The sequence below is a fragment of the Kordia sp. SMS9 genome (genome assembly GCF_003352465.1).
Taxonomy (GTDB): Bacteria; Bacteroidota; Bacteroidia; order Flavobacteriales; family Flavobacteriaceae; genus Kordia.
Genome location: NZ_CP031153.1, coordinates 3,735,344 through 3,966,029 on the forward strand (window position 1 = coordinate 3,735,344; position 230,686 = coordinate 3,966,029).

The following is a 230,686-nucleotide window of genomic DNA, read 5'->3' on the forward strand; positions in this document are numbered from 1 at the left end:
AAAAACGAGTTGGCGTACGTAATTTACACGTCTGGCTCTACAGGAAAACCCAAAGGTGTTGCGGTTGAACATGCTTCTGTTGTCGCTATGATTGATTGTGTACACGATATATTTGAAGCGGAACAATTTGACGGAATGCTCGCGGCAGCTTCTGTATGTTTTGATACTTCCGTATTTGAAATTTTTGGAACATTATGCTATGGCGGAAAAATTATCTTGGCTAAAAATGCCTTAGATCTACTGCAACTTCCCGCAGTGGACGAAGTGAAAACCTGTGTGATGGTACCATCTTCGGTACAAGCCTTGCTTTCTGTTTCCGATTTACCAAAAAGTATAGCGTGTCTTATTTTCGGAGGCGAAGCGTTGAAGCGTTCGTTGGTGAAACAAGCATTTGCACAAAAATCAGTGTCACGCGTATTCAACTTTTACGGACCTACGGAAGATACCGTATTTTCTACCACGACAGAACTTTTTGAAGACGAAGAAATTGTTACGATTGGAACCTCTGTGAAAAACTCAAGTTCCTATATTTTAGATGAAAATTTACAGTTGTTACCCATCGGAGAAGCTGGCGAATTGCATTTGGCAGGAAACAAATTGGCGCGTGGTTATTTGTATGATGAAGAAAAAACAAAAGAACGTTTTATTGAGATGGTTCCAACGGCTGCTATTCCTGCAAACCGATTGTATAAAACAGGCGATTTATGTTGCAGATTGCCCAATGGGAAGATTGAATTTCTTGGACGTGTCGATCAGCAAGTAAAAATAAGAGGTTTTCGAATTGAACTCGAAGAAATAGAAGCTACCTTAGAAGCTATGGAAGGCATTGAAGCCGCCGCTGTTTCCGTGATAGAAGGTGGCATTGGTCAAAAAATATTGACAGCTTTTGTCGTGATAGCAAAAGAAATGGCGATAAATGCAGATGATATAAAATCGTATGTTTCCAAACGGTTGCCAAAATATATGGTGCCACAAGTGATTCAATATCTCGAAAAACTGCCATTGTTACCGAATGACAAATTAGATCGCAAGAAACTTTCAAAACTACAGAAAACGAGCAATTCTCCATCGCATGCACAAGCATCTAATGGAACTGAGACGTTTCAAGAGCAACCTAAAGTTTCAAATAAAACGTCAAAAAATGGTGTTTTAGAAGTAGTTCAAAGTGAATTTGGTAAAATAGTGAACATAGCAGCTTCCGATCACATCAAATCAAATGAAGCTTTTGAGAGTTACGGATTGGACTCATTGTCTAGTTTGGAATTTAGCTGTAGACTTTCCAATGCATTGGATGTACAACTTCCCGCAAGTGCCATTCTTGAACATGCAACGCCTGAAAGATTAGTGAAATATATCAAAGAAATGACCAATGGTGCTGAGGGACAAACGGATCATAAACCCCCAAAAATATTGAGCGATACGCTGACAAAGTTTCAATTTGACATTCAGTCGAGTTTTCCAACGTTTCAAGCCGCAAATGCACCTTCGTGGAGCGCAGATGATAAAAGCAAATTGGTAACAGAAGTATTGCAAATGGTCAATGACAATCGAAGAAATCCGTATGGGAAAGTGTTGCAAACAGGAAGTGCCGCCACCGGAATTGTGGGCGATGTGTATAACGATGAAGTGCAGGAAGCAATTATTTGGTCCACCAATTTGTATTTCGGATTGAATCGTGATGCAAAAGTTATCAAAGAAGCTACCGCAGCTTTGGAGCAATTTGGCACGGGAATGGGCATTTCGGCTTCTGCATCAGGCATGACGAATCAGCATGTGTCTTTTGAAAAGGAATTTGCCGATTTGGTCGGAAAAGAAGATGCGTGTTTGTTTCCCACAGGATATACTGCCAATGTGGGCACTATTTCTGGGTTGTTAGGGAAAAATGATATCGTGGTGATTGATCAATTGTGTCATGCTTCTATTGTAGACGGCGCACGGTTGAGTGGCGCCACGATGCGAACCTTTAAACACAATGATGCTTCCGATTTGGAATCTGTGCTGCAATCGGTCGTTTCTCCATATCACACGGTATTGGTTGTGTTGGAAAGTGTGTATAGCATGGGCGAAGGTACAGCACCTGTGGCAGAAATTGTACGCATGGCAAAAAAATACAATGCTTTAACATTTGTGGATGAAGCACATTCTTTTGGTTTTTATGGAAAAAATGGCGCAGGAATTTGTGCCGAACAAAATGCTACTGAAAACGTAGATTTTTTAATGACAACACTGAGCAAAGCCTTGGGAAGTATTGGCGGAATTATTGCAGCTAGTAAGGAACATATAGGATTGTTGAAAGCATCCTCAAGAGCGTATATATTTCAGGCTTCTATAAGTCCCGCGGATATTGCGGCGGCGTTGACATCGTTGCGAATGCTTCGAGAAAATGAAGCGTTGCGAGCACAGTTGTGGGACAGAACACGCTACATGCGCAAACGTTTTGAAGATGCTGGCTACGATTTAGGCACAGGCGATGGCCCAATTATTACGCCGCATTTTGGAGATAAAGACCGATTGTACGCCATTGTACAAAGCTTGTACAAACGCGGTGTGCAAACTTTGGCTGTTACATATCCGATTGTAGAAATTGGACGTGGTCGTTTACGATTTATTTGTTCTGCGTCGCATACACGCGAAGATATTGACAAAACTTTGGCAGCATTGATCGCAGCAGAAAAAGAAGTAGACGCGGCACTTGAACGCATTGAAAATTCTCCTAAAAATACGAACATTTCACAAAGCGATTTGGAAGTTTGGTCGGTTACATTTGTGAAGTATTTGCAACAATTTCTAGCGAAAAATACGTTTACAACACCGAATCTTCAACTGGCATTCACGGTTTCGGAAGCTGTGACACCAATTGTAATTTTGATACAAGACGGAATGCTCACGCAAAACACACAGTTACTTCGTGATATCCCTTATTGTTTAGTTATTTGTAACGATCAAACGGCAGTTTCTAACTTGGAAAACTACGATGTGCAAGGATTGTTACACAATATTAGCAATGGAAGTTGTACACTGAAAGGGCAAGTAGAACCGTTTATTTGGTTTTTTAGCAGAATGGTTTCGTTTCAGAAAAATAGTCAAGAATTTTCTAATTTGAAATCTAAAGAATCAGAAGAGGCAATTGCTTAGAAAATTGTATCATCTGTATTAAATTGAGTGCATTTGAGAAATCTTGAGTGTGCTCTATTTGATATATATTGTCTAATGGTTTGTGTATGATGAGTTGCTAGTCCACTCTATAATGAGAATCAAAAGAAAGGCACTCTTAAAAGTGCTAAGAATGCCTTGTTTTTTTTGAAATTATAGGGTTGTGTAACGGTTACTGGTGTTGTAGTCAATTACTTCTTCGATTGTTTCTTCTTGTCGTTTTCTATTTTTTTCATAGGTGAATCTGACAAATAAGGAACTTTAGCTGACGGGACAAATTTACTTGTATTAACTAAATGAGTGTCTTGGTCATCAAAAAATATATGTGCTCCAAATGCTTTCAAAACTTTATCTTTTGAAAGTCCTCCTAAAAAATATACTTCATCTACATAAACTCCCCATTTACGAAGTGTTTTTATAACACGCATATGACTTGGTGCGTTTCGGGCAGTCACAATAGCAATTCTCAAAGGTGTCAGTTCAATTGTTGTTGGTAGGTGTTCTTGTATTTTAGATAGTTTGATTAATAATTTAGCAAATGGTCCTTCGTTCAATGGGTCTTCTTCGTGTTCAGATTCGTATTTATGAAATGCCTCTAATCCTTGCGTTTTATTACGTAATTCAGATTCATCACTAAATATTACAGCATCAGCGTCAAAAGCTATTTTAACTCGATTATCTTTTTCATCAAATGATTCTGGTGGGGCATAAAGAGTAGCTGCTGCACACGCTTTTGAATCAATTACTGTTTGTACGTCTTTGTCATCTTTTGAAAGGAATAAATCTACATCAAAAGCATCTATATAAGGCGCTAAGGGTTCTCCACCAGAAAGAGCTACTCTGGTTATTTTTAAATCGTGCTTTATCAATGAATTTAAAATTCGAAGACCCGTTTCAGGGCTATTTCGAGACATTACAATTACTTCTACAATTTCTTTGTCCGCTTGATTATTTAGTTCCAAAAGGCTTTTAACTAGATAAAAGGCAGAGCCAGGAAGTAGAGGTTCGTTTTCATTTTTTAATTGGTATTTACGATATCCTTCTATTCCTTCTTTTTCAAAGATTGCATTTTCCTCTTCTAAATTAAATAACGCTCTTGAAGAAACTCCAATCACTAATATATCTGAAAAATCTATTGGCATATGTTATTTTTTCGATTTACTCCCGAAAGCTAGAAGACATAGTGTAACTCCTATTCCAAGTATAATTCCAGTTTTAATCTGTTTACTTTCGGCTATTCCAGTTAATATTTCGTTCACAAAATGTTCGCAATTATAATCGAGTAATGAATATTTAGTGCCTATTTTTTTATTGATACGATTTATAATTTTCGCTTGGGATTGTTCATTATAATTATAATATTCAATTCTCTCAATCTGTCCTTCACTTAAAAATTGATTTAGAGTAATATATCTGACTCCAAAACCAAGTTGGTTTTCGGCTATGAGATGTTGATTATCCCAAAATCCAACGTACAAAACGTGATGTTTTGATAAAATCCCACCTTTAGTTCGCACAATTCGATCTCCAATTCTTAACCGTTGATAATCAATACTCATAACTTTACTCCGTTTTTAGTTAAATTTCCATTTTTATAGCCTTATCAATTCCACTTAAATTATTTTGCTATTTTTTCAATATCCGAGAACATTGCTTTGATTGGTGCATTTTCACATTCTGGATTATTCACATTATATATTGTTATTGAAGTTCCGTTTACACAATAAATTTTGTCATTTTCGTCAATCCAATAACACCAACTTCCGTCAACAATTACTCCAGTTCCATTTTCTATTTTTGCGATTTTAACCTCATTAAAAGGTAATTCACTTCCAATTTTAACTTTAAGTAATTCGGTTGCTTTTTCTTTTTCAGGATTACTTTCACAAGAAGTGATTAAAGTCAAAAAGCAAAGTGCGAGTAAAATTCTTTTCATTCTTCTTTTATTAAACACAAATTTATAAATTCAGTCAAAATTATCTTTACGGTTTTCCGCATTCAGATAATTTTAATGTTTGCAGGATGTTCGTCTTTAATGTGTGGCAACATACGTATAACAGGAATTCCTGTTATCATACTAAATACGGTAAATAACAGGAACTACTTTTATACAAACTTCCCATTATTCCCCATAAATGTAAAACAAAACTCACACATACGCAATGAGGTTTTCCGTAATACTTCGACTACGCTCAGTACAAGTACTTCGAATACGCTCAGCACAAGTACTTCGATTGCACTCAGCACAAGTGCTTCGATTGCACTCAGAACAAGTGCTTCGGGAAGCTCTGTACAAGCTTTGGGAATGCTAGTATTGATGATGAGTTTATACTTTACCAAGTTTATTAAGACCTAAAAAGAGTGATTTTGCGAATTCTGTAATAAAAACGTTGTTTTTTATGGTTTTATTGAGGAATTCGTAATAAAAACATCCCCGAAACGTTCTCGCAGCAATGCAGCAAGCTTTCGGGAAGTTACAGAAGCGTCTCGCAGCCCTGCAACAAGCTTTCGGGAAGTTACAGAAGCGTCTCGCAACCCTGCAACAAACTTTCGGGAAGTTACAGAAGTGTCTCGCAGCACTGCAACATCCTTTTGTTTCATTTCGGAAGCATCTTGCAGACATGCAACAAGCTTTCGGGAACATTGAAAACATTAAAAAATCATGTTGAAATGACATGATGTAGGGCGTAATGAGTGGAAATTTAACGGAAACTCTTCTTGATACGATCTAAGTTACGTTTGTTGTCGCGATCTTTGATGGTTTCCCGCTTGTCGTGGATTTTTTTACCTTTTGCCAATGCAATGGATAATTTGGCAAGTCCGCGATCGTTCAAGAATAAACGCAACGGAACAATGGTTAAGCCAGAGTTTTTGACTTGTTTGTGCAAACTGCGCAATTCTTTTTTATTCAACAACAACTTGCGCGTGCTTCGGGGTTTGTGGTTGTAATGCGTACCAAAAGCATATTCTTCAATATACATATTTACCACAAAGAGTTCGCCTTGCTCGTTGAATTCACAAAAACTTTCTGCAATAGAAGCTTTGCTCAACCGAATGGATTTGATTTCCGTTCCGGTGAGGACGATTCCCGCAGTGTACTTTTCTAGAATTTCGTACTGAAAACGCGCTTTTTTGTTTTGTATGTTGATGTTTTTTTGCATGAATTGCCAAAGTTACTAACATTTCTCGGAATGACAAGTATATGGGCGACTAAGCTTTGATAATTGCGAATACTATCTTTCAAAAAACTATGACTTTTGTCATTTTTCTTGGAAAAAGTCGCGCATACATTTGTACTATAATTATTAAATAATAGACTTATGAAAAAAGCAATATTTAGTGTTTTTTTATTGTTAGCAGTTTTTCAACTAACAGCACAAGAAGATATTCAATCACAAGATCAAGATACGTTTAAAAAGTGGCAAGTTCGTGCGCGTTTTATTTCCGTAATTCCAAGCGAAAGTGCTACCATTGAAGCCATTGGTGGTGATGTGTCCATTTCAACAGCATACGTGCCAGAATTAGACTTTACCTATTTCTTTACAGAAAATTGGGCAGCAGAGTTGATACTAGCAACCGCCAATCACGATGTAGAAGCTGTGAATACTGCGGCAGGAAATTTAGATTTAGGTGATGTTTGGTTATTGCCACCAACATTGACGTTTCAATATCATTTTCCAATGGGCGATTTTAAGCCATATTTGGGTGCAGGTATTAATTATACTATTTTTTACGGAGTTGATGAAGGCCCAATTGCCGATGATGTAGATTATGACAATAGTTTTGGGTTTGCATTTCAAGCAGGATTTGATTACGCTTTAAATGAAAAATGGTTTTTAAACGTAGATGTAAAAAAGATACTCATTCAAACAGATGCTACGGTGAATGCTACGAGTGCATTAGGTGCCACTGTTGGAGCAGATGTGGATATCAATCCGTTGGTTATTGGATTTGGTGTCGGGATGAAGTTTTAGAAGTTTTTAGATATATAAAAAATAAAAACGCCGTTAGGAATAGCGGCGTTTTTGTATGCTTTGAAAGGCTTAATTCCGTTTCAATTTCACAATCAGTCGTTTGTTTTTTACATTTTTGACTTGCTCGTTGAGTGTTTTTAATTCTTCTAGTTTTTCTTTTGGAATTAAATTCTTTAAGATTTTATAGTTCGACTGAAATTTAAGTTGATTGTTTTTACTTTGCGTGAGTTCGAAAGAATATTCAGAAAAATCATTTGTATAGTCTATTTTTCCATTTTCGAGTCCCAGTACTTGAATGTCGCACGGAAAATTGAGATAAAATAAAAAGCGATCTGAATAGTTGTAATCGAGATAATAATCTAAATCGGAGGTGCTTGTGTTATTTTCTAACTGATCGTGTTGAATTAATTTTTCAATAGATACACTAACAAGACTATCATTAATAAACGAAATGGCATTGTTTATGACTCCTTTTCCGCTCATGACAAATGAAAAAGGCTTGTTCCTTTTTTGTATGCGACTGGTTATTGTATCTATTTGTATGGTATTGTCGTCTCCTTCAAATTTTGACAATGCGTCATAATAATCGCTTGCTTCTTTGTCTTTATCGAGCATGCTGAAAAAACTACGCAATTCCGTAGAATATCCGCCAGATATTTGCAATCGGTACCGAAATGATGTTTTCTTTTCGTCAAGATCTACCGTACTAGAAATGGTTTGCTGAATGTAATTTCGGTTGTAATCAATACCAGGCATTTTTACAGTAGCGACCAAAACAGAATCTGCCATGGCAAGTTGAAAGTTTCGAGTAATGAATTTGTCTTTTTTCCGCTTTTTCTTTTTGAGAAAAGGTCGTGCCAATACCGCTTTGGTGTCGTACAGAGACGTTGGAATTTCATCCAATTGGTAGTTGTAAAACTCTTCGTTTGGATACAAAAATTTTAAGATTCCATTTTCATCTTTAAAGGCAAAAAATATATGCTCAAATTCACCTTTTCGGATGTAATCCATATCAATAGGTCCTGACTGTTTATTTTTCCCAAAGACTGCCCAATAGTCAATTTCTAAATCTTCCAGCAATTGCCTGTAAAACCTTCGAATACTGATCATATCAAATCGTTTTTTCTTTAGAAAATAACCGCTGGATTTTATGATTTCTTCAGGATTTGGAGGTTTCATGCTAAAGTTGTCCAAGATGTCAGTGTGCAACACCCTAAATTGGTAATATTTGGAACTATCTTTTGCTGTTCCAAGTGTATTTCGTTTCCACCTTTTGTAGTATGACGATTTTTCTCGGTCAATAGCCATTGGTTGTGTTAGGATATTAAATTCTTCATTATACACATTTTTCCAAGTACGAAATTCTTTGTCTCTATTCTCAATAGTATAGTAGAAATATGGTTTTTCGCAAAATAAACAACTGTGTTCATTGAGTTCTAATCCTTTTACTTTATCCGCTGAAAATTGTAAATAGATCAAGGAATCATTGGAAACCACTTCTGGTTCAGGGAAATCATTGTACGTTTTGTAACGTACAGAAAAACCTGTTCCTGTTTTTACCGTATATTGAGAATTTATACTTGGTATGGACGTATACAAGTTTACGTATGCTCTTAAATCAGACTTTTCTAAATTTTCATAATACACATATTTTGTTTCAATCGTATCACCAGGTTCTACCGCAGGAATTGGATGTTTAATTGCACCAAATGGTTTTCTTTTGGAAGTTCGCTTAAACACCAAACTAGAATCGAGTTCTACGATAGAACCATCAGATTTTAGTGTTCTGATTTGTATACTTTTAATGCGATTGCTTTGATACTCATCTAAATTTAAGAAAGCATATTCCTCGACGCCATTGGAATTGTTTACGACTAATTTATTGTCAATAGAAACATAACGTCTGTAACCTAACAAATATTTATCGTATGTAATATCTTGGTATGTGTGTTTGTAGTAGGCATCTGAGTTTTTACAAAGTGTTACAAAAGGATCATCGTTGGTGTCCTTTACAAAAGATGTAAAACTATAAAAAAGTACGCCGATACAAACAATGAACAGGCTAACTTTTCTGTTTTTTAAGAACAATAGGTTCATTAATTATTTTTTTGAATGATTTTAAAATTTCATTGGTGCTGTTGCTATTTTCTTTGTTAATGAATATGTGATCAAAAACAAAATCATAATTGCATTCAATTTCTAGGTTTGAAATTGCTTTGATTGTCATTTTTAGCGACATCCCTTCACCTTGATAGGTGTGTTCAATAGGTTCAAATGCTACAATAGGCGCGTCCATTTGTAGGGTAGCACGCATTTTTTTGTAGAACGGACTTCGTATATAGGTACCTTCTATCAGCGTTTCTCTACTTTCTATTTCAAAGAGTCTCGGTAAAAAATCTATAAATAAATAGGTGCTTGTGCCATCATTAAACGTTTTTCCATTAATTGAAATATCACCGTCTATATGTACTTTTTTGGTTTCATTGGTCACTTTTAGGTTAGAAATTGATTGATTCCCAAAAATTTCTTCATAGAGTGTTTTTCCAAAATTATCAAATTCTTTTTCGCCTTCAATCTTTAAAAACCCTTTTAGGAAATTGCTCGTGATGCCTTGATAATCAATTGAAAAATCGCCTGTAACCAACATGCTATTTGAATCTACTTTTAATTTTAATTGATAAAATATTTCATTTTGCTGCGGACTGAAAGGTGTAACTTTGTAAAAAGTTCCTCCTTTAGGGTTTACAATTAAAATGGTGCGATTTTGCAAGCTTTGCACGGGCGAACCTTCATAATGAATAGGATCGGTAGGATCTAATAAAATGGTTTTTCCATCTACATACGCAACGCCAATGACGTGATTTGCTGAACTTAATGTTGGAAAATCACAATCGCTAATATGATCAAACGTAGCTGCCAATGCAATATCACTTTCAATGCCTTTGTATTTTAAGGCTTCCGATAAAAAATTAGAAAGATCTTTACAATCACCATATTTGTTTTCAAATACTTCATCGGCGGCAGAAGGAATAAAAGCGCCCATGCCAACTTCGATCGCTACATATTTAAAATTGCTTCGTACGTAATTGTAAATGATATTGATAATCTTTAGTTGATCTGTCTCGCCAGCAGTTAACTCATCTATTTTTTCCATTACTGAAGCACTCAATCCTTTTCTAGAAGCTGCATTTTGGATGTACCAATCGTTCATATAATCTGTTGCTTCACCTTTATAAGAAATTGGCACGACAAGCGTTCGCATAAACGGAACTTTCATATTTTTATAAATACCAAAAAGCTGTAACGGATCCGCAGCTACTTTTTTGGGTGCCACTTTTATATTCCATTCAGAAGCGATGTCTGTTTTTGTAGAATCGATGGTGAAAAAAGAAAGGGAATCTCGATGAGCTGTATCGTGAACCAATTTGAATTCCTTGGGAACAACGACTTTGTAGAATAATGTATCAATTTCATTATACGAAAAGAAATGCAATCTGGTAAAATACATTAATTCCGTACAGGATATTTTGTATTTCAATTCTATATGCTCTCCTTCAGGAATTTGAATGATTTTAATTTTTTTACTCGTAATATAATCTAGCTCAACATCTTCATCATAGGTTCGTTGGAGCGGTAATTTTTTAAGGCGTTTTCTTTTTTTCTCAAAAAGTTGAATGTCAGATACACGTTCCAACTCCGTATCATAAAAAATAGGATAGAGACGCGGTTTTTCACTCGCTTCAAAGGCAATGGTGATTTCCTTTACGAAAGAAGAATCTTGCCGCACGACAATTTTTTCCTCTTTTGATCTTAAACGGAAATCTTGTGCAAATCCTATCGATTGAAAAACAATAAGAAAGAGTAAAATACAGTGAATACGTATACTTTTCATTTAAAATTATGAATACTTGGAGGAAGTTGATTTATTGCAGAACAATATAGTGCATTCCTTTGAAATTATTTCAATTTGAATGCAATAAAATTACAAATTCGTATTAAAAATAAGTTTTAAACCACATAGTATATACTATAAAAAACTTACTTTTTTGTTCTTTACGATGTGTATTTTAACATGGATTCGCATTAAAAAATCCTTACTACATTTCTGAAAGTAAGGATGTTTTCTATGAAAATTAGATGTGTTGTAGTGATTAATTCACCGTCAACAGTTGTACCGTTTTATGATCTCCCGAAAGGGTAACAATGTATAAATTTCCGTTATTGTCATCTTTGATAGATTCGTAGGTTTCTTTGCGAATTAAGCGATTCACAAAGGCTGGCGTTGTATTGCTATGTCCCACAATTAAGACGGTTTTTCCTGCGGTTTCTTTTAAAAACTTGTCTATTTTTATTTTAGACGGATGGTAGCTTTTTATTTCCAATTCTTTGGAATCTGCCGTTGGTTTTGCTGTTTGTTTCGTTCGGTTGTAATCGGTAGAATATATTGCGTCAAAAGGCACTTCTTTAAAAACATCGGCCCAATAAGTGGCTCTGTTATGTCCTTGTTTGGTCAACTCAGGGTCTTTATTGCTTTTGTCAGAACGATCTTTTTCCGCGTGACGAATTAAATAATAAACAGAAGTAGTCGTTTCTTTTGCTTCTTCTTTCGTGTCTTGTGCAAAACAATGAACGGCCAAGAATAAACTTAGCACTAATAAGATGTTTTTTTTCATTAGGTGTGTATTTTTATGAACTAATTGCGAGTGCAATATCAATCATTTCTCTGAAAGTTTGTGCACGCTCCTCAGAAGTTGTGGTTTCATGTGTAACCAAACTATCCGATATAGTGAGCAAAGATAGTGCTTTTACTTGAAAACGCGCTGCAATCGTATACAAAGCAGAAGTTTCCATTTCTACACACAACACACCGTATTTTGCCCATTTTTTATAATAATCAGCATCTTCTTGATAAAAAATGTCACTTGTTAATATGTTTCCAGCCTTGAAGGGAATGTTTTTTTCTTTGGCAGCCGTTATAGCAGCTAAAAATAATTCGGCATTGGCAGTAGGTGCAAAGTTTTCTCCCTGAAAAGGTAAATCATTTGTGTTGCTATTTGAAGAAGCTGACATGGCAATGATAATATCTCGAATTTTTACGTCTTTTTGGTACGAACCTGCACTTCCCACACGAATTAGTTTTTGCACACCGTACGAATTGATCAATTCGTGTGCATAGATAGAAATAGAAGGCGCGCCCATTCCTGTACCTTGCACCGAAACTGGTTTTCCTTTAAAAGTGCCGGTGTAGCCGAACATGCCGCGAACGTCGTTATATAATTTTGGGTTTTCAAAAAATGTTTCTGCAATCCATTTGGCACGCATCGGATCGCCAGGTAATAAAACCGTTGGTGCAATGTCTCCTTTTTTTGCGTTGATGTGTATACTCATAATTAGTAGGTGTTTAGTGATGAAGTTCCTGTAACAATGGCAATTCCGTTGGAGGTTCCAATGCGCGAAACGCCCGCGTCAATATATTTTTTGGCAGTTTTTAAATCGCGAATACCGCCAGAAGCTTTTAGTTTTGCTTTTCCGTCAACGGTTTTTTTCATAAGATTGATCGCTTCTAACGTAGCACCGCCTGTACCAAAACCTGTGGATGTTTTTACAAAATCCGCTTCAGCTTCTACTGCAAGTTTAGAAGCGTTTACAATTTCATACTCCGATAAATAACAAGTTTCAATGATAACTTTTAATATACTATTGCCAGCGGCTAGTTTTAGCTTTACAATTTCTTCTTTGACCAAATCGTATTTTCCAGATTTGAGCCAGCCTAAATTAATTACCATATCAAACTCATGTGCGCCGTCAATTTTGGCTTGCGTAAGTTCTGCTAATTTCGCTTCAGTACTCATCGCGCCAAGCGGAAAACCGATGACACTACATATTTTTACGTTATTCTTAGAAAACAAGAATTCCTTTGCCGATTTTACAAATGCACTGTTGACGCAGACGGAGAAAAAATTATAAGCAATCGCTTCTTGACAAAGTTTTTCAATGTCTGCAAGCGTTGCTGTAGGTTTTAGTAAGGTGTGATCTATATACTGGTTGATGTCCATGAAACTTCAGTTTTGCTGTAAATATACTTAAAAAGCAATTTGTCAACACTGATACTTATCATGAAACTATTGCCATGCGCAAACTTTTTACACGCATGTTAAAATCTAACTCATTTACAGGAAGTTGTACGTTTTCAAAAAGGGACATAAAATGCGCATTGTGTTCGTGTGCTTTGCCTGTTAGGACATTAAAATGCACAAACGAACTCCACATCACCGCTTTTAATTCGGTTTTTTCTTCATTGTACATGCGAATTTCTACGAGTAATTGTTTGTTGCCGTATTGAATTAATTGTGATTGAATCGTGACAGTTTCCATTACATTTGCAGGACGTACATAAGCGATTTGATGCGATCCAACAACCCACGTTGTGCCTGTCTTTTTAGCATTTTCAAAGATGTTTAAGTCGTAATGTGCTATTAATTGATCTTCACGTGCGTTGATGAGGTAATCTAAGTATTTACTGTTGTTGAGGTGATTTAAAGGATCACAATCTTGAAATCGGATTCTAGAGTTACTTTCTAAAATTTTTGGGAAGTCTTTCATAGTTGTTATTTTAAATATACCAATCGGTATATTTTTGATTAAAAAAATAGTTTTATGCTTTAAGTTCGTTTTGTATCATGGTATCAATTTGGTTCATGGTATCTTGAATGTAAAAATCGTCGTCCATCGTATATGCCATAAAAATCGCGCCTTGAATCATGGTGTCAATTCGTTTTGCGGCATACATTGCGTTGACTTCGGTGGAAATTTCTCCACATTCAATTCCATTTTCTATAATCGTTGCTAGTTGATCTTGAATGCGTTGAATGATCGTGCGGACTTTCTGTAAAAGCAGTGAATTTTGATGGTTCGCGTCTACGCCAACATTTAAAATAGGACAACCGCCCATTTTGTTTGTGTACAAGTAATAATTGCGGTAAAAATCTGTGATTAAAAATAGCTTTTCAATGGGAGAATCGCTTTTGTCCATGTGCTTCACCAACTCTTTCATTAACAGCTTTACCATGAACTTGAAAGCTGCAATTGCCAATTCTTCTTTGTTTTTAAAGTTGCCATAAATTGCACCTTTTGTCAAACCAGTTGCTTTGGTAAGATCAGAAATGCTTGTTGCCGCGTAGCCATTCTTATTAAAAATAGGCGCGACGGTTTCTACAATAAAAGTGGCAGTTTTTTCGGCTTTGGTGATCATTCTTCAAATATACATAAAATAATATACCGATCGGTATAAAATAAAATTTTATTGTATTAACGTAGTGGAAGTATAGTTTCCGTGTATTGATAAGTGTTTGATTGTTAGTAAATTTATGTGTATTCAACTTAAAACACCAATCATGAAAAAAAGAAACTTACACGTACGATTGAATTTGAAAAAGAAAAAAATTGCCGTTTTAGCTGCTAAAAATCTCACAGGAGGAACTGTTGCTCATGCAGACGATCCGTTAACACATAAGAGTTTGTGCCCAATCGAAACATGTTCGTGTACAGATCCTAAATTTGATAATTGCAAGCCAATTGAAGTTTGAAAGGTATTGTTTTATAGAGAACAAATTTAAAAATTTAACAAAACGACGATGAAAAAAAAGAATTTGAATAAAAAGTTGTTTTTACGAAAGCACAATATTGCAGCTTTTGATACCAAAACCGTAAAAGGAGGAATAGTCGCGTATAGTCCGCCTATCACCGTTGAGGAAGATGTGTGTCAACCTTCTGATATATGTTCGGATAAAGAAACCTGTCCATTTGTTTGTATCACCATGCGAGAAGATGCTTGCTATACAGATCCAATTATAAGTTGTACGCCACAGGGTTGTGGAAATTCGTTGGATACTTGTCAACTATAAAAACACCTAACTTGAAGAAAAAGAATTTACATCTAAAGTTGCGTTTGGGAAAGAGTAATATCGCTGCTTTTAATATGCGAACCGTAATAGGCGGAACTGGGAATCCTGGAGATCCACTACCAAACACAATTGGCCGCCCTTGTCCATTTACGGATACGTGTCCATATACGGAAACCTGTCCGTATCAAAATTGTCAAACCGTGAAGGTTGATGCTTGTTTCACAGATCCAGGCATTAGTTGTGCACCCGATACGTGTGCGGGTACAGTTGACAATAATTAGTATTTGAATTATATGATCCTACTATATAATTATACATTTTGAGTTAGTTAGTTAAGGGAGATAGAGGTATGTATGTGTCAGTATGTACTTCTATCTTTTTTTATAGTACGATTTGGGAGATTTGCACGAACTCGTATGAATTACTTTTTTTGAAGTGTATACAGTTCTTTAGCTTGAATTTTTCCGCGTAGTTTATTGTCTCCAAGCGATGTAACTTGAAATTTTGCTTCAAGTTGTAAAGTGCCTTTTAACTCTTTTGAGATGAGAATATCCACTTCTAAGGCATTGCAAAGCGATTGAATTCTTGCAGTTGCATTGAGAACGTCGCCTGTGAAGATGATTTCTTTTTTTACGTTTCCAATCTCACCTGTGGTTACGGTTCCTAAGTGCAAACCCGCTTTGAATTGTGGTTGAATGCCAAACTTTTTTTGAAATTTTGCGTGTTTTGCCTGTAGATCTTTTTTCATGGTAAAGAAACATTCAATACAGTTGTTATTGTGAATTCCATTTTTATAAGTCCATGAAACCACCATTTCATCACCAACATATTGATAAATTTCTCCCGAATGTGTAATCACGGCATCTGATAATGTGTAGTAATATTCTTTCAGTAATTTAAAATAGGTAACATGTCCGAGTTGTTCGGCAATTGCTGTGGAGGATTTCATGTCTAAAAACATAAAGATTCGGTTTTCTTCTTTTGGTGTATGATATTTTCCTCGGATAAAGTTTGCCAATACACCATATCCAATATTTTCGCTGAGCTCTGCATAAAATAGGGAAGCCGCTAACGAAATAAACATTTGAAAACCTGTACTTAAAAAACCAATACTTTGTAAATAATCGGAGAGTTTTTGCCAAACAACAGCATCTGTGATACTTGTATGTAACTCAATGCTTACCGCGATGGGAAACATGATGATGACAATAATGAATAGAAATACAGAGTATATGGCAAGTTTTCCTAGAATCTTTTTTAGGAAGGTACTTTTAGCAAAGATTCGTTTTAAAAAAACAACTTCAATTGTTCCAATGACAAAACCGACGAAAACTACTGCAATCATTGCAAAAATGAAAATTTGCAAATTGACTTCAATGACTCCTTTTGGTAAGTAATTATAATTTTTAGTGGCAGCAAACTCTACAATCAAAAAAATAAGTCCGAAGAGAAACCAAATGATTCCAAAAGGTAGAATTTGTGTCAGATATCTTTTCAGTCTTGGTGAAAGCATTTTTTTAGTTGCTGTTAGTGTAGCTAAAAGTACTTAAAAGATTTGAAATGCAGTACGAGTCGGAGACTTGCACTGACTCGTACAGACTTACATTATTAATAAACTTTAACTTTTCCCTACAAAATAAAGCCTTTCCTTCAGCGTTTATTGTATGAATCTTGTAGTTCAGGAGACATGAAAAATTTCCTGTCTTTGTTAGTAAACAATAAGAGCAGCTCATAAAAAAAGCTGCTCTTATTTATTTAATATTTGTCTGTACATTAATTTTCTATCAAATCTGTTTGATTTCTGAATACCAATTCCTCATTGAATTCATCTAACAAAATAATACTATCTGCTGTGACTTTTCCACTGAGTATTTCCTTGGAAAGTGCATTTAATACTTTACGCTGAATGACACGTTTTACAGGTCGCGCGCCAAATTGCGGATCAAATCCTTGTTGTGCTAAGTATGAAATTGCTTCCTCAGTCGCATCAAGTGTAATTTGTTGTTTTGCCAACATTTTGATCGTTTTCTTAATCTGCAAACGTACAATTTCCTTAATATCGTGTTGCGTCAATGGCGTAAACATCACAATGTCATCAATACGATTTAAAAACTCTGGTCGCACTGCTTTTTTCAACAAACCTAAGACTTCGACTTTGGCAGCTTCTGTAGCGCTGTACATGTCTTGCATCGCTTTGAATTTTTCTTCTATGATGTGACTTCCCATATTCGACGTCATGATGATGATGGAGTTTTTAAAATCGGCAACTCTTCCTTTATTATCTGTCAAACGTCCTTCGTCCAATACTTGTAATAAGATGTTGAACGTATCTGGATGTGCTTTTTCAATTTCGTCTAAAAGTACCACAGAATACGGTCTGCGGCGCACGGCTTCTGTCAATTGTCCGCCTTCGTCGTACCCAACATATCCTGGAGGCGCGCCTACCAATCTACTTACCGAATGCGATTCTTGGTATTCGCTCATGTCAATACGGGTCATGGCGTTTTCATCATCAAATAAATAGGAGGCAAGTGCTTTTGCCAATTCGGTTTTTCCGACACCTGTCATTCCTAAGAAAAGAAACGATCCAATTGGGCGATTGGCGTCTTGCAATCCGGCGCGACTTCTACGAACTGCGTCTGAAACTGCGGTAATCGCTTCTTCTTGTCCCACCACACGTTTGTGCAATTCTTGTTCTAGTTGTAATAATTTTTCGCGTTCGCTTTGCAGCATTTTTGTCACAGGAATTCCTGTCCATTTTGCCACTACTTCCGCAATATCTTCGTTAGTGACTTCTTCTTTGATCAATGCATGTTCTTCTTGCGCTTCTAAATCTTGCTGCAATTGATCTAACTTTGCTTGTGCTTCTTTAATTTTTCCATAACGCAATTCGGCTACTTTTCCGTAGTTTCCTTCACGTTCGGCTCTTTCCGCTTCCGCGCGATAGTTCTCAATAGCTTCTTTCGTTGCCTGCACTTGATCTACCACATCTTTTTCAGATTGCCATTTGGCAAAAATTTCATTGCGTTCGTCTTTGATGTTTGCCAATTCTAAATTTAACGCTTTGAGTTTGGCTTCATCATTTTCACGTTTTATGGCTTCAATCTCAATTTCCAATTGCATGATGCGTCTGTCGAGCACATCCAATTCTTCGGGTTTTGAGTTGATTTCCATGCGCAATTTGGAAGCCGCTTCATCAATTAAATCAATGGCTTTGTCGGGCAAGAAACGATTTGTAATGTATCGTTGTGATAATTCTACCGCAGCAATAATTGCTTCGTCTTTGATACGCACTTTGTGATGTGTTTCGTATTTTTCTTTGATTCCTCTTAAAATAGAAATCGCACTTTCCGTATCAGGTTCTGTTACGGTAATTTTCTGAAAACGACGTTCTAGCGCTTTGTCTTGCTCAAAATATTTTTGATATTCGTCCAAAGTAGTGGCACCGATTGCTCTCAGTTCTCCACGTGCCAGTGCAGGTTTTAAGATGTTTGCGGCGTCCATCGCGCCTTGTCCACCACCAGCACCCACAAGTGTGTGAATTTCATCAATGAAAAGGACAATATCGCCATCTGCCGAAGTCACTTCTTTGATGACGGCTTTTAAACGTTCTTCGAATTCACCTTTAAATTTAGCTCCAGCGATCAATGCGCCCATATCGAGCGAGTAGATTTGTTTGTCCTTTAAATTTTCAGGAACATCACCTTGAATGATTCGATGCGCTAATCCTTCTGCAATAGCGGTTTTACCCACACCAGGTTCACCTACCAAGATTGGATTGTTTTTGGTTCTACGGGAAAGAATTTGCAATACTCTACGGATTTCTTCATCACGACCAATGACTGGATCGAGTTTTCCATCGTTTGCCAATTGGTTCAAGTTGTTTGCGTATTTGTTGAGTGAATTATAGGTTTCTTCTGCAGTAGCCGAGGTTACACGTTCGCCTTTGCGCAGTTCTTGAATGGCGCTTTTTAAGCCTTTTTCCGTTACTCCTTGATCTTTTAAAATCTGTGCAATTTTACTATTCGATTTAAAAATAGCCAAGATTAAGTGTGAAGTCGAAACAAATTCGTCGTTCATTTCTTTGGCAACAATACTTGCATCCGTCAAGGTTTTTCCTGTATTGGGAGACAGCATGATGTTGGTGCCACTTACCTTTGGAAAACTGTTGAGCGTACTTTCTAAAATTTGTTCTAAAAGTGAAACATTTACGTTGAGTTTCTTCAGTAAAAAAGGCAGTACATTGTCGTCTACCTCCACAATGGCTTTGAACAAATGTTCGTTTTCAATTTGTTGATGTCCGTATGTTTGTGTCAATTGCTGTGCTTGTTGTACAGCTTCTTGTGATTTTATAGTATAATTGTTAAAATTCATAGCGTTCAGTTCTGTGTTTTTTGATATTTTTGCAATAGTTATTCCAATTGAGAATACAAGACAAAATGTCGTTTAATCCTAGTATTTGCAAGACATTTTGGCATTTTAGCAAGTTTTGTAAGAAGCTTACGACTGATATTTTAAATTTACGCATACTTATGGGAATATTCAATAAAATTTTTGGAAGTTCTGACGCTTCCGACACACCTGAACCTTCAAAAGTGACATGGATGCCGTTGACAGATCTATTACAATTAGATACCATTGTAGAAGAATCGAAAACGAAACCTGTTGCAATTTTTAAGCATAGCACACGATGCGGAATTAGCAGAATGGTGATCAATCAGTTTGAAAAAGCTTATGATTTGGAGGAACATCAGATGAACGTGTATTATTTAGATTTGTTGAATTACCGTCCAATCTCCCAAGAAATTGCTACGCGTTTTCAGGTATGGCACGAAAGTCCACAATTAATCGTTGTTAAAAATGGTATCACCGTAGCACACGCTTCACACAGTCAGATTAATGGAGTTGCTTTAGAACAGTTTGTGTAATATTTATAAATTTACTTCGCAGTACAAGAATTAAGAGTTTTTTAAGACGTATATAAAAGGTTATTTCGTACTTTCATCGTACATCATTCAATCAGTCAAAATTCGTTCTTAAAAATTACTGCTCATGAGTACTACCATTAATATATGGATAATGCTGTTTTTTGCATTTGCCATACAAGCCTTTATTCTTGGAATTTTATTCTTTTTAAAACCTAAAGGTGATCGTGTTGCCAATAGTATCTTTGGCGTTTTCTTATTGTTATTTTCTTACAATCAATTATTTAATTGCGCCTATTGGTCAGGATATGAAGGTTCGTACATAGAACACATGTCGTTTACCAATTTTATTCCTTGGGTTTCGTATGGCCCTTTGTTGTACATTTATATAAAACGCGTGTTAAAAAGTACTTTTACTTGGCGCGATTTGGGACATTTACTTCCATTAATTTGGGTGTTTTTTGTGTACGGACGTTTTTATTTTTTATCCTATGATATGAAATTGGAACTCGCTGCTACGAACGGTTATGCCGAATATGTAAACTGGTGGCCAATTCCGCGCTATAATATGGTTGATGTAGTTACCTTGCTCATGTTGTTGTATGCGGGAAAGATGTACTTTTTATATCGAAAAGAGAAACAGAAAGTAGATGAAAAACAACGTTTGTGGATTAAGTCGTTGTGGCTTTGTTTTACAGGATATGCGTTGGTTTTTTTAACATATTTTCTATTAATTTATTTTAGATTAATCACCATTTCGAACGATTACCTTATTGGGTATGCGATGGTGTTTTTTATAGGAATTGTGTCGTATTTTAGCTTTATGCAACCAAGTATATTTTCGGGCGAAACTAAAATTCCGTTTGTAAAATATCAGAATAACGGTTTATCGTCGTCAATTGCAGTGGAAATGAAAGATAAATTGATTTCATTAATGGAAGCTGATCAATTATTTTTAGATAGTTCGCTTACGCTAGATGTGTTATCGGAGCGTTTGAACCTGTCGCGACATCATACTTCGCAATTAATTAACGAGCATTTTCAGGTAAACTTCTTCGAATTTGTCAATAATTATCGGATACAGGAAGCTATCAAGCTGTTGCAAGACAAAAAAAGCAACTTAAACATCAATCAAATTATTTACGCTGCTGGATTTAACAATCGGACTTCTTTTTACAACGCATTCCGAAAAAAGACAGGCATTTCGCCTAAATCTTACAGAAATAAACACGTATAAATCACTTCTTTTTTTAAAATTGAATTTGTAAACCTTTATCGGTTTGGATGTTTTTACACATTTTTCTTACTTCCTTTAACAAAGAAATAAACGGCCATTTATTCTAAAAGGGGAAGCCGAAAAACTGTTAGAGTAGGCAATACTAAATTCAATTACATCATGAAAAAACACGAATTCAAATCAGGTTTATCACTCAAGAAGTCTGTGATTTCAAATCTTCATAGTTCGCAACTCAAAGGCGGAACTATTGGATTGGAATCGGTAGACAGATTGCATTGTGAGACAGAAGATTGCACACAAAACTGTTTTACCATTTTGTACACCAATTGTTATCAGTGTCCAAACACAACCTGTTAAACCGCAACTACATAGTGGAAGCCGAAAAACTGACGAGTAGGCAACATTTTAAATTTTTAAAAATCATTAAAACCGAAACATTATGAAAAAACAAATCAAAAGATCATCGTTACATATTAAAAAATCAACAATTGCGCATTTAGAGCAACGTCATCTTAAAGGTGGAGGAACGTATACATGTGATGGACATTCTTGTTGTCCTCCAACATTAGATGTAACGTGTGCTAATACGTGTGAAAATACCTGTGCCAATACTTGTGGATTTTTATGTGGTGAAGAAACTATAAACCCAAGAAGATGTTTGACTGAGACTATTATTACGTGTCCAGTATAGTATATCCCTCAACGTTTGTGATTATTGCTTATTTCATGTAATAATTTTAATTAATTTAACTACAGTTGAACAACTCCAGGCTTCGGTTTGGAGTTGTTTTTTTGTTTCTGCAAAATTATTGACAAACGCTTTACAAAGCCGTATCTTTACATAAAAAAATTATTTATGATTGTACCACTACTTCTGGCAACTGCTGTTGCTAAAAAACGCAAATCGTTACGTGTAAAGAAATTGATCAAGGCTAACATCATCGCAAAAAAAGCAATCTGCGTTCAAAAGAAAGTTGCTGTTTGTGTGATTGCCAAAAAAATGAAATCTTCAACAGCATCACCTATAGAAAAGTTTACGAAAGCTAGAAAAAAGGCGATGCAACTAAAAAAAGCATACAATACGCTAGAAAAAAGTGCCAAAACTTATAAAAAAGCAAAAGATGCTTGCAGCGATGCTAAAAAATTGAAGCAGAAACTTTCGAAATTAAAAAGGGTGAATTGTAACTAAAGAATTTGCTTTCAGTTGTGTAATTCTATATATTGTAAGAAATTATCACGTAGTATTATCAATGGATTTTTCTAACTTTTTTGATTTTTTTTACGGAATTCTTGCAGGAATTTTTTCAGCACTTTTTATCTCACGATTCATTGAACCGCTGTATGATTCTACAGTTGATGCACTCAATAGTAACAATAGTTTTATTGGAAAAGCGTACAAAAAATACATTTACTTTATTACAAAAATATTTTATTCCAATACGTTACATCCAGCATTACGGCATGAAAACGATGGATATGAATATAAATTATATGTTTCAGAAGGAGTTTTAAAAGCGTACGCTTCACGAATCGTCATCTTACGTCAAAATGTTTTTAAGCGAATTCAGGGCGAAATGGAGCGACTTCAATTTTCTGGCAATACCATTCAAACCTTTTTTAAGGCATATATCAAATCAAAAGATCAAAACTACTTGGTTTGGGAAGAACGATATCTCAGTAATAAAGGCGTTTTGCAAATCAATGCACAGTATAAATTATCTGATACGCACAACAAAGATATCATCGGAAAATCCATTGAGCAAGATGGCGGAAAAATTGTATCGTGTTTGAGTATCATATCGTTCAACACCGTTTACAATACCGTGACACGAATTTCAGAGGTAAATCCGGAAGTCATCAAGTATTTAAAAGCACACCATATTGATCTAGAAACTTTATCGGCTTCGTCGAGAAAATTTATATTTAAATCATGAAAAAAAATTACATTCTTATATTCGTTTTTTTATGCACTTTAGTTGGATTTGCTCAAGATAAAGAAGTCATTCGATTGGGTGTAAAAAAAGCAATTCCCGATGCAGAAACGGAGGATCTGATAGATAGTCGCGATTATAATTATGTAGATGCTTTTGAATATGAAGTCCTCAAATTGCTTAAAAATTATAGTGAAAAAAGTGAACAATATGTAATTGATTTTGTTCCAGTAGAGCAGAGTGCCAAGTCTAAGGAAATTAAAACAGGAATTCATATTGATGCCTTATTGTACACTTTTTCAATCACAGAAGATCGCAAAAAAGATACGATTCATTTTTCTAAACCTTATTTTTTTAACAAAGCTATTGGAGTAATTACTAATAATGAGGATATTGATATTAACAATATTGAAGATTCACAAATTCAAATAGGTGTTGTAGAAGGCACCATTCCACAAGATGAGCTTAACGTATTAAAAGGCAGAAATAATACCAACTTAGTGATTGTACCTTTTAAAAATCATGGAAAACTAATAGAAGCATTGCGATCAAAAAGAATACAAGCCGCCGCAGGAGATGTGAGCAGACTTATTTTTGATGTGAATGAAGGCGATTTTTATTTTGGCGGAAATTTGCCTACCAAACGAGCTAAAGTAAAAGATGGTTATGGAATTGGCATTACGCCGAAAAAACAGGAGTTGAAACGTTTTTTTGATGATTTTGTGACTGTCAACCAAACAGAAATTGAAGATATCGAAGAAAAATGGTTGTCTACGGCCATTGAAGACGCATACCAATCATACTACAATAAAGATAAAAGTAAATTGCAGACATTTATCTATTATTCTATAATTGGAGCTGTATTATTTTTACTAATTACGGGTTTGGTTTTTTATAAAGTCATCACCTCAAAAAACAAAAAAATAAACAAAATAAGTCAAGATCAGCATCATAAAAAACTCAATGAAGTTTTCTCCATATATGAAAAGAAAGGGCGTGCAAATGTCGATGCTGAAGGAATTGCAGAAATAGGAATTCACTTCTTTAAAAATGCTAAAAAAATAACCTATGTAGGTTCAGGAGGTTTTTTAGCAGATCCAGAATTGGGTCCAAAATGGTCAGAAGCATTATATGAATTTTTAGACAAAGAAGAAACCACACTTACGCGAGTTGTAGACTTCCCTGAAATGTGTGTAGATGAAGAAAATGAAATTTCTTTTGATCAAACAGATAATTTTTTTCCTCAAAAGTTGGAAGATCAATATATTTACAGATATTTAAAATGGGTGTGTATACAATATCATTGTTTACAACATTATGAAGATCTAAAAATTCATAATTCAAGAGGTGCAGCTTTGTGGGGTTATGGAATTGTAATTATGATAAAAGATGATAACGAAGTGTTATTCTTTACCACCAATAAAAACACAAAAATAGGTTCAAGTATTCAAGATAAAATCTTAGCTTCACAGATTTACAAAGTAATATCTGATATTGTGGAATTAGGAACTGCCGTCAATGAGGATAAATTCAAAAAAATGTTTTTTATGGAAGATCAACGATTAGTAATCTTAAAAAATAAAATAGACGCTTCAACTCAGCGGAAACTTGATCCTAAATTACTTAAAGAAATAGACAAAACTTGTAGAGATATTGCAGGACTTTAACTTACTTCTATGTGTGATCCACTTATTTACATACTTCTCGGCTTAGCAGTCGGTTATATTGGCGGTTTCGCGGGCATTGGCGGTGGACCGTTTTTAGTCTCATTTCTAGTCTTGTACTGCGGAATGTCACAATTGGCAGCACAAGGAAATGTCTTGACGATGATGTTAGGTCCCATGAGTTTACTCGGCGTCATGTCGCTCTACGGCTACGTAAAACAACAATGGCTCAATATTATAGTGGGCGTCATTGCGTATTGTATTTGCTCGTATTTCGGTGCCATATTTGCCTTTTATATTGGAGAAACGGACTTAAAATACTATTTCGCGGTGTTGTTGATTATCATTGCATTATTACAATTCAAATCTTTTATAAGGAAAAATACAAAAGTGGCCGATAAAGATCATATTTCAGTCTATTGGATTGCATTTTTAGCTGCGTGTACAGGAATTTTAGGTGGTTTGTTCGGTATTGGAGCGGGCGTATTAATGGTTCCGATTTTAATTGGAATCTTCAAACTTAAAAAAGAATATGCACGTGCGTTGAGTTTAGCAATCTTAATTCCACCTGTGAGTTATGGCGCTTTTGTAAAATATAACTTTGAAAATCCTGTCGATTGGCAATTGGTAGGAATTCTTTTTGGAACCTATTTTATCGCAAATTTCTTCGGAGCAAAAATGGGAAGCAAAGTTTCAGGACAAGCATTCACTTTCATTTATGGATTCATCTTACTTTCCATCGCAATTATTTATCTAGTATAAAACCTTCGTCAAAGTTTCAAACGTTGGCTGTTTATATTCAAAAAAATTCTATTCTTTTTTTATTGAAAGAAAAACCCTCTCATTTTTACGGTTTTACTGGAACTCAAGTATCTATAATTGTTGTATAATTGGTAAACCAAAGTGGTTAACCACTTTGGTTTACCAATAAAATAATTAACCATAAACCAAAATCATGAAGTATTTTTTAGTACAACAACATCAAAAATTAGTAAAAATTATCATGCTCATCGCTTTTATGCTGTGCTTTTCATGTCAAACAGACGAATTAGTACAAGTAGAAGAAGAAGCTACTATTGTTGATAACGGAAAAGTTCCACTAACGGCAAAAAACGGTGAAATTATCCCAATTAGCGTTTCTGCCAATGGCGATGACGGAAACGTTCCGCAGAATACACTAGATGGGAATTTAGGAACACGCTGGTCGTCCAACGGCTATAATGGAAAGTATATTACCTACGATTTAGGTTCGGTAAAATCGGTTTCGTCTGTAAAATTAGCTTTCTACAAAGGGAATCAGCGAAAAGCGTATTTTAAAATCAGAGTAGGAACCTCTATTTACAACTTGCAAACGGTTGTAGATAAAAAATCTTCGGGAAGTAGTGGAAACACAACGGGTTTAGAAACCTACACGTTTAATAGTGTAGATGTACGTTATGTACGAATTTCTTGTTTTGGAAATTCTTCAAGCTCTTGGAATAGTATTACAGAAACTGAAATTTATGGCGCTGGCGGAACAGATCCTGGAAACGGTGATTCTCCAGGAGATAATTTAGGATTAACTTCCAACAACTGGAAACTCAACGGATTTACAGGAAGTCCAGGTCCTAATGCAACGTATAGAGACAATGTATTGGCTTCCACAGGAGAAACTTTTGGCACGTATAACGATCCAAATTATTTCTACACTGATGGCGAATGGACGTTTTTTAAATGTTATAGAGGCTTAGGCGGTTCGGAAAATTCTGGAAACCCTAGAGTAGAACTCAGAGAGATGAGCAATGGAAACTTGGCAAGCTGGAATGGCGGTTCAGGAAATAACACCATGACATTTACCGTGAGAGTTGATCGATTGCCACAAGATGCAGACAATAATGGAGGCGTTTTATGTTTTGCGCAAATTCACGGACCTTCCAATACGGTGGATGATGTGATTAGAGTACAATTTATAGGAGATGAAAATCAAACTTCTGGAGGCGTACGAATGAAAATTAGTGGATACATCACAGAAGATGTTCAAGGAAGCAGTCTTATTATTGATAACGGATACCAACTTGATACAAGTTATACTTTTAAAATCTCTTACAACAACGGAGTCGTAAAAGTTTTTGATGGTTCTAATGAGATTTTCTCACAAGCAATTGGTACGAACACTTCTGGAAACTATTTTAAAGTAGGAAACTATCTGCAATCGGTTCAAGGAGCAAGTTATACAGGTTCTCATGGAGTTGTTCGAATTAAAAACTTGAGTATTACACATTAGTCAGCATTAGAAAATCTGACTAGCAAATTGGAAATTCGAGATCGTTATTCGGAGTTTCAAATTTATTTTGAGTTTCCAACTCAGACAGGTATCAAAAACAAAAAGCATCAACCATTACAGTTGATGTTTTTTTATATTTCTTTCAGTCCGAATTTGCAACTCAGACTGTTGTATCTTTTATTTTTTCTTAGGTTGAAACACAGGTAATAACTTTGAAGAAACTTCTCCAAAACCAATACGAACATGCTCGTTTTTACAATGTCCGCGCATGGTTACCGTGTCGCCATCATTGATAAACGTTCGTTCGGAACCATCCTTTAATTTTACAGGGTTTTTTCCTGCCCAAGACAATTCTAACATCGAACCATACGAATCAGGTGTTTTTCCAGAAAGCGTTCCACTTCCCATCATATCACCCGAATTTACGGGACAACCATTTACCGTGTGATGCGTTAATTGCTGAACCATATTCCAGTACATATACTTAAAATTGGAACGTGCAACAATGGTTTCTTCACCATTTTCAGGCGTAATTCCCACTTCCAATTTTACATCGTAACTTTTCTTTCCTGTATATTGTAAATAGTCCATTTGTGGTTTCAATGGCTTCGGCGTTTCCACTCTAAAAGGTTCTAACGCATCCATTGTAACAATCCAAGGAGAAATGGACGATGCAAAACTTTTCCCTAAAAATGGTCCTAAGGGCACATATTCCCACTTCTGAATGTCGCGCGCACTCCAATCATTAAATAAAACCACTCCAAAAATATAATCTTCTGCTTCATCAATCGGAATTGGTTCTCCCAAATTGTTAGCGTCTGTGGTAATGAATGCCATTTCCAACTCAAAATCAACACGTTTTGAAGGTCCAAATACAGGTGTGTCAGCACCAACAGGCAATGTTTGTCCTTGTGGACGGTGAATCGGAATTCCCGAAGGAATAATAGAAGAGCTTCTTCCGTGGTATCCCACAGGAATATGCAGCCAGTTTGGCATCAACGCATTTTCTTCGCCACGAAACATTGTTCCTATATTGGTAGCGTGTTCTATACTAGAGTAAAAATCGGTATAATCGCCAATTTGTACTGGCAATTGCATTTCTATCTCGTCTAAGGTAAAAATTATGGTATTTCTATGTTCGGCATGGTCGCGCAAAGCGGCATTATCAGCATCAAAAATATCGCCAATTCGATTACGCACCAAGCGCCATGTTTTCTTTCCATCTGAAATAAAATCATTCAAGCTATCTTGAAGAAAAATATCATCGGTCAACGGAATTCCGTCAAAATATCCAAGTTGGTGTAACGCACCTAAATCAATGGCAAAATCTCCAATTCGTGTTCCGATCGTAATTACGTCATCTCTCGTAAGAAAAACACCAAAAGGTATATTTTGAATAGGAAAGTCACTATTTGGAGCAACTTCTAGCCAAGTTTTGCGGTTGGGATTATTAGTTGTATCTGGCATAGTTGTGTGGAATATTTATATTTTAAATAATTTTGTTATTTCTATTCAAATATATGAGTTTTCTATATGAGTTATGGAATCTAAATCATATTTTTGGATTTTATTAACATAGAGTGAAAACAATGCAACGCGACGAACAAATTTTTGAATTAATTCAAGCAGAAAAAGAAAGACAAATTGAAGGATTAGAATTAATCGCTTCAGAGAATTTTACCAGTGAACAAGTCATGGAAGCTGTAGGTTCTGTACTCACCAATAAGTATGCAGAAGGCTATCCCGGGAAACGTTATTACGGTGGTTGTGAAGTTGTAGATGAGGTTGAAACCATTGCTATTGAACGCGCAAAAGCGTTGTTTGGTGCTGCATGGGCAAATGTACAGCCGCATAGTGGAAGTCAGGCAAATACGGCTGTTTTTGCAGCATGTTTGAAACCTGGCGATAAAATTTTAGGATTCGATTTGTCGCATGGAGGTCACTTAACACATGGTTCTCCTGTAAACTTTTCAGGAAAATTATACACGCCTTCATTTTACGGTGTAGAGAAGGAGACAGGCGTATTGAATTACGATAATATTCAAGAAATTGCGACGAAAGAACAGCCAAAAATGATCATTGCAGGCGCGTCAGCCTATTCAAGAGATATTGATTTTAAACGCTTTCGCGAGATTGCCGATAGTGTAGGAGCATTGTTATTGGCAGATATTTCACATCCGTCAGGATTAATTGCGAAAGGAATTTTAAACGATCCAATTCCGCATTGTCATATTGTAACGACCACCACACATAAAACCTTGCGTGGACCGCGTGGCGGATTGATTATGATGGGGAAAGATTTTCCAAATCCTTTCGGAATTACACTAAAGAACGGAAAATTACGTAAAATGTCTTCTTTATTAGATGGAGCCGTTTTCCCTGGAAACCAAGGTGGACCGTTAGAACATGTAATTGCAGGAAAAGCAATTGCTTTTGGTGAAGCTTTGACAGATGAGTTTATGCATTACATTCTGCAAGTACAGAAAAATGCACAAGCAATGGCAGCCGCATTTGTAGCAAAAGACTATCATATTATTTCTGGCGGAACGGACAATCACATGATGTTGATTGATCTTCGCAATAAGAATATTACAGGAAAGGAAGCTGAAAAAGCGTTAGGTTTGGCAGATATTACTGTGAACAAAAACATGGTGCCATTTGATGATAAAAGTCCGTTTGTAACGTCTGGAATTCGTGTGGGAACTGCCGCAATTACCACAAGAGGTTTAAAAGAAGATGATATGGAATTAATCGTGGAGTATATCGACGAAGCCATCACACATTTTGAAGATGAAAGACGTTTGGAAAATATTGCTTTTAAAGTAAATACCATGATGTCTGACAGACCTTTGTTTGTTTCGTAATTCGTAATAAAGAAAAAAATTTAGCATATAAAAAACCGTGTAGTTTCTTGAGAATTACACGGTTTTTGTTTTATATCACTGCTGTAGATTGTTTCAAAGAAAATTTAAAAATAACTACATACATTTCGTTCTTATCCTAGTGGGTGAATGCTTAAAAAGCGTAAGACTGTTAATACTAATAAAGCGACTCCTACAATCACTTTAAAAGGCATCAATGCTTTGGATATTTTCACTAGCGAATCTCCAATTTTTGGGACTTGACTTAATACATGTGTTAGTAATAAAATACCCGCAGCAATTGCTAAAAGGTTGAAAATAAAGTGGTCAAAATGTAGCAGGTAATAAATTCCCAATCCAATAATTCCACCACCAATAATCGTAGTGAAAGGCATTAGTTTTTTAGCAATGTCGTTAAAGAAATTGCTTTCTCCATCGAGTTTGTCAAGTGCGGTAATTCCGAGTAAAATTCCTGCGGCGAGGCAGCCAATTTTAAAAATAATTTCAATCATGTCGTTAATTTTAGTGTTTAATTAAATCCTTGTTAGTTAAATAAGACTCTCGAAGATACGCATAAAAAAAGAATCATAAAACAGGAAAGTGCTTTTATGATTCTTTTCGGTGTAGTGTTTGTTTTTTAGTTGAATGTATCAATCATCATCACTAAATGTTATGTTTTGATATGCACCAGCGTCTGAAGGAACAGTTCTCGTAACTCCTAAAGCATCTACAGGAACTTCTTGTGTTGTCGGAATATTTCCAATGCCAATAGCTCCAGAAGCATTGCCAATACGAAAATCTTCCAGTTCTGTATTTCTAAAATCAGCCTCTTGGTTAAAGACATTTTCAGCAAAAATAGAGGTGTCGTTGAAATTGTATAACGGATCGTTGGTGAATCGGTTTTGGAAATCATCAAACTTAATTAAACAGTTGTCAAATTTATAGTTTAATAATATGGAAGAATCATTTGGCACTTGATCAAATAGTAATTCAAGACTATTGCTTCCATCAATGATACAATTGGAAAAATCAGCTTGTATCAAATCGGCAGTAAAATTTGTTTCATTATCAACTTGCAAATAATTATCGAGTAATACCGTTGGAAACGTTCTAAAACTATTATTCCAATAATTGGCAAACGTACAATGCTTAAACGAGTATCTTCCGCCCAAATTACAGTATAAAGAAGATTGTCCAGCATTTCCAATAATGGTATTTTCAGCTTCTACAAATCCTGTTCTAGCCAACAAACCGACAGTTGCACTGTTGTATATTTTAGAGTTATTCAATCGCAACGTCGGATTTTCAGTTCCATCACTATTTTCTGTCAAGATTCCTACAGAAGCATTCTTAATTGTTGCAAAGTTGATACTATTATTGGTGCTTCCATTCGTCAACCAAATCGTTCCCCATTGTCCTGGAACATTGGCAAACGCAGGTTCCAAACGATCGCCTTCAAAGATGACTTCACCTTCGAGTTCTTCCGTGTTGCTCAGTGTTCCGTTGACTTGCAACGAGCCCATATTTCCAACAATTAAACCAGAATTCGCATGAAAATACACACGTGCGCCAGCATCAATATTCAATACTTGATTTTGTCCCACAGCGGCATATCCGTACACAACATACGGTTTTTCATTGGTCCAATTCAGTTCGGAATCTTCCAAGAAGAAGCCTTCTATGCGTGTTTCATTGCCTTCTTCATCTACGCCGAGTAATAAAGTTTCTATCGTTCCGTCATCAAATTGTTGTGGATAGAGAAAAACGGCATCTTGTACCAGCGTGACCAATTCTACTTTTTGTTGATTGCTTCCGTTGTCAAATTCGATCGCATCGGTATATAAAAATTGATTTCCGCCTGAAAAACTATTGATATCAATGGTGGTTTCCACAAAAACAAACATGCTATCATTCGCCAATAATTCTACATTTTCAAACACTTTTCCGGCAACGCCATCCACATTTAAGCGATATCTAGAGTTTTCGCCTTCGCCCAACTGAATTGTGGGAATGAAAATATCGTCGTCCGTTCGGTTGTATACTTTTAAATTGTATGTGCTAGAACCAATGTTGGTAAAAATGGTGTCTAAGTAGACTGTATCTTTTGAAAATTGCAATTGTCCTGAACTCGGAACGGTTACAAAATCTTTTCGGCAAGAACTCCAAAGAATGGCAATGGAAAGAATTAAAAACGTGTATAAAAATTTCTTCATCGGTGTATATTAATTGGTTGATGCCTTTTGCAGACATCGAAAGTTGTAAAAATATAACTTTTTGAAGTTCTTATTATTGTTTCCCAACGTTTATTTAATGCTTTTTCTTAATATTTTGTAGTTTTTGTTTCCATGTATTCTGCAACTTTTGAAAAAAACTTTTCTTTTGTTCTTCAATTGTAGTGATATCTTCTGGATCGACTTTTTCTGGTAGATGTGTCAAAGATTTTGGTTTTATGTAATATCCATAGCCTGTAATCGCTTCAAGTGCAGCTTTAGGTTTTAATATACTATTGTAGATTTCTTTCGAAGCTACTATTGTAATTTCTTGGTTTTCATAGCCGAAATAGGAAATTTGCAACACATCATTTGTTTTTGCTTTTAATGTAAAATTCCCATCAAAATCAGTTAATACTTCGGTTTTTGTTCCTTTAATTTTAATACTTACGCCTGGAAATGGCGTACCAACTTCGTCAATAACAACACCTTTTATCGGTATACTATCTTTTTGATGAATCACACTTTTATTTGGTTGCGAACCGATTTGAAGCGAAATAAAGTTGGAATTCGCAGTAGCTTGCGCTTTACCTGCTTTTTGAAAGCGAATAGGTTCCTGTTGCGAAAATACTGTCAATGGCAACAATAGTGTTGCTGCGTACGACAACCAATGATTGCGTTTTTTCCGATCAGCAATCAGTTTTCGATTCAATTGTGAAACATGAAAACGGCCACATAAATTCCCATGATCGGTAAAATGCTTGATGATTTCTGCGTCACTTTTAGACGTAAAATCAATTACTTCTTTTGTACACACATGGCAAAACTTTCCTTTATCGGTCGCAGACATTTGGTTCCAATCTTCATGACAGGGTTCAGGAATTTGTATGGTAATTTTAGAATGTTTCATAGTAGGTTTCTTAGTTGTTTGAAGCATTTCTCTTTGCTTTGCGTTCCGCTCTTTTTGCACGACGTTTTGCACGTTTTTCCAACCACTTTTTTCTTTGAATAGCAAAATAGTTTTTCGTACGTTTTTTTCGCGCTCTGTCTTCTTCGGTTTCGTAATAATTTGAAGCATACGAAGTACTGTCATTATGCCAATAGCCACCAACAACGACAACTTCTTCTAACGAATTGTTTGGAATCATCTGTATGTCGAATACAAATATATCTGCATTTACTTTAATTTCTTGCGAATCATACCCAATATAACTCACAATCAATACATCTCCAGGTTTTACTTGTATACTATAATTTCCATCAAAATCGGTGGCTTTTCCTCTGCTCGTTCCTTTAATAGCAATGCTTGCAGCAGGTAATGGTATTCCTGTATCGTCTGTGACGGTTCCAGAGATAGTTCTTTGTTTGTCTTGAACTTTTTGTTGAGTTTTTGCTTTTCGCTCTAAAGCACTATACATAGGTAATCGTTTATATGGAATCGTATTTACTTTTGTTGCTTTCACCGTTTTTTTCTCGGTTGAAGTTTTTTCTTGTGAAAATAATGTCATCGGTAATAGAAAGGAAGCTGCATACGACAACCAATGATGGCGTTTTTTTCGGTCAGCAATCAGTTTTCTATTCAATTGCGAAGCATAAAAGCGTCCGCAAGCATGTCCATGATTTGAAACATGTTTGATGATTTCTTCGTCACTTTTTGATGTGAAATCAATCACTTCTTTCGAACAACGGTTACAAAACTTGCCTTTTTCTGTCGCAGACATTTGGTTCCAATCTTCATGACACGGTTTGGTTATTGCTATTTGCATTGCTAAATGTTTTATGTGTTTACTTTTTCGATGCTTTTTCCGCTTTTCTCATCGTCCGTTTTGCACGTCGTTCTGCGCGCTTTTCCAACCATTTTTTTCTTTGGAAAGCGAAATAGTTTTGTGTACGTTGTTCACGTTCAGTGAGTTTTTCTTCTGTTTTACAAGTATACTCACTTTTATATCGCTCATTTGGAGTAGCTACCACAACTGCACCTAACATTTCCAACGCATCAACGACTTCTAACTGCACATGGATAGTAGAAACGGAAATTTTAACTTCTTTTGTTTCATATCCAATATAGGAAATGACCAAAGTAGCTCCTTTTTGCGCCGTTAGTTTGTAATGTCCGTCAAAATCTGTTGTTGTTCCTTTGTAGGTTCCTTTTTGATACACATTTGCGCCAGGAAGTGGCAAACCTGTATCGTCAGTAATGGTACCTTGTACCGTAATACTATCATTCTGTACAGTAACATTTTGAGTTACTTTTCTGTCAAGCGAACTGATGTTTAATGATTTGTAAGTAGGAGCTGCAACTTGTTCCGTTTTAGGATTTTTTTGTTCGGACGATTTTGTTTCTTGCGAAAATAAGGTCATTGGCAACAAAAGCGAAGCGGCGTACGACAACCAATGATGGCGCTTTTTTCGATCTGCAATAATTTTTCTGTTGAGTTGCGTTTCGTGAAAACGTCCGCAGATATTTCCGTTTTTAGAAAAGTATTTTAGAATGGTTTCGTCACTATCTGCGGAAAAATCGACAACTTCTTTAGTGCAAACATGGCAAAATTTTCCTTTATCGGTCGCAGACATTTTGTTCCAATCTTCATGACAGGGTTCAGGAATTTGTAGAATGAGTTCAGGATGTTTCATGATGGCTTGCGTTTAATTTCAATTCAAAAAAAGCATAAAAAACATCATAAAGAAACTAATAATGAGTAAACAGGTATTTTGAATGAGTTAACTTTCACATATATAAAAACTCCTTTACTTCATATAGAAATAAAGGAGTTAACTACTGTACTGTATTGATTAAACTTCTTTTACAATAAAGTTAAAACTACTGGCGACAGGTGTATAGACGCCATCAATGGGTTGAAACACTTGCATGGTAAATCCTCCAGTATACGAATATAACATGTATGATAAGCCTGGTACTTGTAATGTTGGTGATACAACAACTGCTGATTCTCCAGAAACTTTTCCATTGTAATCAATAGTATATTTCTGCTGATTTGAATCATAATTGCAAGTAAATTTACCATTATCTGCATCGAGCACTCCATTTGACGAAACGATTCCTCCGTAATTTGACATAATTTTATAATTTTAAATGATTAATATTTGGTAGGTTTTTTATATCAATTGCTCATTTGGCGCCTTGTAGAACTTTGATATGATTCAAAAGTAGTATCATAAAGAATTATATAAAAGATAGTTTTCACCTGAATTTTTGCACGTATTTAAAGCACGGAAACACGTAGAAATACGCGTGATTAATTATCTTATTTACAATACTTTAGATGTGTAACTTTAAAACAATTTATAATGGCTTTAGAATTAATTGACAATTTTGATCAAATACCATTGGCAGAAGCATCTGTGTTCACAGAAAACTGGCAAAAAGAAAATGTAATTAAAGCATTTTTGTTTCATAAAAATGATATCGAATGTTTGTCACAGCAGACAGATGTTGTAGGTGTCCGTTTTTATATTGGTATTGTTGCGAATGAAAACAGTACTGATGAACCAGATATGATTGTTGTGGGCGTAGATAGTAAAAATAGAGATATTATTTATCCTCCTGAAGAAGCATCTACCAAAACTAAAACCGAAGATGAAGTAAGTGGTGTGTATGATTTTGCATTGCCGTGTCCAAAACTTTGTGATCCAAAAAGTTGCTTATTTGATTCAATAAATTGCTTATCTGATTCAATAAGTACTATAGCTTCAAGTTTTACCACCGAAACCATGAGAACAGTGCAACATTCCACAGAAGATGAGTGTCTTATTGAGTTAGGCGCCATTACTGTAGAAGATGCTATTGAACGTGTAAGTATTTGGCAATGTGACATGAATAAAGAATTAGTGTCCGTATATTTCAATATTGAAGACTTAGATTCCATATTTGAATATTTTGAAAGTGCCAATGCGTTACGTGTGTATTTTGGTTTAGAAAATGGCGTTCATAGAGTGATTCTAATTGGAGCTTCAAATGCAGTAGAAGCGTATTATGAAGACGTTGAAACAGAATATGTATATGTAAATACAGTTGCACCATGTACAGGCAACGGGGAACTTTCATGTGCAGTAAATAGAACGTTATATAGATCCTGCAGTCAATCCTAATTTTTCATGCTCACACAAACTTTTTTAAGAACCATCAGTGAAATTGCACAGTTTTCTCTAGTAGTACCGTTACTAGCGATGCTATTCAGATTCAAGCGTTTTACAAAATTATTTTGGACGTTAGGCATACTACTCATTGTTGCAGCAATCATCTCTTATAGTTCGTATGTGTTATATAAAAATGGTGCTAATAATATGTATTTACTTCATATATATACTGTGTTAGAATACGCACTTTGGAGTCTATTTTATTATCAACTATTTGAAAGTGCGATGGCAAAAAAAATAAATATAGGTTTATTGGTGGTTTTTGTCACGTTTTCGATATTGAACTCCATATATTGGCAACCGTTGGAAATGTATAATTCATACAGCAGGTCAGTAGAAGGCACATTTTTATTATGTATGGCAATTGCTTGGTTTTATAAAGTTTTTGTGAATGGAAAAATTGTTCGCTTGGAAGCACATCCTATTTTTTGGATCAATGCAGGTGTTTTGGTGTATTTTTCAGGTTCGTTTTTATTATTTATTTCTAATAATTTTTTGATGGAATTGACAAGACAAGAGTTTTTTGAAGCTTGGGCATTGCATGGATTGTTTTTAATAATTCACTATCTTTTCATTTCAATAGGAATATGGCTGATCAAACACAAGAAGGAACTTCGTTAATATTATACATTGGCATGCTAGGAATGTTTTTCTTAGCATTAGCTATTGTAGGTTTTGTCATTATATACAAAAGACGCTTGCTCAAACAACAAGTAAAGCTTCAGGAACAAAAAATCATTCATCAACAACAACTTTTACAAAGTGCCGTAAAAATTCAAGATGACGAACGAAAACGCTTTGCAGCAGATTTGCATGATGAAATTGGCGGCGGAATTTCTACCATACTATTAAGTGTAGAACGCATCAAAAATGCACAAGTCGATCAGCCAGAAATGGTGTCAAAATCACAACACATTCGCGATCAATTGAACGATTTGCTACAAAAAGTTCGCGAAATCTCATACAACATCATGCCGCCAACCTTGGAAGATTTTGGGTTGCATGAAGCCATCAGCGATTTATGTTATTCCATTTCAGAATCAAGCGATAAAAAGGTTCATTACGAATGGAAAGGCGACGAAGAACGATTGGATTTCTCACAAGAACTTGCCTTTTATCGCATCATCAAAGAACTCTTGGTCAACGCCGTGAAGCACTCAGAAGCAAACACAATCAGTATTACCATTGAAAATTTAGCAGAAAGTTTTCAACTAATGTTACAAGACAATGGAAAAGGATTTGATGAAGAAAAGCAGCAAAAAGGCGCAGGATTGCGCAACATCAAAGATCGTGCGCTAATTTTAGGCGCTACATTACACATTTCATCAAAAATACAGCAAGGAACGACAGTTCACATACAATTAAACAAATAAAAAGCATGACAAACATTGCATTGGTAGACGATCATTTGCTCTTTCGAGAAGGAATAAAAGCCATCTTTCAAGACGAAAAAGAGATGAAAATTACACTTGAAGCTTCTGACGGGCAAGAATTCTTAGAAGTGTTGCGCAATGCTGTGGTAAAACCAGACGTGCTTTTGTTGGACATTCGCATGCCGAATTTAGACGGATACGAAACGGCAAAAATTGTCTTGGAAAAATATCCCGCAATGAAAATCATCATTCTGACTATGCATGAAGAAGAGCGACATATCATTCGGATGATAGAACTTGGCGTGAACGGATATTTGATGAAAAATGCGAGTCGCAACGAAGTCATCAACTGTATAGAAAGCGTGTTGGAATACGATTACTATTTCAACAATAAAATTACAAGCATCATGCGCAAAGTGATGATGTACAAAGGAAAACGAACCACTACGCACATCATTCACGATTTGACCGAACGTGAAATTGAAGTATTGACACTGATATGTAAAGAATTTACAGCCAAAGAAATAGGAGAGAAGCTTTTTATCAGTTTCAGAACTGTTGAAGGACACCGAAAAAAACTACTTTCCAAGCTCAATGTTCGCAATACTGCGGGTTTGGTCGTATTGGCACTAAAAAACGAAATTGTGAAGATATGATTGGTAATTAGTATTGAGATGTCAGTAGTGTGTATTGAGAAATTTCAAATGTCAATTTTAGTATATTGAAACAAATCGTTTCAAAAAGCAACTAAACAAATTGACGAATAACAAAAGTTAAATGCTACCTGTAGAATTTTAAATTGAAAATGGTATTTTTAGGATCCAAAAATTGAAATATTAGAAACGTCATGCTTCCTCGCAAGGACGTATCAACCAACCAATAACAAAAAAACACGTGTTTCAACTACAAAAACATACTCACATCATAAAAATTTTGAGCGAAAGCGGTAAAGCCTACGCAGCTATAAACTTAAACGAAGGCGGACGCTTGTTCGATTTGAAATTGGATGACAGACCTGTTATTCAAGAACATGAAGATTTTCCATATACCAATTCGTCAGCTTCCGCAATCATGTTTCCGTTTGTCAATAGAATTCAAGATGGAATGTACTCTTTTGAAGGTAAAACATATCAAATTACATGTAATGAACCCTCAAAAAACAATGCGATTCACGGATTGCTCTACACAAGAAAATTTGAAGTCTATAAAAAGCAAGTTTCTGTAAAAGCAGCAATACTCACCTTAAAATATGACTATGACGGAACAACACAAGGATTTCCTTTTCCGTTCGATTTCTTTGTTACGTATACGATTACAGAAAAAACAGCACTCGTAAAAATGAAAGTCATCAACACAGGCAAAAAAACCTTTCCATTTACCATTGGCTGGCATCCGTATTTTACTTCTGAAAATCTATACGAAAGCTATATTGACTTTGATTGTGATGAAGAATACACCACAACCGATGACAGAAGCATTACAAACGGCACAAAACCGCACGAACTCAACATGCCATTTCAATTGAAAAATCATCCTTTTGACACGGCATACACTCTCAAAAATATCAAAATTGGTTTTCATACACCAAGCTACAAACTCACAATAACAGGAAATGCGGCTCAAAATTTTGTACAATTCTTTACGCCAGCAACTAAAAATATCATTGCCATCGAACCCACAGTCGGATTGTCCAATAGTTTCAACAATCACATAGGATTGCAAACATTACTACCGAACAAAACGTATAAAATCGAATGGAATGTTGAGGTGGAAACGAAGAATTGAGATCTTTGTATTAAATAGTAAGAAGTTTCAAACTGTGACTGAGCGCAGTCGAAGTCAAAAAAGTGTATAACTTTCAAAAAGAACAGTTGTAATAGCGACGCGAGAATGTTATTTTTGGAGTTAATTATGGAGCAAGACATTCAACACTATATTGCGCAGCTAAATGACGCACAACGCGCACCAACCGTTCACAAAGATGGAGCATTGATGGTGATCGCAGGCGCAGGTTCTGGAAAAACACGAGTACTTACGTATCGCATTGCGTATTTAATGAGTCAAGGCGTAGATTCCTTTAATATTTTAGCATTGACATTTACCAACAAAGCCGCACGTGAAATGAAAGCACGTATTGCACGAATTGTGGGTGGAAGTGAAGCAAAAAACTTGTGGATGGGAACATTCCATTCAATCTTTGCAAAAATTTTACGCTTTGAAGCGGATAAATTAGGCTATCCTAGTAACTTTACGATCTACGATACACAGGATTCTGAACGTTTAATTCGCGCTATCATCAAGGAAATGCAGCTAGATAAAGATATCTACAAATACAAACAAATACGTTCGCGAATTTCCTCTTTTAAAAACAGTCTCATTACGGTGAGAGCGTATTTCAACGATCCCGATTTGGTAGAAGCAGATGCCATGGCAAAACGTCCGCGCATGGGCGAAATTTACAAAGAATATGTAGATCGCTGTTTTAAAGCTGGCGCGATGGATTTTGACGATTTATTATTAAGAACGAATGAATTATTGAATCGCTTTCCAGAAGTACTATTAAAATACCAAACGCGTTTCCGCTACATTTTGGTGGATGAGTACCAAGATACCAACCATTCTCAATATTTGATCGTAAAAGCCTTGGCAGATCGTTTTCAGAATATATGTGTCGTGGGCGATGATTCACAAAGTATCTATGCGTTTCGTGGTGCGAATATCAACAATATTTTAAACTTTCAGAAAGATTATGACAATGTTGAAATGTACCGTTTGGAGCAGAATTATCGTTCGACCAAAAACATTGTAGAAGCAGCAAATTCAGTCATAGAACACAACAAAACACGTTTGGATAAAGTGGTTTGGACCGCCAATGAATCTGGACCGAAAATAAAAGTCAATCGCAGTGTGACAGATGGAGAAGAAGGTCGTTTTGTAGCGAGTTCCATTTTTGAAACTAAGATGCGTGAGCAAGTGACCAATGGCGATTTTGCGATTTTATACCGTACCAATGCACAATCACGCGCCATGGAAGATGCGTTGCGAAAGCGTGACATTCCGTATCGTATCTACGGTGGTTTATCCTTCTATCAAAGAAAAGAAATCAAAGATGTATTGGCGTATTTGCGATTAATCGTGAATCCGAAAGATGAAGAAAGTTTAAAACGTGTCATCAATTATCCTGCACGTGGCATTGGGCAAACAACGATTGATAAATTAGTTGTTGCTGCCAAACATTACGGGCGTTCCATGTTTGAAGTGATGGAAAATATTTCCAAAATTGATCTAAAAATCAACAAAGGCACGAAAACTAAACTGGAAAACTTTGTGACGATGATCCGAAGTTTTCAAATCATGAATGAAGGCTCGAATGCGTTCGAATTGACATCGCACATTACCAAAAAAACGGGCTTAGTTCAAGAATTGAAAAAAGACGGAACGCCAGAAGGGATTGCGCGTATTGAAAATATAGAAGAATTGCTGAACGGAATTAAAGATTTTGTGGAAGGACAAGTGGAAGTGGCTGATGCTACAGGCGCGTTGGCAGAATTCTTGGAAGATGTGGCATTGGCTACCGATATGGACAACGACAAAGGTGATGACGATAGAGTAGCTTTGATGACGATCCACTTGGCAAAAGGACTGGAATTTCCGTATGTCTATATTGTGGGAATGGAAGAAGATTTGTTCCCATCAGGGATGAGTATGAACACGCGAAGCGAACTGGAAGAAGAACGCCGTTTGTTTTATGTAGCGTTGACCAGAGCCGAAAAACAAGCCTATTTAACCTATACATTAAGTCGTTACCGATGGGGAAAATTGGTCGATGCAGAACCAAGTCGCTTCATAGAAGAAATTGACGATCAATACTTGGATTACATCACGCCCGTAGACAATTATCGTTTCAAACCGTTGATTGACAATGATATTTTTGGCGAAGTGGATAAAAGCAAATTACGCTTGCAAAAACCAAAATCGGGACGTCCGCCAGTGGTGGGAAGTCCCACACCAGAACAAATACGCAAACTGCGAAAAATAAAGCCAGAAACCTCACAGAGCAGTCCGCCAAGCGGCAGTTTGTTAGATGAAAAACTTGTGCCAGGAACCTTAGTAGAACATACGCGTTTTGGTCGGGGAGAAATAATACGATTAGAAGGTGTTGGTGGCGATAAAAAAGCGGAAATCAAATTTCAAGTTGGAGGCATTAAGAAGTTGTTGTTGCGTTTTGCGAAATTGGAAATTGTGAAGTAGTTTTTTTAGTAGTGAGAGGTTAGTATTGAGTAGAGAGAAGTATTCAAGAATAATTTTTCAATAGAAAAGGTCTAAAATCTAAGCAAGTTCTAGAGATTCCTACTTACGCAGGAATGACAAAATATTCTAATGAAGTCTATAAATCTAAGTAAGTCTAAGAAGTTAAAAATTACCGAACCATACAAACTGAATTCACATGTCCTTTGTAATCATACTCTTTGATAGGATTGTTTGGATCTAGTATCCATTTACCATCTACGATAAATTTATATTGATGTTTTCCGGCAGAAAGCAACATGGAAAGTTCCCAGCCATCATCGGTTTGTGACATTTTAAATCCATCTTCCGACCAATCGTTAAACGAGCCAGAAAGCAATACGTTTTTAGCATCTTTAAAGCCGTGAAGTTTAAAGGTATAATACGCTTTCACATCAATGAGAGAGTTGTATTCGTCAAATTCATTCAGCTTCTTATTCGGGTTCGCTTCATCGGCAATCCAAATGTTATCTACAATAAATTTATACTCGTAGATGCCAGGTTTTAATTGCAACTTTACAGCCCAACCTTCGTCCGTTTTTTTCATCTCAAAAAGATGTTCATTCCACTTATTAAACGAACCTGCTAAAATCACTTTTTTAGCTTTTTGATAGCCTTTTAAGAAGAACGTTGTGTTTCCATCCTCAGAAATATGCGCCGTATACATTTTAAGATTGTACACATGCAAATCCATTCCGTATTTATTTTTTGCTTCCGTTACATTTTCAATTGCGCCTTCGGGTTCAGCCCAATACTGCTCATTAATCACAAACTTAAATTCCCATGAAAATTCATCGGTAAAATCGGCAATCTTTTTTCGAAATTCATAGCGATTCTCGTCTAGCTTCGTCATGATCCATGTATCTTCTGCCCAATTATTGAATTCGCCAGCAACCGCAACCTTTTCAATGTCAACATCTGTATCATGAATTGACTTCCGATGATGTAAAACTCCATGTGTCACTTCCTTATAATCGCGTTTATCAAACGTAAACACAACTTCGTCACCTTCCACACGATAGCCTTGCGTCTTTTTTTGCGCAAACATACTTGTGGAAATACACAAAGTTAGGAGTAAAATAATATGTTTCATCGGTTGTTTCACGGACTAAATATAGGAGATTTCATGAAATATAACTTTTCTTTTTTATAATTAATAATGGTTCGCTTGTATTTTAAAAACTCAAATCCCAAAACACCATCTACGGAAGTGCCATACGCTTCGTTCATTTTCCGAAGATTGGTCACAATGGTGTACATTGGTCCCACGCCAATACGATCATTCAGTCGGAAACCATACAATTTCCCTGCCAAAACGCGAATTTTTTTATTTCCAGCACCAATCATGGACAAACGTTTCATGGGACGAAATTTTTCAAGAATTTTTTGGTGACTATTTTTATTTAGTTGATTGAATTCTGCGCCAGTATCCAAGGCAAAACGTACTTTTTTGTCATTTACAAAGCCAGAAACGACAATCGTATGTCTTCTCAATTGAAAATCCAAACTGTCCATAATCGTTTCTGCATACACTTTCGTATCGAGTTTATCACCGTTTTTATCCACGCGTGACAGTGTAATTTGATTCAAATACAAATCAATGAATACTTCGTAATCTTTCAAAATATTATAGCCAATAATGCCGAGTAAGTGCATTTTTTTGCTTTTTTCAATGTGTGAAAGATCAATTACATCTGATTTTTTATTTTTAAGATTGAAGTTGTGTAGGATGAACTCACTCAGCTTTCGTTCGTACGGCTGATCTATGATCCGTGTAACGCCCGTGGTTTCTCCTTTCTTTCTTGTCAATCGTTGTCCTTTCGGGAAATGTACCTTGTTTAACACAAGTCGTTCAGAACCTGTATCAATAATAAAATTACCTTTCTGGTTGAGGAATTCGGCTTCTACAACGATCAATTGATCGACGACTTTAAACGGAATTCGCGCAGTGTACTCATTTAAAAAATCTGCTTTTGGAAACAGAATTTCAATAGGATTTTCTTCTTCATTTGCCCAACTAAAGCTGGTACTAAAAAAGAAAACCAATGTGATGAAGATTAGTTTTCGCATGGTGTTTTGATTGATGATGATACTATAAAGACGACCAAATTCGGTTTTTGTTGCATTTTAAGAAAGATTTGTGATTGTCTTAACTTCCACCAAACGTCTCTTCGAGTGATTTTTTGTCATTGCGCCTGTCTAAATGAAGAAAATTGTATCGAGAAGTGTTCTGAAATTCATAGCAGATCTCGATACAAAATTTTTGTAAAATTTAACTCGATCAGACGTTGAGAGTAATTTAAAATTCAACATTCAAAATTTTCAGCGCACACTGAGCGAAGTCGAAGCGAAGCTTTTCCGAAACCGCGTCGGAGTCAAACCCTTAATTTCCTTAAACTTCCGATTGAAATTTGAAACATTAAAAAATCCGCAAGCAAACGCAATATCCGCAATGGACAATTGTGTTTTATTGGTCAAAAACTTACAGGAATTCTCAATTCTGACTTCCGTCAAAAACCTAAAAAACGTTTTATTGGTGCGTTGTTTGAAATACTTGCAAAACGCATTTGGCGTCATATTGGCAATGGTAGCAACATCTTCCAACACAATCTTCTGATCAAAATGATTCATCACAAACTCAAAAACCGCACTCATGCGTTTTCCTTCGTCGTTGGTATAGTTTTTAGTGTTGATGAATGAAGAAACCGTTTCATAATCTGATGTCGTCAAAACTGAAAGCACCTCAAAAAAAGTAGCAAACTGTTGTATCGTAGTTTCGTGTAAAATTCGTTCAAACAAAGGTTGTATGAGACTTTGATTCTCTAAAAATTTCACACCAAAATTGGCATCATATAATAATTGCTGTACTTTTTGAAGCTTTGGCAATGCGAAAAAACATTCACCAAAACTGGTATGTGTAAAAAATAGCGAAATCATATAGGAATCTTCTTCAAGAGAAGCATCAGACTTTAATACATGCGGCACGTTGCTTCCAAATAACAAGACATCATTCGATTGAAAATCGCGAATCGTATCACCTACAATAAACGTTCCTTTTCCCGAAATAATACACGAAAGTTGAATTTCTTCATGCTGATGCAATTGCTCATAAAACGTACGTCCACGATCTTCTTGAACGATCAAAATATCGCTTTCGGCTTTCGGAATTTTAAACGGTAAAACTTTCATGAAAGTAAATTCATATGTGAAAAATTAATCTAAAATAATGTTTTAAAACAAAAATTAGGATAAAATAGTATCAAAATTGGATAATATCTACGATTTCTAAGAAATAGCACTTTTATACTTTTACACTTCGACAAGCTCAGTGTAAACAAATCGACAAAACAAATCGACAAAACAAATTGACAAAACAAATCGACAAAAACACAAATTGTCAAAACACAAATTGTCAAAACACAAATTGTCAAAACACAAATCAACAAACAACAAAACACAAAAAATATGACCATCAATTGGAAAGGTGTGATGCCAGCCGTCACGACAAAATTTACGACTAGCGACACGCTCGATTTAGAAATGTTTGCAGTCAACATAAAGGCACAGTTAGAAGCAGGAGTACATGGAATCATTCTCGGTGGAACGCTCGGAGAAGCAAGTACACTAACGAATGATGAGAGACGTATTTTGGTACGCGAAACCGTTAAAATTGTCAATGGAAAAGTGCCTGTAATCATCAACGTTGCAGAACAATCTACCGCTGTGGCAAAGGAAGTTGCGCAACATGCAAAAGAAGATGGCGCCAATGGTTTAATGATGTTGCCACCAATGCGCTACAAAGCTGACAGCAGAGAAACAGTGGCGTATTTCAGAGCAGTTGCCCAAAGTACCGATTTGCCAATAATGATCTACAACAATCCTGTCGATTACGGAATTGAAGTAACCTTAGACATGTTTGACGAATTACTCAAAGATTGCCCAAACATTCAAGCTGTCAAAGAATCTACACGCGATATTTCGAACATTACCCGAATCAAAAATCGTTTTGGAGATCGCTTGGCGATTTTATGTGGTGTAGATACGCTTGCGCTAGAAAGTATGCTCATGGGCGCAGAAGGCTGGGTTGCAGGTTTGGTCTGTGCGTTTCCCGCAGAAACTGTTGCGATTTACGCATTGGCAAAAGCTGGAAAAATTGACGAAGCCATTTCAATCTACCGATGGTTTTTACCAATATTGGAATTAGACATCAACACGAAATTAGTACAAAACATAAAACTAGCGGAAGTTGCCACAGGAATTGGAACAGAAAACGTTCGCGAACCACGATTGCCACTAATCGGAGCAGAACGCGAACACGTATTACAAATCATTAAAAATGGACTCGAAACACGTCCAACATTGCCAGATTATAAATTGTATCTTTAGCTTTGAGAATTGAGAATTTCGAAAATATAACTGACAACCGAAACATGATTACTGGAAAAAACTATATAGGAAACTCGCTTTCCGCGAAAGGAAATATTGCGTATACAACTTTCAACCCAAAAACAAATACGGCTAACGAAAACGTATATACCGAAGCAACTTCGGAAGAAATTCAAGAAGCCGTAAATTTGGCTTCAGAAGCTTTTAAGGAGTTTAGAACGATTTCTGGCGCAAAAAAAGCAGCATTTTTAAATGCAATCGCAGATGAAATTTTAGCTTTGGATGATGAATTAGTCCAAACTTACATGTCAGAAACAGGTTTACCAGAAGGAAGAGCCAAAGGCGAACGCGGCAGAACCATCGGACAATTACGAACTTTTGCCAAACTCATTGAAGAAGGTTCTTGGGTAGAAGCACGGATTGATCCTGCACAATCAGAAAGAACACCAAATCCGAGAGTCGATTTACGCAAAATGTTAGTTCCAATTGGACCGATTGTCGTTTTTGGCGCGAGTAACTTTCCGTTAGCCTATTCTACGGCTGGTGGCGATACCGCTTCCGCATTGGCTTCTGGTTGTCCTGTTATTGTAAAATCGCATCCAATGCACGCTGGAACAGGTGAATTGGTAGCTTCGGCAATCGCGAAAGCAGTACAAAAAACGGGCATGCCAAATGGCGTATTTTCAAATCTAAACAGTAGCGGAATTGAAGTCGGACAAGAATTAGTTTCACATCCAAAAGTAAAAGGCGTTGGATTTACAGGAAGTATTCGTGGCGGACGTGCTTTGTTCGATTTAGCTTCAAAACGAAAAGAACCCATTCCAGTATTTGCTGAAATGGGAAGTATAAATCCTGTGATTCTATTGCCAAAAGCATTGGAAAACAAAGGAGAATCTTGGGCAAAAACCTATGCAAAATCAATCACTTTAGGAACAGGTCAATTTTGCACAAATCCTGGATTAATTTTGGGAATACAAAGTGAAAGTTTGACTAATTTTATAAATGTTTTATCGGAAGAAATTGTACAAATACAACCGCAATGTATGTTGCATCCAAACATTCACGCGGCGTATACAAACAATAAATTACAAGCACAAGATCAACACAATGTGACTACGGTGGCTGCAATTACGGAAACGGTAACAGAAAACTATGCACAACAAGCAGTGGCAACAGTTGATGGAAAAGCATTCTTAGAAAATTCGACTTTACATGAAGAAGTTTTCGGTCCATTTTCACTAGTGGTACAATGTAAAAATGCAGCGGAATTGGAAGCCATTATTGCAAACTTAGAAGGACAATTGACAGGAACAGTGATTTCTGAAGAAAACGAAGTTTCTGACTATGATAACATTATAAAAGCACTATCTGACAGAGTTGGAAGAATCATTTTTAACGGCGTTCCCACTGGTGTGGAAGTTGTGCCTGCAATGTTGCATGGTGGACCATATCCAGCGTCTACTGACAGTCGTTTTACGGCGGTTGGTAGAGATGCAATTAAACGTTGGGTGCGACCGTTTAGCTATCAAGATTTTCCAAATGCACTCTTGCCAGATGCATTAAAGGACGAGAATCCATTAGGAATTCTTCGATTGGTAAATGATCAAGAAACAAAAGAAGCTTTGTAAAAAATATTTTTGCTAAATGCTAAATGCTAAATGCTAAATGCTAAATGCTAAATCATAATGAAAAAAACGTTTTTTTGTATTGATGCTCATACTTGCGGAAATCCTGTGCGCGTTGTTGCTGGTGGCGGACCCAATTTAAAAGGTTTGAACATGAGCGAAAAACGACAGCATTTCTTGCAAGAATACGATTGGATTCGGAAAGGACTGATGTTTGAACCGCGCGGACACGATATGATGAGTGGAAGCATTCTATTTCCACCGAGCAATCCTAAAAACGATTTCGGCATTCTATTTATAGAAACGTCGGGTTGTTTGCCCATGTGTGGACACGGAACTATTGGAACGATTACCATTGCCATAGAAGAAGGGTTGATCACGCCGAAAACAGCAGGGAAAGTGAAGATGGAAGCACCAGCAGGTTTGGTGGAAATTGAATATCAACAAACCAATAAAAAAGTAGATTGGGTTCGGTTGACAAATGTTAAAAGTTATTTAGCCGCAGAAAACTTAACGGTAGATTGTCCCGAATTGGGAGAACTTACGTTCGATGTCGCTTATGGCGGAAATTACTATGCGATTGTGGATCCGCAAGCAAATTTCAGCGGAATTCACGACTTTACAGCGAGCAAAATTATTCAGTATTCACAAGTAGTTCGTGAGCGAATTAATGCAACATATCCAAATGTATTTGTGCATCCAGAAAATGAAACCATTCGTGATGTTTCGCATGTATTGTGGACAGGAAATCCGTTAGATGAAACGTCTTCGGGAAGAAATGCCGTTTTTTATGGAGACAAAGCGATTGATAGAAGTCCTTGTGGTACAGGAACTTCCGCGCGAATGGCACAATTGCACGCCAAAGGAAAATTAAAAGTAGGCGAGGCGTTTGTGCATGAAAGTTATATTGGCTCAAAATTTATTGGAAAAATCGTTGAAGAAACGATGTTAGACGGAAAACCTGCCATTATTCCAAGCATACAAGGTTGGGCAAAAATTTACGGTTATAATACGATTATTATTGACGAAGAAGATGATCCGTATGCGCATGGGTTTCAGGTAATTTGATTTTGATAGTATTGAGGTGTTAGTATTGAGAATTGAGTATTGAGAGTTACTCTAATTGTCACTTCGAGTGATTTTCGATAGAAAATAGTATCGAGAAGTACTTTGATTTTCTAAACTGTTCTCGATACACCAAATCATAGATTTGGCACTCGTACTAACGTTTGGAGTTGGATACACGTCAAGCTGAACTAGATTCAGGATCTTATTGTTTGATTTTGATAGGATTGAGATGTTAGTATTGAGTATTGAAATATTTCAAACATCGTTATGTATAAGTAATAGATTCCTGCCTTCGCAGGAATGAAAAAAAGAATTATATAATTGAAAAAAGAAGTTGTAATTATTGGTGGCGGTATTATTGGACTGTGTTGCGCGTATTACTTACAGCAAGACGGACACCAAGTGACCATTGTGGATAAAAGTGATCTGACTAATGGTGCTTCTTTTGTGAATGCAGGATATATTACGCCAAGTCACATCATACCCTTAGCAGCGCCAGGCATGATTACCAAAGGTTTGAAGTGGATGCTCAACGCGTCCAGTCCTTTTTATGTAAAACCACGATTGGAAGCTGATTTTTTACGATGGTCTTGGTTATTTAAAAAATCTGCCACAGCGAAACACGTTGAAAGATCGATTCCTATTATTAAAGATATCAATTTGTTGAGTCGGGAATTGTATGCGGAGATGAAAAACTCAAACGATTTTGACTTTCATTTTGAACGAAAAGGCTTGTTGATGTGTTATCAAACGGAGAAAGAAGGCGAAGCAGAGTGGAAAATGGGACAGCGTGCAATTGCAGAAGGCTTGAACGTTCAAAATTTAACTAAAGAAGAAGTCAAAACCTTAGAACCAAACGTTGATTTTAACATCAAAGGCGCTGTCTATTTTGATTCGGATGCACATACAACGCCAACTGATTTTATGCCGCAACTAATCGCGCTGTTACAACAAAAAGGAGTTCAGTTTTATACGAATGATAGTATAACCGATCTACAGTTTTCGGACGGAAAAATTGTTTCTGTACAGACTCTGAAACGAAATTTAAAAGCAGACGAATTTATACTTTCGGCAGGTTCATGGAGTTCATTTTTAGTGAAAAAATTGCAGGTACGAATTCCGCTCCAAGCGGGAAAAGGCTACCGAATAGACGTTCATGAAGATACAGGAATTACCATGCCTGCGATTTTAGCCGAAGCCAAAGTTGCGGTGACACCAATGCAAGGTTTTACGCGATTTGCTGGCACGATGGAAATTGGCGGCATTAATCATACAATCAATCAAAAACGCGTCAAAGCGATTGCAAAAGCTGCTGAAACTTTTTACAACGGATTGAAAATTCCAGAAGAAGCTATAAAAAATGCTGATTGCGGATTGCGTCCGTGTTCGCCAGATGGTTTGCCGTATATTGGAAAGACTAAAAAATATAAGAATCTCACAGTTGCTACAGGTCATGCCATGATGGGTTGGAGTTTGGGACCAGCTACGGGAAAATTAGTCAGCGAATTGATAGGCGAGAAGCCAACTTCGATGAAATTGGATGGTTTTGAAGTGGAGCGGTTTTCTTAAATATTAGACTTCTATAGATTTTGATTCATCTTCGAATAGTTTCATTCTGTTTTTACATATAATTAATTAAATTTGTTTAACATTTATATTTAAATTATTTAGAGTCGCTAAAACATAGGGACTGTATTGCAACAACACTTATTTACTCTTAAATAGAGTGTTTACATTTAGTTTATGAATTACAAAACTTTTATAATAGTAAGCATTGCATGTTTGTGTGCTTTGTTTTCCTTTGCTCAAAATTATACTGTTTCCAATTTTCAGAAGATTAATGAATTAACAGGGAACTTCACGGGCAGTCTTGACGTGAATGATAATTTTGGTGTTTCGATAGCGCAAATAGGCGATTTAGATGGAAATGGAGTTACCGATTTTGCCGTTGGTGCTTTTAATGATGATGATGGAGGTACAAATTCAGGAGCGGTTTGGATTTTATTCATGGATGCTAACGACCAAGTAATTTCGCATACTAAAATAAGTAGTACAAGTGGAAATTTCACGGGAGATTTAGATCCTAATGACGGATTTGGAGTTTCGGTTGCTTACTTAGGAGATTTAAACAGTGATGGTCTTATAGAATTGGCTGTCGGTGCAACCTATGATGGCGACGGAGGATTTTGGCATGGAGCGGTTTGGATTTTAAGTTTAAATTCTGATGGAACCGTAAATTCGCACTCAAAAATAAGTGATACACAAGGTGGTTTTACGGGATTTATTAATGGAGATGCAGTTTTTGGTACCGATATAGAAAATATTGGGGATTTAAATGGAGATGGTATAGAAGATTTAGCAGTGGGTTCACGAAGAGATGCTGATGGAGGCTCGCGAAGAGGCGCAGTTTGGATTTTATTTATGAATGCTGATTTTACTGTAAATAGTTTTCAAAAAATAAGTGATACACAAGGGAACTTTACAGCCATATTGGAATTTGAAGATTATTTTGGTGGATCTATTGTGAATGTAGGTGATTTAGATCAAGATGGTGTTACTGATATTGTAGTAAGTGCATATCGAGATGATGATCAAATTATAAATTCGGGTAGCTTTTATGTATTGTTTTTAAATGCTGATGGCACGGTAAAAGGATATCAAAAGGTATCGAATTCTGAAGGTGGACTGAATGGAATTATTAGTAACGGAGCTCTTTTTGGACGAATGATTGACGGTGTTGTAGATATTGATAACGACGGCAAAGTTGAAATTTTAGTGGGTGCATTGGGACAATTAAACCCAACGCAAATGAATCAAACAGGAGCTATATATCTTATTGAATTAAATTCGGATGGAACCGTCTCTGAAGAATATATGTATACGTTTGGTGAAAATTGTTTTGGAGGCGTATTAGAGAATGGTGATTTTTTCGGTGGTTCTGTTGCTGTTTGGAACGATGCAGGAACTTACCATTTTGCGATAGGAGCTTATAAAGATAGCGATACTGGGACCGATAAAGGAGCCGTTTGGATACTAGAATTGGGAGCTCAGTTTTATAATGTTGTCGGCAGTCAAGATCCAACAGATTGTGCTACAGATAATGGAGAAATTACTATTGGGAATTTAGATCCTAATTCAACCTATAACATTACATACGAAATGGATGGAAATCCTATCATGACAACTATGACATCGGATCTAAATGGCATGTTTGTATTAGCTGGACTATCTGCTGGCAATTATACAAACATATCAGTGACAAACACTGCAACAAATTGCTTAGCAACTGTAAATGATGTAACGCTTAATGGAGTGAGTTTTGACGTCAATTTTACAACGCAAATTCCAAGTGCTTGCGGTGCTTCTGACGGAAGTATTTCTTTGAGTAATTTAGTCACAAGCAATACGTATCAAATTACGTATTCGCTCAACGGTAATTCTGTAAACTTAAATTTAAATGCCAACACTAGTGGCGAAATAGTATTGACTAATCTCTTAGGTGGAACATATACATCTTTTACGGTATTGGATACAAGTTCTAATTGTGAAGATGTACTTGGCGATATTTTTATAGCAGAACCAGTATTTCTACTGAATTTTACAGCGAGTATGACTTCTACTTGTGGTGCTTCTGATGGAACTATTCTGATTTCAAATTTGACACCAAATCAAGAGTATGTAGTTGATTATTTTTATGAATCAAATCAAGTTCAAAATATATACAATGCAAATGCTACAGGTGAAATAGTACTAACTGGATTAACTGCTGGATTGTACGAATTTATTATGGTAGTAGACACGCTGGCACCTTGTACGGACGGTATTGGGCAAATACTCATAGAAAACGCAGCATTTACAGTTACACCAAGTTCTACAAATCCAAGTAGTTGTAATGCTTCTGACGGATCTATAATTTTTGAAGATGCAACCGCCAACGAAGCGTACACAATTACATACATTTTAAATGGAACTACCATAACAGCAAATATAAATTCGGATGCTTCTGGGACTTTACTTTTAACTAATTTAGGAATTGGCTTGTATGAAGCAATTGTAGTGGAAGAAGTTGCTACCAATTGTGTTACTACAATTGCTGATATTCTATTGGAAAACACTAATTTTTCAGTTACACCAAGTTCCACAAATCCAAGTAGTTGTAATGTTTCTGACGGATCTATAATTTTTGAAGATGCAACCGCGAATGAAGCGTACACAATTACATACATTTTAAATGGAACTACCACAACAGCAAATATAAATTCGGATGCTTCTGGGACTTTACTTTTAACTAATTTAGGAATTGGCTTGTATGAAGCAATTGTAGTGGAAGAAGTTGCTACCAATTGTGTTACTACGATTGCTGATATTCTATTGGAAAACCCAAGTTTTTCGGTTACACCAAGTTCCACAAATCCAAGTAGTTGTAATGTTTCTGACGGATCTATAATTTTTGAAGGAGTAACAGCTAATGAAGTGTATACAGTTTCATATACTTTCAACACAGAAACAATTACAGCTACAATACTTTCTGATAATCAAGGAGTTATTACTGTAGGGAATTTAGCTTTTGGAATCTATGCAGATATTACATTAATAGAAGACAATTCTGGATGTATGGCAATATTTTCTTTTCTAGAACTTACCTGTGTACAGGAAATTGATGCTTGTTTCCAAGTGAGAAGATTTTTCACACCAAATGCTGATGGTTTCAATGATGTATGGCAATTAGAAAATGTCCAAAATTGTAATTATTTTGTTTATATCTATGATAGATATGGAAAAAACATCACCATTCTTACACCAAACTTCCCAACTTGGGATGGAACTTATAAAGGAAATAAATTACCATCTAGCGATTATTGGATTTCCATTAAATATGTACAGAATGGACAAGAATTAGAATATATAACGCATATTACACTCAAGCGCTAATTTTTTTAAGTTATAGCATGAGTTTTAAACATGAGCGCGAATTGAAAACTCAGGCTAACTTGTTGTTAGAATTTATACGTAATACTCGCTTTCATAAAAAACGGCACACCAGGCGTAAAATGAATTTCCTCCACCGATTGCGTTTCTCCTTGTAAACGGGATTCTGTGGCGAATTGAGTTTCGTTCCATTCGGTGTTCAAAAGGTTTTGTATTTGCAATCCGAAACTCATGTTTTTCCAGTCGTAACCAAGGTGGAAGTCTACTACCGAATAGCCTGCTGCAACAATAGAATTGTCTTCATTGGCTGGTCTGTCTTTGATGTGTCGTAGTTTGATGCCACCAAAGAAACCATTTTCTAATTGTACATTCAAGCCACTTGAAAGTGTAAAATCGGGTGCTAACGGAATGTAATCTTCTCCGTTTGGCGCTTCAGTAGATCGTGCGTGTGTGTAATTGGTGTCTACATTCCAAAATAACCATTTGAATGGCTGATAACGTGCACTGAAATCAATTCCTTGTCTGCGTGTTTTTCCACTGGGCTCCACAATTCCTGCATCGCCCACATAGACAAATTCTTGTGCTAAATATAGTTGCCAATACGCTGTATTTACAACTAATTCGGGAATTGGTTTCCATATAAAACCTACATCAAAACCATAGGCTGCAGGTAAAATTTCTCTTCCGTTTTGCGCTACCACCACACGTGTATCGTTGGAATGAAAGCCTTTTCCTGTTTTTAAATAGGCTTGAAAATTATCGGAATGATTGTATAGAAAGTTCAACTTCGGACTGAGAATGGCTTCATTTTCCGATTGTGTTTCGTAGTTTGTTTGTAGAAAATCGTTGTATTGAAAATCGAAATAATCAACACGTATAGCAGGATTGATCGTCCATTTTCCAAATTCGAAACTTGCATTTACAAAAGCACTCATATTTGTTTCATCAATATTCCCAAATTGAATTCTTTCAAGCGTTTCACGACGATTTAGGGTTCTAGAAAGTTCATTGTCATTGCTTTGATCTTTTCGTAAAGAGATTCCTGCATTCCATTCGCCTTCTAATGAATTTGTTGAAAATGTACGCGAATATTCACTTTTGAAACCGAATAAAGTTCTGTCTTCTTGTTGTTTGATTTGATCGCCATTGATTGGATCTTCCAGAAAAAAAGTAAAGTTTGAATAGAGTTTGAAATCGTATTTACTGTAAAAAATGCTGTTTTCAATAGACGCATTTGGCGAAAGCCTTTTGTCATAGTTGACTAAAAAATTAGTTCTGCTTGTGGTACCACCTTCTGTGTCATCAATCGCTCCAAAGCGACCAATGAATCCACTGTTTACAGCTCGTTGTGGAATTTGACCAGAAGCATCCCACGTACTTTCAAAGTGTGAAAGTGTGATGCCAATTCGATCATTTTCGGTGATGTTTCCTGTGTATTTTCCAAAAATATTAAAGCGATCAAAGTTTTGCGGACTCTCAAAAGGACCATCCGTTGCTAAATATTCACTCGCGATATATGCGGAATGCTTGCTTGTGTTTAGGATGTTGAACATTCCTAATATTCGGTACGTATCAAATTGTCCAGCTTCGAGCTTTATCATGCTTTCGTTCAGACGTTTTTTGGTTTTGAAATCTACATATCCAGCCGTGTTAAAGTTTCCTTGATTGGCGTAATACGGACCTTTTCCAAAATCGATTTTGTCTAATGTTTCAGGAATGAGAAAGTGCAAATCTGCATAGCCTTGTCCGTGTGCGTGCGATACCATATTTACTGGAATTCCGTCTGCCGTAATGCTGATATCCGTTCCGTGATCAATATCGAATCCGCGCAAAAATATCTGTTCTGCTTTTCCACCACCAGCGTGTTGTCCGATAAACAATCCTGGCACTTGTTGTAATACTTCTTGTGAAGAATTTACAGGATTGATTTGGATGTTAATGTCGCTCATTAAGTTGAGCGCATCCAATTCGGGTGTAATGATGATTTCGTTTAGTGAGATGGCTTTCTTTTCTAAGAATATATTCAATGTTTTGTTCACATTTTCGACCACGATATATTTTGTTTGATATCCAATATGCGAGATTCGTAACGAATCACCTTTAGTGACTTTTTCTAACAAAAACTTTCCGTATTCGTCACTGTGCGTGTGTTTTTTTGAGCTTTGATTATAAATTTGGGCTTCTGCAATAGGAATATTGTACGGATCAGTGAGTTTTCCCGAAAGGGTTTGGGCAAAAGTATTAAAACTGATAAAGAGGCAAAAAATGATTTTGTAAAGTTGATTGCTTGTCATTGTATTTGTAAAATTGATTGGTTTTCAATGTTACATACGTAAGAAAGCTTGTTGCAGTTTTTTAGTTAAAAATTATTTTTGATGAATGATGTTTAGAGTTTTTTTTAGAAGTAGTGAAGAATTTTGGGTGACTTCTGCTTGATTTACTATAAGTAATTTAGATGAGATGTTTTCCTGTGCAAAACTAACAATTGTATTGATAATAAAAGAAGTGATGATTGTTCGTTTCCTTCAATTAAAGATATTTTTTTGTATTAAAAGTATGCAAAAGCTGTGTTTTGTTATGTTTTAAAAAGGTATTCATTTTCTGTTACGCATGAACAAAAGCAAGTATTTCACTCAATAATTTTATATCGAACTCCTTAAAATAATAAATCAAAAAACTATATCATTTTAGCAATAAATATGACATTTCTCATGTATTGAAGCTACATTTTTGGTTACATTGTATGCATGAATACCATTGCAGAACGTATCTACGATTATTTAAAGGCATTTCCACCATTTAGTTTCTTGAATCGAGATCAACTCTTTACGATATCACAAGCGGTAGATGTAATTTATTTGGAAAAAGACAACTACCTTTTTGAAATAGGCACACTCGTAGAAAATCATTTTTATGTAGTGAGAGAAGGTGCTATTGGTTTGTTTAGAGCTACGAACCATTTGGCAGATCAATGCGATGAAGGTGATATTTTTGGCTTGCGAGCATTACTTCGCAAAGGTAATTACCAACTCAGTGCAAAAGCTATTGAAGAAAGCATTGTGTATAGTATTTCTTCGGAACTTTTAGAAACCTATATTACGTCGAACAAAGCGGCAAGCCAGTTTTTGATGACAAGTTTTGTTGCTAATAACAGCGTAAAAAAAATAGAAGATGACGAATTTATAGAAACACTGAATCGTGCTACAGAATATACTTATTTGCAAACAATCGATTATTCTAAAAACCCAGTAACCTGTACTCCAAATACAAGTGTTAGAGTAGCTGCAAAAATAATGACTGAAAAACGTGTAGGCTCCATTGTAATAATAGAAAATGAAAATCCTATTGGAATTATTACAGATAAAGATCTGAGAACCAAGATTGCTACTGGCGAACACAGTATTGATACTACGGTGTTTACAATCATGTCTTCGCCTGTGATTACGTATCCAGAAACGATTACGGTGGCAGAAGCACAAATTGCCATGTTAAAAAATAAAATTACACATTTGTGCATTACAAAAGATGGAACCAATACATCAAACCTTACGGGAATTTTGTCTGAACATGATATCATTGTACTCAGAGAAAACAACGCTTCTTCACTCGTTAAAGAAATAAAACGAAGTGATGCTGTAGAGCAACTCAAAGACATTAGAAAACGTACTGAAACGCTGTTAGCGAAATACTTAGCGCAGGACATTCCCATTGACTTTGTCTCCAAATTAGTTGCTGCGATTAATGATGCTATTACGCAACGGATTATTGAATTTGCGTTGGCAAAAATGGACACAAAACCACCTGTAAAATTTGCGTGGTTAGCAATAGGAAGTCAGGGAAGAGAAGAGCAATTGTTGATGACGGATCAAGATAATGCGTTGGTGTTTGAAGATGTTGCAACGGATCTTTATGAAGCTACGAAATCCTACTTTCTGAAACTTTCGGAGATGATCAATAAAAGTTTAGAAATGGTAGGTTTTGAATTGTGTCCTGCACAGATGATGAGTAATAATCCAAAATGGTGCAATTCGGTTTCGGAATGGTCACAGCAATTTAGCCGTTGGATTTCCATGCCCGATCAAGATAACTTAATGCTTTGTACAATATTTTTTGATTACGCTCAAGTGTACGGAGATGCAACATTGGTGCAGCAACTTTCTGAACATATTTTTAAAAGTATTGAAGCTTATGACATCTTTTTAACGTATTTGGGGAGAAATGCATTGCAAAATCCGCCGCCATTAAGTTTTTTTAGACAGTTTTTGGTAGAAGATGATGGCGCACATAAAGATGAGTTTGATATCAAAGCACGCGCCATGATGCCATTGGTAGATGCTGCACGACTGTTGATCTTATCTCACAATATCAAATCCATCAACAATACTTTAGAACGTTATGAAAAATTAGCGGAACTAGAACCTCAAAATAAAGACACCTATCTTTTTTGCATGGAAGCCTATAAAAATCTTTTACGTTTTAGAACGCACCACGGATTAGCAAATGGTAATTCTGGTCGCTTTATAGATTTAGCAGCACTTACCAAAAGGGAACGATTGCGATTGAAACGCAGTTTTAAAGCAATTAAAGAAATACAAGAGTTGATCAAAGTACGTTTCAAACTCTCTCAATTATTATAATATGAATTGGTTTAGACGCAAATCGTATCCTGAGTTTTGGAATACTTACAGTTCCTATTTTAAAACATCACAAGAACAACAACTTGAACACATTCGATTTGTGGTGTTTGATACCGAAACCACAGGTTTGGACACGAAAAAAGACAGAATACTTTCCATAGGTTGTATTGCTGTGGAAGGTTTAAAAATAAAAGTAGCGGATCAATTAGAAACCTATGTAATACAAGACATATTCAATAGTGAAACGGTAAAAATACACGGTTTACTCAAAGAAGGGAAGCTGACCAAAATTGACGAATTGGAAGCTGTACAACAGTTTCTAGCGTATGTCAAAGATGCAGTATTGGTAGCGCACCATGCGGCATTTGATGTTGCAATGATCAATAATGCGTTGCGAAGACTTGAATTGCCAAAACTGAAAAACAAAACGTTGGACACGGGACATTTATTTCAAAAAACGAAATTAGACACTAGCAAAGCACATTTCAGTCTCGACGAGCTTTCCAAACGTTTCAACATTCCCTTGCACGACAGACACACTGCTTCAGGTGATGCGTATATTACGGCATTGCTGTTTTTAAAAATCCTTTCAAAACTAACCGCGAGAGATCAATTAACATTGAAAGATCTATTAAGACCTGTGAGAGTTATATAAATTACTTCCCAATACAAAAATTCGCAAAAATATTCCCTAACAAATCGTCACTCGTAATTTCTCCGGTGATTTCTCCGAAATGATACAACGCTTGTCGAATATCAATCGCCATGAGATCGCTTGATAAGCCAGATTCCAATCCGTAATGGACTTTGTCAATTTCTTCCAAAGCTTTGAGCAAAGCATCGTAATGACGTGTATTGGTAATGATGGTTTCATTATTTCGCAACGCACCAGTATTGACAAATGAAACGAGTTTTTCTTTTAAAGAATCCACACCGATATTTTCTTTGGCAGATAAAATATGAATGTTTTCAATTTCTGATTGTAATTGCTCAATTTGTGGCTTTTTGAGCATGTCAGTTTTATTCGCAACAATAACAAGCGGCTTTTGCGGATATTTATTTTTGATTTTTCCAATTTCAGTTTGCAACACTGCCAAACTGTCGACTGTCAACTGTGAACTGTCAATCAAATAAATAACAACTTGTGCTTGTTCAATTTTTTCAAAAGTTTTCTGAATTCCGATGCTTTCCACAACGTCTTTCGTTTCGCGAATTCCCGCAGTATCAATAAATCGGAAGGAAATTCCGTCAATGATCAATTCGTCTTCAATCGTATCACGCGTTGTTCCTGCGATGTCGGAAACAATGGCGCGTTCTTCGTTCAATAGGGCATTTAGTAAAGTAGATTTTCCCACATTCGGTTCGCCCACAATCGCGACGGGAATTCCGTTTTTGATTACGTTTCCAACCGCAAACGAATCAATTAAACGTTTTAGGACGAATTGAATGCGTTGAATCAAAGTTTTAAACTGTGTACGATCGGCAAATTCTACATCTTCTTCGGCAAAATCGAGTTCCAATTCTATCAACGAAGCAAAGTTTAAGAGTTCTTCACGCAAGTTTTTGATTTCATTGCTAAATCCGCCACGCATTTGCTGCATTGCCAATTGGTGTGATGCTTCGGAATCGCTCGCAATCAAATCTGCTACAGCTTCCGCTTGTGATAAATCGAGTTTTCCATTTAAAAATGATCGCAAGGTAAATTCTCCTGCATTCGCGTTTCTACAGCCATTTCGCAATAATAATTGAATGATTTGTTGTTGAATGTACACCGAACCGTGACAGGAAATTTCAATAGTATTTTCGCCGGTGTACGAGTTTGGCCCTTTAAACAAAGACACTAAAACCTCATCCAAATAGCGATTGTCATCTATAATATGACCTAAATGAATCGTATGTGATTTCTGCTTGCTCAACTTTTTGTTACGAACCGATTTAAAAAGTGGTTCACAAATTGTAATGGCATCTTTTCCAGAAACTCGAATCACAGAAATTGCGCCTGCTCCAGAAGGAGTTGCCAAAGCGACAATTGTATCATTTGGAATCATAGTGTAAAATTTGTGCAAAAGTAGGGAATATGTTTGGTTTTTGAATGTTGCGATGCTTCGCTTTTTGATTCCTTTTTTTATTTTATTTTCAAGAAAAATCAAAAATAGTTGAGTTTTTGATTACATTAGGCTTCAATTTATTTTCAAACCAAACCAACTTTTGAATACAAGCTTAAAAAACAGGAAAAAATGGTATGAACGAATTCCGCATGCTGTCGTCATTATATTCATCATTATCATTTTTGTAACATTACTGAGTTATCTAATTCCTGCCGGAGAGTTTAAACGTATGGTAGTTGACGGTCGTGAACGTGTCATTCCGAATTCATTCACCATTATTCCTAATACACCCATTGGTTTTTTAGACATGTTTAAAGCCATTCCTTTAGGTTTTAAAGCTGCGGCAGAAGTGATCTTTGTGGTACTTTCTGGAGGAATTATGTTTGGCATTATAGAACGTACGAAAGCTATTGAAAATGCTGTCGGAACCTTTGTAAAACTCCTTGGACAAGAAAAAAAATACCTTGCCGTTGTTATTATGACCTTTATTTATGGCGCATTGGGCGTTTTTGTTGGATATGAACATAACATTGCCATGGTTCCGATTGCGGCGGTGGTTGCATTGGCGCTTGGTGGCGATTTGATTCTTGCGGCTGGAATTTCCGTTGGTGCCATTACGATCGGATTTGGACTGTCACCCATCAATCCGTATACGGTTGGTGTTGGACATAAGATTGCGGAGCTTCCATTATTTTCAGGTGCTTTGTTGCGAAGTATCTTATGTTTTAGCGCACTTAGTTTCTTGGCTTTTTACAATGTTAGATATTTAAAAAGGATCACGAAAAACCCCGCAAAAAGTCTTGGAAAAGGATTGAATATTGATGGAATTTCACTTTCCAAACCTATTGAAGCGTATTCGATATCCATACAAAATTGGCTCATCATAGCGGTATTTCTCTTAGGTTTAGCGTCCATTTTATATGGTGTTTTTAATTGGAATTGGTATCTCAACGAAATCTCGGCTATATTTTTAATGGTTGCCGTAGCTTCCGGAATTATTGGAAAGATGGATGCCAATACCTTTAGTGAAACGCTATTAAAATCAGTAGCGTATGTAGCTCCAGGCGCTTTTATGGTTGGTTTTGCTACAACGATCAAAGTATTATTGGAAATGGGACATATCAGCGATACCATTTCATTTCATCTATCAGAAGTATTGAAAGAATTGTCTTTACATTTTTCTGCGGTCGGAATGGCAATATCGCAAAGTATCATTAACTTTTTTATTCCTTCAGGAAGTGGACAAGCATTGGCAACCTTACCCGTAATGATTCCTGCTGGAGAAGTTATTGGATTAACACGGCAAACTACGATTCTAGCATTTCAAATTGGCGATGGCGTTTCTAATTTAATCAATCCTACACTCGGAGGACTCATCGCGATGTTGAGCATGTGTCGTGTACCCATTGATCGTTGGTTTCGATTTATACTTCCTGTTGCCTTCACAATATTTATTTTTTCAGCAATCACACTTGTAATCGCAGTATTAATTGGCTATCATTAACTATGAACGCAACTACACTATTAAGTCATTTGGTAAGTTTTCCCGTATTTGGCGGTGAAAGTAATTTGAGTATCATTCATTGGATTCAAGAATATATTGAATCTCTAGGAATCAAAACCACGCTGGTTCCAAACGAAGAAAACACAAAAGCTTCTTTGCATTGTAGAATTGGTCCCGCAGTTGATGGTGGCGTCATTCTTTCTGGTCATACCGATGTAGTTCCTGTAAAAGGACAAATTTGGGATACAGATCCGTTTGTGCTAACTGAAAAAGAAGGAAAGCTATATGCTCGTGGAAGCTGTGATATGAAAGGTTTTGTTGCCTGTTGTTTAGCAGTTTTACCCGACATGATACAAGCAGATTTACAAAAACCAATCTATTTTGCGTTTAGTTACGATGAAGAAATAGGTTGTTTGGCTGCGCCCGATTTAATCAAACATATCCAAAAAACATATCTAGAAATACCCAAATATGCCATTATCGGCGAACCTTCCATGCTAGAACCTGTCATTGGAAAAAAAGGTGTGTGTTATGTAAAAACGGAAGTCAATGGTTCTGCGGGACATAGTAGCGGAATTCACAAAGAAATAAGTGCCATTCATGAAAGTACACGCTTGATTGTATGGTTGGAAAATAAAATGAAACTGATAGCGAAAACTTCCGTAGATGATCGTTTTGATCCGCCACATTCTACCATTCATGTGGGACAAATTCAAGGTGGAGTTGCCACGAATATTGTAGCAGATTATTGTAGTTTTGAATGGGATATCCGCGTGATTCCAAAAGATGACATTCACCAAGTATTTCAAGAGTATTATGACTTTTGTGCGGAACGTGAAGCAGCAGTTCAAAAAAAGTTTCCAGATTTTAAAATCACCAATACCTTAATACATCCGCCAGTTCCAGCTTTAGATACCAAAGAAACGGATAGCATTGTTGGTTTAGTTCAAAAACTGACCGAAAATTATACTTGGAAAACCGTTGCGTATGCTGCAGAAGCGGGACAGTTTCATGAAGCTGGATATGAAAGTATTATCTGCGGACCAGGAAGTATCGATCAGGCACATCGTGCCAATGAATTTGTCACAGAAGAACAATTAGATCGCTGTGTGGAAATACTCGGAAAATTAATTGCAGAATTTAGCAATTAATATAAATTCAATTAAAAAAAACACTTTTAGTTTCTTTTAGGGGATAAAAACCTGCGTTTATTCCTAATTATGCCGCGTCCGTGGAACTTTTCTAATTTGTCACTAATTTTTTTCAGAACTTTTAAGTTTTAATTACATGAAAACTTAAAAAATAATACGTTGGTATTAGAAAAAGGGCAGTCTACGTTGAACTATTTACTTGTAAAAAATCATCATATCATTAGTAAGATTGATTTTGAGGATTTGGAATACATTGAAGTGGAGAAAAACTACACGACACTTTATACTGAAGAAAAAAAATACATCATTCGACTTTCTTTGTATAAAATGAAGCAAGTACTTCAATCTGTCAATTTTGAACAAGTTCACCGAAAGTTTTTGGTGAATTTTGACAAAATGAAAGAAATCAACCTCACAGAAAACGCTATTTATCTAAAATCGGGCACTTCGATTACGATTAGCGAGCGCTATAAAAAAAAGTTTACGAGTAATTTTGAAGTTTTTTCTTAATTGTTAGAAAGAATATTCATAACGATAATAAATACGTTTGACTACGAATTTAGGACGCTTATCCACTTTTAAAGAATTTACCTTCACTTTTTGCTGAATTTAGCACCAATCAAAAACAAGATATTTCGATTAAGTAGCTACTAAAATTGTTTTTGATCATAAGTAGGAATCAGAATCCTAATATTTAATAAAACTAATAATAAAGTTACTGTAATTTTTAGTGATAAATCTATTTTATCTAAAAAGTACAGTTCTATAAAAATAATTAGAAAATATGAGCGTACAAGTTACAAACAAAGATCTCGTTCTTTTGGGGCATGGTAGTTATTCAGGTGGAGCAACGAACACAATGCTTCCCGAAAACATTGATCTTTATATACTGCAACCAATTGGATACACTTTAATGACTGATGTAGCATCAGCAATGATTAATCAAGTGTTAATTAACACACTTACATTGCATCATGATAATAGTAGTGGAACCTCAACAATTGAAGCTCCTACAGCTGTGTATAGAGGAGGTAATCTCGCACCTAACTTAACATTATATGATTTAGGAAGTCTCTCTGATTGGGGAAAAAGAACCATAGGAGATAAAACAAATGTAGTTACAGTGAGTACAGCTACGTTACTTTCTGAATTAATCAAACATGATGAAAAAATTCAAGAGGCTGTAAAACAATTAGCTAAAGGTGAAAAACTAAAATTATACTGGTCAGCATGTGCGAATCAAGTTAGTGGAAATTATGCCAGTTTGACGTGATAAGGAAGTAAGGAAAATAATTTTGAGGTGATTTTTACAAGCGTAAAATTCAATTATAAGGAAGTAAGACAGTTTTTTATATACAATCCAACTCAACAATGTAACCGAGATTTTTATCTCAATTAAATAACCAACCATAATAGTACAGTTTGATTGATAGTGATTGTATATAAAAAAAATACAGTTTAAAAATTACAAAACAATGATAGCATTTAACGTTCAAAAATTTTCGGTTAACGATTCTGAGGAAATCATCTTTTATGGTCAACAAAATGAACTTGATTATGAAAAGTATGTGAAGTTTACGCTGTCTATTAAAGAGTATTTAGAAGATCAAGGATATGTAAATGTGTCTGCAAGAGATTTTGAAAATGGCCCCATAATACCCTCAGGAGCAATAGAAGTTTTTTGGGATGGCTATCAATGGAAAGTCGTCAAAAATACGGTGGAGCAGAACCCACTTAAAAAAACGGATTAATAAAATTTATTAATAATGAAAAATAGAATACAGAAAGGAGGAAATAATGAGCGGTCGAGATGTAAAAATAACGTACGTCAATAATTCCTTAAATGAAGATATGCCTAAGATTTTCATTTTTACGCAGAATGTATTGCCATCCTTTGATGCTATAAGAGACGGCGTTGCTTGGAAAGTGATCTCAGATATTGGACGAAACTCCAGAAGTACATTTCTGTATCCAGCAGAAACAACTATAAGAGCTACTTGGGAAAACGACGAAAATCAAACGAATCAATTGATTTGTAGAGCAGGCAAGCGATATACAGTACAAAAAAACTTTACGGGTATTATGCTGATGGAAGACGGAAACGCGGTGAGTCCAAAAGATATCGAATTAGTGAACAACATTCAAGTGAAACGCGGTGTGAGTGCAGAATTGCTCAAAGGCAATAATGTTATTGTAAAAAAAAATATTGTGGCTTATGAGCAAAAGGCAAGCTTTCAATTGACACCTAAGATTTATTGGGGAATTGCTTCTGAAATTAATCTTTCGGAATCGTTGTCTTCTGCAGTATTGGATAGTGACCATTTTTTTGAACAAGACTTAGCCAATGTGAGTGCTGCAACAGTATCGCTCAACGGGAATGCTGAGGTTGGGTATAACTTTCAAATAGAACATCAGGAATAATGAAGATTCTCAAACATCAAACCCAAATTAGCTATGTAAATAACTCAGCAAATAAAAATTTGCCACAAGTATTTATTTTCGCTCAAAATGAAACTCCTGGTTTTGATACCCTTAAAGATGGTGTCGCCTGGAAAGTTATCAAAGATATCGGTCGTGGGTCACACGCTACATTTTATTATAGTACTCAATATAGCATTCAGGTATCTTGGGACAATAACGTAAACAGTACAGAACAAATTCCAACTAAGATTGGTGGAAAGTATCATGTAGTTAAAGACGCCACAGGTATTGTACTAAAACCAGATGGAGAAGCATCCGATCCGTCTATTATAGAAGTGGTAAACGATATTGAGGTATTAGATGGAGTTACGGCTCAATATTGTAATAATGGACATGTAATGCTTGAAAAAAAGCAAATTGGACATAGACAATCTGCTATTTTTAGACCTTCTCAGAAGATTTATTTCGGATTGGCTTCACAAGTATCCAAAGGAGAAAGTTTGCAGTCGGCAGTCATCAACAGCACAAATTTTTTCGAATTTGATCTTACTGGGGCAAGTTATGTGAAGATTTCTTTGAATGGAAATGCAAAATACGGATACTACTTTAAAATAGAAGGTGGCGGATAAATGTATGAATTATGTCAAAAAATATTGAATACGAGATATCTGGGATAGACAATGTAAATAGCATTTTGCCTGAAAATGGAAGTTGGTATTACAAATATTTAAAAAATGGGAACATAAAGATTCATGGGCGGCCTATAAATACAGATGCTTTTTCTCCAACAATATTTGAACAAAACATCCAAAAACATGCAGGAACCATACACAAGGAAACTAATTTAATAACTAAAAAAGAAGAAAAGATGAGTACTACACCAAAAACACCAACTGGAGATAAAAACGAGCCAGAGGAAAAGAAATCAACAAATGAAGAAAAAACAGCAACAGAAGAAAAAACAGCAACAGAAGAAAAAACAGCTACGGAAGAGTTAAAAGCTCTTGATAAGGAAATTCAAACATTTTTAGCCAATCATAATGATGGTAATACTGCAGATTCCGTTGCAAATACTTGGACTGAAATAGCGCTAACAACAAAAAATAAGATTAAAGATAGCGCAAGTTTTTCAAAGCAATTTAAAACACATTTGATAACTAAAATTGATAAAGAAGCACATTCAAAAATAAAATCATTAATAGAAAAAATAAAAAAGAACCAAAAGAATGTTAAGGAAGCAACTTATACACAGCCTAGTTGTAATCCGCAAGTAACAGATTCAAAAATAGTTATTAAAGAGACAGATACTACACCAGCAACATTGGTCATAACTATGGAAGAAACTATTGATGGAGTGAAAGTGAGTTCAACAAAAAAGTATAATATATCAGCAAGTTTATTTTCTTCTGAAATTATACTGCTTGCATTATCAAATTTTACAGATGGAGAGTCTTTTCTAAATGGACTAACAGAATATAAAGAAACATTTCAGCCCAACAGTTAATCTTATAAAAAAATAATCATTTAAAAACCAAAAATAATTATGTCAACAAACATTCAAATCAATTACACTAACAAATCAATGAACAAAGATCTTCCAACGGTTTTTGTATTTACCAAAAATGAAACTCCAACTTTCGATGCCCTAAAAGAAGGTGTCGCATGGCGTACCATTCCAAATATTGGTAGAGGTTCTTCAAGCAGTTTTGTATTTCCTATTGTAACTATGGTAGGCGCAACTTGGAAAGGCGGAATGAACAAAACGGAAGTATTAGCATCAGATATTGGAAAACGATATACGGTAAGTAAAAATGAAACAGGTATTGTACTCGAAGGCAACGGAAATGCCTCTGATACCAAATCCATTGAAGTAAACAATGACGCAAACATTCAAGATGGTATTAGTGCGTCATTATACAAAGATGGCAAGTTAATGCTGACCAAAAATATTGTTGGATATGGACAAAAAGCAACGTTTGTATTAAAACCAAAATTGTATTGGGGAATTGCTTCTGAAATCGTGGAAAGTCAGTTGTTAAATTCTGCCGTATTGAATACCGATCATTTCTTTGAACTCGATTTAGAAGGCGCTTCAGAAATCAATGTTTCTTTAAATGGAAATGCAGAAGACGGTTACACATTTAAAGTAGACAGTCAAAAATAATTAATCATTAAAAATACTTAAACCATAAAACATTATGTCAACAAACATTCAAATCAATTACACTAACAAATCAATGAACAAAGACCTTCCAACGGTTTTTGTATTTACCAAAAATGAAACTCCAACATTCGACGTCTTAAAAGAAGGTGTGGCATGGCGTACCATTCCTAATATCGGAAGAGGTTCATCTAGTAGTTTCGTGTTTCCAGTAATTACCGAAGTAGGCGCAACTTGGAAAGACGGAATGAATAAAACGCAAGTATTAGCATCAAATATCGGAAAACGATATACCGTGAGTCAAGACGAAACTGGAATTGTACTTAAAGAAAACGGAAATGCTTCTGATACCAAATCCATTGATGTTAATAACGATGCAAATATTCCTGGCGGAATGAGCGCTTCTTTGTACAAAGATGGAAAACTAATGATCACAAAAAAAATTGTTGGATATGGGCAAAAAGCTACATTCGTTTTAAAACCTAAGTTATATTGGGGAATTGCTTCTGAAATTGAAGAAAGTCAATTGCTAAATTCTGCCGTATTGAATACCGATCATTTCTTCGAATTAGATTTAGAAGGAGCTTCTGAGGTTAATATTTCTTTAAATGGAAATGCTGAAGATGGTTATACATTCAAAGTAGACAGTCAAAAATAAAATGTAACCTAGTATTTGACTGGTATCAGGAACGATTTGTGATGGGGCAGTTACGATCGTTTCTGATGCTTATTAATAAAACTCAAAAGAATTTGTTCCGATTCCATTTCTAAATTTTCATGATTAAATTTTTTAGAGGTAACTAGCTAATACCAATTTACACATAAAATGATGTTTATAAACTCGTTCATTTGGCAGTTTAGTTCTTTGCGAATACTTTCCGTAGCTAAGGCTATGCAAACCATTCACAGCATCCTATACAGCCAAAGCAACTTCGTATCCAAAACACCATTTTAAATGTAAATTGGTATAAGTGTAAAAACTTAGCTAGTTTTTTTGTAATAGATGTATAATCAAATTGGTATAATCTTTTGGAAAACAAAAAAATCCGTCACACAAAAGCATAACGGATTTTTCTATATAAATTATGTATGTTCTAAATATTGTTGAGTAAAAAACTAATACCGAATACCCAAAACCTAATGCCTAATTAATTATTCAACATCACTGGCATTACTAACATCGTAATATGCTCGCCTTCTTCTAAACCATCAATTGGTGTTAAAATCCCAGCGCGGTTTGGTAACGACATTTCCAAAGAAACTTCGTCAGAACCTAAGTTGTTAATCATTTCTGTTAAGAAACGCGAATTGAAGCCAATTTGCATGTCATCACCTTGGTAATCACACGTTAAACGTTCTTCTGCTTTGTTTGAGTAATCAATATCTTCCGCAGAAATATTCAATTCCGCACCAGCGATCTTTAAACGAATTTGATGCGTGGTTTTGTTCGAAAAAATACTCACACGACGCACAGAATTTAAAAATTGATTTCTATTAATTTCTAATTTATTAGGATTCTCTTTCGGAATTACCGCTTCGTAATTGGGATACTTACCATCAATCAAACGACAAACCAACACGGTATTATCAAACGTGAATTTTGCATTGCTCTCATTATATTCAATCAAAACTTCGTCTTCGCTTCCGCCTAAAATTCCTTTCAAAAGGTTCAACGGTTTTTTTGGCATGATAAATTCTGCTACTTGTGAAGCACTCAAATCTGCACGTTGGTATTTTACCAATTTGTGCGCATCTGTTGCCACAAATGTTAAATTTTCTGGAGAAAACTGGAAAAATACACCACTCATTACAGGACGTAAATCATCGTTTCCAGAAGCAAAAATCGTTTTGCTAATTGCCGTTGCCAACACATGTCCTTCAATTGTCGTAGAACTTGGATCTTTCAACTCTACCGAAGCAGGAAATTCGTCTCCATCTGCATACGCCAACGCGTATTTACCGTGATTCGAGCTGATTTCTACCGTATTATTATCTTCCACCACAAACGTTAATGGCTGCTCTGGAAAGGTTTTTAAAGTATCTAATAATAACTTTGCAGGAACTGCAATATTTCCTGTGCTATCAGATTCTACCGTTAAAACCGACGACATGGTCGTTTCTAAATCGGAAGCAGACACTTTCAACTCGTTTTCGTTTAGTTGAAAAAGGAAATTGTCTAAAATAGGTAAGGTATTACTGTTATTAATAACGCCGCCTAAAACTTGGAGCTGTTTTAATAGATATGTACTTGATACAATAAATTTCATGTGTTTGTGTTCTATTTAGTGTTCAAAAATAATTCTTCCCACGTAATTAACATAGCTTTTTTGTGTGAAATTGATGCGAAAAGAACCACCTTGTGATATTCTTACAAATATATCTCAAATGTTGCTGTAATGAAAGGAAACTTATTAACAACCTATGTTGCAAATTTGCGTTTTCGAAGGTAAGTGAATACAAATCCAAAAATTGCTAAGATTCCCAACGGAAAGCCAATGTTTATCCACTGCCAGTAGGTTTTTTCGTCGGTTACTTTTTGACTGTCCAAAAAGGCCAATTTTAATTCTTTCGATCGAATGTTTATAAGTCCCGTATTGTCCAACAAGTAATTTACCGAATTTAATAGGAATTCTTTGTTTCCGTATTGCCGTTGTGTAATGATATCGAAGCCCAATTCTTGCGGTTGTCCACGCGAAATTTGATTTTTAATCACATCACCATCAGAAACGACCAACATTTTAGCATCTCCTGCTGTTTTTGGGTTTTTCAATGGAAATGGCTTCACACGATTTTTATAGGCAGATTCAAAAGTTCCTTCTACTAAAACAGCCAAATTTTGATTTCCTTTTCCTTGATAGGTTTCTGGTAAAGGTTCGTTTTCAATGATACTTAAAGAGATTTCTTTAGGAATTCCGATGAGTTTTGATTGTGGCGAACTTTTCAATAATACGGTTTTTTTTGGTCCGTTTTTCAATGTGTCGATCTGATTGGCAAACTCAAAACGCACTAAATTTGTATTGTTCGTTATTGGATGATTCAAATCGGTTTGTGCTAACGGATTGTAACGCCATTGTACAGGCAAATATTGTGCATTGCTACCTTCACCGAATTCCATTCCGATGGCAGCACATTGCATGTCGTTTACGAGTTTCGGATTGATGCGAATTCCGTATTCAAAAAACAAATCGGTCAATCCTAAATCGCGTGGAAATCCGAGTGTTTTTCCTTTTTGACGAATGCTGTCCAGTTCCGCTTGTGCCGTTTCTACCAACCATACCGATTTTCCTCCTTGCATGGTGTATTGATCTAAAATGTATTTCTCTTCATCAGAAAATTTAGTCGTTGGTTTCGGAATGATGGCTAAGTCAAAACGATTCAGATTCTCCAAAGATTTTTCAGGATTTTCTGGAAATGCTTTCAGATCGAACGGCGCAATGCGATAGTATTCTCGTAAGCTTTTTATAAAACTAGCAATGTAGATATCGTCTAATTCGCCATTTCCTCTTAAAATAGCAATCGTTTGTTTTTGAATGATGGTTAATTTGCTAAAAGCATCGGCAAATGCATATTCCAAATGTTGCACGGAACTTGCAATTTTTTCATCCTCAGAATTTGCCAGATTGTTTTTGTACAACGGAATTTTCACCATTTTTTGATCGTAAATAGCAATTGCCCAAGGATACACGACTTCGCGCGACACTTTATTGGCTATTTCTTCCGTAATATAGCGCGGTTTCAAATCTTCCTTTTTCAAAAAGTCAATCGCGTCATCTTTGATCGGATCTACAAATTCGTATTCAATATTGTCATTATACGCTGCAAATTCTTCTAGTAATTGTTCGGTTTCTGAAGCCAATCGTTTGTATTCCGTTGGAATATCTCCTTTAAGAAAAATAGTAATAGAAACGGGCGAATTCACACTTTTTACAGTGTTTTTCGCAGCTTCTGATAATGTGTAACGTTTATCTTTAGTTAAATCGAAACGTGCAAATACACTACTAGCAATCATATTCAAAAGGATCAATCCGACAAAAACGAATACAATCTTAACGGGAATAGGAATTTCTTTTTTCAAGCTTATCGTTTTTTGAGTTGAACTACAGTTAAGAATAAAAAGAAAATAGTGACACTTACAAAGTAAATGACGTCTCTCGTATCAATCACGCCGCGTGCAATACTATCGAAATGCGCTTTCATGCCAAATTTTTCAATCGTAGGATTTAGGTCACCGAACATATCTGCGGAAGCGATCCCTTCAAAACCAAAATACATGACAAAACAGATAAAAACCGACGCAATAAACGCTACAATTTGATTCTGCGAAAGCGTTGAGGTAAACACGCCAATACTGGTATAGGCTGCAATTAAGAATAACAAGCCAAAATAGGAGCCAAGTGTACTGCCAACATCTAAATTCCCGACAGGATTTCCCAAACTCCAAACGGTGTACACGTATAATAATGTTGGAATGAGCGCAAGGAGAATCAACACGAATGCTCCAAAATACTTTCCTAAGACAATTTGCCAACCAGAAATGGGTTTCGTCAACAATAATTCGAGCGTTCCTAAGCGTTTTTCTTCCGAGAAACTTCGCATGGTAATGGCAGGAATTAAAAAGATTAAAATCCAAGGTGCAAGTGTGAAAAAGGGCGTTAAATCGGCAAATCCGTAGTTGATGATGTTGAATTCACTTTTAAAAAACCATAAAAATAATCCGTTGAGAATTAAAAATAAGGCAATCACCAAGTATCCTATCGACGAGGAAAAAAACGAATTGATTTCTTTTCTAAGTATCGCTAACATTTAGTTCTTTTTTAATACAATTATATCTTGATATGATAAGGTGTTATCAGTTCTTCCAGACCATTCACCCGGAAAATAATTGGCAATCTCAAAGCCTTTTGCTTCAAATTGTGCAAACAGATATTCTTTATCAAAAGCAACATTGGCTTCTTTCACTTTTTCGTCCATCAAGGCGTAGTTTTTACGATCGACTTTAAAGTTCATTTTGCTTGTTGTCATGTGCTCGCGAGACGTTTCATCTAAAATAAAAAAGGTTGCCAAACATATTTTTTCGCTGTCTAACACACGATTGATTTCGCCTAAATAGTGCAAAACATCTTCGGGCATCATATGTGTAAATACCGAAGTTAAGAAGGCAAAATCGAAACTTGACGCTTCATACGGAAATGTAAAATTCTTGGCTTCTTCGTCGGTATTTAGATTGTATAAATCATTCTTTAGCGGTGTATGTGTAAATTCAAAATTTGGATATTTATGCGTGATGTGTTCCGTACACCAATTGACACCTTGTGCCACGACATCAAAACCTTTGTAGCTTCCTTGTTCGTTTAAAAACGTCGTAAACGGAATTGCCATACGACCAATTCCTGAGCCAATATCTAAAATGCGACTGTTTGACTGAATGTTTCCGTATTGCTTGAAATAGTCGAAAAACGTTTCCCCAATTTCTATATAATTTCCTGGACCTGTGTATACATATCCTTTTGGCGGTTCGAGTTCGTGACGCTTTCTGAAAAGATCAATAGGCGCGTATACTACCTTTCTCAGCAATAGTCGTTGTTTGGGCGATAATTTGTAGTATAAAGATCTTAACATATAGTGTTGTTTGCTCTTTGAAAAGCTATGCTTGTGTAACGTTTGGTTATGGTTTCTAGTATTTTTAGGAGGATAAACTCACGAGTTTGTCCACACTCCACGCATACGGTTTGTCGTTAAACATGGCTTTGGTTTGTTTCCACACGTTTTTAAATAGTTCTGAATTTCGGTACGCTTCTAAATCGTCCACATGTTTCCAATGACTGTACGTAAAGAAGATTTCGGGATTGTTTTGATCTTGATACAGCTCTAAAAACTCACAACCTTCACGGTCTTTGATCGATTGTTTCTTTTCGTCAAACATCGCCAAAAAATCAGGAATGTATTGTTCGTGAAAACTCATCTTTACTATGCGTACAAACATATTATGAACTAAAATTAATTGTTATGGTATCTCTAAATCGCAAGCCGAAAAGGGTAGAAGCACTTCCAACCGTTAACGGATTGCTTTTGTAAATGGCCAATTCTATAAAATTTGCCGAATTGAACAAGGCTAACCTTTTCCCATCTTCTTCACGTTTGTGTTTTTCGAGCTTAAAATTAATGGCATCACTATAACACTCATGAATAGTTTTAAACTTATAATTTCGTGCGGAAATTTCAAAATTTCTTCCTTTTCCAACATCTTTAAAAAGCTTTCGCGAAATATTAGACACAACATTTCCGTAATTATCAATATAAATTACATTGCCAATAATCTGCGTTTCATCAGTATTTACGACAGGTTTAATACCTGTTAAGTGTTTAATTTCTTGAATGGTTTTTCCAATCACTTCCAAAGTTCCGCCGCGTGCAATATGGCAAGCAACTTGCACAAAAACATCTAAAACGGGGAAATTTGACTCAATGCGATCGTGAATATTTATTTCTACAATCTTTTCAGGAACAATCTCTGCGGCAATCAAACTCATGATTCCGTTATCGGCACACACAAAAAAATGACCGTCTAATTTGAGGGCAATATGCTTATTTTCTGGATTCAACTCAGAGTCAATTCCGATAATATGAATACTGCCTTGTGGAAAACTTTTAAACGCATTTTGAATAATGTATGCCGCTTCTGTAATGCTAAATGGATTGATACTGTGTGAGATATCAACAATGCGAACGTCAGGTAATTCACTATAAATAGCTCCTTTAACTGCGCCCACAAAATGGTCTTTCTCCCCAAAATCAGTTGTCAATGTAATGATTGCCATTGGCGAATTGTTGATATTTTTTTAAGTTTAATCTATTAAAAAATGGTAAGTTTGCTTTGCAAATCTAAAAAAACAAAACGGAAATCTAATCTTTAATACGAGTCGCTTTTGAACGAAATTATTTTTGAACTTTCTGAGATCAGTCCAAGAGAGTTTTTTGGTCAACAAAATACCAATATAGAATTGCTTAAAAAATACTTCCCAAAACTCAAAATTGTCGCTAGAGGAAACAAAATAAAAGCCTATGGTGATGAAGCGTTGTTGGAAGAATTTGACAAGCGTTTGACAATGCTGATGGAGCATTTTGCGAAATACAATAAAATAGACGAAAACGTCATTGAACGTGTATTGACGAGCGAAAGTGCAAAAGATTATGATACGTCTGATGCAAGCGGACAAGTATTGCTTCACGGAACTAATGGAAAACTTATCAAAGCGATTACTGCCAATCAACGCAAGTTGGTTGATAAGATGAGTAAAAATGATATGGTGTTTGCTATTGGTCCTGCGGGAACAGGAAAAACCTATACAGGTGTTGCATTAGCCGTAAGAGCTTTGAAAAACAAAGAAGTACGACGCATCATTTTAACACGTCCTGCCGTAGAAGCGGGCGAAAGTCTAGGGTTCTTACCAGGTGATTTAAAAGAAAAGCTCGATCCGTATATGCAACCGTTGTATGATGCGTTGCGCGATATGATTCCGCCAGAAAAATTAGCGAAATACATTGAAGATGGAACCATTCAAATTGCACCCATGGCGTTTATGCGTGGGCGAACGTTAGACAATGCTTTTGTCATTTTGGATGAAGCACAAAACACCACACATGCGCAAATGAAGATGTTTTTGACGCGTATGGGAAAAAATGCAAAATTCATGCTGACTGGCGATCCAGGACAAATTGATTTGCCAAGACGCGTTATTTCTGGACTGAAAGAAGCGTTGTTAGTATTGAAAGATATCAAAGGAATTGGCATGATTTATTTAGACGATAAAGACGTTGTTCGTCACCGATTGGTGAAGAAAGTCATTGAAGCGTACAGAGGCATTGAGCATCAGAACTAAGAAATTATAAATGTTGAATGTTAAATTTTAAATGTAAAAGTATCAATCGTCACTTCGAGTGAAACTCTGAAAGAATTTAGTATTTCGACTGCGCTCAATAGAGCTGTCGAGAAGTATTTTGAAACTAAAATGATAATTTATTTTTGCCAAAACGCAAAAGCCAAAAGCGAAGCGACCAAACACCCAACAACCCAAAAAATGAGCAACACAATTACGGCTACGAATTTTAATTTTCCAAATCAAACGGCGAAGTATACCGGGAAAGTACGTGAAGTTTATACCATTAATGATGATTTGTTAGTCATGATCGCTACCGATCGTTTGTCTGCTTTTGATGTGGTCATGCCGAAAGGAATTCCGTTCAAAGGACAGATTCTGAATCAGATAGCAACCAAAATGATGAAAGCTACGGAACATTTGGTGCCCAATTGGTTGATTGCCACCCCAGATCCGAATGTTGCGATTGGTCACAATTGTGAACCTTTTAAAGTAGAAATGGTGATTCGAGGATATTTGTCAGGACACGCTGCGCGCGAATACAAAGCAGGAAAGCGCATGTTGTGCGGTGTTCCAATGCCAGAAGGAATGATTGAAAATGATAAATTTCCTTCACCAATCATTACACCTGCAACAAAAGCAGAAATGGGCGAACATGACGAAGATATTTCTCGTGAGGATATTTTAGCAAAAGGCATTGTTTCTGAAGAAGATTATATTCAATTAGAAAAATATACACGCTTACTGTTTGAAGAAGGCACAAAAATAGCCAAAGAACGCGGTTTGATCTTAGTAGATACCAAATATGAATTTGGAAAGACAAAAGATGGTAAAATAGTATTGATTGACGAAATTCACACACCAGATTCTTCACGTTATTTCTATGCAGATACCTACGAAGATTTACAAGCAAAACAAGAACCACAAAAACAATTATCCAAAGAATTTGTCCGCCAATGGTTGATTGGCAACGGTTTTCAAGGGAAAGAAGGACAAGAAGTTCCTTTTATGAGCGATGAATACATTACAACCGTTTCCGATCGGTATATTGAATTATATGAAAACATTACAGGCGACACGTTTGAAAAAGCAGATGTTTCCAATATTCTGAGTAGAATAGAGGAGAATGTGGTTTCTTTTTTAGGTCATAGGTCATAGGTTTTAAGTTTTTTGAAACGTCTTTGCGAGACACAGTCGTGGCAATCTGTGACTTCAAATAACGAGAACGTACTATGATAAACAGATTACCACGTCACTTGCGTTCCTCGTAATGACGCTTCATACATGATTTTCAAATCAACAAATCGACAGAAAAACAAATTGTCAAATAAACAAATAAGAAGTTTACATTTCAAAAAGCTATCAGTATTGAGAACAGCTTTGAAACGTCTTTGCGAGACACAGTCGTGGCAATCTGTGACTTCAAATAACGAGAACGTACTATGATAAACAGATTACCACGTCACTTGCGTTCCTCGTAATGACGCTTCATACATGATTTTCAAATCAACAAATCGACAGAAAAACAAATTGTCAAATAAACAAATAAGAAGTTTACATTTCAAAAAGCTATCAGTATTGAGAAGTTTCAAATGTCAACCATCGAAAAGGAAATATAAAATGTAAAACGCTAAATGTAAAATGAAAAAGTATTTTTGCTAACAACAAACAACAAACAACAAACAACAAACAACAAACAACACACTGATTCAAAATAAATTAGAAATTATTTTTTAACGACATTTATAATGGTTATCTTTTTGGAATTATTAATGTAAACCATAAAAAATGAAAAAGAAAAATTTAAAATCTTTGACTTTAAACAAAAAAACAATCTTACAATTTAGTGTACTTGGCGGGAAAAATAGTCCTGATCCAGTAGCGCACTCTACAGTGCAAGGATGCCAAGGAACGGCAACAAGATATCCGTGTTCTAATTAAATTTAGAAACAAATAGAAAAAGAAAAACGCCAGCGTATTAATTTGTATGCTGGCGTTTTTTGATGTTTTGTATGAATTATTATCTGTAAAATAATGTCACAAAACCGTGGACAATATCAAGTTTGAATGTGTTTTTTCGGGTTTCTTCATCATCTTTCCCACGGGTGAACATTTTTGACTTTTTCCCATCGCGACTAGGCTGTACGATGATTTTTGTACCGCCATCGTTTAACACGGCATTATTTCCATACGCTTCCATATAATATTTTTGATCTTTATCAGCATACATTTTAATGTCTGAATATTCACAAAGCATATTGATAGTTTCAAAATTAGCAGCCAAATTGTAAAAGAAAAACTTGCTCTTAAAATCCCGAAACGCTACGTTTTTCTTGACCTCGCCAATGTCAATTTTTGAGAATTCTGTTTCTAAAGAAGCATTTTCAAGTTCACCTATGAGACTATTAGTAACATTTTTACATATAAATTGTCCACCAGAAATCTTTTTAATTTTGATTGTCCCATTCATAAAACTGAACATATTTTTATCATTGCTCAAAGTCGCCGCTTCCAAGATACTTTCTTTAAATGAACCACGAATTGAATTTGTAAAAGTTCCATCAAATATAATATTGGCATTATCCGCCATCATATCAATCATCATATACGTTGGTACATAAATCACATAAGAAGAACGAATGTTTTGAATATCTTTATGGGTGCTGCTTTCCAAGTCTTTCAGTGCCACTTTTTCGTTCTCAAACACCACAAAACCATCTAAATCTTGAATTCCATTATTGGTGGCTTCAATTTCTTTATTGATCATCGCTACGGACTTGTATTTATTAGGTTCACTATTGCTTTCAAAGAAATTTTCAACACGAATTTCACCCGATTTTATAGTATAAGAACGTCTCCCGATAGTCGTCGGAGAAGAATTTTGTATGAGCAAGTAATTCATATCGCCCATAGAAGCTTCTTCACGAGTTGACACAATAATTTCATTTGAAATTTTTTTGACTTCCGCTTCGCTGTAGTTCTTAAAATCAATTGTAAAATCTACTTTCACTTGGTCTTTATTCCATATTTTAAACGTTACGTCAATATTGCGTGTTTCAAACCGCAATTGGGTTGTTTTATCGACCGAAAAAGTTTTTTGAAACTTTTTTTGTGTCTGTGCCATCAGTCCCAACGAGCTGATAAACAATAGGATTACAGTATTATATATTTTGTTGTTCATTTTTTAATCGTTTTAAATGTTGTTGAATTTCCTGCAAAAGTGTCAAGCGCATTTGCAAGTTCTGAATCATTTTTTCCAACGTAGTCAAGCTATTTTTTTGTACTAAAAACACTTTTTTCAATTCTTGATAAGACGCGTCTAAATTTTGCAAGCGTTCTTCGTACTTTTTAATCAAATAACCATCATTTGCGGTGAGTTGAAACGTTTTCCATTCCGAAGCAATATCTTGTAAATATTGATCTTCAATCGCTTTCATTTCCGCAAATAAAAGAGATTCTTCTTCTCCATAATTTGCATATATAAAAGCGCCAATTCCCAAAAGCAATACACATGCTGCAGCAATGGCACGCCAATAATACATTGGATTTTTTTGAGTGGAATTCGTTTCAAAATTTGCTAATTTATCTAGAAATTCAGCGCGATGTCCTTTCGGTAACGTTGGCGTTTCCATAGGCGCATCGTTTTCGTTTAAGATGTCTTTAATATTGTTCATAATGATATTTTATGTTTAAAAAGATCATGCAACGTTTTCTTCAATTTTGTTTTTCCGCGCATCAATTGTGTACGTGAGGTGCGAACAGGAATTTCCAGTATTTCTGAGATTTCCTGATGATCATAACCTTCTATTAAATACAATTGCAATACATATTTGTATTTGTTTGGCAAGGTATTTATGGAGTGAAGAATCTCTTGTTTGGTAACTGAAACCTCAATTTCCCAAGAAGCATCATCGTCAACAATCGCCAAGGTTTGATCGTTCATTTCTTCATATACCAACGCTCGTTTTTTCAACGTATCCATGCTTTGATTGATGACAATACGTTTCAACCATGCACCAAACGCAACTTCTTCTTTATATTGAGACAAACGCGTAAATGCTTTTAAAAACGCTTCCTGCATCACATCTTTTGCATTTTCCTTGTTGGAAATATAGCGACAGGTAATTGCAAACATCGCGTCTGCATACAAATCATACAGCTTCATTTGCGCTTTCCGATTTCCTTTTTTACATTTTTTAATAAGTAGCGAATGCTGTTGGTTCATTGCTTATGATTGTGTTCTATTCTAAAGACGACACTTTTTTTTGAGCGTTTCGTTTTTTTGCTTTTTTTTGTTTTTTGTTGATTTGATATAAAGTTTCAAAGTACTTCTCGACAGCTCTATTGAGCGCAGTCGAAATACTAAATCTTTACAAGATTTCACTCGAAGTGACGGTCGAAAGATTCAAAATAACTAATTCGTAAACATATACATAGTAAACTCTAAAAAAACAATTCGTGAATTCGTGACAAAAAACAGGAAGCATTTTTTAATCATTCAATCTTTCAATCAAAAATATATCGTAATTTCGTCTTTATACCACAAAATACAATAATCGCTTGGATTCGAAACGAAAACATAACACTGCGTTACACGAAAAAGATGGTATTTCACAACCAGAGACTATCAGTAAATCGTCGGTGGCTTCCATCAAAAAAAATAGAAGAAAACAACCTTCTGTAGACGAATTGGTGACTAAAATTTTGAATCAAGATAAAGTTGCGTTGAGTCGTGCAATTACATTAGTGGAAAGCAAAAACGCCAAACATCTCGCGAAAGCAACAGCAATTATCGAAAAATGTTTGCCACATGCCAACAAGTCTATCCGAATAGGAATCACAGGCGTTCCTGGCGTTGGGAAAAGTACGTTTATAGAAGCCTTTGGAAAACATTTGACAGGTTTGGGCAAAAAAGTTGCCGTGTTAGCTGTTGATCCGAGCAGTTCTATATCAAGCGGAAGTATTTTAGGTGATAAAACCCGTATGGAAGATTTGGTAAAGGATGAAAACGCTTTTATTCGACCATCAGCTTCTGGCGATTCGTTGGGCGGTGTCGCTCGAAAAACCCGTGAAACCATTATTTTATGTGAAGCGTGCGGATTTGATACCATTATTATTGAAACCGTTGGCGTAGGACAGAGCGAAACGGCCGTGCATAGTATGGTAGATTTTTTCTTATTGTTGAAATTGGCTGGCGCGGGAGACGAATTGCAAGGCATCAAACGTGGCATTATGGAAATGGCAGACGCGATTGTGATCAATAAAGCGGATGGTGACAATATAAAACGTGCGCAAATGGCACGAACGGAATTCAAACGTGCATTGCATTTATATCCGCAAAAAGCTTCTGAATGGCAACCAAAAGTGGTGACAGCTTCTGCGTTGAAACACGATGGAATTGACGAGGTTTGGCAAATGATTGAAGATTTCCGCGAAAGCACATTCAAAAACGGTTATTTTGAAAATCATCGGAAACAGCAAAATCGTTTTTGGCTCTTACAAACCATTGAAGAACGCTTGAAACATAACTTTTACAGCAATGAAAAAGTAAAAACGGTGCTTGATGAATACTTAAACGCAACTGAAAACAGTACTATTTCTCCATTCAATGCGGCGCAAAAACTATTAGATTTGTTAAAATAATTGTATCAATTAAGGTTTCACATATTTGTATAAACAGGCTTCAATGCACGGATAACTCAAAATAAGTTCGTTTTCTTGAATCTCAAAAAAGATGGTAAATGGAGAAAGTGCGCCACATTCATCTATTATAATAGTTCCAGCTGAAGCGGAATACGTTGCCGAAAACACTTCACTCATCGTACAAAATGACACGTTTGAAGTGACCGTAACTCCGTCTGCTGAAAAGTCTAAATCAGCATCACTATCTATTGGTAAAAAGGTTCCACTTCCATCACCTGGATCTAATAAAGTTGCGGTGAGTCTCCATGTTCCTGTCAGCAAGTTTTCAGTAGTATTGTCATCATCTGTAGCACAAGAAAATAGGAGTAAGGTTGCTGCGAAAATGCATAAAAGTTTTTTCATCATGTCGGTTTTATGTGAATGTCTATTTTGTAGATACTAATAATAGAAATTAGTTGCGTCTCAAAAAAAAGTTGTGTATCAAATTGACACACAACTTTTATCTGTTTACTGAATTTTATGCTTTACAATTCGCAATTCCAAACAGTGTGACATTCTGTATCTGTACAGCCTTGCGTTTCACAATCACAAATAGAATAATCTGTAAGCCAAGAGCCAGTTCCTCCTTTTAATTGATTTTCGCGTAAATTTGAAATTGATTTTTTGTTTAATTGTAGGGTTTGTAAACTTTTCTTTTTCATGGTTTAAGTTTTTAAATTAATATCTAAAGATAACCATAATGATTTTCAATAATTTACACTTTAGCAATTCATTAACAAAGCAAGCAACAACGAATTACACATATTTTCGAATCAAAAACTGTCGGAGTTTAAAAATTAGCGTTCCGTAAATAGCGCCAACAATAGCTCCCGTGAGCACATCACCTGGAAAGTGCACACCAATGTAAATTCGGCTATAGCCAACAAATGCTGCCCAAATTAGGAGAAATGGAAAGATATATTTGAAATGATTTTTTAAGACCAATCCGATATACACAGCCAAAGCCATGGCGTTGGAAGCATGTCCTGAAAAGTAGCCATACGCGCCGCCGCATGAGTCTTTCACCAAACGCATGTGCTCCATTAAATCTTCTGTATAACAAGGTCGCGAACGTAAAAAGAGCGTTTTTTTAAACAAATTTGCTGTTTGATCGGTAATCGTAATTAACAACGCAACCAATATCAACGTGAAAATGATTTCCTTCTTTTTGTGTGTTTTTAGGATGAGAAATAACAAAACAGCATACAACGGAATGGCGTAATATTTATTTGTGATAAACATCCAAAAACCGTCCCAAGTAGGCGTTCCAAGTCCGTTGAGAAACAGAAATACTTCTTTGTCAAATTGTATCAGTTGATCAATCATAATAGCCAGCATTTAGTTGAGACGCCCAAAAAGTATTCACAAGAATTTTGTATTTATATGTTAGTAAATTTTAAATCTTTACGATTGAAGTTAATCTTCGTAACGCGCCAATTCCCGATCGTAAAATTCGTTGGCAGATTGAAATAAATTTTCGGCTTCCGCATTCAATTCTTTTTCGTCTTCTTTGTCAAATTCTTCCAGCCATTCAACTTCGTCATTTTCTAAGTTGATGATGAATCGTGGGAATTCGGTATGTACAATAAAAATCGCGTTGGGATAATCGGTATTATCGCCCAGTAAAAATTTAGGAAGCTCCATGAATCAGTTGCTTTTTTATAAGTTTTTTTGATAAATAATTAAATCTAATATACAATAATATTGCAGAAGTCGTCAATCCTGCCAAGAGTCCAATCCAAATGCCAGAACTTTTGTATTCTGTGTACAATCCGAGATAGAAAGACGTTGGAAAACCAACAATCCAATAGGCAAAAAAGGTAATTAAGGTTGGAATTTTTACATCTTGCAAACCGCGTAAAATTCCCAAACCAACGACTTGAATTCCATCAGAAATTTGGAAAAATGCTGCAACGAGTAATAATTCTGCTGCTGTAGTGATTACTTCTTGTGTGTCTGCCAAGTTTGCAACATTACTTTCGTTGACATATAAAGTTGGAAACCAATCGTTGAAAAGCATAAACATGATCGCAAAGAAAACATCAATAATTAAGACGAGTAAGAGCGATGCTATGGCAATGCGTCTCAACTCTGAAAAATGCTTCAACCCTTTCTGATTTCCCACACGAATGGTGGCCGCAACACTCAATCCCATGGCGACCATAAAAGTCATGGATGATAAGTTTAACGCAATTTGATTGGCTGCTTGTGCATTTTTTCCTAAAATACCCGATAACCAAATGGCTGCTGTAAAAATAGCGACTTCAAAGAGCATTTGTAATGACGACGGAAAACCTAAGGAAATAATCTTTTTTAAGACTGATTTTTGAATGTTTTTAAAGTCGAAATTGGTCACATAATTTTTAAATTTTTGTTTGTATCGCAATAATAACCAAATAAAAATCAGCATGATGATTCGCGATGCTAAGGTGCCAATTGCCGCACCAATAATTCCCCATTTGGGAAAAATCCAAATTCCGAAGATTAAGAAATAGTTGATAATTACATTCACCACATTTGCCAATAATGTTGCCCACATGGCGTATTTGGTTTGCGACAAACCGTCGGCAAATTGCTTGAATGCTTGAAACATGATCAAGGGAATTAACGAAACCGCCACCAAGTTTAAATACGGCATGGCAAGTTGCACCACTTCATCAGGTTGTTTCATTTCGTACATGATCGGTTTGGCAAGCATTACACCTAAAAAAACAATAATTCCGATAATGGTACAAAGTATCAAACCGTGTTTTAAGGCACTTTTAACGGCGGTTTTGTTGCCAGCGGCATCAGCTTCTGCTACTAAGGTTGTAATTGCTGTAGAGAACCCGATTCCGATCGACATCGCAATAAAGAGAAAACTATTACCCAGTGAGACGGCTGCCAATTCAGCAGAACCTAATTGTCCTACCATGGCATTGTCTACAAAACTTACGAAGGTATGTCCTAACATTCCTAAGATGATAGGAGATGCTAATTTTAGGTTAAACCCAAATTCTTTCGTGTAGTTTTGTAAGATCACAGGTGATTTTTTGACGTGGCAAATATAACTTACTTTTATGGTAAACAGTTATACTTTTGAGTGAATTTGCCCTGTCTGTTTTATAAATCAAAGCGACTGTTTTTTAAAACGGAAATACAAGTACTTTTTTTCGGCGGAATGTAGACTTACATTTGAATCATCATAAATTACAAGTGAGTGGCTTAATACGATTTTAATTTATGAACAGATTAGTAACGTAAAACTTAAAAGTATGAAAAAAAGCATTTTAAACATCAAAGGTGTTTCCGTGATTTCTAAGAAAGATCAAAAAGAAATCAACGGAGGAATTTTTGCAGAAGAAAAAATAGATCTAACCAAGTGTGGATGCGATTGCACAGGAAGTGTTACAGGACCTTCTTATTGCCAAATACATTTTGGATGTTTACAAGTATACACTTGTGACGATCTATATTAAAAATTATTATTCATAAGTACATTATTAAATTAATAGTTTTTCATAAGCAAAACTATATTTAGGGGAAAAGAAAGGCTTCGGATTTTATGACGAAGCCTTTTTTGTGTAAATAATTGATATTCAAGTATTTTTTATCTGTTCATTTTATAAAACAAACAACTACAATTTTTAAAACGAACCATATTTCACTTTACTTCCTCCAAAACTGTACGTACTTTTAAGTTATAAATGGTGATACCTGAAAAACCGAAACAGAGTAGGGATTAACTAAAATTATAGAATCATGAGTAAAATTTTAAACATTAAAGGAGCAAAAGAAATTTCGAAAGTTGAACAAAGTGAAATCAATGGAGGTGTAGGATACGATTTATCAAAATGTGGTTGTGACTGTGCAGGACGTGTAACAGGACCAAAGTATTGTCCTTGGTTCATGGCGTGTTTACAAGTATACACTTGCAATGATATTTAATATATAGAAGTCAGTAGGTTACCTATTATTTTTTATAAAACTGTATGCACTTTTAATTTATAAAAATGGTGATACCTGAAAAACCGAAATAGAGTAAGGATTAACTGAAATTATAGAATCATGAGTAAAATTTTAAACATTAAGGGAGCAAAAGAAATTTCGAAAGCAGAACAACGCCAAATCCACGGAGGAATAGGATTAGCTATTGATATCGACTTCGATTTAAAAAAATGTGGATGCGATTGCGCAGGACGTGTTACAGGACCATGGTATTGCAATCGGTATATTGCTTGTCCACAAGTATACACCTGCGATGATATTACAGCTTCAATTTAATTTTAGCGGTTATTAAGTTATCCAAAAAAGGCTTCTGGAATGATTGCTAGAAGCCTTTTGAAATTTTTTGTATGAACATGTACACATTGCATTTTTTAATTTCTAATATCAGTAATCATAGCTGGGAAAAAAATCTTCATATTTTATGACAAAGTCTTTTTGATTTTTATGATGCGATGTTTAACATCTTACTACTGTTTATTTTGAAAAATAAGTAACAACAATTTTTGAAACGAACTACATACTACTTTTCCTTTTCCAATACTGTATGCACATTTAATACCAATTAAACTATAAAATTGGTATAAGTTATAAAATGGTGAAACCTGAAAAACCGAAATAGAGTAAGGATTAACTGAAATTATAGAATCATGAGTAAAATTTTAAACATTAAAGGAGCGAAAGAAATTTCAAAAGAAACACAAAGCCAAATCCATGGTGGAATTGGTGCTGGCTATGATTTATCAAAATGCGGATGCGATTGTGCAGGACGTGTTACAGGACCAAAATATTGTTCTTTATTTATAGCTTGTCTGCATGTATATACTTGCTAACAGCAGCATTTTTTTAGAAGTGATTAAGTGACCTAAAAAAAGGCTTCTTGAATGATTGCAAGAAGCCTTTTTAGTAAGTTCAAATTTGGTTGATTAAATATTTATATTGTTGTTTCACAATTGCCTTCATACGAAGCAGTTTGCGTTCTTCCACCTTTTGGTGTTCGCGATTCTTCTGGCATACATTGTGGCATCACCGTATTTGGATTTGTTCCTTTTCCAACAATCGTATATGAGTTTATGCTGGCAATTTTTATTTTGTTAAAAGCAAGTAATTTTCGATTCGTTTTCATTGTAAGTATATTTATTAGTTTTATTCAAGATACGCAACTACGATTAGGTGTGTCATAAAAAGTCTTGCTGTTTTATAAATTGAACAGACTTCTTTACCGTATCTTTTTTAAGTAAGTAGATGGGTTTTCGCCTGTTTTTGCTTTAAATGCTCTTGAAAAAGATCCATGACTTTTATACCCAACTTCTTTAGCAATTGCTTTGATGGTATACAAGCGGAATTTCTTATCTTTTTCCAGTCTGTCAAGTGTATATTGTATTCGTAACGTATTCAAATATTCGGTAAAGGTCATCTTTTTGTGCGCATTTAAAATAGTAGATAAGTATGTGGTGTTGGTATCTATTTTTTTCGCAGTTGCATATAAATTGTATTTTGGATTGAGGTAAAACTCCTGCGCTTCTAGGTTTTTTAATTTTTGGAGAATTTCCTCGACAGTTTTATCACTTTTTATACCTTTTTGAGTAGTAGTTTTTTCTTTTTTAGGTGTGATTAGTTCTTCTTTGGAAGCCGCAGTTTCAATACTTTTCGAAGCAACTTTCTTTTTTGTAAACTGTTTGTATAGTAAAAAGCTAAAAATACCAATGACAGCAATGGCAATACTCAAGAAGGTGTAAAAACGCTTTTCATCTTTTTGTTGTCGTGCTTCAAATTGATTCTTTATCTTTTGAATTTCGTATTGTGTTGCGGTTTGAAACACCGTAGTTTTATCTTCTTTTGCTGCTATTTGCTCTTGAATATCTGCTGATTTTTGTCGGTATGTAGATTCACGTTCAAATTGTTTACTGCTTTTAAAAACGTCCGCTTTCAGCACTAAAACGTCATAATAATCTGATTGTAACAAGAAATTTTGCGTGTAGCGTGTTTCTAAAGTATCTAATATCTCCAATGCATTGGAAGCTTCTCCGTTGCGGAAATGACAATCTGCCAATAAATATAATATTTTAGAGATTTGTTTTTCGTTTTTTAAATCTGTAAAAATTTCTTTAGAAGCATTCAAATTTGTAAAGGCTTTTGTGTATTTCTCTTGCGCAGTGAGTGTTTTTCCTTTCAGTTCATACAAATAGGCTTTTCCTTCAATATCTTTATAATAATCAGCAATGATGATTCCTTTATCAATGTACAACATCGCAGAATCGAGTCGTTTTTCAGCTTGATAGGCTTTCGCTAAAAACATGTGATAATTGATATAATCTTCCACATAATTGATGGAATCTTTTGCAATCAATTGTTTCGTTTCTATGGTTGTAATGGCTTCTTTGAAACTTTTTTTAGCTTCTTGAAAATTTTTCAAGTCCAAGCTTAAAATTCCCATGTTTCCGTTAATATTGATCAATTGCATGGTACGTTTGTTGCGTTGTGCTACTTCATACGCATCCAATAATATGGCACCAGCTTTGTACTTATTTCCCAATTCAATCTCTGTGGTAGCAATGGCAATTTTAGTTTGTACATAACGCGCGCTGTCGGCATCGTCAGAAATATGCTGCAAGGCTTTTTCATATTCAGACATGGCATCTGTGTACACACCTCTACTTTGGTAAAAAGCTCCTAAGTAAAAGTGCGCGCGGTAGGTATGTACGGAATCATTAAATGTTGTCGCTTTATGGTAATATTCCATGCGAAGTTGCATCATGCTGTCAGTTTCAATTCCTTGATAATTCAACACGGCATTTTCTGCTTCTTCTAAAATTTTATGTACATCTGTATTTGTGCTAGATTCCGAAGTTGTATCTGCGCAGGCATGACATAAAAATATCAAGAAACAATATGTTACAAAGCGATTCATCATGTGTATTAATATCCTTTTGGGAAAATATACTTTTTTTAAAAATAAGATAAAGCATTCTTAGCACTTTTTTTAAGTGAGAAAAGAAATATTTGTAAATTTTGTATTTGAACAATTTAAAACAGGTTCAGAATTAGATTTTTAACGTGATTTTAAGATATAAAAATCATTTAAAGGCTACTTTTGAAATTAATTTAACACCCAAAAAATTAAAAACGAGTATGACATTGAAATTACAATCAAAAAATAAGGTATTCTTTATCTTATTTTTGTTGTTGGCATTTTTAGTTTCTCCGGATGCAAATGCACAGCGTAAAAAAAGAAAAAAAGACAAAAAAGATGCTACTGAAAAAGTAGACCCAAAGAAAAAGTCTAACAAAAAATCCATTGCAGATTTAACGAAAAAGAGTAAGAAGATGGAAGGTCTTTTTACAGTATATCAAGATACAATCACAGGAACGTTACAAATGGTCGTTTCGAAAGATCAACTTGAAAAAGAATTTATTTATTTCAGTCAAATAAGTGATGGAGTTGCTGAAGTAGGTGCTTTTAGAGGTGCGTATCGCGGAGCCAAAATTTTTACCGTAAAAAAATATTTTGATAAAATTGAATTTGTAGGTAAAAACAATGCATATTATTTCAATCCTGAAAGTGCTTTAGCAAAAGCAGCCAATGCCAATATTAGTGAAGGCGTAATGGCTAGTGTCAAAATTGAAGCAACTGATGAAGAAAAAGGCTTGTATTTGATCAAAGCTGATGGAATTTTTCTTAAAGAAACATTTTCACAAATAAAACCACCGCGTTTTCCAGGTAGAAGTCCGTTTTCATTTACTTTGGGAAGTTTGAGCAAAACAAAATCGAAAGTAAATAAAATTAAGAATTATCCAGAAAATACAGATTTAGTCATTGAATATGTATACTCAAAACCGTCAGTATTAAATGGAGGATCAAGAGCTGTTACGGATGGACGTAATGTGACAATCAAAGTAAATCACAGCTTAATTCAAATTCCAGACAATGGATACATGCCACGATTTGACGATCCTAGAGTTGGGTATTTTACGACGCAAGTTACGGATATGACTACGCCTAGTAATACGCCATACAGAGATTATATTCACAGGTGGAATTTAGAGAAAAAAGATCCGAATGCAGCAATTTCTGAACCTGTTGAACCAATTACTTGGTGGATTGAAAATACAACACCTATTGCATATAGAGAAACCATCAAGGAAGCCGTATTACGCTGGAATATTGCCTTTGAAAAAGCTGGTTTTAAAAATGCCGTAGTTGTAAAAGTACAACCAGATGATGCCGATTGGGATGCAGGAGATATCCGCTACAATGTATTGCGATGGACGTCTTCTCCAAGACCGCCATTTGGTGGATATGGCCCTTGTTTTGTAAACCCACGCACAGGTCAAATTTTAGGTGCCGATGTAATGTTAGAATATGTGCATCAAACCAATAGAGTGCGTTACGAACGTTTGTTTGAAGCGATGAGCGAATATTCTTTTGAAAACTTAGACGATGCCACACAAGAATTGGAAAACTTTAAAGCAAATCATAATTATTGCTCTTTAGGACATTTAATGCACGAAAATAGTGTGTTTGGAACAACAGCATTGACTCTGATGAATGCTTCCGAAGAAGAAAAAGAAGTGTTGCGCAACGAAGGATTGACACATTTACTCATGCACGAAGTTGGACATACATTAGGATTGAATCACAATATGAAATCCAGTCAATTGCATACTCCAGCGCAATTAGCAGACAAAACATACATTCAAGGAAAAGCACTCACAGGATCTGTGATGGACTATGAAGCGATCAATGTTACCAATGATAGAACACAACAAGGACACTATTTTACAACAACATTAGGACCGTATGACCTTTGGGCAATTGAGTTTGGATATAAGCCTGTAAAAACCTTAAAAGAATTGGATGATATCTTGAAACGATCAACGGAGCCAGCATTGACTTTTGGAAATGATGCAGATGATATGAGAAGTCCTGGAAAAGCAATTGATCCAAGAGTGATGATTGGCGATTTATCAAATGATCAAATTACGTATTCGATCAACAGAATTCAGTTGGTCAATGATATGATAAAAGAACTGCGCGGTAAGTATACAGATTATGGAAAATCGTATCAAAGTTTAGTTTCTGCATATAGTATTTTACAAGGGCAAAAATCAAGTGCAGTCAATGTGATTTCTCGTTTTATTGGTGGAGTGTATGTAGATAGAGCCATGCAAGGTCAAGCTGGCGGAACACAACCCTACACGCCTGTAAGTTATAAAGATCAGAAAAGAGCTATGAAGGCTTTAAAAGATCATTTATTTGCGCCAAACGCCAATGATGTTCCTACAGATTTATATACACATTTGGCAAGACAACGTAGAGGATTTAATTTAGGACGCGGCACAGAAGATCCAAAAATTCACAATGCTGCATTGCGCAGACAAATGAACGTTTTATATCATATTTTACATCCAAATACATTGCAACGTATTGTAGATTCTGAATTGTATGGAAATACTTATAAGATTCAAGAATATATGCGTGATTTGAACAAAGCAATTTTCAACGCGGATATCAATACATCGGTGAATTCGTTTCGACAAAATTTACAGATTGAATATACAAACATGTTAATTGAAATGTTGACAGGAAAATCAAGTGGACGTTTCAACAATGTCGCAAAGTCTATGGCAGTGTACAACTTAAAAACCGTTCGAAGATTTGCTGCAAATGGTTTGGGTGATTTGGCGACAAAAGCTCACAAAACACACTTAAAAACCTTGATTGACAATGCAATGAAGGAAATTAAATAATTGTTCGTTCTTGGTTGTTAGTTTTTAGAACATTCAAAAACTATTAGCTAATTTGAAACTGCAAACTAAAAAAGCGATACTCGAATTTTACTCGATTATCGCTTTTTTTAGTTATGAGTATTGAGTATTGAGAAATTTCATAGTATAGCTGATGGTTCTTGAATAACAAATTGACAAATCCACAAAAAATGAATCCACAAAAATCAGCTTCCAAAAGCAAAGTGACCAAACACAAAATATCTCATCAAATCCTCATGACCGCCACAATCTGCTTGTCCTTTGACTTTGTCAACCGAATGACTTTTACTTCTTTGGTTTCTTGTAACGTTCCGTAATGCGAATACATGGTGACTTTCATAAAGGTCGGATTCTCAATTTTTTGATAGCGATCTCCGTAATAATTCACCTTAACAAAATAATCGCCTTTGATGGCATTTTTCAATGTAAATTCTTCGGGGCCAAATCCTTGCGTCATATCTTTTGACATTTGTCCACCAATTTTTGTCTCTGTATTCGCATACGAACATTCTTCACGATTTGGATCAATAATGTGTAAATCAATGTCGGTATCGTTATGATTCCAATCGACCACAATGCGAACATCAAAGGTTTCTGGTGTAAAAACAAGCGAATCTTGCTTGCTCGTATCAATATCACCTTTGTACTTCTCAAGCAAATGATTCAGTTCGTTCATCACAATCGCATTCATACCTTTAAAAACACGTCGGTGTGTATTTTCGTAAATCTTCCCAGAAAGTATGTCATTCAACACATTAAAAGCTTCTTGACAATCGCCCACATTTTCGTATGCCAACGCCAAATCACGATACGATTGTACATCTTCCGTGCGCAATTCCAAAATCCGTTGAAATATAAAAAGTGCGAGTTTGTGTTGATTTGTCGCTTGTAATTCATAGCCAAAAACTTTCAACAATTCGTAATCGTCAAAGTCGGTTTCTGCAATATTGGATACAATACGATTCGATATTTCAACAGCTTTTAATTCATTTCTAAAAAAGTTGGAAACATCTACAAAATACGCTGGTGTTGCTTCATACTTTGTGCGTTGTAAAATATAGAAATTATATGCTTCATTCACAGTTGACAACTGTCTCAACTCTTCAATATACGGAGCTTTTAAGGCAGGATCAGCAACTTGTAGCGTTCCGTTATATTTGTACCTATTCACAGGAGTTGTCGAAGTAACATTGTTCGATGATGGACGCGTACGAGCAGCATTTTGAACTACTTTTCCGTCTGAATTCACCATAAAAATAAAAGGCAACGTATAGCGTACATTCACATTTTTACCACGTTGTTTTCCAGGAATAACAGCTGGAAACAAGCGCAACACACGTCGTAATTCGTTTGTTATTTCTTCGTGTGACGATCGTACTCTAATATCTTCCACATACCCTTCTCGGTTTATCGTAAACAACGCATACGCGCGCCGTCTTCCTTGTGGTAAGTTAAGATCGTTAACTACAGCGGTATTGAAATTTGCGATCACATGTTGCTGTACTTTATTGGAAAAGCATTTTTTAAGTTCTAGTGGATCTGTAATATGTTCACAGCCTGGGAAAATAGGTGTCTTTTCAATCATTACAAAAGGAACTTCTTCAATAGCTTCTTCAACTTCTTTAATTTCATTGTTTTCAATTCTATTTGGAGGAACTCTTCTAGCAAATTGATCCGTAGTTATTTCTGCTGTATTGATAAACCCTGAACTCATCTGATTGCCTGATATTGTCATGCCATCATATTCTCTAGAAATCTGCATTTCTTCAACTTCTTCTTCATCGTTCATCACTTCAATAATTAGTGGAAGTTTCCCATTATTACGCTTCATTTCTGCAAGGATTTCCTTATATTCTTTCAATAATTCTTCGGGCGGCTCAATCTTATAACGTGCATAATCGCGGGCAAGCTCCAACACAATTAATGAAGTGTAATCTGTCACCAAACCGTAATTAGTCGCCAATTGTATAATGTCTTTTTTATTTTCTTTAGCATTTTTTTGTAGAAAATCCAATCGTTTTTGCGCCCATAAACGTGGAATATTTGAAGCTCCTTGTTGTGAATCTTTTAAATTTAGTGTGATGCTTTCATAAACTTGATTATCGTATCCGAAATACAAAACAATGGATTTAGTAGTGTGTATATTTTTCCCTGCGATCGAAAACGTATTGTCTACATTTATACCTGCTTTTGGATACAAATCCATCGTTTTTACGGACGAATCAACTCCCAAAAATTGATACTGTTGATACTTTAACGTTTCAAAAGCTTCCTGTGCCGATTTTGAAGTTAAATTGATGTACGTTCCGCTAGAAGCTTCTGCCATCGCTTTCAAACTCGCATGATTTGACTTTTTTCCGCTATTAATGATGATCAACGGTGTTTTTGCATCGTAAGAAGCTTCACTCAGCGACTGAATTCCATCAGAAAATAACAATACCAGATCACTATTTTTAGGAATTGCGTTTAAGAGTTCATAACTAGTTCCGCCGTCATATACGGTGTTTTGCAACTCCTTCTTTAGCATGCTCCAATTGCCATTTCGAATTCTGTATTTTTCTTCTTTACGAATGATATTGCTAAATGTTTTCAACTGCACAACAACATCTTTGGTATATGAAAAATATTGGTCTAACAATTTCACTTCTTTGTCAAAATCACGATCTTTCATAGAGAATGAAGCATCCCAAAACAGCGTAATTTCAGTAGCTTTCTTGCGCAGTTTTTTTTGTGGATTTAATAGCAAATGTGAATAAAAATAATCGTCGGAAACCAATACTTTTTTTGTGTCCACTTTCGTGGGAATCTTGATCAACAGACTTTCATTGGGCGTATACTTGCTTTTTTCCAATTGCGTTCGGAAGTTGCGTTGCCAATTTTTAAATTGTAAGCCTGAAACGTTTCCTTTCTCAATTACAGGTTGGGCTGACTGTTCAAAAACAGTTATATCTAGCGAAAATGTATCCAGTTGATTTTTAAAATGCAATGGCAAATTATAATAATAGCCAGCCTCTTTGAATAACAATTCCTGTTCATACGCCAGCACAACACGTTTATAACCTTTGGCAGGAATCGGGTAGATGCGTGCTTTGTAATTGTTTCCTGTGCCTTTTTCCAACAATGCTGGGTCAACTCTTCTACGAACGACTTCTTCAAAAGCAATTCTTCCAAGTTCTTTATCAACCACGACAGCTTCACGGAGTTTTCCGTTTACATCCAATGCAAAGCGAGACACATTAAAATTTTCTCCTAACGGAAATGACAATTCACCTTCCAACACTTCATTTTTGGGGTTGTAATACAACATATCAAAGGTAGTGGTGGCTTTATTGCCAATAATTTCTACGGTAATATTCAACGAGGAAAGACCTACTTGTGAGTTGCCAACTTTTAATATTGGCGCTTGTTGTGCGGTACAAATTGCGGTAAACAACAATACCCACACGAATGAGACGAGTGTTTTCATAAAATCGGTTTTGAGACTAAAGTTTGGAGTGAATACAATCAAGTTTTATACCATTTTAAGAAAAGTGTAAGGTTTACTATTAAGTTTTGAGAATTGAGATGTTAGTATTGAGATGTTTCAAATGTAAATTTGAGTAGTCGAGAACACTTTGAGAGTAAAGTTCGTTCTGTTAAATTCTAAATGGTACATTTTGAATTTTAAATTAGATATAAAGATCTATTCGTGACAAAAATAAGTTTACTAGTTTATGGAGTTTAAATTGAATAACAGTTTAAAGTTGAAAGCAAGGAAACTCTGGGAAATCATCTCAATAGTATTGACAAAAGCATTTGTGAATTTGTGACAAAAAGAAATAGTAAATGTAAAACACTAAATATAAAATAAAAAAGTATTTCCCCTAATTCCTAATTCCTAATCCCCAAAAGCAAAACGCTTCAAAAACCTAATGATATTCATTTACAAAAGCCGTAAACTTATTCCACGTATCAATGGCATTCTGTCCGCTCCAACCGTGACTTTCTTCGGGATAGAACGTAAATTCATGTGTAACGCCAAGTTGTGTCAAACGATCGCTTAAATCCATTCCCTGTGAGTTGGGAATCAACGGATCTTGTCCACCATAAAACAACGCTGTCGGTGGTGCAGAGGTAGTTACTTGATGAAAAGGACTGTAGGTTTCTAAAAACGGAATATCAAATTGAGAACCAAAAATGGTGAATATTTGTTGAATCTCTGGATTGTCACTATTCACATACGCATCGTCCGCCAAATTCGTAGGTCCTACAATACTGGCCACCATATTTACATCACTTTGTGTATCATACGCATAGCTCCACAAAAGGGATAAATGTGCGCCTGCACTTGAACCTAAAAAGCCATAATCTTCTGAAATAATATATTCTTCGTTACGCGCTTTTAAGTCATTAACAATCAATGAAATATCATCTAATTGCATTGGGAATGGAGACGTTGTCACCGTTGCCAAACGGTAATTAATATTCACAATAGCATATTGTGGTAAATCTGCTTGAATCAACTCTACATAATTGTTCATGTCCGACTTATCGCCGCCAATCCAACTGCCACCATGTACCAAAACAAGCACTTTTGTATCAAGCGTTCTGTTCTGTGGCAAATACAAATCATACGTTTGATCTGCGTCAGTTCCATACGAAACATCAAGCATTGTCGCTGCAACGACCGTTGACGGATCTGTTGGAGTAGGAGTAATATTCAAATCTGAGTCATCCGAACTACACGAATAATTACATACAATAAACAAGCTGAGAATACAGAAGTACAGTGATTTTTTCATAAAAATGGTGTTCATGCTATTAAGAACGCAATATCCTAAAAAAAAGTATGCGAAAATCTTAATTTTGACTTAAAATTATACAATGGTATTGTTTGTGTAATTTGCTTAAAATCAGAAAAATAAACATATGTAGTTTCAAAATAGCATAAACAAGATGCTGATTGCTCCAGAAATAGCAATAATTATGAAAAATCAATTACTTTTGTAAAAAACACTCTATAAGTAGTACATGGCAGAATTCATCAAATTATATAACGAAAACCCGAATCCGAGGGAAATCAAAAAAGTCGTGGACATTCTTCGCAATGGCGGTTTGGTGATTTACCCAACGGATACGGTATATGGTTTGGGTTGCGACATCACCAATACAAAGGCATTGGAACGAATAGCAAGAATAAAAGGCGTAAAGCTCGAAAAGGCAAACTTTTCGTTCATCTGTAACGATTTAAGCCATATTAGCGATTACATTCGTCAAATTGATACACGCACCTATAAAATCCTAAAAAAGGCATTGCCAGGTCCATATACGTTTATCCTTCCGGGAAATAACAATCTACCAAAAGTATTTAAAAAGAAAAAAACAGTCGGAATTCGTGTGCCAAACAATACTATTGCGCGAACGATTGTGAGCGAATTGGGAAATCCGATTGTATCAACGTCTATTCGTGATGAAGATGATATTATTGAATACACCACCGATCCTGAATTGATTTTAGAAAAATGGGACAATCTTGTCGATGCCGTAATTGATGGTGGTTATGGAGATAATGTTGCTTCTACGATTATTGATTTATCAGGTTATGAGCCTGAAATTATCCGTGAAGGAAAAGGTGATATTGATATCATTCTATAAAACTGATTAGCGCATATTTATGAAGAAATTTAAAATCATTGGAATTATAGTAGTAATTGCAATTGTTGTGGTAGGAATCTTTATCTATCCAAAAGCTTCCATGTATTTCTATGGAAAAAAGACAGCTTCTAATACCGAAAAAATAGCATTCTACGTGCCAACAGGTGCTACTTTTGAAGAAGTTTTGAACGAATTGAAAGCAAAAGAAATCATTGAAAATATCGAAAAATTTCAAGAATATGCCACGCTTCGAAATCTAAAAGAAAGTACATTAGAAGCTGGAAAATATGTGTTTCCTAAAAATGTTCCATACAGTAAAGTCGTGGAAGATTTGCGTCAAGGAAATGGTGAAAAAGAAGCGCAAGTCACGTTTAACAATGCACGAACGAAACAAGAACTTGCAGAAAAAATTGCGCTAACGGTAGAAGTAACTGCGGAAGACATCCTAAATTTGATTTTGGACGAAAATTTTACAAGCAAATATGGTTTTACACCAACCACCATCAACACGATGTTTATTCCAAATACGTACAATGTGTATTGGGATATTTCCGCAGAAGATTTAATTGCGAAACTTGCCAAAGAATACAAACGTTTTTGGACACCTGAGCGAAAAGCGAAAGCCAAAGCGCTCAATTTATCACAGACAGAAGTTTCTACGCTGGCTTCCATTGTAGTGTGCGAAACGATTATGATGGACGAAGCTCCTAAAATTGCGGGTGTGTATGTAAACCGTTTGCGACGTGGAATTCCACTAGATGCCGATCCGACGTTGGTTTGGATTTTGGGCGATTTTACCATCAAAAGAGTCTTAAACAAATACAAAGAATTCGATTCGCCTTACAACACATACATGTACAAAGGCTTGCCGCCAGGACCAATTTACATTCCGTCTGTGCAATACATTGACGCTGTGTTGAATTATGAAAAGCACGATTATATCTTTTTCTGTGCGAAAGAAGACTTTTCAGGCTATTCCAATTTTGCCAAAACAAATCGTCAACATGAAATCAATGCGCGTAAATATCACAAAGCGCTGAATGAACGTAAAATCTATCGTTAATGGCAAACTACAACAGAAGAGACTTTGCAAAATTGGTCGTTTTAGGTGGAATTGGGTATACGGTTTTCGCGTGTGCAGAGGATGCTAAAAAAGAAAAACCAACTACTACAAAAACGACTAAAGAAGCAGCGCCTACCATGCCTGAATTGCTGCCAGAAAACATAAAACTCTATCAAAAAGCAGATGCTGAATATCAAGAATTAACGGTTCGCTTTAACAAACGATTGCAACAATCGCCCACATATATTGCACACTGTTTTACCACAAAAGGCGTGTCTGATGCAGTAAAATTCGCCAATTATAAAGATTTAAAAGTCGTTGTAAAAAGTGGCGGACATAGCTTTGAAGGTTTCTCGAGTAGCGACGATGGTTTGGTCGTAGATGTTTCTGCGATGAAAAAAATGGATTGGACGCCCGATCACAGTCTCACTGTAGAAACAGGTTGTATCTTAAAAGAATTGTACGATGAAATGTTACCAAAACAACGCATTTTGCCATCAGGTTCCTGTGCTACGGTTGGTATTGCAGGCTTAACGCTTGGTGGCGGCTATGGTTTTTTTAGTCGCAAATATGGTTTGACTTGCGATAGTTTGCAAGCAATTACCATTGTAGATGGACAAGGAAACATTCTTCACGAAAGTGGTACTTCTGCAATATTGAAAGCTTGTAAAGGCGGCGGAAATGGAAACTTCGGAATTGTTACAAAAATGCGATTTAGAACCTATCAAGCACCCAAATTCTTTCAGGCATTTCGTTGTAAATCGTATAAACTAGACACCCAAAGAGCCAAAGAATTACTGCAAACTTGGTTTCGCTATACCAAAAATCTTCCCAATACCGCATTTGCAGCTTTTGTGTTGAACGGGAAAACTTTGACGATTCTCATTACGAATTATTCTGATGACGATAAAGGTGTGCTAGAAATGTACAATGCGCTCAAAGAAATCTCGGATAAAGCCACGATTGGAAGCAAACGCCCGTTGGCAAAGGCATTGAAAACTTTTTACGGTGTGCAGCATCCTATTTATTTTAAAAACGCTTGCGCGGGATTGTACAAAGATTTTTCAGAAATAGAAGGTTGTATAGACTATGTCATTTCCAAAGTCATTTCGTCTCGCGGATTGATTTATCAAGTGAATACGCTTGGCGGGAATATTGACTTGGAAGCTTCCGAAAAACGTTCGGTATTTCCACATAGAAGCTATCCGTATTTGTCAGAATTGCAGTCTTATTGGGACAAACCATCGCAAGAAGCTAGTAGATTAGCGGCGTTTCAAGAAGTACAAGATCGTTTCTACAAACACGGAATTCGCGCACATTATCGTAACTATCCAGATATTAATTTTAAAGATTTTGAAACGGCTTACTACGGAAAGTATCTTCCAGAACTGAAAAAAATTAAACAACAACTCGATCCTGACAATCGCATTCAGCACCCGCAAAGTATTTCTGTTTAGATGCGTTCGTGCTTTTAGAATCTAGATCGCTTTGCTACTAGATGTTAGATCGCTCCGCTGTTAGACACGGCTTTGCCTGTTAGATTCTTTCATACAATGTTTGTGTTTTCTTTGAAACTTCATTTTCAAATTGAAGAATTTTCAAATTGACACATTGGGTTAGACCGCTATCGCTATTAGATATTAGATCGCTCGCTGTTAGATGTTAGACTCGGCTTCGCCTTTTAGCATTTCAGTTAGAATTTTCAATGTTTCTTAGCACTTGACTAATACCTAATTCCCAAAACCTACTACTTAGTTCTAGCGAGATTTGTAATTTCGCGTAAAATTTGAAACTTTAGTGGTTCAAACAGGATTTTAACGTCAGTTCGATATTACTTTTTCCAAACACCTAATTTCCCCATCAAAAAAGGGGTTTTAACTCTTTTGTAAGTATTTGATTAAAAGTAGTTTAGTGCAATTGCTAACTATTTAAAACACTTTAATCATGGCTATTTTCAAAAAAATACAGCAAAAGATGGATGAAGCTACTTCTATTTTAGAAATAGTTGGCATCGTTTTTAAGCGATTCAGTATTTTCTTTTCTGCAATTGAACAATTTCTTAAACCTATTCGTTTTTTGATAAAACTGTTGCGTAGAATTCTTACGAGACGAATTATTTCTATTATTAGAAGTATAAAGGCTGTCTTAGGAAGAGTAGCAAGATTTGCTGGACCTTTAAAGTTTGCGATCACTGTTTTAGAAAACATCTTGGGTATATTTCGGAAAGTCCTAAAACCATTTGAAAATGCGCTCAAAAAGCTAAGTGCAATATTAAAAACGTTCAATCAACAACTTCGTCTTGCGAAACAAAGTGATGAATACCAGTTTTTAGCAAATAATCTTGGTAGGATTTTAGCGAAAATCAAAGAGATTAATGAATTGGTTACACTTCTTGAAAAGCAACAAGAATGGATAGAAAAAGTATTTCCAGCGGCATTTTTAAATAAAATTAAAGCATTTACTGAAGCTCTTTCAGCTCCGATGAAAGCTATAAAAGCAACTTCAAAAAAAATATTAAAAGCCATAGAAAAATTCTTGTTGAAAATATCAGGTTACGCACCGATTGTAGCAACCTTAACAAAAAATACAGAAATATTAGAAAAATGGTTACAAGAAGTTGCGAAGTTGTCTAGCACACTTCTTTGGATTGTTAGACAAATAGAAATTGTCATTAGAAGAATTCCTTTCTTAGGATATATTTTAGATGTACTAAGTTATATAAGCGGCATTATTGATGCTATTATTGATGCTAGTGGAATTCGTGATTTATTAGAATATATCGTTAATAATAATGCAATTATTACTGCTGTAATTCAATCAATAAATAAACTTATTGACGCCATTGATGATTTAATACAAGATTTTAAAGCAATATTAAACGACTTCATCAGTATTTCTAATGATCTTTTTAATTTGTATGATATTTTAAAAAATTTACATGGCTTACTTAAATTAATCGCGGCTTATAAATGGTTTTTAGAATTCCACTTTCCAAATATTTTAGAAAAAATGCGTGAAGCTTTGAAAAAGTTGAACGATCCTGATTTTTTACCATTGACTTCATCTGACTCAAGTTCACTAACATTTATTGTGGAATCTGTTACCATTGGCGGACAAGGAATTGGAAACGATTGGGTGTTAAATTTTACAATAGGAGATGAAACGTCTGCGTTATGCGTCAATAATGAAGACAACAACACTATTGATGCACAACACCTCATACACCAAGAAACGGTTTTCAATGCACAACAAACATTTCAAAAAAGCATTCACATAAGTGCCACAGAATTGGATCCTGTCTACAATGATTATGGAGGAATGGAAACTGCCGAAATCATTCAAATACATACAACACAGCAAGAACAACATTTTACTTTTTCTTTTGAAGTAAATGCTTCTGGTGGCGATCGCGGAGCAAAAGCTACGATAACTGTGAACCTTACAACAGTATTTACCGAAAACGAAAATATAGTATTGCCATTAAGTAGCGTTGGTGCTAAAAATAGTGGAATTAATCATTTAGAACATGCAATTTACGAGTTGAGAACTAAAATGGGAACGATGCCATTTGCGCCAGGATTATATGCAAATATGAACGCGTTAGATGAGTTTTTGAATACTTCTGAATTATTAATAAATAAATTAAAAGTATTGGTGGTAGAATCACCAAATGACAACGAACAGAAAGAAAAGTTGATTGCTGAATTTTACAACTTAATAACGTCAAGTCAGAAACAAATTATACCAGAACGCGCAGATCAGTTTGAAGCATCGTATTATATGGATTTGCAAAATGCGCTTGAAGTAGTGGAGAAGCCAATAGCGGAAACAATGGATGGCTTTCAAGAAGAAGAAGATGACTTTTGCCTATGTGATGAGTTGGAAATAAGTGATTTTTTAGAATCAGAAATATTTGACCTTCCCGAAGAAGCCCAAAACTTTAATATAGATGCTTTTTTAAATTCTATAGATTTTGGAACATCAAATGAAGATGTTGATTCATAAAACAATTTTAAAACAAAAAAAGCGTCCAAGAAACTTCTTGAACGCTTTTTGTTTTAGTTGCCTAAAACTACATATTGATTACTTTCCTTCTGCAGAAAGATTTTTCATTTCTTTTTCAATCATATCGTAAAATTGATCAATTTTAGGTAACACGACAATTCGAGTTCGTCTGTTTTTAGCTCGGTTTGTTGGTGTGTCATTTTCTACCAACGGAACATAAAAACTTCTACCTGCAGCAATTAATTTGCCTGGATCAACACCCAATTCTTGCAACACACGAATGATAGCTGTAGAACGTTTCACACTTAAATCCCAGTTATCCAGTAAAATATCGCCTTTTTTGTATGGAACATTGTCTGTGTGACCTTCAACCATACATTCAAAATCTGGTTTGCTCTTTACCACTTTCGCTACTTTCGCCAATACCTCTTTCGCTCTTGATGTTACGTTGTAGCTTCCGCTCTTAAACAATAACTTATCTGCAATAGAAATAAAAACAACTCCTTTTTCAACATTAATTTCAATATCCGGATCGTCAATTCCAACGGCTTTCTTCAAGCTAGAAACAATTGCTAAGGTTACACTGTCTTTTTTGTTCAAGGCGTCTTGCAAACGTGTAATTTTTAAATCTTTCTCTTTCATACTTTCTAACGACTTTTCAAGGTTTTCAGCACCTTTGGTCGTTAAAACAGTCATATCTTTTGTGTTTTCAATCAATCCTTGGTTTGCTTCCTTTAAGTCGCTGTTTGCTCTTCTCAAATCAGCAACTTGTCCTTCCATCGCTTCTGCTTTTGCAGTTGCAGACGCTTTTTCTTCCAAACAAGCATTCAGCTTCACTGTAGCTGAGTTTAATAAATCTTTGGTTTCTTTGTAATTGGCTTCTAAATCAACGAAATCTTTTTTAGAAACACACGAGGTTAATACAATGGAAGCGGTGGCTGCCAATAAAAGAATCTTCTTCATAAGTCTGTGTTTTTATATAATTAAAACGGTTATTCAAAATTTTACCCAAAAGTATTAAAAATGCGAGGCATTATAAAAGTATTAACAAAGTTTTAATGGTATCTGCAACGCTTTTTTTAACATTCTTAAAAGAACTGACTTTTATTGAAAATATTGTACTGAATGTACTTTTTGAGTGTAAATTTTCTATAAACTTGTTATTGAGGAAGCTATAAAAATATACTAGCTGTAGACACAATCAAAATTTGTTTTTTTATCTAAATCATTTCCTCAAATTAGGTAATTTGAGTTAAACATTTTCCTTTTTTTCCAAAATACAACTAACTTTAAGAAATTAACTAATCTAAAATATCATGAAAAAAAGAAACTTAAAAAGTTTAGACCTAAACAAAAAATCCATTTCAAAACTACAAGACAACGCTGTAAAAGGTGGAACTTGGGTGACTATTTGTGATTGTGTCGTATCGGTTGGACCACTTTTATGTGGAGCAACAAGTGTATTTCAAAAATGTGCTGCGGCATGTCCGACATTGCCAGAATAAAATGATGAGAAGCTGTCTAAAGAGAAGGTGTCACAATTAAAAAGTGAAACATATTACTTTTTAGGCAGTTTTATTGAAAAATTACAAAACCTTTTTCAGTTTCCATTTGTTAGGTGCAAGCATGACCAATTTACTCCTGTTCAAACGGTACTTTAAGCGAAATTCTACACGATCCAATGCTATCCAATCTGCATTTGCAAGCGAAGTATCTGTAGAACCTATCCTTTTAGAATTTAAGATGAGCGTATCATTTTGATTCTCCCAAATACCTTCGGAATATTCAATAGTATTCTTTTTTTTAATTTTCAATCTAAAGACTCTTTCATCTGTGAGAGTCAATTCAATTTTGGAACGATGTTCACCTTTTCCTTTAAATGTTCCAAAATAACGACGTGTTGTGTAATCGGGACGTTTGATTTGCAATAATTGATACATTTTTGTGTTGAAAATTTCAATAAAATCTTCATCATAATGCCCATCGGTACATCCATGACAGAAATTCAAGTAGGTGATTTTTATAGTGTTTAAATGAATTGTTTCCATTGAATTTTCTCCACTACAACCTTTATAGCCACCAGATTGCCCCATCAAAATATACTTTCCTTCTGCATGCAATGCAATCGCCAATTTTTCAACTTTTTCATCCATCCATGCAATTTCTTTCGGAGTAAATTTTGCAAAATGCTTCAAACGATAATGAAGCCTTGTAGTTATGATTGTATTGAAAGCTACTTCCGAAATACGAATTTCAGGATTGTAAATAGTGTCTTTTTCAAGACTTTTGGGAATATAATTGAGAAGTTTGTTGTAACGATCTAATGTTTTTTCAGAATTATCTTGTGCTTTAAGTGACGAACTCAAACACAGCAAAATGATACAAATTGTTTTTATGAATAAATACATTTTATAAGTCAGAATAGTGCTTTTTTCCTTTCATGAAATAGGAATACACAATAGATTTCTGACCAAAATACTGATTTTGTTGCTGCGTTCCACGTTTTTTAACCATTTTTGGGAAACGTGCATAAAAGTGAAAATGTGCTTTGATGATGGAAGCAAAGTGTTTAAATTTCAACTGAAACAAAAACTGAATCGCCGCAATTCCATCCAATACCAAGCGTGAAAATATGATGGAAACTATTTTCCCTTTCGGGAGATTCTTCGCCAACATGCACAGCGAGTTTCTAAAGTTCAAGTAGGTTTTTTGTGGATTTGTACTTTCTAAGGTTGCACCACCAACATGATATACCACACTTTCGGAAATATATTTCGTTTTATAACCCAAATTGAACGCACGCCAACACAAATCAATTTCCTCTTGATGCGCAAAAAAGGCTGAATCAAAACCTTTTAGTTCTTCAAATACATTTTTCCGAATAAACAAACATGCGCCCGAAGCCCAGAAAATTTCCTTATTGTCGTTGTATTGTCCCGTATCTTCTTCTAAAGTATGAAACATACGTCCGCGGCAATATGGATAGCCGTATTTGTCAATAAATCCGCCAGCGGCACCAGCATATTCAAAATGTGTTTTTTGTTTAAAATCTAGAATTTTTGGCTGAATGATCGCCGTTTCTGGGTTTGATTCAAATTCCGATCGAATAGGAGCGAGCCAGTTTTCAGTAACTTCAATATCAGAATTTAACAAACAGAAAATATCTGCTGACACTTGCGGAAGTGCGTCATTATAGCCTTTGGCATACCCGCCATTTTCTGCATTGCGTATGATGTTGACAGTGGGAAAATTAGCTTCAACATAGCCTATGGAATCATCTGCGGAAGCGTTATCCGCCACATACACCGTTGCATCTTTAGAAAATGCGACGACTTTGGGTAAAAACTGCGCCAACAGTTCTTTTCCATTCCAGTTGAGTATGACGACGGCGATGTTCATGTTTTTGAATGCTAAATTTTAAATGCTGAATGTTAAATTATACATGTTGAATTAGTAATTATTATTTAAAAATTAATATTTCCAAGTACTTCTCGATACAAATTTGTTACACAAATTCACTCGAAGTGACGTTTTTTAAATTATGAATTATACATGTTGAATTTTGAATTGAAAATACATTTTACCAAAACCTCACAACTGATACTCTGGAATTTCTCGTAAAAAATGATACTGTTGCGCTTCGTAATCCATGGTGCAATAATAATGATGCATTCCGTTGGTGACCATTAAATATTCCGCATTTAAAATTAGGTTGTAGCGCGCAATTTGATCAAAAGTTTCCTGATTGATCGTGATGGCGCTTCGTTTACATTCAACCACTAAAAAAATACTTCCATCCGAATTGAAAATTACAATGTCGTATCGCTTTTTTAAATCGTTGAATGTGAGTTCTTTCTCAACATTTATCAAGCTGATCGGATACTTTTTTTCTTGCATCAAAAATTGCACGGTATGTTGTCGTACCCATTCTTCGGGAGTCAACACCACAAACTTTTTCCGAATCGCATCAAAAATATAGATTTTATTTTCCCTATTTTTGAAGCGGAACGAATATTTTGGAAAATTCAAGAGTTCCATAAGCACAAAACTAACGATTCGTGCATCGAAAAGCAATACAATTTCACATTTGTAGCAATAATGGAAGAAGCGAAACAGATTGTCGTCGATATACAGAAAGGAAACATTAAACCTATTTATTTTTTAATGGGTGAAGAAGCCTATTATATTGATAAGATTGCCGAATATATTGAAGATAATGTATTGTCGGAAGCCGATAAAGGCTTTAACCAAATGGTGTTGTACGGACGCGATGTTTCGGTGGATGATATTGTGGCAAATGCCAAACGTTATCCAATGATGGCAGAACGACAAGTGGTCATTGTGAAAGAAGCACAAGATTTGTCGCGCACGATTGATAAGTTGGAAGCGTATTTTTTGAATCCACAACCGTCAACCGTTTTGGTGATTTGCTACAAATACAAAAAGCTGGCGAAAAATAAAAAAGTATACAAAGCTGCAGCGAAAAACGGAATCGTCTACGAAAGCAAGAAATTGTACGAAAATCAAGTTGCCGATTGGATTCGTAGAGTGTTGGCAGGAAAAAAGTATCAAATTACGCCAAAAGCTGCGCAAATGTTGGTGGAGTTTTTAGGAACGAATTTGAGCAAGATTGATAACGAACTGGAAAAGTTAAAATTGATTTTACCTGTTGGAAGCGAAATTACACCTGTAATCGTAGAAGAAAACATCGGAATCAGCAAAGATTACAACAATTTTGAGTTGCGAAAAGCGATTGGCGATCGTGATGTTACGAAAGCCTTCCGAATTATCACGTATTTTGCTGAAAACCCGAAGGACAATCCCACAGTAGTTACAGTTTCGTTGTTGTTTAATTTCTTCTCACAATTATTGCAATATCATGGGTTGCGCGATCAAAACCCGCGAAATGTAGCTTCTGCCTTGCGCATCAATCCGTATTTTGTGAAAGAATACCAAGCTGCTGCTAGAAACTATCCAATGAAAAGAGTGAGCGGTATTATAACTACCTTACGCGAAATGGACGTAAAAAGTAAAGGTGTTGGCGCGAGTAATTTATCCAATGGCGATTTGTTGAAAGAGTTGTTGGTTCGGATTATGAATTAGACTCGTTCCTGCGTAGGCAGGAATCTCTTGGACGCGCGCTATGCGCTTTTAGATAGTTAGATCGCTCCGCTTTTAGACTTGCGCTTTGCGCTCTTAGACTGATTCGTTTATTTGTTTATTCGAAAATGCTTTTACATCCAAAATTCTGAATTCACTTCTCTTTTTCGTATTTAATTAAAATTTTCAATAGTTTTTAGAAATCGACTAGTACCCAAAACCTATATATCATACTTTTAGACTTGCTATAGATTTGTAGACCATATTTTAAGTCACTGAGAAGAGTAGCGACGTGGCAATCTGTTTTATTGTGGTACGGAATCGTTGTTTGAAGTAACAGATTGTTTCACTCCGTTCGCAAAGACGAATTAAATAAGGAACAAAGCGACATAAAAGTGAACAAAAGCGAACGTCATTAGCAAATTTTCAAACTAGTACATCGCACAGACTCAGCCTGTCGAAGTCAAGCAGCCGTAATATCCACTTGAAAATTCTTTCGCATAAATTCTCCAATCATTTGTCGGGCTAAGCCTAAATATTCTTCGGTAGGATCTAAAAAGCTGTGCAAATCTTCAATTTCCCAATCCAATTCTTCTTGACATGCTGCAATTTTCTGTTCGTCATTTTCTTCTAAAGAATCAAGTAAATCTTTATAACGTCGCTCTACACGCGTCATTTGTTTTAAAATCCGAACTGCCTTTTTTGCGCGCGAATGTACCAAAGGTGTTCGTTGCAAGCCAAAAACATTGATGGAAGATAACGCACGTTGTTTTAAAAATTCTTTTCGTTTTTTAGGTTGAATCACGCCAGATTCGATATCGTATTTAAAATAATCTTCCGGATTTTCCTTGCAAGGATTTAATAGCAAACGTACTTTTTCCTCTTTCTCCAAATCGTCCTCATGCGAGCGGATACGTTTCGTTTCATCAAACAAAGGAAATTGATTCATTTTTCCCATGCTTTTCGCTTCTTCAACAGTTGCAGTTGTCTGTTTTGACTTTTGATTGCAATTTCTGCACGATAACAATAAGTTATCCCAATCGGCCGCCAACCAATAATAACCAGGTTTGGAATTGCCCGTATTTTTCAATTCTTCAATTTCTCCTTTGGGACGAAAATGCTCAATATCGCCCACGTAGGTTTTTAAAAAAGTGCTTTCACAATAGGCGCACTTTTCTTTGCTCATGTCAATCAATGCTTGCTTTACAGAAGCATCACTGTACACTTTAAATTTAAAGGCTTTTTTTGCATTCGTAGGATCTGCATAATGCGCAATGGCAGCTTCCAATTCTTTTTTTAGCTTGGGACTTCCATTTTGTAAGACTTCTGGAATTTCAACGGAGTTTCTTTCAATAAAAATCATACCTACTGCTTTTGATCTAATTTTTTCCAAAGATTTTTGACTCTGTCAATGGCTTCTTGCTTGATATCTTTTACATCCATTCGTAAGTTTTGATTGCGCATGTTTTTAGCAAGCAATTCGTCCACCACTTGATAGATGATTTCTTCGCGGATATCGTTTCCGAAACGCATGTATTTAATGCTTTTTACTTCTTCTTGGAGTTCTTCTAATTTGGTTTGTTCTTCTTCTGATCTGTCTGCTTTGTCAATGGCAAGTAAGGTGTAATATTTGTTGAAAAGTGCTTCGGTTTTAATATCCATTGTACTGTTCAGTCCAAAATATTCAGAAGTTAATAGTTGATCGATCCGTAAACTACTCGGATCGGGTAAATCGCTAATAGCAATGATAACATTTTCTTCATTACGTTTTAAAACGACGACTTCATTTTCTTTTAATCCACGTAAACACAAGGGTTCATGCGTAGTGATTAAGAATTGAATTTTCGGAAAGGTATTGCGCAAACGTTCTACAATTTCCATTTTCCATCGCGGATGTAAGTGTGTGCCAATTTCATCAATCAGTACAATACCTTCTGCCAATTCGTAGACGACATTTTCCTGCGAAAGCGTATAAATCATATCAATTGCCACAGCAAATATAGATTTGTAACCATCACTTAAATGATCAATATTAATTTGATCGCCCGAATGATGATATTTGATGTAAATTTCTCCTTTTGTTGGACTTCTTCTGATCGCGTCTAAATCATCTAACAGTAACAGATTTTTCAACGTAATCGACACTTGATTGAATGTTTTTCGATTGCTGTTTAAAAACCATTCTTTTGCATTTGACAGTGAAACAGACGAATCAAACAGGTTTTTCACCTTTAAATAACTTGGATGATTTTTTTCGGGTTGCAAATTGCCAATTGGCAACAACCGCGTAGAACCATAACCAATTATAAACGCTGGCGGTTGTTGCATACTTGCCACCAATTCGTTTGTTTTTCTACTGAATGTCACGCTGTATTCTTCTTCATTGCCTTTTCCATATACTTTAATGTGACCGCTTTGTTTTCCGTATTTTAATACATCATCCACTGTAATTCCTAGTGTATCTAGATATTCTTGTCCCATCAATGCAATGGCAATGGCTTTGAGTACCGAACTTTTTCCCACACCATTTTCCCCTAAAAATACCAGCCACGGTTCAATACTGGTATTGTCTGCATAACTCGGTAGCTGTAAAGTCAAATCGGAAAAGCACTTGAAATTTTTCAACACAATTTTATCGAGATATACATTTTTGAGAATGCTCGCATAATATTGACTATCCTTTTTTTTAAAAATTGCTTTTTTCGTTTTGGGCGCTTTCGTTTTATCTCTTGTATATCCTTTTTCGGTTTCTTCTAGCGGAAAGGATATGGATTCAAAAACATCTCCACCGCGATTTTGTTCTGTCGGTGCTGGTTTTGGCGGAACATTTCCTTGCTGTTGTTGTTGTTGTTGTTGTTGTTGTTGTTGTTGTTGTTGTTGTTGTTGTTGTTGTTGTTCAGGTATTTGATTGAAAAAAGATTCTTTACTGGTAATTAAATTGGAAACTATATTTTGAAGTTTAGTGTAACCTTCTAAATACCTAGATATGAGTCTTTCTCTGAATGCAAGATGATTTTTTTTAGAATTTCCTAATAGAATTTCATTCCATTCATTGGCGATTTTTTCTATATCGTGGGACAGGTTTTTTGAATCAATTGATTGTGCCTTGTTTTCCGTATTAAGTAAAATCTTCACTTCTTGATCAATCGTATCTGCAATACCTTGTCGCTCATACATTAAGTCTTTACGATTCAATCCCAGAATTTTAATAGTGGCTTTCGCTCGCTGGATATTGTCTTCTATTTGAGCAGAAAATTCATCACTAATCATTAAAAAATTTGGATACGATTCTACTTTTTTGGGTATGATCTCATATTTTTCCAAATCAAAATCAAAAAACTGACTTGGATCTTCCGTACACGGATCAATTAGAAAGGCATTTTCTTTCTTTGAAATTTCTGAATGTGCTGTTTTGATTGCCGCGCGCTTTCCATTGACAGGAAATATATTCGATTTAAATCGTTGGCAACTGTGACAGACCAAATATAAATTTTCCCATTCATAGGTAAGCCACCAATAATGATCTTCTGAAACTTCTTTGCTGTCAAAACCTTGTGCATAATTCATCGGGCGAAAGCGGTGTAGATAGCTTTCAAAACCAGGTTTTCCTCTTCGTAAATGTGATTCACAAAGTGCACATTTTTCATCAAAAACTTCCGCAAGTGCTTCGGAGACTTCTCCCGCAATATAACCTTCTGTAAAGGTACGTTGTGCACGAGAGTTTTTGTGCAAGCCATAAAAATCATTGATTTCTTGTAGCAAGCGTTCGTATTCTTTAGAAAAAAAGAATTTGGGTTTTGCTATTTTATGTTTGGGTTTTACTATTTTATGTCTGTCTATTTTAATCACGATGCGTCTGTTTTTGAAGTTTTGCCACTTTTCTAAGATAAAGTACGTGATTATTTCACAAATAGTAAAGAAAAGACAGGAAATACAGTGTTTTTCCCCTATGATAATTTGAAAGCTATTGATACATTAGAGTTATTATTTCATTGTAAAAAAATATTGATATGAAGTCTACAAAAAATAAAGATATTTCTACCAGCAATACATCTTCAAGACATCTTATTAGCAAAGGACATACAGGAGGTATTTTTTCTCAACAAGAGAAAACAAGTACGCCTTTTGTAAAGCCGCGAAATTCATCTAACAGCTATCATTCGAATCATACAAACAAATTAGCGGCAGGATTGCCAACAGGTCAAGAAGAATATGTAGGAGGAAGGACGATTGGGGAATTTATAGGTGATGTAGCTCGACCAGTTGGAACGGCTCTTGGTAATGTGGTAGGTTCTATTGCAGGCGCACTGACAGGAATTACGATATCATCAAATGCCGTTTCGGGGCCAACGTGGTCCAATCACGGTGCTTTTGATTGGCAAGTAGGTTTTAGCACTACGGGAAGAAATGGTTGGTTGGTTCAAAAAATTAAAAATACATACAGAGCACAGAATGCTGCGGGTGCTGCCTTAGGAGGTGCGACACCAACACCTGAATATTGGGAAGCTTGGGCAGTAGATGGTACAGGAAATGTAACTCCAAATTTAGGTGCTGTCAACGATATATGGAGAAGACCGAATAAAGGCGCAGGTTCACAAGGACATTGGTCCATGACAGGAAAAGTATATTTTACCACAACCGATCCTGCAACTCAAGGATTAACACCTGGTGGAGTTCCAGATGCAGGAATTTTATTGTCAAGTACCACGGCGCCAGGAGGTTTGGGTGTTGCACGTTTGCACAGATACGCACAAGGAACTTGGGAAACCACAGGAACAACACCTACACACACAGGTTCTGCCAGATAATTTTTAACTAATTTATACTATGAAATACACTGTAGAAGCTTTATTGTTAGCAGATAATATATATCAAGATGTAAGTTCTAGAAAATTTATTTTGTCTGGATTGTTTCATCAAATTAATGTGCCTACGCTTCCGTTTATGCTTACAAGCTCCTTTGGGATTTTTGTATCTATTTCTGGTTTTGAAGGTGAAATTCAATTAAAATTAACTATTATTGATAAGAAGTCCAAAACTCCAAAAACTGCTACAAGTTCATTTGAAATGAAGAGTGTTGATAAAAACATTCCTGTATCTTTTGGGCTAGAAGTGCCTCCTTTTGAAATTCAAAATGTAGGTTTGTATGGTATTGATTTAGAAATAAATGAAGAGTTAGTGCATTCAGCGCCTTTATTGATTAACAAAATTGAAATGATTCATGAGTAAAGTTGTTGCTGCCATACTTTTAAGTATATTGACTATGTTGATGTTTTGTAGCTGTACTATTTCTAAAAAAAAGCCTTCAATTTTAAATACAAATGAAATAAATACGACAATTATGGATAGTTTGCAGAATGATCTTGAAGCAATTAGTACGATGACGCCACAAGATTTTAATCCCATGTTTTTTACAGCGGTTGCAGATAGACTTGCTTCGCTTGGAAAGGACGATGCACTTATTGCTGTAGAAGAATTTGTACATCATTCCACGGTACATACAGATCATTTTGGATTGTTTCTTCTTTTAAGAATGCTGTTTGAGGTGCCCACTACGCATAAGCATCCAGAAATTAGGATAGGGAAGTTCGATTATGACATGCCTAACGCGGAAGATGAAGCCAATTTGTTTCCAATAGTATATTCAAACAAAATCCCGTTTTTACTAGTAACTGGTTATTTTACAGGAGGTTTTCCGCAACCCATAAACGATCATACACGCTTTTACAGAGATTTTGGAATTTTAAAAGATACAGCACATCACGTTCCAATAGAAAAATCAGAAGATATCCTGTTTCATGAATTTAGTCTAGTATGGAGTAAAATGTACCATAGTGATACAATTCCAGATGCGTTAGCAATTGCTATCAAAGAACAAATTAGAAAGGCGTTAACGTACCAAAAATCAGCTCGTAATTGATAGTTAAAACTTCGCTTTTTATGAATTGATTTCTTTAATTCCTTTCGCCAATTGTGTAGCTGCATCATGGTTGTAACGAAACCACAATTCAGGTTCTATCAATTCTAATTCTGAGATGGCGAGTTTATTTTTGTTGTCCCAAATCATATCTACGCGTGCATATATAGGCAATTCAATACAGGCTTGCACGGCTTTTTCTGCAAATTCAATTTCTTCTTTGGAGGCTTGATATTCGTGAACGCTTCCCCCGAAATCATCTTGTACTCTGAAATCGCCTTTTTTGGCTTTTTTTAAGATCGAATGTGTATATTTTCCGTTGATTACTATTAAAGATATTTCACCTTTGGTTACAATTTGATGCATAAACGGTTGCAACATCATCGCTTCTTTCATGATCAGTTCTTTGTATATGTTTTCATGCTCGCCAATATTTGTTAGATTCAACTTATATGTATGTCGCGCTGCGCCTGAAACACAAGGTTTTACGACGGTTTCTGTCCAAGAAAGTTCTTTGTGAATCTCTGCTAACGAACGTGTATCGCCTTTTTCCATAAAGTAGGTTGGCACAATTGCCACATCTTTTTTGGCTAAATCTTGCAGATAGTGTTTGTCAATATTCCAATAAATCATCTTAGCAGAATTCAACAATGTTGTTTCTCGACTTACCTTTTCCAACCAAATTGAAAACTCGTCAAAGCGATCAAAATAATCCCAAGTCGTTCTAAAAAGCGCGTATTTTGTCAAGTTCCAATCAAAAGTAGCATCATCCCAAGCAAGTCTTTTTACAATAAAACCTGCTGCTTCCAACGCATCTTGCACTAGTTGATCTTCCAATAAGATATTATCAATATATGCATCGCGTTCTATTGGGTTTGTATAGCGATTGTCTGTAAGAATGACAATATCAATGGGTTTCATAGTGAGAGTTTAAGCTTCACAAATATAAAAAAGACAGCCTTTTCAGACAGCCTCGTTACCAAAATATATGTAGTTATTTTTAAAATAGTTTTACCGTCGTATCTTCATCTTCTTTTTTGATGGTAATTAATAGTTTTCGGAATCCTAATCGGTTGACTTTGTATATTTTAGTGCCAACCGTCCAATTTTCTTTTCGGGTTGTATTTGGCATCATTGGGAAACCATAGCCAAACTTAGAACCATCTTTTTTTGGACCAACTACAAAGAAGTTATTTCTTTTCGAATTATTGTTTTTTATTTTGAAATGAATCCACTCTGCATCCGGATTTTTAATACGATCTGAAGTTTCCACACTTACAATACGGCCTTCTTTTCGTGTTTTCTTTTTCAGTTTTTTAGGAGAATTTACATAGATCAATTTTCCGCTATTTTTTACCTCTGCATCTAGCGTGTTGATTACATTTACTTTTGCATTTCCCCAACTCCAAATGTTGACAAAGGCATTTTCTGCTACCAATTTTGAAGCGTCTACTTTTGCGAGTTCGACACCTAAACGGAATTCTTTGGTTTTTCCTTCTATACTAATCGTTCCAATTGGTGCAGTGAGTTGTAAATAATCGTTGTTTACATTGATGATTTTCGTGACATCGTGTGTGCCTGTTACTACATGTCGTAAATTTGGCGCACCAATCATAATGGTAGCTTGCGATGGTGAAATCCATTCTTTTTGATCTAAATACAGTGTGTTATCAACGACTTCTTTTCCAATCAAATCCATGACATTTTCATCCGTAGTTATTGTCATTCCTTCTTCCGCAGAAGGATCAATCGTAACTTTCGCGTAAAAATTGATCTTAATCTTCTGAATATTCTCAAGCGGAAATGTACGCGTGATGATTTTTTTATTTCCTTTGACTTGTGCCGCAGCGAAGTTTCCTATTAAAATTAGTACGATTAGTATCTTTTTCATTTTTTTAGATTTTTATGATTTGTTTTTTATTGAGCAGTTACAGTACTTTCAGCAATGTTAAAAGTAGCTATGTACGTAAGTGTTTGTGGTTGGTATTTAAATTTTAAGGTTCTATTTGGCTGGTTTTTCATTTCATATTGATCATTTTGATTGACAAACTTGAATTGAATCCCATTTGCGGCTGTTTTTTCGCTTAGCGTCACTTCGTAAATTCCATCATTATTATCGTCTGTCATCGGAATTAGTTGTTTCCATGAAGGATTTGTAAAATTTCCTTTAATTCCCACATTTTTTGGATTTTCAACACCATTCATACGTACTTTAAAAGTGATGGTTTTTAAGTGTGTTTCTTGCACACAACTTGTGATGCTGATTAATAATAGGAGCGTTAATATGCTAAATAGATGTTTCATTTTGATTGTTTTTTATGATTTGATGTATGAATAGCGATTGCGAATAAATTTTCCAGGTGCGTCTTTAAATTCCACTTCTTTTTTCATGGTAAGTGTTGTGTCATTAAAGAAATACGTAATGTAAATAGTTGCGTCTCTGTTATCATCTAAACCTTCATACATGGTTTCGATTTCTAGGCTTCCATTTGCCAATCGGTTGACTTTCGTGACTTTTTGCTTTCCTATATACGTTCCATCTTTTTTAACTTTTAGCGTGCTTTTGTTGTTTTCGCTTTCTTCAGTTGTATATTTTGTAGTGAAGATGATTTTGTACCGTTTTATTTCGATTTGAAGCATTGTTGGCAAGGTTACTTCCTTATTGTCGCTGTAGTTGACGTACATTAATTCGCCTTTCCAATTGGTGTTGTTCAAACTTTCAAAGTCTGACATGTTTACTTTTTCTTGTGCTTGCGCGAAGATGGACATAGCGATGGTGATACAAAGTGTGAGTAAAGTTTTCATATTTTTTGATTAAAGATTAAATAATTGATGAATGTTTATGCGTTTATTTTTTTGCTAATGAGATAATCAATTCCGAAGCGTCCTGAACCGAAATAGAGATTGTAAATTGCGATCCATAGGAATCCCATTGCGGGAAGCATTCCCCACGTTCCTTGTCCCCATTTTTGCATAAAGATGGCAACGAGCATGGTACACATAATTAGAAAGGATGCGATTCGTGTTTGCAATCCGAGTGCGAGTAGCAATCCGCCAACAGCTTCACTACATGCGCCCATCCATGCGAAGAATATAGGAAATACAGCAAAAATTCCACCATAGTTGGCAACATCTTCTGGAAACCAAGCAGCGACTTCAAATAGGTTTAAGTTTTGTCCTTCGTGTGTCCAAGGCATTCCAAATTTGCTGGCGCCAAAATCAATGGCTAATAGTAATCCACATATAATTCTGATGATAGCGAATAGCAAATCGGCAAACCAATCCTTTTGTGTTTTAGGAGTTGTAATGCTGTTAAAGTAATTTTTGAGCGTTTTCATGATGCATAAAATTTGTTTCGTTTTGTTTGATACAAATTTGCAACATCAATTGCTGTTGTGCGACTTAAAACGTGTAGATTCGGCTTATTGTACGATTTGAGACGTCTTATTTTGCAGTAAGCTAGTCGGAATGTAGACGCTTCGCTGTTCGCCTTCCTTTATTTTTTCTTCAAATAATTCTCAATTTCTTGTTTTACTTCTTCACCAGAATTTATGGTCATGTCAGAAATGGTAATCATCGTTGGAATCATGACCAAACTACGTCGTAATGCAGACAGCATTGGAGGATTATTTTTTATAAATGTATCGAAATCTATTTTGAAATTTTCGATTTTAACTTTCATTTCAGCATCAGGTTTCCAGTCCACACTTTGCCATAGATTGATATATTCTAAATACTCCAGATTTGAACCTTTCTTAAACATTTCAATTTCCATTTCTTCAAGAAATTCATTTAATCTTTTTTCAGTGTCGCTGTAGCCATTATTGATTTCTTCATACGCCTTAATTTTTTCTCTCACCTCGAAAAATTCATTGGATTCATATAAATTGCTCGACAAAATCCTTTCAAACCCACTATTATTTCGATGGTAATACTGCCAATTGAAGATTCCTAAATTAGATAATATTTCAATAGGAGCAAGCGTTTTTTCTTCTGTTATGGCATTTAATATAAACTTAATTTGATTCTCAACAATATCTCTTCGCGCTTTAATTTCTAATAAATCTACTTTATCTTTTTTTATATCCTCAATGACATATTGCAAGTTACTCTCGAAGATTTTCCTTTCAATTCTTTCCGTATTTTTATTATTGATTTGTAACGCAATTAAAATACCGATGATTACTAAAAGGATTTCACCGATAGCATACAATACATATTTTCTGAAATTGTTTTCGAGAAGTAAATTTTGCCTAATTTTTCTAAAGAATTTAATCATTGGTTTCTTGGTTGGTGATATTGGAAGCAAACATATTCATAACGGGAATTCCTGTTATTTGTACTGTAATCAACCCTATTTTTTAAGAGTTTGGTTATTTTTAAAACTACTATTTTTTTACCCAACTTCAAAATCATCAAAAAGACTTTTAATTTTTTAAATATTGGGTTGCATACTATGTGCGTAGTTTTTGAAATGTATCTTAAAATTCTACATCCTGAATGTCTTTGTTTTTTTCGAAGACTCTTTTGGCAAATGGACACAGTGGCAAAATTTTGATAGTATTTTCTCTAGCGAATTTTACAGCTTCCATCACCATTTTTTTACCGAATCCGTTGCCCTCACGATTGTCGTCAACTTCTGTGTGATCAATGATGAATTTACTTTCTCCTGCCCAAGTATACGTCATTTTACCAATTTGTTGATCGTTTTCACGTAGTGTAAATTGTCCTTTTTTTCCGTAATCGTTTCTAGTGATTTCCATAAGTCGCTTGGTTGATATCAAGTATTCTTAAAAATACAATTTATATAGAAATGATGACTCAAAAAAAATGCTGAAAAAGTAGTTTTACGATTTGAGACGTACTTTTTGAGACGCACTTTGTTATTAGAATGTTAGATAGTTCCAAAAAACAAATCAACAAATTGACGAAAACCAAATTGACAAAAAAACCAAATTGACAGATCAACAAAAAACAAAAAGACAAAAAAATCACCCAGCCAAAGACTGCAAGTATTGCGTAGGAGAGAAGTTGGTGAGTTTTTTAAAGACTCTGTTGAAGGTAGCTTTGCTGTTGAAACCGCATTCGTAGGCAATTCCGAGTAAGGACAATTGTTTGTGTTTGCCTTCTTTTAGCATTCCTTTGAAGGCATTGACACGATAGGAATTTACAAAATCATTGAAGTTCATTTGAAATCCTGTGTTGATAATTTCAGAAAGTTGTCCACGTGTAAGATTGGCTTGTTTGGCGAGTTCTGACAAGTTTAAATCTGGATTTAAGTACGGCTTTTCATGTTGCATTAATGCTTCAATCGCTTGTATAGCCGTATTTTCAACTTCTTTTTTGGAATCTTTTGACGCTTCAGGAATGGAGATTCGCTCTGGCGAAAAACTAAAGTCCAGTTTGTTCAACTTCGTAGTGTCTGTAAAATAGCCTTTCAAACCTATATAAATCGCACAAATTGCCATGCATAAATTGAGCCACCAACGTTCGTCGTATCCTAAATCTACGAGCACGCTTCCAATAAAATCTTGTATCGAACTGTATAGGAATAATATCGTAAATACGATGAGAAAATTGCGAATCCAATTCAGCTCCAGCTTAAAAATATTAGAGAAGTATTGCTTTATTTTTTGTCTGTAATTAACGTATAATTGTATCGTAAATGCCAAATAGAGCAACATCACAGAAAATCCAACGATGGATAAAATAGGAAGGACAAAGGGTTCATCAAGTTCAATTTTTAAAATACCGTTTTGCGTTTCGTTGAATCCAGGTTGCAACGCATCATACGTATAAATTGTTAAGCGATAGACAACTATGCTCAACGGAATGGCGAAATGCCACCAGTGTTGTTTTAAAAATTTGAAATTGGACTTCGTCACAGATTTTACATAAAAATAGATCAACGGAGCAATCGCAGTTCCAGCAGGTATTAAGAAATAGTTGATTTTCGTATTGCGAAACGTATCATACCAACCCATAAAACCAACGGTGTAGCAGATTTGTGTATAGGAAACAATCAATAATAAAATTGCCAAAATAGCGTCAGAAGCATTCTTTTTTTCAGCATATCGTTTTAATAACAATCCTACCAATACCAATGCTTGTATGACAAGAACTAATAAAGGTGTGCTGTGTATATTAAAATAAGGAAACAGAAACATGAATGCGTTTATTTTTTTGATTGCACTCAAAACTACTAAACTTTTTTAGTTTTTTAGCATGGAAATTGACTCATGATACGATTTGAGACTGTTTTTACGGATTGATACTACCACCAAACTATAAAAAATGTTTCAAAAGTAGCGTTGTGTTTCTGCCAGCATAAAAGCGATCGTTTTGCGGATAGATTTTCGAGAATAGATGCTTTTACACCTTTAAAATCTGTCCAAACTTCATGTTCCGAAGGATCAATTCCCCATGCTTTTTTGGGTGGAATGTAGTACGCTTTCGCGGAATTGTCTAAACGTGTAAAGATTTCAAAGTTCATATAAACGCCTTTAATCGCTTTTTGAAATGTAGAATTCAGTTTTAGTGTAGCTTGATATGGAACAAATAAATTCGCCAATACACAGAGCTTTTGCGTGATTTTTTGAACGTTTATAGTCGGTAATTTTGCTTTTGTAGCTTCATGATAGAGTAGTGGAAACTGTTTTTGTTGCAGCTTTTCTAATTTTTCATGTAGTGCATCTTTTCGGTTTGGACCAATCCAGTTTTTAGAAGCATTTGCAGAAAATGTCGGATCAAACAGATAAAATTTATACGCCAATTCTAAGTGAATAATTTTAGTTGTAGCTTTCTGTTGAATGATAAAATCAAGTTCGCCAATGGTATTTTTGTGTTGTATGATTTGAACGTTTTCATACAACATATTGTAGTTTTCAGAAGCTTTGATCAATTCCGAAACTACTTTTTCTACCAAATGTCCCAATCTACGATTGGTAGGTAATTGGACTTCGGGAAGTGTGGTAATTTGTAATTCAGAAAGTGAAAACGTCGGAATTCCTGTCAAAGAAGTTTCTAGCTGCGTAGCATGTATAATGGAGGAGATTCTCGAAGTTGTATTCATTTGATAAATGTAACAAATAAAAAACGCCAAACTATCACAGTTTGGCGTTTATATATTTTCTATGATGCTGAATCAAGTTCAGCATGACGAAATGCTTAATACAACTCAGGAAAATCTGAAGGATTTGCTTCATGCATCATCGCATAGATTTTCTCAAAAATATCTTCCGCAGAAGGCTTTGAGAAATAATCTCCATCCGTTCCATACGCTGGTCTGTGTGCTTTGGCAGAAAGTGTTTGCGGTTTGCTATCTAAATATTGATATCCGTTTTGTTCGTCTACAATATGTTGTAAGATAAACGCAGAAGCGCCACCTGGCACATCTTCGTCTACGACCAATAAACGATTTGTTTTTTGTACACTTTTTACACAATCGTGATCAATGTCAAACGGAATCAACGATTGACAGTCAATGATTTCAATGTCAATTCCGACGGCTTGCAATTCTTTGGCAGCTTGTTCTACAATGCGAAGTGTAGAACCATACGAAACCACCGTCATATCACTTCCTTCTTTGATAGTTTCTACGACACCAATTTTCGTTTTGAATTCTCCTAAATTCGTAGGTAATTTTTCTTTTAAACGATAGCCATTTAAGCATTCTATCACTAAGGCAGGTTCGTCACTTTCTAACAATGTATTGTAAAAACCAGCGGCTTTGGTCATGTTTCTAGGAACTAAGACATGAATTCCTTTGATGGAATTGATAATCGCGCCCATCGGTGAACCTGAATGCCAGATTCCTTCCAAACGATGTCCACGCGTACGAATGATGACAGGCGCTTTTTGTGTTCCTTTGGTTCTGTATAAAACGGTTGCCAAATCGTCACTCATAATTTGCAACGCGTATAATAAATAATCTAAGTATTGAATTTCTGCAATCGGACGCAATCCGCGCATTGCCATTCCAATTCCTTGTCCTAAAATAGTTGCTTCACGAATTCCTGTATCAGAAACACGCAATTTTCCGTATTTTTCTTGCATGCCTTCCAATCCTTGATTTACATCTCCGATTTCGCCGGCATCTTCACCAAAAACTAAGGCTTCTGGATATTTTGTAAAGAGCGCATCAAAATTATCACGCAATACAATACGTGCATCTACTTCTTCTGAATCGTGAGTATATTCTGGTGCTTCCGATTGAATTTTTAAAACACTTTTTGCCGATTCACTATATAAATGTGAACTGTATTTTGGTTGAATTTTCTTGAAGTATGTTGAAATCCAATGGCTCAATGCTTGTCGTTCTGGTGTGTTTTCGCCAATGACCAAACGCAGTGCTTTACGCGCATATCCTGCAATTTCTTTACGAATTGGTTCTGCAATGGCGCCCAATTCTTCTTTAAGTTTGTTGATGAAAACTTTATTTGGACTTGTTGCTGCCAAATTGGTTAACAAATTCAATACTTCAATTTGCTCTTGCTTCATGGGCGCTACAAAATCTTTCCAAGCAGCTTTTTTACCATCGCGGACACGCTTTTTAATGTCTTTTTCAAGCTCTGTTAGCGTTTCATCAGTTTCGATACCATTTTCAATAATCCACTTTCGCATTTGTGCATTACAATCGTATTCTACTTCCCACGCCAAACGCTCTTTGCTTTTGTAACGCTCATGCGAACCCGAAGTTGAATGTCCTTGTGGTTGTGTAACTTGCTGTACATGAATCAACACAGGAACATGTTGCTCGCGCGAGATGTCAGCAGCTTTTTGATACGTTGCTATTAATGAAGGATAATCCCAACCGTTGACGGTAAAGATTTCATATCCGTTTTCCGTTTCCGTACGTTGAAATCCTTTTAAGATTTCAGATATATTTTCTTTGGTAGTTTGATGCTTGGCATGTACTGAAATTCCGTATTCATCATCCCAAACACTCATCACCATAGGAACTTGTAATACGCCCGCAGCATTGATGGTTTCAAAGAATAATCCTTCACTTGTACTTGCATTTCCAATCGTTCCCCAAGCAATTTCGTTTCCGTTTACAGAAAATTTCTCTGCATCAATTCCTGTTACATGTCGGTATATTTTAGATGCTTGTGCCAATCCTAGCAATCGTGGCATTTGTCCCGCAGTAGGAGAGATGTCGGCACTTGAATTTTTTTGTTGTGTTAAATTTTTCCATTCGCCATTTTTGTCCAAGCTATGCGTAGCAAAGTGTCCGCCCATTTGTCTTCCGGCAGACATTGGTTCTACATCAATATCGGTGTGTGCATACAAACCTGCAAAAAATTGTTGAATGTTTAGTTCGCCAATTGCCATCATAAAGGTTTGATCGCGATAGTAACCCGAACGAAAGTCACCATTTTGAAACGCTTTTGCCATGGCTAATTGTGGTACTTCTTTTCCATCGCCAAAAATGCCAAACTTCGCTTTTCCTGTCAATACTTCTCTACGACCTAAAAGACTACATTCGCGACTGATGACTGCTGTTGTATAATCTTGAATAATTTCTTCTTTGAATTGATCGAATGAAATATTTTGAGTGTTTTCAACTTTTGCTTGCATAGTTTTCTTGAATTGAAGTCGCGCAAAAGTACAAAAAAACGACCACTTTTGCAATATATCGAAGTCTTAAAAAAGTGTGAATAATGTAATAAAATTTAGTTTTTAATGCGAAATGTTTAATTTTTGGCAAAAAATAACTTTTTAGCTGATAAATGTTTAATGTTTTGAAAGAGAAATTGAAGTATTATATTCTAACACTATCATTCGTTTGCAACCTATATTTGTAAGTAGTTTGTTGAAGATTTCAATATGTAATTGATAGGCATCCTTCTAAAAGATTATTTATTTTCATATTGAACTTTTTCATCTTCTAATCCGTAGCATAACGCTGCTTTTTTTAGTCCAAAGATTCTGCCTTCACGCGCTTCGTAATTCGCATACAAGACACCATTTTTTCGAAATGCTTGTTGCAAACCTTCTTCTTTTCCTTTGTGTAAGTTTAATTTTTTATAAACTTCTCCTGTTGCGTACCATTTTTTTTGCTCACCATGAGCTTTTCCTGTGTCGTACTGAAGCTGTGCAATTAACACATGGGCTGCATCAGAAGACCATATTTTCTTTTCGCCATGTAATTTCCCTTGATGATATGTAGTAACATTTTGTAAATGTCCATCAGGATACCATTTTAAATATTTATTTTGCTTCAAGCCATTTAAAATACCAAACTCTTCTTTTAAGATTCCATCTGGATAATAACTTACGGCAAATCCTGAATATGGCACATTGTTTACTGTCCACAAGGATTTTTTAGGATGATATTTTAGTGTAGATTTTAAAACGCTTGTATTTGGTATTTCTACAGAGAATTCCGCAGTCGTCGTTACGGTTGGTTTTTCCTTTCGATCAGCACAACCAATTACTAAAAAGCTCATACATATAAATGCCCAAAAAGATAGTTTCATTTTCAAGATTTTAGTGTGGAATCAAAAAAATAAATCATTTATTAAAAGTACACGAAAAATGTTCTTTAATGAATGATTATTTATTGTTACATAATCGTATTTGGAGTTCCTTGCAAGTCCACACCAAAAAGCACAATAATAGTTCCTAAATAATATTCATTAATGACATGATAGTGATAAAATTCCTCTCCGTCACTGTGTTGAGACGTAGATCTGTGTCCTCCAGAAGCATCTAAGTTTGTTGGATAATCGCCCGTTGAATTGCATTTTCTACCATAAATTAAAAAACCATCAGCCATAATGCCAATTAATTTTTCATCATCATGTGATAGCACCGTATTTTCAGGAACGTCAGACGATTCTACATGATAGTGATAGCCAGATGGTCCCATGTGAGCGCCAGCATAATCAAAAGTTTCTGCAATTTGTGCTTCCAGCGGTACATTAGGTCCTTCAGTGTCGTTAAATATCGGAGTGCCAGTTACCGAAATTCCAATTGGACCAAGTCCAGTTGCTGTACTTGTAGCAGCAAGTTCAGGAGCGGCAGGAACCGTTACTGTAAAACTGCGTTCTCCGATAGCTCCAGGCGTTTGTGCAAGTGCAACCACAGGATTTATGTATAAAGGTTCTGCAGGATTCCAGTATGGAGAAGTATGATTGGGTATACCGTTGGAATCAATAGTGATTTCATCACCACTAAATGAAATAGTAACCGAATTTGTGTTAAATTCATCAAATGCAGCTAACGGTGTGCTGCTTTCTGTAGAAGGTGTAGGATCAACTGGTGTTGTATCGTTGTTGTTGTCGTCGCTACAGGATACAATGAAAGTGATGGCTACTAAAAATAGGAAGTGTGTGAACTTTGAATGTTTCATTTCTTGCTGATTGGTTTGTTAATAGATGTTTTTTTTAAGACTTGTGTAGAAGTAATACCAAATAAACCATAAGATGCAACATATAAACTCGTTCATTTGGCAGTATAGTTCCTTGCAGCTTCTTTCCGTAGCTACAGCTATGCAAAAAATCTACTACGTCCTATACTACCAAAGCAACTTCGTCTCTAAAGTCGCATTTTATAGTTTATTTGGTATAATTCAATTATCATTAGATAATTCTTCCATTTCAATGATAGTTAGACCTTCTTTTTCATAAAAGGTTTAATTTGATGAAGAAGTTTACTATTTCTAACTAATACCAATTAAATAATAACTACTAATTCAAAAAAAGTTTAGAACCACTTCCTAGTAAAGAGCTTCGTCAACGTTTTAGGACTGAGCGTTACAATGAATCGGATGCGTTGATCAAAACCTGGCTGTGCAATTTCCCAACCGTTATTGGAGTAGACAGGGAAATACAATTCAAAGAAATCGGGCACCAAGTTCAAACGAATTCCTGAGTCGTAGACAAAGCGCATATTGCTTCCGTTATTTTTGATGAATCCAACGTCTCCATAGGCTTCTACCCATTTCCAAAGGCTGTAACTTACGTTAGAAGTTCCTATCCAATCGTTGGAGAATGGATTTTCTAGTTTGGACTTAAATCCTCCTTCAGCCACTACTAATTGCTGACTGAACAAGCCTGTGTCTTCTGATCGACCGTAATAGTTGTAATCAAACAAATAATCTGTAGGTCTGTCGAGTGCAAAACTGAAAAAGTCTGAATTGGTATCGTTGAATAAAAATTTTCCAAAGAAGAAACGCACATTTAATTGACGGTTGTCTCTAAAGAGTTTTCTATAGTCTAAATTGAAGGAAATTTTAGAGAATTTTTTGGTAATTTGAAAGTCCGTAAACCAAACCATGTGACGAATTGGATCTGGATTTGAATATACATAACGCGCATTGAACACACTGTAATTTGGCTCATCATCATCCGTTGAAAGCGTTGGTATTTCTGATTGTTCACGCTGAACGATCACATACCGTAAATCAATAAATTCTTTTTGATTGGATCTAAAATCGGGATCTCTAAAACCAAAGGTAATTTTCGGCACAAAACGCGTATATGCTAAGTCTTCCGCGTAGTTAAAGTAGTTTCCGCCCACGGTAAATCGCGTAAAATACAAATCGCTATTTTCACTTTCAATGTCATGACGATACGATATACTTCCCGAACCTACCAATTGCTTTGAACGCAGTCCGTACGACGGTTTTAAATCATATAAAAAACGTTTGGTCAAAAATACTTTGTTGTACAAGCGCATTCCTGGGGTAAAACCATCATATAAGTTAAATCGCGCCACTGGCACAAAGAATATTTGATTGTAATGTGGATTTTCTGCATCTTTAAAGAAAGTGAGACGTAATTTTTTATTGTTCGCAAAGAAACCATTTAACGATTTCCAATTGTCACGCTGATTGAATTCAGGAATGATTTTATCATAATTCAACACCAAACGATCAATACTATCGCTCGGAATGGTCACCGTTTTCTTTTTGCCAATATCCGTCACCCAATATTTAGAAACGACCGAATCATTTTTGATTCCGAAGAGTGAAATAGGGAAGTTGCCGTCGTATTTATTTTGAATGGTTACGCGCAACGAATCCTCTACTTTTTTTACTTTTTTGATTTTGTAATCAATTCGTTTTCTGGAATCTACATAGTTGTCAAAGTACCAATCAATATCTTTCGGAGCTTTCGATTTTAGTAAATTTTCAAAGTCTTTTCGCGTTGATATCTGTAAACGATTTTTTGCGTAGTATTCTTTGACAAAATCATCAATGACTGTTTCATCAAAATATGATTTTAGGTATTTCAATCCTACACCAGCTTTGTATTTGTTGGCGATATTGTTGTTGAATTTTGTCAGCGAATCTTTTGAAGTATTTAAGGGTTGATCAATATTTTTACGCGCCATCAACATGAACATAAACGGATATTGATCATTAAAATCGAGTTTGGCAAATTCATACGAACGAATTCCCCATACTTTCGACAATCCGCCAGTCAGTTTCATATTCGGATAGAAGGTTTCTGCATATCCCATCATCATATAAATTTCGATGGCATCAGAAATCCACTTTTCCGTACGTGTGTCCATCCACATAGATTCTTCTAGGTTTTTCTCCAGAATCGCCTTTAGGATTTTTATTTCGTATTGAAACGCGTCTGTAAATGGTCTGACGAAAGATGGCAATTGACCTAATCCGTACACGGGATTTTTTTTATTGTCAATTTGAGAAATCATCATCTTTTCTCTTGGGAATGCGCCTAGTTTTTCATGAATGAATTGCACCACTTTATCAATGGAAATTGCTTGTTCTTTTTCGTCCAAACGATACGGATCAATGTTGGTAGTAATACTTACTTTGTCTGTTTGAAACGTTTTAAATTGTGAGTTTTGACGCAGTAAAATGGTGATGTCTTTTACATTTTTGGATTTGAGTTGAATCATTCCGTTGCCATCATTTGTTACTGAATCCGCTCCTGAAACGACTTGAAACTTTTCGGGAACAATCAACGTAATGTTATGATCTGCTTGTTCCGTGTATAAATCGTCTAAGTTTTTGTTGCTGTATAAAATCCAACCATTTCTGTAAGCCGCAGGCGTCATATACCAATAACGCAAACTAAAATCTCCATTTTTGGCGAATCCGTAACGTGTAAATTCGTCGTATGGCAATTTGACTTCATAATTCAAATGAAGCGTTACCGATTCATTTGGTAGCAAAGGTTGATTCAGTGTAACTTTTATGATGTCTACTTGTTTTCTCAAACGTTGCCAATCTAATGTAGCAGCATTCGCAGAAATATTAGCCACAGCCGTATACCCACGTTTTTTGTCGGGCGCTAAGTGGAAGTTTCGATGAAATTCTTCTGCAAAGCGTTTTGCCAGCTGCGTATCTTTTCCTGAAAAGGCGTGACTCCAATCGTTGAGATAGATTTCTGAAAGTGTCGTTCCTGTTTCGTTGGTGTAGGTAATTTTTTGAACAACATTCAGCGTATTACTTTCTGCTTGCAGCGTTGCTGTGACAGTATTTGTATGCTGTCCAAAAGCTGTAAAACTCAGAAGTAACAGTAGGTATAGTCCGAAATGGGTGCGTATTGTGTTCAATTATTTTTTTATAAATTTTTTAGTTTCCGTGTAATTATCAATTTTCATATAGTAAATGCCTTTCGGTAAGTTGGCAACATTTACGTTGGTAATATCGTTATTTTTCACCTTACCTGACATTAATTTTCGTGCTAAAACGTCGTAAATCACATATTCATTGTTTGATGTGTTAGAATTTAACATAAATGCCAATTGATCGGCAGTTACATTTCCACGAACAAACTGAAAGGTACTCGTTTCAGCAAATTGGTCTGTACTTAGTAATTGTTCGTTGGTTTCCAGTTCCATTACGACAGGTAAATGATCGCTCATGTCGTATAGTGCATTCCGAAGTGTTTGTGAATAACTTACGCCAGAACCTGGAACTTCTGCACAATCAGACGAGTTGATTTCGCGATTGAAACAGTTTGGATTTAAGTTGTTACCATACGCTTTATACGAGTTTGGTTTGTAATATAAATCCGTTCCTGTCAACAGGTTTTCAGAAGTCATGATAAAATCAAAACGATCGTCAAATCCTCCAGTAGCGCCACCTAAACCGCCTTGTGTACGTGTAGATTGTGTAAACACATCTATAAAACTGCTATTTGTATGCCAATCGCCCAAACGATTGATCGGATCTGCCAGCGTAATGGCATTTGCAGGATCTGTCAATTCTTGAAATGTAATGTCGTTGCTTGTATACAGATTCAAATCACCTGCAAAGATGACTTTACTATTTGGATCAATTGTAGATAAATAGGATGTGAGTTCTTCCACCATTAAAAAACGTCGTATTTCATCTTCGGGAGAGTTTCCCGCTTTTAAATGTCCCACAAATACTTCTAACACAAGTGGATTCGTCGCTTGATTTACCGTATTTAGTTTTAACGTATATCGATTGAAATCGCGCAACGTTGTGGTGATAATGTCCTGACCTTCTAAAATAAACTTAGAACTATCGTAATAGATTAAGTTTTGTAGCAAGTTGGAGTCACTTCCCAAATCATCTGAAGTGTTGTTAAAATAGGTTGCTTGCGTATAATTTGGATTGATCATTTGCATGCGCGCGTCAATTAAACCTGCGCCAAACGCATCATTTAATTCACAAACCATAAATAAATCGGGTTGATAATCGGTAATGATGACTTCTAATTCATCGAGTCGATTTATCGATAATTCAGGATAATTTAGAAGATTGTAAAACATTGTTTTTATGTTTTCTTGCGCAATTGTTTGTTGTAATCCTATGCCTAGCAAGCAAAGGATGAGTATTTTTCTTTTCATTTTTTTCTTTTTCGGGTAACAATATTATTCTACAAAACTTCGGTTAGAAGTTAGGACTGAGGTTGGATTTTTTATAGAATGCGTCTAAGATATCCAGTACTTCATTTTCGTTATCTACAATGTGAATCAGGTCTAAATCGCCTGCACTGATGTTTGAAAATTTTTCTAAGAGTGTATCTTTTACCCAATCCATTAAGCCAGACCAGAATTCAGTTCCGACCAAAATGATAGGGAATTTGTCAATTTTTTTCGTTTGAATGAGTGTTATTGCTTCAAAAAGTTCGTCCAACGTTCCAAATCCGCCAGGCATTACGACAAATCCTTGTGAATATTTGACAAACATTACTTTACGTACAAAGAAATAGTCAAAGTTGATGCTTTTATCAGCGTCAATGTATGGATTGTCGTGCTGTTCAAAAGGCAGTACGATGTTTAATCCAACCGACGTTCCGCCACCAAGATGTGCACCTTTGTTTCCTGCTTCCATAATTCCAGGTCCACCACCTGTAATAACACCATATCCATGATCTACGATTTTGTGTGCAATTTTTTGTGCAAGTTTGTAGTATTTCTGATCAGGTTTTGTACGTGCCGAACCAAAGATGGATACACATGGACCTATTTGACTCATTTTTTCGAATCCGTTTACGAATTCGCCCATTATCTTAAAAAGTGCCCAAGAATCGTTGGTTTTTATCTCATTCCAGCCTTTGGCATTTTTTTCTTTTCTCATGTAATTATATTTTTAATCAAAACGTGCTAAGATACTATTTTATGTAGAATTTTGGCATAGCTTTTAGAGGAGATTAACATAATTCAAATCTTACTTGTAAAGACAAAATGAAGTAAAAAAAGATAACAGATCTAAATAAAGTATTGGGTAAGAGGGTAAAACGCTGAATGATAATTATCTACTTGTTGAGTATTATTCGAAGCTATCAAAAAAAGGATCAGGTTCTTGTGACCAATCTTTATTCCAAATGATGTCTTTAGTTATTAATTTTTGAATCATTTGCTTTAAATAACCATTATAAGTTGCTTCTTGTTTTTGAATTTTTTCTTTACCATAATTGTTTGTAACTACATTAATTTCATGATTTCCTAAAAAAACAATTTGCAAATATGGTTCATTTTCTAAATCCAAGCCGTCATATCTGTTTCTAGATAAAACAATATGTGAAAGCATTTGACCAGCACGTAATTTTTCATCAAGGAGTAAAGCTCGCATTTCATGTATTAATCTAAAGATACTTTCTTTGTAAGGGTAATCAGTACTATATTTTTCATAAACATATTCCATCTGTTTCCAACTTTCCTTAAAGTCATCAATGATTTGTTGATTATGTTTTTCTTCCATGTAGAATGATTTTTTTTATGTAATTACAAATCCAACCACTTTTTAAACACCGCAACTTTGTTTTTTCCGATGATGATGTCAATTTCAGAAACAGGTTGCATTTCTATTTTAAGCGCACTGTTTCCGTATTTGATGATTTTGTCTATCGCATAAATAGCAACAATGGTTTGTCGGTTGGCTCTAAAGAATAGTTTTGGGTCGAGCGATGTGTATATTTGATCCAAACTGTCATTGGCAGTGAAACGTTTTCCGTCTTTTCGAACCACATACGAGATGGAATTTTCTACATAAATATATGAAATATCTGTGATGGAAATTGGCATCAATTCGTTTCTAATGTAGGTGAGTAGGCGTTGTTTTGGTACTTCTTTTTCTTTTTCTTCTGCTTTTCCCGTTGCTGTTTCTAGGATAGGTTCGGTATTGATCTGTAATTCTTCAATACTTTTTTGGTAGTTTTCTAACGAATCGTTCAATTTGGATAGATTTAACACGCCGTCTTCGAATTTGGCTGTTTTGCGCTCAATGATTTGTTCGTAATAGGTAGCTAAGACTCTGATGATGATTAATAGGAATACTAAAAGAATCAATCCGAGAATTAAGTATGTTGTTTTTACTTGTTCCGTAAACGAATTTGTTTGTAGTTTGATGTTATCAATATTCAAATGTGCAGCTAGGATCATGTCTGAATTGGCAATTGGACGTAAGGCAATAATTTCTGATGCATTTATGTTGCTTTCTTCTACATTTTTGATGTGTTGATACAATTCTTCACCCGTAACCACACTTTTCATGTTGGAAACCGTATTGCTTTTTTGTTCGTTTTTGGAACGTAATTTCGTCACATCGGGATGACAAATAATCATGCCCGACCAATCAAAAACAGAGAGATACACACTTTCATTATCGCTTCCCGCGACCGCTTTCTGAATACTATTGACAATGGTATCTTTTGGTACCTTATTTTCCAAAGCAGTTGCACTTAAAATGCTTACTTGCTGAATTTCCTGCGTCGCTAAATTGATGGTGTTTTGAAGTTTGACAATACTTTTATATTTAATGGTTAGCGGATGCACCACCAAACTAATAACAAGGACATATACCAACACAAAACTGATGGTTGTATAGAGGTAGATTCTATAATTTTTCATGAAAGATCACTATTCTTATTTACAACACTAAAATACTATTTCGAATGATTTTATCACTAAAACCCACGGGTTATTATTCCTTTTTACACGGTTATTTTCCGTTTTAGAAAGTTTGAACATCTTATACCGTAAGGAAAATAGTATTTTTACATTATTATTTCACACAAATTAATTATATCCTCAGAAAACTTTTTTTCCTGTTATGGCATTAAAAAAGCGACATACACTTATATTTGCAATCATTTTCACGGCGATGGGTTTGATTTGGGTGTTTTTGTATGTGAATAGAGGAATTGCAGATACGACAAAGATTCAGGCAGCAGAAACGTTTACTACGAATGAACTTTTGTCAAAGTTTCAACACAAGCAAGAAAAACTCGAAGATTTTATAGAAAAGGTGATTGAGATTGAAGGAGAAATTAAAGAAATTACCTTTCAGGACGGGAAATATAGTTTAATTTTAAAAGGTGAATCAGATATTAACTATATATTGTGCGAAATGCAAGCCAATCAAAATAGTGATGTTGTCAAACTTGAAGCTGGACAGCATATACAATTGAAAGGAATTTTAAAAGGATTTTTGATGGATGTGATCCTATTGCATTGTGTAATTATATAAGCAGCATTGTATGAATAAATTTTTACTAGTCGTTATTTTTAGTAGCTTTTTTAGCTTGACGGTTATTTCACAAACCAGCGAATTTATTGAAAGACAAGGACAAGTTACCTTTTTCTCGTATACTTCTGTAGAAAATATTCAAGCGACCAACAATCAAGTATTGAGTCTTTTTAATCCAAATTCGCAAGAAATTGCAGTGAGTATTTTGATGCGTGCGTTTGTGTTTAAAAAATCGTTGATGCACGAGCATTTTAACGAAAGTTATATTGAATCTGATTTGTATCCAAAAGCTTCCTTTAGCGGGAAAATTACAGGTTTTGATACTACTGAAACCGAACCACAAACACGAATCATAAAAGGAAATTTTACCCTAAAAGACAGCACCAAACCAGTAGATGTCAAAGCAACTATTGTAAAAACTGAAGAAGGCTATACCATTTCGGGAACCTTGGATATTATGATTGATGATTATAATATTGAAGTGCCGCCGTTGTTGTCGCCCAATATTTCAAAGAAGATCGAAGTTACGTTTAACTTTAATTATGCGTCGTATGAAAAGTAAATTGATACTCCTTGTACTGTTGTGGAGCGTGACTCCAAGTGTATTTGCTCAAGATTTGTTAGACAAATTGAATGATGAAGCGACAACCGTAGATAATTACACGATGTCCACGTTTAAAGCTACGCGCATTTCTATTGGACATTCGGTGGAAACACGCAAAAAGAACACACTTGAAATCTCGTTTATGTCGCGCTATTGGAACATTCCGAATTCGAGTGGAAATGCCTTTGTGACAGATAAAATGTCGGCGCGTTTCGGATTGGATTATGGAATTTCGGATCGTTTAACCTTTGGTATTGGAACTTCTGCGCCCAATGGAGTTGTGGACACTTATTTTAAATACAGACTCTTACGTCAGACTGATGATGGAAAAACCCCGTTTAGTATTTCATTGCTACAAACCGCTACCTATAGAACACGACCTTTGAATGGTATCATTGTTCGTGGCAGTTCGGGAGATAAATTTGCGTTTACTTCACAAGCGTTGATTGCCCGAAAATTTACTAGAGATTTTTCATTACAGATTTCACCAACCTATATTCATAGAGCATCTTCACGTTCTCCTTTGGACGATCACAACCATTTTGCGTTGGGTTTTGGCGCACGGTATAAGCTTGGCAATCATGTGTCTTTGGTTTCGGAATATTATTATGTTGCCAACGAATTGGAATCGCGCACAACTTATGGAGCCTTTGCTTTAGGTGCCAATTGGGAAGTGAGCAAGTTGATGTTACAATTCAAAATGACCAACAATCCGTTTTTTGTAGAAGATACGTTTATTACGCAAACCGCTCGAAATTTTAATACCAACGACGGAAATTTCTTTTTTGGCTTTCATGCCACGTATCATTTGCAGTTGTAGGAGAGCAAAAGTAAGTACTTAATGACTAGTATTTATTTTTTATCACGATCCTCATCATTCATTTTAGTAGGATTTTGTCTAGTATCAAAAACGTCACTTATGATGATTTGATGCGCATATATCCGATAGATTATTTTGTAATTTCCACTAACTACATATCTGTGATTTTGTTTTAATTTTTGAAGATTAAACTCTAATTGACCAGATTTTGGATTATTTATAAGTTGATTCGTTGAGTTAAGTATCTGTTTTCGTATTTTATGAGCGGTTTCGTTAGACACTTTGTTGGAAAAATAATCAAAAATATCTTTAAGATTTTCGATTGCGAAATCAGTCCAAATTATTTTCATTTATTACCAATCTTCAGATAATTGTTCTAACTCGTCCTGAGTTTTGAATTTTCCATTTTTAAAATCATTTTCAGACTTTTCAATTCTTTGAATTAGCTCATCTACAGTAAATGGCTTAAATTCAGGTTCGTTCCTTTGTTTTCTTAAAATGAATCTTTCTATTTTTTCAATGAATTTTTCATCTTGTAATTGTGCGAGATAAGATATTAAATTCAGTTTTCTTGTTTGTAAATCCATATTAGTGATTTTTTCAAATTTACGAATTTATTTTGTGGGTTGTACATTAATTAAGTTTGTTTCAAAATGACCAACAATCCGTTTTTTGTAGAAGATACGTTTATTACGCAAACCGCTCGAAACTTTAATACCAACGACGGAAATTTCTTTTTTGGCTTTCATGCCACGTATCATTTGCAGTTGTAGGGTATTTTATTCTTTCATGATTACATCAAATTAGCGTATTCCTTTTTACAATGAGCCAAATACTCAAGGAAAGTTCCGCCATAAGCATTGTTACCATCACAATCAGTTGAAGAGATTCAGGTAGACGAAAATCTACAAAAAAGACGGTATAGGTAAACGATGCTACGATTAGCAAAATTCCAAGACTTTTTGAAATATATCCTGACTTGATGATTGAATAACCAAGTATGAAAATATGTAAAGCGAAAAAAATGTATCCGATTAACTTTAAAGATGCATACCTATACACATCAATACTTTGAAATACTAAAGCGATCAGTGCAACTACCAAAGTAAATGCATACAATAGTCTCAGTGTAGCTGTTAGCCATGCCAGTTTTTTATTAGCCGGTTTTAGCACGATATAGAGCGCAATTCCTATGATAGCATCTAACATAAGTACTACTAGATACCCTAGAACAGCAAAATGAAATACCGTTCTATTTTGGTCAATATCCTGTATCAAAACTTGTGGATCACCAGGAACTACAAAATTTGCCAATAAAAAGTCATCAACTATAGTTACAATGATAACAGAGCTTATAAATGCTATGCCTACTACCAAAGCCGCTTTGCTTACTGAAAGATTGGTTATAATTTTTTTCATTTTTTTATCTTTTCATTAAATACGATATCACATGTAGTTGATAACAAATAGAGCAGTAGATAGTGATATACTTTCGGACTTGCACTGATCGCCCAAACATTGTTTTATATTTCTATCATGCAACTGGACCTAAAATCAAAGATTTTTCTCCGATACTCAATTGTTGACAGCTTTTAGAGAAACTGCTACCATCGAGTTGAATATGAAATCGTAGCTCTTTTTCTTTTTCGATAGAAGCTACAGGAAGCCAACGATAGGGTAAATCTAACTTCGTTACTTTCGGATTCAGTAATTTAAGGATGGCATATTGTCCTTTTTGCGAATGAAATTGAGGTGGTTTTTCAAAGCTTAATTCTAACATTTTTGGATCAATTTCTTTACGATCTAAAAGGGTAACAGTCCTGTTGTCATTATAATTAATTTCTTCAGGCTTTGTCCAGGTTTTATCCTGATTCATTTGCAATGCCACCAGAAAACCTCCTTGAATGGTGCCTTCAAACCCTCCACCAGGAAATGCCCATGCCGATGCAAAATATAAATTTGGAAGTAAGAAATTATCTCTAAATCGCTTATTTCCTGTTTGTTCTTTACTTTGAGCATATCCATACACAGACCCACTAGGGTTTAACGTATAGCGTTGAATGGTTTTTGGGGTAGAAACTTCATAATATTCTATACTGTCTCTAATTCCAGGGAATTGTTTTTCTATTCGTTGTAATAAAATTTGGGCTATTTCTTCTTTTTTTGCTTTGTAATCTTCTTCATTCAAGTTTTCCCAACTTTCTAGATAGTCAGCAGCACAAATCACACCTTCCGATTTGTCGGGAGGCGTAAGTCCAGCATCTACTTTCCCGTAGTCTACAAAAATAAACCTGCGTTTTTCCCAATCTCCTATATGATTTTGTTTAATGTCTTTTAGCGTATTGACATCTTCTCCTTGAAAAACATTTGAGTAGTACTTTACTCCAAACTTTTTTATATCTGTTGAAAAACCAAGATACATACACAATAGTGAACATGAATTGGACTTTGAACTAATTTTTTGTTGTAGCTCTGTGGCATAAGGTTCATTGAGCATAGAAGGTACTAAAGGAATAGCACAATTAGCCACCACATTGTCACATGAAATTGTGATAGCCTCTATGCTTTTATTAAAACTATCTCGGAACGTAACACCAGTTGCTTTTCCATCTTTTATATTAATTTTCTCTGCAATTTTTCCTAACAATACACTGCCACCGTTTTTTTCAATATAAGAGGCGAGGTAATTAGAAAGTTGTTGTGAACCACCTTTAATAAAATGACCTCCGCCTTCAATGAAGCCCGAAAATGGTGTCCCAAAATAAAACATGGACAACGTATATGGATCATCGCCCCAATAGACAATATGAGCCACAAGATCTAGTTTGGCATTTTCATTAGTAATGTATTTGTCTAACCATGAACCAACCGTATGTCGGGAAGCTTCCGTGAGATTAGAATACAACAATGGCATCAATGGGTATATGAGCTTTCGTTTTAATGGTGAGCGAGGCAATTTGACGGCTTCTCTTCGCACTCCTGCAATCAATTTTATAAAACGGTTGATCCCTTTTTTATCTTCGGGATACTTATCTATGAGTGCTTTTGTTGCGGCATCATACCCATGTGGTAAGACAAAATCGTTTTTATCAGAAACAATTCCGTAAAACTCTGGTACTTTTTCAAATTGAACATGTTCCTCTACATCAAGCATTTTAAAAATATTTTTAAGCGAGCTATTTTCTACAAGTCCACTCATTTCGTGAAGACCTACTTCAATAATAAAATTGCCTCTTTTAAAAGTGGTAGCACAGCCTCCAGGTTTATGATGCTGCTCAATTAAAAGTACTTTTTTTCCGAATTTTGAAAGTGTGGCTCCCGCAACAAGTCCTGCTAGTCCACCACCTATAATAATAGTATTGTATTTCATGGCTAAATGAAGTTTATGAGGTTGATAATTAACTGGTTAAATGGAGATTGAAGGTATCAAATAAACTGCTATTTATTCATGATAAAGGTCAGTTTTGCTGTTTTTTTGATAAGAACCTTATACCAATTTAAATATAAATTGGTATAAGCTTTATAGGAGCGAATGAAATTATGAATTAAATGTAAAGAACCCTAAGCATTACAAGTCTGCCTTGCTGTGCGCTTTGAAGGATTTTATAAATTGAATAATGATGCGTGTTTAGTCTCTGAACCGTACTATTTGTAGTTGTTAGCGTGTATCTTATTGTTTGTTTTTATATCAGACCATATCTTATTATTTCCAGTCCTATATATTTTTCTAAAGCTGCGATACTTACCATTATAAGCCCTAAATTATGATGTAAGTTTTACATCCAACAGCCTCGCCAGTTCTTTACCATATTCCATAAATGCAAGGGTTTCATCGGTACGAGCCAATTTAATTTTATCAAAAATAATCAAGGCTTCGCCATTACTTTCTAAATGATAAATTTGATGATTTTCGAAAAAGCGAATGATATCCTCTGTAAAGAATGATCTTATTTCAGCTTCATTATTTCCCATGAGTAGGAATTTTTTAGAAAAGTCGGGATACATGGTAAAGTCAATGTCTTTATAGCCTGTAAATGCCATCACGCGGTCAAATAACTTTTCTAATACGGCTTCTTTTTCCATCGTAAACACAGGAATCTTTTGATTCAGTTTAATGACCATGAGCGTTGTGTTAAAGGTCTCAGCAGTAAATGCTTGTCCTTCATTGAAGGTGACATCTGCAATTTCCCATGACATGTCTATATCTTCAAAGGATCCTTTCAAACAATTGTATTTGCGCTCAATAGGTCTAATTTCAAAAAAGTGAAATTTCTTTAAATAGGTTGTATTCCAATCTATTTGACTCGCGTATTGATACCCTTTTTCAGTAGCTAAATTTCGCAATCGTTTTTGTCGTTGAGATAATTTAGTAGCACTCGTCAAACTAATTTTTAAAGCTCTATTATGCGTAGATGACGACACATGCGAATCCAATCCTGTGATAAAAACCTCAGCGCCTGTAGCTCTTTGTGCTTTTAGGTATTCTACCAGATAATCCATGTACGTAATCCCTACGAGTCTGGTTTCTGACAAATCTATATTCACATTGGCTCCAGAAGGAATTTGCGCCACTAATTTGTCAACTTTTATGATGCCTAAAAAATTTGCAATTCCTCTAATCTTTAAATCGAAACTGCCATCAGGTAGCTGTATCAATTTTGTACGTGACGTATACACCATTTTAAAAAATTGTGGAATGGGCAGCCTTGCCAATAACATGTGTGTGATCAATGCCAATACCAATCCGCCAAGCAAACCAATTAATAAATTAGTATATAGGGTCAAAATCATCGTACCCATAAAGAAAACGAGTTGCTCAGTTCCTTGACTATACATCTGTTTAAAGACGGATGGTGAAGCCAATTTAAATCCTGTATACACCAATAAAATAGCAAAAGCACACAGCGGTACTTGCCTCATTATTGGACTTAATAGCACAATAAAAATTAATAATAAAATTCCTTGATACAGATTGGACCATTTTGTCTTTGCACCATTGTGGATATTGACGGTACTTCTAATAATTACGGCAATAATAGGCAAACCTCCAATAAAACCTGCAACTACGGTACTCAGTCCAATACCTGTTAAATCTTTATTTAAATCTGTTTTTCGTTTGTACGGATCAATTTTGTCAACTGCTTTCGCAATGGCTAAGGATTCAATACTTGAAATAATTAGAATGGAAAATACGGTTGTCCAAAATTCAATGGTATGTATTTTACCAAAATTGGGATGCATTATAGAATCCATAATCGTATCAGGAATATCCAGTAATAGATCAGGACCTACCTCGTATGTTTTTCCAATGAATGAAAGTGTTTGTTCATCAAAGAAATTGAAAGCATAAACAAATGGAATGGAGAGCGCTATAACCCACATAGGCGTAGGCAATAGGTGGAAAATTCGGTTACTAATTTTAGAATGAAAAAGTAATAACAATAATCCTGTCAAAGCGATAATCAACACAAAAGGATTGGCTTGTGGTAAAAATATAACTGCATCGATAAGGTTTTGTATAATACTTGGGCTATCGGAATGTGTGCCCATAGCCACATGGATTTGTTTTGCAAATATGATAATTCCGATGGCTGCTAAAATACCGTGAATTACGGACGAATGGAAAATGTCTGCTAATCGCCCCAATTTCAATATCCCCAATAGCATTTGAAGCGCTCCTGAAACCACTACGGCAGCCAATACATAATTAAAGGCTTGCCCTGAACCATCATCCATTAAGGCAATTCCTAATAGTATCACGCCAATAACTCCTTTGGCGGGACCGTTGACTGATATATGTCCTCCGCGATAGAATGTAGTTACCACGCCGCCCACAATTGCAGAAAAAATACCTGCCATTGCTGGTGCTCCAGCGGCTAAAGCAATCCCTAATGAAAGCGGTAACGCAATGAGTGAGACACTTATCGCTGCAATTAAATCACTTTGCCAATTTTCAATTAATCCCTGAAAGCCAGATTTTGGTGTTTTTTCCATGTATGAATGCTCCAAATAATTTATAGTTATTACCTTAATTGACTAAAATAGTAAATATTTGGAATTATTAAAGGTAAGGAGGGAAAAGTTGTTTGTAGAATTGAAGGAAAATGTTTTTTTAGATGCATTTTTTCAGAAGGATACTAATGTACAAATAAGAGTAATTTTAATATTCTCTCAGTTTTGGTAAATAGTAATACTTAGTAAGTAAATTGTTATTAAAACTTAAAACGACTTATTGTCTAAATTCCCCAGAGGATATTTTTATTTAACAATAGAAATTATATCTCCTTTCAGTTCATAAATCTTTTGCAATACTTTTACCAAATATTCTCCAAATGAAATTTTTGTTGACTTGATATATTGGATTTTATTTTTAGTCAGCTGAACCCCCAATTTACTTAAAAAATTATCATCTTTACTTTTAAAGTATGTATTCGTTGTAATTTCAATATTTTTATAAAGTAATGATATTTGTTTTTTTAAATTTAATTCTTGGTAATCATCATTGCTCATTAATGGAACATAGATTCCATTTTTAGAAAACTTTTTTTTATCAAAAATTAAAATCCCTGGCAGGTTGAAATATTTTGTATCATTAAAATATGCTTTTAATATTTCATGAATAATGCTCTGACTGTATTTAATTTCTAAAAGTTCTTTGATCTCTTCAACATCAAGAATATCTGGAGTTTCAAATTCTGAATTGGACATAAATAGGATTAATATATTATTCCCAGATTTATTTTCTAATTCTTCACCAATTATATAGTCAAATAAATTTACATCAATATTATTATCAATAGCTATAAAAATGATTGCACCAGGATAATTTTCTTTAATAGTTTCAATTTTTTCAGGATTGATCAAGGTCTCCCAATCTTTAACTAAGCCTGTAGCATTTTTTAAACCAACTTCTTCATCGAGATGAGAAGATATAATATTTTTAAAAGGAGTTATAGCATGCATAAAATTAATTTAAAATATTATTTAATATAATATAGAAGCTATCCCATTTTATTTTTTCATTAGGTTGTAGCACTAATGATTTTGTAATATAACCAAATGCTTCTTTATGTTTTTTGTTTTGATCTTCAATAATTGCTAATTCCTGAAAAGCAAAACTACAATATGGATAACGCTTCATAAAAGATTTGAAAAGTAACTTGCTTTCACTGTAACTTAGAGATTGCGACATTTTAATTCTATCTACAAAATCTGTTGCTGAAACTTTATGATGAAGATTAGTAAAATATTCCAATTCTTCATTCTTAAACTCAGTTGCTAGATTACTCCAATAGATGTCTTTCATGAATTCATAATGCGCTTTTATCTCATCATCATTTACTAAAATATTTTTTTCTTTACATAATTTACTGAAATATTCTAAAGAATAGAGTTCATTAGTTAAAAAAGTATAATCATATTGAAAAAGAAGATATAAAGGAACGATAACCCTATCATCATAATCGCTATACTTCTGACTAATATTTCTTTTTATTTCCTGAATTTCTTCAATATCTAATGAAGTTTCTTCTTTCTTATGGTTACAAATGTATTTATGAACTCTATCAGAAAGAAAAATTCTATGTTTGCTATACTGTAGAAGCGATTGATAGGCGTTTATATTTTCTTTTGGATGAAAAGAAAGCATTAATATCCAATGTGAAAACTTAGGAGGACTTATTAAATATCTATTTTCCTTACGTTTTTTTAGTGCATTACAATCACAATGAATTTCTTCATAAAAGTCTTTAAAGTTTGTGAATATTATATTTTCATTAAGTATTGTGTGATTGCTATGGAGTATTCTTACCAATCTTAATAAACCACTGATTTTACTATGGAAAAGATAAATATCAGTTTCAGTATGTAATACTGAATTTTCTTTGATTCTTTCTTTTAAAAATTTGACAAGAATCAAATAGGATTCTTTTATGTGTAATTCGTTAGATTTATCATCTGTTATTTCTACATCTCTAAACGTCTCAATAAATTGCTCTTCAGTAAGGTTAGAATTTGTTAATTTCTGTTTATTTATATAGAGTCTTATTTTGGCATAAAATAAATTTTTCAACATTTTATTACCAATAAAATATCCATAATAATAACTCCATAGTAGCGGCTCCAAAATTTCTTTGAGCTTATTACTGTTTTTTAAATTCTCTAGTTCATTCCAAATACTTAATTTAAGTAAATTACTATGTATAATTGTATCATTTCTTTCTGTGGAAGCAGATAATATTCTGTAATTTGAATATCCGAACCAGCTGTATAAATACTCTTTTACAATACTATAAAAAATATTTTGCTCTTGCTCTTTTTCTAGATTGCTTACTACTTGTGGAATATTTTTGTAAGACTTAATAATGCTATTGTGACTTAATAGGAAATCAATATGTTGAATGTTGATATTATGTGTATAATTGCGATTGACTTGAAGTTTAAAAATCTCTAAAATAATTGAACTCGCCGATAGAAATTCTGAATAATGCTTTAAAATAGTTTCCATTTCCGGGAAGTCTTGAAATGGCTCATCTTTATGCAAATTTGAAACATTTCCTAAATACTCAAACTGACTTAATATTCTATTTAGGAAATTACAAACTTCTTGATAACCTTCTATCTTGATTATTATATTAGGAATCATAAAATATGATTTTAATTAAATGCGTTTGCTGTTTAGCTATCAATTAATAGATACGATATTTTTATTATCATTAAATGTAATACAAAACGCATGAATTACACTATGGTTTCCCGAAAAATCAAAGCAAATTGAGTCTATTTCCCACAAGCGCCACATTCATGATGCTCATCAATATAGGCAATAGATTCTTTACAAAGCTGTTCCAAGATTGAAATATCAATGTCGTCAAGTTTTTTAATATAAATACAGGCTTTCCCCATTTTGAATTTGCCAAAATCTTTCAGTAAAGCATCGCTCTTTTCTGTTTTGGAATAGATATAGAGTGAAAATTGTGCTTTTCTAGGAGAGAAACCCAAGATAGGAGCATTGCCTTCATGTCCGCTCGCATATACATAATGATAGCTTCCGAAACCAATAATGGTTGGTCCCCACATTTTGGGTTCAAAACCAGACCAATTACTTATAAGCTCAATTAATTTCAAACTATCAAGTTTCTTCTGTTCTTTATCCACATACGAATTGATAAAATCAAAAACGTCAACTTCTGTTTGTGTTGTTTTATTCTTTGCCATAACGTTCAAATATTAATTATCTTTTTAGTTAGCCTATATCAACAATTAGTAGGATTCCTTCCTTATGATTTTACCATTTTCGTTGTAAAAAGTCCAAGTTCCATATCGTTCATCCGCATAATATGTTCCGCGCTCCCATATTGTACCATTTTCATGATACTCTTTATACATACCTTCTAATCTTCCTTTTTTAAAATTAGCTAAAATTTTCTGGTTTCCATTTTCGTAAAACTCTTTCCATAAACCTATTTTGTCACCATTACTATAATTACCTTGTATTTTTATGCGTCCAGAAGTATAATATTCTTGATAACTTCCGTGCAATTGTCCATCAAAATAATTTGTTGTTAAAAGTAACTTGTTCGATTCAGAATACGTGCGCCAAGTGCCTTTTTTTCTTCTATCCTTATAATGTCCCTGCTCAAGAATAGCAAGTTGCATACTATCTTTTTTAAAATAGATTGAGTCCTCATAGAATAACTCATAAACTTCGCCATTCATATTTCTTTTTTCAAATCTCTCAATTTCATTTTCAGAAGTAAAAAAATAATGTTCATATTTGATGTTTCCATTTTTAAAATAACTTATATAGTACGTAGAATCCTCTTCATCATTTCCAATATGATGTGATTTTAGGTTTCCATTTTGGAAAAACTCTTTTTTGTTGTATAGTTTTCCATAGATTGAATCTCGTGTTAAAATTGATTTGACAACTCCATTTTCAAAATAATATTTCCATTCGCCATTTTCAGTCCCAAAATCATAACTTCCTTCAAACGCTACGTTTCCGTTTTGAAAATATTTAATAATTCTCCCAGAATATCTTTTTTCACCTAAATACATATAAGGTCCTTTAGTTTTTTTGACAGGAATCCATAATGAAGAATGAGCGGCTCCCCAATATTCTTCTGTTTTGGGAGTTAAGTTTTCAAATAATAGTATGCCATTCTCATCATAGGTGAATTTCTCTTTACAGCTGACAACAAAAAGCATGCAAATTATTATAAATGTATTGCAGACTATTTTTATAAAAATAGGTTTCATATAAAGAGATAAAAATCTTTAATCTGTTAACTTTTTAATCATTCTCCAACGTCTTTTCAATAATTAATGCAGGTAACTCCAATGATTTGTACAAATCATTATATGCTTTCATTTCTGTGTAGATAATGGCATCGCGTTCCACTTTATAAACGTGCCAATCGTCTTGAATGTCTCTACTACGCTGTTTGGCGCCTTTGGTGATTTTTGGATCCGCTTGGTCTACATAGCTTAACAACTGAATGGCTTGTGCATTGAGTTTGTTATTAAAATTGATAACATCTTGAAATGTTTTTTGTTTGGCTTGAATCAAATTTTCTTCCCAACTATTAATGCGCTTTAGGATGGCTTCTCCTTTTTCTAACAATGGTTTTGCTGCGTCCGTATCTTTCAAAAGTTTTGCATAGCTATTTAGTTGCGTCTTTGCAGAACGCATTTGATTCACAGAAGCATGCATGTCTCTCACTACAGCTTCAATAGCGACGAGTATTGATTGTTGATCTCCATACTCCATCATAGATGCATTTATTGCAGGATTTGGAAGAATAGTCGCTTCCGTTTCTACAGATTCGCCATCGAGCGTTAATCGTAAAGTATACGTACCTGGTGCAACACTCGTTCCAGAAGTTCCGCCAAAAACAAACACTTTATTGATGGAAGGCAAGGATTCTCTAGCAAAATTCCACGTAAATCTATGGTAGCCTTTTTTTGAAGGTAAAATTTCAGGTTTTGAAGGTCCGCCTGGCCACGATTTGAAGTTTTTAGGCTTTTTGTTGGTATACGTTCGGATTATTTTTGAGTCTTGCAATACTTCTAATTTCAAATTGAGCGTGTCGGCTTCTTTATCTAAGTAATAATCGAATGTAACACCGCTTTTTGGATTTGTACCTTGTCCTACTGCTTTGGAAGTTCCGCCAAATATGCGATAGCTTGCTTTTGGTTTAAATATTTCTACAGTTTTGGTGGCAGCAGTCATGTTTTGAAGCACGCCCAAATCATCCAAAATCCAAAAGCCACGCCCAGACGTTGCCGCTACCAAATCGTTGTCTTGAATAGTGAGATCGTTAATCGCAACTACTGGTAAGTTTAAATGTAAACGCTGCCAATACGCGCCATCGTCATTGGAAACATACAACCCTGTTTCGGTTCCTGCATATAACAATCCTTTACGCTTTTTATCAGCTCTTACAACTCTTGTAAAACCATTGGGATCATTCAAACCGTTTACAATTTTAGTCCAAGTTTGACCGTAATTGGTCGTTTTAAAAATATACGAGTTGAGGTCTAACGATTTGTATCGCATCACAACCACATACGCCGTAGCAGGATCGTGTTCAGAAATATCAATGCTGTTGATGATTCCGTCCGGAATGCCTTTGGGTGTAATATTCTCCCAATTGCCACCGCCATCTTTGGTAATGTGTAGCAAACCATCATCACTTCCTGCATAGAGCACACCTTTTTCATGTTGCGATGCTACCAGAGCCGTCAATGTATTGTAATTTTCGCCACCTGCGGCTTCGTTGGTATACGGACCGCCGCCAACACCATGCTTCTCTTTTTCGTTTTTTGTCAAATCAGGACTTATGGTTGTCCAATTGATACCACCATCCGTCGTTTTAAAAACCACATTTCCAGCGTGATATACTGTTTTTCTATCGTGTGGCGAAGTAATGATAGGCGCATTCCAATTGTAACGATATTTTGTGTTTTCGGGTGAAATTCCTAAACCTAATTCTGGATATTGCTTGATGGCTTTTTGTTCTCGAGACGCTTTGGTCCATTTGCTGATATTCCCTTGATACGTTCCACCATATACTGTTTCTGGATTGTCTGGATCAAAGGCAAGAAAGGCACTTTCGCCACCAGCAACGGAATACCAATCTTTCCAATCAATTCCTCCATCATTGGTTCTGCTGGCAATGGCGATGGCAGAATTGTCTTGCTGTCCGCCATATACATTATACGGCACTAAATTATCCGTAATCACACGATAAAATTGTGCAGTTGCTTGATTTTGTTGCGTACTCCAACTTTTTCCTCCATTAAACGAAATATTAGCGCCACCGTCGTTTGAGTTGATCAAATTGGCATTGTCATGCGGATTGATCCATAAGTGATGATTATCTCCATGAGGCACAGGAATGTTCGTAAAACTTTTGCCGCCGTCAATAGATTTCATCACGGGCGCATTCAATACATATACGACATTTTCATTTTGTGGATCGGCAAAAATCTCCATATAATACCAAGATCGCGCAATATTGACGCGATTGCTGTTAACTTGTTTCCAGGTTTTTCCAGCATCATCCGAACGGTAGACACCACCTTTTTTTCCTTCCGCTTCAATCACTGCAAAAACCCGTTCAGGATTCGCTCTAGAAACCGAAATTCCCGATTTTCCAAACGCTTTTGGCAATCCTTCTTTCAACTTTGTCCATGTATTTCCACCATCGGTAGATTTGTACATTCCAGCGTCTTCGCCACCAGATTCCATATACCAAGGATAACGACGATGCTGCCACATAGCTGCGTATAAAATTCGCGGATTGGTCATGTCCATAGATAGGGAAGATGCGCCAGTTGTATCATTCACAAACAACACTTTTTTCCAACTTTTACCACCATCCATCGTTCTGTAAATTCCACGTTCCTCAGTTGGTGCATATTGCGCACCTTGGGCAGAAACATACATAATTTCAGGGTTTGTTGGATGTATGATCACATCAGAAATATGGTGTGTATTCTCCAATCCGATGTGTTTCCATGTTTTTCCAGCGTCCATTGATTTGTATACGCCATCGCCCATAGAAGTCATGACTCCACGCGCTGCATGTTCGCCCATACCAACTACTACAATATTGGTGTCGCTTTCAGAAACGGTAATCGCGCCGACAGAACCTGTTTTGAAAAATCCGTCAGAGATGTTTTTCCAAGTAATACCAGCGTCCGTAGTTTTGTAAACTCCGCCACCTGTTGAACCCATGTAATAGGTGAGTGGTTGCCCAATAACTCCTGTAGATGCTACACTTCGTCCACCTCTAAACGGACCAATATTTCGCCATTTTAGACCGTGGAATAATGAATCGGTCAATTGTATAGCAGGAGTTGCGATTTTCTTTTTCCTTTTTTGTGCGTGATTCTGTAAGGGTAGAAAAAGGACACAAAGGATAAGCAGTTTAAATGGTTTCATCGTATTGGTTGTTGTGGTTTTTTGTTTTTCGAAGATAAGTTTTTTATCTGATTCGTCTTTACGAGGCGATAGCCGAAGTAATCTGTTTCTTATAACATGAAATTGTTTTATGATCTCGAGATGACCATGACATACTTCCGCAGTGACAGGTTTAATTTTTTCAATAACTTTATTATTAATAGCATACATTACACGTTTCATCGAGTGATTTTCTATAGAAAATTGTATCGAGATGTAGTTGGAAGTTCAAAGCTGTTTTCGATACAAATTTGCTTCATTTCGACTCCGCTCAATGTGCGCAAATCCACTCGTACTAACGTTAGTAGCACTTTTTAATACCTCCAACTTTTCAAATCGGCACCTTTTGGCGCTACATTTTGAACTTTTTCTACATATTTTTTGATAAACATGCGGTGATAGCGCAAGCGACTAATGTGATTACCGTTGTCGTGATCGCCATTCCAGCAATGTTCGGCGCGATCTCCATAATCTACTTCGCCATCGTAATAAGGTTCGGTGGTTTCTGATAGGATTTCTTCCGCAAGGTATACAGCATTATTTAAGTAATAGTTGTCCATATCGCCACAATACAAGTGAATTTTATGTTTCCAGTCGTTTCCGTGTTTAGCCCAATCTCGTTTTAAGATGTACGCGAGATCGTAATTTTCTTTCCAATACGCTGCAACTTCCTTGTCTATTTCTCCCGTAAGGCGATTCCAAATTCGCTTCGGATAACCATCTTTATCAATCGGTGAATACGTAGCTTCCCAAATGTCCCATTGCTGTCCTGAGCGTCCTTTGGTGCCCAATACCAATTCGCGATAGTTCATGTCTTTCAGTGTCGCATCAACATTTCCTAAATAGTCTCGATGACCCGCAACTAAGGTTTTTCTAAACGTACCTTCTTCGTAATAGGCATTTTTGTCTTCGTAGATATTGACCAAACAATAGGCTCTAAAGTCAATAGGATCGGGACACGCCGCAAAACACATTCCGTATTCTTTTGGATATTTTACTTGAACAGCTAATGCTTCCCATCCGCCCGTACTTCCGCCGTACACAAAACGCGACCAGCCTTCTCCGATGCCTCTAAATTGTTGCTCAATGTAAGGAATCAATTCATGCGTAATCGCATCGCCATACGGACCTTGCGCTTCACTGTTTACCGCATACGAATCGTCATAGTATTGCGTTGGATGTTGAATTTTAATCGCAATGACTCTAGGAAAATCTGGACTTGTCCACGTTTTGTAAAAATCGTACGCTTCTTGCTGTACCAGTATGTTGTAGCCTTCCACATCAAAACGTTCACTGTATTCAGGTTTTAAGTTTGGATCGGGCGGCGTGGTTCGGAATCCTCCAAAATCTTTTGGAAAATGACCGTGCATAATCGCAAGCGGATATTTTACATTCGGATGCGAATCCCAGCCTTCGGGCAATAATACATGTGCTCCGACATACATATCTCTTCCCCAAAAATCACTTAATAATTTGCTTTTAATTTTTATATGCTTTACATATTTCGTGTCTTCAGGTGCTTTGATTGGTGGTATTTTTTGATCGAACTTTATAGTTAACGAAGGAAATTCGCCATTTTTAATATTGATTTTTTGAGGTGTAGAGTAGAGGTTGCCAGGCGCTTTGTTCCATTGTTGTCCTTCGCCTCTGTCCATGGGTAATTTTACAACATGTCCGTCAGCGCGATTGAAGGTTTCGTATTTGTGAAACACCGCTTGTACATAAAATTCTCCCGATGGTAAGTTGGCAAAGTTTTGAATAGGATATCCGAATGCTTCTGCGTCAAATTGTTGCGATTCGGTCGGTTTCCAGTCGGTAATGTCCATTCCGAAGCCTTGGCAGGTTTTGGAGTCGTCTCGAAGTTGAAATCGAGGTTCGGTATCTATTTGTTCTGAAATTAATAAAATTAATCGTCCGTCTAGTGCTTCTTTGTAATGTTCTGTTGGGAACGGAAGTTGAATGTTTACGGAAGCATTGTCTTTTTTATCAGCATTGGAGCAGGCGTATAAGCATGATACAAGTAAAACGAAAACTAGGAACCTTTTAGCGGCTACTTTATAAGAATAGTTGATCATTGTGTATGGTTTGGTTAGTGGATTTTTTGGTTCCTATAAATGTACCATAAAGATGAAACATGTGCAATATTGGTTTTATGTAATAAAGTATTGAACGTGACAACTAAGAAAATGGCATTTGAAAATATAAAACGTATCTCTAAAAGGTATGCATTATAAATGTGTATAGTATATCGTCAAGCTATCCATGGCAATCTTCTTTTCAATCAATCCTTTTTTATTATATATATTTTTTGATGTAAAATGTTGTTTCTGACGCTTATTATCTAGCCAGCTGAAAGTGGTTACCGTTGAATCAATTGTATGGTTTGTGTAGTAATAGCTAGTGATTTCTGTATGTTTCTTTGGTAAAATATTTTCTTCACTTGATTCAAATAAGACTTCTTTCGACGCTAATAAATTTAACGAATCGTATGTGTACTTTGCAGTCATTTTTTTGCCTTTTCCATAGTCGTTATTCTGGTATTGTGTGGCTTCAAAGATTTTTCCATTATTATGAAACTTAAAAATACCAGTAGGTTTTAAGAAATCTTCTTCATTAATATCTATACTAGGTTTCACATAATACTTTTTTAAAATAAGGCTATCGGCATCAAACTCGTAGCGAAAATTGAAAACTGCTTTGAAGTCGGTAAAATGTATTTTTTGAATTTCAAGTTGTAATGAATCGTATGCAAATTCTTCTATCACGCTGTACATGAAAGATTTCCTCCACACTTTCTTAGGATGTCCGTTGTGATCATATTCAAAAATTTCAATAGTGTCATTCTTTTTGTAAAGTATTGAATCATACCCTGAAATTCCTATCGTTTTTTGAATGCGATTTTTAAAAATATTTTCTTGATCTATATCTGAGAAATTTAGTTCCGTAATTTTTAAGGCATTGTTTTTATGACAACACCACAAAAAGGAAACTAAAATGAGAACTGCTATTTTTTTCATTGAATGAGGAGCAAACGTTTGTTGTTTGTGTATAGATTCATTGTTTTTTTAAAATTATAGGGTTGTGCAGCGGTTACCATTGTTAGGCGCAGTGTTTTTCTATTTTTCAGAATTAGATACAGATGCTTTAGAATAAATAACAGGCATTTGCCCCTTCCATTTATTCCAAAGTTTATCATCGTTAATTAATTCTGACATGAAATGACCTACATTTATTCTACTCACTTTTCCAGCATTAAAAATTGCACTTCTAATTGGTGAAGGATATATTTCGTATTCAGTAACTTCGTTTTCGTCAATTAAGCCATCTGGTCTAACAGCCACCCACTCAATATGCTTATCATTTTGACCAATTACAGTCCTTAAATAATCAGCTGCTTTTTCGTTATCTACATGAGGTGGTAATAATACTCTTAGAAGACCAATAACACATTTTTGAGCAAACGAGATTGGTTCAACTAAATCACGATTTTGATTTCCAGAAGTATTCATCAAAACATATTTAACAGGGTGATTTGAGCTACTGGTTTTTATTGCAGAACAAAGACGTTTAGTAGCATCCGTAACTAGTCTTCTAGGTGTACCATAAATGCCTTTCCAATTCATATTGTGTCCAAGACAAGATGCAACAGTGTTACAGTCCGAAACATGTTTACCCATTTCTTCGTCACTTAATTCCAGTATGCTTGCTGTAATAATTTGCACCTTAGTATTATCTTTCCAAGCATCTGGTAAATATTGTGTAGAACGCACAATTACTTTAACTTCATTTCCTTGGATTAGAAGCTGATTAACTAAATGTCTCCCTGTTGCTCCGCTTGCACCTACTACTAAAACTTTCATATTTTGTTTACCTATTTCTTTTAATTACTTTGACAATACGATTGATAATAATTTCAGACAAATTCCATTCATATCCATTAAAATCTGTAGTGTTTATAAATTGCACTACAACCGTATCAATATCTTTATGATATTCAGCAAGACTTTGATAGCCAATGACTAAACCACCATGGTTGTATTCGTAGGGATAGATTTCCTGTTCGCCTTCTTCAAATACAGAACCATCGTTTATGGCTCTCAAGAATATGCCCACATCTTCTGCTGTAGCCAACATTCCATACTCGTTAGCTTTAAAGTCTTCATCATAACCTACATAATATCCGCTCATAACATCATTTAAATCGACTTCAGTAATAGAAAAAAATGTATTTTTTAGTGCTAACGGTATCAATATTTTCTTTTTGATATACTCATTGTGGTTATACCCAAGGACATTATCCATAATCCTGCGTAGCAACAAATAATTTGTGTTTGAATATTCGTATCCCTTATCAGGTTTAAAACTAGCTGGCAAGTCAAGGGCAAAATCAAGGGCTCTTTTTCCGTTTGCTTGTTCGTTTTCCCAATACGCGGGATTATCTGTAAAATTGGGAATCCCAGACCGATGTTGAACCATCATCTTTAAAGTTATTTTATCGGCATTTTCAATTCTACCTTTAAGTTCTGGAAAATAATCGGCAAGCGTTTCATCAAAAGATAAACGCTTGTCTTTGGCCATTTTTGTAATAGCAACAGCCGTATATAACTTGCTGATACTGGCAATTTTGAATAGTGAATTTGGGTCGGCTGGTGTTTTATTTTTTCTATCTTTCCAACCACCTGTGTAAAATACTGGTGGTTTTCCTGCTTGGTCTACATACACAATCATTCCATCAAATCCATGTCCAATGGCCTCATCCACTTGTTTTTGAACAGTATCGGGAAGTGGTAAAATCCATGCTTTTACCAAAATCCATGGCACAAAAAACATGGATATTGCCGTTCCAGTAAGCAATAGCACCCTTAGAATCCATTTCTTTTTTTTGTTTTTTATCATTTTAATGTAGAATCTTTAATTATAATTTGCAATATCTCATTTATAACTTTTCTTTACTCCTTTATACCAAAAGAAAATTCCAAAAACACAAGTCACGACGGCACACATAATTCCGTTTTCACCAAGCCAGTGTTCCGTTCTCTCACTGTTAATTGTAAATTTAGGTAGTATTTTTTGAATATACACATTGCTTACTGCGTGAAATATAACAGCTGGCCATACACTTTTAGATTTAAAAGTGTAGTAAGTCATAATAAATGACATTGACAAATAACAAGATAAAATGTTGTCAATTCTAAGACCACATTTTCGCCATAATTTACAATTAAAGTCCAATGCCAAGAAGCCGTTTTTTATAAAATTATTGACTTGTGCAACGGTTACTGTTGTTGGCAGTAGTATTTATTATTTCAACCATTCAGATGTTTGTTCTACTTTAAAATAGGGATTTGCATCAAAGAAACTTTTAATAATTGGTATATGGTCAGCTCCCATTAAAAGTAAGATTGATTTATCATTTTCATATTCAACTTGATTTATCATTTTAGAGTATATCATAATATTTCTATTGTACCAGTCAGCTGTGAGTTCAGCACCAATTAGAGTGAAATCATCATCATAATTGTAATAATCGTTACTGCCTATTTGAGGATAATTTGTAAGATAAGATGCATGAGAAGTTGTCATCACCTCTGGACTATTTATCCATTGAATATATTCGAGAAGAGTAACGCTATTCATAATGGAGTCTTCATCAACTGTATCATCATATCTCATTACAGTTCCCAATCTTTTAGCTTCTAATATGTCAGTTTGATTGTTTTTAGTAGCATAGTCTATTGTGGCTCTGTTGAAACGACCATATTGCCCTGGGTGATCGCACTGAAAAACTTTTTTATGACCTAATTTTTTTGCTGCCCTAAAACCAACTTGATAAATTTCATTTCTTGCTTTTAATGGACGAGACATCTTAATATAAATATTGTAGAGAGAATCTATTTTATTTTGGAATTCATATTCGGGTTGTCTTTCAACAAATATTTTATCGGGTTTTTGATTTGCAATAATTTCGCATAAATCCTCAATACTTTTTTGATGCTTTGTATCCAGAACATTGTAAGTTGAGTCAGTTTGTGCAAAATGAAAAGTGCCTAGCAAATAGACTTTGATCTTTTCTGTTCCCTCTGTTTCCAATTTATCATTTTTCTGTTTTGATTCTTGACCACAACTAGTAATTAAAACACTCAATACTGCTATTGATATAAATATTTGTGTGAATTCTTTCATTTTCGTCTTTGTTTTATTACTGGAACGTCTCGTATAAGAAACATAGGGAAGATAATACGCGATACGTTTCGGTTGGTACTAAGCCAAATATAATTATTTTGCTTATATCTTTTTTCGTGTAAGCGGTTTTAATTTTAGAACTCTATAACGAGAGTCAAAAGATAGACACTCTTAAAAGTGCTAAGAATGCCTTGTTTTTTTGAAATTATAGGATTGCGCAACGATTACCATTGTTAGCAGCTGTATTTTAAAATTTTGATACTAGTTCTTTATAATTTTCGATAATTTCAGATTCCACCAATTGGATTTTTTTATCATTTCTTGCTATTCTAAATTCACCTTCAATCCAATCTGATAGTTTTTTTTGACCGATGGGAATCATAGTTCCCATATGACAAATTTCTAACGGTCTATTTACAAAAATTTGTTTAAGACTCTTTAAATAAGAATCCGCTGTTTTCGTAAAATAGTTTTTTATTGAAACTGAATCCAATAAGGCTATTTCAGCATCACCTGACCTTAAAAAAGATAATATCTTAGAAATATTGTCAGTATTTATTATTGTAATTCTTGAATTGCGAATATCCAGTGTATCTATTAATTCGTGTCCAATTTCTCCTTTTGAAACAACAATTTTGTAATTGCTATTCAGTAAGTCAGTTAGAGAATTTACGTCCTTTATTGATTTCTTCGTAACTCCTCCGACTGTAATCGAATGCAAAAAACAAGTAAAGTCAGTTTTTTTTGCTCTCTTGGCAGTTTGGAAAATGGAAATAACAATATCGACTTTATCGTTTTCAATCATTCCAATACAATCTCCAATATTAATTTGAGTCCATTCTATTTTAAGATTGAATTTTTCAGATACTTTTTTCAGAATCAATGGATAAAGACCTTTAGGCTTTTTAGAGTTGTCAGAATTAAATTCAATGAAAGGCGGATAATCGAACCATCCAATTCTTAAAACTTTTGTCTTTAATACTCTTGCAAGGACATCGGTAGGTATTTTTTCAAGTTTCTTTTTCCTTTTGAAACGATGGTCAATTTGAAACCAAGCAAAAATTAGACCTATGAAGGTCAGAATAACTGATATAATTCCTGTTGGGTCCATCTTGGTTTATATTACTGCTAACGTACGTATAACAGGAATTCCTGTTACCATACCAATTTCAAAGAATAACAAAAACTAATTTTATATCAATATCCTGTTATTCCCTATAAATGTAAAACAATGATTACAAATACACAACAGAGCAGATCTTAAACCAAAAAGAAACACGAAATTTGTAACTACTTAGATTCCTGCCTGTATCGGAAACCGAAGATTCTACGAAATCAATGACAAATGCTATACAATGGTAATGCTCGCCGTCTTTTATTTTGAACGTAGGAATTATTGAAGAAACAGAAAGTTCTTATTACGTATCACAAAAACGGAAAAAAGGGAACGAACTCATTTTATGTTACCTGCTGGATATGCTCTCTTTTCTTTTAAATACTGACTAACTTTTGTTGGCGTACTTTCGTAATTCATTAAACTTTCTGTTCATGGCATTCTTCACAAATGTATTCTTTACCCAACGTTTGATTGGATTTAGAAAATTTTCAGCTTTTGCTAAATATTCATCCGCATTGCTAAAGATCCCTGCATCCACTTCCAAAGCTCCATCTTGCATTAAAATATCTGTTTCTCCATCCCATTCTTTTTGAAATTTATCTTTAGAAAGTCCGCAACCTATGGATTCATCTTGATTTTCATCTAACATTTTACATTGAATGCCTTCATAAAGTTTTAAGTCAACTACATTTTCGATAGCCGTCCATGTATCATTAATAAAAACTTCTGCCCAACAATGTCCAGGTATTAATTTTGGGGTAAATAGATAAGCCCATTTAGGAATGGTATTGATGAAAAGTTTTTTGGAAACACTTCCACAATGGTATCTTGCGGGTATGTTGACAGCTCTAAGCAGCGCAATAGTTAATGTTGTTTTTGTATTGCATTGTCCAGCTTGATGCTTTAATACATCTGAAGCTTTTTGAAGGTTATGTGTAAACGTGTATGGTATTTCATCACGGACATAGTGATAAATTTTTTTTATCATATCATTTTTAGACGTACATCCTTTAATTAGTTCCAACGCTTTTTCTTTTACGATTGGAGTATTAAAATCGACTAGATTAGTTGGTTCTACATATTCTTTTGCTGTGTTCATCGGATCATATTTAAACAACTGGATTATTTTTTTCTTGCTTGCAGCTACCCGCAGTTTGTCTCAAAACTACCTGTGAATATTCTAAGTTACGTTAAATTTAAAAATTATCCAGCTATTTTAAATACTTCTTATCTTTCATGGAATCGTGTTTTAATATGCCAATACTACTCTTTTGAGGCTTGTATTGGCTATTGAGTCTTATGAAATAATCAATATCCAAAAATGAAATGGAAGTTTCCCTAAATGGCTTACGATGAGTATGTTTTCTTAAAATTATAGGGTTGTGCAACGGTTACCATTGTTAGCAATAGTTTTATTCAGTTCTTAGTTTACTAGTTCTTCAAGGGATTGTATCTCACTTTCAAAGTCAGATTAAGCAATTCATTGAAGTATATTTCCAGATAAAACTAATTTGAAAAGCACATTTTAAAATTCCATTGGTATTCGTAGAATTTTGATAGAATCTAAAATGTTTATGAAAAAAGAACTGCATTCTCTACATAAAAATAGCCGTCTGCTAAGTTACAGACGGCTATTAACTTTATTGTTATTGAAAATAATGATTACGACCAATATACTTCCTTACTTCGAGAGTATGCAAAAAACATACAATCTATATATGAAAGCCGATAGTTATGTACGTTTGGATGCTTATATTTCTAGCTGAAACCAAAAATCTGAACCTCTTTTAGCATTCTTTTCATAGAATGCATCACCACCTTTGTAAGGATTTTGTGCATTACCCAAAATTAATATAAGCGCATTGTCTTTTACCATTTTCAATTCAAAGTAAAAAGTGTAAGTCTGCCCTTTTTTACAATGAAGCGCTTTATCTAAAGTAAATGTTACCACTTTTTCAGTGATACCATTTTTTGCATCCTCATCTGTAAATGCATCCATTTTGATAGCTTGCTTATGTAGTTCCGTTTTACCAACACCTGAACCTTCATAAATCCAAAGTGTACCTTCACGATCATTGGAAGTTCCGGGCGAGTTTCTTCTTTTAATACTGATACTTTTAACGAGTTCATTAGAACAAAGTGTAAAGCTTTGCCCCATATTTCTTAAAGTAGGATTTTGAGTGTTGGTTTTACTTAAATTTTCGGAACCACAGTTAATACCGAGCTGAAACCAAAAATCAGAACCTCTTTTAGCATTTTTTTCATAGAATGCATCACCACCTTTGTAAGGATCTTGTGCATTACCCAAAATTAATATAAGCGCATTGTCTTTCACCATTTTCAATTCAAAGTAAAAAGTGTAAGTCTGCCCCTTTTTACAATAAAGCGCTTTATCTAAAGTAAATGTTACCATTTTTTCAGTGATACCATTTTTTGCATCCTCATCTGTAAATGCATCCATTTTGATAGCTTGCTTGTGTAGTTCCGTTTTACCAACACCTGAACCTTCATAAATCCAAAGTGTACCTTCACGATCATTGGAAGTTCCGGGCGAGTTTCTTCTTTTAATACTGATACTTTTAACGAGTTCATTAGAACAAAGTGTAAAGCTTTGCCCCATATTTCTTAAAGTAGGATTTTGAGTGTTGGTTTTACTTAAATTTTCAGAACCACAGTTTTGTGCATTGACACTTATTGCACTTAAAAAAATAAAAATAATTGAAAGTGATTGTTTGAATCTTTTGTTCATTGTACTCTATTTAGATGTTATTACTATTTATTTTCTTTTTTGAGTATAGTTACTCTATTTACTATAATGATGTTAGGTGAATATAGGAACAGATACTTTCCTATTTTTTTTGATAGTTGATATCAAATTTTTCGAAAGAATTTTATCATTGTTTAGGGGTTTGTCATGATGAAGCACAACGGTTTGATGTACGCTTTGTAGCGTTGGATAAGCAGTAAAGGTAACAAACACAAACTGAATTAACGTGATTTCTATGATATAATTATAATTCACGTTAATTAGAAAACCCGTAGGATGTTCTCAAATAGGCGATAAGCAAGGAATAAAGTCTACACGGTGTTGTAGTGCGTATTTTCTTTTTTTACCATACTCCAATCCAATTTTCAAGTTCCCTTTTGAATTCGTTAACCGCTAACCAAGTATTAACAGATTCTGGACTTTTCTTGTCATAAGCTGATAAATATTGAATGTGGATTTGTTCTCCAACTCGGAGTTCAGGAATTTCTGTTTCAAATCCTTCTTTCAACATTTTCGTGATTGATTGATAGAAACCAACTTTGTTTTCTAGTCGCTCTGGAAACCCTTCATTTGATTTCGCTCGTGAATTCAATATTTCACCGTCTTCTGTTCCAATATGTAGAGTCCATTTGTCATCACTTGCTTCAATCGCATCTAAATGTTCTCCCATAGCTGTGTCGAAGACTACTTTATCTGGATAGTTGTTCAAGACACAACTCAATTTCAGTTTTTCGTTGAAATCATGAATTTTCTCTATTTTCCAAATCCACCCATTAGAATCTTTTACGGTCTCTCCATTATATAGCGGTTGGCTGATTTTGAATTCAATTAATTCAATTCTGTGTCCGCTTGTCCTGTAGGAGACTGAACTACCATTTTCATAATCCTTTGTATCAATTTTTTCAATATCGGAGAAGTGGCCTATCAGTCCACAAACAACTTGTCCAATTGGAGTTTTAAAAGTTCTATTTATGATTGGATTGCTCATTTTTTTAATGCACTACAACGTCAGTCTGTCTCAAAACTACCTATTAAGATTCTAATTTACACTAAATTTTAAAATTACGCAGCTATTTTAAATACTTCTTGTCTTTTATAGAATAATGATTTTAACACGCCAATATTGCTCTTTTTGGGCTCATGTAAGCGGTTGAGCCTTCTAAAATGGCACAAACAGTGTTTTTTGCTACTCCTTGAAGCTTTACGGATATTGATAATTCTTTTCAGATTATAGGCTAAAGCAATCAATCCAAAATCAGCAGATGCCGATTCAATTGTTCGTTTCGTAATAATATAATCAAAACCCCATTGTCTTTTAATGGTTCCAAAGGGATGTTCTACGATAGCTTGTCGCTTTTTGTATGTTGTTTCATTGGTTTTTACTCGTTTTGCATTGGCTTCAATTGCATAGGCATACTGACTTCGCTGTACGATCTTTCCATTGACTTTAGCTGTTGTACATAAGTTCCTAACAGGGCAAGTTTTACATGCCTTGGTTTTATATTGTTTGAACTTATAGTTACGTGTCTTATACCAATTTTGGTTACTTGTTAGTTCTTGTTCTTTTGGGCATATATAACAATCTTTGTGCTTATCATATTTAAAATATTCTACATTATATTTAGGATCAGGAGCTTGACTGGCTCTTCCTATATTTGGTATAGCTACTAAAGTTTTTATTCCTAATGTATGTGCAGTATCAAATTCACTTCCTGTATGATATCCTTTATCGTAAAGAGCTGTAAACTGATGATGCCTTAAAATAGATTTAGCTCTTCTGAGCATCATTCCCATTGCTTTTTTATCGTTTTGATTGGTCACTTTATAATCAATAAGTATGTTATGTTTTTCGTCAACAGTAGTTTGTGCAGTATAGCAAACTTCTGTTATCATTCCTCTTACTATTTGATGTCTGCTGTCTGGATCACTCGTAGATAACTGAGGATTTTCAGTAGTTGTATCAGCTTCTAATTCTTGCTTTATCTGCGTATACTTAACTTGATGTCGTTTATGATTTTCAATATTTTTCTGAATTTGAGCTTTACTATCATTATCAGCAGTAGCCAATTCTGCATTGTATTGTGATAGTTTTTTATCAATATATGCTAAATGCCGTTCAATCTTTTTCTTATTGTAATTATTCTTCTTGCTATTCTGCGCTCTTAATTTGGTAGAATCACCCGCGATAAGAACTCCACCAATCAAGTTAAAGTTCTTTGCAATGGTTACACTTTGCCTGAAAACTCGTTTGATAGCTTTTGGATTTTCTTTTCTAAAACGCGCTATCGTATTATGATCTGGTTTAAGATTTTTCAAAAGCCACATCACTTCAATATTTCGGGAGCATTCTTTTTCCAAAACTCTGGAGGATCGAGTGCGATTCATATACCCATAGATATATAACTTTAGTAAATCAGCAGGGTTGTAAGGTGGTCTTCCTTGAGAAGCTATGGCATCAAAACCTAATTCTTGCAAATTAAGTGTGTTGACAAATTCGTCTATAAATCGTACTGAATTATCTTGAGGTATCATATCGTCAAGACAAGTAGTATATAATGTAAGTTGTGTCCTAGAATCTCCTTTTAAATATTCCATACTTAAATATCGGAATATTTAAGATAAATAGAAAATTATGTGTGGGTTTTGAGACAGTCTGACGTGTTAGTGTATGATTTCGTTACGTGTTTGAGCAACTAATTTAGTAAACAAAACGAACACGAGAAAATTCCGAAGAAATTTTCCAAATAAGCAACGACCAAAGCAATTAATTATACGCGAGGTAGTGATACCTATTTTTAAATTTTAGCCTTTGGCATTGAAGGTGGGCTAAAGTAGTTTTCATCAACTAAAAGTATTTTCAAATCCGTTCTATTGGTGATTCGGTAGTAGGTTGCAGTAAGTTGTTTTAAGATGTTAGGTAGATTTTCAAATTCATTTTTATCGTCAAACTGAATACATATCATTAGCTTTTCTGGGCTCTCACTTAATTCTGATTTTTCCCCGTTATTTTCAATATCTTTTTTTAAGACACTTTCCAAACGATCCAAAGGAATATCATTTTCATTATTTTTACGAATCTTATTATTGCAGATTCCAATTACATTTTTAAGTTTGATAAGTCTAATAGCACCTTCTTCCAGACAAGAGTTGCTGAAATAAATGGTTTTAATTTCGTTATCTGTTGTTAAGGTTATTTTAGGAATACTGTCATTACAAACAATATTTCCAGCTCGTTCAACTACATCATTCCAATTATTGAACTTTTTAGTATTGAGTTCAACACCAAGACTTTCATTTTGTGTTTTCCCTTTACCAAATTCCATTTGAAACAAAGCGATTTCTTTTTGTACGGACTCTTTTTCTTTTTTATCAATATTCTGACATCCGATTATTGCTAAAATCAATATAACAGCGAAAGATATTTTAAATTTATTTTCCATTTCGTTTTGTTTATATGCACCACAACGTGTCTGTGTATGGTTAGTTGCGTTGGCTAGGACTAAGTTAGTAAATAGAAAACGAACTAGAGGAAATTACGAAGGAATTTCCAAGTAGGCGATAAGCAAGGAATAAAGTCTACACGTGTTGTAGCACGTTTTTATTCACATTTATTTAATTCAGAATACTATTTAATCGGATTTTTATTTTTATTCTACTTATAACTAGAGCCAAAAGAAAGACACTCTTAGAAGTGCTAAGAGTGTCTTGTTTTTTTTTGAAATTATTGGGTTGTGTAATGGTTGCCCGTGTTGGGTACAGTATTTTTTTCTTTCAACTCCTCAATTTTCAATTCCTGTGATTGGATAATCTCTATATCAGATTCCAATTCAAAAAGCCGATTACCTCTTGATTCTTTTCGAGTTTGAATTACAATTTTTAATTCAAATTCTTTTTCATGACAAGATTTTTCAAGTTTTTCAATTGAATCATTAAGAGTTTCTCTTTTTCCTTGAATTTTAACAGGTACTGGTTTTTCGTTAAAATGCTTTCTTAAAAATCCATCAATTCCAGAGTTCCTTTGAACTGGCAGAGCATCAATACTTTTTAAAATTGCCATTTCATATTCTGATTTTTCAAGATAGCTATTATAGCCTTTGTTTAATAATGCGGAATCTGTGATTATCATTTCTTCCAATCGTCTGTTCGCAAGTTCAACTGCGTCTTGAGACGCATCAATTCCGATGAAATCTCTATCCATAGATTTAGCAGCAACACAGGTTGTACCACTTCCACAAAAAGGGTCAATAACTAAATCACCTTTGTCTGTTACTATTTTAATTATCTCTTTTAAGAGCAAAACAGGTTTTTGTGTCGGATAACCAACTCTTTCTTTTGCTTTAGGATTTAAGTAAGGAATTTCCCAAGTATCTGATAATGGAACGCCTTTTTTTTCTTTTCCTAAAACAATGTTGCCATTTTCATCAGTCTTGTAAATTGACTTTCCATTTGCAGTTTTTTTTCTGTCTTGTAAGATTTGGTCAATATTTGTTGTAGCAGCGTAATTTGTATAATACTGATTGAATTTAAAATGCTTACTTTTTGAATAAAAGTATATATTTTGATGCGAGTTTAAAAGCCCTTTCTTAGAATTAGACCATCTTTTATAACTCCAAATAATTTCACTTTGGAAGTTTTTCATGCCAAAAACTTTGTCAAGAGTTACTCTGATGTAATGAGAAGCAACTTTGTCACAATGAAGAAAAACACTACCAGTTTCTTTTAAAACTCTTTTACATTCCTTTAAACAAGCCTCAATTAAATCAAGGTAGTCATCTAGTGAATCCCAACTATCACTGAATTCGTATTTTTTTGATTCATCTCTAGTTACTAATGAATGTTTCTTTTGAGTAAAAAAAGGTGGGTCAAAATATACCAAATCAACAGAGTTAGATTCTAATTCTGTTAATTTATTAATACAATTACCTTGATATATTTTATTTACTTTCATCAGCACTAGTTTTTTTATCTGCGATAGAAGTTAAGATTTCTGATAAGTCGTATCCAGTATATTCTTTGACAAAATTCCAAGCTTCATCTCCACCATAATATTCTCCATTTACACCTTTATAGTATGTAGAAAGTATTTTTTGAATTTTAATCGCTTGTTTCCTTTGAGGATAGTAAAACATAACTCGAATTGGCTTATAATTATAATTAGTTATACACTCAACTCTTGTATGCTCTTTTGTTATATGGTCTCCATCTGTTGTTGCATCTCGCCATTTGATTTCAATAGCGTTGTTGCGATCTAAAAAGTCAATTTCAAATGTTTTGGGTTTTGAACCTATTGTATTATTTACAAGTGTTCTCTTTCCGTTTAAGTTATTGAATTTAAAACATAGAACGGTTGCTTCCTCCAAAAAAGAGCCTGCATATTTGTAGAGAAATCGACCTGTATTTTGATAAACATCAATTAATTGTCCTCTTTCATTAGAAATTCCCAATACTCTATAAATTAGATAATGAGAGTTGTCATCTTCGAGCATTTCTTCTTTTCTACCCTCTATTTTTCCGTTTAGAGTTTCGGCATACCGATTAGAAAGTTCTTCAATTTTTGAATATAGTAACTCATAGTCTGTACCGTCCTTTTTCGCTTGAAGGATTTGTTGATCGACGTATGTTTCTGCATCCTCCATTAAAGTGTTTTTAGTTTTTCCTTTTGTCTCAATTCCTATAGATTTACAGTAATCTACAAGTTCTTTTTTGTTCAATTTATATAGTTTCAATTAGTTCTTAAATTTTAACAAATTTACGAAATTTAAATCTTTTCGAAGAGTTATTTTGGGTATTGTGCCCAACGTACGTATACAAGGAATTGCTATTTTATACTAAATACGGTAAATAACAAGAACCAATTCTACACATACATCCCATTATTTTCCATAAATGTAAAACAAAACGACACATATACAATGTGGTTTTCCGTAAAGAGAAGAAGGGTATGCTGCATATAAGTACTTGGGAGCAATTCGCAACTCATCAATTCAAGAAGTAATTTGTTTCAAAATTTTCAACTTCTTGCATGTTAGTCGCAGATGGAGAAGTACATAAAAATGGTTAATGATGCTATTTTGATAAATCCGCAATAAAATCCTAATTTTTCATCATTTCATTGCATAATTCGCAATAAAATCACTCCCGAAACCTTCTCGCAGCAATGCGACAAGCTTTTGTTTACTTACAGAAGCGTCTCGCAGCTGTGCAACAAGCTTCCGTCAACAAACAGAAGCATCCTGCAGTCGTGCAACAAGCTTCTGTTAACAAACAGAAGCGTCTCGCAGTCGTGCAACAGGGTTCTGTTAACAAACAGAAGCATCTCGCAGTCGTGCAACAAGCTTCCGTTTTAGTTTAGAAACCTCTTGCAACGGTGCTGCTTCATAAAATACCAAAAGGTTTTTACAGTCTTGTAACATGCTTTTCATAAAATTCTACAGGGTACGGAATGCTGAAATGCTCAAAAAATACGATGCATATTTCTTCGAAACGACTTTGCTAAGAATGTGATGATGTTCGTAACCGTATTCCTGTCACTTTTAAGGGCGATTTTTCCGTTTCACGGAGTTTCTTTAGTATCTACAGGGGGTTTAGTGCTTTATTTGTAGTGTAATTGATTTAGGCGATCATTACATAAAAAGTCTTAAAGTTTAGTTTACGTAGTTTATTATTAATTCAAGGTGTGAAAGAGTGTTCTTAATTGGGCACTCTTTTCGTTTTTACGAATGATTCTTACATGAGTTTTTTACTAATTTCATTCTTTCCACTATTGTTTTTGTATAACTTTGGAATGTTTGATAAATGAAGCGTATTAAAATTGACGAAATAACCAACAAAAGAAAATGAAGAACTTACGGAGTAGTTATTGTTAAGTTACGGATACAAATATGTTTACTCAATAAGGTCTATGAGTTTCATATACAACAATTCCTTCTCAAAAATTTCAAAGATTTCTTCTCTAGATAAATTTATGTGGAGCGGTTTTAAGCTTTCTTTTAGAAACTGAATATTAGAATCATCCATTTCAGTAAAATTTGGATCTGTTTCTTGTTGATTTTGGATGTATTGTCCTTGAAGGTTGATTAAAGTCTCTATGGTATTAGGAGCTATTTTTTGTTGTAAAACGTCAGATACATTCAGAAAAATAGTTTTAGAAGCTTGTGTTTCGTTGTATTCGGCAGCATGGTACACTTCATCTTTCGGAATCTTGACAGTATATGTTTCACCTCCGATTTCTATATTTTCAATTCTGTAGTCCATTTTTTGATTTTTTTCCGTTTTACAACCTATGGAAAGTGCTAAAAGTATAATTAGGATAGTAGAACCAAACTTCATGATTTTTAGATAGATTTCTATTTTGTATTCTTAACTGTTGCATTAGAGATTAAAAATACACATTTATGCTAACTCTTTCTTTAAAAAACGCGCGGTGTGACTTTTTTTATGGTTGGCAACTTCTTCGGGAGTTCCCGTAGTGATCACTTTTCCGCCGCCTTTTCCACCTTCGTAACCAATATCAATAATATAATCTGCCATTTTAATCACGTCCATATTGTGTTCAATGACCACAATGGTATTTCCTTTGTCTACCAATTTGTTCAACACTTCCATCAACACACGAATGTCCTCAAAATGCAGTCCAGTCGTAGGTTCGTCTAAAATGTAAAAAGTATTTCCAGTATCTCTTTTAGACAGTTCTGTTGCCAGTTTGATGCGCTGTGCTTCACCACCAGAAAGTGTGGTACTTTGCTGTCCGAGCGTAATATAGCCCAATCCCACATCTTTGATGGTTTTGAGTTTTCTATAAATTTTTGGAATGTGTTCGAAAAATGAAACGGCTTCGTTCATCGTCATTGCCAACACATCTGCAATAGATTTCCCTTTATAGCGAATTTCCAAGGTTTCCCGATTGAAGCGTTTTCCTTGACACGTTTCACAATCTACACATACATCTGGCAAAAAGTTCATTTCTATGACACGCAATCCACCACCTTGACAGGTTTCGCAGCGTCCACCTTTTACGTTAAAGCTAAAACGGCCTGGTTTGTACCCGCGAATCATCGCTTCGGGAGTTTTGGCATACAAACTTCGTATTTCGCTAAAAACGCCTGTATACGTTGCAGGATTTGATCTTGGTGTACGACCAATGGGCGATTGATTGATGTCAATTACTTTGTCAATATGTTCCAATCCTTTAATGCTTTTGTACGGCATTGGTTCTTTCACGGCATTGAAAAAGTGTGCATTCAAAATAGGGTAGAGGGTTTCGTTGACTAAAGTCGATTTTCCACTTCCAGAAACACCTGTAACACCAATCATTTTCCCCAAAGGGAATTCTACAGAAACATTTTTCAAGTTATTCCCTGTCGCACCTTTTAAGACTAGTTTTTTACCGTTTCCTTTTCTTCGTTCTGCTGGTACCGGAATTTGCTTATTGCCGTTTAAATAGGCTGCTGTGAGTGTATCATGTGTTAACAATTCTTTGGGTGTGCCTTCTGAGATGATTTCACCACCGTGTCTTCCTGCATTAGGACCAATGTCAATCACGTGATCGGCGCGTTCAATCATATCCTTGTCATGTTCTACGACGATGACGGAGTTGCCAATGTCACGTAAAGATTCAAGCGAATTGATCAGTTTCTCGTTGTCTCTTTGGTGCAAACCGATGCTTGGCTCATCTAAAATGTATAAAACACCCACTAATTGTGAGCCAATTTGTGTGGCCAAACGAATGCGTTGTGCTTCACCACCCGAAAGTGATTTGGAACTTCTGCTCAACGAAAGATAATTTAAACCAACATCTAACAAAAATCGCAAACGCGTTGAAATTTCTTTGATGATTTCTGTGGCAATTTTTTGTTGCTTTTCAGAGAGATTGTTTTTTAAATCTTCAAACCATTCGGACAATTCTACGACGTCCATGTTTGCCAGTTCGGCGATATTCCTGTTGTTGACTTTAAAGTATAAAGATTCTTTGCGTAAGCGCGAACCGCCACATTCAGAACAATTTACTTTGTCCATATAATTTTTTGCCCAACGTTTGATAGAAGAAGAATCGCTGTCTTGAAATTGATTTTTGATGAAACTGATAATTCCTTCAAAATCAATCTTATAATCGCGGGTAACGCCCAACGTTTTGCTTACCACAGAGAATTTTTCGTTTCCACCGTTCAAAATCACGTCCATTGCTTCCTTTGGAATGTCTTTGATTGGATCGCTAATTTTAAATTCGTAGCGTTCGGCAATGATTTCCAATTGTTTGAAAATCCACGACTTTTTATATTCGCCTAAGGGTGCAATTCCGCCACCTTTAATGGTTGCTTTTGTATCGGGAATGACTTTATGTTCGTTGACTTCGTGCAACGTTCCCAATCCGTTGCAGTTGGGACACATTCCTTTTGGAGAGTTGAACGAAAAGGTATTTGGTTCTGGATTTGGATAGGAAACTCCCGAAGACGGACACATGAGGTTTCGACTGAAATAACGGGCTTCTGTCGGCGCATCTTGATCAATCACCATTAAAACATCATCACCATGGTACATCGCCGTTTTGATCGTTTCTGTCAAGCGTTTGTCATTGTCTACATCGTCGTCAATCTTCAAGCGATCAATCACAATTTCGATTTCGTGGGTTTTGTAACGATCTACGCGCATTCCTTTTTCTATATCGAGGATGACACCATCTACACGTACTTTTACAAAACCTTGTTTGGCAATATTTTCAAACAACTCGCGGTAATGTCCTTTACGCGAACGTATGACAGGAGCGAGGACGTTGACACGTTTTCCTTTAAAATCGTTGAGAATTAGGTTTTTGATCTGTTCATCGCTGTAACTGATCATTTTTTCGCCTGAGTTGTAACTATACGCATCCGAAGCTCTGGCAAATAATAGTCGCAAGAAGTCATAAATCTCGGTAATGGTTCCAACCGTAGAGCGTGGACTTTTGCTCGTAGTTTTTTGTTCTATGGCGATTACGGGCGACAAACCATCAATTTTATCCACATCTGGTCGTTCGAGTCCACCGAGAAATTGGCGCGCATACGCAGAAAATGTTTCAATATAACGGCGTTGTCCTTCGGCATAAATCGTATCAAAGGCTAAGGATGATTTTCCACTGCCAGAAAGTCCTGTAATTACGACTAGTTTTTCTCTAGGAATCGTAACATCAATGTTCTTTAAGTTGTGTACTCTAGCACCTTGTACTTCTATATTTTCTTCGTATTTCGTCATAGCTTTTTGCAAAAACGCAAAGATACGAATTTTACTAGCAGAAAGTAAGCTAGATGAATTCCAATTTTTCACAATCATATAATTTATATGCATTGTGATATCTCTTTCTGTTTGGCAGTAGTTTTAGCTATGTTTTTAGTGCTATTTTAAAATTGTTAGGTATTTGTTAATTAAGGTGTTACCGTAAACCATTGTAAGTAGATAGTTATAGTTTTATAATTCACAAAAAAAAAATATATATCATGAAAAAAAAGAATTTAAACTCGTTAGCACTGAACAAGAAATCAATTTCTAATTTTAACACACCAGCTATTAAAGGTGGAACTTTTGTATCGATCTCTTGTCAACCTTTAGGAATTTGCGCTGAGACAGACGGATGTAACACAGATGATTGTAATCATACTGTAGGGTGTCCTTCGGATACTTGTACTGCAGTAGGATGCAACCCAACGAACACTTGTGAAACGATATCTTGCGAGCCTGTAGGTATTTGTAGATAGTATGATGTGAATCATATAGAGAAGCCGTTTCAATAGTTGTTGAAGCGGTTTTTTTAGTACTTTTTTTCTGCTCTTCTTTTCGTGAAAAATGCTTTCCAAATTAATATTGCATAAATCACCACAGGAATTAAAACACAAATGATTACCGAAGAAGCTACATACGTACTTCCAACAGCATTAAAGAGATTTAAAAAGGCTACAGATTTTTGAAACAACCAATCACAGAATTCCGTAAAGTTGGGAATGAAGAGAATTACAATTGCAACGAGCAAACTAAAGAGTACTGTAAACAACCGTAGTTGGTAAATTTTGTCGAGTAGGAGCATCCACGAAAGTGGAATACCAATAAACCATACAATGATATTAATTTCTTTATAAGTAAAACCTGTGAGCTTAGAAAACCACAGTAAAGCTTCATAAGTATAGTTGAAAATGGTATCCATAAAGATAACATATAAAAAAACTCCGAAGCGTTTGTTTCGGAGTTTTTAATATGTATGAATGAGTTTTAGTTACTCTATAATTAATTTTTTAGTAACCGTTCTTTCTTGATCCGTTACCGTGATTAAATACATACCAGTGCTTACATTACGCAATGAAATGTTTTCATTGAATGTAGACGTAGCGTTGTAGTTTTTTGTGTGAATTAGTCGTCCAGAGATGTCGTGTACATTGATGCTGATATCTTCACCTGAAGTAGAGTTGAAGGACAATGAGAATTCTCCTTTGTTTGGATTTGGATACAGAGCGAAACTGTCTAATTCGAACTCTTCATTGCTCAATGAAATATTTGTTGTCGTTGTACAAAGCTCAATAGACCATTCGTTTACAACTCCAGAATCTCCATTGAAGAAATCTACAAATACTAAATTCCATGTACCAGAAGGATTATTTCCATTAAATCCAGTCATCGGATTTGCAGGAGCAAAGGTACCAACAGTTGGTGTAGCACATGCAATTGTTGGCTCACCATCTCGTAAAGTAACATCAATACCTCCATATTGTGCATCGTTACATGTTCGTGACCAAATATTTGAGAAACCACCACCGTTTGGTGCTTGCAATTGCATGATTAAATCTCCAATATACGTGTGTGCTACATCAGCACTTACTCTAATATCTGTTATTGGTGTATTTTCTGTTACGGTTACTGGAATGAATACAGGTGTTCCTTGTACGTTAGCTCCAGTACTATCTGGAATTGGCGTTGCAATAGGACCTGTTGTATAGGTGTTACACACTGTGTTTGTAGTTACTGTTGCACCTACAGAGAATGATTTTGAAATTGCAAAAAAGACGTTTCCTACAGCTTCAATTTTAATTCTACAATACGGTTCAAATACTACCGGGAATGTTATTGCTTGCGAACCGTCGTTAGGCGTATTTGCAGCTAACGTAGTTGGGAATGTTAATCCTCCATCCGTAGAGAATAAAATATTTACGTTAGACGTGTTGATTCCGTTTGCCGTAGTTCCTGCAACATCCCATGTAATTGTGGTTGCTGAGTTTGTTGGGAAACTTTGGTTTGTTGTATTTGGTGCAGTTACTATAAAAGGTCCTGTGTTTGCAAAAGTAACTGTTGCATCATCTCTATTGGTTTGTCCTCCATTTGGAGTTCCATTATCTCTTACCGTTAAGGCAAAAGTCATGGATCTAGCAACGTTCGGAATTACTTCCCATTGTGGTGTTAAGTTATCATCTAAAATGTCGCTTAACTGTGGAAATGTACGCTCTCCATTATTTACTGGTGAGTATGATCTGAATTGTGGTCCATTTGTATCTGTTGGTGAAGGTACACCTGCAACCGCTCCAACATCTACTTGTTCCCAGCAGTATGACAACGTAGTTCCGTTAGGATCTGTAGCAGTTCCTGATAAGGTAAATGCGGTTCCATAAGGAATGGTATAATCAGCTCCTGCGTTTACCGTTGGTGCTGTATTTCCATTAGCAGTATTAGCAGCACAAACTGGGTTTTGGTTCAATCTTGTCCACATATTGTCAATACTGATTGCATGGAAATGATCGTCACTATTGTTTTGAATATTGTCTGATCCACAAATTCCAGCATACGCCATGATGGTTGATCCACTACCAGGCTCTACTGCAGTTGCAGCACTTCTGTTACCACCAGAGCAGTTTCCTTGACTTCCGTTAAATGTATGTGGCGCTCCAAATTGGTGTCCCATTTCGTGAGCTACGAAGTCTATATCAAAAGGATCACCTACAGGGTTTGGAGAACCTGTAACTCCTGCAGCCTTTGCATTGCTAAAGCAAATGCCTCCAAGAGATGCCAATCCACCACCACCAGTAGTAAATACGTGACCAATGTCATAGTTAGCCACACCGATGTTGGTATTTACGATAGATACGTTTTGGTTGATTAATTGTCCTGCGTCACTATCTGTATATCCATCATTTTCTGCTAAGAAGATGATACTTGTGTTGTCTACCAAAGTCATTGTTAATGACATGTCTCTTTCAAATACAGCGTTTACTCGTGTCATTGTCACGGTCATAGCTGCTAATACGGTAGCTCTCTTTACGGCATCTGTAGCAGTTTGTTGCCCAGCTGCAGTGATATGATAGTTTGCATATTCTTGTGTACAAGCCAATGCCAAACGAAATGTTCTTAATTGACCGTCGTTTGCATTTTCCAATTGAACAGTATCATCTGCATTTCCTCTGCCTAGATTGTCTTCTACACTGTCTTCAACCTCACATAACAAGTTGTTTTGCGTTTCTCTGTAGAGATTCGCTTTTTTATACATCATGTATGTTTGTAAATCAGAAGTCATAGGATCAATGTACATGGTTTCTCCTATGGTGTGTACTGTTGCATGAAATCCAAAGATTGTTGTTGAGAAACGAATGATAGTTCCTGTATTTTCTCTACTGACAGCAACATACGACTGAATGTCTGGATAGTTTGCGGCAAATGTTGGTTCTAAAACAGAAGCGTTGTATACTTCAAAGCTTTCCATTTTTCCGTCTGTAACAGGAAATTGTACAACAATTTCCGATTGGATATTTAAATCTCTATCTGGAGCGTCAGCTACTAACTGTTTTAGAGAATTTAAATCTAAAGTATACGTGTCGTATGCTGTAGGGAAGGAAGTTCTTTTTAATAGTTCATCTGGTTGATAATTGGTATTGCTTGTTGTTTTCCAAAACGATTTTCCTTGCGAAAATGCGAATAGAGGGAGCAATATCAATATAAAAAGGTAATTTTTTTTCATAATGATAAAATAGATTATTGAAGTTTTTAGTTTAATAAAAGTGCGATAAAGTTAACTTTTTTTTTAAAATATGATAGGAAAACTTTAACAATTAATACGAAATCAATGCAAAATTTAACAAATAGGTAGTTTTTAATTCCAAGCGCTAATGTTTTCTACATCAATGTCTAGGACTAATAACGTATGCAACCCTGAGAGCGGAATACCACTTTCCATGGTTTGCCAATCTTCCCAAGAAGCATACAATCCTCCAATAGGAATAATGTCTACCCACATTTGATAGCCTTTTGGACGCCCATTTTCATCTAGAAACCATAGATAAGAATCGCCAGGTGTGGTTCCTCCCGAAGTATACGTGATGAGCAATCCTTCGTCGCCTGCTTTATTTTTGGCAATACTGCGTGTTACACCTTCATCAAATACTTTGTAAGGTGCTACTACCCAAAAGGAATCGTTGTGAAAGTAGGCGAGAGCCGTATCAATATATTCAGAGGCTTCATTAGTAGTAATCGTTTTTCCGTTTACCATCACTGTACTTGTGTTTGGTTGTTTTAAATTGAGATTGACTTTTACATCACTCCAAGATACTTCTACTTTGTATTGATCTTTATCCCATACATATTGATGTCCGCCTGGAAATGTCCAACTCAAGTAACGCGTGTTTTTGTAGGCTTCGTAATTTACAGCCGAAAGCATTCTGTTTGCCATTGCATCTGCCGCATCACCTTTGGTTCCTTGCGGAACAGGTTCGTTGTAAATAAAATATACGATTGTAAACACGATTAGTAACGTGACAAGTATTCCTAAGATGAGTTTTCCTAGAATTTTAGCAATTTTCTTCATGAAGTTGGTTTAAGAAGTTTTTTTGGGATGATTAATTTTTGAAGCGTCTTAAATCGCTGCTTTCAAACGTCCATTCTGGTGTGTGTAAGGTGTCATCGTTGGCTTTGTACCAAGGACTTAATGTTTCGTTTTTAGGATTGACTAAGATTTGTGTTTCTTGTGCTGGCATGTAACTTTGTGCAATCATGAATATTTTTTCGCCTGCTTCATTTGTAGCAACATCAACGACAATAACCGCATGTCCGAACGGGTTTCCTTGTTGGATAAAGACATCGCCCACTTGCATGTCTTGAATGTTTGGGACTTTGGTTAATTCTTTTCGTAACGAAGCGGTGTTTGCATACGCGAAGATATAATTCATGTAACGACGAAATTTTTTATAAGAATGATCGCCTTTGGCATATTTTGTAAAGTAGCGCGGTTTTCCGTCCGAAAGAAAGTTGAAGTGAATATCCTGTAAACGATGTTGTTCAAATAAGTATTCGCCGCGTAAGCGCATAACAGCATCGGCGCATTGTTGTAAATCGCGCGTGCCAATTTCCATAGCTACGACAGAAACGTATACATTGTCATTGTACTTTTCGCGTCCATCATAGTATTTTACCTTACTATTGAACGGTTTTAGCGGTAATTTTCGCAAATATGTACCAAAATCTTTCTTTTTTAAAGGGATTCTTGTAAAGTTTTTGGGCGTGTTGAAGCGTTCTTGAATGGTTTTTCCTTCGGGATTGATCAAGCCTTTTTTAGTTTCCGTTTCAACCAAATTCTTAGGATCTTGTGGAGCAGTAATGTTTCCATCAGCAACCACCGCACTTTTTTTATCTTCCGCGCAAGCGAGAAACATACAACTAAAAAGTAATAGAAACGTCATATTTTTTATGGAATATAGTGTCAGATTTCGCATGTGATGTGTATTTTTACTTTTAGAAATTCAATTTACAAAATATTAGATTTGAATTCATAAGAAACAATAACAATACCAAAAATTATATGAATATCTTAGGAATAGGCTCCAGAATTAAACATCCGGAATACGGATTGGGCGTAGTTACCAACGTAACGTCAAAACATTATTGGGTAACTTTTATTGAAAACGGACTGGAAACGATTGATATTGACAGCGATTTTGAAATTATTGATGCCGTTGAAGACGAAGTAGATACCGTAAGTTTTTATGAAGTAGAAACCATTTTGCGAAATATGCTTAAAAAATGGTCAGATGTGTCTGAAATTGTTCCTATTGCTGATAAATGGAAAGGCGGAAAGCTGATTTTAGAACCTGGCGATACCAATTTGAAAAGTAAAGAATTGCCAATTGACGGTTTCTTTCATAAAATCGTCATGGTACGCGATCGCATTCGTGTGATGGAACAAAAAATAAATTCGAGCAATTTGGAAGAGCAAGAAAAAATTGACTTGCAACAGTATATTACACGTATCTACGGAAGTTTGACAACTTTTAATGTGTTGTTTAAGAATAAATCACAACAGTTTGTGGGTTCGAGATCGAAGTAGGTAGTTAGATTTTTAGATTCTTTTTGAATCGTCATTGCGAAAATTTTTCATAGCGAAGCATCGAGATGAAAAATTTGTGGCAATCTGTTGATTTCAAAGAAAAAATGTGCTTAGAATGTATAAGATTGCTTTGGTTATTGCATCGCAATGATATTTTCAATTAACAGTTTCTTGACCTTTATACGAATATGACAAAAAAAGAGGAACGTTTTTTTTGAAAACGTTCCTCCAACTTGTAAAACTAACCAACACTCATTATGGCATCACTACGGTATCAATTACATGAATTACACCATTAGTTCCCATAATATCAGTTTTTGTGATCATGCTATAGTTTCCATTAGCATCTTTCAACCAAATTCCTTTGTCATTTTGTACAACAGTAATCTCGCTTCCGCTAAGTGTTGTTAATGTTACTTTTCCATTTCCCTTTTTCAAAGCAGCAACTACATCTTTTGCAGTTAATTTTCCCTTGATCACGTGGTATGTTAAGATTGTAGCCAATTTTGACTTGTTTTCTGGCTTCAATAAAGCGCCCAATGTGTTTTGATCTATTTTCGCAAACGCATCATTGGTTGGTGCAAATACAGTGTATGGTCCTTCCATTTTTAATGCATCTACCAATCCAGCAGCTTTTACAGCAGTTACTAACGTTGAGAATGCTTTGTTGGAAGCAGCAATATCGACTACATCTTGGTTTTGCGCAGTTGTCTTAGCTGCGAATAAAAATAAAGCTACAGTTGTGATAGTTAGGATTAATTTTTTCATAATAATTTTTTTTAGTTTTTAATTAAAATTTAATTTTTAGATTTTTCTTTTCCAGCGTTTCTAAAGTGCTTTCATATTCATATACACAAGTTTTTTGCTTTTGGATGAGTTCGATGAAATTTTTTTATATTTTTGGTAAGATTTATTTCAAAAGTGAAAGACGACACCATCCTTATAGAACGATTTCAAAATCGTGACGAATCCGCGTTATCCAAGTTATACGACAAATATGCTGGTGCTATTTATGGTGTAATCATTAGAATGTGTCGTAATGAAGAAGCTGCACAGGAAATTTTGCAAGAAACATTTATGAAAGCGTGGGATAAATCACATCTATATGATGCATCTAAAGGAAAATTTTATACGTGGCTGTATCGTATTGCTAGAAACACAACGTTAAATTTTCTAAGAAAAGACACAAAACTCATCCAAACAGAAGATTTAAGTGTATATAAAGATGAAGGTGTTGAAGATACTGATGATTTGTACATAGAATTAAAAGGAGCCTTAGCTAAATTAGAGGCACATCATCAAAAAGCCCTAAAACTCGTGTATTTTAATGGACTTACACATAAAGAAGCGCATGAAGAGATGGGTGTTCCTTTGGGAACTTTCAAATCGTACGTGCGCCAAGCGGTGACAAAGTTGCGTGAGTTGTATGGAAGCGAGCTACTAATTTTATTTTGTATCCTAGAATTGTTGACATGAAAGATAGAAAGACTATCATAGAAAGCGGAATGTTAGAAATGTACTTGTTAGGTTTATTACCTGATGAGCAAATAACTGCGCTCGAAAAAATGTTGTCGGAAGATGCTGAGTTGGCAACAATATATGCTGAAATAGAACAAGATTTTGAAAATGTATCGTTTGAAAATGCGGTTCAGCCACCAGATTTTATTAAGGAAGATTTATTTGATTCGATCCGCAAAGAATATGATAATGTAAAAACACTTCCCAAAGAAGAAGCTTTTCAAGAAAATTTAACTAGAAAGCCACAAACCTTCTTGTGGATTGCGGCAAGTTTGGCTACGATATTTTTGGTGAGTGCTTTTTGGATGTTTACACAATGGAATGCTGCAAAAGACGATTTGCAAATCACACAACAAGAATTGAACGACATTAAATCGCAAATCAAAAGTCTGCAAGGTGATCTTCAAAACTCGCAACTACTCGCAGACGTTGTCAAAGACCCAAACACTGTGCAATACGCTTTGAAAGGAAATGATAAAATTCCGGGCGGATTTGCCACAGCTTATATCAATCACGAGGACAAATCTGCCATTGTCAATGTGCAAAAACTTCCAACCTTATCTTCCGACAAAACCTATCAAATGTGGGCAGATGTAGAAGGCGAAATGATCAATATGGGCGTCATTGATAAAAGCAAAGATGTTGTTGTACTGCAATATATTGATGAAGCTGAATCACTAAATATTACGATTGAACCTGCTGGTGGAAGCGATCATGCAACCGTAACACAGTTGGTGACGAATGTATATCTTTAGGTTTTAGGTCTTATTTTATAAATTCCGATTACTTTATTGAAAAACTTTTTAGAATCTAAATCTAAAAAAGAAAATCTCTCTTATCTTTATCTCAAATCAATAAAGAAATATCATTAAAACCATGAAGATACAACTACTAGGGGTTTTAGTAGTGCTTGCATGTTCTTTAACGTATGCAACGAACAAACCCGATTCTTCCAAAACAATAACAATAAATTCTAAAACCACCAATGCATACATGCCCGTACTTACAGTAACGAGTGTGTTTGTAGAAGAATCAAATGGATCCGCTTCTGTGCCAATTCAATTAGATGTGATTGACACTGTAGATACCACGATCACTATTACAACCGTTGACAATACCGCAACAAGTCCGGATGATTATACAACAACCATAGTGAATGCTACTATTCCTGCGGGACAATTAGGCATATCGGTAACAATTCCTATTACAGATGACTTTATTGGAGAACCTTCTGAAAATTTCTTTGTAAACGCAACAATAACTAGTGGAAATACAGCAAATACTACAGCATCAGGTACCGTTACTATTGGTCCCAATAATTTTCCGTCTCTTAATATACAAAGCATTTCTATCCAAGAATCTGCTGGTGTTGCCAACATCACAATAGCATTGAGCAATCCTAGCAGTCAAAACACTGTATTCGATATCGCTACACAAAATAATACTGCGGTAGCTCCAGTTGATTATACACCTGTGAACGAAACAGGAATTGTAATCGCTTCAGGAATGACTAATTTTATGTATTCCATTCCGATTATTGATGATAGCACTGTGGAAACTGTGGAAGATTTTGATGTCATAGTAACGGTGACTAGCGGAAATACAAGTAATAATTGGGATTCGGGAACAGTAACTATTATAGATAATGACGACTCTGTAATGAGCGTTGGCGATGTAACCGTATCAGAAAATGCAGGAACTGCGCTAGTCCCTGTAATTATATCTGGTCCAAACCCAGTAGAAACCACGGTTCAAATCACTACAACAGACAATACTGCAATAACTCCAGATGACTATACGCCAACAACGGTTACGGCTACCATTCCACCATTTCAAACTTCAGTCGATGTTGTAATTCCTATTATAGACGATAATTTGTCAGAACCCACAGAAGATTTCACTGTAAACGGAGTCGTAACTAGTGGAAACATACTAAATACCACTGATTCTGGAACGGTAACAATTACGGATGATGATCAAATTACACTAATTATCAATGACATTTCTGTATCGGAAGATGCAGGCAGTATCACAGTTCCTATAACTATTGATGGTTTAACTATTTTTGATACAGGAATCAATATCACAACTACTGATAACACAGCGGTAGCGCCAAACGATTATACAACGGTAATGACTTCTGTAACCATTCCTGGGCTTCAATCTTCGGTAAATGTCACCATTCCTATCATAGATGATGATGTTTTTGAAGTTATAGAAACGTTTACCATACAAGGAACAGTCACTACGGGAAATACCATCAATGTAAATGCTTTCGCAACAATTACAATTACGGACGACGGTAGTTGTGGTAGTGGAGTTGTAGGTGATCCTTGTGATGATGGCAATTCAGCAACACTTTTTGACTTTATTGACGAAAATTGCAACTGTATCGGTGAAGCTGTGGCTGATGTTGATGGAGACGGAATTCCAAATGGTGAAGAAGTCTTAAACGGTACAGATTATAACAATCCGTGTGATCCTATACAAAACATTGGCTATACTGGATACGACGCAGATAATTCAGTGTGGCAAAACGCCAATTGTGACAATGACGACATTAACAATGCCTTGGAAGTGATCTTAGGATCAGATCCGTATGATACCAACTTTAACACAATTCAAGGAAGTATTGTGTATGATGTCAATGGCGATGGCTGTAATGGAATGGATGATACGGTATTTTCTTTTACACGATTAGACATTAATGATGGTTCTAATACAACCTCCATCTATACTAATGATGCAGGATTGTATACATATATCACAACTACTGGAAACTACACAGTGACTCCAAACTTAGAAAATCCAACATTTTTTAACGTTACTCCTGCAAATGCGACAGCAAATTTCTCAACTACCAATAACAGCGTATTCAATCAAGATTTTTGTGTGACCAATAGTGGAACGAATCCTGATGTAGAAATTACCATTTCTCCCATTGAATTTGCACGCCCAGGATTTGATGCCGTGTATTTGATAACCTACAACAACAATGGAAATCAGATAGTTTCTGGTGATATCACGTTTACGTATGATGATACTGTAACCAGTTTTGTAAGCAGTACACAAACACCAGATTCACAATCATCAGGAGTTTTGCAATGGAACTACACCAATTTAACTCCTTTTGAAAACAGAGATTTTTACATTACACTAAATGTAAATTCACCAATGGCAACGCCGCCTGTTAACATTAATGATGAATTAACGTACACAGCAACGATAAATCCTGTTGCAGGTGATGTTTCTCCAGAAGACAATATGTTTGAGTTAGAGCAGACTGTTGTAGGTTCGTACGATCCAAATGATATTACCTGTTTGGAAGGAAACGTAGTTGATGCTGATAAAATTGGAGAATATTTACATTACATCATCAATTTTGAAAACACAGGAACCTTTTTTGCGGAAAATATCGTCGTCGAAATGGACATTGATCCAACAGAGTTTGATATTAATACACTTCGTTTATTAGGGAGTTCACATGATGCAAACGTAACGATCAATGGCACCATGGTTCGATTTATTTTTCAAAGTATATTCTTACCTGTGGATGGTCAAGGAAACATTCTCATAAAAATAAAATCACAAAATACATTGGCTCCAAACGATACAGTGAGTAACGATGCACGTATCTTTTTTGATTACAACTTTCCAATTCAAACAAACATTGCTTCCACGACGTATGCAGTCTTAAACAATCCAACGTTTGATGTAGAAACTAGTATGAACATATATCCAAATCCTACAAAAAATACAATACACATTGAAGCAACTCATACGATTCAAAATATTGAAATTTATGATGTACAAGGAAGATTGTTAGCAAAAGAAAGTTACACGACTCAAAATGTGACCCTAAACCTTTCAAATCAAGCAAAAGGCATCTATTTTGTCAAAATAAAAACAGCAAAAGGTGTGAAGACTCAAAAAGTTGTCAAAATGTAACGTAAAAGGTATTGGAAAACATCTAAAAAAGATCAGCCTCTGTGTTGGTCTTTTTTATAAAGTTTATTGAAAAGCTTGCTATCCAATACAGATAATAATTAAATTGTGTAAGTAAGTCTAAACCAACCTCCGAATAGCTTCACGCTGACTCAACTCTTTTAATTTTGTATTTTTTGCAAAATCTAATACCGCTTTGGGCTGAACTTTTCCATATTCACGCAATGCCCAACCAATTGCTTTTTGGATGAAAAATTCTTCTGAATCTTTATGAATCGTACACTGTTTGAATAATTCCGCTGCATCCGTGTCATTTTTATAACTCAACTGATACAAAATCGCAGAACGATTCAACCATAAATTATCACTTTCTGAGTACGTATCTAGCAATTTTCTTTTTTGATGTGGGAATTGTATCAGATACTTTCCAAACACATGTTTCGCTAAAAAATCCACGGTGTCCCACCAAGAATGCGTTGTAATCAACTTGGTGATCAACTCATGATCGTTCTCTTGGTATTTTTTGTGTAAAAACTTCTGAAACAATTCCATCGCGGCATAATGATACTCACGTTGTGGAAGTGCGTACAATGCCAACGCAACTGAGCGAATATGTTCTTGTAGAAACGATTTGTGATCTGCAACCAATTCTTTGATCAATTGCTTCCGAATTGGTGCTTTGATGCCGTGAAACGTAAACAAATTTCGCATATACGCTTCCATTTGCTGCTGATTCTCAGCATTGGCATTGGCTTCAAAAGCTTCTTGTAGTTTTATGGTGAAATTCATTAGATAATTTATAAGAATTTATATTGAATGTCTATAAACGTTTCAAACATAGGATGACATTTTGTATGAAAAAAAAGTAAATTTGATTCAAGATTCAAGATTCAAGATTCAAGATTCAAGAATCAAGAATCAAGATTCAAGATTTACATTTTTCTTGTCACGAATTCACGAATATTTTTAGGATCACATTTACTATAATTTACTCGAATTTTCATTCGTAACTTCAATTCAACATTCAACATTCAACATTCAACATTTAAAATCTAAAATTTAGCATTTAAAATTTATAACTTCAAAACCCAACCGCTTTATCATCACCACGAGGATCGGCGCCACCTTCTAATTTTCCATCAGGTAACACTAAAATTCCTTCTACTTTTCCAATCACAGGACTGTTGGTAGCATCAATCGTGTAGCCAAGTGTGGTCAGTTCTGCTTTCAGTGCATCTCCAAATCCTTTGGGTTCCATACGAACCGTATCGGGCAACCATTGATGATGAAATCGTGGCTGATTTATCGCTTCTTGCATGCCCATACCATATTCGTGAACGTTCAAGATTGTTTGCAACACACTTGTAATAATCGTTGATCCGCCAGGTGTTCCCACCACGATGTATAATTTGCCATCTTTTTCTACTATTGTTGGTGTCATGGAACTCAACATACGTTTTTCAGGGGCGATACTATTCGCTTCCGCGCCAATGAGTCCAAACATATTGGGTTCGCCAGGTTTTGCGCTAAAATCGTCCATTTCGTTATTTAAAAAGAAGCCTAATTCCTCACAATACAATTTAGAACCATACGCGCCGTTAATCGTCGTTGTGACAGAAACCGCATTTCCAAATGTATCTACAATAGAGTAATGGGTAGTTTCATCGCTTTCTATAATTTCGATGTTTCCATGAGAAACTTCCGTTGACGGTGTGGCTTTTTCAAAAGAAAATGTAGACATACGTTCTTTAATATAATCGTCACTCAATAAAGTTTCTGTGGGAATCATACTAAAATCAGGATCGCCCAAAAAATAATTTCGGTCGGCATACGCTCTGCGTTCCGCTTCTACAATGAGCTGAATGGCTTTTGTCGTATTATGCCCAAATGAAGCTATATCATACGGTTCAATGGCTTTCATGATTTCTGCCAAGCAAATACCACCGCTCGATGGTGGCGACATGGAAATTACGCGCAAATCATCATAGGTAAATGTAATCGGAGTTCGCCATTTGGCTTCGTATTTCGCCAAATCTTCCATCGTCATAATTCCACCCGATTGTTGCATGAAATCAACTAATTTCTGTGCCGTTTCTCCTTTGTAAAATTCATCGCGACCATTTTGTTTGATGCGTTTCAAGGTATTTGCCAATCGCAAACGCTTGATAGTATCTGTTGCTTTCCAATCTATAGCAAATAAAGAACTTACACTGTTCACTTTTATGATATCATCGCGGTATTTTTCGAAACGTTTTTGTTGCTTTTCGGTTACAACAACACCTTTTTCCGCCAAGGCGATGACAGGTGAAATGATTTCCTCCATGGGTAATTTTCCAAATTTTTCATGCGAAGCGTAAATCCCTGCAATGTTTCCTGGAATTCCGACCGCCATGGCGCCCAATCTGCTTTTGTTGGGAATCACTTCTTGCGTAAGCGAATCCAAATACATGTTTTTGTAGGCTGCCAACGGCGCTTTTTCACGATAATCCAAGGCACCAATATTGCCATCTGTTAAACGATACACCATAAATCCGCCGCCGCCCAAACTTCCCGCATACGGATAGGCAACTGCGAGCGCTAATTCCATTCCTACCATCGCATCAAAGGCATTTCCGCCTTTTTCAAGAATGATTTTTCCGATGTTAGACACTTCTTCGCGCGCAGAAACGAGCATGGCTTTTTCACCAATAACGCCTATTATGGATTGTTTCTGAGTTTTTTTACACGAAAATAATAGCAAGCAAAAAAAGCTTACAAGTAGGACTTTATTCATGTTGTAATTCATTAAGTTTTTGTTTAGAAAATTCGATTAATTCCGCAAAAAAAGAAGTGAATTCCGCTTCAAATTCATCATAAAAGGCTGTAAGTTCTACGACTGCCAAATTCATTTTGGAGCGATTTTGCGTGCGTCGGTTCATGCCTTCCAATACTTTGGTAATGCCTGCAATGGAAGCATAACTCACCAACCAATTGTCATGAATCATGTGTGGAAGCATGCGTTGTACATTCTGCGGAAGCATTTCAAAATGATCTTCTAGCAAATGATAAAAATCTTCCACAAAAGTTTCTAGCGGAACATCGGAATAGTTGTTCCAGTTTTTTGCTAAAAAATGATCGTACAAAATATCGACAATGACACTGCTATAGTGACTGTAATTTTTATGCAAACGTTTTGTGCTCATTCGAACTGTAGGATGTGCGTCCGTAAACGTATCAATATGGCGATGCAGCAAAATACCTTTCTGTATGTTGGGAGGATATTTTTTGTATTTCTTCCCGCGAATGCTATCGGCAATGAAATTTCCAATTTTTATTTCATCGTCGTTTTGTGAAAGGTAAATATGTGCTAAGAAGTTCATTTGTTAAAATTACTAAGAATATTTTTCTGAGAATGCTATATTTGTAAAAAATCATCTTTGAAACTTCTTCCAAACCTTAATCCGTTACGCTTCTTATTAACAATACCTGTTATGTTAGTGCATATTCCTGAATTTTTTAGGAATAGAGGTTTGGCTGCATATAATGAAGGTGTTATTTTTCATAAAGGTAGAGAAGCGGTATATGTGTTTTTTGTGCTAAGCGGATATTTAATCATCCGATTGTTATATCGAGAAGTGGCACAAAAAGGTAAAATTGACCTAAAAAGCTTCTACATACGGCGGATTTTGCGGATTTATCCTTTGTATTTTTTAATTTTAATAGTTGGATTTCTCTATTACAGAGTCGTGCTGTCGTATATGGGAATTCCTTATGAAGCCGATTATGATGTAACCAATGCGTTGTTGCTGTATGTTTTTTTCTTGCCCAATGTAGCTTCCACCTTATATCAACCTGGTGGAGCAATAGAAATACTCTGGTCCATCGGAATTGAAGAACAATTTTATTTGCTCATTCCGCCAATGTTAGCGTTTATAAAAAAGAAATTCTTTATACTATCCATAGCCGTTTTAACGGTAGTCTACTTTGCTGTTTTTGCAAGTGATCTTTTTCCGTTTTTACGAAAGTTTGATTTCTTATACTTTTACTTTTCTACAGGCGGATTGCTAGCGATTTTACATGAAAAATATGATGTAGGAAATAAAATTCATAAATACCTCAAAGTGGTTATTTTGGCGTTGTTTATCTTATATTTTTTTACAGATTTGATCAAAGGAATCGATCCAAATGTATACCACTTTGTAAGTATGATATTGTTTAGTTTTGTAATATTGACCTTGAGTTATAGTCCAGTATTTATTATACGAAACAAGCCTTTAAATTATTTGGGGAAAATATCGTACGGTATTTATATGTTTCATCCCTTAGTGATGCAACTCATTGGATTTATAATGCTTAAATTGGTCGCCAGAGTAGAACTGTCTGATATAACTGTAATTTTACTCTCGTATGGATTGGTTTTTGGCGTAACTTTTATAGTTTCGCACTTTTCATATCAATATTTTGAAAAACCATTTTTAAAACTTAAAAATAAATTTAGATAATACATTATGACGTTAATCAAATCAATTTCAGGAATTCGTGGAACTATTGGAGGAAATGTTGGTGATAATTTGACACCGATTGATGCTGTAAAATTTGCCAGTGCGTATGGAACTTGGTTAAAAAAAGAATACAACAAAGAAAAATTGACCGTTGTTATTGGAAGAGATGCCCGTATTTCTGGTGCCATGATTCAAAGTTTGGTAGTAAATACGTTGGTAGGTTTGGGCATTAATGTGATTGATCTTGGATTGTCTACAACGCCTACAGTTGAGGTAGCAGTTCCGTTAGAAAAAGCGGATGGAGGCATCATTCTGACGGCAAGTCATAACCCAAAACAATGGAATGCTTTAAAATTATTAAACCATAAAGGAGAATTTTTAAATGGTGCTGATGGCGCAGAAATTTTAGAAATTGCCGAAAGTGACGATTTCGATTTTGCTGAAGTAGACGATTTAGGAACGGTAACACCAAACAATACGTATATTACAAAGCATATTGAAGAAGTATTAAACCTTCCATTAGTAGATGTAGAAGCGATTAAAAAAGCAAATTTTAAAGTGGTGGTTGATGGTGTAAATTCTACTGGAGGAATTGCCATTCCGCAGTTATTACGTGCATTGAACGTAGATGTGATAGAATTATACTGTGAGCCAAACGGACATTTTCCGCACAATCCAGAACCATTGAAAGAACATTTAACGGATATTTCTGAATTGGTAGTGAAAGAAAAAGCAGATTTCGGTGTGGTGGTTGATCCAGATGTAGATCGTTTGGCATTTATTTGTGATGATGGCGAAATGTTTGGTGAAGAATATACCTTAGTCGCTTGCGCAGATTATGTATTGGGCAAAGTGAAAGGAAATACGGTGTCTAATTTATCTTCATCAAGAGCATTGCGCGATGTGACAGAAAAACATGGCGGAACATACCAAGCAAGTGCCGTTGGAGAAGTGAATGTGGTGATTAAAATGAAAGATACGAAAGCTGTAATTGGTGGAGAAGGAAATGGCGGCATCATTTATCCAGATTCACATTACGGACGCGATTCGCTCGTTGGTGTTGCTTTGTTCTTAACGCATTTAGCGGAAAAGCAACTAACCGTCCGCGAATTGCGCGATAGTTATCCGAGCTATTTTATGAGTAAAAATAAAATACAATTAACGCCAACACTAGACGTAGACGGTATTTTAAAAGCGATGGAAGAGAAGTATGCAGACGAAAACGTAACAACGATTGACGGTGTAAAGATTGATTTCCCTGAAAATTGGGTACACTTACGCAAATCGAACACAGAACCGATTATCAGAATTTACACAGAAGCCAAATCGCAACAAGAAGCGGATGACTTGGCACAACGCATTATGAATGAGATTTCTGCGATTGCCAATTTGTAAAGTGATACACTATAACAAATAAGTTTCCACATAAAAAAGATGTTGATCGATTATAATTGATCAACATCTTTTTTTATAAGTATTTCAATTTTTTTTATCCTAATCCTGGCGGTTGGCAAATACAGGTTTCAAATTCCGTTGGTGGCGGTGCTTTTGTAGTGCCTCCATTGGTGCCACAATCATTACAATCGGAATAACAAAATGTTTCTTCTGTAGGCTGTACAGTTGTAGTGTTATTTGGGTTTGTAGTTACAGTAGTATCAGTTTCAGAGAGCGTGGGATCTGCAGAATTTGCACCAGCTTTGTTATGAAGTAAAGTCAAATTTGACACTTTGTATTTGTGCAATTTTAAACCAATGTGTTTCTTTCTTTTCATAATATCTATGTTTTGAATGTTTGTGTTTGTAAAACAAAAAAGTATACGACTAAAATAAAAATTATGGTATTGATGATTTATAAACTATCAATAATTTAGGACTATTTTCTGAGCTTTTTTAAATATTGAGACGGATAAATGCCTGTGTGCGACTTAAAAGCTTTTGAAAAAGTTTCCTGTCTCTTAAATCCAAATTCTTCAGCAATTGCCTTAATCGTGTATGATTGTAAGGTTTTGTCATTCTTCAATCGAACCAACGCCGTATCAATTCTCAATTCAGTAATATAACTTGTAAACGACTTCTTTTTGTACGTGTTAATTACCTTTGATAAATACGAAGTATTGGTTCTTAATTTTTCTGCCATAAACCCTAAACTACATTCCAACAGTAAATAGTATTCCTTTTTCTCAAAATCAGCAATCCTTCGTAAAATGGCAGTTGCTTTTTCATCGGTTACTTTTTCTTTTTTAGGAATTGTTTTTGGAGCTTCTTCTTCTTTTTCAAGTTTGGCTACTTTTTGTAATACACCTTCAAACTTATTCTTTAGAATTTTTTCTCTTCTTTTATAATACACAACACTTCCTATCAATAATACAAACAATACAATGGCAGCAAAAAATATTCTTTTTTTATTGATAGTTTGTGCTGCTAGATCGTCTTTAATTTCATCAATTTCATTTCTAACAGACACAATATCAATCAGTTTGTGAGTTTCATTGTTTATTTTTAAATCTGCAGCGCTTTCCTTTTTTTCTAATGCGGCATATTGTTGAAAATGAAATAAGTTTTTCTCCGAGTTCCCTGTTTTGTTATACAAAAGTGCTAAAAACTCGTGCAATTCTTTTTCATTCACATCTACAGTATCAGATGTATTTACAATCTGCAAAGTTTGCTCTAAATATTGTATGGCTTGTGAATAGTTTTCTAATTTATACGCACTTTTCCCAAGGTAAAACAGTGAAGTAAGATACAGGGCTCTTTTTTTATCCTTTTCGGTGGCATCTCGAATTTGTTTGGCAATCGCAATACAATTATCATATTGATTTCTTTGATAATAAATAATGGCTTTGTTCATTAATAATGGATTGCGCAACCATTCTGTGGAATTATCACAGCAATCTTGGAGTCCTTCGTCATTAAATACCGCTGCTTCTTCTGTGTTTTTCGTCCATAAATACGCATCGGCAATATTCATAAGCGCAATAAGTTTGTATACTTTTTTACTAGTACTGTTGTTTGATGCGTCTAATCGTTTTAAAACTCGCTTATACATTTGAATGGCTTCCTCAAAATCTTTGTGTACTTTTTTGATGAAAGCTATATTGCATAATACATAAATTTCATAGTCAGGATTTGCAATTGCTTCTGAATAGGTTAGTGCTTTTAAGTAAGCTTTCAGTGCTTTAGAATTGTCTCCCAATTCAGAATGAATATCTCCTTTTAAAGAAAAGCATTTTTGCAGCAATTCAATATCTTTAGTGGTAGCACTGTATGAAATAGCAGACTCAATATTTTGTAACGCTTCCATATTTTTGTCCAATTTGCACAAACTATTCGCAACGTAGTAAAAAGCACGTGTTAACTGTTGTGCATCATCATTGATCATTGCTGCATTTTTAGCTTGAAGAGCGAACTTTAAGGCAAACGAATTCTTTTTATAAATATGTTGTGAATACAATTTTTCAGCTTTCTCAAATGCCTTATTGCTTTGCGCTTGACTGTTATTGATAAAAAGACAACATAAGATTACTAGTAATTGCTTCATTGAAAGCTTATTTTTAGAGAACAAATTGAATATTTACGAAAAAAATCTCGTACTATTAAAATATGTTTCAATATACAATAGTAGTTTTCAAAGATTGTTCCATATTTTTATAATTTGTAACAAAAAGAGAAAATAGGCTACCAATTTTAGTAAATTCAACACAAACCCTATGGAAACCACGTATACAAACTGGAAAATAGCAACGATTCGTACCTTAGAAGATAAAACAGCAATGCTTGATGCTTCTTTGCAGAAAAAAGTGGAAGTTGATTATTTTAAGCGTTTGCTTGAAAAAATGGCAACACATGCAGCTTCTCAAGAAGCACTCAGTACATTCCAAACACAAATGGATGCCTATGTTGAAGCAATTCCTTCACAAGCTGATTTCAAAGACAAGGACATCAGAAGAAATTTTATCAAAAAGAAAGCAAAAATTAAAAATACAGCGGTAACCAAGCATAAATTGGTCAACAAAGGATTTTACATGAGTATATGGATGCCTTTAGGATTGGCAATTGGCATGCCTTGGGGCATTGCGTTTGGCAACATTGCATTAGGGTTGCCTTTTGGACTTGCTTTTGGACTTGCCATTGGAAGTTGGCTCGATAGCAAAGCGGCAAAAGAAGGTAGAGTGGTGTAGTTACGACTTCTGAGTCGCAGGCGGCACCTTATCACGGTGTTTCCAACGTTTGTGAACCCAATAATAATATTCGGGAACTTCACGTATTTGCTTTTCTAAAGCTCTGTAGAAAAATTCAGTTGGTTCGTGTTTGGCGTAGTTTGAAATTCCTTTTGGCGTCAAATCTTCAAAAATTCCTTGGTAATGACCGCGTTTTACTTTTTCAATTCTAAAATAAATAAAAGGCATATCGGCTTTACGCGCTAGTATTTCTGGTCCGTCAAAACATGGAACGGTAATATTCATAAAATCTGTCCAATAATAATGCGCTAAAGGTTTTGGCGACTGATCGCTTACCATATAATAAATTCCTAAAACACCGTTATCTTGATCCTTTTTAATCGTTTTAAAAGTTTCTTTCGTCGTAATTAAGGTAGAATCACGTTTCTCGCGAATATCACGCACTAACTTGTCAAAATACTTATTACTTAGCTTCTTATAAATTCCATATCCTTTAAAAGAAACGTACTCTTTCATGACGTTCATCCATTCCCAATTTGCATAATGTCCAGAAATTAAAATAATACTCTGTCCTTTCTTTTCATATTCGTGAATCAGGTCAATATTAGGAAACACAAAACGTTTTCGTAAAGAAGCATCCGAAATTGTCAACGATTTGATCATTTCCAAAAACATATCACACAAATGACTGTAAAACTTTTTCTCAATTTTCAAACGTTCGGCATCGCTCTTTTCAGGAAAAACCAATGCTAAATTCTCCCGAACTACCTTTTTTCTATAACCAATTAGTCGGTACACAATAAAATAGCAAAAGTCAGAAAACAAATAGAGTAGACGAAATGGTAAAATCGAAATTAGCCAGAGAATCGGATATATTAAAATGAACGCAATAAGCTGCATATTGATACTAAATTTTGACAAATATAGCTATATTTGGCATGTAACAAAGGCTATTTTATGACGAATTTAGAACCGGTAACTATTGCAATAATTTTGGCAAACGTTTTGCCATCGCTCAAAGGATTTGATGATCAGTATTTTTTAAATAAATATTTGTTCAACATCAGTGCGATCAATAATGGACAACACTTTCGAATGTTTACATCTGGTTTTTTGCATGGCGACATTACGCATCTGCTATTCAACATGCTAACGTTGTATTTCTTTGCAGATGTCGTTATTGGTACCATAGGACCGCAATATTTTATCCTTATTTATGTTGCGAGTTTATTATTTGGGAATGCACTTTCCTATTATTTTCATCGAAACGAGCCGCATTACAGTGCGTTAGGAGCCAGTGGAGCCGTTTCTGGAATACTTTATGCCGCAATTCTGTTATATCCCGACATGAGTTTGTATATCATGTTTATTCCAATTCCTGTAAAAGGATACATTGTAGGAATCGGTTATTTATTATTTTCTATTTACGGAATGAAAAAACGCTTGGGAAATATTGGTCACGATGCGCATTTTGGTGGCGCTGCCGCGGGATTTATCATCACACTCATACTTCGACCGAACATCCTTGTACAAGAAACAGCAATTGTTATTCTCATGGCAATTCCGATCATAGCATTATTTATCATGACGAAGTTGGGGAAGATTTAAAAAAAGCTATCTAAAAAATAGAAAACTCATCAAACCAAAACAGCGTTAGTATGAAGGTTTTACTACTTTTTAAAAGGCCTAATAAATTACATAACCCGTTTTAGTCACATGGATAGCATCTGCTAATTTCATTAATTGATCTACAATATCCAGCCATACATGAATTTTCATAACTATCATGTTTTATAGGTTCATCAGCAGCGCCTCCTAAAACTTTATTTTGCAGATTAGAAATGGTGTGTACTTTAAATTCGAACTTTTTGAAACTCTTTTTTTTCATAATTACATATTTTGGTAAAAATTAATAATACCTAAAGATAGACAAATCATTTGTAGGAATGCTGCATGAAGAAAGGAAACAAAAAATCAAATCAGCTTCTTATTTTTTAAAATGTATTTTATACCAATTAAACTATAAAATTGGTATAAAAACAAGCTTCCAAAACGTTTGAAAAAATAAAAAAGTCCACACTTTCGTGTAGACTTTTCGAGTGAATGTGGGGAGAGCAGGATTATTTCATGATCTTTTTACGCCACTGCTGCAAATAAGAAACCAACAGCTATCGCTGTAGCATTTTTTTGTTTTACTTCAAAACTCAAACGTTGTTGTTTAGTTTTTTCATAAAACAAAAAAACCACGTCAGTTGACGTGGTTTCTTGCTTGATGTGGGGAGAGCAGGATTGCATATCCAACTTCCTACTTCGTGAAAATGAAAAGTAACGCTGCTATTGCAGCTACACCTTTTTATTTTTTCCAACTCATTTTAAAACAAGCTTCCAAAACGTTTGAAAAAATAAAAAAGTCCACACTTTCGTGTAGACTTTTCGAGTTAAAGTGGGGAGAGCAGGATTCGAACCTGCGAAGACATAGTCAGCAGATTTACAGTCTGCCCTCGTTGGCCGCTTGAGTATCTCCCCAACGATTTTTGCATTATTGCGGTGCAAATATACTATTGTTTTTGAACCGTGCAAATAAAAAATATACGTTTTTTTAGTTTCAAAAATAACTCCCTGAAAATCAGTTTTTATAAATTCAGAATTCAAGTTTATTCTTTTACAAAACCCAAAAATATGCGCGGTTGGAATTCCTGCAAAAGCAGTAATAATGAATTGCGAATGTTAAAATGTAAAACTAAAATATAAAATGTAAAGTATTTTTGCTAAATGCTAAATGCTAAATGCTAAATGCTAAATGCTAAATGCTAAATGCTAAATGCTAAATGCTACTTCCCAAGCAATTCTTTTACTTTCGCTTCTAAGGTAGCACCGCGTAAATTTTTGGCAACAATTTCTCCTTTCTCATTCAAAATAAAAGTTGCCGGAATAGTACGAATATTATACGTACGTGCAATAGCATCTCTTGGCCCATCTAAATTAGAAACTTGATGCCAAGGCAATCCGTCTGTTTTAATAGCATTTAGCCAAGCTTCTCTTGGATACTGCTGATTTGGAGTTCCATCCAATGAAACACCAATAATTTCCAAACCATCTTTGTGGTATTTATTATAGGTTTTTACCAAATTTGGATTCTCTTTACGACAAGGTCCGCACCAAGCTGCCCAAAAGTCAATAATGGTTACTTTTCCCTTAATATCATTCAAAGAAATCATTTCTCCTTCAGGATTTGGCGCTGTGAAATTTTTAGCAACCGAACCCACAGCAGAACGTAAAGTTTTATTAGTTTTTTCAATTAAATCCTGTGCAACACGTGTTTTCTTCAAATCTTCAGGAAGTTGATCAATAAACAGTTTTGCTTTTTGCGCGTTGGTCAATTTGTTTTGCAACATACGACTCACTAACACAATGGATATGTAAGAATTTGGATGGTCTTTTACAAACTGTTCTTGATACTTAACAACTTCTTTGTCTAAAGCAGCTACTTTTTGTCGAAACACACTAATATTAGCTGCATCTTTTGAAGTTACAGCTTCTTGATAACGCGCTCTTGCTTTCTTCATTTTCTCACTCATTGCTTTTGAATCTTCAAGAAAACGCGTGTAATCTTCATTATGTTTTCCGCCAGAAATCTTAGCAATAGGCAAACCATCCTTTTCGGCTTCAATAGTAACGTTGGCATTCTCCAAGAGTACATTAATGTTTCCTGAAGCACCATTTATATAAATAAAACCTTGTTGTGGATACGCAACTTTTCCAGTAAAAATAAATTTCCCATTCTGAACAATAGCGGTATCTTTTGGCTGTGGAACACCTTTTTCGTTCGGGGTTTTCAAAAATGCGCGAACACCATCAGGAACTCCATGGATTGTAGTTTCAATTGCATATCCATCACCACTGTTTTGAGATTGGTCTCCACAAGACACAAACAGTAACATACCAATAATACACGTCATTACAAATACTTTCTTCACGTTTAGATACATTTTTGTATAATTATTTTAAAAGTTAAACGCGCAAATTTAACCAAATGAGAAGAATTACCCTAAAAAAAATCAGAATTGATACCGCACGCCCAACGCCAAGTCAAAATCGAGGTCGTCATTAAAACCATTATCAAAACCAATTTCAGGTCGTACATCCAACGAAAGCTGTAATGGAAAGTCAAAACTATACTCAATACCAACATCACCCGCAATAAACGCATAAAAGCCATCATTGGTTAAATTTCGGTTGCTATTCCAACTTCCAATTCCGCCACCAGCGCCCGCATACCAATTAAATCCGCCATCAATATTCCAAACCCATTGGTACACTCCTGTAATTTTATATGCATCAAAATCGTCGTTATCTTTCCAACCCAAATCTAACTCTAGTCGGTTATTGTTCCACAAAGCTCTTTGGTATGAAATCTCGGTTCCAAAACCATTATTGCCGCCAATTCGGAGTCCAATCGCGTTTTCAGCAATCTGTTGTGCCGAAGCAGAAATTCCTAAAAATAAAATACCTAAAATCACCAGTTTTTTCATGTCTTTATCATTTATGTTCTTAATTTTGTGTAATGGAATAAACAACAACTATACCATTGGCAATACATAGTTTTTGGGGATTAATTTCACATGTTAATATCTTATTGTGATACGTAGCTTGTTTGTTATTTATAACTAAAAAAATAAGTTTATATTGCTGAAAAAATTGCCACAGACACTCAAAACGGTGACATGAAGACGAAATTGGAACAACTAAAAGATACCTTTTCAGGAACTATTTTTTATGATGATTTACATAAAATACTATACGCAACAGATGCATCTGTATACCGCAAACTACCGTTAGCCGTTGCGTATCCAAAAAACACAGCCGATCTAAAACTCTTGATCGATTTGGCAAACACACACCAAACATCACTCATTCCACGAACTGCGGGAACATCGCTTGCAGGACAATGTGTGGGCGAAGGTATTGTGGTAGATGTTTCTAAACATTTTACGGAAATATTAGATATTGATGAAAACGCAAAAACAGTCACGGTGCAACCTGGCGTTGTGCGCGATGCGTTAAACAATCACTTACAAACGAACAATTTATTTTTTGGACCGAATACATCAACGTCCAACCGTTGTATGATTGGCGGCATGGTGGGAAACAACTCTTCAGGAACAACATCCATTCAATATGGCGTTACGCGCGATAAAGTCTTGGAAATGGATGTATTATTATCTGATGGAAGCGAAGTAACCTTTGGAGAAATTTCTACGGAAACATTCCATCAAAAACGAAAGTTGCATACGCTTGAAGGTGCCATTTATCAAAAAATATATGAAATGCTTTCGGAGGATGCGAATCAGAAAGAAATTATAGCGCAATTTCCGAAAGAAGTCATTCACAGACGCAATACAGGCTACGCGATTGACGAATTGTTACGTTTGCAACCATTTTCAACAAATGGCGAAACGTTCAACATGTGCAAATTGCTCTCTGGAAGTGAAGGAACACTTGCGTTTACTACAAAAATCACTTTACAATTAGATGATTTACAGCCAGCACAAAGCTGTGTAGTGGCAGCACATTATGAAAGTATAGAAGATTGTTTGCAATCGGTTTCATTGACCATGCAACACAACTTGTACACCTGTGAAATGATGGACAAAATTATTTTAGATTGTACAAAGTCAAATCTCGCGCAAGCGAAAAACAGATTCTTCGTCAAAGGCGATCCACAAGCAATTTTACTACTCGAATTGCGCTCGAATGATGCAAATGATTTAGAAAAACAGGAAAAAGCATTGATCGCTTCTTTGGCAAAAGAAGGAAAAAGTTATCATTATCCTGTATTACGCGGAAAAGAAATCAGTCAAGCAATGGAACTCCGCAAAGCTGGTTTGGGCTTGTTAGGAAACATCATTGGCGATAAAAAAGCCGTGGCATGTATTGAAGATACGGCAGTTGCGCTAGAAGATTTAGCTGATTATATTGCTGAATTTTCTCAGTTGATGAAAAAATACGAGCAAAAAGCCGTGTATTATGCACATGCAGGCGCGGGAGAATTGCATTTGCGTCCGATTCTGAATCTTAAAAAGAAAGCAGATGTCGTGTTGTTCCGAAAAATAACACATGATGTTGCCAAATTGGTCAAAAAATACAACGGTTCATTCAGTGGAGAACACGGCGACGGCATTGTGCGCGCAGAGTTTATTCCAGTCATGATAGGCGAGAAGAACTACGAATTGCTCAAAGAAGTAAAAGCTATGTTTGATCCGAACAATATCTTCAATCCGGGGAAAATTGTGGATGCTGCTAAAATGGATACTTCTTTACGGTATGAAATTGATCGCGAAGAGCCAGAAATACAAACGTTATTTGACTTTTCGGACAGTCAAGGAATTTTACGAGCTGCTGAAAAATGTAATGGTTCGGGCGATTGTAGAAAACCTGCGTCGTTTTCCGGAGCCATGTGTCCAAGTTACCGCGCTACGAAAAACGAAAAAGATACCACACGTGCGAGAGCTAATGCTTTGCGTGAATTTTTAACGGTTTCTGAAAAGGAAAACAAGTTTGATCATAAAGAACTCAAAGAAGTTTTTGATTTGTGTTTGAGTTGTAAAGCCTGTGCGAGCGAATGTCCGAGCAATGTAGATGTTGCTGCATTAAAAGCTGAATTTTTGCATCAATATTACAAATCTAACAAACCAACATTTCGAGATAAAGCCTTTGCTTTTTCAACCAAATCGAATCGTTTGGCGAGCGCATTTCCTGGACTTTCTAATTTTGTAAAAACGAATGGTTTTACGTCAAAAATCATCAAAAAAACGTTAGGAGTTGCACAAGAACGTACGTTACCAATAAATTCAAGTAAAACTTTAGATAATATTATTCAAAAATCATTAAATCAATTAAATACAAATATTTTTAAAAATAAAAAAGTATATATTTTTAGTGATGAATTTACCAATTACTTGGAATCTGACATCGGACAAGACGCGTTGGTTGTTTTATCCGCTTTGGGTTATGAAATCAAGCATGTATCGCATGAAGAAAGTGGACGTACGTTTATCTCAAAAGGGTTCTTGCCAGAAGCCAAAAAAGTAGCGAATAAGAATGTAGCTATCTTTAAAGATTTCATCCACGAAAACGCGGTTTTGGTAGGAATAGAACCTTCTGCAATTCTCACCTTTCGCGATGAATATATCCGTTTGGCAGATGATAAAGAAGCGGCAAAAAACATTGCGAAACACACCTATTTGTTAGAAGAATTCTTGGCGGAAGAAATAAAAAACGGCGAAATCACTTCTGAATCGTTTACGGAAGAAGCCAAAAGTGTGAAAATTCATGTGCATTGTTATCAAAAAGCTTTGTCCAATCAAAAATGCACGTATGACATTTTAAATTTACCCAAAAACTACAAACCAACAATTATTGCTTCGGGTTGTTGCGGTATGGCAGGATCTTTCGGCTACGAAAAAGAACACTATGAAGTCAGTATGAACGTTGGTGAACAATCGTTGTTTCCTGCGGTCAGAGCGGCGGAAGTCAATACCATCATTGCAGCAAACGGAACGAGTTGTAGACATCAAATAAAAGATGGAACGAGTAGAGAAGCGTTGCATCCGATTACGGTATTGAGACAAGCGTTGGTGTAGATTTTTAGACACGTTTCGCTTTAGATCGACTTCGCCTCCTAGATTTACGACTTCTATGATACGTCTTTGCGAGACGCAGTCGTGGCAATCTGTTTCTAATAATATTCAGATTTCTATATAAAAAGTCTAAAAATTTAAAAGCATCAGTAATCTAAAAGATTCCTGCTTGCCAAAACAAGTCTACTTAGTATTTTGAATAGAATCAATTCTTTTGATCAGTTTTTTGGCGCCATCTCTAGCTTTGGTGTAAATCTCTTTCATGCGTTTTTCTCTTAAAATGGACATGTTTACATAATTTTTCCCAGCTTTTGAAGTCACAACCTTTAGTAGACTTTCTCTATTTTCTTTCGGATTTGCTACCTTGGGGATAGAATCTAAGTATTCTAATTCATAATGATTCTGGTAAATCCAAAAATCCATATCCTTATCTACAGACTTTTCTTCCCATTTATTAAATTCCATTAGATATGTATTAAAAACAGCGTAATAATTGTCTAATTTTTCAAATAGAAACTTCTTTTCTGGCAAGGTCACTATGCCCGATTCTACCATTTTGTTATACGCATTAGTATTGATAGAAATATTATTAGTTCCTGAAGTGACGATTCCTTGAATTTGACTCGTGGTAAATTTCGCTATGCTATCTGGATTGAAGAGACTTTTTTTATAGTCAATTTTTATGTCAATTCTTTTGATAGCATACTCAAAATAAGTAGTGTCTACCGCCAAATCTTTCTTGATTTTATCAATATACACATCGGCTTTTTTCAAAGAAATCCGATTCTCGTTCCAGTTATTAATGCTGAGGGCAATTAAAATACCTGCTATTATAAAGAATATTTCCCCAATGGCAAATACCACATATTGCTTTAGATTTTTTTTCTTCAAGCTGTTCTCTTTTAAATTTTTCATCATGCTATTTGATAAATTACAAACAGTCTTAATATGCAACCGTTAATTTTTGGCAAATTAGGAATTATTTTTTTATGTGAATGCTTTGGAACATCACTATGAGTCAGCATAAAGAAGTAATCTTTTAGTTAAGAAATCAAATTGTGCTATAAAAGAAAAAGATTGCCACGTCGCTATGCTTCTCCTTTAGATTAGCAAAGTCGTATCGAACATGTCTAAAATCTAGTAGCGAATGTGCTTCTAAGCGTAACTAAAGTCAAAAAAAATGTTCAATTTCTAAGAAGTCTAAGCAGTCTGTAAATCTAAATCATTTAGGATCTTCTACAATGGTAATCGCCGCCAACAAATCCTTATAATCCATAGATTTCAATTCTTCATCAGCATAAAAAGCAGTCAAGCGATCTTCGCTATGGCGGTAAAGTTTCCAACGATTTTTATGGTATTCCAACGCTGTTAAATTTTCAACCCAATCGCCCGAATTTAAGTAGATACAAGAACCTTTTCTATTGGTTTTTTTCTCCATTTGTGGCTGATGAATATGTCCGCAAACCACATAATTGTATCCGTTGTCAATTGCTAAATCGGCAGCAACTTCTTCGAAGTCACTGATATATTTTACTGCTTTCTTTACATTATTTTTGATTTTTTTAGACAAAGAATATTTTTCACGTCCAAATTTTAGCAAAACCCAATTCATCACTCGGTTCAAACGAATTAACAAATCATAACCCATTCCGCCAAGTTTCGCAATCCATTTGGCATTTTGAATGGACGCATCAAACACATCGCCGTGAAAAAACCATGCCTTTTCGCCGTTCAATTCCAACACTAATTTATCTACCAATGAAAAATTTCCCATCTTCGTATCTGAAAAACGACGCAACGATTCATCGTGATTTCCTGTAATATAAATCACTTCCACACCTTTTGTTGTAAAGTCAATCAGCTTTTTAATGATTTGTAAATGAGCTTTTGGAAAATACCGTTTTCTAAACTGCCAAATATCAATAATATCACCATTCAGAATTATTTTCTTTGGCTCAATACTGTTCAAGTACGCAAGCAATTCATTGGCATGACAACCGTACGTTCCTAAATGAACATCGGACAAGACCAAAAGGTCAACAGTGCGCTTTTTGACAAAATCTTTTTTCACGCCACAAATAAAAAACAAACCAAAAAATTTGATGAAAAAATAGTGTTAAGCTTAGTTGCTTGAATGTTACCAATTTATCAAGCAAATCGCTGAAATGTTAAGTTAATTTTAAGCATTTGTTGGGTTTTTAAATCTGTTAGTTTAAATTTACATTTGTTAAAAAAAGACTATGGCAGGAAATACTTTTGGTTCCTTATTCAAATTGACCACTTTTGGAGAGTCGCACGGCGCGGCAATTGGCGGAATTATTGACGGTTGTCCAGCAGGATTGGAATTGGATTTGAAGATGATTCAACATGAAATGAATCGTAGGAAACCTGGGCAATCTGCAATTGTTACACAACGAAAAGAACCCGATGCGGTTGAATTTTATTCGGGAATCTTTGAAGGAAAAACAACAGGCGTTCCAATCGGATTTGCCATTCACAATACCAATCAGAAATCACGCGATTATTCACATATTAAAGAAACGTATCGACCTTCGCATGCAGATTATGTGTACGATCAAAAATACGGACATCGCGATTATCGTGGTGGCGGACGAAGTTCAGCGCGTGAAACCGCATGTAGAGTTGTAGCAGGCGCCATTGCAAAACAATTACTTTCCAATATTAAAATAAACGCGTTTGTGTCTTCTGTGGGAGAAATTACGCTAGACAAACACTATCAAGAACTAGATTTTTCCTTGACAGAAAGCAATCCCGTGCGTTGTCCAGATCCTGCGAAAGCGCAAGAAATGGAAGAAAGAATTCGTCAAATTCGAAAAGAAGGCGATACCATTGGCGGAACCGTAATGTGCGTGATACAAAATGTGCCTGTCGGTTTGGGCGAACCTGTATTTGATAAATTGCATGCAGAATTAGGAAAAGCAATGTTGTCCATCAATGCCGTAAAAGGTTTTGAATACGGAAGTGGCTTTGCAGGCGCGAAGATGAAAGGAAGTCAACACAACGATATTTTCAACGCAGACGGAACGACACAAACAAATCTTTCAGGCGGAGTGCAAGGAGGCATCAGCAACGGAATGGACATTTATTTCAATGTAGCGTTCAAACCTGTGGCGACGATTATGCAAGCGCAAGATACCATCAATAAAGACGGTGAAATTGTAGAAATGACAGGAAAAGGTCGTCACGATCCGTGCGTTGTACCACGCGCCGTTCCTATTGTGGAAGCCATGGCAGCATTGGTGTTGGCGGATTATTATTTACTTAACAGGACTATCAAAAAATGAGCGTAAAGGACTTTTTTATTGCTGTCATCAGAATCATGGCAATTTATTTTTTCATTGAAGCTATATTTCCTTTAATGGCACAAATTATCGTATATGGCTATGATACAGATTCATATTTAATATTTGTGTATGTAGGAGTCATCTTGTTATTTTTTGCCCTTTTTTATCTCATGATTTCCAATGCAAAAGGACTCGTGAAATTTTTACGATTGGATCGCGGTTTTTCAACAGAACGCTTCGATTTTTCTAAAGCAGATGGTACGTATATTATAGAAATTGCCATCGCCATCATGGGAATATACATGTTGATTTGTTCAATTCCTTACATATTAATGGATGGTTATGCATTATTCAAATCGAACATCAATAGCAACGTTTTTTCTTTGGGAGAAAATACAAGAGATTTACAATCAAATTTGATCACTAATTTTTTATATATCTTAGTCGGATTGGTCATTCTTTTTTTAAGAAAACCAATCGCAAACATATTTACCACAAAACCAAACGAAGAATAGTCAACAGAACAGAAATATATTCAGCATGAAAAAAATGGCATTACATTGGAAAATTTTGATAGGAATGGTTTTAGGTGTCATCTTCGCCTTCATCTTACTGTCAACTTCTTGGGGAAGTGAAAAAGTAGTTTTGAAAGAAATTGCCGCTTCCGAAGAAATTGTACAGCAAATTGTGAATGGAGAAGTGGTGACGTCTGTCAAGCAAATTCCTGCAAGAGAAATTAAAACTACACGTGCCGAATATTTTATCAGTCGTTGGGTAAAACCTTTTGGAACCATTTTTATCAATTTGTTGAAATTGATCGCCGTTCCGCTAATTCTTGCGTCCTTAATTAAAGGGATTTCCGATTTAAAAGACATTGCTAAAATTAAAAAAATGGGCTTGCGGACTATTGGAATTTACGTAGTTACGACCTTAGTAGCGATTATTATTGGCTTAGGAATTGTAAATACAGTCCAACCTGGAACGGGAATGCCAAAAGAAACGATTGAGAAAATTAAACTAAAATATGCAGATTCTGACGGAGTAAATGACAAACTCATGAAAGCCGCTGCACAAAAAGATGCTGGACCATTACAGGCTTTGGTTGATATTTTTCCACAAAATATTTTTAAATCGTTGGGAGAAGCGAAAATGCTTCAAATTATTTTCTTTGCTTTATTCTTGGGAATTTGCCTCTTGCTCATTCCCGCCGAGAAAGCCAAACCCATGATTGATATTTTCGATTCCTTGAACGAAATCGTCATGAAAATGGTCGATTTAATCATGCTTTTTGCGCCTTATGCCGTTTTTGCATTACTAGCCAACGTTATTGTCGCCTTTGATGATCCTGAAATATTGATGAAATTGTTGTCGTACGGATTCTGCGTTGTTGGCGGATTGATCTTGATGATATTTTTCTACTTAGCAATTGTCGCGGTGTACACCAAAAAATCACCATTATGGTTTTTAAAACAAATCAGTCCGGCGCAATTGTTAGCGTTTTCCACAAGTTCCAGTGCGGCAACGTTGCCAGTAACGATGGAACGTGTAGAAGAACATTTGGGTGTTGATAAAGAAGTTTCAGGATTTGTATTGCCTGTAGGAGCAACCGTAAATATGGACGGAACCAGTTTGTATCAAGCGATTGCAGCCGTATTTATCATGCAAGTGCTGACGCCAGAAGATATCAACTTTCAAGTGCAATTGATCATCGTATTTACCGCTTTATTAGCTTCTATTGGAAGTGCTGCCGTGCCAAGTGCTGGAATGGTAATGTTGGTCATTGTATTAGAATCTGTAGGGTTTGATCCGGCATTGTTACCAATTGGTTTGGCATTAATCTTTGCGATAGATCGACCGTTGGATATGTGCAGAACGGTTATCAACGTTACAGGAGACGCAACAGTGTCCATGGTCGTTGCCAAGTCTTTAGGGAAACTACACGAACCACAACCAAAAAACTGGGATGATAATTATCCTCCTAAAGAATCATAATAAAACCATTTTTTTATATATTTTTAAAGAAATCAACAAAATAACCAAAAAAAGACCGCAATGAATATCTGTTTTTTAATGTATCCGTGGGAAGATATCGATCCAGAAAACGATACAAGCTTAGCTTTAATTAAAGAATGTGCAAAAAGAGGACATGGAGTCGCCATTTGTACGCCGTCAAACTTAACCATTCGCGATAGTGTTACGAATGCTTTCTGTACCGTTATCAAGCGCATGGACAAAGTGCCGAGTACGCTCAAATCGTTTTATATGAAAGCAGAATTGCGTGAAGAAATGTTGCCTTTAGCAGGTTTTGATGTGGTATTTATGCGGGCAAACCCACCGTTAGATCCAATTATGTTGAACTTTTTGGATTCCGTGAAAGACGATGTATTTATTGTGAATTCGCTTCAAGGAATGCGCGAAGCTAATAATAAGCTGTATACTGCTGCTTTTGGCGATGCACACAGCAATATTATTCCGAATACGCATGTATCTAAAAATAAGGACTATTTGGTAGAACAAATCAAGGAATCGAAAGCTGATAAAATGATTTTGAAACCGTTGAATGGTTTTGGTGGTTCTGGTGTGATTTTGATCGAAAGATCTGCCATGAACAATATTAAATCGCTGCTCGACTTTTATATTACCAACACTGATGGAAGTTCTAATTATGTCATTCTTCAAGATTATATAGAAGGTGCTGACCAAGGTGATGTTCGTATTTTATTGTTGAATGGAGAACCGATTGGTGCCATGAAACGCGTGCCAGGATCAGACGATCACAGATCAAACGTAAGTGCTGGCGGAAGCGTACAGAAACATACATTAACCAAAGCAGAAAAAGCTTTGTGCAAGCAAATTGGACCGAAATTGGTCAATGACGGATTGTATTTTGTGGGAATTGATGTAATTGGCGGGAAATTGGTAGAAGTAAACGTAATGTCGCCAGGAGGAATTACCTATATCAATAAAGTATACAAAACACGCTTGCAAGAAAAAGTAATTGATTTTGTAGAAAGCAAAGTTGTGGATAAATTGCAAGCTTTTGACAGACGCGTTCGCTTACGCAAAGCTGTGGACGACGCATAAAATGCACATTCAACTAAAAAATTCAATAGTATCTGTAGATTGGTTGCAAGAACACGTTCATGCAACCAATCTTATAGTTTTAAACGGAACCATTCCGAAAGTTGTGGGCGATACGGCGCAACAAGAAACACAGCAAATTCCGAATGCACGATTTTTTGATATAAAAAAGGTGTTCAGTGTTTTAAACGCGCCTTTTCCAAATACGATGATTTCTGTGGAAGCTTTTACAGAAAAAGCGCAGAAATTAGGCATCAATCAAGACAGCGCGATTGTAGTGTATGACGAATTGGGAATGTACGCTGCACCAAGAGTTTGGTATATGTTTAAAAGCATGGGATTTGATAATATTGCCGTTCTTGATGGTGGATTTCCTGCATGGAGAGCTGCTAAGTATCCTGTAGAAGCGAAAATCCCTTTTGAGGGAAAACGCGGAGATTTTCAAGGGAAAGATCAGTTGTATTTATTTAAAAATTATCCAGAGATGCTTCAAACCGTTGCAAATGATGCTACAATTATTTTAGATGCACGATCAGAAGCGCGTTTTACAGGAAACGTACCTGAACCTAGAGCAGGATTGCGCAGCGGAACGATTCCGACCTCAAAAAATTTACCTTATACTGAAGTTTTACACAAGAATTCATTCAAATCAAAAGAAGAACTTCAAACTATATTTTCAGCATTCAACACAAAAAAAACACCTTTTACGTTTACTTGCGGATCTGGAATTACGGCGTGTATTCTCGCTTTAGCGGCTGATATTGCAGATTATACTTCATATTATGTATATGATGGTTCTTGGACGGAATGGGGAAGTGTACACCGATAAATTTGACCAATCATTTACAAACACCTAACACATGAACTTTCAAAAAGTAAAAGATTTCATCTATAAAAATAGTGCATACATTGCTTTGTATTTTTCTGGAATAAACATTTTATCATACTTTTTAGATTTTTTTTATAAGTATTCCTTATATGATGGAGTTATACAAACATTTCGTTTGATCAACTTTGGCGGTGTAAGCTTCTCATTTTTTCGATCCGACTTCTTAACGATTACCGTTCAGTTTGGATCCTCATACATCAGAAAACCTGCCTTCGAAATATTTTTTGCACTTCTATTTTTTATAGGTGCAATTATATATATCAAAAGCAAAAAAAAGGAGAATCGTATGTTAGATTTTGCTTTTTCATTACTATTTTTTACAAGAATTGTTGCATTGATAACGCTACCTTTCATGATGGGTAATGCCCTTACTGTGAATCCATGGACAATTAGTGTTATAGTTTTCAAACTATCTTTAGTTATTTTCATCAGTTATATCTATCTGCAACGAAGTTTTCAGGAAAAACAATTGGTGCCACTTGAGGACGATTTTGGGCTTAAAGTATACCTCAATGACAATAGGTTTGCTGAAACATTACGTCATGTAAGAGTTTCGAAGTGGAAACGTTTAGCACACTATTTGGTTGATATACTGCTGATTATTGGTATATTTTCAAAATTCATTTTTATATTACCAAGATCATTCACCACGATGCTTTCCGAAACTTTTGGCGATCGTTTTAGCGTGTATATTCTATTTTTTATTGCAAGTAGTATCTACTATTTATTTTTTGAATCAATCTTCAAAACGACTCCAGGAAAATGTTTGACCAATTCGCGAATCATCAACTATAAAAAGGGAAACATCACATTTAATCAATTTATATGGCGCACTTTTTCGAGAAGAATTCCGTTTGAAGCGTTTTCATTTTTTGGAAGCATTGGTTGGCACGATTTAATTTCGACGACAACCGTTGTACAACAAACTGCTGAAAAAAAATACGATCGCTTCATCCATAGAATTTTAATAGTTTTTGGATTGATGATACTTTTGACTGCGTTTGTAAATATTTTTAGTATTTTTTAATTTATTAAAACATGAATACACAAGAAAATGAACGTATTAGCACAAAGCTATTAGACACGCTTGTAATTATCGAAAAGCTAAAACTCAAACGAAAGAAGCTATTAAAAGAGGCATCCGTACTAGGAATTATTGCGATCATCATTATTGGAGTAGGTGCGTATGGAAGTATTGCAGAATGGACAGCGTTTCCTATATTTCAAGGTGCGATTGCCGCTGGTGGAATTTTGTTAGCCATTGCTTTTCGACCGTTGCAACGATGTAAAAAAGAAATAGACATTCACGAAAAAAAGGCGTTAGAGTTGCACGAATTATTAAAAAACAATAATTTAGATTATAAAGCAGACATTCGTGTTTCGTATGATGAAAAAGGAGAATATGTTGTGAAGAAAAGTATCAAGCTATTTAGCATATAAATAATACATGGAAATTTCAGGACATTGTAGTTTTTGTGAACATAAAGAATTTGACTTTACAAACGGAAATTTATGTGGATTGACAAAGCAAAAAGCAGATTTTTCTCGAAAATGTCCCAAAATAACTTTTGGAAGTAATGCTAAAGCCAAGATTGTGGAAATCAACACGGAATACAAACAACTGCAAGATGAAAAACTAAAAGTAATATATCATTTAATTTTATCTTTGTTTATTGGTACAGTTATCATTATAGGTATTGTCTATTTTATTGAAATGCTTTTTAAAATTGGTGTTTTTTATACAAGCGTTCTCACAGAAAGAGAAGCTAGGATTCTTACGGAAAGTCTTTTTGCAATTATAGTAGGAATTTCATTAATTGGATATGCATTTGCACCTTATATAAAATATACAAATGCCAATAGTGCAGCAAAAGCTCAAAAAAAACGCATGGATACTTTTTTTGCATTGTATGATTATGATTATAAGATTAATTTTGAAGATGAAAACCCACAAACTGCCGTAAAATTATTTAGATCAAAACGACCTGTAAAATAAGTAAGTAGATAAATTTATGAAAAAACTAACCATCGACCAGATTATCACAAAAATTGAGCAAGAAGCACTGTTTGAAGCAGTTTCTTCCGATTATTCGTTTACGATAAAAATTGACAAATACGTTCCGTATGCGTGTGGTGCGGTACACGACGGACATCAGTTTCGCCGAGAACTCTGGGAAAATTGCATGCACACCGAATACGATCGTTGGTTTGAAGAAGATCCAGCCACGAAAGAAATGGTACAAACACATCCGATTGTGATTGCAGGAATGGATTCTCGTTTTGAATACGATTTAAACCGTGCGCCCGAAAGTGCTATTTACGAAGATGCTTGGGGAAAACAATTGTGGCATGCGCCTTTAGCTGATGACATGAAGCAGAAAAGTTTGGCAAAACACCACAATTTCTATAAAGTTGTACACGCATTGATGTCAAAACTTGAAGAGAAATTCGGCGTTTGTGTTGTTTATGACATGCATTCATACAACTGGAAACGCTGGGAGCGAGAAGTGCCAACCTTTAATTTGGGAACATCTAATGTTGATAATGAACGTTTTGGTGGAATTATTGAAGATTGGCGCGCGTTGTTGTCAAAAATTGAACTGCCAAACGGAATTGCAGCTACTTCAAAAATTAACGATACGTTTCAGGGGAATGGATATTTTTTAAAGTACATCACACAGCATTTTAGTAACACCTTAGTTTTGGCAACTGAAGTAAAAAAGATATATTGCGACGAAATTGATCAGATCATGTTCCCCGAAGTGGTTTCTGCCGTTGAAAAGGCATTGAAAACCCTTATTCCACAGCATGCCGACGATTTTTATCAAACATATAACAGCTAAGAAAAGAACGTAGTACGAATGAATGATACCAATGTAGCGAGCAAAGTGCTTTTTGAAATTGATAAGAATATTGACGACTTAGTAAAAAAGGTTGAGTTGTTGAGTTATGTCAATCCATTAAATATGGAAGAAGAAAAACAAAAATTCTTTCAGTCCAAATACTTAACAGATCCAAAATTTACCTATCCACAAATGGATTTTGATCGGTTTCGCTTGCATCGCGAATTGTTCTCACAGCCTATTGAACGTATTGAAAATGCAAATACAAGAGCTTTGTATGAAGACATTATTTATGCGTATTCTGGATTGATTCAATGTATTGAAACTATTGGAACGAAGCACAAATTCTATTACAACAGTTTGCATTCGTTTGGAACACCGAAAGAACAAGATGTAGAAAATGCAAAATTCATTCTCCATTTTGAAGAAGAAGATCCGAACGAGGAACAATTTCAACCTAAATACACTGCAGCAGAAACAGCAGCATTGTTCCGAGAATATTCTAAACAATACGATTTTTCATATCATATTAAATTTTCAAAAGATATGAGCGCTATTGCCATGGTGTTGAACAATATCAAAACATTGGTGATTAATGAAAAACATATATTTTCAGACAATGAAATCGCGGTATTGACCAATCATGAAATTGGTGTACACATGGTAACCACGATGAACGGATTGTTGCATCCATTGCATATATTTTCCAACGGTTTTCCAAATTACGAAGAAACCCAAGAAGGATTGGCGGTTTTTTCTGAATATATGAGTAATAATCTGACGGTGAAGCGATTGAAAGAATTGGCATATCGTGTGATTGCTGTAGATAGTTTGGCAAAAGGCTATTCGTTTTCGCAAACGTTTAGATTGTTCATTAATAATTATGATTTAGATAGAGAAACGGCGTTTAATATCTCTACAAGAGCGCATCGCGGTGGCGGATTTACCAAAGATTATCTATATCTCACAGGACTTAAAAAAGTGTACAATTACTACAAATCTGGCAAAGACTTACAACCTTTATTGCGCGGAAAAATTACGTTGGATTATTTGGAAAGTATTGATTCGCTGGCAAAAAATGGTTGCGCTGTCGATTCAAAGCACATCACCGATTCATACATGGAAAACAACAATACCAACAAAACTGTGGATTTTATTTTAGAGAATTTGAAGTAGTTTTTATCAACGTTTTAATGTAAAATGTCCTGTATAGGTTCTGTTGTTGCTAGGGCGTTCCACCAAAAACCAATAATCTGAAGAAGGCATCGGTCTTCCGTTATATAAACCGTCCCATCCAGGCGATTCAGGCTTTACAATTTTTAACAGTTTTCCATAACGATCAAAAATATAAATTCGTAAATCTGCTTCGGCTGTAGACGAAATTATTTGCCAATAATCATTAAAACCATCATTGTTAGGCGTAAAGAAATTTGGATAGAATAATAAATTGATATCTTCACTCACCACACCACAACCATTTTTATCTCTTACATACACCGTAAGGCTGCCAGGTGCTAAGTTTGTAAAAATTGGACTGTCTTGATAGCCACTACCGTCTATTGCATATTCATAATCTCCAATACCTGAAGCAATGATTTCAATTTGATTGTTGTTCAATGTCCAATCCTGAATTTCAACAGATTCTATGATGGCTTCATCAGATTCAATCACTTGAAAGGTTTGTATATTGCTACAACTTATTGCGGGAGAAGATAAATAATTGTTGGTTACGGTAACGGTATAGGTTCCTGCTTGTGTGACTACTATTGACTCCGAAGTTTCTCCTGTGCTCCACAAATATTCATCGTAGCCACTATCAGCAGTGATTACTATGGACTCGTTCGTACATACAATAGCAATCATTGGTTCCGTATCTACATTAGGAGTTTCTTTTACTTCTATAAAAAATGAAGTTGTATCGTAGCAATTTGCAGCGTCAGCATTTTGAATACGGACAAATATTTCTTGCGGATTGGCTTCGTTAGTGTATTGTTGAGGAATTGGGTTTAGGTCCATATCTGCATCTTCTTGGCTCGTGTAATAGCTAATGGTAAAACTCCCAGTTTGTCCATTCAATACAAATTCGTCTTGGGTAGCTACATCAAATATTTCAAATCCATCATTGCTGACATCATCACAAGTAATTAAATTTTCTACAGGATTTGCAATGAATTGTGTAAACATATTCAGTTCAAAACTAGTGACGACAAAACAATTGGGATATTGACTGTTTTCTTTACGAATATGTAGTGTTTGATTTGTATTTTGCAGCATGTAATTTGGCGCTATTCTGTTAGTATCATTGGTAGCGTTTTCTTGTGTTTCATAGTAATATATGTTGAATGTACTATTGCTTTGACTGTCTAACACTTGTGCATCAAATTGTGATAAATTGATAAGTTCTTCGCCATCGTTTAGAATATCACAAATATCGAGGCTTGCAATGGTGATTGTTGTTGGAGCTTCTGGAATAATTAAATCAAAATCACTAATTACATAACAATTAGGGTTTTCAATATTATACACACGTGCAAATATGGTTTGTGTACTATTTGTACTGGTATAATTTGTATCCAATGGATTGGTGTCATTCATAGCATCATTTAGTGTTTCATAATAGCTTACATCAAACATGCTTGTTGTGGGTTGCCCAGACAGCAATTCAGGATTTTTTGTGCTTAAATCAAAAAGTTCAATATCGTCATTGCCTTCATCATCACATATAATAAAATCAGTTACAGGCAATTGAATAGGATTTTCATAAATAGTAATATCTTGAGTAAATGATGCGGATTGTGTAGCAGAATTGACAGTAACGTTAATAGTATATGTTCCAGGATTTGTGTAAATATGCGCAGGATTTACTTCAGTAGACGTGGTTCCATCGCCAAAATCCCACATGATAGCGGTAATGTTTTCAGTAGCACTCACAGAAAAAATAGTGGCATCACCAAAACAAGTTTCTGAGACTTGAATACCTACATTGAAAAATGATTGAATAAATGGTGGCAAGCCTTGTTTGCATTGTCTGCCATTCAAATTAACACCTTCATTTACATAATTACATGCAAGACCGTCTGCTTCAGGATCATTAATAACACCTATATACGTTCGATCAGGTCTTGCGTAATAAATTTTGCCATCAACCGCTAATTGTAACGCAGCACGTTCTTGAACTTCATAATAAATTTCTACTCTTGAATTTTGAATATTTGATGCTTCTAAATCAAATTGATGCAAATAGGCATCATTAGAAGAAATTCTTCCAGAAGAAACATATACTTTTGAAGAGCTTAGTGAAAATTCGGCACAATATGCTCTTGCTTCCACATCTAATTGTGCTATTTCATTACTAACAATTCCTGTAATGTTGTCGAAACGATGATAACAAACATGTTCAAATTCCTGATTACAATTAATAATTTTCTGAGAATCTGGAGAAATTTTCAAATATCCTCTTTCGTCATTTGAGCTACAAGCACTATGTGTAGAAGTAACTGAATTTATATTAATTCCCAAATCTGTAATTCTAAACGCATGGTAGGTATCGTATGTGGTTTCTGCTCCGGTGAGTCCCGCATACGAAATAACCCAATAACCAGAATCATCATCATTAATAGCAGCTATTTTTTCAGCGCTATTTTCAAGTAATGATATATTTTTTCGCCCAACAATAACGTCTCCGTTGCCACCATTAAGATTTAAATCGACTAAACTATAGTAAAGTCCACCATTAGAACTTACATCATTTACACAAAAAACAAAGTATAAATTGGGTTGGTTTGGATAGGGAACAATAATACCAGATTGAGAACTTGAAGGATCACCTTCTAAACCAGTTCCATTGGGCATTATAGTATGATTTCGATCCCAAACCGTAATTCCATCTGTGTAAAATAGAAGTTCTCCTGCGGGATTAGAAATTGTGGCACAACCTTCCAAGGTATCAAGTTGCCCGTCTGTCAAAGCTACGGGACTTCCACTACTAAAGTCTAATCCTGCATTCTCACCAAAATACCATATATTGGCTTCTCCTTGTGCGAAGCCCAAAGTGATATTACAAATAAAAAAGAGAAACAGTACAACTTTATTTTTCATAAAAAAGGCACCTAAAATTTTAATGTATTACGTATAGAACAAGCATACCAATAAAGTACCTTTTAAATTTACTTTATTTTTTTAGAATAGTATATGTTTTTTCCGATAAAACTATCAAGTGAAACGTAACGTAGGTGATTTCTACTTCCAGAAGCATTCAACAGGTAAAAAAATGTTTTATGAACAGTAGTTTAAAACTATTCTTTAAGGAAATGCGATATATGAGTATATGTATGGAAGTACTATTAAGAAAATTCTATGTTAAAAGTAGATGAAGAGTGCTTTTTTAATAAACTTCTATAGGATTTTTCAAGAGTTGCCAAACTTTTCCTATCTTAAGACTTTAAAACAAGAAACGTACATGTCATACTGGGCACTTGGAATTTTCATTTTTATCATTATCTATATCATTTCGAATATAGTGCTATATTTTCTACAAGAACGCTTTATTTTCAAAGCTGAAAAACTGCCGACTGATTTTGAGTTTGACTATGAAAATCAAATTTTTGATGAATACAATATTGAAGTCGATCCAGGCGTCAATATCAACGGAATTCACTTTAAAGTCCGCCGTCCAAAAGGTGTCGTTTTATATTTAAAAGGAAATTCCAGAAGCATCAAAGGTTGGGGAAAGTTTGCCGTCGATTTTACACGGTATGGTTTTGATGTCTTGATGGTAGATTATCGCGGTTATGGAAAAAGTACTGGAAAACGTACAGAAGCTGGCATTAAAAGAGATTTACAGTACGTGTACGATCGTTTAAAAGAACAAGTAGACGAAAAGTATATTACACTATACGGAAGATCTTTAGGGTCAGGATTTGCTACAAAATTGGCGTCTAGCAACAATCCACGTTTATTAATTTTAGATGCGCCGTATTACAGCGTAAAACACATTACGAAACGCTTTTTGCCCATCATGCCGATGTCGTTAATTCTGCGATTTCCTGTAAAAACGTATCGTTGGATTGAATATGTAAAATGCCCGATCAAAATTATTCATGGTACGAATGACAAGCTTATTCCGTTCAAAACGAGCGTGAAGCTTTCTAAAATCAATCGAAAATGGGCGCGCTTATATCCTGTCATTGATGGCGGACACAACAATTTGCACACATTTCCGCAATACCATCGTTTTTTAGAAGAAATATTACATTCTGAATTGCCAAAAGAAATAGATCCAAAAAACTCCAGTTTAAACTTTAGAAGAAAAAAAGCGTAAATGAAGTTCGTAAAACGTGTAGCTATTGCACTTATTGCCTTATATTTGTTGCTGATTTGTATGTTAGTTGCCTTTCAAGAAAAAATAATATTCCAAAGCGAAATCTTGCCGCAAGATCACGTGTTTACGTCGTCTGTTCCTTTTGAAGAATTATATTTAAAAGCGTCAGATGATGCCATTTTACATGGATTACACTACAAACAAGAAAATCCGAAAGGCGTTCTTTTATATTTTCACGGAAACGCACGCACCATAGAATATTGGGGAGAATGGGCAGAAGGTTTGTCTGCAAAATACCAGTATGACGTAGTCATTATGGATTATCGCGGCTATGGAAAAAGTATCGGCGAACGCCAATATCACAAAATGCTGGATGATGCCTTATTATTTTACGACTACACAAAAACAAAATTCTCTGTAGACGAAATCACAATTTTTGGTCGTTCCCTTGGTGGCGCTTTTGCAACGTACACCGCCACACATCGAAAAGCAAAGCAATTACTATTAGAATCTACTTTTACAAGTGTATATGAAGTAGGAAAAAAACGTTTTTGGTTTTTACCATTGAAGTGGTTGCTGAATTATCCTTTTCAAAACATAGAAAACATTCAGCAAATCAAGATACCAACTTATATGATTCATGGAACAAAAGATGCAGTAGTTCCGTATGAACACGGACAAGAACTCTATCAAAAGTCGAGGAGTGGAACTAAAAAATTCTACACGATTTCCAACGGTTCACACAACGATCTCATCAGGTTTCCAGCATACTTTGAAGCTTTGGATGAAGTGTTGAAGTGATGGTATTTTGTCTTTTTGTTGATTTGTCAATCTGAACTTAAAACAAATTAACAGATAACAAATTAACAAAAAAGAAGTTCAAACACTTATTTGTTGCATCTTATAGTAGAATTGGTATAATTTAATCAACAACCAACAGTTACTTCAATTTAATCACAGTACCACGTTTTTTGGTAGATTGGTCTTCTAGCAAGTTATACTCTAACAAATACGAGTTTTCTGTGGTAGAAAGAATCTTCATCTGAATGGGTTTGCTATCCGAATAATCAATAGGACGCAATTTTCGACCAATAAACTCACACTCATTCACCCAACGAATGGTAAACGTATCAATTTTATTATCATAATAATCAATACTCAAGGTATCTGTACGAACTGATTTCCCTGTTTTAGTTTCGCCGTTAAGTTCATACGTAAATTCGAAAGTTCCTGTTTTAAAATCGTTACAATTAACTTCTACATGATAACAAGAACTTAAAAATAAGGCAATACAAATACTGAAAATGAAGTTTTTCACTAGAATATAGTTTTTGAATAAATTCTCTGCAAAAATAACCAAAAAAAGGATCAAAAATCTACTAAGTTTGGAAGTTTAAGCTTTGAAACAAAAGAAAGTTTATCAGTAACTAGCAACTAAGTTATGAGTTATGAGTCAGGACAAATAAACAAATCCACAAAAAACGAATAAACAAATAAGAAGTTTATAGTTTAGGTTTTAAAACAAACAGAAAGTAAACAAGTTTACCAGCAAACAGCAGCAAAACGACCAAATCAAAAATCTATTTGTTATAAGAATCAAAAGTACCATCCGTATAAAAAATAACAATCTTGTCAATTGTTTTTTGATTGGATGATGTATTTTGTGTTGGAAGTGATGTTGGTATATTTTCTTCTAGTGACAAGGTTGCTTGCACATTTGTCGACGTCGTTTTAGCTTTGGAAATTGGAGCAGGAGTTTTTACAGGTTCAGGTGTATCACTTTTAGGAAAACTCCCTTTTCCATTCAACAACCAATACAATTCTACTTCTGGAAAAGCACTTAAAATCTTCATGACAAATTCCAAACTTGGCTTGTTTCTTCCAGATAAAATATGCGAAATACTTGAGCGTTGTACACCTAAGCGATCGGCAAAAGCAGAAGCAGATACCTCGTAATATTCAATGACTTTTTTGAGTCTTTTAGTAAAATCAGAAGTGTTTATCATTGTAAACAAAGGTTTTAAAAGTTGAATGTTTACAAATGTAAATATAATGTTTCACATCTACAAGAATACAATGTTAAACAATACTCAAAAGCTATAATTTACTTTAATAAAACACTGTTAACTAATTGAAATTAAGTTATTTAATTGTTTATTTTAAATAGACTGTTTACAAAGGTTGCTTGTAAACAGCAAGTTACATAGATATTGAAGTAAACTGTTTACAATATTAAACAACAGTGCTATGAATTGTTGTTTACAATTGTAAAATATACAATGTTTACATTTGTAACTCTTAATTGAAAACATACATGTATACACATCCATTGGCAAATTGGTATTGCTCACATTTCGAATCGAGTTTAGGAGGTCGTTATATAACCTTACATCATATTACTTCCCTATTGGAACAATTGCCTTCCACATTCAATTTGAAACACATCGGAACTTCGGTAGAAAATCGCCCAATTCATTCCTTAACGATCGGAAATGGCGAAAAAAAAATTCTCATGTGGTCACAAATGCACGGCAATGAATCTACCACCACAAAAGCTGTTTTTGACTTACTCAACTTCCTAAAAGAAGCTTCTGAAGCTTCTGAAACAATTTTAAAAGATTGTACGCTGTGTATCATTCCAATGCTAAATCCTGATGGCGCACATGCATATACACGTCTTAATGCGAATGAAATCGACTTAAATCGTGATGCACAAACACTTTCACAGCCCGAAAGTGTGGTTTTAAAAACGGTGTATGAGGAGTTTCAACCAGATTACTGTTTCAATTTACACGGACAACGCACAATTTTCAGTGCAGGAAACATAGATAAATCAGCAATTGTATCGTTTTTAACGCCTTCTGAGGATGAAAAGCGCTCTATTACTCTAAACCGTGAGAAAAGCATGGAAATCATTGTAAAAATGAACGAAATGCTGCAAAAAAGCATTCCAAATCATGTTGGACGTTATGATGACGGATTCAATCTCAATTGTGTTGGAGACACCTTTCAATCACTCGGAACGCCCACTGTTTTATTCGAAGCTGGACATTTTCCGAACGACTACCAACGTGAAAACACGCGAGAATTGATTTTTTACGCATGCATAGAAGCACTTCAATACATTGCTTCCACAGAAATTTTTGGCACCTATACAGACGCTTATTTTAAGATTCCTGAAAATAAAAAACAGCATTATGATATCATTTTAAGAAACCTTCAAACGGAGCAAAACGAAACTTTCGATGTGGGAATTATGTACCAAGAAGTCCTTAAAAATGGAAAAATTCACTTCGAACCCTATATTGAAGACAAAAAAATGTTAAAAAAATCGTTCGCACACAAAATAATTGATTTTCAGGAGTCAATCGCTCCGAAGCATATATTTCAATCGTTTTCGCTGCAAACTGATGTTGTGGAATATTTAAGAAAATTCAATAAAATTGACAATTAGTTAACATATCTAATGGTGTTTTATGCATTATTATTCGATTTTTTTTGGTTTTTTTGCATTATCTTTAAAAAATAATATAAGATAATCATGGCAAAATTTAGGTTAGATGAAGTGGATCATCAGATATTAGACATGCTGATTGAAAATACTAGAATTCCATTTACAGACATCGCAAAGAAATTATTAATCTCCGCAGGAACGGTTCACGTTCGTGTTAAAAAATTAGAAGAAGCAGGCATCATTCGTGGCTCTTCTTTAACATTAGACTATCAAAAACTAGGATATTCATTTATTGCATACGTAGGTATATTCTTAGATAAAACCTCGCAAACAAAGTTTGTACTCAATAGAATACATGAAATTCCATACATTACGGTAGCACACATCACTACAGGAAAATTCAATATTTTCTGTAAAGTACGCGCAAAAAACACAAAACACGCAAAAGATATCATCTTTATGATTGATGATATAGAAGGTGTGTCACGCACGGAAACGATGATTTCGTTAGAAGAAAGCATTAACGACAAAAAACGCTTGATGCATTCAATTTTCAACGATTTATAAAGTGAAAAGCAAAAAATATAGATTCTTATACAACCCTTGTGCTTTTCGTACGAGGGTTGTTTATTAAAAACCAAACTTAAAATTTCAAATTTTATGTCTCGTAAACCCAAATTGAAACGTTTTAATGAAAATGTTTCTTCTAAATACCAAATCTACAACAGTATTTTTATGACCTTGCCTTTTGACGAGATCTCAAATACGGGTGCTTTATTGCCCTTATTTAGTGATACTTGCGAGCAAGGATACGATTTAGACAGAAATCCATCACAAATTGTTGAAAAGTTCTTTGAGCGATATGTGAATCACAACAAAACAAAAGACGAAAAAAACAATCTACTCTTTCGTTTCATTCAATATATTGAGCGCCAAGTCGTACTATTTGATGCCGTAGAAGATGCCGCATTTTCCATAGTAAATAATATGGAAGGTCGTGGTACGCTTCGAAACATCAAGGAAGAAGCAGAGGAAAAACACAAGCTAGACGCGCTAAAAACCTATTTAAAGCGTTTCAAAGTCCGTCCGGTATTAACAGCACATCCAACGCAATTCTATCCAGGGCAAGTGCTAGGAATCATTACGGATTTGGCAGAAGCTATCAAAGTAGATGATTTATTGACCATCAAGAAGCTTTTGGCGCAATTAGGAAAAACACCGTTCTTCAAAAAAGAAAAACCAACGCCGTACAACGAAGCGGTAAGCTTAATCTGGTATTTGCAAAATGTGTTCTATCATTCGGCAAGTAAAATTTACAGTTACATCAAAGAAAACATATTTGAAGGGGAAGAAATGGACAATCAAGTCATTGATTTAGGGTTTTGGCCTGGTGGCGATCGTGATGGAAATCCGTTTGTAACTACAGATATCACACTCAAAGTCGCAGAACGTTTGCGAAATACGATTTTAGTGAACTATTACCGCGATATACGAGATTTAAAGCGTAGAATAACGTTTAAAGGTGTTGAACAACGTTTGGTGAATTTAGAACACATGTTGTACAACAATGTGTATCTGCGAAAAGAAGAAGGCATGTTGTCATTGGCTGAATTTGAAACAGAACTAAAAGGCATCAGAGCGGTTATTATTTCAGATCATCAATCGCTTTTTGTGGCAGAATTGGATGATTTAATCAACAAAGTAAAACTATTTGGGTATCACTTTGCGATGTTAGACATTCGTCAAGATTCGAGAGTGCATCAAGGTGTATTTGAAAATATTGTAGAAACCATGAAAGATCGCGGAGAAGCTTTATTTTCAATAGATTATATAAATGCTTCGGAAGAAGAAAAAATCAACGTCTTAACACAAATTGATGCAACCGTAGAAGCAAAATATTTTGAAAACGAAATTACCAACGCAACAATTTCGTCTATATATGCGATGAAAACCATCCAAGCGCGAAATGGAGAACGCGGTTCCAATCGTTATATCATCAGTAACAATCAATCGGCATTGCACGTAATGGAAGCCTTTACAATGTTGCGCTTATGCGATTGGAAACAACCCGATGTAGATGTTTCTCCGTTATTTGAAACGGTTCCCGATTTACAAGCGGCAGAAGGCGTGATGCGAACCTTGTATACCAACGAAGCGTATGCAGCACATTTGAAACGCAGAGGAAACAAACAATACATTATGCTTGGTTTCTCTGACGGAACCAAAGATGGCGGTTATTTAATGGCAAATTGGAGTATTTTTAAAGCAAAAGAAGAACTCACCGCAATTTCTCGCGAATACGGAATCAAAGTCATATTTTTTGACGGTAGAGGTGGACCGCCAGCGCGTGGAGGTGGAAAAACACATCAATTCTATGCTTCTTTAGGAAATACGGTGGAAGATGAAGAAATTCAATTAACAATCCAAGGACAGACGATTAGCTCTAACTTTGGAACTTTAGAATCGTCTCAATACAACTTAGAGCAATTGTTAAGTTCAGGAATCTCAAATGAAATATTTTCAGGCGCAAAGGCAGAATTTTCAGAAGATGATAAAAAGACAATGGAAACCTTGGCTTCCGTAAGTTATGATGCGTATGTGGCATTTAAAAAACATCCAAGATTCTTAACGTATTTAGAGCGAATGAGTACGTTAAAATACTATGCAAAAACTAACATTGGAAGTCGTCCATCGAAACGATCGCAGTCTAAAGAGTTCAATTTCTCTGACTTACGTGCCATTCCTTTTGTGGGAAGCTGGAGTCAGTTGAAACAAAACGTTCCAGGATTTTACGGCGTTGGAACTGCGTTAGAACACATGGAGAAAAACGGTCAATTTGAAGCCGTAGAAAAACTCTACAAAAACTCTTCTTTCTTCCGCACATTGCTTGCCAACAGTATGATGAGCTTAACGAAGTCGTTCTTTAAGTTAACGGCATATATGAAAGATAATGAGGAGTTTGGTGAATTTTGGACGGTTATTTTTGAAGAATTCAATCGTACAAAACGAATGCTTTTAAAACTAACGGGTTACGAAACCTTAATGGAAAATGAATTGGCAGGGAAAGCTTCAATTCACGCACGTGAAAAGATTGTGTTACCGTTACTTACGATTCAACAATACGCATTGCGAAGAATTCACGAATTGCAAAAAGATCCAAATGCAGATGAAAACGAAATCAAAACCTATGAAAAAATGGTGACACGTTCGTTATTTGGAAACATAAATGCGAGTCGTAATTCGGCGTAGCTTCGACGAGCTCAGCTGCCGCTTTTGGATTGCTTCGCGTGTTTTCTTAGATTCCTTTGAAACGTCTTTGCGAGCATTTGTAAAATGCGTGGCAATCTGTTTCTTGAGAACTATAAATATCATTCCGCACTCGCTGCAGAATCTATGCATATCAAGATTCAGAACTTATTCTGTGCTTCACAGTAAGTTCTGAATCTTTTTCTTTTTTGTGTCGCTTAGCCATTGCCTTTCTAAAACACAAAACGTCTCTTCGAGTGATTTTTCAGAGTGGAGCGGAGAAAAATTGTATCGAGAAGTACTTTGAAAGAAATATATCAAGATTCAGAACTATTTCTATGTTTTACAGTGAGTTCTACTTCTTGATTTCTATTATACCTTCTTGGTTTTTCTGTAGCCAACTCTTTCTGTTTGTTGATAATAATAATATCATCTTCGATATGCAAATTATCAAATTTATCATTTAAATTACTGAGTTTGATAGCTAGCTCTTGATTGGATTGTTTTTTACTTTGAATTTTGTAATCATTAGATAATTTTAGTTTTGTCAATTTATAAGTTAAAATGTACTTAGTAATAGATGAAATAAGTTTTGATACAATGTAAATTGCAGCAATTATGATTCCACCATCTAATATTACTATTCTTATAATTTGTAAAATATCCATTAACTCACCAATTTTTCAATTGTCATTCAACATTGTATGTCTACAGCATAACTTACTGTAAATCAGTGATAAATTTAAGTTAATCGAAAAATGGTTTCAGAAAATTATCATATTTAATTTTCTACGTATTTTTGTTAGTTTAACTTAACTTTTACGAAGTGTAGAAAAAGTGTTTTTTTAAAGTTTTTTGTGTAAGAATTTTCGCAAATATACAGATTTTTGAGTGATTTTCAACAATATAAAACTTTTTTATCGAATCTCAAGAATTATTCATTATTTCAAAAAAAATGAGTTTTTTTATTATAATGAATTTCATTGCTCAAAAATGCTTCAAAGTTTCAGGCTTCGAACAACAACATGCAAAGTTGAATTGAAATTGAAATACTTTAAAGCAAAGCATTTCCAAAAAAATAGTATCTTCGAAATTCCAAAAAAAATCAAAAACCTACAATCGTAAATCTCAAATCGCTATGATTCCATTTCCCAATGCCAACGAGTACAATCCGTATTTTGAATCGTTTGTTCAGCAATACAAAGGAGAAGATATAGTAGCCGCACTTTCCAAAGGTGCCGAAGAAGTCACAGAATTAATGGCATCTCTCAAAGAAGAACAACTACAAAGTGCGTATGCGGAAGGAAAATGGACGATTAAAGAAGTGCTGCAACACATCATGGATACAGAACGCATATTTTGTAACAGAGCCTTGCGTTTTGCACGAAATGACAAAACGGATTTACCTGGTTTTGACCAAGATGAGTATGTACCATATTCAGGCGCGAACGAACGCAATAGCATGGAAATGCTACGTGAATACAATGCGATTCGACAAGCAACGATTACGCTTTTTAAAAGTTTTACGGATGAAATGTTAGCTAGAGTGGGCGTAGCAAGCGGCAATGAAATAACTGTTCGTGCTTTGGCATATATTACCGCAGGACACGAAAAACATCATATAAATGTCATTAACGAGCGCTATTTATAAAACTATTCTTCCGAAAAATCATTCACAATACTTTCGTCTGGCGTAATTTCTTCAAAATCAGCTGCATTTACATTTGCCATGGTATAATGGAGTTTGCTGCTGACTTTTACCAAATAAATAGTGTCTTCCGTTCGGATTTCAACGGCTTCAATCGTATTATTACGATGGTCGTCAAAAATAATAATATCCTTGTCTGCATATCCGCCAGGATAGCGCTCTTGTAATAACTGAAACAATTCAGGTGTTACTTTTTTGTAGTCGATAATAGCTTTTCTCATAGAAATAATCATTAAAAAATTAATACTACGTTCTTAGGTAAATAAGGAGAATTTTAGCCACTTAGTGCCTACTAAAAGTACGACTAATTTTTTTGATAAGAAAGAATTAATGTAACTGAACTGTATTTTTTATGTTAAGAATTGTAAAAATTGAAAGCTTCTACAATGGTTTCATTCGGAACGGTTTTGTCTAAAACAGGCGCACCAATATCGTTCAACAAAACGAAATTGATGTTTCCGTGTGAGTTCTTTTTGTCATATTTCATCAAGTCGATGATAGATTCATAATCAGAATTTTCAAAAGAAACTTTGCCGTACATGTCTATGATGACACGTTTGATTTCGGCTAATTTTTCTTGTGGAAACTGTTCTTGTTTGCTGGAAATATAAGACTCCAACACCATTCCAACAGCAATCGCTTCGCCGTGTAATAACGCTTTTTTGGTTTCGTGTGTTAGCAAATAGGATTCAATGGCGTGTCCTAAGGTGTGACCAAAGTTTAAAATTTTTCGCAATCCGTGTTCCTTTGGATCTTCCGTGACAACGGCATTTTTAATGATGACAGAATCATAAATCAACTGATCTAAATCTTCGATAGTGAAATTGGAAAGATCAATCATTTTTTTCCAGTAAGATTCGTCGTAAATCAAACCGTGTTTCAACATTTCTGCCAAACCGCTGCGCATTTCATTTGCCGGCAATGTGTTTAAGAAAGAAGTGTCAATCAATACCATTTCTGGAATATTAATTACGCCAATTTGATTCTTTAAGGTTCCCAAATCTACGCCCGTTTTCCCTCCGACAGAAGCATCAACCATGGATAATAATGAAGTTGGAACATTGATGTAAGAAATTCCGCGTTTAAACGTAGATGCCACAAATCCGCCTAAATCCGTCACAACGCCACCACCAACATTAATAATCAAGCTTTTTCGGTCAGCATCCAATTCAGAAAGTACATTCCAAACGCCTGTACAAGTTTCAATATTCTTATGAATTTCTCCTGCGGAAATTTCAATGACTTCTACGGCAGTTTCTGTCTGTAAATTGCCCATAAAATAGGACAAACAGTGTTCGTGCGTATTCGTATCTACCAAAATAAAAATTTTAGAATAATTCGAATTTGCCAAATGTTTGTTGAGATGTGTGTAGCAATTTGCGTTAAAATGTACTAAATAATTCGCCGCTTGAATAGAATTCATAATCTGTAAAAACTAGTATTTGCAACAAAATAAAGCCTTTTTTAAACAAAAAAATAATAATTCAATAACTATATTTGTCAAAGTAATTATTTATAAATGGATCCTATTTTTAATAACACGGAGAATGCTTTTGCACTCAAAACAGATTCTCAACTCGATAGAGCATATTTTTTATTCAAATTAATCTCCAATCAACCTTTAGTTCGTATTGGAACTGCGGTGACAAACTTCGCCATTAAAGCACATTTGCCTGTGGAAAGTTTGATCAGAGCGACCGTTTTTGATCATTTTTGTGGCGGAACAACAGAAGAAGAATGCTTGCCAGTCGTCGATAACATGTTTCAAAAAGGCGTGTGCAGCGTGCTCGATTATTCTGTAGAAGGAAAAGAAGAAGAAGCACAGTTTGATGCCACTTTGGAAAAAATATTGAAAATTTTAAATTTCGTCAAGGAAAAAGATGCCATTCCATTTGCCGTGTTTAAACCCACAGGTTTTGGGCGAATTGATTTGTATGAAAAAGTAGGGAACAGCGAAACATTGTCTAGCGAAGAACAAGCAGAATGGGAGCGTGTGTTGCATCGTTTTGATGTAGTGTGTAAAAAAGCGCATGAAATGGACGTTGCCTTATTGATTGATGGTGAAGAAAGCTGGATGCAAGACGCCGCAGATGCGATTGTGGCAGCTATGATGTTAAAATACAACAAAGAAAAAGCCATTGTATACAATACCTTGCAAATGTATCGTTGGGATCGAATGGAATATTTACAACAGCTTCATATAGACGCGAAAGCGAAAGGATTTCATATTGGAATGAAGTTGGTGCGTGGTGCGTACATGGAAAAAGAAAATAACAAAGCAAAAGAAGAAGGGTATACATCGCCAATATGTGAATCGAAAGCAGCGACGGATGCAAATTTTGATACGGCAGTTTCCTATATGTTAGACCATTTGGAGTGCATGGCGGTTTTTGCAGGAACGCACAACGAAGAAAGTTCGTATCAATTGGCGGAAATCATGAAGGAGAAAGGAGTTCCTAATAATGATCCGCGTGTTTGGTTTGGACAATTGTATGGAATGAGCGATCATATCAGTTTTAATTTGGCAAAAGCTGGGTATAATGTAGCGAAATACTTACCTTTTGGACCTGTAAGAGACGTAATGCCGTATTTAATTAGAAGAGCTGAAGAAAATACTTCTGTTGCTGGACAAACTTCGAGAGAGTTAAGTTTGTTAAAACAAGAACGAAAACGAAGAAAAATATAATAACCAATCTGACGAAAACCAACTACCAAAAAAAACTACTACATACCATGAAAAATAATAGTTTACAATACATTCTTTACGTATTTTTTATAATAACAATCATTTCTTGCGAAAGCAAAAAAGAAAATGAGACTTCTAAAAGTGATGCAAGTTTTACCTTAGATTATGAAAAATTCACCTTAGATAATGGTTTGGAAGTAGTTTTACATGAAGATCATTCCGATCCCATGGTGGCAGTGGCTACGTTGATGCATGTAGGTTCTAACCGAGAAAAACCAGGAAAAACTGGATTTGCACACTTTTTTGAACACATGGCGTTTAACGATTCTGAGAATGTTCCGCGCGGTTCTAACCGAAAAGTGATTCCAGAATGGGGCGGAAGTCGTAATGGAGGAACCTGGTCCGATGGAACTATCTATTACGAAGTTGTACCAAAAGATGCTTTTGAGAAAATTTTATGGATCGATTCTGATCGTTTGGGATACATGATCAACACCGTAACAACAGAAGCGTTGGAACGTGAAAAGCAGGTGGTAAAAAACGAAAAGCGTCAAAATTATGACAATGTTCCGTATGGTTTTTCGTCTGAAATTATTCGAGCCAATTTATATCCAAAAGAGCATCCATACCATTGGACCGTGATTGGTTCACTTCCTGATTTACAAGCTGCTACCTTAGAAGATGTAAAGGAGTTCTACAATATGTATTACGGACCAAATAACGCAACTTTAGTGATTGCGGGCGATATTGATATTGCAGAAACTAAAAAAGCAGTAAAAAAGTGGTTTGGAGAAATTAAAAGAGGAAAAGATGTGGCAGCATTAGAAGCAATGCCAGTAACACTTTCGGAGATAAAATCCTTATATTTTGAAGATAATTTTGCCAAACTTCCGCAGTTACAAATGGTGTTTCCAACGGTAGAATCGTTTCATGAAGATCAATATGCCTTGGATATTTTGGGGGAAATGTTGAGCGGCAGTAAAAAATCGCCGCTGTATCAGGAAATTGTCGTTTCTAAAAAATTAGCACCTAGAGTTTCCTCATATAATAGTAGCAATGAATTGGCTGGGGAATTTAACTTTGTCGTTCGTGCAAATGTAGGTGTGGATTTAAACGAAGTAAAAACTGCAATTGATCAAGGATTGCAAAATTTTGAAGCAAACTTTGACGAATCGCAATTGGAACGTATCAAAGCACAACAAGAAGTACAATTGTATAGCGAAACAGAATCTGTGATGAATAAAGCGTTTGCGTTGGCAAGTGGAAACGAATATGCAAATGATCCTGCACATGTCATTAAAGAAGCGGAACTGACAAACAAAGTAACGAAAGAAGATGTGATTCGCGTGTATAACAAATACATCAAAGGGAAAAATTATGTGATGACTTCTTTTGTTCCGAAAGGGCAAATAGATTTGGTGATGAAAGGTTCGGAAAAAGCCGAAGTATATCAAGAAGAAATTGTACAAGGAAAGTCGAATGAAGAAGTTGGACAAGGCGCAGAAGCACAATACGAAAAAACAGTAACCAAACACGATCGTTCTGAGCCAGCATTTGGCGAATTGCCTTTGTTTAAATCTCCAGATGTATGGAAACGTAAATTGTCCAACGGAATTGGCGTATATGGTATTGAAAATAAGGAAGTTCCATTAGTTTCTTTCACGATTACCCTTGATGGCGGGCATTATTTGGATCCGATTGATAAAGCAGGTACAGCTACACTTTTAGGAAGATTGTTGAAAGAAAGCACCGAACTGAAAACAGCGACAGAGTTGGAAGAAGCGATCGAATTGTTAGGAGCTTCCATCAGTATTGGTACTGGAGATGAAAGCATGACTCTTTATGGAAGTTGTCTCGCGAAAAATTTTGATAAAACCATTGCTTTGGTGGAAGAAATTTTATTGAAACCTCGTTGGGATGAAACAGATTTTGAGCGATTAAAGAAAGAAATGTTGACGAGTTTAAAAGGAAGAGAAGCGAATCCAAGAACCATTGCGTATCAATCGTTTCGAAAACTAATTTATGGAGCCGATCATATTTTAGGAGTTCCGATTGTAGGAAGTACAGAAACCATTTCAACTATTTCTTTGGATGACTTAAAAACATTTTATGAAACTAATATTTCCGCAAGTGTCGCCAATGTTCATGTTGCAGGCGCTGTCAGTGAAGCGAAAGCTATGAAATCGCTTGCAGACTTAGGTGACAATTGGAAATCTACCGAAGTGAACATACCAACGTACGAATTGCCAGCACAAGACAAAGCTGGGAAACTATTCTTTATAGATTTTCCTGGTGCGAAACAATCGGTTATTTATGCTGGAAAATTGGCCTTGTCGGAAAACGATCCGATGTATAATAATTTAGAATATACCAATCAAATTTTGGGAGGTGGATCGAGCGGACGTTTGTTTCAAACCTTACGTATTGAAAAAGGCTATACATACGGAGCGTATTCGTTTATACAAAGTTTACAACAAAAAGCACCATTTATCATTCAAACGAGTGTTCGTGCCAATGCTACCTTACCTTCTTTAAAAATTATTGATAGTTTGGTGCGTAATTATTCAAATCAATTTGGCGAAGAAGAAGTAGCGATTACTAAGAATAAAATCGTAAAAAGTAGTGCGAAAGATTATGAAGAATTAAGAGCGAAATTAGGAATTTTGATGCAAATCAGCACCTACGGAAAAGCAGACGATTTTCTAGAAAAAGAGCAAGAAGAATTGGTCAATATGTCTCTTGAAGATTTCCAAAATATGATTAAAACACATATTCAAGAAAATGAGATGTTCTATTTAGTGGTAGGCGATAAAGAAACACAATTGCAAGAAGTCAATGCTTTTGGAAAAGGAAAAGCAATTGAGCTTGATATTTATGGAAATGAACTAAAGTAGTTGATTTTCAATTGTTTAATTCATCATTTTGATAGTTTTGATCAACGCTGTACTATCGCAATTATGAACCGTTAATTCAATATCTTTATTTCGAAGTGTTCCTTCAATGATGTATACTTTACAGGTATCGGCATCAACTTTTGCTTTGCTTCTGGAGAAATCGACATCGCCATCTTTCAGAATATTTGAAATTTCGGTAGTATCAATTTGTCTATTATCCATCAGTTGACGAATTTCAGGAGAAAAACGGCGTTCTTTCACTCGAATATTTTTTAACGTTCGGGCATTTGGCAAATAATCAAATTCACACGTTACGCCACGACCTTTTACTAAAAAAGCAAACAAAATTAACCCGATGGCCAATCCGGCAAAATAAAATCCAAAACGTCTTAAAAGACTGCTATTCATGTATTAAAAAATTAATAAGTTAATGTCTCTGTACGGCAAATCGAACCATTCGGCAACTGATTTATTCGTGAGAACTCCGTGGTAAAAGTACAAACCATTTCGCAATCCTTTGTCAAAACGCAACGAATTTTCCAATCCGCCATCTTCGGCAATTTTTAGCAAATAAGGTGTAAATATATTACTGATTGATACTGAAGCAGTTCGAGAATATCTTGCAGGAATATTGGGCACACAATAATGAATGACGCCATGTTTTTCGTACGTTGGATTGTCGTGCGTCGTAATTTCACTAGTTTCTACGCAGCCGCCCATATCAATACTGACATCAATAATGACAGCACCTTTTTTCATGTTTTCAACCATCGTTTCCGTGACTAAAATTGGCGATCTGTTTTTTCCGCGAACGGCACCAATCAATACATCACAACGTTTTAGAGCTTTCAGTAAATTTTTCGGTTGCACCGTACAGGTATAAATTGGTGTTCCTAAATTTGTTTGAATTCTTCGAAGTTTCGTTATGGAGTTGTCAAACACTTTAATATTTGCACCGAGACCTAAAGCGGAACGTGCGGCAAATTCTCCAACAGTTCCAGCACCGAGAATCACGACTTCTGCAGGTGGAACACCACTGATATTACCGAGCATCAAACCATTTCCACGGTTGACATTTGCCATAATTTCAGAAGCGATCAACACGGAAGCTGTTCCTGCAATTTCACTCAATGAGCGTACTGCTGGATACGTGCCATCTTCATCACGAATGTATTCAAAAGCCAACGCTGTGACACGTTTGCTGGCTAAAATTTCAAAATATTTTTTGGAACGAATTTTAATTTGCAAAGCGGAAATCAAAATCGTATGTTGGTTCAGTAATTGTAATTCTTCTAGTGTTGGCGGTTCTACTTTTAGCACAATAGGGCAGGAGAATACCTTTTGCGTATCATTGGTAATTTCGGCGCCAGCTTCCGTATATTCTTTATCTGAAAAATTAGCTTCTTTTCCTGCGCAGCTTTCTATCAACACGCGATGTCCATGTGCTACAATTGCGGCAACTGCATCGGGAGTTAGGCAAACGCGTTTCTCTTGGTATGAGGTTTCTTTCGGAATTCCAATAAATAATTCTTTCTTATGTTTTAAGATTTCGAGCGTTTCTTCTTGCGGAAGTAATTGTTGTTTGGTGAAAGGTGATAAAGATTCAGCCATGAAGCATTACGATTGGTTAAAACATGAAGTTACAAATAAAAAAGAAGTTAAAAAACTAGTTATTATTTTCTTCTAGCAATTCTTTTTCTTTTCGTTCGTATTCGGCGAGTTCGGCGTCAATTTTCTGAAGGTCAATACCGTAAACATATTTATCGAAAAGTTTAATTCTAATAAAGTATACGATAGGAACTATAATCATCATAATAGGTATGACATAATAAATTTCAACTTCATCATGATATTCTAAATCATCATTCACTGCGCTATATAATTGAAAAACATACATAGCTATAGGTATCAAGATCACGTGGTACCACCAATCCCTACATGTAAAAAACCACAAAATGAGTAGCACTAATGGAACTATTTTACCCATAAAAATCCAAACTGCATAATCAACAGTTTTATAATGTTTGGCTTCATACGTAAATAAAAAAGTTTCCCATGTTTTTTCTTCAGGGAAACTTTGATATGAATAAAATATATAGGGTGTAATAGCAATTAATATTGCTATTATACTACCCGTTAGAAGGGCGAATGTGCCTATCTTTTTTGACTCCTTGTTCTGTTTCGTATGGGTTGTCTTCATCAGCAATGCTGTCTGGATTGCAAGATACAAATAAAATTGATGTAAAAGCGGCTAGTAAGTAAAAGTAAAATTTAGTTTTCATCTGATTAATTAGGTTATTTAGTTTAACGATGGTACAAACTTATTTAATAACCAACTAATTATCAGAAAAATAGCAATATATATTTTCTACGTACTTTTGTTAGTTTGGAGTGTTGTTAACAAGAGTCGTAGAAAATATATATTTTTGTATTTTTTACGTAAGTATTTTCGCGAATATACGAATTATTTTATGTCATTTTTGTGTTGCGATTCATTTTCCTTTCGATCATATTCATCCAATTCTGCTTCAATTTTCTTTAAATCTATGCCTAATACTAATTTATCAAACAGTTTTAACCTTATTAAGTAAACAATTGGAGTTATAACCATCATAATAGGTATTAGCCAGTAAATTTCAATTTCATCAATGTTAGCTTGGTTTTTATACAATGCATTGGTTAACTGAAAGGCATACATAGCCATCGGTATTAAAATTGCATGATACCACCAATGTTTACATGTCAAAAACCATAAGATAAACATTAAAAGAGGAACAATTTTACTTAGATATATCCAAAAGGATATGTATAAGTTTTTGTAGCCATTACTAGTTATTGTGAAAAAGGGTGTATCCCAAACTTTTCCTTCTGGAGAGTACTCATAAAGATAATACAAGAAAGGTGAACTTACAATGATTAAAATTATGATACTATCTACGATAAGTTTTTTTCTAACCGACCATGTTTTCAGTGATTTCACTTTTTTTAACTCCTTGTTCTGTTTCGTATGGGTTGTCTTCATCAGCAATACTATCTGGATTACAAGATACAAATAAAATTGACGATACGGCTGCTAATAGGTAAAGGTAGAATTTAGTTTTCATTTTAATTTAGATTATTTAGTTTAACGATGGGTCAAACTTATTGAATATCCAAATGTTACCTTTAAAAAAAGCATAATATATTTTCTATGTACTTTTGTTAGATTTATCTAAAATGAACGCAATACATAGAAAATAGTATATTAATTGTATTTCAATGAACTTCTTATTTTTTTACTTCTGTGGCAGAATTTAATTGTTCTAATTCCTTTCGCTCATATTCTTCTAATTCTGCATCTATCTTTTTTAAATCAATTCCGTGTACTAACTTATCCATTAATTTTATTCGTATTAAATAGACAAAGGGTATTACAATCATCATTATAGGAACTAACCAATAAATTTCAACCACATCTAAAATTCCTGATTTATTGTTTATTGCTGTAAATAATTGAAATCCAAACATAAACATTGGAATTAATAATACATGATACCACCATTTATTGCAAGTGAAAAACCATATAATCATCAATAATAAGGGGATAGCTTTACTCATGCTAACCCAAACGAGGGTTTTTACATCAGAATAATTGTTGTCTTTTAATGTGAAAAATGCGGTTTTCCATTCGTTAGTATCTTCTGGGACATATTCATATAATTGAAATAAATAAGGCGTTATTGCTATGATTACTACAATTATAGTATTAGAAATAATATTTCTCCTGTATGCAAACTTATTATTTTTTTTGCCCCGGAATGGATATTTTGTCCTTATCGATTCCTTCTTCTGTTTGGTATGGGTTATCTTCGTCTGCAATGCTATCTGGGTTACAAGACACAAATGTTACTGATGCTAATACGACTGCTGCGAATAAAAAGTTTCTTAATTTCATTTTGTTTTAGGTTTTAGTTTTACGATGTAGCAAACTTATTAACTAAAGCAATGATTTTCAGAAAATTACTATATTTTATTTTCTCCGTATTTTTATCAATTTTTCTATTTTGTATTCTATAAGAATTTTCATTCAATATAGTACAAAAGTCACGTATTTGTCAGTCTTTCTAGGTTTATTTTCAGGTTATAGTTTCTAGTTTTCGGTAAAATGTTCAATTTTTTAGGTGAATTGCGCGCAATTGTTCATTAATTTTGTCAATTCTCACTTTTGTAATTTCACTTGGCAATATATTTTCGATGCGTTCTGGCCATTCTATAAAGCACCAAGCATCGCTATACAAGTAATCTTCAATGCCAATATCATAGGCTTCTTCTTCATTTTCCATTCGGTAGCAATCAAAATGATATAAAATATCGGTCGGTGTGCGATATTCGTTTACAATAGAAAACGTCGGACTGCTAGTCAACTCATTTACACCAAGTTGCTTGGCTAGTACTTTGATAAGTGTGGTTTTTCCAACACCCATTTCTCCATGAAAGGCAATAATTTTATACTTAGATTCCGCTAAAATAGCTTTGGCAATCTCATCAATTTGAGAAAGATGGTATTCCTTTTTCACTCGAATTTTATTTTTGAGGCTTTCTCCAAATTTAGTAAAAAATCTCTAAATGCTAATAAAATCACTTGTTCAACCTTAATTTATGACATTATCTTGGCGATAAAACCGCAAACGGAATAATCATTTCTTCCAAAGAAACTCCTCCATGTTGGTAGGTGTTTCGGTAATAACTTACATAATGATTGTAATTGTTTGGATAGGCAAAAAATAAATCCGTCTTCGCAAAAATAAAGGAACTACTCATGTTAATTGCTGGCAAGTGAATGGTTCTCGGATCTTTAGCCGCCAAGACATCTTTTTGCTCGTATGTCAAACTTCTTCCTGTTTTGTAACGCAAATTCAAGCTGGTGTTTTTATCGCCCACAACTTTTGAAGGATGTTTTACATTGATGGTTCCGTGATCGGTCGTAATAATCAATTTGAAACCCAAACGCTGCGATTGCTGAATAATATCTAACAAAGGAGAATTTTTAAACCAACTCTGTGTCAACGAACGATAGGCTTTATCATTAGAAGCCAATTCCTTCACAACTTCCATTTCAGTCTTCGCGTGTGAGAGCATGTCTACGAAGTTATAAACCACAACTGTTAAATCATTATCTTTTTGCGATTTAAAGTTATCTGCGAGCTTCCTACCGCCTTTTAAGCTGGTGATTTTATGATATTCATGCTTGATGTTGAGTCCCAAACGCTTTAATTGCGCTTTTAAGAAATCATCTTCATGCAAATTCTTTCCACCTTCTTCGGTATCGTTTTTCCAGTATTCAGGATGTAATTTCTCCATGTCCGATGGCATCAATCCTGAAAAAATAGCATTTCGTGCGTATTGTGTCGCGGTTGGCAAAATGCTGACAAACGGTACTTCTTTCTCCTTTTTGTAATGTGTATTTACGATGGGTTCAAACGCTTTCCATTGATCGTAGCGTAAATTATCAACCACAACTAACAACGTCGGTTGCGCTTTGCTAATTTCAGGCACCACCAATTCACGAAACAAGGTGTGCGACATAATAGGCGCTTCTTCATTGCCAAACCAATCTGGGTAATTTTTATCAATAAATTTTCCAAATTGCACATTGGCTTCATTCTTTTGCGATTCCAAAATCTCAAACATTCCCGTATCTTCAATATCTTCTAACTGCAATTCCCAATAAATCAACTTTTGATACAACTCAATCCATTCTTCAATCGAATTCACCATCGACATGTCCATCGCAATCTTTCGAAACTCTTGTTGGTAATTGGAAGTCGTTTTCTCTGAAATCAAGCGTGAATGATCCAAATTCTTCTTCAAACTCAATAAAATCTGATTCGGATTCACAGGTTTTATCAAATAATCGGCAATCTTAGAGCCAATGGCTTCTTCCATGATATATTCTTCTTCACTTTTGGTAATCATCACGACAGGAAGGTTATTTTGCTTCTCTTTCAACTCTGCTAATGTTTCAATTCCTGTCAAACCTGGCATATTTTCATCCAAAAAGACAATATCGTAGCGATCTTCGTCAATCATTTCAATTGCTTCCGTTCCGCTTGTGCACGTGGTAACTTCGTAATTTTTTTTCTGTAAAAAGAGAATATGTGGCTTTAACAAATCAATCTCGTCATCAACCCAAAGAATTTTGAATGTACTCATGTAAATCTTATATTTTATAAATTGTTAGTAAGGTGTCTTGTATTGTGTTTATATTTGTGCTGATTCTAAAAACAAACTTTTGAATACTAGAAACAAGCTCAAAATTTTAAACGATCCAATTTACGGATTTATTACAAT

At 35.2% G+C, this 230,686-nt stretch carries 208 protein-coding genes and 1 tRNA gene (2 of these 209 cut by a window edge); 87 read left to right on the top strand and 122 right to left on the bottom strand.

Annotated elements, in window-relative coordinates:
• Positions 1–3,135, top strand: the 3' portion of a protein-coding gene (locus KORDIASMS9_RS15780; RefSeq protein WP_114903764.1) for an amino acid adenylation domain-containing protein. Its footprint begins 447 nt before the window's first position; 3,135 of the gene's 3,582 nt are visible here — the last part of the coding sequence; its start codon lies off the left edge, out of view; its stop codon occupies positions 3,133–3,135.
• A 209-nt stretch (positions 3,136–3,344) separates the two neighbouring features.
• On the opposite strand, the gene KORDIASMS9_RS15785 is transcribed toward KORDIASMS9_RS15780, so the two are convergent.
• The 5 genes from KORDIASMS9_RS15785 to smpB all read right to left on the bottom strand — a co-directional run bounded on the left by KORDIASMS9_RS15785 (position 3,345) and on the right by smpB (position 6,314).
• Positions 3,345–4,295, bottom strand: a complete 951-nt coding sequence (locus KORDIASMS9_RS15785; protein WP_114903765.1) for a 5'-nucleotidase — start codon at positions 4,293–4,295, stop codon at positions 3,345–3,347.
• 3 nt (positions 4,296–4,298) lie between these two features.
• Positions 4,299–4,712 carry a lecithin retinol acyltransferase family protein gene (locus KORDIASMS9_RS15790; RefSeq protein WP_114903766.1) on the bottom strand — a complete coding sequence of 138 codons (414 nt, stop codon included), beginning with the start codon at positions 4,710–4,712 and terminating at the stop codon, positions 4,299–4,301.
• A gap of 59 nt (positions 4,713–4,771) precedes the next feature.
• Positions 4,772–5,089, bottom strand: coding sequence for a hypothetical protein (locus KORDIASMS9_RS15795; protein ID WP_114903767.1), 318 nt, complete (start codon positions 5,087–5,089; stop codon positions 4,772–4,774).
• A 461-nt stretch (positions 5,090–5,550) separates the two neighbouring features.
• The gene (locus KORDIASMS9_RS23385; RefSeq protein ID WP_162819996.1) at positions 5,551–5,754 is read right to left on the bottom strand and encodes a hypothetical protein; all 204 of its coding nucleotides are present in this window, start codon (positions 5,752–5,754) and stop codon (positions 5,551–5,553) included.
• A gap of 101 nt (positions 5,755–5,855) precedes the next feature.
• Positions 5,856–6,314, bottom strand: coding sequence for an SsrA-binding protein SmpB (smpB, locus tag KORDIASMS9_RS15810; protein WP_114903770.1), 459 nt, complete (start codon positions 6,312–6,314; stop codon positions 5,856–5,858).
• Positions 6,315–6,473: 159 nt separating this feature from the next.
• Between smpB and KORDIASMS9_RS15815 the strand changes: the two genes are divergently transcribed.
• Positions 6,474–7,127, top strand: coding sequence for an OmpW family protein (locus KORDIASMS9_RS15815; protein WP_114903771.1), 654 nt, complete (start codon positions 6,474–6,476; stop codon positions 7,125–7,127).
• 69 nt (positions 7,128–7,196) lie between these two features.
• Here KORDIASMS9_RS15815 and KORDIASMS9_RS15820 read toward each other — a convergent pair whose 3' ends face one another.
• From KORDIASMS9_RS15820 to KORDIASMS9_RS15850, 7 genes are all read right to left on the bottom strand, one after another.
• Positions 7,197–9,224: a DUF3857 domain-containing protein gene (locus KORDIASMS9_RS15820; protein ID WP_114903772.1), complete on the bottom strand. Its 2,028-nt coding sequence runs from the start codon at positions 9,222–9,224 to the stop codon at positions 7,197–7,199.
• Positions 9,190–11,019 carry a transglutaminase family protein gene (locus KORDIASMS9_RS15825; RefSeq protein WP_114903773.1) on the bottom strand — a complete coding sequence of 610 codons (1,830 nt, stop codon included), beginning with the start codon at positions 11,017–11,019 and terminating at the stop codon, positions 9,190–9,192. Before KORDIASMS9_RS15825 ends, KORDIASMS9_RS15820 begins: the two co-directional genes overlap by 35 nt.
• 259 nt (positions 11,020–11,278) lie before the next feature.
• Complete coding sequence (locus KORDIASMS9_RS15830; RefSeq protein ID WP_114903774.1) at positions 11,279–11,800, bottom strand: histidine phosphatase family protein; 522 nt, start codon at positions 11,798–11,800, stop codon at positions 11,279–11,281.
• Positions 11,801–11,813: 13 nt separating this feature from the next.
• The gene (gene deoD, locus KORDIASMS9_RS15835; RefSeq protein WP_114903775.1) at positions 11,814–12,515 is read right to left on the bottom strand and encodes a purine-nucleoside phosphorylase; all 702 of its coding nucleotides are present in this window, start codon (positions 12,513–12,515) and stop codon (positions 11,814–11,816) included.
• 2 nt (positions 12,516–12,517) lie between these two features.
• A complete protein-coding gene (gene deoC, locus KORDIASMS9_RS15840; protein WP_114903776.1) occupies positions 12,518–13,183 on the bottom strand; it encodes a deoxyribose-phosphate aldolase in 666 nt (221 codons plus the stop codon).
• 58 nt (positions 13,184–13,241) lie between these two features.
• On the bottom strand, positions 13,242–13,730 hold the full coding sequence (locus tag KORDIASMS9_RS15845; RefSeq protein WP_114903777.1) for a thioesterase family protein: 489 nt from the start codon (positions 13,728–13,730) through the stop codon (positions 13,242–13,244).
• Positions 13,731–13,782: 52 nt separating this feature from the next.
• Positions 13,783–14,379, bottom strand: coding sequence for a TetR/AcrR family transcriptional regulator (locus KORDIASMS9_RS15850; RefSeq protein WP_114903778.1), 597 nt, complete (start codon positions 14,377–14,379; stop codon positions 13,783–13,785).
• 142 nt (positions 14,380–14,521) lie between these two features.
• Between KORDIASMS9_RS15850 and KORDIASMS9_RS15855 the strand changes: the two genes are divergently transcribed.
• The 3 genes from KORDIASMS9_RS15855 to KORDIASMS9_RS15865 are packed head-to-tail and all read left to right on the top strand — an operon-like array spanning position 14,522 to position 15,312.
• On the top strand, positions 14,522–14,713 hold the full coding sequence (locus KORDIASMS9_RS15855) for a hypothetical protein (RefSeq protein WP_114903779.1): 192 nt from the start codon (positions 14,522–14,524) through the stop codon (positions 14,711–14,713).
• Between the two features lie 48 nt (positions 14,714–14,761).
• Positions 14,762–15,031, top strand: a complete 270-nt coding sequence (locus KORDIASMS9_RS15860) for a hypothetical protein (protein WP_114903780.1) — start codon at positions 14,762–14,764, stop codon at positions 15,029–15,031.
• An 11-nt stretch (positions 15,032–15,042) separates the two neighbouring features.
• Positions 15,043–15,312, top strand: a complete 270-nt coding sequence (locus tag KORDIASMS9_RS15865; protein WP_162819997.1) for a hypothetical protein — start codon at positions 15,043–15,045, stop codon at positions 15,310–15,312.
• Positions 15,313–15,452: 140 nt separating this feature from the next.
• On the opposite strand, the gene KORDIASMS9_RS15870 is transcribed toward KORDIASMS9_RS15865, so the two are convergent.
• Entirely contained in the window at positions 15,453–16,544 is a 1,092-nt protein-coding gene (locus KORDIASMS9_RS15870) for an adenylate/guanylate cyclase domain-containing protein (RefSeq protein WP_114903782.1), read from the bottom strand.
• Positions 16,545–16,804: 260 nt separating this feature from the next.
• Complete coding sequence (gene clpB, locus KORDIASMS9_RS15875) at positions 16,805–19,405, bottom strand: ATP-dependent chaperone ClpB (protein ID WP_114903783.1); 2,601 nt, start codon at positions 19,403–19,405, stop codon at positions 16,805–16,807.
• Between the two features lie 158 nt (positions 19,406–19,563).
• Here clpB and ytxJ point away from each other — a divergent pair, with 158 nt between their 5' ends.
• From ytxJ to KORDIASMS9_RS15920, 9 genes are all read left to right on the top strand, one after another.
• A complete protein-coding gene (ytxJ, locus tag KORDIASMS9_RS15880; protein WP_114903784.1) occupies positions 19,564–19,959 on the top strand; it encodes a bacillithiol system redox-active protein YtxJ in 396 nt (131 codons plus the stop codon).
• 124 nt (positions 19,960–20,083) lie between these two features.
• On the top strand, positions 20,084–21,193 hold the full coding sequence (locus KORDIASMS9_RS15885; RefSeq protein ID WP_114903785.1) for an AraC family transcriptional regulator: 1,110 nt from the start codon (positions 20,084–20,086) through the stop codon (positions 21,191–21,193).
• A 159-nt stretch (positions 21,194–21,352) separates the two neighbouring features.
• Positions 21,353–21,550, top strand: coding sequence for a class I lanthipeptide (locus tag KORDIASMS9_RS15890; RefSeq protein WP_114903786.1), 198 nt, complete (start codon positions 21,353–21,355; stop codon positions 21,548–21,550).
• An 82-nt stretch (positions 21,551–21,632) separates the two neighbouring features.
• Positions 21,633–21,884, top strand: a complete 252-nt coding sequence (locus tag KORDIASMS9_RS15895; protein WP_114903787.1) for a hypothetical protein — start codon at positions 21,633–21,635, stop codon at positions 21,882–21,884.
• Between the two features lie 165 nt (positions 21,885–22,049).
• Positions 22,050–22,382, top strand: coding sequence for a hypothetical protein (locus tag KORDIASMS9_RS15900; RefSeq protein ID WP_114903788.1), 333 nt, complete (start codon positions 22,050–22,052; stop codon positions 22,380–22,382).
• Positions 22,383–22,443: 61 nt separating this feature from the next.
• The gene (locus KORDIASMS9_RS15905; RefSeq protein ID WP_114903789.1) at positions 22,444–23,127 is read left to right on the top strand and encodes a hypothetical protein; all 684 of its coding nucleotides are present in this window, start codon (positions 22,444–22,446) and stop codon (positions 23,125–23,127) included.
• The gene (locus KORDIASMS9_RS15910) at positions 23,124–24,791 is read left to right on the top strand and encodes an ABC transporter substrate-binding protein (RefSeq protein WP_114903790.1); all 1,668 of its coding nucleotides are present in this window, start codon (positions 23,124–23,126) and stop codon (positions 24,789–24,791) included. Before KORDIASMS9_RS15905 ends, KORDIASMS9_RS15910 begins: the two co-directional genes overlap by 4 nt.
• 9 nt (positions 24,792–24,800) lie before the next feature.
• Positions 24,801–25,550: a sulfite exporter TauE/SafE family protein gene (locus tag KORDIASMS9_RS15915; RefSeq protein WP_114903791.1), complete on the top strand. Its 750-nt coding sequence runs from the start codon at positions 24,801–24,803 to the stop codon at positions 25,548–25,550.
• 193 nt (positions 25,551–25,743) lie between these two features.
• Positions 25,744–27,051: a polysaccharide lyase family 7 protein gene (locus KORDIASMS9_RS15920; protein ID WP_114903792.1), complete on the top strand. Its 1,308-nt coding sequence runs from the start codon at positions 25,744–25,746 to the stop codon at positions 27,049–27,051.
• A gap of 177 nt (positions 27,052–27,228) precedes the next feature.
• Here the strand turns inward: KORDIASMS9_RS15920 and fahA are convergent, their stop codons facing one another.
• Positions 27,229–28,518, bottom strand: coding sequence for a fumarylacetoacetase (gene fahA, locus KORDIASMS9_RS15925; protein ID WP_114903793.1), 1,290 nt, complete (start codon positions 28,516–28,518; stop codon positions 27,229–27,231).
• A gap of 122 nt (positions 28,519–28,640) precedes the next feature.
• Between fahA and glyA the strand changes: the two genes are divergently transcribed.
• Positions 28,641–29,915: a serine hydroxymethyltransferase gene (gene glyA / locus KORDIASMS9_RS15930; protein ID WP_114903794.1), complete on the top strand. Its 1,275-nt coding sequence runs from the start codon at positions 28,641–28,643 to the stop codon at positions 29,913–29,915.
• A gap of 131 nt (positions 29,916–30,046) precedes the next feature.
• Here glyA and KORDIASMS9_RS15935 read toward each other — a convergent pair whose 3' ends face one another.
• The 6 genes from KORDIASMS9_RS15935 to KORDIASMS9_RS15960 all read right to left on the bottom strand — a co-directional run bounded on the left by KORDIASMS9_RS15935 (position 30,047) and on the right by KORDIASMS9_RS15960 (position 35,200).
• Positions 30,047–30,424: a hypothetical protein gene (locus KORDIASMS9_RS15935; RefSeq protein ID WP_114903795.1), complete on the bottom strand. Its 378-nt coding sequence runs from the start codon at positions 30,422–30,424 to the stop codon at positions 30,047–30,049.
• A gap of 138 nt (positions 30,425–30,562) precedes the next feature.
• Positions 30,563–32,125, bottom strand: coding sequence for a hypothetical protein (locus KORDIASMS9_RS15940; RefSeq protein ID WP_114903796.1), 1,563 nt, complete (start codon positions 32,123–32,125; stop codon positions 30,563–30,565).
• A 94-nt stretch (positions 32,126–32,219) separates the two neighbouring features.
• Positions 32,220–33,032 carry a carboxypeptidase-like regulatory domain-containing protein gene (locus tag KORDIASMS9_RS15945; protein ID WP_162819998.1) on the bottom strand — a complete coding sequence of 271 codons (813 nt, stop codon included), beginning with the start codon at positions 33,030–33,032 and terminating at the stop codon, positions 32,220–32,222.
• 10 nt (positions 33,033–33,042) lie between these two features.
• Positions 33,043–33,888 (bottom strand): carboxypeptidase-like regulatory domain-containing protein, encoded by an 846-nt coding sequence (locus KORDIASMS9_RS15950; protein WP_240321064.1) that lies wholly within the window; start codon positions 33,886–33,888, stop codon positions 33,043–33,045.
• A 19-nt stretch (positions 33,889–33,907) separates the two neighbouring features.
• Positions 33,908–34,756 (bottom strand): carboxypeptidase-like regulatory domain-containing protein, encoded by an 849-nt coding sequence (locus KORDIASMS9_RS15955; RefSeq protein WP_114903799.1) that lies wholly within the window; start codon positions 34,754–34,756, stop codon positions 33,908–33,910.
• A gap of 159 nt (positions 34,757–34,915) precedes the next feature.
• The gene (locus tag KORDIASMS9_RS15960; RefSeq protein WP_114903800.1) at positions 34,916–35,200 is read right to left on the bottom strand and encodes a hypothetical protein; all 285 of its coding nucleotides are present in this window, start codon (positions 35,198–35,200) and stop codon (positions 34,916–34,918) included.
• Between the two features lie 231 nt (positions 35,201–35,431).
• Here KORDIASMS9_RS15960 and KORDIASMS9_RS15965 point away from each other — a divergent pair, with 231 nt between their 5' ends.
• The 6 genes from KORDIASMS9_RS15965 (at position 35,432) to KORDIASMS9_RS15990 (ending at position 41,904) form a co-directional block, all read left to right on the top strand.
• On the top strand, positions 35,432–36,232 hold the full coding sequence (locus KORDIASMS9_RS15965; protein WP_114903801.1) for a hypothetical protein: 801 nt from the start codon (positions 35,432–35,434) through the stop codon (positions 36,230–36,232).
• Positions 36,233–36,238: 6 nt separating this feature from the next.
• The gene (locus tag KORDIASMS9_RS15970) at positions 36,239–36,901 is read left to right on the top strand and encodes a hypothetical protein (protein WP_114903802.1); all 663 of its coding nucleotides are present in this window, start codon (positions 36,239–36,241) and stop codon (positions 36,899–36,901) included.
• The gene (locus tag KORDIASMS9_RS15975) at positions 36,868–37,653 is read left to right on the top strand and encodes a sensor histidine kinase (protein ID WP_114903803.1); all 786 of its coding nucleotides are present in this window, start codon (positions 36,868–36,870) and stop codon (positions 37,651–37,653) included. The genes KORDIASMS9_RS15970 and KORDIASMS9_RS15975 overlap by 34 nt, the downstream gene beginning before the upstream one ends.
• Positions 37,654–37,658: 5 nt before the next feature.
• Positions 37,659–38,309: a response regulator transcription factor gene (locus tag KORDIASMS9_RS15980; RefSeq protein WP_114903804.1), complete on the top strand. Its 651-nt coding sequence runs from the start codon at positions 37,659–37,661 to the stop codon at positions 38,307–38,309.
• Between the two features lie 277 nt (positions 38,310–38,586).
• Positions 38,587–39,438 (top strand): aldose 1-epimerase, encoded by an 852-nt coding sequence (locus tag KORDIASMS9_RS15985; protein ID WP_162819999.1) that lies wholly within the window; start codon positions 38,587–38,589, stop codon positions 39,436–39,438.
• A 126-nt stretch (positions 39,439–39,564) separates the two neighbouring features.
• The gene (locus tag KORDIASMS9_RS15990; RefSeq protein WP_240321065.1) at positions 39,565–41,904 is read left to right on the top strand and encodes an ATP-dependent helicase; all 2,340 of its coding nucleotides are present in this window, start codon (positions 39,565–39,567) and stop codon (positions 41,902–41,904) included.
• Positions 41,905–42,073: 169 nt separating this feature from the next.
• Here KORDIASMS9_RS15990 and KORDIASMS9_RS15995 read toward each other — a convergent pair whose 3' ends face one another.
• The 3 genes from KORDIASMS9_RS15995 to KORDIASMS9_RS16005 all read right to left on the bottom strand — a co-directional run bounded on the left by KORDIASMS9_RS15995 (position 42,074) and on the right by KORDIASMS9_RS16005 (position 45,129).
• Positions 42,074–43,033, bottom strand: a complete 960-nt coding sequence (locus KORDIASMS9_RS15995) for a hypothetical protein (RefSeq protein WP_114903806.1) — start codon at positions 43,031–43,033, stop codon at positions 42,074–42,076.
• Between the two features lie 8 nt (positions 43,034–43,041).
• Complete coding sequence (locus tag KORDIASMS9_RS16000) at positions 43,042–44,010, bottom strand: hypothetical protein (RefSeq protein ID WP_114903807.1); 969 nt, start codon at positions 44,008–44,010, stop codon at positions 43,042–43,044.
• A 252-nt stretch (positions 44,011–44,262) separates the two neighbouring features.
• Entirely contained in the window at positions 44,263–45,129 is an 867-nt protein-coding gene (locus KORDIASMS9_RS16005) for an AraC family transcriptional regulator (RefSeq protein WP_114903808.1), read from the bottom strand.
• Between the two features lie 276 nt (positions 45,130–45,405).
• Between KORDIASMS9_RS16005 and KORDIASMS9_RS16010 the strand changes: the two genes are divergently transcribed.
• From KORDIASMS9_RS16010 to KORDIASMS9_RS16030, 5 genes are all read left to right on the top strand, one after another.
• A complete protein-coding gene (locus tag KORDIASMS9_RS16010) occupies positions 45,406–46,326 on the top strand; it encodes a dihydrodipicolinate synthase family protein (RefSeq protein ID WP_114903809.1) in 921 nt (306 codons plus the stop codon).
• A 44-nt stretch (positions 46,327–46,370) separates the two neighbouring features.
• A complete protein-coding gene (locus KORDIASMS9_RS16015; protein ID WP_114903810.1) occupies positions 46,371–47,954 on the top strand; it encodes an aldehyde dehydrogenase (NADP(+)) in 1,584 nt (527 codons plus the stop codon).
• Between the two features lie 54 nt (positions 47,955–48,008).
• Positions 48,009–49,019, top strand: coding sequence for a 4-hydroxyproline epimerase (locus KORDIASMS9_RS16020; protein ID WP_114903811.1), 1,011 nt, complete (start codon positions 48,009–48,011; stop codon positions 49,017–49,019).
• Between the two features lie 321 nt (positions 49,020–49,340).
• On the top strand, positions 49,341–50,588 hold the full coding sequence (locus tag KORDIASMS9_RS16025) for an FAD-binding oxidoreductase (protein ID WP_114903812.1): 1,248 nt from the start codon (positions 49,341–49,343) through the stop codon (positions 50,586–50,588).
• Positions 50,589–50,762: 174 nt separating this feature from the next.
• Positions 50,763–53,951 (top strand): T9SS type B sorting domain-containing protein, encoded by a 3,189-nt coding sequence (locus tag KORDIASMS9_RS16030; protein WP_114903813.1) that lies wholly within the window; start codon positions 50,763–50,765, stop codon positions 53,949–53,951.
• A gap of 65 nt (positions 53,952–54,016) precedes the next feature.
• Here the strand turns inward: KORDIASMS9_RS16030 and KORDIASMS9_RS16035 are convergent, their stop codons facing one another.
• Positions 54,017–56,242: a TonB-dependent receptor domain-containing protein gene (locus tag KORDIASMS9_RS16035; protein ID WP_114903814.1), complete on the bottom strand. Its 2,226-nt coding sequence runs from the start codon at positions 56,240–56,242 to the stop codon at positions 54,017–54,019.
• 453 nt (positions 56,243–56,695) lie between these two features.
• Here KORDIASMS9_RS16035 and KORDIASMS9_RS16040 point away from each other — a divergent pair, with 453 nt between their 5' ends.
• Complete coding sequence (locus KORDIASMS9_RS16040; RefSeq protein WP_114903815.1) at positions 56,696–58,585, top strand: DUF294 nucleotidyltransferase-like domain-containing protein; 1,890 nt, start codon at positions 56,696–56,698, stop codon at positions 58,583–58,585.
• Position 58,586: 1 nt separating this feature from the next.
• On the top strand, positions 58,587–59,240 hold the full coding sequence (locus KORDIASMS9_RS16045; protein ID WP_114903816.1) for a PolC-type DNA polymerase III: 654 nt from the start codon (positions 58,587–58,589) through the stop codon (positions 59,238–59,240).
• Between the two features lies 1 nt (position 59,241).
• On the opposite strand, the gene mnmE is transcribed toward KORDIASMS9_RS16045, so the two are convergent.
• Positions 59,242–60,633 carry a tRNA uridine-5-carboxymethylaminomethyl(34) synthesis GTPase MnmE gene (gene mnmE / locus KORDIASMS9_RS16050; protein ID WP_114905264.1) on the bottom strand — a complete coding sequence of 464 codons (1,392 nt, stop codon included), beginning with the start codon at positions 60,631–60,633 and terminating at the stop codon, positions 59,242–59,244.
• A gap of 160 nt (positions 60,634–60,793) precedes the next feature.
• On the opposite strand from mnmE, the gene KORDIASMS9_RS16055 reads away from it, so the two are divergent.
• From KORDIASMS9_RS16055 to KORDIASMS9_RS16100, 10 genes are all read left to right on the top strand, one after another.
• Positions 60,794–62,197, top strand: coding sequence for a YfcC family protein (locus tag KORDIASMS9_RS16055; protein ID WP_114903817.1), 1,404 nt, complete (start codon positions 60,794–60,796; stop codon positions 62,195–62,197).
• A 2-nt stretch (positions 62,198–62,199) separates the two neighbouring features.
• Positions 62,200–63,348 (top strand): acetylornithine deacetylase, encoded by a 1,149-nt coding sequence (gene argE, locus KORDIASMS9_RS16060; RefSeq protein ID WP_114903818.1) that lies wholly within the window; start codon positions 62,200–62,202, stop codon positions 63,346–63,348.
• 159 nt (positions 63,349–63,507) lie between these two features.
• Positions 63,508–63,858, top strand: coding sequence for a LytTR family DNA-binding domain-containing protein (locus KORDIASMS9_RS16065; RefSeq protein ID WP_114903819.1), 351 nt, complete (start codon positions 63,508–63,510; stop codon positions 63,856–63,858).
• 274 nt (positions 63,859–64,132) lie between these two features.
• Entirely contained in the window at positions 64,133–64,621 is a 489-nt protein-coding gene (locus KORDIASMS9_RS16070) for a putative adhesin (protein WP_114903820.1), read from the top strand.
• Positions 64,622–64,823: 202 nt separating this feature from the next.
• Positions 64,824–65,099: a hypothetical protein gene (locus KORDIASMS9_RS16075; protein WP_114903821.1), complete on the top strand. Its 276-nt coding sequence runs from the start codon at positions 64,824–64,826 to the stop codon at positions 65,097–65,099.
• A 46-nt stretch (positions 65,100–65,145) separates the two neighbouring features.
• Positions 65,146–65,769 carry a hypothetical protein gene (locus tag KORDIASMS9_RS16080; RefSeq protein ID WP_114903822.1) on the top strand — a complete coding sequence of 208 codons (624 nt, stop codon included), beginning with the start codon at positions 65,146–65,148 and terminating at the stop codon, positions 65,767–65,769.
• The gene (locus KORDIASMS9_RS16085; RefSeq protein ID WP_114903823.1) at positions 65,769–66,398 is read left to right on the top strand and encodes a hypothetical protein; all 630 of its coding nucleotides are present in this window, start codon (positions 65,769–65,771) and stop codon (positions 66,396–66,398) included. Before KORDIASMS9_RS16080 ends, KORDIASMS9_RS16085 begins: the two co-directional genes overlap by 1 nt.
• An 11-nt stretch (positions 66,399–66,409) precedes the next feature.
• Entirely contained in the window at positions 66,410–67,273 is an 864-nt protein-coding gene (locus tag KORDIASMS9_RS16090; RefSeq protein ID WP_114903824.1) for a hypothetical protein, read from the top strand.
• 39 nt (positions 67,274–67,312) lie between these two features.
• On the top strand, positions 67,313–67,933 hold the full coding sequence (locus KORDIASMS9_RS16095; protein WP_114903825.1) for a hypothetical protein: 621 nt from the start codon (positions 67,313–67,315) through the stop codon (positions 67,931–67,933).
• A gap of 34 nt (positions 67,934–67,967) precedes the next feature.
• A complete protein-coding gene (locus tag KORDIASMS9_RS16100) occupies positions 67,968–68,588 on the top strand; it encodes a hypothetical protein (RefSeq protein ID WP_114903826.1) in 621 nt (206 codons plus the stop codon).
• A gap of 490 nt (positions 68,589–69,078) precedes the next feature.
• Here the strand turns inward: KORDIASMS9_RS16100 and dnaN are convergent, their stop codons facing one another.
• The 6 genes from dnaN to KORDIASMS9_RS16130 all read right to left on the bottom strand — a co-directional run bounded on the left by dnaN (position 69,079) and on the right by KORDIASMS9_RS16130 (position 74,748).
• Positions 69,079–70,197, bottom strand: a complete 1,119-nt coding sequence (gene dnaN / locus KORDIASMS9_RS16105; protein ID WP_114903827.1) for a DNA polymerase III subunit beta — start codon at positions 70,195–70,197, stop codon at positions 69,079–69,081.
• Between the two features lie 152 nt (positions 70,198–70,349).
• The gene (gene gldG, locus KORDIASMS9_RS16110) at positions 70,350–72,005 is read right to left on the bottom strand and encodes a gliding motility-associated ABC transporter substrate-binding protein GldG (RefSeq protein WP_114903828.1); all 1,656 of its coding nucleotides are present in this window, start codon (positions 72,003–72,005) and stop codon (positions 70,350–70,352) included.
• Positions 72,006–72,007: 2 nt separating this feature from the next.
• Positions 72,008–72,733, bottom strand: a complete 726-nt coding sequence (gldF, locus tag KORDIASMS9_RS16115; RefSeq protein ID WP_114903829.1) for a gliding motility-associated ABC transporter permease subunit GldF — start codon at positions 72,731–72,733, stop codon at positions 72,008–72,010.
• Complete coding sequence (locus KORDIASMS9_RS16120) at positions 72,734–73,549, bottom strand: class I SAM-dependent methyltransferase (RefSeq protein ID WP_114903830.1); 816 nt, start codon at positions 73,547–73,549, stop codon at positions 72,734–72,736.
• Between the two features lie 64 nt (positions 73,550–73,613).
• A complete protein-coding gene (locus tag KORDIASMS9_RS16125) occupies positions 73,614–73,913 on the bottom strand; it encodes a putative quinol monooxygenase (protein WP_114903831.1) in 300 nt (99 codons plus the stop codon).
• A gap of 1 nt (position 73,914) precedes the next feature.
• Positions 73,915–74,748, bottom strand: a complete 834-nt coding sequence (locus KORDIASMS9_RS16130) for an S-adenosyl-l-methionine hydroxide adenosyltransferase family protein (RefSeq protein ID WP_114903832.1) — start codon at positions 74,746–74,748, stop codon at positions 73,915–73,917.
• Positions 74,749–74,856: 108 nt separating this feature from the next.
• Between KORDIASMS9_RS16130 and KORDIASMS9_RS16135 the strand changes: the two genes are divergently transcribed.
• The 3 genes from KORDIASMS9_RS16135 (at position 74,857) to KORDIASMS9_RS23390 (ending at position 77,748) form a co-directional block, all read left to right on the top strand.
• A complete protein-coding gene (locus KORDIASMS9_RS16135) occupies positions 74,857–75,810 on the top strand; it encodes a PhoH family protein (protein ID WP_114903833.1) in 954 nt (317 codons plus the stop codon).
• Between the two features lie 198 nt (positions 75,811–76,008).
• The gene (locus tag KORDIASMS9_RS16140; protein WP_114905265.1) at positions 76,009–76,965 is read left to right on the top strand and encodes a phosphoribosylaminoimidazolesuccinocarboxamide synthase; all 957 of its coding nucleotides are present in this window, start codon (positions 76,009–76,011) and stop codon (positions 76,963–76,965) included.
• A 630-nt stretch (positions 76,966–77,595) separates the two neighbouring features.
• Positions 77,596–77,748 carry a hypothetical protein gene (locus KORDIASMS9_RS23390; protein ID WP_162820000.1) on the top strand — a complete coding sequence of 51 codons (153 nt, stop codon included), beginning with the start codon at positions 77,596–77,598 and terminating at the stop codon, positions 77,746–77,748.
• Positions 77,749–77,827: 79 nt separating this feature from the next.
• Here KORDIASMS9_RS23390 and KORDIASMS9_RS16145 read toward each other — a convergent pair whose 3' ends face one another.
• The 3 genes from KORDIASMS9_RS16145 to KORDIASMS9_RS16155 are packed head-to-tail and all read right to left on the bottom strand — an operon-like array spanning position 77,828 to position 80,032.
• Positions 77,828–78,988 (bottom strand): hypothetical protein, encoded by a 1,161-nt coding sequence (locus KORDIASMS9_RS16145; protein ID WP_114903834.1) that lies wholly within the window; start codon positions 78,986–78,988, stop codon positions 77,828–77,830.
• Positions 78,969–79,481 (bottom strand): hypothetical protein, encoded by a 513-nt coding sequence (locus tag KORDIASMS9_RS16150; protein WP_114903835.1) that lies wholly within the window; start codon positions 79,479–79,481, stop codon positions 78,969–78,971. Before KORDIASMS9_RS16150 ends, KORDIASMS9_RS16145 begins: the two co-directional genes overlap by 20 nt.
• A complete protein-coding gene (locus KORDIASMS9_RS16155; protein WP_114903836.1) occupies positions 79,478–80,032 on the bottom strand; it encodes an RNA polymerase sigma factor in 555 nt (184 codons plus the stop codon). Before KORDIASMS9_RS16155 ends, KORDIASMS9_RS16150 begins: the two co-directional genes overlap by 4 nt.
• 335 nt (positions 80,033–80,367) lie before the next feature.
• On the opposite strand from KORDIASMS9_RS16155, the gene meaB reads away from it, so the two are divergent.
• On the top strand, positions 80,368–81,450 hold the full coding sequence (gene meaB, locus KORDIASMS9_RS16160; RefSeq protein WP_114903837.1) for a methylmalonyl Co-A mutase-associated GTPase MeaB: 1,083 nt from the start codon (positions 80,368–80,370) through the stop codon (positions 81,448–81,450).
• Positions 81,451–81,459: 9 nt separating this feature from the next.
• Here meaB and KORDIASMS9_RS16165 read toward each other — a convergent pair whose 3' ends face one another.
• The 5 genes from KORDIASMS9_RS16165 to KORDIASMS9_RS16180 all read right to left on the bottom strand — a co-directional run bounded on the left by KORDIASMS9_RS16165 (position 81,460) and on the right by KORDIASMS9_RS16180 (position 84,511).
• Entirely contained in the window at positions 81,460–81,855 is a 396-nt protein-coding gene (locus KORDIASMS9_RS16165) for a lipocalin family protein (RefSeq protein WP_162820001.1), read from the bottom strand.
• Between the two features lie 119 nt (positions 81,856–81,974).
• Positions 81,975–82,151 carry a class I lanthipeptide gene (locus tag KORDIASMS9_RS23395; RefSeq protein ID WP_162820002.1) on the bottom strand — a complete coding sequence of 59 codons (177 nt, stop codon included), beginning with the start codon at positions 82,149–82,151 and terminating at the stop codon, positions 81,975–81,977.
• 94 nt (positions 82,152–82,245) lie between these two features.
• Complete coding sequence (locus KORDIASMS9_RS16170) at positions 82,246–82,815, bottom strand: phosphatase PAP2 family protein (RefSeq protein WP_114903839.1); 570 nt, start codon at positions 82,813–82,815, stop codon at positions 82,246–82,248.
• Positions 82,816–82,905: 90 nt separating this feature from the next.
• The gene (locus KORDIASMS9_RS16175) at positions 82,906–83,133 is read right to left on the bottom strand and encodes a hypothetical protein (protein WP_114903840.1); all 228 of its coding nucleotides are present in this window, start codon (positions 83,131–83,133) and stop codon (positions 82,906–82,908) included.
• Positions 83,120–84,511: an MATE family efflux transporter gene (locus KORDIASMS9_RS16180; RefSeq protein ID WP_114903841.1), complete on the bottom strand. Its 1,392-nt coding sequence runs from the start codon at positions 84,509–84,511 to the stop codon at positions 83,120–83,122. Before KORDIASMS9_RS16180 ends, KORDIASMS9_RS16175 begins: the two co-directional genes overlap by 14 nt.
• Before the next feature lie 232 nt (positions 84,512–84,743).
• Between KORDIASMS9_RS16180 and KORDIASMS9_RS16185 the strand changes: the two genes are divergently transcribed.
• The 4 genes from KORDIASMS9_RS16185 (at position 84,744) to KORDIASMS9_RS16200 (ending at position 86,306) form a co-directional block, all read left to right on the top strand.
• Positions 84,744–84,947, top strand: coding sequence for a hypothetical protein (locus tag KORDIASMS9_RS16185; RefSeq protein ID WP_114903842.1), 204 nt, complete (start codon positions 84,744–84,746; stop codon positions 84,945–84,947).
• Positions 84,948–85,230: 283 nt separating this feature from the next.
• Positions 85,231–85,416 carry a hypothetical protein gene (locus tag KORDIASMS9_RS16190; RefSeq protein ID WP_240321066.1) on the top strand — a complete coding sequence of 62 codons (186 nt, stop codon included), beginning with the start codon at positions 85,231–85,233 and terminating at the stop codon, positions 85,414–85,416.
• 120 nt (positions 85,417–85,536) lie between these two features.
• Entirely contained in the window at positions 85,537–85,752 is a 216-nt protein-coding gene (locus KORDIASMS9_RS16195; protein WP_240321067.1) for a hypothetical protein, read from the top strand.
• A 371-nt stretch (positions 85,753–86,123) separates the two neighbouring features.
• Positions 86,124–86,306: a hypothetical protein gene (locus KORDIASMS9_RS16200; RefSeq protein ID WP_240321068.1), complete on the top strand. Its 183-nt coding sequence runs from the start codon at positions 86,124–86,126 to the stop codon at positions 86,304–86,306.
• Positions 86,307–86,407: 101 nt separating this feature from the next.
• Here the strand turns inward: KORDIASMS9_RS16200 and KORDIASMS9_RS16205 are convergent, their stop codons facing one another.
• A complete protein-coding gene (locus KORDIASMS9_RS16205) occupies positions 86,408–86,599 on the bottom strand; it encodes a hypothetical protein (protein WP_114903846.1) in 192 nt (63 codons plus the stop codon).
• Between the two features lie 93 nt (positions 86,600–86,692).
• The gene (locus KORDIASMS9_RS16210; protein ID WP_162820003.1) at positions 86,693–88,357 is read right to left on the bottom strand and encodes a helix-turn-helix domain-containing protein; all 1,665 of its coding nucleotides are present in this window, start codon (positions 88,355–88,357) and stop codon (positions 86,693–86,695) included.
• A 248-nt stretch (positions 88,358–88,605) separates the two neighbouring features.
• On the opposite strand from KORDIASMS9_RS16210, the gene KORDIASMS9_RS16215 reads away from it, so the two are divergent.
• The gene (locus KORDIASMS9_RS16215) at positions 88,606–91,224 is read left to right on the top strand and encodes a zinc-dependent metalloprotease (RefSeq protein WP_114905266.1); all 2,619 of its coding nucleotides are present in this window, start codon (positions 88,606–88,608) and stop codon (positions 91,222–91,224) included.
• 244 nt (positions 91,225–91,468) lie between these two features.
• Here the strand turns inward: KORDIASMS9_RS16215 and KORDIASMS9_RS16220 are convergent, their stop codons facing one another.
• Both KORDIASMS9_RS16220 and KORDIASMS9_RS16225 read right to left on the bottom strand, forming a co-directional pair.
• Positions 91,469–94,708 (bottom strand): VIT domain-containing protein, encoded by a 3,240-nt coding sequence (locus KORDIASMS9_RS16220; protein ID WP_114903848.1) that lies wholly within the window; start codon positions 94,706–94,708, stop codon positions 91,469–91,471.
• A gap of 442 nt (positions 94,709–95,150) precedes the next feature.
• The gene (locus KORDIASMS9_RS16225) at positions 95,151–96,023 is read right to left on the bottom strand and encodes an alpha/beta hydrolase (protein WP_114905267.1); all 873 of its coding nucleotides are present in this window, start codon (positions 96,021–96,023) and stop codon (positions 95,151–95,153) included.
• Between the two features lie 229 nt (positions 96,024–96,252).
• Between KORDIASMS9_RS16225 and KORDIASMS9_RS16230 the strand changes: the two genes are divergently transcribed.
• The 4 genes from KORDIASMS9_RS16230 to KORDIASMS9_RS16245 all read left to right on the top strand — a co-directional run bounded on the left by KORDIASMS9_RS16230 (position 96,253) and on the right by KORDIASMS9_RS16245 (position 101,944).
• Complete coding sequence (locus KORDIASMS9_RS16230) at positions 96,253–96,876, top strand: L-threonylcarbamoyladenylate synthase (protein WP_114903849.1); 624 nt, start codon at positions 96,253–96,255, stop codon at positions 96,874–96,876.
• A 19-nt stretch (positions 96,877–96,895) separates the two neighbouring features.
• Complete coding sequence (mltG, locus tag KORDIASMS9_RS16235) at positions 96,896–97,939, top strand: endolytic transglycosylase MltG (RefSeq protein WP_114903850.1); 1,044 nt, start codon at positions 96,896–96,898, stop codon at positions 97,937–97,939.
• Positions 97,939–99,396, top strand: a complete 1,458-nt coding sequence (locus KORDIASMS9_RS16240; protein ID WP_114903851.1) for an FAD-binding oxidoreductase — start codon at positions 97,939–97,941, stop codon at positions 99,394–99,396. Before mltG ends, KORDIASMS9_RS16240 begins: the two co-directional genes overlap by 1 nt.
• Before the next feature lie 487 nt (positions 99,397–99,883).
• Entirely contained in the window at positions 99,884–101,944 is a 2,061-nt protein-coding gene (locus KORDIASMS9_RS16245) for a hypothetical protein (RefSeq protein ID WP_114903852.1), read from the top strand.
• Between the two features lie 78 nt (positions 101,945–102,022).
• On the opposite strand, the gene KORDIASMS9_RS16250 is transcribed toward KORDIASMS9_RS16245, so the two are convergent.
• The gene (locus KORDIASMS9_RS16250) at positions 102,023–102,907 is read right to left on the bottom strand and encodes an OmpA family protein (protein WP_114903853.1); all 885 of its coding nucleotides are present in this window, start codon (positions 102,905–102,907) and stop codon (positions 102,023–102,025) included.
• Positions 102,908–103,260: 353 nt separating this feature from the next.
• Between KORDIASMS9_RS16250 and KORDIASMS9_RS16255 the strand changes: the two genes are divergently transcribed.
• Positions 103,261–103,449 (top strand): hypothetical protein, encoded by a 189-nt coding sequence (locus KORDIASMS9_RS16255; RefSeq protein ID WP_114903854.1) that lies wholly within the window; start codon positions 103,261–103,263, stop codon positions 103,447–103,449.
• Between the two features lie 81 nt (positions 103,450–103,530).
• Here the strand turns inward: KORDIASMS9_RS16255 and KORDIASMS9_RS16260 are convergent, their stop codons facing one another.
• The 3 genes from KORDIASMS9_RS16260 to KORDIASMS9_RS16270 all read right to left on the bottom strand — a co-directional run bounded on the left by KORDIASMS9_RS16260 (position 103,531) and on the right by KORDIASMS9_RS16270 (position 105,982).
• Positions 103,531–104,310, bottom strand: a complete 780-nt coding sequence (locus KORDIASMS9_RS16260) for a hypothetical protein (RefSeq protein ID WP_162820004.1) — start codon at positions 104,308–104,310, stop codon at positions 103,531–103,533.
• A 43-nt stretch (positions 104,311–104,353) separates the two neighbouring features.
• A complete protein-coding gene (locus KORDIASMS9_RS16265) occupies positions 104,354–105,343 on the bottom strand; it encodes a glycosyltransferase family 2 protein (protein WP_114903856.1) in 990 nt (329 codons plus the stop codon).
• Between the two features lie 192 nt (positions 105,344–105,535).
• Positions 105,536–105,982 (bottom strand): type I restriction enzyme HsdR N-terminal domain-containing protein, encoded by a 447-nt coding sequence (locus tag KORDIASMS9_RS16270; RefSeq protein WP_114903857.1) that lies wholly within the window; start codon positions 105,980–105,982, stop codon positions 105,536–105,538.
• A 60-nt stretch (positions 105,983–106,042) separates the two neighbouring features.
• On the opposite strand from KORDIASMS9_RS16270, the gene holA reads away from it, so the two are divergent.
• Positions 106,043–107,047 (top strand): DNA polymerase III subunit delta, encoded by a 1,005-nt coding sequence (holA, locus tag KORDIASMS9_RS16275; protein ID WP_114903858.1) that lies wholly within the window; start codon positions 106,043–106,045, stop codon positions 107,045–107,047.
• A 460-nt stretch (positions 107,048–107,507) separates the two neighbouring features.
• Here the strand turns inward: holA and KORDIASMS9_RS16280 are convergent, their stop codons facing one another.
• Positions 107,508–108,407 (bottom strand): hypothetical protein, encoded by a 900-nt coding sequence (locus tag KORDIASMS9_RS16280; RefSeq protein WP_114903859.1) that lies wholly within the window; start codon positions 108,405–108,407, stop codon positions 107,508–107,510.
• A gap of 2 nt (positions 108,408–108,409) precedes the next feature.
• The gene (locus KORDIASMS9_RS16285; protein ID WP_114903860.1) at positions 108,410–110,893 is read right to left on the bottom strand and encodes an AAA family ATPase; all 2,484 of its coding nucleotides are present in this window, start codon (positions 110,891–110,893) and stop codon (positions 108,410–108,412) included.
• A 161-nt stretch (positions 110,894–111,054) separates the two neighbouring features.
• Here KORDIASMS9_RS16285 and KORDIASMS9_RS16290 point away from each other — a divergent pair, with 161 nt between their 5' ends.
• The 3 genes from KORDIASMS9_RS16290 to KORDIASMS9_RS16300 are packed head-to-tail and all read left to right on the top strand — an operon-like array spanning position 111,055 to position 112,964.
• Entirely contained in the window at positions 111,055–111,852 is a 798-nt protein-coding gene (locus KORDIASMS9_RS16290) for a hypothetical protein (protein ID WP_114903861.1), read from the top strand.
• 19 nt (positions 111,853–111,871) lie between these two features.
• Entirely contained in the window at positions 111,872–112,273 is a 402-nt protein-coding gene (locus KORDIASMS9_RS16295) for a hypothetical protein (protein WP_114903862.1), read from the top strand.
• On the top strand, positions 112,266–112,964 hold the full coding sequence (locus KORDIASMS9_RS16300) for a hypothetical protein (protein ID WP_162820005.1): 699 nt from the start codon (positions 112,266–112,268) through the stop codon (positions 112,962–112,964). The genes KORDIASMS9_RS16295 and KORDIASMS9_RS16300 overlap by 8 nt, the downstream gene beginning before the upstream one ends.
• 18 nt (positions 112,965–112,982) lie before the next feature.
• Here KORDIASMS9_RS16300 and KORDIASMS9_RS16305 read toward each other — a convergent pair whose 3' ends face one another.
• The 17 genes from KORDIASMS9_RS16305 to KORDIASMS9_RS16385 all read right to left on the bottom strand — a co-directional run bounded on the left by KORDIASMS9_RS16305 (position 112,983) and on the right by KORDIASMS9_RS16385 (position 131,270).
• Positions 112,983–113,882, bottom strand: coding sequence for a RimK family alpha-L-glutamate ligase (locus tag KORDIASMS9_RS16305; protein ID WP_114903864.1), 900 nt, complete (start codon positions 113,880–113,882; stop codon positions 112,983–112,985).
• A gap of 79 nt (positions 113,883–113,961) precedes the next feature.
• Positions 113,962–114,852, bottom strand: a complete 891-nt coding sequence (locus tag KORDIASMS9_RS16310) for a GIN domain-containing protein (protein WP_114903865.1) — start codon at positions 114,850–114,852, stop codon at positions 113,962–113,964.
• 26 nt (positions 114,853–114,878) lie between these two features.
• Positions 114,879–115,265 (bottom strand): hypothetical protein, encoded by a 387-nt coding sequence (locus tag KORDIASMS9_RS16315; protein ID WP_162820006.1) that lies wholly within the window; start codon positions 115,263–115,265, stop codon positions 114,879–114,881.
• 12 nt (positions 115,266–115,277) lie between these two features.
• Positions 115,278–115,766 (bottom strand): hypothetical protein, encoded by a 489-nt coding sequence (locus tag KORDIASMS9_RS16320; RefSeq protein ID WP_162820007.1) that lies wholly within the window; start codon positions 115,764–115,766, stop codon positions 115,278–115,280.
• Positions 115,767–115,801: 35 nt separating this feature from the next.
• The gene (locus KORDIASMS9_RS16325; protein WP_114903868.1) at positions 115,802–116,299 is read right to left on the bottom strand and encodes a DoxX family protein; all 498 of its coding nucleotides are present in this window, start codon (positions 116,297–116,299) and stop codon (positions 115,802–115,804) included.
• 158 nt (positions 116,300–116,457) lie between these two features.
• Positions 116,458–117,240 (bottom strand): hypothetical protein, encoded by a 783-nt coding sequence (locus KORDIASMS9_RS16330; RefSeq protein WP_114903869.1) that lies wholly within the window; start codon positions 117,238–117,240, stop codon positions 116,458–116,460.
• Between the two features lie 202 nt (positions 117,241–117,442).
• Positions 117,443–117,724, bottom strand: a complete 282-nt coding sequence (locus tag KORDIASMS9_RS16335) for a GNAT family N-acetyltransferase (protein WP_114903870.1) — start codon at positions 117,722–117,724, stop codon at positions 117,443–117,445.
• A 228-nt stretch (positions 117,725–117,952) separates the two neighbouring features.
• A complete protein-coding gene (locus KORDIASMS9_RS16340) occupies positions 117,953–119,128 on the bottom strand; it encodes an AraC family transcriptional regulator (RefSeq protein WP_240321069.1) in 1,176 nt (391 codons plus the stop codon).
• A 107-nt stretch (positions 119,129–119,235) separates the two neighbouring features.
• A complete protein-coding gene (locus tag KORDIASMS9_RS16345; RefSeq protein WP_114903871.1) occupies positions 119,236–120,033 on the bottom strand; it encodes a DUF1853 family protein in 798 nt (265 codons plus the stop codon).
• A 95-nt stretch (positions 120,034–120,128) separates the two neighbouring features.
• Complete coding sequence (locus KORDIASMS9_RS16350; RefSeq protein ID WP_114903872.1) at positions 120,129–122,540, bottom strand: thiamine pyrophosphate-dependent enzyme; 2,412 nt, start codon at positions 122,538–122,540, stop codon at positions 120,129–120,131.
• A gap of 278 nt (positions 122,541–122,818) precedes the next feature.
• Complete coding sequence (locus KORDIASMS9_RS16355) at positions 122,819–123,442, bottom strand: toxin-antitoxin system YwqK family antitoxin (protein WP_162820008.1); 624 nt, start codon at positions 123,440–123,442, stop codon at positions 122,819–122,821.
• A gap of 86 nt (positions 123,443–123,528) precedes the next feature.
• Positions 123,529–124,317 (bottom strand): YHYH protein, encoded by a 789-nt coding sequence (locus KORDIASMS9_RS16360; RefSeq protein WP_114903874.1) that lies wholly within the window; start codon positions 124,315–124,317, stop codon positions 123,529–123,531.
• A 353-nt stretch (positions 124,318–124,670) separates the two neighbouring features.
• Positions 124,671–127,499 (bottom strand): metalloprotease, encoded by a 2,829-nt coding sequence (locus tag KORDIASMS9_RS16365; protein ID WP_240321070.1) that lies wholly within the window; start codon positions 127,497–127,499, stop codon positions 124,671–124,673.
• Positions 127,500–128,765, bottom strand: a complete 1,266-nt coding sequence (locus KORDIASMS9_RS16370) for a T9SS type A sorting domain-containing protein (protein WP_114903875.1) — start codon at positions 128,763–128,765, stop codon at positions 127,500–127,502. It lies immediately after the preceding gene.
• A 43-nt stretch (positions 128,766–128,808) separates the two neighbouring features.
• A complete protein-coding gene (locus tag KORDIASMS9_RS16375) occupies positions 128,809–129,498 on the bottom strand; it encodes a TIGR00730 family Rossman fold protein (RefSeq protein ID WP_114903876.1) in 690 nt (229 codons plus the stop codon).
• A 192-nt stretch (positions 129,499–129,690) separates the two neighbouring features.
• A complete protein-coding gene (locus tag KORDIASMS9_RS16380) occupies positions 129,691–130,122 on the bottom strand; it encodes a hypothetical protein (protein ID WP_114903877.1) in 432 nt (143 codons plus the stop codon).
• 23 nt (positions 130,123–130,145) lie between these two features.
• A complete protein-coding gene (locus tag KORDIASMS9_RS16385) occupies positions 130,146–131,270 on the bottom strand; it encodes a LytTR family DNA-binding domain-containing protein (protein WP_114903878.1) in 1,125 nt (374 codons plus the stop codon).
• A 202-nt stretch (positions 131,271–131,472) separates the two neighbouring features.
• Between KORDIASMS9_RS16385 and KORDIASMS9_RS16390 the strand changes: the two genes are divergently transcribed.
• The 3 genes from KORDIASMS9_RS16390 to KORDIASMS9_RS16400 are packed head-to-tail and all read left to right on the top strand — an operon-like array spanning position 131,473 to position 133,313.
• Positions 131,473–131,889, top strand: a complete 417-nt coding sequence (locus tag KORDIASMS9_RS16390; RefSeq protein WP_114903879.1) for a hypothetical protein — start codon at positions 131,473–131,475, stop codon at positions 131,887–131,889.
• 10 nt (positions 131,890–131,899) lie between these two features.
• The gene (locus tag KORDIASMS9_RS16395; RefSeq protein ID WP_114903880.1) at positions 131,900–132,451 is read left to right on the top strand and encodes a YceI family protein; all 552 of its coding nucleotides are present in this window, start codon (positions 131,900–131,902) and stop codon (positions 132,449–132,451) included.
• Entirely contained in the window at positions 132,441–133,313 is an 873-nt protein-coding gene (locus KORDIASMS9_RS16400; protein WP_114903881.1) for a DUF5777 family beta-barrel protein, read from the top strand. Before KORDIASMS9_RS16395 ends, KORDIASMS9_RS16400 begins: the two co-directional genes overlap by 11 nt.
• A 32-nt stretch (positions 133,314–133,345) precedes the next feature.
• On the opposite strand, the gene KORDIASMS9_RS16405 is transcribed toward KORDIASMS9_RS16400, so the two are convergent.
• From KORDIASMS9_RS16405 to KORDIASMS9_RS16555, 29 genes are all read right to left on the bottom strand, one after another.
• Positions 133,346–133,663: a type II toxin-antitoxin system RelE/ParE family toxin gene (locus tag KORDIASMS9_RS16405; protein ID WP_114903882.1), complete on the bottom strand. Its 318-nt coding sequence runs from the start codon at positions 133,661–133,663 to the stop codon at positions 133,346–133,348.
• A gap of 3 nt (positions 133,664–133,666) precedes the next feature.
• Positions 133,667–133,900 (bottom strand): hypothetical protein, encoded by a 234-nt coding sequence (locus KORDIASMS9_RS16410; RefSeq protein WP_114903883.1) that lies wholly within the window; start codon positions 133,898–133,900, stop codon positions 133,667–133,669.
• 211 nt (positions 133,901–134,111) lie between these two features.
• The gene (locus KORDIASMS9_RS16415; RefSeq protein WP_114903884.1) at positions 134,112–134,732 is read right to left on the bottom strand and encodes a DUF4386 domain-containing protein; all 621 of its coding nucleotides are present in this window, start codon (positions 134,730–134,732) and stop codon (positions 134,112–134,114) included.
• 115 nt (positions 134,733–134,847) lie between these two features.
• The gene (locus KORDIASMS9_RS16420; RefSeq protein ID WP_114903885.1) at positions 134,848–136,683 is read right to left on the bottom strand and encodes an NAD(P)/FAD-dependent oxidoreductase; all 1,836 of its coding nucleotides are present in this window, start codon (positions 136,681–136,683) and stop codon (positions 134,848–134,850) included.
• A gap of 392 nt (positions 136,684–137,075) precedes the next feature.
• Positions 137,076–139,307: a SulP family inorganic anion transporter gene (locus KORDIASMS9_RS16425; protein WP_114903886.1), complete on the bottom strand. Its 2,232-nt coding sequence runs from the start codon at positions 139,305–139,307 to the stop codon at positions 137,076–137,078.
• 264 nt (positions 139,308–139,571) lie between these two features.
• A complete protein-coding gene (locus KORDIASMS9_RS16430; RefSeq protein WP_114903887.1) occupies positions 139,572–140,276 on the bottom strand; it encodes a hypothetical protein in 705 nt (234 codons plus the stop codon).
• Between the two features lie 4 nt (positions 140,277–140,280).
• Positions 140,281–141,957, bottom strand: coding sequence for a hypothetical protein (locus KORDIASMS9_RS16435; RefSeq protein ID WP_114903888.1), 1,677 nt, complete (start codon positions 141,955–141,957; stop codon positions 140,281–140,283).
• Positions 141,958–142,091: 134 nt separating this feature from the next.
• Complete coding sequence (locus KORDIASMS9_RS16440) at positions 142,092–142,529, bottom strand: DUF1801 domain-containing protein (protein WP_114903889.1); 438 nt, start codon at positions 142,527–142,529, stop codon at positions 142,092–142,094.
• Between the two features lie 45 nt (positions 142,530–142,574).
• Entirely contained in the window at positions 142,575–143,573 is a 999-nt protein-coding gene (locus KORDIASMS9_RS16445; protein ID WP_114903890.1) for a toxin-antitoxin system YwqK family antitoxin, read from the bottom strand.
• A 34-nt stretch (positions 143,574–143,607) separates the two neighbouring features.
• Positions 143,608–146,763: a glycosyl hydrolase gene (locus KORDIASMS9_RS16450; protein ID WP_114905270.1), complete on the bottom strand. Its 3,156-nt coding sequence runs from the start codon at positions 146,761–146,763 to the stop codon at positions 143,608–143,610.
• A gap of 332 nt (positions 146,764–147,095) precedes the next feature.
• On the bottom strand, positions 147,096–148,856 hold the full coding sequence (locus KORDIASMS9_RS16455; RefSeq protein WP_114903891.1) for an alpha/beta hydrolase-fold protein: 1,761 nt from the start codon (positions 148,854–148,856) through the stop codon (positions 147,096–147,098).
• 153 nt (positions 148,857–149,009) lie between these two features.
• The gene (locus tag KORDIASMS9_RS16460) at positions 149,010–149,798 is read right to left on the bottom strand and encodes a hypothetical protein (protein WP_114903892.1); all 789 of its coding nucleotides are present in this window, start codon (positions 149,796–149,798) and stop codon (positions 149,010–149,012) included.
• Positions 149,799–149,897: 99 nt separating this feature from the next.
• Positions 149,898–150,641 carry an NAD(P)-dependent oxidoreductase gene (locus tag KORDIASMS9_RS16465; RefSeq protein ID WP_114903893.1) on the bottom strand — a complete coding sequence of 248 codons (744 nt, stop codon included), beginning with the start codon at positions 150,639–150,641 and terminating at the stop codon, positions 149,898–149,900.
• Positions 150,642–150,648: 7 nt separating this feature from the next.
• Complete coding sequence (locus KORDIASMS9_RS16470; protein WP_114903894.1) at positions 150,649–151,677, bottom strand: serine hydrolase; 1,029 nt, start codon at positions 151,675–151,677, stop codon at positions 150,649–150,651.
• 405 nt (positions 151,678–152,082) lie between these two features.
• Positions 152,083–152,964, bottom strand: a complete 882-nt coding sequence (locus KORDIASMS9_RS16480) for a DUF5694 domain-containing protein (protein ID WP_114903895.1) — start codon at positions 152,962–152,964, stop codon at positions 152,083–152,085.
• A gap of 247 nt (positions 152,965–153,211) precedes the next feature.
• Positions 153,212–154,075 carry an ABC transporter substrate-binding protein gene (locus KORDIASMS9_RS16485; RefSeq protein ID WP_114903896.1) on the bottom strand — a complete coding sequence of 288 codons (864 nt, stop codon included), beginning with the start codon at positions 154,073–154,075 and terminating at the stop codon, positions 153,212–153,214.
• 391 nt (positions 154,076–154,466) lie between these two features.
• Entirely contained in the window at positions 154,467–155,180 is a 714-nt protein-coding gene (locus KORDIASMS9_RS16490; RefSeq protein WP_114903897.1) for a transglutaminase family protein, read from the bottom strand.
• Between the two features lie 651 nt (positions 155,181–155,831).
• On the bottom strand, positions 155,832–156,830 hold the full coding sequence (locus tag KORDIASMS9_RS16495) for a hypothetical protein (protein WP_114903898.1): 999 nt from the start codon (positions 156,828–156,830) through the stop codon (positions 155,832–155,834).
• 361 nt (positions 156,831–157,191) lie between these two features.
• Positions 157,192–157,836: a hypothetical protein gene (locus KORDIASMS9_RS16500; protein WP_114903899.1), complete on the bottom strand. Its 645-nt coding sequence runs from the start codon at positions 157,834–157,836 to the stop codon at positions 157,192–157,194.
• A 74-nt stretch (positions 157,837–157,910) separates the two neighbouring features.
• Positions 157,911–159,443 carry an IS1182 family transposase gene (locus tag KORDIASMS9_RS16505; RefSeq protein ID WP_114902588.1) on the bottom strand — a complete coding sequence of 511 codons (1,533 nt, stop codon included), beginning with the start codon at positions 159,441–159,443 and terminating at the stop codon, positions 157,911–157,913.
• A 200-nt stretch (positions 159,444–159,643) separates the two neighbouring features.
• A complete protein-coding gene (locus tag KORDIASMS9_RS16510; RefSeq protein ID WP_114903900.1) occupies positions 159,644–160,288 on the bottom strand; it encodes a hypothetical protein in 645 nt (214 codons plus the stop codon).
• A 281-nt stretch (positions 160,289–160,569) separates the two neighbouring features.
• Positions 160,570–161,796, bottom strand: a complete 1,227-nt coding sequence (locus KORDIASMS9_RS16515; protein ID WP_114903901.1) for a site-specific DNA-methyltransferase — start codon at positions 161,794–161,796, stop codon at positions 160,570–160,572.
• Positions 161,783–162,559 carry an ApaLI family restriction endonuclease gene (locus KORDIASMS9_RS16520; RefSeq protein WP_240321071.1) on the bottom strand — a complete coding sequence of 259 codons (777 nt, stop codon included), beginning with the start codon at positions 162,557–162,559 and terminating at the stop codon, positions 161,783–161,785. Before KORDIASMS9_RS16520 ends, KORDIASMS9_RS16515 begins: the two co-directional genes overlap by 14 nt.
• Before the next feature lie 1,174 nt (positions 162,560–163,733).
• Positions 163,734–164,102, bottom strand: coding sequence for a hypothetical protein (locus KORDIASMS9_RS16530; protein WP_114903903.1), 369 nt, complete (start codon positions 164,100–164,102; stop codon positions 163,734–163,736).
• A gap of 138 nt (positions 164,103–164,240) precedes the next feature.
• On the bottom strand, positions 164,241–167,075 hold the full coding sequence (uvrA, locus tag KORDIASMS9_RS16535; protein ID WP_114905272.1) for an excinuclease ABC subunit UvrA: 2,835 nt from the start codon (positions 167,073–167,075) through the stop codon (positions 164,241–164,243).
• A 553-nt stretch (positions 167,076–167,628) separates the two neighbouring features.
• On the bottom strand, positions 167,629–168,018 hold the full coding sequence (locus KORDIASMS9_RS16540) for a hypothetical protein (protein ID WP_114903904.1): 390 nt from the start codon (positions 168,016–168,018) through the stop codon (positions 167,629–167,631).
• 69 nt (positions 168,019–168,087) lie between these two features.
• Complete coding sequence (locus tag KORDIASMS9_RS16545; protein ID WP_114903905.1) at positions 168,088–170,811, bottom strand: reprolysin-like metallopeptidase; 2,724 nt, start codon at positions 170,809–170,811, stop codon at positions 168,088–168,090.
• Between the two features lie 132 nt (positions 170,812–170,943).
• The gene (locus tag KORDIASMS9_RS16550; RefSeq protein ID WP_114903906.1) at positions 170,944–171,654 is read right to left on the bottom strand and encodes a hypothetical protein; all 711 of its coding nucleotides are present in this window, start codon (positions 171,652–171,654) and stop codon (positions 170,944–170,946) included.
• Positions 171,655–171,685: 31 nt separating this feature from the next.
• The gene (locus KORDIASMS9_RS16555) at positions 171,686–172,525 is read right to left on the bottom strand and encodes a DUF4846 domain-containing protein (protein WP_240321072.1); all 840 of its coding nucleotides are present in this window, start codon (positions 172,523–172,525) and stop codon (positions 171,686–171,688) included.
• A 119-nt stretch (positions 172,526–172,644) separates the two neighbouring features.
• Between KORDIASMS9_RS16555 and KORDIASMS9_RS16560 the strand changes: the two genes are divergently transcribed.
• Entirely contained in the window at positions 172,645–173,169 is a 525-nt protein-coding gene (locus KORDIASMS9_RS16560) for a hypothetical protein (RefSeq protein WP_114903908.1), read from the top strand.
• 255 nt (positions 173,170–173,424) lie between these two features.
• Here the strand turns inward: KORDIASMS9_RS16560 and KORDIASMS9_RS16565 are convergent, their stop codons facing one another.
• Positions 173,425–173,937 (bottom strand): fasciclin domain-containing protein, encoded by a 513-nt coding sequence (locus tag KORDIASMS9_RS16565; protein WP_114903909.1) that lies wholly within the window; start codon positions 173,935–173,937, stop codon positions 173,425–173,427.
• 153 nt (positions 173,938–174,090) lie between these two features.
• On the opposite strand from KORDIASMS9_RS16565, the gene KORDIASMS9_RS16570 reads away from it, so the two are divergent.
• From KORDIASMS9_RS16570 to KORDIASMS9_RS16580, 3 genes are all read left to right on the top strand, one after another.
• Positions 174,091–174,645, top strand: coding sequence for an RNA polymerase sigma factor (locus tag KORDIASMS9_RS16570; protein ID WP_114905273.1), 555 nt, complete (start codon positions 174,091–174,093; stop codon positions 174,643–174,645).
• Entirely contained in the window at positions 174,642–175,442 is an 801-nt protein-coding gene (locus tag KORDIASMS9_RS16575; protein ID WP_114903910.1) for an anti-sigma factor domain-containing protein, read from the top strand. The genes KORDIASMS9_RS16570 and KORDIASMS9_RS16575 overlap by 4 nt, the downstream gene beginning before the upstream one ends.
• 121 nt (positions 175,443–175,563) lie before the next feature.
• Positions 175,564–178,635, top strand: a complete 3,072-nt coding sequence (locus tag KORDIASMS9_RS16580) for a Calx-beta domain-containing protein (RefSeq protein WP_114903911.1) — start codon at positions 175,564–175,566, stop codon at positions 178,633–178,635.
• A gap of 117 nt (positions 178,636–178,752) precedes the next feature.
• On the opposite strand, the gene KORDIASMS9_RS16585 is transcribed toward KORDIASMS9_RS16580, so the two are convergent.
• From KORDIASMS9_RS16585 to KORDIASMS9_RS16595, 3 genes are all read right to left on the bottom strand, one after another.
• The gene (locus KORDIASMS9_RS16585; RefSeq protein WP_114903912.1) at positions 178,753–179,421 is read right to left on the bottom strand and encodes a DNA alkylation repair protein; all 669 of its coding nucleotides are present in this window, start codon (positions 179,419–179,421) and stop codon (positions 178,753–178,755) included.
• Between the two features lie 292 nt (positions 179,422–179,713).
• Entirely contained in the window at positions 179,714–181,405 is a 1,692-nt protein-coding gene (ggt, locus tag KORDIASMS9_RS16590; protein WP_114905274.1) for a gamma-glutamyltransferase, read from the bottom strand.
• Positions 181,398–181,991 carry an ACP phosphodiesterase gene (locus tag KORDIASMS9_RS16595; RefSeq protein ID WP_114903913.1) on the bottom strand — a complete coding sequence of 198 codons (594 nt, stop codon included), beginning with the start codon at positions 181,989–181,991 and terminating at the stop codon, positions 181,398–181,400. Before KORDIASMS9_RS16595 ends, ggt begins: the two co-directional genes overlap by 8 nt.
• A 57-nt stretch (positions 181,992–182,048) precedes the next feature.
• Between KORDIASMS9_RS16595 and KORDIASMS9_RS16600 the strand changes: the two genes are divergently transcribed.
• Together KORDIASMS9_RS16600 and glmM are read left to right on the top strand one after the other, a co-directional pair.
• Positions 182,049–183,113, top strand: a complete 1,065-nt coding sequence (locus KORDIASMS9_RS16600) for an acyltransferase (protein ID WP_162820009.1) — start codon at positions 182,049–182,051, stop codon at positions 183,111–183,113.
• 6 nt (positions 183,114–183,119) lie between these two features.
• Entirely contained in the window at positions 183,120–184,508 is a 1,389-nt protein-coding gene (glmM, locus tag KORDIASMS9_RS16605) for a phosphoglucosamine mutase (RefSeq protein WP_114903915.1), read from the top strand.
• 94 nt (positions 184,509–184,602) lie between these two features.
• Here glmM and KORDIASMS9_RS16610 read toward each other — a convergent pair whose 3' ends face one another.
• Both KORDIASMS9_RS16610 and KORDIASMS9_RS16615 read right to left on the bottom strand, forming a co-directional pair.
• Positions 184,603–184,884, bottom strand: coding sequence for a hypothetical protein (locus KORDIASMS9_RS16610; RefSeq protein ID WP_114903916.1), 282 nt, complete (start codon positions 184,882–184,884; stop codon positions 184,603–184,605).
• A gap of 101 nt (positions 184,885–184,985) precedes the next feature.
• Entirely contained in the window at positions 184,986–186,650 is a 1,665-nt protein-coding gene (locus tag KORDIASMS9_RS16615) for an AraC family transcriptional regulator (RefSeq protein ID WP_114903917.1), read from the bottom strand.
• A gap of 169 nt (positions 186,651–186,819) precedes the next feature.
• Here KORDIASMS9_RS16615 and KORDIASMS9_RS16620 point away from each other — a divergent pair, with 169 nt between their 5' ends.
• A complete protein-coding gene (locus KORDIASMS9_RS16620; protein ID WP_114903918.1) occupies positions 186,820–187,290 on the top strand; it encodes a hypothetical protein in 471 nt (156 codons plus the stop codon).
• Here the strand turns inward: KORDIASMS9_RS16620 and KORDIASMS9_RS16625 are convergent, their stop codons facing one another.
• On the bottom strand, positions 187,291–188,190 hold the full coding sequence (locus tag KORDIASMS9_RS16625; RefSeq protein WP_114903919.1) for a lysophospholipid acyltransferase family protein: 900 nt from the start codon (positions 188,188–188,190) through the stop codon (positions 187,291–187,293).
• Between the two features lie 57 nt (positions 188,191–188,247).
• Here KORDIASMS9_RS16625 and KORDIASMS9_RS16630 point away from each other — a divergent pair, with 57 nt between their 5' ends.
• On the top strand, positions 188,248–188,898 hold the full coding sequence (locus KORDIASMS9_RS16630; protein WP_114905275.1) for a rhomboid family intramembrane serine protease: 651 nt from the start codon (positions 188,248–188,250) through the stop codon (positions 188,896–188,898).
• Between the two features lie 100 nt (positions 188,899–188,998).
• Here the strand turns inward: KORDIASMS9_RS16630 and KORDIASMS9_RS16635 are convergent, their stop codons facing one another.
• The 4 genes from KORDIASMS9_RS16635 to KORDIASMS9_RS16650 form a co-directional block, all read right to left on the bottom strand.
• Entirely contained in the window at positions 188,999–189,178 is a 180-nt protein-coding gene (locus KORDIASMS9_RS16635; RefSeq protein WP_114903920.1) for a hypothetical protein, read from the bottom strand.
• 556 nt (positions 189,179–189,734) lie between these two features.
• A tRNA-Tyr gene (locus tag KORDIASMS9_RS16640) sits at positions 189,735–189,816 on the bottom strand.
• 305 nt (positions 189,817–190,121) lie between these two features.
• The gene (locus KORDIASMS9_RS16645; protein WP_162820010.1) at positions 190,122–191,267 is read right to left on the bottom strand and encodes a TlpA disulfide reductase family protein; all 1,146 of its coding nucleotides are present in this window, start codon (positions 191,265–191,267) and stop codon (positions 190,122–190,124) included.
• An 81-nt stretch (positions 191,268–191,348) separates the two neighbouring features.
• Positions 191,349–191,822, bottom strand: coding sequence for a hypothetical protein (locus KORDIASMS9_RS16650; RefSeq protein ID WP_114903922.1), 474 nt, complete (start codon positions 191,820–191,822; stop codon positions 191,349–191,351).
• Between the two features lie 192 nt (positions 191,823–192,014).
• Here KORDIASMS9_RS16650 and KORDIASMS9_RS16655 point away from each other — a divergent pair, with 192 nt between their 5' ends.
• Complete coding sequence (locus KORDIASMS9_RS16655; RefSeq protein WP_114903923.1) at positions 192,015–194,933, top strand: FAD-binding and (Fe-S)-binding domain-containing protein; 2,919 nt, start codon at positions 192,015–192,017, stop codon at positions 194,931–194,933.
• A gap of 180 nt (positions 194,934–195,113) precedes the next feature.
• Here the strand turns inward: KORDIASMS9_RS16655 and KORDIASMS9_RS16660 are convergent, their stop codons facing one another.
• Both KORDIASMS9_RS16660 and KORDIASMS9_RS16665 read right to left on the bottom strand, forming a co-directional pair.
• Positions 195,114–195,821, bottom strand: a complete 708-nt coding sequence (locus KORDIASMS9_RS16660; RefSeq protein ID WP_162820011.1) for a DUF6090 family protein — start codon at positions 195,819–195,821, stop codon at positions 195,114–195,116.
• Between the two features lie 331 nt (positions 195,822–196,152).
• Positions 196,153–197,001, bottom strand: a complete 849-nt coding sequence (locus KORDIASMS9_RS16665; RefSeq protein WP_114905276.1) for a UDP-2,3-diacylglucosamine diphosphatase — start codon at positions 196,999–197,001, stop codon at positions 196,153–196,155.
• Positions 197,002–197,170: 169 nt separating this feature from the next.
• Here KORDIASMS9_RS16665 and aroC point away from each other — a divergent pair, with 169 nt between their 5' ends.
• From aroC to KORDIASMS9_RS16715, 10 genes are read left to right on the top strand one after another with little or no spacing between them, the layout of a single operon-like run.
• Entirely contained in the window at positions 197,171–198,235 is a 1,065-nt protein-coding gene (gene aroC, locus KORDIASMS9_RS16670; protein WP_114903925.1) for a chorismate synthase, read from the top strand.
• Positions 198,232–198,750 (top strand): hypothetical protein, encoded by a 519-nt coding sequence (locus KORDIASMS9_RS16675; protein ID WP_114903926.1) that lies wholly within the window; start codon positions 198,232–198,234, stop codon positions 198,748–198,750. Before aroC ends, KORDIASMS9_RS16675 begins: the two co-directional genes overlap by 4 nt.
• A 25-nt stretch (positions 198,751–198,775) precedes the next feature.
• Positions 198,776–200,227: a dicarboxylate/amino acid:cation symporter gene (locus tag KORDIASMS9_RS16680; RefSeq protein ID WP_114903927.1), complete on the top strand. Its 1,452-nt coding sequence runs from the start codon at positions 198,776–198,778 to the stop codon at positions 200,225–200,227.
• Positions 200,228–200,287: 60 nt separating this feature from the next.
• Positions 200,288–201,319: a glutathione synthase gene (gene gshB, locus KORDIASMS9_RS16685; protein WP_114903928.1), complete on the top strand. Its 1,032-nt coding sequence runs from the start codon at positions 200,288–200,290 to the stop codon at positions 201,317–201,319.
• A 1-nt stretch (position 201,320) separates the two neighbouring features.
• Complete coding sequence (locus KORDIASMS9_RS16690; protein ID WP_114903929.1) at positions 201,321–202,145, top strand: sulfurtransferase; 825 nt, start codon at positions 201,321–201,323, stop codon at positions 202,143–202,145.
• Positions 202,146–202,176: 31 nt separating this feature from the next.
• Positions 202,177–203,232 carry an RDD family protein gene (locus tag KORDIASMS9_RS16695; protein ID WP_114903930.1) on the top strand — a complete coding sequence of 352 codons (1,056 nt, stop codon included), beginning with the start codon at positions 202,177–202,179 and terminating at the stop codon, positions 203,230–203,232.
• 11 nt (positions 203,233–203,243) lie between these two features.
• Positions 203,244–203,645 (top strand): DUF5345 family protein, encoded by a 402-nt coding sequence (locus KORDIASMS9_RS16700; protein ID WP_114903931.1) that lies wholly within the window; start codon positions 203,244–203,246, stop codon positions 203,643–203,645.
• 7 nt (positions 203,646–203,652) lie between these two features.
• Positions 203,653–204,201, top strand: coding sequence for a hypothetical protein (locus KORDIASMS9_RS16705; protein ID WP_114903932.1), 549 nt, complete (start codon positions 203,653–203,655; stop codon positions 204,199–204,201).
• A gap of 16 nt (positions 204,202–204,217) precedes the next feature.
• Positions 204,218–205,048, top strand: coding sequence for an N-formylglutamate amidohydrolase (locus tag KORDIASMS9_RS16710; protein ID WP_114903933.1), 831 nt, complete (start codon positions 204,218–204,220; stop codon positions 205,046–205,048).
• Positions 205,049–205,066: 18 nt separating this feature from the next.
• Complete coding sequence (locus KORDIASMS9_RS16715; RefSeq protein WP_114903934.1) at positions 205,067–206,224, top strand: flavohemoglobin expression-modulating QEGLA motif protein; 1,158 nt, start codon at positions 205,067–205,069, stop codon at positions 206,222–206,224.
• Between the two features lie 6 nt (positions 206,225–206,230).
• On the opposite strand, the gene KORDIASMS9_RS16720 is transcribed toward KORDIASMS9_RS16715, so the two are convergent.
• On the bottom strand, positions 206,231–209,146 hold the full coding sequence (locus KORDIASMS9_RS16720; protein ID WP_114903935.1) for a T9SS type B sorting domain-containing protein: 2,916 nt from the start codon (positions 209,144–209,146) through the stop codon (positions 206,231–206,233).
• 361 nt (positions 209,147–209,507) lie between these two features.
• Between KORDIASMS9_RS16720 and KORDIASMS9_RS16725 the strand changes: the two genes are divergently transcribed.
• Entirely contained in the window at positions 209,508–210,368 is an 861-nt protein-coding gene (locus tag KORDIASMS9_RS16725; protein WP_114905277.1) for an alpha/beta hydrolase, read from the top strand.
• Complete coding sequence (locus KORDIASMS9_RS16730) at positions 210,369–211,169, top strand: alpha/beta hydrolase (RefSeq protein WP_114903936.1); 801 nt, start codon at positions 210,369–210,371, stop codon at positions 211,167–211,169.
• 139 nt (positions 211,170–211,308) lie between these two features.
• On the opposite strand, the gene KORDIASMS9_RS16735 is transcribed toward KORDIASMS9_RS16730, so the two are convergent.
• Positions 211,309–211,686, bottom strand: coding sequence for a hypothetical protein (locus KORDIASMS9_RS16735; RefSeq protein ID WP_114905278.1), 378 nt, complete (start codon positions 211,684–211,686; stop codon positions 211,309–211,311).
• 262 nt (positions 211,687–211,948) lie between these two features.
• Entirely contained in the window at positions 211,949–212,374 is a 426-nt protein-coding gene (locus KORDIASMS9_RS16740; RefSeq protein WP_114903937.1) for a helix-turn-helix transcriptional regulator, read from the bottom strand.
• A 308-nt stretch (positions 212,375–212,682) separates the two neighbouring features.
• On the opposite strand from KORDIASMS9_RS16740, the gene KORDIASMS9_RS16745 reads away from it, so the two are divergent.
• The 3 genes from KORDIASMS9_RS16745 to KORDIASMS9_RS16755 all read left to right on the top strand — a co-directional run bounded on the left by KORDIASMS9_RS16745 (position 212,683) and on the right by KORDIASMS9_RS16755 (position 217,071).
• Positions 212,683–213,822, top strand: a complete 1,140-nt coding sequence (locus KORDIASMS9_RS16745; RefSeq protein ID WP_114903938.1) for a M14 metallopeptidase family protein — start codon at positions 212,683–212,685, stop codon at positions 213,820–213,822.
• 87 nt (positions 213,823–213,909) lie between these two features.
• Complete coding sequence (locus KORDIASMS9_RS16750; RefSeq protein ID WP_114903939.1) at positions 213,910–214,389, top strand: Lrp/AsnC family transcriptional regulator; 480 nt, start codon at positions 213,910–213,912, stop codon at positions 214,387–214,389.
• A 93-nt stretch (positions 214,390–214,482) separates the two neighbouring features.
• Positions 214,483–217,071, top strand: coding sequence for a phosphoenolpyruvate carboxylase (locus KORDIASMS9_RS16755; protein ID WP_114903940.1), 2,589 nt, complete (start codon positions 214,483–214,485; stop codon positions 217,069–217,071).
• A 314-nt stretch (positions 217,072–217,385) separates the two neighbouring features.
• Here KORDIASMS9_RS16755 and KORDIASMS9_RS16760 read toward each other — a convergent pair whose 3' ends face one another.
• Complete coding sequence (locus KORDIASMS9_RS16760) at positions 217,386–217,736, bottom strand: hypothetical protein (RefSeq protein WP_114903941.1); 351 nt, start codon at positions 217,734–217,736, stop codon at positions 217,386–217,388.
• 470 nt (positions 217,737–218,206) lie between these two features.
• On the opposite strand from KORDIASMS9_RS16760, the gene KORDIASMS9_RS16765 reads away from it, so the two are divergent.
• On the top strand, positions 218,207–218,719 hold the full coding sequence (locus KORDIASMS9_RS16765) for a DinB family protein (RefSeq protein WP_114903942.1): 513 nt from the start codon (positions 218,207–218,209) through the stop codon (positions 218,717–218,719).
• Positions 218,720–218,721: 2 nt separating this feature from the next.
• Here the strand turns inward: KORDIASMS9_RS16765 and KORDIASMS9_RS16770 are convergent, their stop codons facing one another.
• Together KORDIASMS9_RS16770 and aroB are read right to left on the bottom strand one after the other, a co-directional pair.
• A complete protein-coding gene (locus tag KORDIASMS9_RS16770; RefSeq protein WP_114905279.1) occupies positions 218,722–218,997 on the bottom strand; it encodes a hypothetical protein in 276 nt (91 codons plus the stop codon).
• 134 nt (positions 218,998–219,131) lie between these two features.
• On the bottom strand, positions 219,132–220,199 hold the full coding sequence (gene aroB, locus KORDIASMS9_RS16775) for a 3-dehydroquinate synthase (protein WP_114903943.1): 1,068 nt from the start codon (positions 220,197–220,199) through the stop codon (positions 219,132–219,134).
• Between the two features lie 96 nt (positions 220,200–220,295).
• On the opposite strand from aroB, the gene KORDIASMS9_RS16780 reads away from it, so the two are divergent.
• Both KORDIASMS9_RS16780 and KORDIASMS9_RS16785 read left to right on the top strand, forming a co-directional pair.
• Positions 220,296–221,462, top strand: coding sequence for a proline dehydrogenase family protein (locus KORDIASMS9_RS16780; RefSeq protein ID WP_114903944.1), 1,167 nt, complete (start codon positions 220,296–220,298; stop codon positions 221,460–221,462).
• A gap of 47 nt (positions 221,463–221,509) precedes the next feature.
• Entirely contained in the window at positions 221,510–224,356 is a 2,847-nt protein-coding gene (locus KORDIASMS9_RS16785; protein WP_114903945.1) for a pitrilysin family protein, read from the top strand.
• Between the two features lie 15 nt (positions 224,357–224,371).
• On the opposite strand, the gene KORDIASMS9_RS16790 is transcribed toward KORDIASMS9_RS16785, so the two are convergent.
• The 7 genes from KORDIASMS9_RS16790 to KORDIASMS9_RS16820 all read right to left on the bottom strand — a co-directional run bounded on the left by KORDIASMS9_RS16790 (position 224,372) and on the right by KORDIASMS9_RS16820 (position 230,548).
• Positions 224,372–224,764 (bottom strand): DUF4258 domain-containing protein, encoded by a 393-nt coding sequence (locus tag KORDIASMS9_RS16790; protein ID WP_114903946.1) that lies wholly within the window; start codon positions 224,762–224,764, stop codon positions 224,372–224,374.
• Between the two features lie 3 nt (positions 224,765–224,767).
• Positions 224,768–225,967 (bottom strand): alanine dehydrogenase, encoded by a 1,200-nt coding sequence (locus KORDIASMS9_RS16795; protein WP_114903947.1) that lies wholly within the window; start codon positions 225,965–225,967, stop codon positions 224,768–224,770.
• Between the two features lie 55 nt (positions 225,968–226,022).
• Positions 226,023–226,556 carry a hypothetical protein gene (locus KORDIASMS9_RS16800; protein WP_114903948.1) on the bottom strand — a complete coding sequence of 178 codons (534 nt, stop codon included), beginning with the start codon at positions 226,554–226,556 and terminating at the stop codon, positions 226,023–226,025.
• A gap of 264 nt (positions 226,557–226,820) precedes the next feature.
• Positions 226,821–227,378, bottom strand: a complete 558-nt coding sequence (locus KORDIASMS9_RS16805; RefSeq protein WP_114903949.1) for a hypothetical protein — start codon at positions 227,376–227,378, stop codon at positions 226,821–226,823.
• Positions 227,379–227,623: 245 nt separating this feature from the next.
• The gene (locus tag KORDIASMS9_RS16810; protein WP_240321073.1) at positions 227,624–228,214 is read right to left on the bottom strand and encodes a hypothetical protein; all 591 of its coding nucleotides are present in this window, start codon (positions 228,212–228,214) and stop codon (positions 227,624–227,626) included.
• A gap of 290 nt (positions 228,215–228,504) precedes the next feature.
• Positions 228,505–228,912 (bottom strand): tRNA (adenosine(37)-N6)-threonylcarbamoyltransferase complex ATPase subunit type 1 TsaE, encoded by a 408-nt coding sequence (gene tsaE / locus KORDIASMS9_RS16815; protein ID WP_114903951.1) that lies wholly within the window; start codon positions 228,910–228,912, stop codon positions 228,505–228,507.
• A gap of 88 nt (positions 228,913–229,000) precedes the next feature.
• On the bottom strand, positions 229,001–230,548 hold the full coding sequence (locus tag KORDIASMS9_RS16820) for a response regulator (protein ID WP_114903952.1): 1,548 nt from the start codon (positions 230,546–230,548) through the stop codon (positions 229,001–229,003).
• A 79-nt stretch (positions 230,549–230,627) separates the two neighbouring features.
• On the opposite strand from KORDIASMS9_RS16820, the gene KORDIASMS9_RS16825 reads away from it, so the two are divergent.
• Positions 230,628–230,686, top strand: partial view of an HD domain-containing protein gene (locus tag KORDIASMS9_RS16825; protein WP_114905280.1) — the 5' end (the start) only. Its footprint extends 1,171 nt past the window's final position; only the first 59 of its 1,230 coding nucleotides appear in the window; its start codon is at positions 230,628–230,630; its stop codon lies off the right edge, out of view.

Bases quoted from the DNA above. Each gene is read 5' to 3' on its own strand.
- KORDIASMS9_RS15785 (WP_114903765.1), bottom strand. From the start codon at position 4,295: ATGCCAATAGATTTTTCAGATATATTAGTGATTGGAGTTTCTTCAAGA.
- KORDIASMS9_RS15790 (WP_114903766.1), bottom strand. From the start codon at position 4,712: ATGAGTATTGATTATCAACGGTTAAGAATTGGAGATCGAATTGTGCGA.
- KORDIASMS9_RS15795 (WP_114903767.1), bottom strand. From the start codon at position 5,089: ATGAAAAGAATTTTACTCGCACTTTGCTTTTTGACTTTAATCACTTCT.
- KORDIASMS9_RS23385 (WP_162819996.1), bottom strand. From the start codon at position 5,754: ATGAAACAAAAGGATGTTGCAGTGCTGCGAGACACTTCTGTAACTTCC.
- smpB (WP_114903770.1), bottom strand. From the start codon at position 6,314: ATGCAAAAAAACATCAACATACAAAACAAAAAAGCGCGTTTTCAGTAC.
- KORDIASMS9_RS15815 (WP_114903771.1), top strand. From the start codon at position 6,474: ATGAAAAAAGCAATATTTAGTGTTTTTTTATTGTTAGCAGTTTTTCAA.
- KORDIASMS9_RS15820 (WP_114903772.1), bottom strand. From the start codon at position 9,224: ATGAACCTATTGTTCTTAAAAAACAGAAAAGTTAGCCTGTTCATTGTT.
- KORDIASMS9_RS15825 (WP_114903773.1), bottom strand. From the start codon at position 11,019: ATGAAAAGTATACGTATTCACTGTATTTTACTCTTTCTTATTGTTTTT.
- KORDIASMS9_RS15830 (WP_114903774.1), bottom strand. From the start codon at position 11,800: ATGAAAAAAAACATCTTATTAGTGCTAAGTTTATTCTTGGCCGTTCAT.
- deoD (WP_114903775.1), bottom strand. From the start codon at position 12,515: ATGAGTATACACATCAACGCAAAAAAAGGAGACATTGCACCAACGGTT.
- deoC (WP_114903776.1), bottom strand. From the start codon at position 13,183: ATGGACATCAACCAGTATATAGATCACACCTTACTAAAACCTACAGCA.
- KORDIASMS9_RS15845 (WP_114903777.1), bottom strand. From the start codon at position 13,730: ATGAAAGACTTCCCAAAAATTTTAGAAAGTAACTCTAGAATCCGATTT.
- KORDIASMS9_RS15850 (WP_114903778.1), bottom strand. From the start codon at position 14,379: ATGATCACCAAAGCCGAAAAAACTGCCACTTTTATTGTAGAAACCGTC.
- KORDIASMS9_RS15855 (WP_114903779.1), top strand. From the start codon at position 14,522: ATGAAAAAAAGAAACTTACACGTACGATTGAATTTGAAAAAGAAAAAA.
- KORDIASMS9_RS15860 (WP_114903780.1), top strand. From the start codon at position 14,762: ATGAAAAAAAAGAATTTGAATAAAAAGTTGTTTTTACGAAAGCACAAT.
- KORDIASMS9_RS15870 (WP_114903782.1), bottom strand. From the start codon at position 16,544: ATGCTTTCACCAAGACTGAAAAGATATCTGACACAAATTCTACCTTTT.
- clpB (WP_114903783.1), bottom strand. From the start codon at position 19,405: ATGAATTTTAACAATTATACTATAAAATCACAAGAAGCTGTACAACAA.
- ytxJ (WP_114903784.1), top strand. From the start codon at position 19,564: ATGGGAATATTCAATAAAATTTTTGGAAGTTCTGACGCTTCCGACACA.
- KORDIASMS9_RS15885 (WP_114903785.1), top strand. From the start codon at position 20,084: ATGAGTACTACCATTAATATATGGATAATGCTGTTTTTTGCATTTGCC.
- KORDIASMS9_RS15890 (WP_114903786.1), top strand. From the start codon at position 21,353: ATGAAAAAACACGAATTCAAATCAGGTTTATCACTCAAGAAGTCTGTG.
- KORDIASMS9_RS15895 (WP_114903787.1), top strand. From the start codon at position 21,633: ATGAAAAAACAAATCAAAAGATCATCGTTACATATTAAAAAATCAACA.
- KORDIASMS9_RS15900 (WP_114903788.1), top strand. From the start codon at position 22,050: ATGATTGTACCACTACTTCTGGCAACTGCTGTTGCTAAAAAACGCAAA.
- KORDIASMS9_RS15905 (WP_114903789.1), top strand. From the start codon at position 22,444: ATGGATTTTTCTAACTTTTTTGATTTTTTTTACGGAATTCTTGCAGGA.
- KORDIASMS9_RS15910 (WP_114903790.1), top strand. From the start codon at position 23,124: ATGAAAAAAAATTACATTCTTATATTCGTTTTTTTATGCACTTTAGTT.
- KORDIASMS9_RS15915 (WP_114903791.1), top strand. From the start codon at position 24,801: ATGTGTGATCCACTTATTTACATACTTCTCGGCTTAGCAGTCGGTTAT.
- KORDIASMS9_RS15920 (WP_114903792.1), top strand. From the start codon at position 25,744: ATGAAGTATTTTTTAGTACAACAACATCAAAAATTAGTAAAAATTATC.
- fahA (WP_114903793.1), bottom strand. From the start codon at position 28,518: ATGCCAGATACAACTAATAATCCCAACCGCAAAACTTGGCTAGAAGTT.
- glyA (WP_114903794.1), top strand. From the start codon at position 28,641: ATGCAACGCGACGAACAAATTTTTGAATTAATTCAAGCAGAAAAAGAA.
- KORDIASMS9_RS15935 (WP_114903795.1), bottom strand. From the start codon at position 30,424: ATGATTGAAATTATTTTTAAAATTGGCTGCCTCGCCGCAGGAATTTTA.
- KORDIASMS9_RS15940 (WP_114903796.1), bottom strand. From the start codon at position 32,125: ATGAAGAAATTTTTATACACGTTTTTAATTCTTTCCATTGCCATTCTT.
- KORDIASMS9_RS15945 (WP_162819998.1), bottom strand. From the start codon at position 33,032: ATGAAACATTCTAAAATTACCATACAAATTCCTGAACCCTGTCATGAA.
- KORDIASMS9_RS15950 (WP_240321064.1), bottom strand. From the start codon at position 33,888: ATGCAAATAGCAATAACCAAACCGTGTCATGAAGATTGGAACCAAATG.
- KORDIASMS9_RS15955 (WP_114903799.1), bottom strand. From the start codon at position 34,756: ATGAAACATCCTGAACTCATTCTACAAATTCCTGAACCCTGTCATGAA.
- KORDIASMS9_RS15960 (WP_114903800.1), bottom strand. From the start codon at position 35,200: ATGTCAAATTACGGAGGAATCGTTTCGTCAAATGGAGTGCTCGATGCA.
- KORDIASMS9_RS15965 (WP_114903801.1), top strand. From the start codon at position 35,432: ATGGCTTTAGAATTAATTGACAATTTTGATCAAATACCATTGGCAGAA.
- KORDIASMS9_RS15970 (WP_114903802.1), top strand. From the start codon at position 36,239: ATGCTCACACAAACTTTTTTAAGAACCATCAGTGAAATTGCACAGTTT.
- KORDIASMS9_RS15975 (WP_114903803.1), top strand. From the start codon at position 36,868: ATGGCTGATCAAACACAAGAAGGAACTTCGTTAATATTATACATTGGC.
- KORDIASMS9_RS15980 (WP_114903804.1), top strand. From the start codon at position 37,659: ATGACAAACATTGCATTGGTAGACGATCATTTGCTCTTTCGAGAAGGA.
- KORDIASMS9_RS15990 (WP_240321065.1), top strand. From the start codon at position 39,565: ATGGAGCAAGACATTCAACACTATATTGCGCAGCTAAATGACGCACAA.
- KORDIASMS9_RS15995 (WP_114903806.1), bottom strand. From the start codon at position 43,033: ATGAAACATATTATTTTACTCCTAACTTTGTGTATTTCCACAAGTATG.
- KORDIASMS9_RS16000 (WP_114903807.1), bottom strand. From the start codon at position 44,010: ATGCGAAAACTAATCTTCATCACATTGGTTTTCTTTTTTAGTACCAGC.
- KORDIASMS9_RS16005 (WP_114903808.1), bottom strand. From the start codon at position 45,129: ATGAAAGTTTTACCGTTTAAAATTCCGAAAGCCGAAAGCGATATTTTG.
- KORDIASMS9_RS16010 (WP_114903809.1), top strand. From the start codon at position 45,406: ATGACCATCAATTGGAAAGGTGTGATGCCAGCCGTCACGACAAAATTT.
- KORDIASMS9_RS16015 (WP_114903810.1), top strand. From the start codon at position 46,371: ATGATTACTGGAAAAAACTATATAGGAAACTCGCTTTCCGCGAAAGGA.
- KORDIASMS9_RS16030 (WP_114903813.1), top strand. From the start codon at position 50,763: ATGAATTACAAAACTTTTATAATAGTAAGCATTGCATGTTTGTGTGCT.
- KORDIASMS9_RS16035 (WP_114903814.1), bottom strand. From the start codon at position 56,242: ATGACAAGCAATCAACTTTACAAAATCATTTTTTGCCTCTTTATCAGT.
- KORDIASMS9_RS16040 (WP_114903815.1), top strand. From the start codon at position 56,696: ATGAATACCATTGCAGAACGTATCTACGATTATTTAAAGGCATTTCCA.
- KORDIASMS9_RS16045 (WP_114903816.1), top strand. From the start codon at position 58,587: ATGAATTGGTTTAGACGCAAATCGTATCCTGAGTTTTGGAATACTTAC.
- mnmE (WP_114905264.1), bottom strand. From the start codon at position 60,633: ATGATTCCAAATGATACAATTGTCGCTTTGGCAACTCCTTCTGGAGCA.
- argE (WP_114903818.1), top strand. From the start codon at position 62,200: ATGAACGCAACTACACTATTAAGTCATTTGGTAAGTTTTCCCGTATTT.
- KORDIASMS9_RS16070 (WP_114903820.1), top strand. From the start codon at position 64,133: ATGAGCGTACAAGTTACAAACAAAGATCTCGTTCTTTTGGGGCATGGT.
- KORDIASMS9_RS16075 (WP_114903821.1), top strand. From the start codon at position 64,824: ATGATAGCATTTAACGTTCAAAAATTTTCGGTTAACGATTCTGAGGAA.
- KORDIASMS9_RS16080 (WP_114903822.1), top strand. From the start codon at position 65,146: ATGAGCGGTCGAGATGTAAAAATAACGTACGTCAATAATTCCTTAAAT.
- KORDIASMS9_RS16085 (WP_114903823.1), top strand. From the start codon at position 65,769: ATGAAGATTCTCAAACATCAAACCCAAATTAGCTATGTAAATAACTCA.
- KORDIASMS9_RS16090 (WP_114903824.1), top strand. From the start codon at position 66,410: ATGTCAAAAAATATTGAATACGAGATATCTGGGATAGACAATGTAAAT.
- KORDIASMS9_RS16095 (WP_114903825.1), top strand. From the start codon at position 67,313: ATGTCAACAAACATTCAAATCAATTACACTAACAAATCAATGAACAAA.
- KORDIASMS9_RS16100 (WP_114903826.1), top strand. From the start codon at position 67,968: ATGTCAACAAACATTCAAATCAATTACACTAACAAATCAATGAACAAA.
- dnaN (WP_114903827.1), bottom strand. From the start codon at position 70,197: ATGAAATTTATTGTATCAAGTACATATCTATTAAAACAGCTCCAAGTT.
- gldF (WP_114903829.1), bottom strand. From the start codon at position 72,733: ATGTTAGCGATACTTAGAAAAGAAATCAATTCGTTTTTTTCCTCGTCG.
- KORDIASMS9_RS16120 (WP_114903830.1), bottom strand. From the start codon at position 73,549: ATGTTAAGATCTTTATACTACAAATTATCGCCCAAACAACGACTATTG.
- KORDIASMS9_RS16125 (WP_114903831.1), bottom strand. From the start codon at position 73,913: ATGTTTGTACGCATAGTAAAGATGAGTTTTCACGAACAATACATTCCT.
- KORDIASMS9_RS16130 (WP_114903832.1), bottom strand. From the start codon at position 74,748: ATGGCAATCATTACATTGACAACTGATTTTGGGGAGAAAGACCATTTT.
- KORDIASMS9_RS16140 (WP_114905265.1), top strand. From the start codon at position 76,009: ATGAGCAACACAATTACGGCTACGAATTTTAATTTTCCAAATCAAACG.
- KORDIASMS9_RS23390 (WP_162820000.1), top strand. From the start codon at position 77,596: ATGAAAAAGAAAAATTTAAAATCTTTGACTTTAAACAAAAAAACAATC.
- KORDIASMS9_RS16145 (WP_114903834.1), bottom strand. From the start codon at position 78,988: ATGAACAACAAAATATATAATACTGTAATCCTATTGTTTATCAGCTCG.
- KORDIASMS9_RS16150 (WP_114903835.1), bottom strand. From the start codon at position 79,481: ATGAACAATATTAAAGACATCTTAAACGAAAACGATGCGCCTATGGAA.
- KORDIASMS9_RS16155 (WP_114903836.1), bottom strand. From the start codon at position 80,032: ATGAACCAACAGCATTCGCTACTTATTAAAAAATGTAAAAAAGGAAAT.
- KORDIASMS9_RS16165 (WP_162820001.1), bottom strand. From the start codon at position 81,855: ATGATGAAAAAACTTTTATGCATTTTCGCAGCAACCTTACTCCTATTT.
- KORDIASMS9_RS23395 (WP_162820002.1), bottom strand. From the start codon at position 82,151: ATGAAAAAGAAAAGTTTACAAACCCTACAATTAAACAAAAAATCAATT.
- KORDIASMS9_RS16170 (WP_114903839.1), bottom strand. From the start codon at position 82,815: ATGATTGATCAACTGATACAATTTGACAAAGAAGTATTTCTGTTTCTC.
- KORDIASMS9_RS16175 (WP_114903840.1), bottom strand. From the start codon at position 83,133: ATGGAGCTTCCTAAATTTTTACTGGGCGATAATACCGATTATCCCAAC.
- KORDIASMS9_RS16185 (WP_114903842.1), top strand. From the start codon at position 84,744: ATGAAAAAAAGCATTTTAAACATCAAAGGTGTTTCCGTGATTTCTAAG.
- KORDIASMS9_RS16190 (WP_240321066.1), top strand. From the start codon at position 85,231: ATGAGTAAAATTTTAAACATTAAAGGAGCAAAAGAAATTTCGAAAGTT.
- KORDIASMS9_RS16195 (WP_240321067.1), top strand. From the start codon at position 85,537: ATGAGTAAAATTTTAAACATTAAGGGAGCAAAAGAAATTTCGAAAGCA.
- KORDIASMS9_RS16200 (WP_240321068.1), top strand. From the start codon at position 86,124: ATGAGTAAAATTTTAAACATTAAAGGAGCGAAAGAAATTTCAAAAGAA.
- KORDIASMS9_RS16205 (WP_114903846.1), bottom strand. From the start codon at position 86,599: ATGAAAACGAATCGAAAATTACTTGCTTTTAACAAAATAAAAATTGCC.
- KORDIASMS9_RS16215 (WP_114905266.1), top strand. From the start codon at position 88,606: ATGACATTGAAATTACAATCAAAAAATAAGGTATTCTTTATCTTATTT.
- KORDIASMS9_RS16220 (WP_114903848.1), bottom strand. From the start codon at position 94,708: ATGAAAACACTCGTCTCATTCGTGTGGGTATTGTTGTTTACCGCAATT.
- KORDIASMS9_RS16225 (WP_114905267.1), bottom strand. From the start codon at position 96,023: ATGAAAAAATCACTGTACTTCTGTATTCTCAGCTTGTTTATTGTATGT.
- KORDIASMS9_RS16230 (WP_114903849.1), top strand. From the start codon at position 96,253: ATGGCAGAATTCATCAAATTATATAACGAAAACCCGAATCCGAGGGAA.
- mltG (WP_114903850.1), top strand. From the start codon at position 96,896: ATGAAGAAATTTAAAATCATTGGAATTATAGTAGTAATTGCAATTGTT.
- KORDIASMS9_RS16240 (WP_114903851.1), top strand. From the start codon at position 97,939: ATGGCAAACTACAACAGAAGAGACTTTGCAAAATTGGTCGTTTTAGGT.
- KORDIASMS9_RS16245 (WP_114903852.1), top strand. From the start codon at position 99,884: ATGGCTATTTTCAAAAAAATACAGCAAAAGATGGATGAAGCTACTTCT.
- KORDIASMS9_RS16250 (WP_114903853.1), bottom strand. From the start codon at position 102,907: ATGAAGAAGATTCTTTTATTGGCAGCCACCGCTTCCATTGTATTAACC.
- KORDIASMS9_RS16255 (WP_114903854.1), top strand. From the start codon at position 103,261: ATGAAAAAAAGAAACTTAAAAAGTTTAGACCTAAACAAAAAATCCATT.
- KORDIASMS9_RS16265 (WP_114903856.1), bottom strand. From the start codon at position 105,343: ATGAACATCGCCGTCGTCATACTCAACTGGAATGGAAAAGAACTGTTG.
- KORDIASMS9_RS16270 (WP_114903857.1), bottom strand. From the start codon at position 105,982: ATGGAACTCTTGAATTTTCCAAAATATTCGTTCCGCTTCAAAAATAGG.
- holA (WP_114903858.1), top strand. From the start codon at position 106,043: ATGGAAGAAGCGAAACAGATTGTCGTCGATATACAGAAAGGAAACATT.
- KORDIASMS9_RS16280 (WP_114903859.1), bottom strand. From the start codon at position 108,407: ATGATTTTTATTGAAAGAAACTCCGTTGAAATTCCAGAAGTCTTACAA.
- KORDIASMS9_RS16290 (WP_114903861.1), top strand. From the start codon at position 111,055: ATGAAGTCTACAAAAAATAAAGATATTTCTACCAGCAATACATCTTCA.
- KORDIASMS9_RS16295 (WP_114903862.1), top strand. From the start codon at position 111,872: ATGAAATACACTGTAGAAGCTTTATTGTTAGCAGATAATATATATCAA.
- KORDIASMS9_RS16300 (WP_162820005.1), top strand. From the start codon at position 112,266: ATGAGTAAAGTTGTTGCTGCCATACTTTTAAGTATATTGACTATGTTG.
- KORDIASMS9_RS16305 (WP_114903864.1), bottom strand. From the start codon at position 113,882: ATGAAACCCATTGATATTGTCATTCTTACAGACAATCGCTATACAAAC.
- KORDIASMS9_RS16310 (WP_114903865.1), bottom strand. From the start codon at position 114,852: ATGAAAAAGATACTAATCGTACTAATTTTAATAGGAAACTTCGCTGCG.
- KORDIASMS9_RS16315 (WP_162820006.1), bottom strand. From the start codon at position 115,265: ATGAAACATCTATTTAGCATATTAACGCTCCTATTATTAATCAGCATC.
- KORDIASMS9_RS16320 (WP_162820007.1), bottom strand. From the start codon at position 115,766: ATGAAAACTTTACTCACACTTTGTATCACCATCGCTATGTCCATCTTC.
- KORDIASMS9_RS16325 (WP_114903868.1), bottom strand. From the start codon at position 116,299: ATGAAAACGCTCAAAAATTACTTTAACAGCATTACAACTCCTAAAACA.
- KORDIASMS9_RS16330 (WP_114903869.1), bottom strand. From the start codon at position 117,240: ATGATTAAATTCTTTAGAAAAATTAGGCAAAATTTACTTCTCGAAAAC.
- KORDIASMS9_RS16335 (WP_114903870.1), bottom strand. From the start codon at position 117,724: ATGGAAATCACTAGAAACGATTACGGAAAAAAAGGACAATTTACACTA.
- KORDIASMS9_RS16340 (WP_240321069.1), bottom strand. From the start codon at position 119,128: ATGTTTCTGTTTCCTTATTTTAATATACACAGCACACCTTTATTAGTT.
- KORDIASMS9_RS16345 (WP_114903871.1), bottom strand. From the start codon at position 120,033: ATGAATACAACTTCGAGAATCTCCTCCATTATACATGCTACGCAGCTA.
- KORDIASMS9_RS16350 (WP_114903872.1), bottom strand. From the start codon at position 122,540: ATGCAAGCAAAAGTTGAAAACACTCAAAATATTTCATTCGATCAATTC.
- KORDIASMS9_RS16355 (WP_162820008.1), bottom strand. From the start codon at position 123,442: ATGAAACTATCTTTTTGGGCATTTATATGTATGAGCTTTTTAGTAATT.
- KORDIASMS9_RS16360 (WP_114903874.1), bottom strand. From the start codon at position 124,317: ATGAAACATTCAAAGTTCACACACTTCCTATTTTTAGTAGCCATCACT.
- KORDIASMS9_RS16370 (WP_114903875.1), bottom strand. From the start codon at position 128,765: ATGAAAAGAAAAATACTCATCCTTTGCTTGCTAGGCATAGGATTACAA.
- KORDIASMS9_RS16375 (WP_114903876.1), bottom strand. From the start codon at position 129,498: ATGAGAAAAGAAAAAAATGCCAAAGGCTGGAATGAGATAAAAACCAAC.
- KORDIASMS9_RS16380 (WP_114903877.1), bottom strand. From the start codon at position 130,122: ATGGAAGAAAAACATAATCAACAAATCATTGATGACTTTAAGGAAAGT.
- KORDIASMS9_RS16385 (WP_114903878.1), bottom strand. From the start codon at position 131,270: ATGAAAAATTATAGAATCTACCTCTATACAACCATCAGTTTTGTGTTG.
- KORDIASMS9_RS16390 (WP_114903879.1), top strand. From the start codon at position 131,473: ATGGCATTAAAAAAGCGACATACACTTATATTTGCAATCATTTTCACG.
- KORDIASMS9_RS16395 (WP_114903880.1), top strand. From the start codon at position 131,900: ATGAATAAATTTTTACTAGTCGTTATTTTTAGTAGCTTTTTTAGCTTG.
- KORDIASMS9_RS16400 (WP_114903881.1), top strand. From the start codon at position 132,441: ATGAAAAGTAAATTGATACTCCTTGTACTGTTGTGGAGCGTGACTCCA.
- KORDIASMS9_RS16405 (WP_114903882.1), bottom strand. From the start codon at position 133,663: ATGAAAATAATTTGGACTGATTTCGCAATCGAAAATCTTAAAGATATT.
- KORDIASMS9_RS16410 (WP_114903883.1), bottom strand. From the start codon at position 133,900: ATGGATTTACAAACAAGAAAACTGAATTTAATATCTTATCTCGCACAA.
- KORDIASMS9_RS16415 (WP_114903884.1), bottom strand. From the start codon at position 134,732: ATGAAAAAAATTATAACCAATCTTTCAGTAAGCAAAGCGGCTTTGGTA.
- KORDIASMS9_RS16420 (WP_114903885.1), bottom strand. From the start codon at position 136,683: ATGAAATACAATACTATTATTATAGGTGGTGGACTAGCAGGACTTGTT.
- KORDIASMS9_RS16425 (WP_114903886.1), bottom strand. From the start codon at position 139,307: ATGGAAAAAACACCAAAATCTGGCTTTCAGGGATTAATTGAAAATTGG.
- KORDIASMS9_RS16430 (WP_114903887.1), bottom strand. From the start codon at position 140,276: ATGCATGCTATAACTCCTTTTAAAAATATTATATCTTCTCATCTCGAT.
- KORDIASMS9_RS16435 (WP_114903888.1), bottom strand. From the start codon at position 141,957: ATGATTCCTAATATAATAATCAAGATAGAAGGTTATCAAGAAGTTTGT.
- KORDIASMS9_RS16440 (WP_114903889.1), bottom strand. From the start codon at position 142,529: ATGGCAAAGAATAAAACAACACAAACAGAAGTTGACGTTTTTGATTTT.
- KORDIASMS9_RS16445 (WP_114903890.1), bottom strand. From the start codon at position 143,573: ATGAAACCTATTTTTATAAAAATAGTCTGCAATACATTTATAATAATT.
- KORDIASMS9_RS16450 (WP_114905270.1), bottom strand. From the start codon at position 146,763: ATGAAACCATTTAAACTGCTTATCCTTTGTGTCCTTTTTCTACCCTTA.
- KORDIASMS9_RS16455 (WP_114903891.1), bottom strand. From the start codon at position 148,856: ATGATCAACTATTCTTATAAAGTAGCCGCTAAAAGGTTCCTAGTTTTC.
- KORDIASMS9_RS16460 (WP_114903892.1), bottom strand. From the start codon at position 149,798: ATGAAAAAAATAGCAGTTCTCATTTTAGTTTCCTTTTTGTGGTGTTGT.
- KORDIASMS9_RS16465 (WP_114903893.1), bottom strand. From the start codon at position 150,641: ATGAAAGTTTTAGTAGTAGGTGCAAGCGGAGCAACAGGGAGACATTTA.
- KORDIASMS9_RS16470 (WP_114903894.1), bottom strand. From the start codon at position 151,677: ATGATAAAAAACAAAAAAAAGAAATGGATTCTAAGGGTGCTATTGCTT.
- KORDIASMS9_RS16480 (WP_114903895.1), bottom strand. From the start codon at position 152,964: ATGAAAGAATTCACACAAATATTTATATCAATAGCAGTATTGAGTGTT.
- KORDIASMS9_RS16485 (WP_114903896.1), bottom strand. From the start codon at position 154,075: ATGGACCCAACAGGAATTATATCAGTTATTCTGACCTTCATAGGTCTA.
- KORDIASMS9_RS16490 (WP_114903897.1), bottom strand. From the start codon at position 155,180: ATGAACACAGCAAAAGAATATGTAGAACCAACTAATCTAGTCGATTTT.
- KORDIASMS9_RS16495 (WP_114903898.1), bottom strand. From the start codon at position 156,830: ATGAACAAAAGATTCAAACAATCACTTTCAATTATTTTTATTTTTTTA.
- KORDIASMS9_RS16500 (WP_114903899.1), bottom strand. From the start codon at position 157,836: ATGAGCAATCCAATCATAAATAGAACTTTTAAAACTCCAATTGGACAA.
- KORDIASMS9_RS16505 (WP_114902588.1), bottom strand. From the start codon at position 159,443: ATGGAATATTTAAAAGGAGATTCTAGGACACAACTTACATTATATACT.
- KORDIASMS9_RS16510 (WP_114903900.1), bottom strand. From the start codon at position 160,288: ATGGAAAATAAATTTAAAATATCTTTCGCTGTTATATTGATTTTAGCA.
- KORDIASMS9_RS16515 (WP_114903901.1), bottom strand. From the start codon at position 161,796: ATGAAAGTAAATAAAATATATCAAGGTAATTGTATTAATAAATTAACA.
- KORDIASMS9_RS16530 (WP_114903903.1), bottom strand. From the start codon at position 164,102: ATGGACTACAGAATTGAAAATATAGAAATCGGAGGTGAAACATATACT.
- uvrA (WP_114905272.1), bottom strand. From the start codon at position 167,075: ATGACGAAATACGAAGAAAATATAGAAGTACAAGGTGCTAGAGTACAC.
- KORDIASMS9_RS16540 (WP_114903904.1), bottom strand. From the start codon at position 168,018: ATGGATACCATTTTCAACTATACTTATGAAGCTTTACTGTGGTTTTCT.
- KORDIASMS9_RS16545 (WP_114903905.1), bottom strand. From the start codon at position 170,811: ATGAAAAAAAATTACCTTTTTATATTGATATTGCTCCCTCTATTCGCA.
- KORDIASMS9_RS16550 (WP_114903906.1), bottom strand. From the start codon at position 171,654: ATGAAGAAAATTGCTAAAATTCTAGGAAAACTCATCTTAGGAATACTT.
- KORDIASMS9_RS16555 (WP_240321072.1), bottom strand. From the start codon at position 172,525: ATGACGTTTCTATTACTTTTTAGTTGTATGTTTCTCGCTTGCGCGGAA.
- KORDIASMS9_RS16560 (WP_114903908.1), top strand. From the start codon at position 172,645: ATGAATATCTTAGGAATAGGCTCCAGAATTAAACATCCGGAATACGGA.
- KORDIASMS9_RS16565 (WP_114903909.1), bottom strand. From the start codon at position 173,937: ATGAAAAAATTAATCCTAACTATCACAACTGTAGCTTTATTTTTATTC.
- KORDIASMS9_RS16575 (WP_114903910.1), top strand. From the start codon at position 174,642: ATGAAAGATAGAAAGACTATCATAGAAAGCGGAATGTTAGAAATGTAC.
- KORDIASMS9_RS16580 (WP_114903911.1), top strand. From the start codon at position 175,564: ATGAAGATACAACTACTAGGGGTTTTAGTAGTGCTTGCATGTTCTTTA.
- KORDIASMS9_RS16585 (WP_114903912.1), bottom strand. From the start codon at position 179,421: ATGAATTTCACCATAAAACTACAAGAAGCTTTTGAAGCCAATGCCAAT.
- ggt (WP_114905274.1), bottom strand. From the start codon at position 181,405: ATGAATAAAGTCCTACTTGTAAGCTTTTTTTGCTTGCTATTATTTTCG.
- KORDIASMS9_RS16595 (WP_114903913.1), bottom strand. From the start codon at position 181,991: ATGAACTTCTTAGCACATATTTACCTTTCACAAAACGACGATGAAATA.
- glmM (WP_114903915.1), top strand. From the start codon at position 183,120: ATGACGTTAATCAAATCAATTTCAGGAATTCGTGGAACTATTGGAGGA.
- KORDIASMS9_RS16610 (WP_114903916.1), bottom strand. From the start codon at position 184,884: ATGAAAAGAAAGAAACACATTGGTTTAAAATTGCACAAATACAAAGTG.
- KORDIASMS9_RS16615 (WP_114903917.1), bottom strand. From the start codon at position 186,650: ATGAAGCAATTACTAGTAATCTTATGTTGTCTTTTTATCAATAACAGT.
- KORDIASMS9_RS16620 (WP_114903918.1), top strand. From the start codon at position 186,820: ATGGAAACCACGTATACAAACTGGAAAATAGCAACGATTCGTACCTTA.
- KORDIASMS9_RS16625 (WP_114903919.1), bottom strand. From the start codon at position 188,190: ATGCAGCTTATTGCGTTCATTTTAATATATCCGATTCTCTGGCTAATT.
- KORDIASMS9_RS16630 (WP_114905275.1), top strand. From the start codon at position 188,248: ATGACGAATTTAGAACCGGTAACTATTGCAATAATTTTGGCAAACGTT.
- KORDIASMS9_RS16635 (WP_114903920.1), bottom strand. From the start codon at position 189,178: ATGAAAAAAAAGAGTTTCAAAAAGTTCGAATTTAAAGTACACACCATT.
- KORDIASMS9_RS16650 (WP_114903922.1), bottom strand. From the start codon at position 191,822: ATGAAAAAACTGGTGATTTTAGGTATTTTATTTTTAGGAATTTCTGCT.
- KORDIASMS9_RS16655 (WP_114903923.1), top strand. From the start codon at position 192,015: ATGAAGACGAAATTGGAACAACTAAAAGATACCTTTTCAGGAACTATT.
- aroC (WP_114903925.1), top strand. From the start codon at position 197,171: ATGGCAGGAAATACTTTTGGTTCCTTATTCAAATTGACCACTTTTGGA.
- KORDIASMS9_RS16675 (WP_114903926.1), top strand. From the start codon at position 198,232: ATGAGCGTAAAGGACTTTTTTATTGCTGTCATCAGAATCATGGCAATT.
- KORDIASMS9_RS16680 (WP_114903927.1), top strand. From the start codon at position 198,776: ATGAAAAAAATGGCATTACATTGGAAAATTTTGATAGGAATGGTTTTA.
- gshB (WP_114903928.1), top strand. From the start codon at position 200,288: ATGAATATCTGTTTTTTAATGTATCCGTGGGAAGATATCGATCCAGAA.
- KORDIASMS9_RS16690 (WP_114903929.1), top strand. From the start codon at position 201,321: ATGCACATTCAACTAAAAAATTCAATAGTATCTGTAGATTGGTTGCAA.
- KORDIASMS9_RS16695 (WP_114903930.1), top strand. From the start codon at position 202,177: ATGAACTTTCAAAAAGTAAAAGATTTCATCTATAAAAATAGTGCATAC.
- KORDIASMS9_RS16700 (WP_114903931.1), top strand. From the start codon at position 203,244: ATGAATACACAAGAAAATGAACGTATTAGCACAAAGCTATTAGACACG.
- KORDIASMS9_RS16705 (WP_114903932.1), top strand. From the start codon at position 203,653: ATGGAAATTTCAGGACATTGTAGTTTTTGTGAACATAAAGAATTTGAC.
- KORDIASMS9_RS16710 (WP_114903933.1), top strand. From the start codon at position 204,218: ATGAAAAAACTAACCATCGACCAGATTATCACAAAAATTGAGCAAGAA.
- KORDIASMS9_RS16715 (WP_114903934.1), top strand. From the start codon at position 205,067: ATGAATGATACCAATGTAGCGAGCAAAGTGCTTTTTGAAATTGATAAG.
- KORDIASMS9_RS16720 (WP_114903935.1), bottom strand. From the start codon at position 209,146: ATGAAAAATAAAGTTGTACTGTTTCTCTTTTTTATTTGTAATATCACT.
- KORDIASMS9_RS16725 (WP_114905277.1), top strand. From the start codon at position 209,508: ATGTCATACTGGGCACTTGGAATTTTCATTTTTATCATTATCTATATC.
- KORDIASMS9_RS16730 (WP_114903936.1), top strand. From the start codon at position 210,369: ATGAAGTTCGTAAAACGTGTAGCTATTGCACTTATTGCCTTATATTTG.
- KORDIASMS9_RS16740 (WP_114903937.1), bottom strand. From the start codon at position 212,374: ATGATAAACACTTCTGATTTTACTAAAAGACTCAAAAAAGTCATTGAA.
- KORDIASMS9_RS16745 (WP_114903938.1), top strand. From the start codon at position 212,683: ATGTATACACATCCATTGGCAAATTGGTATTGCTCACATTTCGAATCG.
- KORDIASMS9_RS16750 (WP_114903939.1), top strand. From the start codon at position 213,910: ATGGCAAAATTTAGGTTAGATGAAGTGGATCATCAGATATTAGACATG.
- KORDIASMS9_RS16755 (WP_114903940.1), top strand. From the start codon at position 214,483: ATGTCTCGTAAACCCAAATTGAAACGTTTTAATGAAAATGTTTCTTCT.
- KORDIASMS9_RS16760 (WP_114903941.1), bottom strand. From the start codon at position 217,736: ATGGATATTTTACAAATTATAAGAATAGTAATATTAGATGGTGGAATC.
- KORDIASMS9_RS16765 (WP_114903942.1), top strand. From the start codon at position 218,207: ATGATTCCATTTCCCAATGCCAACGAGTACAATCCGTATTTTGAATCG.
- KORDIASMS9_RS16770 (WP_114905279.1), bottom strand. From the start codon at position 218,997: ATGAGAAAAGCTATTATCGACTACAAAAAAGTAACACCTGAATTGTTT.
- aroB (WP_114903943.1), bottom strand. From the start codon at position 220,199: ATGAATTCTATTCAAGCGGCGAATTATTTAGTACATTTTAACGCAAAT.
- KORDIASMS9_RS16780 (WP_114903944.1), top strand. From the start codon at position 220,296: ATGGATCCTATTTTTAATAACACGGAGAATGCTTTTGCACTCAAAACA.
- KORDIASMS9_RS16785 (WP_114903945.1), top strand. From the start codon at position 221,510: ATGAAAAATAATAGTTTACAATACATTCTTTACGTATTTTTTATAATA.
- KORDIASMS9_RS16790 (WP_114903946.1), bottom strand. From the start codon at position 224,764: ATGAATAGCAGTCTTTTAAGACGTTTTGGATTTTATTTTGCCGGATTG.
- KORDIASMS9_RS16795 (WP_114903947.1), bottom strand. From the start codon at position 225,967: ATGGCTGAATCTTTATCACCTTTCACCAAACAACAATTACTTCCGCAA.
- KORDIASMS9_RS16800 (WP_114903948.1), bottom strand. From the start codon at position 226,556: ATGAAGACAACCCATACGAAACAGAACAAGGAGTCAAAAAAGATAGGC.
- KORDIASMS9_RS16805 (WP_114903949.1), bottom strand. From the start codon at position 227,378: ATGAAGACAACCCATACGAAACAGAACAAGGAGTTAAAAAAAGTGAAA.
- KORDIASMS9_RS16820 (WP_114903952.1), bottom strand. From the start codon at position 230,548: ATGAGTACATTCAAAATTCTTTGGGTTGATGACGAGATTGATTTGTTA.